General features: G+C 62.0%; 177 protein-coding genes and 24 pseudogenes (2 of these 201 running past the window's edge). 112 read left to right on the forward strand and 89 right to left on the reverse strand.

Annotated elements, in window-relative coordinates:
- From FCN77_RS09955 to FCN77_RS09975, 5 genes are all read right to left on the reverse strand, one after another.
- Window positions 1-3852: the 5' portion of an NAD-glutamate dehydrogenase gene (locus FCN77_RS09955; protein WP_137322147.1), read on the reverse strand. It extends 876 nt beyond the left edge of the window; only the first 3852 of its 4728 coding nucleotides appear in the window; its start codon is at window positions 3850-3852; the stop codon falls past the left edge of the window.
- 174 nt (window positions 3853-4026) lie between these two features.
- Window positions 4027-5604, reverse strand: coding sequence for an NAD(P)/FAD-dependent oxidoreductase (locus tag FCN77_RS09960; RefSeq protein ID WP_137322148.1), 1578 nt, complete (start codon window positions 5602-5604; stop codon window positions 4027-4029).
- A gap of 16 nt (window positions 5605-5620) precedes the next feature.
- Complete coding sequence (locus FCN77_RS09965) at window positions 5621-7369, reverse strand: flavin reductase (protein WP_137322149.1); 1749 nt, start codon at window positions 7367-7369, stop codon at window positions 5621-5623.
- A gap of 59 nt (window positions 7370-7428) precedes the next feature.
- Window positions 7429-8667 (reverse strand): styrene monooxygenase/indole monooxygenase family protein, encoded by a 1239-nt coding sequence (locus tag FCN77_RS09970; protein ID WP_137322150.1) that lies wholly within the window; start codon window positions 8665-8667, stop codon window positions 7429-7431.
- Window positions 8668-8689: 22 nt separating this feature from the next.
- Window positions 8690-9478, reverse strand: a complete 789-nt coding sequence (locus FCN77_RS09975; protein WP_137322151.1) for an SDR family oxidoreductase — start codon at window positions 9476-9478, stop codon at window positions 8690-8692.
- Between the two features lie 244 nt (window positions 9479-9722).
- Here FCN77_RS09975 and FCN77_RS09980 point away from each other — a divergent pair, with 244 nt between their 5' ends.
- Together FCN77_RS09980 and FCN77_RS09985 are read left to right on the forward strand one after the other, a co-directional pair.
- The gene (locus tag FCN77_RS09980) at window positions 9723-10625 is read left to right on the forward strand and encodes an AraC family transcriptional regulator (RefSeq protein WP_254678918.1); all 903 of its coding nucleotides are present in this window, start codon (window positions 9723-9725) and stop codon (window positions 10623-10625) included.
- Between the two features lie 377 nt (window positions 10626-11002).
- Window positions 11003-12232 (forward strand): aromatic acid/H+ symport family MFS transporter, encoded by a 1230-nt coding sequence (locus FCN77_RS09985; RefSeq protein WP_137322153.1) that lies wholly within the window; start codon window positions 11003-11005, stop codon window positions 12230-12232.
- Between the two features lie 624 nt (window positions 12233-12856).
- On the opposite strand, the gene FCN77_RS09990 is transcribed toward FCN77_RS09985, so the two are convergent.
- The 3 genes from FCN77_RS09990 to FCN77_RS10000 form a co-directional block, all read right to left on the reverse strand.
- Window positions 12857-13654 carry an AraC family transcriptional regulator gene (locus tag FCN77_RS09990; RefSeq protein WP_175417200.1) on the reverse strand — a complete coding sequence of 266 codons (798 nt, stop codon included), beginning with the start codon at window positions 13652-13654 and terminating at the stop codon, window positions 12857-12859.
- A 319-nt stretch (window positions 13655-13973) separates the two neighbouring features.
- Window positions 13974-15074, reverse strand: coding sequence for an LLM class flavin-dependent oxidoreductase (locus tag FCN77_RS09995; RefSeq protein ID WP_254678919.1), 1101 nt, complete (start codon window positions 15072-15074; stop codon window positions 13974-13976).
- 73 nt (window positions 15075-15147) lie between these two features.
- Entirely contained in the window at window positions 15148-15663 is a 516-nt protein-coding gene (locus tag FCN77_RS10000) for a flavin reductase family protein (RefSeq protein WP_137322156.1), read from the reverse strand.
- A 408-nt stretch (window positions 15664-16071) separates the two neighbouring features.
- Here FCN77_RS10000 and FCN77_RS10010 point away from each other — a divergent pair, with 408 nt between their 5' ends.
- Window positions 16072-16365: a hypothetical protein gene (locus FCN77_RS10010; RefSeq protein ID WP_137322157.1), complete on the forward strand. Its 294-nt coding sequence runs from the start codon at window positions 16072-16074 to the stop codon at window positions 16363-16365.
- 759 nt (window positions 16366-17124) lie between these two features.
- Here the strand turns inward: FCN77_RS10010 and FCN77_RS26735 are convergent.
- The 5 genes and pseudogenes from FCN77_RS26735 to FCN77_RS10025 all read right to left on the reverse strand — a co-directional run bounded on the left by FCN77_RS26735 (window position 17125) and on the right by FCN77_RS10025 (window position 19420).
- Window positions 17125-17472, reverse strand: a complete 348-nt coding sequence (locus FCN77_RS26735) for a DUF4192 family protein (RefSeq protein ID WP_368074325.1) — start codon at window positions 17470-17472, stop codon at window positions 17125-17127.
- A gap of 187 nt (window positions 17473-17659) precedes the next feature.
- Window positions 17660-18157: pseudogene (locus tag FCN77_RS26740) on the reverse strand (DUF4192 family protein); the annotation flags it as partial.
- 638 nt (window positions 18158-18795) lie between these two features.
- Window positions 18796-18924 (reverse strand): hypothetical protein, encoded by a 129-nt coding sequence (locus FCN77_RS27360; protein WP_302647314.1) that lies wholly within the window; start codon window positions 18922-18924, stop codon window positions 18796-18798.
- A 26-nt stretch (window positions 18925-18950) separates the two neighbouring features.
- Window positions 18951-19172 carry a hypothetical protein gene (locus tag FCN77_RS10020; protein WP_137322158.1) on the reverse strand — a complete coding sequence of 74 codons (222 nt, stop codon included), beginning with the start codon at window positions 19170-19172 and terminating at the stop codon, window positions 18951-18953.
- Window positions 19169-19420: an SOS response-associated peptidase family protein gene (locus FCN77_RS10025; RefSeq protein WP_254678920.1), complete on the reverse strand. Its 252-nt coding sequence runs from the start codon at window positions 19418-19420 to the stop codon at window positions 19169-19171. Before FCN77_RS10025 ends, FCN77_RS10020 begins: the two co-directional genes overlap by 4 nt.
- On the opposite strand from FCN77_RS10025, the gene FCN77_RS26745 reads away from it, so the two are divergent.
- Window positions 19407-19556, forward strand: coding sequence for a hypothetical protein (locus tag FCN77_RS26745; protein ID WP_254678921.1), 150 nt, complete (start codon window positions 19407-19409; stop codon window positions 19554-19556). The two genes, FCN77_RS10025 and FCN77_RS26745, sit on opposite strands and share 14 nt — an antisense overlap.
- A 46-nt stretch (window positions 19557-19602) precedes the next feature.
- On the opposite strand, the pseudogene FCN77_RS10030 reads toward FCN77_RS26745, so the two are convergent.
- A pseudogene (locus FCN77_RS10030) lies at window positions 19603-21000 on the reverse strand (amylo-alpha-1,6-glucosidase); the annotation flags it as partial.
- 213 nt (window positions 21001-21213) lie between these two features.
- Here FCN77_RS10030 and FCN77_RS10035 point away from each other — a divergent pair.
- Complete coding sequence (locus FCN77_RS10035; protein WP_137322160.1) at window positions 21214-22698, forward strand: IS1182 family transposase; 1485 nt, start codon at window positions 21214-21216, stop codon at window positions 22696-22698.
- A 94-nt stretch (window positions 22699-22792) separates the two neighbouring features.
- On the opposite strand, the pseudogene FCN77_RS27635 reads toward FCN77_RS10035, so the two are convergent.
- Window positions 22793-23426 (reverse strand): annotated as a pseudogene (locus tag FCN77_RS27635) (glycogen debranching N-terminal domain-containing protein).
- A 1289-nt stretch (window positions 23427-24715) separates the two neighbouring features.
- On the opposite strand from FCN77_RS27635, the pseudogene FCN77_RS10055 reads away from it, so the two are divergent.
- The 3 genes and pseudogenes from FCN77_RS10055 to FCN77_RS10065 form a co-directional block, all read left to right on the forward strand.
- A pseudogene (locus tag FCN77_RS10055) lies at window positions 24716-24940 on the forward strand (ATP-binding protein); the annotation flags it as partial.
- A gap of 557 nt (window positions 24941-25497) precedes the next feature.
- Window positions 25498-26283, forward strand: coding sequence for a hypothetical protein (locus FCN77_RS10060; protein ID WP_137322164.1), 786 nt, complete (start codon window positions 25498-25500; stop codon window positions 26281-26283).
- 283 nt (window positions 26284-26566) lie between these two features.
- A complete protein-coding gene (locus tag FCN77_RS10065) occupies window positions 26567-27037 on the forward strand; it encodes an RNA polymerase sigma factor (protein ID WP_254678922.1) in 471 nt (156 codons plus the stop codon).
- 541 nt (window positions 27038-27578) lie between these two features.
- Here the strand turns inward: FCN77_RS10065 and FCN77_RS10070 are convergent.
- The 4 genes from FCN77_RS10070 to FCN77_RS10085 all read right to left on the reverse strand — a co-directional run bounded on the left by FCN77_RS10070 (window position 27579) and on the right by FCN77_RS10085 (window position 33632).
- Window positions 27579-30041, reverse strand: a complete 2463-nt coding sequence (locus tag FCN77_RS10070; RefSeq protein ID WP_175417204.1) for a tyrosine-type recombinase/integrase — start codon at window positions 30039-30041, stop codon at window positions 27579-27581.
- Entirely contained in the window at window positions 30034-31269 is a 1236-nt protein-coding gene (locus FCN77_RS27640; protein ID WP_137322166.1) for a site-specific integrase, read from the reverse strand. Before FCN77_RS27640 ends, FCN77_RS10070 begins: the two co-directional genes overlap by 8 nt.
- A gap of 422 nt (window positions 31270-31691) precedes the next feature.
- Window positions 31692-33080, reverse strand: coding sequence for a wax ester/triacylglycerol synthase family O-acyltransferase (locus tag FCN77_RS10080; RefSeq protein ID WP_137322167.1), 1389 nt, complete (start codon window positions 33078-33080; stop codon window positions 31692-31694).
- Window positions 33081-33317: 237 nt separating this feature from the next.
- Window positions 33318-33632, reverse strand: a complete 315-nt coding sequence (locus FCN77_RS10085) for a hypothetical protein (protein WP_137322168.1) — start codon at window positions 33630-33632, stop codon at window positions 33318-33320.
- Window positions 33633-34242: 610 nt separating this feature from the next.
- On the opposite strand from FCN77_RS10085, the gene FCN77_RS10090 reads away from it, so the two are divergent.
- The 5 genes and pseudogenes from FCN77_RS10090 to FCN77_RS10110 all read left to right on the forward strand — a co-directional run.
- Window positions 34243-34641: a hypothetical protein gene (locus FCN77_RS10090; protein WP_137322169.1), complete on the forward strand. Its 399-nt coding sequence runs from the start codon at window positions 34243-34245 to the stop codon at window positions 34639-34641.
- Window positions 34642-34694: 53 nt separating this feature from the next.
- Window positions 34695-35216 (forward strand): hypothetical protein, encoded by a 522-nt coding sequence (locus tag FCN77_RS10095; protein ID WP_137322170.1) that lies wholly within the window; start codon window positions 34695-34697, stop codon window positions 35214-35216.
- 2 nt (window positions 35217-35218) lie between these two features.
- Window positions 35219-36148, forward strand: a complete 930-nt coding sequence (locus FCN77_RS10100; protein ID WP_137322171.1) for a PD40 domain-containing protein — start codon at window positions 35219-35221, stop codon at window positions 36146-36148.
- Window positions 36149-36227: 79 nt separating this feature from the next.
- Window positions 36228-36623 (forward strand): hypothetical protein, encoded by a 396-nt coding sequence (locus tag FCN77_RS10105; RefSeq protein ID WP_137322172.1) that lies wholly within the window; start codon window positions 36228-36230, stop codon window positions 36621-36623.
- A 572-nt stretch (window positions 36624-37195) separates the two neighbouring features.
- A pseudogene (locus tag FCN77_RS10110) lies at window positions 37196-38303 on the forward strand (DDE-type integrase/transposase/recombinase); the annotation flags it as partial.
- A gap of 458 nt (window positions 38304-38761) precedes the next feature.
- Here the strand turns inward: FCN77_RS10110 and FCN77_RS10115 are convergent.
- The 3 genes from FCN77_RS10115 to FCN77_RS10125 form a co-directional block, all read right to left on the reverse strand.
- The gene (locus FCN77_RS10115) at window positions 38762-39148 is read right to left on the reverse strand and encodes a VOC family protein (RefSeq protein WP_137322173.1); all 387 of its coding nucleotides are present in this window, start codon (window positions 39146-39148) and stop codon (window positions 38762-38764) included.
- 99 nt (window positions 39149-39247) lie between these two features.
- Complete coding sequence (locus FCN77_RS10120) at window positions 39248-40099, reverse strand: hypothetical protein (RefSeq protein WP_368074326.1); 852 nt, start codon at window positions 40097-40099, stop codon at window positions 39248-39250.
- 73 nt (window positions 40100-40172) lie between these two features.
- Window positions 40173-41225 carry an IS30 family transposase gene (locus FCN77_RS10125; protein WP_217496303.1) on the reverse strand — a complete coding sequence of 351 codons (1053 nt, stop codon included), beginning with the start codon at window positions 41223-41225 and terminating at the stop codon, window positions 40173-40175.
- A gap of 1045 nt (window positions 41226-42270) precedes the next feature.
- Between FCN77_RS10125 and istA (FCN77_RS10130) the strand changes: the two genes are divergently transcribed.
- The 4 genes from istA (FCN77_RS10130) to FCN77_RS10145 all read left to right on the forward strand — a co-directional run bounded on the left by istA (FCN77_RS10130) (window position 42271) and on the right by FCN77_RS10145 (window position 47531).
- Window positions 42271-43827, forward strand: coding sequence for an IS21 family transposase (istA, locus tag FCN77_RS10130; protein ID WP_175417206.1), 1557 nt, complete (start codon window positions 42271-42273; stop codon window positions 43825-43827).
- Entirely contained in the window at window positions 43824-44609 is a 786-nt protein-coding gene (locus FCN77_RS10135) for an ATP-binding protein (RefSeq protein WP_137321461.1), read from the forward strand. Before istA (FCN77_RS10130) ends, FCN77_RS10135 begins: the two co-directional genes overlap by 4 nt.
- 218 nt (window positions 44610-44827) lie before the next feature.
- Window positions 44828-45859: an NADPH:quinone reductase gene (locus FCN77_RS10140; protein ID WP_137322175.1), complete on the forward strand. Its 1032-nt coding sequence runs from the start codon at window positions 44828-44830 to the stop codon at window positions 45857-45859.
- A gap of 394 nt (window positions 45860-46253) precedes the next feature.
- The gene (locus FCN77_RS10145; protein ID WP_254678923.1) at window positions 46254-47531 is read left to right on the forward strand and encodes a PLP-dependent aminotransferase family protein; all 1278 of its coding nucleotides are present in this window, start codon (window positions 46254-46256) and stop codon (window positions 47529-47531) included.
- A gap of 81 nt (window positions 47532-47612) precedes the next feature.
- On the opposite strand, the gene FCN77_RS10150 is transcribed toward FCN77_RS10145, so the two are convergent.
- From FCN77_RS10150 to FCN77_RS10170, 5 genes are all read right to left on the reverse strand, one after another.
- Complete coding sequence (locus tag FCN77_RS10150) at window positions 47613-47855, reverse strand: hypothetical protein (protein WP_137322176.1); 243 nt, start codon at window positions 47853-47855, stop codon at window positions 47613-47615.
- A gap of 78 nt (window positions 47856-47933) precedes the next feature.
- On the reverse strand, window positions 47934-49307 hold the full coding sequence (locus FCN77_RS10155) for an NAD-dependent succinate-semialdehyde dehydrogenase (protein ID WP_137322177.1): 1374 nt from the start codon (window positions 49305-49307) through the stop codon (window positions 47934-47936).
- A gap of 29 nt (window positions 49308-49336) precedes the next feature.
- Window positions 49337-51055: a thiamine pyrophosphate-dependent enzyme gene (locus FCN77_RS10160; RefSeq protein ID WP_254678924.1), complete on the reverse strand. Its 1719-nt coding sequence runs from the start codon at window positions 51053-51055 to the stop codon at window positions 49337-49339.
- Window positions 51056-51203: 148 nt separating this feature from the next.
- Entirely contained in the window at window positions 51204-52877 is a 1674-nt protein-coding gene (locus tag FCN77_RS10165; RefSeq protein ID WP_137322178.1) for an amidohydrolase, read from the reverse strand.
- 102 nt (window positions 52878-52979) lie between these two features.
- Window positions 52980-53906 carry a LysR family transcriptional regulator gene (locus FCN77_RS10170; RefSeq protein ID WP_175417207.1) on the reverse strand — a complete coding sequence of 309 codons (927 nt, stop codon included), beginning with the start codon at window positions 53904-53906 and terminating at the stop codon, window positions 52980-52982.
- Between the two features lie 139 nt (window positions 53907-54045).
- Here FCN77_RS10170 and FCN77_RS10175 point away from each other — a divergent pair, with 139 nt between their 5' ends.
- Window positions 54046-55380: an MFS transporter gene (locus tag FCN77_RS10175; protein WP_137322180.1), complete on the forward strand. Its 1335-nt coding sequence runs from the start codon at window positions 54046-54048 to the stop codon at window positions 55378-55380.
- A gap of 27 nt (window positions 55381-55407) precedes the next feature.
- Here FCN77_RS10175 and FCN77_RS10180 read toward each other — a convergent pair whose 3' ends face one another.
- Window positions 55408-56991: an amidohydrolase gene (locus FCN77_RS10180; protein WP_137322181.1), complete on the reverse strand. Its 1584-nt coding sequence runs from the start codon at window positions 56989-56991 to the stop codon at window positions 55408-55410.
- A gap of 277 nt (window positions 56992-57268) precedes the next feature.
- Between FCN77_RS10180 and FCN77_RS10185 the strand changes: the two genes are divergently transcribed.
- The 6 genes from FCN77_RS10185 (at window position 57269) to FCN77_RS10210 (ending at window position 65178) form a co-directional block, all read left to right on the forward strand.
- Entirely contained in the window at window positions 57269-58885 is a 1617-nt protein-coding gene (locus FCN77_RS10185; RefSeq protein ID WP_137322182.1) for an ABC transporter substrate-binding protein, read from the forward strand.
- A gap of 14 nt (window positions 58886-58899) precedes the next feature.
- The gene (locus FCN77_RS10190) at window positions 58900-59931 is read left to right on the forward strand and encodes an ABC transporter permease (protein WP_137322183.1); all 1032 of its coding nucleotides are present in this window, start codon (window positions 58900-58902) and stop codon (window positions 59929-59931) included.
- Window positions 59921-61615, forward strand: a complete 1695-nt coding sequence (locus tag FCN77_RS10195; protein ID WP_137322184.1) for a dipeptide/oligopeptide/nickel ABC transporter permease/ATP-binding protein — start codon at window positions 59921-59923, stop codon at window positions 61613-61615. Before FCN77_RS10190 ends, FCN77_RS10195 begins: the two co-directional genes overlap by 11 nt.
- Window positions 61612-62427: an ABC transporter ATP-binding protein gene (locus FCN77_RS10200; RefSeq protein ID WP_137322185.1), complete on the forward strand. Its 816-nt coding sequence runs from the start codon at window positions 61612-61614 to the stop codon at window positions 62425-62427. The genes FCN77_RS10195 and FCN77_RS10200 overlap by 4 nt, the downstream gene beginning before the upstream one ends.
- Window positions 62428-62576: 149 nt before the next feature.
- On the forward strand, window positions 62577-63803 hold the full coding sequence (locus FCN77_RS10205) for a M20 family metallopeptidase (protein WP_254678925.1): 1227 nt from the start codon (window positions 62577-62579) through the stop codon (window positions 63801-63803).
- Between the two features lie 34 nt (window positions 63804-63837).
- A complete protein-coding gene (locus FCN77_RS10210; RefSeq protein WP_137322187.1) occupies window positions 63838-65178 on the forward strand; it encodes an MFS transporter in 1341 nt (446 codons plus the stop codon).
- Window positions 65179-66342: 1164 nt separating this feature from the next.
- Here the strand turns inward: FCN77_RS10210 and FCN77_RS10215 are convergent.
- Window positions 66343-66861, reverse strand: a complete 519-nt coding sequence (locus FCN77_RS10215) for a DUF4192 family protein (protein ID WP_137322188.1) — start codon at window positions 66859-66861, stop codon at window positions 66343-66345.
- Window positions 66862-67008: 147 nt separating this feature from the next.
- Here FCN77_RS10215 and FCN77_RS10220 point away from each other — a divergent pair.
- The 3 genes and pseudogenes from FCN77_RS10220 (at window position 67009) to FCN77_RS10230 (ending at window position 71678) form a co-directional block, all read left to right on the forward strand.
- Window positions 67009-68113, forward strand: a pseudogene (locus tag FCN77_RS10220) (IS3 family transposase).
- Window positions 68114-68827: 714 nt separating this feature from the next.
- Window positions 68828-70312 (forward strand): IS1182 family transposase, encoded by a 1485-nt coding sequence (locus FCN77_RS10225; protein ID WP_137322189.1) that lies wholly within the window; start codon window positions 68828-68830, stop codon window positions 70310-70312.
- A 184-nt stretch (window positions 70313-70496) separates the two neighbouring features.
- Window positions 70497-71678, forward strand: a pseudogene (locus tag FCN77_RS10230) (IS3 family transposase).
- Window positions 71679-72172: 494 nt separating this feature from the next.
- Here the strand turns inward: FCN77_RS10230 and FCN77_RS25905 are convergent.
- The 3 genes from FCN77_RS25905 to FCN77_RS10240 form a co-directional block, all read right to left on the reverse strand.
- Complete coding sequence (locus tag FCN77_RS25905) at window positions 72173-72346, reverse strand: hypothetical protein (RefSeq protein ID WP_175417208.1); 174 nt, start codon at window positions 72344-72346, stop codon at window positions 72173-72175.
- A 573-nt stretch (window positions 72347-72919) separates the two neighbouring features.
- A complete protein-coding gene (locus FCN77_RS10235; protein ID WP_368074327.1) occupies window positions 72920-73609 on the reverse strand; it encodes an MFS transporter in 690 nt (229 codons plus the stop codon).
- A gap of 382 nt (window positions 73610-73991) precedes the next feature.
- On the reverse strand, window positions 73992-74615 hold the full coding sequence (locus FCN77_RS10240; RefSeq protein ID WP_137322191.1) for a TetR/AcrR family transcriptional regulator: 624 nt from the start codon (window positions 74613-74615) through the stop codon (window positions 73992-73994).
- Between the two features lie 67 nt (window positions 74616-74682).
- On the opposite strand from FCN77_RS10240, the gene FCN77_RS10245 reads away from it, so the two are divergent.
- Window positions 74683-75183 carry a cupin domain-containing protein gene (locus FCN77_RS10245; protein ID WP_137322192.1) on the forward strand — a complete coding sequence of 167 codons (501 nt, stop codon included), beginning with the start codon at window positions 74683-74685 and terminating at the stop codon, window positions 75181-75183.
- A gap of 519 nt (window positions 75184-75702) precedes the next feature.
- Here FCN77_RS10245 and FCN77_RS10250 read toward each other — a convergent pair.
- The 7 genes and pseudogenes from FCN77_RS10250 to FCN77_RS10280 all read right to left on the reverse strand — a co-directional run bounded on the left by FCN77_RS10250 (window position 75703) and on the right by FCN77_RS10280 (window position 81293).
- Window positions 75703-76932 carry an IS110 family transposase gene (locus tag FCN77_RS10250; protein WP_137322193.1) on the reverse strand — a complete coding sequence of 410 codons (1230 nt, stop codon included), beginning with the start codon at window positions 76930-76932 and terminating at the stop codon, window positions 75703-75705.
- A gap of 234 nt (window positions 76933-77166) precedes the next feature.
- Window positions 77167-77682, reverse strand: a complete 516-nt coding sequence (locus FCN77_RS10255; RefSeq protein ID WP_254678927.1) for an MFS transporter — start codon at window positions 77680-77682, stop codon at window positions 77167-77169.
- A gap of 137 nt (window positions 77683-77819) precedes the next feature.
- Window positions 77820-78266, reverse strand: a complete 447-nt coding sequence (locus FCN77_RS10260; protein ID WP_137322194.1) for a nuclear transport factor 2 family protein — start codon at window positions 78264-78266, stop codon at window positions 77820-77822.
- A complete protein-coding gene (locus FCN77_RS10265) occupies window positions 78257-79063 on the reverse strand; it encodes an MBL fold metallo-hydrolase (RefSeq protein WP_137322195.1) in 807 nt (268 codons plus the stop codon). Before FCN77_RS10265 ends, FCN77_RS10260 begins: the two co-directional genes overlap by 10 nt.
- Window positions 79064-79185: 122 nt before the next feature.
- Complete coding sequence (locus FCN77_RS10270) at window positions 79186-79680, reverse strand: MarR family winged helix-turn-helix transcriptional regulator (protein WP_137322196.1); 495 nt, start codon at window positions 79678-79680, stop codon at window positions 79186-79188.
- 145 nt (window positions 79681-79825) lie between these two features.
- Window positions 79826-80200 carry a DoxX family protein gene (locus FCN77_RS10275; protein ID WP_137322197.1) on the reverse strand — a complete coding sequence of 125 codons (375 nt, stop codon included), beginning with the start codon at window positions 80198-80200 and terminating at the stop codon, window positions 79826-79828.
- 50 nt (window positions 80201-80250) lie between these two features.
- Window positions 80251-81293, reverse strand: a pseudogene (locus FCN77_RS10280) (LLM class flavin-dependent oxidoreductase).
- Window positions 81294-81473: 180 nt separating this feature from the next.
- Between FCN77_RS10280 and FCN77_RS26755 the strand changes: the two are divergent.
- The 9 genes and pseudogenes from FCN77_RS26755 to FCN77_RS10320 all read left to right on the forward strand — a co-directional run.
- Window positions 81474-81635: pseudogene (locus FCN77_RS26755) on the forward strand (MarR family transcriptional regulator); the annotation flags it as partial.
- Between the two features lie 9 nt (window positions 81636-81644).
- Entirely contained in the window at window positions 81645-81896 is a 252-nt protein-coding gene (locus FCN77_RS26760) for a hypothetical protein (RefSeq protein WP_254679087.1), read from the forward strand.
- Window positions 81897-82845: 949 nt separating this feature from the next.
- Window positions 82846-83817, forward strand: a complete 972-nt coding sequence (locus FCN77_RS10290) for a 3-hydroxyacyl-CoA dehydrogenase family protein (protein WP_137322199.1) — start codon at window positions 82846-82848, stop codon at window positions 83815-83817.
- Between the two features lie 228 nt (window positions 83818-84045).
- A pseudogene (locus FCN77_RS10295) lies at window positions 84046-84348 on the forward strand (gamma carbonic anhydrase family protein); the annotation flags it as partial.
- A gap of 326 nt (window positions 84349-84674) precedes the next feature.
- Complete coding sequence (locus FCN77_RS10300; RefSeq protein WP_137322200.1) at window positions 84675-85754, forward strand: LacI family DNA-binding transcriptional regulator; 1080 nt, start codon at window positions 84675-84677, stop codon at window positions 85752-85754.
- A gap of 151 nt (window positions 85755-85905) precedes the next feature.
- Complete coding sequence (locus FCN77_RS10305; protein WP_254678928.1) at window positions 85906-87156, forward strand: MFS transporter; 1251 nt, start codon at window positions 85906-85908, stop codon at window positions 87154-87156.
- Between the two features lie 204 nt (window positions 87157-87360).
- On the forward strand, window positions 87361-88293 hold the full coding sequence (locus tag FCN77_RS10310) for a 3-keto-5-aminohexanoate cleavage protein (RefSeq protein ID WP_137322201.1): 933 nt from the start codon (window positions 87361-87363) through the stop codon (window positions 88291-88293).
- A gap of 10 nt (window positions 88294-88303) precedes the next feature.
- Window positions 88304-89287 (forward strand): glycerate kinase, encoded by a 984-nt coding sequence (locus tag FCN77_RS10315; protein WP_137322202.1) that lies wholly within the window; start codon window positions 88304-88306, stop codon window positions 89285-89287.
- A gap of 225 nt (window positions 89288-89512) precedes the next feature.
- Complete coding sequence (locus FCN77_RS10320) at window positions 89513-89746, forward strand: hypothetical protein (protein ID WP_137322203.1); 234 nt, start codon at window positions 89513-89515, stop codon at window positions 89744-89746.
- A 1061-nt stretch (window positions 89747-90807) separates the two neighbouring features.
- On the opposite strand, the gene FCN77_RS10325 is transcribed toward FCN77_RS10320, so the two are convergent.
- Together FCN77_RS10325 and FCN77_RS26765 are read right to left on the reverse strand one after the other, a co-directional pair.
- The gene (locus tag FCN77_RS10325) at window positions 90808-91035 is read right to left on the reverse strand and encodes a hypothetical protein (RefSeq protein WP_137322204.1); all 228 of its coding nucleotides are present in this window, start codon (window positions 91033-91035) and stop codon (window positions 90808-90810) included.
- Window positions 91026-91217, reverse strand: a complete 192-nt coding sequence (locus tag FCN77_RS26765) for a hypothetical protein (protein ID WP_254678929.1) — start codon at window positions 91215-91217, stop codon at window positions 91026-91028. The genes FCN77_RS10325 and FCN77_RS26765 overlap by 10 nt, the downstream gene beginning before the upstream one ends.
- On the opposite strand from FCN77_RS26765, the pseudogene FCN77_RS10330 reads away from it, so the two are divergent.
- Window positions 91198-91773 (forward strand): annotated as a pseudogene (locus tag FCN77_RS10330) (3-hydroxybenzoate 4-monooxygenase); the annotation flags it as partial. The gene FCN77_RS26765 and the pseudogene FCN77_RS10330 overlap by 20 nt on opposite strands.
- Before the next feature lie 200 nt (window positions 91774-91973).
- Here the strand turns inward: FCN77_RS10330 and FCN77_RS10335 are convergent.
- Window positions 91974-92933 carry a helix-turn-helix domain-containing protein gene (locus FCN77_RS10335; protein ID WP_137322206.1) on the reverse strand — a complete coding sequence of 320 codons (960 nt, stop codon included), beginning with the start codon at window positions 92931-92933 and terminating at the stop codon, window positions 91974-91976.
- 270 nt (window positions 92934-93203) lie between these two features.
- Here FCN77_RS10335 and FCN77_RS10340 point away from each other — a divergent pair, with 270 nt between their 5' ends.
- Complete coding sequence (locus tag FCN77_RS10340) at window positions 93204-94469, forward strand: acyl-CoA dehydrogenase family protein (protein WP_137322207.1); 1266 nt, start codon at window positions 93204-93206, stop codon at window positions 94467-94469.
- Between the two features lie 145 nt (window positions 94470-94614).
- Window positions 94615-96057, forward strand: coding sequence for an aldehyde dehydrogenase family protein (locus FCN77_RS10345; protein WP_137322208.1), 1443 nt, complete (start codon window positions 94615-94617; stop codon window positions 96055-96057).
- 1099 nt (window positions 96058-97156) lie between these two features.
- Here the strand turns inward: FCN77_RS10345 and FCN77_RS25910 are convergent.
- From FCN77_RS25910 to FCN77_RS10360, 5 genes and pseudogenes are all read right to left on the reverse strand, one after another.
- The gene (locus tag FCN77_RS25910; RefSeq protein WP_175417210.1) at window positions 97157-97660 is read right to left on the reverse strand and encodes an amidohydrolase family protein; all 504 of its coding nucleotides are present in this window, start codon (window positions 97658-97660) and stop codon (window positions 97157-97159) included.
- Between the two features lie 133 nt (window positions 97661-97793).
- Window positions 97794-98105: pseudogene (locus FCN77_RS27645) on the reverse strand (transposase); the annotation flags it as partial.
- Entirely contained in the window at window positions 98074-98325 is a 252-nt protein-coding gene (locus FCN77_RS10355) for a transposase (protein ID WP_254678930.1), read from the reverse strand. The gene FCN77_RS10355 and the pseudogene FCN77_RS27645, both read right to left, overlap by 32 nt.
- A 44-nt stretch (window positions 98326-98369) precedes the next feature.
- A complete protein-coding gene (locus tag FCN77_RS25915) occupies window positions 98370-98615 on the reverse strand; it encodes a hypothetical protein (protein ID WP_175417084.1) in 246 nt (81 codons plus the stop codon).
- A 131-nt stretch (window positions 98616-98746) separates the two neighbouring features.
- Window positions 98747-99583 (reverse strand): annotated as a pseudogene (locus FCN77_RS10360) (IS256 family transposase); the annotation flags it as partial.
- A 197-nt stretch (window positions 99584-99780) separates the two neighbouring features.
- Between FCN77_RS10360 and FCN77_RS10365 the strand changes: the two are divergent.
- Together FCN77_RS10365 and FCN77_RS10370 are read left to right on the forward strand one after the other, a co-directional pair.
- Window positions 99781-100134, forward strand: coding sequence for a type II toxin-antitoxin system RelE/ParE family toxin (locus FCN77_RS10365; protein ID WP_137322210.1), 354 nt, complete (start codon window positions 99781-99783; stop codon window positions 100132-100134).
- On the forward strand, window positions 100134-100439 hold the full coding sequence (locus tag FCN77_RS10370; protein ID WP_137322211.1) for a helix-turn-helix domain-containing protein: 306 nt from the start codon (window positions 100134-100136) through the stop codon (window positions 100437-100439). The genes FCN77_RS10365 and FCN77_RS10370 overlap by 1 nt, the downstream gene beginning before the upstream one ends.
- A gap of 2208 nt (window positions 100440-102647) precedes the next feature.
- On the opposite strand, the gene FCN77_RS10375 is transcribed toward FCN77_RS10370, so the two are convergent.
- From FCN77_RS10375 to FCN77_RS27655, 3 genes and pseudogenes are all read right to left on the reverse strand, one after another.
- Window positions 102648-103520 (reverse strand): DUF4192 family protein, encoded by an 873-nt coding sequence (locus tag FCN77_RS10375; protein ID WP_254678931.1) that lies wholly within the window; start codon window positions 103518-103520, stop codon window positions 102648-102650.
- A gap of 1219 nt (window positions 103521-104739) precedes the next feature.
- Window positions 104740-104841 (reverse strand): annotated as a pseudogene (locus FCN77_RS27650) (aldo/keto reductase); the annotation flags it as partial.
- Window positions 104838-105170, reverse strand: coding sequence for an aldo/keto reductase (locus FCN77_RS27655; RefSeq protein WP_217496260.1), 333 nt, complete (start codon window positions 105168-105170; stop codon window positions 104838-104840). The pseudogene FCN77_RS27650 and the gene FCN77_RS27655, both read right to left, overlap by 4 nt.
- Before the next feature lie 637 nt (window positions 105171-105807).
- Here FCN77_RS27655 and FCN77_RS10385 point away from each other — a divergent pair.
- Window positions 105808-106694, forward strand: a pseudogene (locus tag FCN77_RS10385) (histidinol-phosphate transaminase).
- A gap of 46 nt (window positions 106695-106740) precedes the next feature.
- Here FCN77_RS10385 and istB (FCN77_RS10395) read toward each other — a convergent pair.
- Window positions 106741-107472 carry an IS21-like element helper ATPase IstB gene (istB, locus tag FCN77_RS10395; RefSeq protein ID WP_175417109.1) on the reverse strand — a complete coding sequence of 244 codons (732 nt, stop codon included), beginning with the start codon at window positions 107470-107472 and terminating at the stop codon, window positions 106741-106743.
- Window positions 107469-108935: an IS21 family transposase gene (gene istA / locus FCN77_RS10400; protein WP_137320941.1), complete on the reverse strand. Its 1467-nt coding sequence runs from the start codon at window positions 108933-108935 to the stop codon at window positions 107469-107471. The genes istB (FCN77_RS10395) and istA (FCN77_RS10400) overlap by 4 nt, the downstream gene beginning before the upstream one ends.
- 557 nt (window positions 108936-109492) lie before the next feature.
- Between istA (FCN77_RS10400) and FCN77_RS10405 the strand changes: the two genes are divergently transcribed.
- The 16 genes and pseudogenes from FCN77_RS10405 (at window position 109493) to FCN77_RS10485 (ending at window position 126669) form a co-directional block, all read left to right on the forward strand.
- Window positions 109493-110452 carry an ABC transporter substrate-binding protein gene (locus FCN77_RS10405; protein ID WP_137322214.1) on the forward strand — a complete coding sequence of 320 codons (960 nt, stop codon included), beginning with the start codon at window positions 109493-109495 and terminating at the stop codon, window positions 110450-110452.
- A gap of 37 nt (window positions 110453-110489) precedes the next feature.
- Window positions 110490-111146 (forward strand): amino acid ABC transporter permease, encoded by a 657-nt coding sequence (locus FCN77_RS10410; RefSeq protein ID WP_137322215.1) that lies wholly within the window; start codon window positions 110490-110492, stop codon window positions 111144-111146.
- Window positions 111143-111820: an amino acid ABC transporter permease gene (locus tag FCN77_RS10415; protein ID WP_137322216.1), complete on the forward strand. Its 678-nt coding sequence runs from the start codon at window positions 111143-111145 to the stop codon at window positions 111818-111820. The genes FCN77_RS10410 and FCN77_RS10415 overlap by 4 nt, the downstream gene beginning before the upstream one ends.
- Window positions 111821-111938: 118 nt before the next feature.
- Window positions 111939-112703 carry an SDR family NAD(P)-dependent oxidoreductase gene (locus FCN77_RS10420; RefSeq protein ID WP_137322217.1) on the forward strand — a complete coding sequence of 255 codons (765 nt, stop codon included), beginning with the start codon at window positions 111939-111941 and terminating at the stop codon, window positions 112701-112703.
- A 15-nt stretch (window positions 112704-112718) separates the two neighbouring features.
- Window positions 112719-113627, forward strand: coding sequence for an amino acid ABC transporter ATP-binding protein (locus FCN77_RS10425; RefSeq protein ID WP_254678932.1), 909 nt, complete (start codon window positions 112719-112721; stop codon window positions 113625-113627).
- 95 nt (window positions 113628-113722) lie between these two features.
- Window positions 113723-114451, forward strand: a complete 729-nt coding sequence (locus FCN77_RS10430; protein WP_137322218.1) for an amino acid ABC transporter ATP-binding protein — start codon at window positions 113723-113725, stop codon at window positions 114449-114451.
- Between the two features lie 87 nt (window positions 114452-114538).
- Window positions 114539-116029 (forward strand): fumarylacetoacetate hydrolase family protein, encoded by a 1491-nt coding sequence (locus tag FCN77_RS10435; RefSeq protein ID WP_137322219.1) that lies wholly within the window; start codon window positions 114539-114541, stop codon window positions 116027-116029.
- Window positions 116022-116684 carry a GntR family transcriptional regulator gene (locus FCN77_RS10440; RefSeq protein ID WP_137322220.1) on the forward strand — a complete coding sequence of 221 codons (663 nt, stop codon included), beginning with the start codon at window positions 116022-116024 and terminating at the stop codon, window positions 116682-116684. The genes FCN77_RS10435 and FCN77_RS10440 overlap by 8 nt, the downstream gene beginning before the upstream one ends.
- Before the next feature lie 22 nt (window positions 116685-116706).
- Entirely contained in the window at window positions 116707-118221 is a 1515-nt protein-coding gene (gene hpaE / locus FCN77_RS10445; protein ID WP_137324725.1) for a 5-carboxymethyl-2-hydroxymuconate semialdehyde dehydrogenase, read from the forward strand.
- Between the two features lie 37 nt (window positions 118222-118258).
- Complete coding sequence (hpaD, locus tag FCN77_RS10450) at window positions 118259-119332, forward strand: 3,4-dihydroxyphenylacetate 2,3-dioxygenase (protein WP_137322221.1); 1074 nt, start codon at window positions 118259-118261, stop codon at window positions 119330-119332.
- A 2-nt stretch (window positions 119333-119334) separates the two neighbouring features.
- Window positions 119335-120119 (forward strand): annotated as a pseudogene (gene hpaH / locus FCN77_RS10455) (2-oxo-hept-4-ene-1,7-dioate hydratase).
- Window positions 120104-120931, forward strand: a complete 828-nt coding sequence (locus tag FCN77_RS10460; protein WP_175417211.1) for an HpcH/HpaI aldolase/citrate lyase family protein — start codon at window positions 120104-120106, stop codon at window positions 120929-120931. Before hpaH ends, FCN77_RS10460 begins: the two are co-directional and overlap by 16 nt.
- Before the next feature lie 583 nt (window positions 120932-121514).
- Window positions 121515-123146, forward strand: a complete 1632-nt coding sequence (locus FCN77_RS10470; RefSeq protein WP_137322222.1) for an FAD-dependent oxidoreductase — start codon at window positions 121515-121517, stop codon at window positions 123144-123146.
- A gap of 157 nt (window positions 123147-123303) precedes the next feature.
- Window positions 123304-124194, forward strand: a complete 891-nt coding sequence (locus FCN77_RS10475; protein ID WP_137322223.1) for an MBL fold metallo-hydrolase — start codon at window positions 123304-123306, stop codon at window positions 124192-124194.
- Window positions 124195-124198: 4 nt separating this feature from the next.
- Window positions 124199-125803: a thiamine pyrophosphate-dependent enzyme gene (locus FCN77_RS10480; protein ID WP_137322224.1), complete on the forward strand. Its 1605-nt coding sequence runs from the start codon at window positions 124199-124201 to the stop codon at window positions 125801-125803.
- Window positions 125804-125814: 11 nt separating this feature from the next.
- A complete protein-coding gene (locus FCN77_RS10485) occupies window positions 125815-126669 on the forward strand; it encodes an ATP-binding protein (RefSeq protein WP_137322225.1) in 855 nt (284 codons plus the stop codon).
- 139 nt (window positions 126670-126808) lie between these two features.
- Here FCN77_RS10485 and FCN77_RS10490 read toward each other — a convergent pair whose 3' ends face one another.
- Window positions 126809-127498 (reverse strand): GntR family transcriptional regulator, encoded by a 690-nt coding sequence (locus tag FCN77_RS10490; protein WP_137322226.1) that lies wholly within the window; start codon window positions 127496-127498, stop codon window positions 126809-126811.
- A 145-nt stretch (window positions 127499-127643) separates the two neighbouring features.
- The gene (hisC, locus tag FCN77_RS10495) at window positions 127644-128783 is read right to left on the reverse strand and encodes a histidinol-phosphate transaminase (RefSeq protein WP_137322227.1); all 1140 of its coding nucleotides are present in this window, start codon (window positions 128781-128783) and stop codon (window positions 127644-127646) included.
- 68 nt (window positions 128784-128851) lie between these two features.
- Between hisC and FCN77_RS10500 the strand changes: the two genes are divergently transcribed.
- The 5 genes and pseudogenes from FCN77_RS10500 (at window position 128852) to FCN77_RS10520 (ending at window position 133894) form a co-directional block, all read left to right on the forward strand.
- Window positions 128852-130270 (forward strand): aldehyde dehydrogenase family protein, encoded by a 1419-nt coding sequence (locus FCN77_RS10500; protein WP_137322228.1) that lies wholly within the window; start codon window positions 128852-128854, stop codon window positions 130268-130270.
- Between the two features lie 187 nt (window positions 130271-130457).
- Window positions 130458-130625, forward strand: a pseudogene (locus FCN77_RS27660) (twin-arginine translocase TatA/TatE family subunit); the annotation flags it as partial.
- A gap of 188 nt (window positions 130626-130813) precedes the next feature.
- A complete protein-coding gene (locus tag FCN77_RS10510) occupies window positions 130814-132298 on the forward strand; it encodes an IS1182 family transposase (RefSeq protein WP_137322230.1) in 1485 nt (494 codons plus the stop codon).
- Window positions 132299-132641: 343 nt separating this feature from the next.
- Window positions 132642-132872, forward strand: a complete 231-nt coding sequence (locus FCN77_RS10515; protein WP_137322231.1) for a DNA-binding protein — start codon at window positions 132642-132644, stop codon at window positions 132870-132872.
- A gap of 257 nt (window positions 132873-133129) precedes the next feature.
- Window positions 133130-133894 carry a hypothetical protein gene (locus FCN77_RS10520; RefSeq protein ID WP_217496261.1) on the forward strand — a complete coding sequence of 255 codons (765 nt, stop codon included), beginning with the start codon at window positions 133130-133132 and terminating at the stop codon, window positions 133892-133894.
- 12 nt (window positions 133895-133906) lie between these two features.
- On the opposite strand, the pseudogene FCN77_RS10525 reads toward FCN77_RS10520, so the two are convergent.
- Window positions 133907-134758: pseudogene (locus FCN77_RS10525) on the reverse strand (IS3 family transposase); the annotation flags it as partial.
- A 38-nt stretch (window positions 134759-134796) separates the two neighbouring features.
- The gene (locus FCN77_RS10530; protein WP_137322234.1) at window positions 134797-135087 is read right to left on the reverse strand and encodes a transposase; all 291 of its coding nucleotides are present in this window, start codon (window positions 135085-135087) and stop codon (window positions 134797-134799) included.
- 492 nt (window positions 135088-135579) lie between these two features.
- Here FCN77_RS10530 and FCN77_RS25920 point away from each other — a divergent pair, with 492 nt between their 5' ends.
- A complete protein-coding gene (locus FCN77_RS25920; protein WP_217496262.1) occupies window positions 135580-135735 on the forward strand; it encodes a hypothetical protein in 156 nt (51 codons plus the stop codon).
- Between the two features lie 19 nt (window positions 135736-135754).
- On the forward strand, window positions 135755-136462 hold the full coding sequence (locus FCN77_RS10535; RefSeq protein WP_137322235.1) for a hypothetical protein: 708 nt from the start codon (window positions 135755-135757) through the stop codon (window positions 136460-136462).
- Here FCN77_RS10535 and FCN77_RS10540 read toward each other — a convergent pair.
- The 3 genes from FCN77_RS10540 to FCN77_RS10550 all read right to left on the reverse strand — a co-directional run bounded on the left by FCN77_RS10540 (window position 136459) and on the right by FCN77_RS10550 (window position 139252).
- On the reverse strand, window positions 136459-136911 hold the full coding sequence (locus FCN77_RS10540; protein WP_137322236.1) for a DUF488 family protein: 453 nt from the start codon (window positions 136909-136911) through the stop codon (window positions 136459-136461). The genes FCN77_RS10535 and FCN77_RS10540 overlap by 4 nt on opposite strands.
- A gap of 155 nt (window positions 136912-137066) precedes the next feature.
- A complete protein-coding gene (locus tag FCN77_RS26255; protein WP_137322237.1) occupies window positions 137067-137369 on the reverse strand; it encodes a hypothetical protein in 303 nt (100 codons plus the stop codon).
- Between the two features lie 1508 nt (window positions 137370-138877).
- Complete coding sequence (locus FCN77_RS10550) at window positions 138878-139252, reverse strand: dihydrofolate reductase family protein (RefSeq protein WP_254678933.1); 375 nt, start codon at window positions 139250-139252, stop codon at window positions 138878-138880.
- Between the two features lie 202 nt (window positions 139253-139454).
- Here FCN77_RS10550 and FCN77_RS10555 point away from each other — a divergent pair, with 202 nt between their 5' ends.
- From FCN77_RS10555 to FCN77_RS10580, 7 genes are all read left to right on the forward strand, one after another.
- Window positions 139455-140903 carry an amino acid permease gene (locus FCN77_RS10555; RefSeq protein WP_175417215.1) on the forward strand — a complete coding sequence of 483 codons (1449 nt, stop codon included), beginning with the start codon at window positions 139455-139457 and terminating at the stop codon, window positions 140901-140903.
- A 174-nt stretch (window positions 140904-141077) separates the two neighbouring features.
- On the forward strand, window positions 141078-142391 hold the full coding sequence (locus FCN77_RS10560; protein WP_137322240.1) for an aminotransferase class III-fold pyridoxal phosphate-dependent enzyme: 1314 nt from the start codon (window positions 141078-141080) through the stop codon (window positions 142389-142391).
- A 26-nt stretch (window positions 142392-142417) separates the two neighbouring features.
- Entirely contained in the window at window positions 142418-143131 is a 714-nt protein-coding gene (locus FCN77_RS10565; protein WP_137322241.1) for a TetR/AcrR family transcriptional regulator, read from the forward strand.
- Window positions 143132-143328: 197 nt separating this feature from the next.
- On the forward strand, window positions 143329-143856 hold the full coding sequence (locus tag FCN77_RS10570; RefSeq protein ID WP_137322242.1) for an aminotransferase class III-fold pyridoxal phosphate-dependent enzyme: 528 nt from the start codon (window positions 143329-143331) through the stop codon (window positions 143854-143856).
- Between the two features lie 23 nt (window positions 143857-143879).
- Window positions 143880-144638, forward strand: a complete 759-nt coding sequence (locus tag FCN77_RS10575; protein WP_175417216.1) for an aminotransferase class III-fold pyridoxal phosphate-dependent enzyme — start codon at window positions 143880-143882, stop codon at window positions 144636-144638.
- A gap of 117 nt (window positions 144639-144755) precedes the next feature.
- Window positions 144756-144974, forward strand: coding sequence for a hypothetical protein (locus FCN77_RS26775; protein WP_254679088.1), 219 nt, complete (start codon window positions 144756-144758; stop codon window positions 144972-144974).
- The gene (locus FCN77_RS10580; RefSeq protein ID WP_254678934.1) at window positions 144923-146785 is read left to right on the forward strand and encodes an acetoacetate--CoA ligase; all 1863 of its coding nucleotides are present in this window, start codon (window positions 144923-144925) and stop codon (window positions 146783-146785) included. Before FCN77_RS26775 ends, FCN77_RS10580 begins: the two co-directional genes overlap by 52 nt.
- Window positions 146786-146913: 128 nt before the next feature.
- Here FCN77_RS10580 and istB (FCN77_RS10585) read toward each other — a convergent pair whose 3' ends face one another.
- Window positions 146914-147645, reverse strand: a complete 732-nt coding sequence (istB, locus tag FCN77_RS10585) for an IS21-like element helper ATPase IstB (RefSeq protein ID WP_175417109.1) — start codon at window positions 147643-147645, stop codon at window positions 146914-146916.
- A complete protein-coding gene (gene istA, locus FCN77_RS10590; RefSeq protein WP_137320941.1) occupies window positions 147642-149108 on the reverse strand; it encodes an IS21 family transposase in 1467 nt (488 codons plus the stop codon). Before istA (FCN77_RS10590) ends, istB (FCN77_RS10585) begins: the two co-directional genes overlap by 4 nt.
- Before the next feature lie 326 nt (window positions 149109-149434).
- Here istA (FCN77_RS10590) and FCN77_RS10595 point away from each other — a divergent pair, with 326 nt between their 5' ends.
- The 7 genes from FCN77_RS10595 to FCN77_RS10625 all read left to right on the forward strand — a co-directional run bounded on the left by FCN77_RS10595 (window position 149435) and on the right by FCN77_RS10625 (window position 156200).
- A complete protein-coding gene (locus FCN77_RS10595) occupies window positions 149435-150379 on the forward strand; it encodes an amidohydrolase family protein (protein WP_175417217.1) in 945 nt (314 codons plus the stop codon).
- 128 nt (window positions 150380-150507) lie between these two features.
- On the forward strand, window positions 150508-151473 hold the full coding sequence (locus tag FCN77_RS10600; protein WP_217496264.1) for an ABC transporter substrate-binding protein: 966 nt from the start codon (window positions 150508-150510) through the stop codon (window positions 151471-151473).
- Window positions 151474-151498: 25 nt separating this feature from the next.
- Window positions 151499-152179 (forward strand): amino acid ABC transporter permease, encoded by a 681-nt coding sequence (locus tag FCN77_RS10605; protein WP_175417218.1) that lies wholly within the window; start codon window positions 151499-151501, stop codon window positions 152177-152179.
- A 223-nt stretch (window positions 152180-152402) separates the two neighbouring features.
- Window positions 152403-153164 carry an amino acid ABC transporter ATP-binding protein gene (locus FCN77_RS10610; RefSeq protein ID WP_302647482.1) on the forward strand — a complete coding sequence of 254 codons (762 nt, stop codon included), beginning with the start codon at window positions 152403-152405 and terminating at the stop codon, window positions 153162-153164.
- A gap of 45 nt (window positions 153165-153209) precedes the next feature.
- Window positions 153210-154508 (forward strand): aspartate aminotransferase family protein, encoded by a 1299-nt coding sequence (locus tag FCN77_RS10615; RefSeq protein WP_175417219.1) that lies wholly within the window; start codon window positions 153210-153212, stop codon window positions 154506-154508.
- Window positions 154505-155482, forward strand: a complete 978-nt coding sequence (locus tag FCN77_RS10620; RefSeq protein WP_137322247.1) for a phosphotriesterase — start codon at window positions 154505-154507, stop codon at window positions 155480-155482. The genes FCN77_RS10615 and FCN77_RS10620 overlap by 4 nt, the downstream gene beginning before the upstream one ends.
- A gap of 13 nt (window positions 155483-155495) precedes the next feature.
- On the forward strand, window positions 155496-156200 hold the full coding sequence (locus FCN77_RS10625; RefSeq protein ID WP_137322248.1) for a TetR/AcrR family transcriptional regulator: 705 nt from the start codon (window positions 155496-155498) through the stop codon (window positions 156198-156200).
- Between the two features lie 245 nt (window positions 156201-156445).
- Here the strand turns inward: FCN77_RS10625 and FCN77_RS10630 are convergent.
- From FCN77_RS10630 to istA (FCN77_RS10640), 3 genes and pseudogenes are all read right to left on the reverse strand, one after another.
- Window positions 156446-156571: pseudogene (locus FCN77_RS10630) on the reverse strand (IS3 family transposase); the annotation flags it as partial.
- A gap of 900 nt (window positions 156572-157471) precedes the next feature.
- A complete protein-coding gene (locus tag FCN77_RS10635; RefSeq protein ID WP_137320909.1) occupies window positions 157472-158221 on the reverse strand; it encodes an ATP-binding protein in 750 nt (249 codons plus the stop codon).
- A complete protein-coding gene (gene istA, locus FCN77_RS10640; RefSeq protein ID WP_137320910.1) occupies window positions 158218-159771 on the reverse strand; it encodes an IS21 family transposase in 1554 nt (517 codons plus the stop codon). The genes FCN77_RS10635 and istA (FCN77_RS10640) overlap by 4 nt, the downstream gene beginning before the upstream one ends.
- Before the next feature lie 1067 nt (window positions 159772-160838).
- Here istA (FCN77_RS10640) and FCN77_RS25930 point away from each other — a divergent pair.
- Window positions 160839-160937: an SHOCT domain-containing protein gene (locus tag FCN77_RS25930; protein ID WP_175417220.1), complete on the forward strand. Its 99-nt coding sequence runs from the start codon at window positions 160839-160841 to the stop codon at window positions 160935-160937.
- A gap of 705 nt (window positions 160938-161642) precedes the next feature.
- Here FCN77_RS25930 and FCN77_RS10650 read toward each other — a convergent pair.
- The 4 genes from FCN77_RS10650 to FCN77_RS10665 all read right to left on the reverse strand — a co-directional run bounded on the left by FCN77_RS10650 (window position 161643) and on the right by FCN77_RS10665 (window position 166096).
- Window positions 161643-162920, reverse strand: a complete 1278-nt coding sequence (locus FCN77_RS10650; protein WP_137322250.1) for an MFS transporter — start codon at window positions 162918-162920, stop codon at window positions 161643-161645.
- A 229-nt stretch (window positions 162921-163149) separates the two neighbouring features.
- On the reverse strand, window positions 163150-164334 hold the full coding sequence (locus tag FCN77_RS10655; protein WP_137322251.1) for an FAD-dependent monooxygenase: 1185 nt from the start codon (window positions 164332-164334) through the stop codon (window positions 163150-163152).
- A 125-nt stretch (window positions 164335-164459) separates the two neighbouring features.
- On the reverse strand, window positions 164460-165335 hold the full coding sequence (locus tag FCN77_RS10660; protein WP_254678935.1) for an alpha/beta hydrolase: 876 nt from the start codon (window positions 165333-165335) through the stop codon (window positions 164460-164462).
- 434 nt (window positions 165336-165769) lie between these two features.
- Window positions 165770-166096 (reverse strand): hypothetical protein, encoded by a 327-nt coding sequence (locus FCN77_RS10665; RefSeq protein ID WP_254678936.1) that lies wholly within the window; start codon window positions 166094-166096, stop codon window positions 165770-165772.
- Window positions 166097-166451: 355 nt separating this feature from the next.
- Here FCN77_RS10665 and FCN77_RS10670 point away from each other — a divergent pair, with 355 nt between their 5' ends.
- Window positions 166452-167357: a dihydrodipicolinate synthase family protein gene (locus tag FCN77_RS10670; RefSeq protein WP_137322254.1), complete on the forward strand. Its 906-nt coding sequence runs from the start codon at window positions 166452-166454 to the stop codon at window positions 167355-167357.
- On the opposite strand, the gene FCN77_RS10675 is transcribed toward FCN77_RS10670, so the two are convergent.
- The 4 genes from FCN77_RS10675 to FCN77_RS10690 form a co-directional block, all read right to left on the reverse strand.
- On the reverse strand, window positions 167342-168019 hold the full coding sequence (locus tag FCN77_RS10675) for a YoaK family protein (RefSeq protein ID WP_137322255.1): 678 nt from the start codon (window positions 168017-168019) through the stop codon (window positions 167342-167344). The genes FCN77_RS10670 and FCN77_RS10675 overlap by 16 nt on opposite strands.
- Window positions 168020-168248: 229 nt before the next feature.
- The gene (locus tag FCN77_RS10680; protein WP_137322256.1) at window positions 168249-168959 is read right to left on the reverse strand and encodes a GntR family transcriptional regulator; all 711 of its coding nucleotides are present in this window, start codon (window positions 168957-168959) and stop codon (window positions 168249-168251) included.
- Window positions 168960-169046: 87 nt separating this feature from the next.
- The gene (locus FCN77_RS10685; RefSeq protein ID WP_217496265.1) at window positions 169047-170777 is read right to left on the reverse strand and encodes a gamma-glutamyltransferase family protein; all 1731 of its coding nucleotides are present in this window, start codon (window positions 170775-170777) and stop codon (window positions 169047-169049) included.
- A 127-nt stretch (window positions 170778-170904) separates the two neighbouring features.
- Complete coding sequence (locus tag FCN77_RS10690) at window positions 170905-171408, reverse strand: Lrp/AsnC family transcriptional regulator (protein WP_137322258.1); 504 nt, start codon at window positions 171406-171408, stop codon at window positions 170905-170907.
- A gap of 148 nt (window positions 171409-171556) precedes the next feature.
- On the opposite strand from FCN77_RS10690, the gene FCN77_RS10695 reads away from it, so the two are divergent.
- From FCN77_RS10695 to FCN77_RS26780, 9 genes are all read left to right on the forward strand, one after another.
- On the forward strand, window positions 171557-172648 hold the full coding sequence (locus FCN77_RS10695; protein ID WP_217496266.1) for a Glu/Leu/Phe/Val dehydrogenase: 1092 nt from the start codon (window positions 171557-171559) through the stop codon (window positions 172646-172648).
- Window positions 172645-173733, forward strand: a complete 1089-nt coding sequence (locus FCN77_RS10700) for a thiamine pyrophosphate-dependent enzyme (protein WP_137322260.1) — start codon at window positions 172645-172647, stop codon at window positions 173731-173733. Before FCN77_RS10695 ends, FCN77_RS10700 begins: the two co-directional genes overlap by 4 nt.
- Window positions 173730-174716, forward strand: a complete 987-nt coding sequence (locus FCN77_RS10705) for an alpha-ketoacid dehydrogenase subunit beta (RefSeq protein ID WP_217496267.1) — start codon at window positions 173730-173732, stop codon at window positions 174714-174716. The genes FCN77_RS10700 and FCN77_RS10705 overlap by 4 nt, the downstream gene beginning before the upstream one ends.
- Window positions 174717-174731: 15 nt before the next feature.
- A complete protein-coding gene (locus FCN77_RS10710; RefSeq protein WP_137322261.1) occupies window positions 174732-176039 on the forward strand; it encodes a dihydrolipoamide acetyltransferase family protein in 1308 nt (435 codons plus the stop codon).
- A 453-nt stretch (window positions 176040-176492) separates the two neighbouring features.
- Entirely contained in the window at window positions 176493-177698 is a 1206-nt protein-coding gene (locus FCN77_RS10715) for an acyl-CoA dehydrogenase family protein (RefSeq protein ID WP_175417221.1), read from the forward strand.
- Window positions 177699-177780: 82 nt separating this feature from the next.
- Complete coding sequence (locus FCN77_RS10720) at window positions 177781-178536, forward strand: SDR family NAD(P)-dependent oxidoreductase (protein ID WP_137322263.1); 756 nt, start codon at window positions 177781-177783, stop codon at window positions 178534-178536.
- Window positions 178537-178595: 59 nt separating this feature from the next.
- The gene (locus tag FCN77_RS10725) at window positions 178596-179861 is read left to right on the forward strand and encodes an acetyl-CoA C-acetyltransferase (protein ID WP_137322264.1); all 1266 of its coding nucleotides are present in this window, start codon (window positions 178596-178598) and stop codon (window positions 179859-179861) included.
- Window positions 179862-180082: 221 nt separating this feature from the next.
- A complete protein-coding gene (locus FCN77_RS10730) occupies window positions 180083-180886 on the forward strand; it encodes a helix-turn-helix domain-containing protein (RefSeq protein ID WP_217496268.1) in 804 nt (267 codons plus the stop codon).
- The gene (locus FCN77_RS26780) at window positions 180786-181124 is read left to right on the forward strand and encodes an enolase C-terminal domain-like protein (RefSeq protein WP_254679013.1); all 339 of its coding nucleotides are present in this window, start codon (window positions 180786-180788) and stop codon (window positions 181122-181124) included. The genes FCN77_RS10730 and FCN77_RS26780 overlap by 101 nt, the downstream gene beginning before the upstream one ends.
- A 265-nt stretch (window positions 181125-181389) precedes the next feature.
- Here FCN77_RS26780 and FCN77_RS10735 read toward each other — a convergent pair.
- Both FCN77_RS10735 and FCN77_RS10740 read right to left on the reverse strand, forming a co-directional pair.
- Window positions 181390-181691: pseudogene (locus FCN77_RS10735) on the reverse strand (DUF4193 domain-containing protein).
- 432 nt (window positions 181692-182123) lie between these two features.
- Window positions 182124-182762: an HD domain-containing protein gene (locus FCN77_RS10740; protein ID WP_137322265.1), complete on the reverse strand. Its 639-nt coding sequence runs from the start codon at window positions 182760-182762 to the stop codon at window positions 182124-182126.
- 124 nt (window positions 182763-182886) lie between these two features.
- Here FCN77_RS10740 and FCN77_RS10745 point away from each other — a divergent pair, with 124 nt between their 5' ends.
- Together FCN77_RS10745 and FCN77_RS10750 are read left to right on the forward strand one after the other, a co-directional pair.
- Window positions 182887-183876: a GlxA family transcriptional regulator gene (locus tag FCN77_RS10745; RefSeq protein WP_217496269.1), complete on the forward strand. Its 990-nt coding sequence runs from the start codon at window positions 182887-182889 to the stop codon at window positions 183874-183876.
- Window positions 183877-183899: 23 nt separating this feature from the next.
- On the forward strand, window positions 183900-184463 hold the full coding sequence (locus FCN77_RS10750; protein ID WP_137322266.1) for a hypothetical protein: 564 nt from the start codon (window positions 183900-183902) through the stop codon (window positions 184461-184463).
- Window positions 184464-184529: 66 nt separating this feature from the next.
- Here FCN77_RS10750 and FCN77_RS26785 read toward each other — a convergent pair whose 3' ends face one another.
- The 3 genes from FCN77_RS26785 to FCN77_RS10760 all read right to left on the reverse strand — a co-directional run bounded on the left by FCN77_RS26785 (window position 184530) and on the right by FCN77_RS10760 (window position 189538).
- Window positions 184530-184718: a hypothetical protein gene (locus FCN77_RS26785; RefSeq protein WP_254678937.1), complete on the reverse strand. Its 189-nt coding sequence runs from the start codon at window positions 184716-184718 to the stop codon at window positions 184530-184532.
- 26 nt (window positions 184719-184744) lie between these two features.
- Window positions 184745-186988, reverse strand: coding sequence for a X2-like carbohydrate binding domain-containing protein (locus FCN77_RS10755; protein ID WP_254678938.1), 2244 nt, complete (start codon window positions 186986-186988; stop codon window positions 184745-184747).
- A gap of 366 nt (window positions 186989-187354) precedes the next feature.
- On the reverse strand, window positions 187355-189538 hold the full coding sequence (locus FCN77_RS10760; protein WP_137322267.1) for an alpha-galactosidase: 2184 nt from the start codon (window positions 189536-189538) through the stop codon (window positions 187355-187357).
- Window positions 189539-189776: 238 nt separating this feature from the next.
- Between FCN77_RS10760 and FCN77_RS10765 the strand changes: the two genes are divergently transcribed.
- From FCN77_RS10765 to FCN77_RS10785, 5 genes are read left to right on the forward strand one after another with little or no spacing between them, the layout of a single operon-like run.
- Window positions 189777-190658 (forward strand): carbohydrate ABC transporter permease, encoded by an 882-nt coding sequence (locus tag FCN77_RS10765; protein WP_254678939.1) that lies wholly within the window; start codon window positions 189777-189779, stop codon window positions 190656-190658.
- Window positions 190659-190674: 16 nt separating this feature from the next.
- Window positions 190675-191577 (forward strand): carbohydrate ABC transporter permease, encoded by a 903-nt coding sequence (locus tag FCN77_RS10770; RefSeq protein WP_137322268.1) that lies wholly within the window; start codon window positions 190675-190677, stop codon window positions 191575-191577.
- Window positions 191578-191598: 21 nt separating this feature from the next.
- The gene (locus tag FCN77_RS10775; RefSeq protein ID WP_137322269.1) at window positions 191599-194040 is read left to right on the forward strand and encodes a glycoside hydrolase N-terminal domain-containing protein; all 2442 of its coding nucleotides are present in this window, start codon (window positions 191599-191601) and stop codon (window positions 194038-194040) included.
- A gap of 10 nt (window positions 194041-194050) precedes the next feature.
- Window positions 194051-195064 (forward strand): alpha/beta fold hydrolase, encoded by a 1014-nt coding sequence (locus tag FCN77_RS10780; protein ID WP_137324734.1) that lies wholly within the window; start codon window positions 194051-194053, stop codon window positions 195062-195064.
- A complete protein-coding gene (locus FCN77_RS10785) occupies window positions 195061-196431 on the forward strand; it encodes a sugar ABC transporter substrate-binding protein (protein WP_137322270.1) in 1371 nt (456 codons plus the stop codon). Before FCN77_RS10780 ends, FCN77_RS10785 begins: the two co-directional genes overlap by 4 nt.
- On the opposite strand, the gene FCN77_RS10790 is transcribed toward FCN77_RS10785, so the two are convergent.
- Window positions 196428-197729, reverse strand: coding sequence for an ISL3 family transposase (locus tag FCN77_RS10790; protein ID WP_137322105.1), 1302 nt, complete (start codon window positions 197727-197729; stop codon window positions 196428-196430). The two genes, FCN77_RS10785 and FCN77_RS10790, sit on opposite strands and share 4 nt — an antisense overlap.
- A 263-nt stretch (window positions 197730-197992) precedes the next feature.
- Here FCN77_RS10790 and FCN77_RS10795 point away from each other — a divergent pair, with 263 nt between their 5' ends.
- The 7 genes and pseudogenes from FCN77_RS10795 to FCN77_RS10820 all read left to right on the forward strand — a co-directional run bounded on the left by FCN77_RS10795 (window position 197993) and on the right by FCN77_RS10820 (window position 209030).
- Window positions 197993-199198 carry an ROK family protein gene (locus FCN77_RS10795; RefSeq protein WP_137322271.1) on the forward strand — a complete coding sequence of 402 codons (1206 nt, stop codon included), beginning with the start codon at window positions 197993-197995 and terminating at the stop codon, window positions 199196-199198.
- Between the two features lie 501 nt (window positions 199199-199699).
- A pseudogene (locus FCN77_RS27665) lies at window positions 199700-199933 on the forward strand (hypothetical protein); the annotation flags it as partial.
- A gap of 269 nt (window positions 199934-200202) precedes the next feature.
- Window positions 200203-201603 (forward strand): CBM35 domain-containing protein, encoded by a 1401-nt coding sequence (locus tag FCN77_RS10800; RefSeq protein WP_217496270.1) that lies wholly within the window; start codon window positions 200203-200205, stop codon window positions 201601-201603.
- Window positions 201604-202770: 1167 nt separating this feature from the next.
- The gene (locus FCN77_RS10805) at window positions 202771-203391 is read left to right on the forward strand and encodes a TMEM175 family protein (RefSeq protein WP_217496271.1); all 621 of its coding nucleotides are present in this window, start codon (window positions 202771-202773) and stop codon (window positions 203389-203391) included.
- A gap of 728 nt (window positions 203392-204119) precedes the next feature.
- Window positions 204120-205302 (forward strand): annotated as a pseudogene (locus FCN77_RS10810) (IS3 family transposase).
- Window positions 205303-206691: 1389 nt separating this feature from the next.
- Window positions 206692-208248 carry an IS21 family transposase gene (istA, locus tag FCN77_RS10815; RefSeq protein WP_175417222.1) on the forward strand — a complete coding sequence of 519 codons (1557 nt, stop codon included), beginning with the start codon at window positions 206692-206694 and terminating at the stop codon, window positions 208246-208248.
- Window positions 208245-209030, forward strand: coding sequence for an ATP-binding protein (locus FCN77_RS10820; RefSeq protein ID WP_137321461.1), 786 nt, complete (start codon window positions 208245-208247; stop codon window positions 209028-209030). The genes istA (FCN77_RS10815) and FCN77_RS10820 overlap by 4 nt, the downstream gene beginning before the upstream one ends.
- Window positions 209031-209160: 130 nt before the next feature.
- Here the strand turns inward: FCN77_RS10820 and FCN77_RS10825 are convergent, their stop codons facing one another.
- Window positions 209161-210213 (reverse strand): IS30 family transposase, encoded by a 1053-nt coding sequence (locus FCN77_RS10825; protein ID WP_217496303.1) that lies wholly within the window; start codon window positions 210211-210213, stop codon window positions 209161-209163.
- 1469 nt (window positions 210214-211682) lie between these two features.
- Here FCN77_RS10825 and FCN77_RS26790 point away from each other — a divergent pair.
- Together FCN77_RS26790 and FCN77_RS10835 are read left to right on the forward strand one after the other, a co-directional pair.
- A pseudogene (locus FCN77_RS26790) lies at window positions 211683-211925 on the forward strand (XRE family transcriptional regulator); the annotation flags it as partial.
- A 402-nt stretch (window positions 211926-212327) separates the two neighbouring features.
- Window positions 212328-213564, forward strand: a pseudogene (locus FCN77_RS10835) (IS110 family transposase).
- Window positions 213565-214197: 633 nt separating this feature from the next.
- On the opposite strand, the gene FCN77_RS27365 reads toward FCN77_RS10835, so the two are convergent.
- The 7 genes from FCN77_RS27365 to FCN77_RS10870 all read right to left on the reverse strand — a co-directional run bounded on the left by FCN77_RS27365 (window position 214198) and on the right by FCN77_RS10870 (window position 220287).
- Entirely contained in the window at window positions 214198-214326 is a 129-nt protein-coding gene (locus FCN77_RS27365; protein ID WP_302647364.1) for a hypothetical protein, read from the reverse strand.
- 263 nt (window positions 214327-214589) lie between these two features.
- On the reverse strand, window positions 214590-214781 hold the full coding sequence (locus FCN77_RS10845; protein WP_254678940.1) for a hypothetical protein: 192 nt from the start codon (window positions 214779-214781) through the stop codon (window positions 214590-214592).
- 178 nt (window positions 214782-214959) lie between these two features.
- Window positions 214960-215733 carry a hypothetical protein gene (locus FCN77_RS10850; RefSeq protein WP_175417224.1) on the reverse strand — a complete coding sequence of 258 codons (774 nt, stop codon included), beginning with the start codon at window positions 215731-215733 and terminating at the stop codon, window positions 214960-214962.
- A complete protein-coding gene (locus FCN77_RS10855) occupies window positions 215726-216415 on the reverse strand; it encodes an ABC transporter ATP-binding protein (protein WP_137322277.1) in 690 nt (229 codons plus the stop codon). The genes FCN77_RS10850 and FCN77_RS10855 overlap by 8 nt, the downstream gene beginning before the upstream one ends.
- The gene (locus FCN77_RS10860; RefSeq protein ID WP_137322278.1) at window positions 216412-218157 is read right to left on the reverse strand and encodes an ATP-binding cassette domain-containing protein; all 1746 of its coding nucleotides are present in this window, start codon (window positions 218155-218157) and stop codon (window positions 216412-216414) included. The genes FCN77_RS10855 and FCN77_RS10860 overlap by 4 nt, the downstream gene beginning before the upstream one ends.
- Window positions 218144-219001 (reverse strand): branched-chain amino acid ABC transporter permease, encoded by an 858-nt coding sequence (locus FCN77_RS10865; protein ID WP_137322279.1) that lies wholly within the window; start codon window positions 218999-219001, stop codon window positions 218144-218146. The genes FCN77_RS10860 and FCN77_RS10865 overlap by 14 nt, the downstream gene beginning before the upstream one ends.
- A 101-nt stretch (window positions 219002-219102) precedes the next feature.
- Entirely contained in the window at window positions 219103-220287 is a 1185-nt protein-coding gene (locus tag FCN77_RS10870; RefSeq protein WP_137322280.1) for an ABC transporter substrate-binding protein, read from the reverse strand.
- Window positions 220288-220700: 413 nt separating this feature from the next.
- Here FCN77_RS10870 and FCN77_RS10875 point away from each other — a divergent pair, with 413 nt between their 5' ends.
- Together FCN77_RS10875 and FCN77_RS10880 are read left to right on the forward strand one after the other, a co-directional pair.
- Window positions 220701-221654: a helix-turn-helix domain-containing protein gene (locus FCN77_RS10875; protein ID WP_217496272.1), complete on the forward strand. Its 954-nt coding sequence runs from the start codon at window positions 220701-220703 to the stop codon at window positions 221652-221654.
- Between the two features lie 160 nt (window positions 221655-221814).
- Window positions 221815-223407 carry a GMC family oxidoreductase gene (locus FCN77_RS10880; RefSeq protein ID WP_254678941.1) on the forward strand — a complete coding sequence of 531 codons (1593 nt, stop codon included), beginning with the start codon at window positions 221815-221817 and terminating at the stop codon, window positions 223405-223407.
- 667 nt (window positions 223408-224074) lie between these two features.
- Here FCN77_RS10880 and FCN77_RS26795 read toward each other — a convergent pair.
- From FCN77_RS26795 to FCN77_RS10895, 3 genes are all read right to left on the reverse strand, one after another.
- Complete coding sequence (locus FCN77_RS26795) at window positions 224075-224293, reverse strand: alpha/beta fold hydrolase (RefSeq protein WP_254678942.1); 219 nt, start codon at window positions 224291-224293, stop codon at window positions 224075-224077.
- Window positions 224294-224495: 202 nt separating this feature from the next.
- Window positions 224496-225284: an SDR family NAD(P)-dependent oxidoreductase gene (locus FCN77_RS10890; protein ID WP_254678943.1), complete on the reverse strand. Its 789-nt coding sequence runs from the start codon at window positions 225282-225284 to the stop codon at window positions 224496-224498.
- A 74-nt stretch (window positions 225285-225358) separates the two neighbouring features.
- Entirely contained in the window at window positions 225359-228304 is a 2946-nt protein-coding gene (locus FCN77_RS10895) for an aminotransferase (protein ID WP_137322281.1), read from the reverse strand.
- 156 nt (window positions 228305-228460) lie between these two features.
- Here FCN77_RS10895 and FCN77_RS10900 point away from each other — a divergent pair, with 156 nt between their 5' ends.
- The 3 genes from FCN77_RS10900 to FCN77_RS10910 form a co-directional block, all read left to right on the forward strand.
- Complete coding sequence (locus FCN77_RS10900; protein ID WP_137322282.1) at window positions 228461-228901, forward strand: Lrp/AsnC family transcriptional regulator; 441 nt, start codon at window positions 228461-228463, stop codon at window positions 228899-228901.
- A gap of 72 nt (window positions 228902-228973) precedes the next feature.
- Window positions 228974-230452 (forward strand): APC family permease, encoded by a 1479-nt coding sequence (locus tag FCN77_RS10905; RefSeq protein WP_137322283.1) that lies wholly within the window; start codon window positions 228974-228976, stop codon window positions 230450-230452.
- 22 nt (window positions 230453-230474) lie between these two features.
- Window positions 230475-230686, forward strand: partial view of a TetR/AcrR family transcriptional regulator gene (locus FCN77_RS10910; RefSeq protein WP_137322284.1) — the 5' portion only. 427 nt of this gene lie beyond the right edge of the window; only the first 212 of its 639 coding nucleotides appear in the window; its start codon is at window positions 230475-230477; its stop codon lies beyond the right edge, outside the window.

The following is a 230686-nucleotide window of genomic DNA, read 5'->3' on the forward strand; positions in this document are numbered from 1 at the left end:
GACCGGGTCAGGGAAATAGCGGCGCAGCACCGATTCGAAGTAAGGATCCCTGATGAGGGTGTGGGAGCGGATGGCGCCCGCCAGGATGTTCTTGGAGTATGCCGCCAGCACGGCCAGTTCGGGCGAGGTTAAACCTTTGCCCCGAGCCATCCGTTCCTCCAGTGTTTGTGCGTCCGGGAGGCCCTCCAGCTGCCGGTCCAGTTCGCCCTTGCCTTCGAGGAACTGCATCAGGCGCTCATAGCTGGGGACCGCCGCCGGAGGGCACCTGCGTTCGGTTAAGAGCAGCGCATTTTGGGCAGCGTTGTCCCTGAGGACCAGGTCAGCGACTTCAGCAGTGAGCCCGTCCAGGAACTGTGCCCTCTCCGCAGCGGGGAGCCGTCCGGCCCTGATCTCTTGAGCCAGCAGGATCTTGATGTTTACTTCATGGTCGGAGCAGTCCACGCCGGCTGAGTTGTCGATGGCGTCTGTGTTAATCAGCACCCCGTTGAGGGCTGCTTCGACCCTGGCTGCCTGGGTGACGCCAAGGTTTCCGCCCTCGACGACCACCCGGGCCCGTACCTCGTTGCCGTTGATGCGGAAGGCATCGTTGGCCCGGTCGCCGGCGTTCGCATGGCCCTCTCCGGCGGCCTTGATGTATGTTCCGATCCCGCCGTTATAGAGCAAATCAACGGGGGCCATCAAAATGGCCCGCAACAAGTCAGGCGGGCTGATGGACTCCACCGCCGGGTCGATACCGAGCGCTTCTGCCGCCGGGGGGCTGAGGGGAATGCGGCGGGCATCCCGCGGCCAGACACCCCCTCCGGGACTGATCAGCGAACGGTCATAGTCATCCCAGCTGGACCGCGGCAGACTAAAGAGCCGCTGGCGTTCGCCGAATGAGGCCGCGGCGTCTGGTTCCGGGTCCAGAAAGATGTGGCGATGGTCGAAGGCTGCGACTAATCGGATGTGGCGTGACAACAGCATGACGTTTCCGAAGACGTCGCCGCTCATGTCTCCAATGCCGGCCGCTGTGAAATCCGAAGCGTGCGGGTCGATGCCGGTTTCGCTGAAGTGACTTCTTACGGATTCCCAGGCACCCCGGGCGGTGATTCCCATCCGTTTGTGGTCATACCCCACCGAGCCGCCGGAGGCGAAGGCATCGCCGAGCCAGTAGTCGTAGCTTCCGGCCACGCCGTTCGCGATGTCGGAGAAGGCGGCGGTGCCCTTGTCAGCGGCTACGACAAGGTACGGGTCGTCGCCGTCATATCGCACCACGCGCGGCGGCGGAATGGTGAACTGGCCGCGTTCCTCAAAACGGATGTTGTCGGTGACGTCGAGGAGTCCCCGGATGAAGATTCGGTAGCACTCCTGGCCCTCTGCCAGAAGCAGTTCCCGGCCAGCCAGCCCTGCGGCCGCCTTGGAGTAGAAGCCGCCCTTGGCCCCGTCGGGGACGATGACGGCGTTCTTGACGGCCTGCGCCTTGACCAGCCCCAAGACTTCGGTCCGGAAATCTTCCTTTCGGTCGGACCAGCGGAGTCCGCCGCGGGCGGTCTTGCCGAAGCGAAGGTGAACCCCTTCGATCCGCGGGGAATACACCCACACTTCGTGCGTGGGACGGGGCTTGGGGAGCACTTCGATCCCGGACGGGTCGAACTTCGTGCTGATGTACTCCTTGTCCTGATAGAAGTTTGTCCGCACAGTGGCCCGGATCAGGGAGGCCAACGTCTCCAGAACAAAACCAGCGTCCAGTGTGGGCACGGCCGAAACGGCCTCCGAAACCGCGGCGTCGGCCTTTCGCACTCTCCGTTCGCGGTCGGCGCCATACAGATCCGGGTCGAATTTGGCAGAGAACAGCGTAACGAGTTCCCTTGTCACCAAAGGATGCGCCAGCAGCGTGGAAGCCATGAAATCGAAGGAATGGGACGTCCCGAGCTGACGCCAATACTTGGCATAGCTGCGGAGCAGTGACACTATCCGCCATGGGAAGCCCTGGCTAAGAACCAGGCGGTCGAGCAGGTCCGACTCGGCCAGACCGGTGAGAGCGGCGCTGAATGCATCCGGGACCAGAGCCAGAGCCTGGGGCCCGGAAGACTCCACTGGATAGCGAACCGAGAGATCGTACAGAAAGAATGTCCGGGACCCCGAATCAACAATTTCGTAGGGGCGCTCCTCAAGCACTTCCAGTCCGAGGTGCTCGAAGAAAGGAAGGATGTGGGTCAGGCTTTCCGGTTCGCGGAGGTACAGGCGCATCCGTCCGTGCCCCTCCGGGCGCCCCGGCTGCCGGGGGTCGACGTACAGCCGCGCGGCCGAGACAGGACCGTCGCCGTCGAGCTGTTCCAGCCTTGTGATGTCCGCCCGTGCGTCCTCAACGCTGTATTGGACCCGATACTCTGCAGGAAAAGATTCACCCCAGCGTTTGGATAGCGTTTCCGCTTCCGGCCCCCGAGAGATTTCCCGGAGTACGTCGAGGACTCCTTCGGGCCAGGACCGCACAGCCCGGCTGACACGCCGTTCAAGGTCTGCTTCAGCAACAGACGGGATTTCACCGGGGGGAAGCCAGACGGTAAAAAAGATTCGGGCCAGGGCCGACGACGTTACGCGCGCCTCGTGTTCGACGTCGACGGCGGCGAATGCCTGGCGCAGCTCGTCTTCCACCCGGATGCGCACGGACGTGTTGTAGCGGTCCCGAGGCAAATAGACGAGAGCCGTAACGAACCGCCCATAGCTGTCGGCCCGCAAGAATACGCGGGAGCGCCTGCGCTCTTGCATACGCATGATTTGCAAAGTCTTTTGGCACAGGTCGCCGACGCCGATCTGGAACAGTTCATCGCGTGGATAGGTCTCCAGGATGGATATGAGGTGCCTTCCGGAGTAGCTGGTCCTGGCCAAGCCGCTCTGCGCAATCACGGCCCGGATCTTGTCGGCGACAACCGGCATGTCATCAACGGGACCGTTGTAGACACTGGAGGTAAAGAGGCCCAGAAACCGGTGTTCACCGGTGACTTCGCCTGCGGCGTCGTACGTCTTGATCCCGATGTAGTCCAGATGGGCGTCCCGGTGGACAGTGGACTTCGAATTCGCCTTGGTCACGACGAAGGCAGGGGGTCGGCGGAGTGACTTCCTCGCAGTCTCTGTCAGCCGGCGCGGTCTGGCATCGCCGTGGCTGAGGATCCCCAGGCCGGTTCCCTCCACCGCCCTGAGATGATCTTCCGACGGTCCACGAATCAGCTCGTATTCCCTGTATCCGATGAAGACGAAGTGGTTGCTGGTGAGCCACCTCAGGAGACTGCGCGCTATTTCAATGCCGTGTCCTGCCCGTTCCGCAGGGACATCAGGCAAGGCTTCGGCGACGTCGACGGCCTTGCGTCGCATCTTCTGCCAGTCCGCCACGACCAGGCGGACATCGGAGATCACCCGACGGATTCCGTCCAGCAGAGCTTCAACATTCTCGGAGCGCAGCGAATCGCCAATCTCCACGGAGATCCAGGACTCAACCCGCGATTCCGCTTGCGGGGTGGCTGGATTGATTGCGGTGAGCCGGCCACTGGGATCCCGGACCACGGAAAAGGTCGGATGGACCACCAGAAGTATGCCCAGGCCCCGTCGCGTTACCTCAGCGAGCACGGAATCCACCATGAACGGCGCATCATCGGTGACCACACCGAGAACCGTACTGTCCTTGTCCGGAATCAGCCCGATCCAGGCTTCAGCACCAGGGGTGCGGGTGAGGCCCGAGCGGAAGTGTGCAGCAGCTCGGGATTCCAGCCGCCCGGTTTCGTAAGGTTCCCGGTCTTCTCTCGGCACCTCTTCGTAGTAGGCGGCAAGGAAATCCGCCGGCGGGACCGCCGTTCCCGAAAATTCAACCGTTGGCACGACAGGACCTAGGCGGCAGGAGCCGGGACGTCAGCTCATAGCCGGAGAGAATGACCCTAAGGACTAGTTGCATGATTACCTCAAGAGCATCATGGGTGCAGCTCAAGACAGTGCAGCAGCGCACTGTTCATACCTAGTATCGCAGTACGCAGCCGACAGCGCGGGGATAGTGGGTCAGATGAGCTTTTGCGCAATCATGTGGCCGGATCCTCCTGACAGTCCAGGACCCGGGTGGGTGGAGGCGCCGATATGCCATAGTCCCTTGATTGCCGTCCTATGGTTGGCGGCCTGGGGGAATGGACGCCAGAGGAGGTTCTGAAAGAGTTCAGCCGAACCGCCGTAGGGATCGCCTTTGACCGCATTCACATTCTCGCGGAGCAGGTCGGTGGGAGCCAGGATGTCCCAGGCCAGCACAGACGTCCGGGTGCCGGGCGCGAATCGTTCCAGCTTCTCCAGGATGCGTTCCATGAATTGCAATTTCAGATCCTCGGACCAGCCTGCCGCGACGGGCAGCAGGCCTGCGGCATCCCCGACAGGGGAAAAGGGGACCTCCTGCAGTTGAAGCCAGAGCGTCGCTTTGCCCTCCGGCGCTCTGGAAGAGTCCAGTACCGATTGCTGACCGACGACCACTGTTGGATCAGCCGGGAGGAGGCCCGCCTCTGCCTGAGCGCAGGCAACGCCTGTGCTGTCTGAACCGCTGCTCAGATGAACCAATGGGACGGAGTTCAGCCTCGAATCCAGCCATTCGACTGGTTTGTCCAGGGCAAGATGAATCTGCATGGCCCCGCGGCCGTTCTGGTACCGCTCAGCGGCGGATACCGCCTGAGGTGGTGCTTCATCGAGCAGATTTCCGTACAAAGCCTGCGGGGATACGTTGGCCAAGACAGTCCCGGCGTTCACTGTCCCTTGGGATGTCTGAAGGCCCACGACTCTTCCGGCGTTGACGAGGATCTTCTCCACGTCGGTATCCAGCATGATGCGCGCGCCGCTGTCCTTCAGCAGGGACTCGAACGCACTGACAATGTTCGAAGAGCCGCCTTTCACAACAGGAAGTCCGAAGGTGTGCATGCTCATGGCCATGACCGGCAGCATCACACCACCGGTGGCCTGGTCGGGGCCAAGGCCCGCGTGGAGCAGCCATGGGGACCAGAGCTGGTCGGTTTCCCACCCTCGAAATCGGCTCCGGAGGTAGTTGCGACCGCTCATTACCGAGTCGCGCAGGAAGGCCTCATTGCCTTTGATCTTCCCTCTTCGGAGGGCACTAAAGGCAATTCTAGCGACTTCCTTGAGCGAGCGGAGTTCTGCGCCGAATGCCCCGAAAATGGTGTCAGCATTCCGGCCCAAGTCCGCCAGCATCGCCTGGTAGGCCTCATTGTCACCGGGTGTTTTCAGCGTTGAAGCGGTGAGCTGCGGATCCCGGTAGGCAATGACCACCCGGTGTTCACCTGTACCGGGAGCCGCAGCCACGCTTGCCGTGACGGCGCTCTCCGAATTGCAGTACTCCAAGCCACGTGCATGGAGTTCCTGACCAAGCACTTTGTACGCTGCTCCGGAAACAAAGAGGGGATGCCAGGACGAGAACGTGTCATGAATGAAGCCCGGAAGGGTCCTTTCCGAGGAATGGATGAACCCGCCCAGACGGTCCCTGCGTTCGACGATGCATACCCGCTTGCCGGCCAGAGCGAGTTCAGCCGCCGCGACCAATGAGTTGATGCCGGAGCCGATTATTGCGATTTCTTCCGGTGCTTCCATGTCTTGGTCAGTCCTGTCAGAAGTCCGGGTGGCTGGCAGTCGCATGGTACTTGCCGCTGTGGAAGACCAGCGGCGCCCCTCCCGTGCCCTCGTACTTCTCAACCTCGCCGATATAGATCACGTGGTCTCCTGCGTCATGGCGTGCGACGGTCCTGCATTGGAACGTGGCAACGGCACCCTTCAGGACAGGGACACCAGCAATACCCTCTACTACTTCCGCCCCTGCGAACTTGTCCTCGGAGGGCGTCGCGAACTGCCGTGACAGCACGTGTTGGTCGCTGGCCAGGACATTGATAGCGAAATGGGTCGATTCCTCAAAATCGACCAGGCTGGGTGCCCTTTTGCTGGGGCACCAGAGGACCAGAGGCGGTTCCATGGAAACGGACGTGAAGGAATTTGCTGTCATGCCGACTTTCCGTCCGTCCGGTGCCCGGGTGGTGATGACGGTGACACCTGTTGCGAATTGTCCAAGTGCCGCTCTGAAATCCCGGATATCAAAGGCTGCAGAGTCTTCTTCCTTCTTGGCCTGTACGAATTCGGCGGCAGCGGCAGAGTCGAACCACCAGGGGAAGAACGTCCGCGGGTCATCGAAGCCGTTGACGACACTGGCGGCCAGAGCCGGGTGCTCCACTGCATCGCTGAAAATGGCCAGCTGGTGTTCCCGCCGGGGCTTGAGCATGTCGTTGGTCCAGGCCACGGCCCACTGTCCCCAGCCCCGCCAGAATTCGTCGAACGTTCGTTCCATCCACGCCTGGTCAAATGACTCGTTTCCCCTGCGGAGTATGGCGTCCAAGTAGTACCGGGCGGCCATGGTCGCGTTATTCGATCCTTGCCCGGTCAGCGGGTCATTCAGGACGACAGCGTCCCCAACGCCAAATACCAGGCCGCCATTGGCCAGCTGACCCACCGCGGACCGGACCGTCGGCGTGATACGGCCAAGGAGGGTGGCCCCCTCGTCCGTCAGACTGGCCCCCGCGAAGTTTTCGGATTCATGGGGAAAGTATTCACGGAGAATCTCAAGGGAACGCTCCAGCTGATCCTGCGGCGTGGTGACATCGGACCAGCAGTCCATCGGACCTCCCACGACGCCTTCAAAGACCATCATCTGACAGGGGCCGGACACCGTGAGGCCCGGGAAAGTGAAGAACTCTCCGACGCCTGGCACCATCGACATGCGGATGCCGTCAGCGCTGTCCTGAGACGCACCCGGGAGCTGATTCCCCGCGGTTACGTAATTCAGCGCGAGGACTCTCTGGGGCCGGTCAAACGGGGACTTTGATTTGTCCCGGGGAAAGACCTGGCCAAGCTCGCCTTTCCCTGTACTTACCACGACGAGCTCATAGTCGCGCGTAAGTTCCTCGAGCATCCGGGCCGAGACCTTCTCAATGCGGAAGTCCCCGCCCGCTGAGATAAACGTCTCAATCCAGGCGGCGCTCTTGATGCGCTGGTCGATGGAATGCGCGGGGGTGTCCAGCGATGCCTCCCACTCCATTGGAGCTTCGGGTGATTCCCCGGACACCCGCATGCTGATGCGGTTGATTGCGGGGACCGCGCCGCTCTCGTAGATACCGGTAAGCGCAGGGCTCAGCTGTTCCTCCGCCGCCAGGGCTGTGCCAAACATGCACTGGCTCGACATAACCTTGCCTGTGCGGATTTGTGCGGCCGAGCGGTCGGAGAAGAGTGTGATCGCGTAGCCCTCGCGCTGGAGCCCCAGAGCGAGCTGGGCGCCCGATTCACCGGCGCCGATGATTGCGATTTTACGCATTTCAAACTTCTTTCGTGACTATATAATGCCGTGAGCTGGACATAGCAGGGAGACTGCGGTTATGAAGCATTGGCGCTGACCAAGGCGAGATATGCGGCTGCCTTGTCCGGGTACATGAACCACTCCTGGAAGTCCGGCGGGTTGTTGAATCCGTTGGCAAAGCGGTGGGCGATCTCCGGGGACTGACCGGCTGCGCCCAGAACCTCGAGCATGTGCGGCTGCGGGGGAGCCAAGAGGGCGTTAGTCCATTGGGCAACGTGCTGGGCGTACTTCCAGTACCGTTCGAAAGTGGCCTGCATGAAGGCCGCGTCGAAGGCGTCGTCGCCCTGTTCGAGAATGCTCTGCAGGTATGAGGCTGCGCATTTGCTGGCGTTGTTGGATCCTTGGCCAGTGATCGGATCGTTTAGGACCACGACGTCGGCCAGCCCAAGAACGTTTCGGCCGCTGGGCAGAGTAGCAATGGGATGGCGGACCGTGGGAGGGAACCGGCCCTGGAGGAAGCCGTTTTTGTCAGTCATTTCCACGTCAGTTGCACGGGCGGCCTCCCACGGCAGGTACTTGTTGAGGATGTCCTTGGAGGTCTGCAAGTGCTCGTCCGCCGTGAGACCCTTCCAGCAGTCCATGGGACCGCCGGGGACGCCTTCGAAGACCATGATTTCGCAGGGCCCTGTCGTGGTCAGGGCGGGAAAGACGAAGTACTCGCCAACCCCCGGGATCACGTTGAAGGAAACAGCGGAAAATTCGGCCCTCGGTGCCAGCCCGTTCACGTACGTCAGTGCCAAGGCGCGCTGCGGTGCGTCATACGTGCTGCGCACGGCATCCCGGGTGAAGAGCTGGGCGATCTCGCCCTTGCCGGCGGCAACGATGACAAGGTCGGAATTCTGGGTGTACCGCTCAAGGTCTTCGATGCCGGCGTCTTCGAAGATCAGTTCGCCTCCCCGTGCGACAAACTCCTCCATGAACGTCGGAAATTTGACGCGTTGGTCTATTGACTGCGCAGGGTTGTCCAGGCGGGAAGCCCAGCTGATGGCCTTTTCGCCGGGCAGTTCCGGGTGGGGGACAGTGAAGGAGATTCCCTCGACCTGTGGAGCGTCGGACCAGAAATCCAGCCCCAGCTGCCTTTCGTGCTCAAGGGAGTCGTAGAACATGCACTGGCTGGAAGAGACTTTGCCGTCGTGAATTTCTTCGGCCGTGCGGTTGGATACTGTCGTCACTTGGTAGCCGGCGGCAAGGAGCCCGATTCCCAACTGCAGACCTGACTGGCCCGCTCCGACGATGGTGATGTGGCGCTGTGTCATGATTCTTTGCCTTGTCCTTAGGTTATTCGGCTGCGAGCAGGGGAATGGTTTCTTCGGCGCGTTCCGGGCCGAGCGCGGAGTAGCCGCCGTCCACGGCCCAGTCTGCGCCGGTGACGAAGCTGGCCCGGTCACTGGCGAGGAAGGCAACGACGTCGCCGACCTCCTCGGGCCGGCCAGCCCTCTTGAGGGCGTGGAACGGAGCAGCCACCGCGTCCGTCTTATCAAGATTTCCGTGGCTGAGCGTGTCCATGATGTTGCTCCAGATCCAGCCTGGGCTGACCGAATTCACCCGGATACCGTCGGCAGCAAAGTCGACAGCCATGCTCCGGGTTATCTGGACGAGGGCAGCCTTGCTGGCCGGGTAGAGCCAACGTCCGGTCTGGGCGATGGAGCTGGAGATCGAGGTGAAATTAACGATGGCACCGTGCTTGGACGCTTTGAGGTGTGGCCGGGCCGCCCTGCTTGCCATAACGGCGCTGACCAGGTTGACGTTGAGTGCCTGCAACCAGTCATCCCTGCCCGAGTTGGCACCATCGTCCGTGTAGGTACAAGCAAGATTAACCAGGATGTCCAGGCCACCGTGGTCGGTCACGGTTCCGTCGACGAGCCTGGACAGGGCGGCGTCATCAGTGATGTCGGTGTGCGTGAAGTGGATGCCATCACCGAGTGACTTCAGCTTCGCTACGCCGTCGGGGTCAATGTCCGCGACGATTACGGTCGCCCCGGCGTCACGCAGGGCGGCAACGACACCCTGTCCTATTTTGGTTACTCCGCCCGTGACGATGGCGGTTCTGCCGGCAAGTTCGGGCATGACCAAACCTTTCAACTTCGGGTCCGTACGGAACGTCCCTGTTGCGTATGTATGACGTGCGTCATACTTGTACTGATATTGAATGTAGCCAGCCGGCGCAGCCCTGTATAGCCGGTCCGCGCAGGGAACATCCAAAAAGCGAAAAACGGGCAACTGGAGGCGTCAAATGGACCGGATTCTCCCTCGTGATGTTCTCCGGGGAAGTCCCACGCAAGCCACATCGGACGTTGACAACGCCCACGCGATGATCGCTGAGCTGTTCTGTCGGCACAGACTCTTGCCCCAAGGCCCCGGACGTTCCCTGGACATGAAACTCCGGTCGTTGCACCGCGGCGATGTCGGCATCGAATTCCTTGACTACGGAACCGAAGTCCGGATAGATCCGGAGGGCCTGGATAATTTCATACTGGTCCAGGTGCCGCTGGCCGGCCGCGCAGTCATGCAAGTCGGCCCCAGTGTCGTCGAATCCAGCCCGAGGATCGCCACGATACCGCCAATGGAGCGCCCCTTTTCGATGGTCTGGGATCGCGGCACACCTCACCTGATCATCTATGCCAGCCGCCCCGCGCTTGCGGGAGTGGCCGAAAAACTCTACGGAGGCACTGCCTTGGAAAACGTTGATCTGGGGTATTCGTTGGACCTCGGCAGCTCTTCAGGCAGGGCCTTCCTAAGATCCGTGATCGAACTTCACGAGGACATGATTACGGGATCAACCGGGGCCCCTCCCTATATGCACCGGCTTCTTGTGGATAGCATGCTGTCCCGTCTGCTCGTCGCTACAGATAAGACTTCGGAAACAGACGGAGCCAGGGCAGCGGAGCCTGAACGCAGCCTGATCAGACGGTTCCGTGAACTCCTGGACCGTCATGCTTCCGAGGAGCTGGCCGTATCCGATATGGCCGAATCCCTCGGGGTGTCCATTCGAACCCTGCAAACAGCCTTACGTTCCGAGTTCGGGGCCACGCCCTCAGAGCTGTTGAGAAAGGCCCGGCTAAACCGTGCCAGAGAAATACTTCTTAAGGCAGAGCCCGGTGAAGACACCGTGATTGCCATAGCCGCACGCTGCGGCTTTGCACATCCAGGGCGTTTCTCCTCCTCATACCTGACCGCTTTCGGGGAACTGCCCTCGGAAACCCTCCGGCGGTAGCCGCCCGGAACGGGGAACGGCGCTGCACCGGCCTCGGCGTTCTGCATGCCGCCACAGTTCTGAAGCGGGCAGCCAGGGCAATCCCGGCCCCCTCCCTCAAACCTGTATCGCGGCGGACAAGTCCACTGGTACTTATGCCGTGTAGTCGCGCCAACTCTCCGGATTGCGGTTTCATGACGTCGGTCACAAATAGTTCATGGCGTCTTCTTTACTATCGCAACGGAAGTGTGACACTGTTGGGTGCACCGTGATCCCCATCACAGCCCCTTCCCGCATCCGGAACGAGAGGTATGCCCATGACGCAGTCATTGCCGACGGAATTACGCACCGCTGCCTTAACCGCATGGAAGGGGCGTCCTGTCCTCCTCCTCTGCTTTATGACTATTGTTTTTGATGGCTACGACCTTGTTGTCTTCGGATCCACGGTTCCGTCCATTCTCAAATACGAGGACTGGGGCCTCACCACGGCACAGGCGGGAATGATAGGCAGTCTGGCGCTCGTCGGGATGCTCATCGGAACGCTCTCGGTCGGGATCTTGACCGACCGGCTCGGACGTAGGCGGATCATGCTCACGAGCATCGCTTGGTTCTCCATCTGCATGCTGCTGACTGCCTTTGCCCCGTCCGCCGAGGTGTTCGGAGCTTTGCGATTTTTGACAGGCCTGGGGCTGGGTGGCGTAGTCCCGACCTGCATCGCTTTGACGGTCGAGTACGCCCGGAAGGAGCGGCGCCAAATCGCCAACGCCGTCATGTTCAGTGGATACTCAGTCGGCGGCGTGGGGGCGTCCCTGCTGGCAATCAACCTTCTGCAGCAGATCGATTTCCGCTGGATGTACGCAATTGGAGCCCTCCCGCTCGTTACACTGCTGCCGGCAGCATGGAAACTGATGCCAGAGTCCGTTGCCTACCTCGCCCGCAAAGGACGCCTCGATGAAGCAAAAGCCACCGCAACACGCTTCGGCCTGATCTACACGGACATTGTTTCCTCCGAAGACCTGCCGGCCGACCCAGCCGGCACCAACTCCAGCCTCAAGGCAATCTTCACCCGCAAATGGCTGGGCTCCACTATCCTTTTTGCACTGGCGAATTTTTGCGGACTGCTCCTGGTCTACGGCCTCAACACGTGGCTGCCGCAAATCATGCGGCAAGCCGGCTTCAACCTCGGCGACGCCTTGACGTTCCTTCTGGTACTCAACGCCGGAGCAATCGTTGGCTCCATCAGCGCCTCCGCACTGGCCGATCGGATAGGTATCAAACGTGTCGTCACCGGCTCATTTATCCTCGCGTTCGTGGCCATCCTGATGCTAAGCCTGCAGTTGCCCCTGGCCATCCTCCTGGTCATTGTTGCCTTCGCCGGGCTCGGCTCCGTTGGCACCCAGATCCTGGTCGGAGGCTACTGCGCCACCCACTACCCGCAGTCGCTTAGCGCCACGGCATTGAGCTGGTCCCTGGGAGTAGGCAGAATCGGCGCCATCTGTGGCCCGCTCATCGGCGGCTTCATCGCCAGTCTGGCATTCGGCTGGCAGGTGAACTTCTATATGTTCGCCGTGTTCGCCGTCATTGGCGCGATTGTCGTCTTCGCCGTGCCAAGACGCACAAAACCATAGAAGACGGCAGGCCGAGTTGCCGCCAAGGTAATTCTCCTGCCCAGCATTGCGCGGGCCAGTAGTGCCGGTATTCCTTATAACCCAAGGAACACCGGCACTACCTGTGCGGGCATGTTGCGTGGAACGAACTGTGCTCCCGAAGGGACCCTAAGGCAGACCCGGCCCCCTGGCAGAGCACTCGAAGCCCTCTCCCAGCTGAAGCCGCACCGGGGGACCAAGGATCCAAACTGGTTCAATTCGTCCCAGGATCTCCGGTGACGGAGCAGAACTCAGTTATGCCCAGAATGGAAGAAATCAAGCCCGGGGCCCGGGTATGCGGGATGCATCTGTCCCCATGGAGACGAAAGCGTTGATCACCGTGAACACTTCATGGTCTGGAGCAATGCACGTCGGTGAGCGTTTTCGCTCAATGGCTTTGTCATTCACCATCAGGCATGGTTCACTGCTGCTATTCGTGGCTTTGTTAACCGCGCGGTGGCCCATTTCTGTATGGCGCTAATTTGCGTTATTAGGCGCGATTAAAGCTGCAGGGAGCGGCCCGCTCGGCGGAGCTTCCACCGATTGTGTCTAGAAACAGGCCGCTGCCGACTGCGCAACGGACGTTCGTTCAGGTCCGTCTCCCAGTTAATTTGTAATGGCGGTCTTCGTTAGACCGCGTAGTCTTTGGACGGTCGCAGAGGGTGATTCCTGATATTTCTCGGTGTAGTAGGCGGAAAATCTGCCAAGGTGTGAGAACCCGGCATCGGTGGCGGCTCCCGCCACGGTAATTCTCATTGATGGGCCCAGAGTCTCCAGTTTCTGCCGCGCCCTTGCCAGTCTCATGTCGCGCAGAACCTGGGCGGGGCTCAGTCCAATATGGTCTTTAAAGGCCGAATGCAGCTGCCTCGTACTGATGCCGACGGCGGAAGCTACGTCGTCGATTCTGATATTTCCACTGAGGTTCTGCTCAAAGTAGCGGCACGCCAGCTCCACGTACGCCGGAATACCTTTGCTCGGCAGCGGGGCGAAGGACGGCTCCAGAAAAGGAGCCAGGCCCGCTGACATCGTGGCTAACAGAACGTTCTCGAGCCATTGCGTCGACTCTGGCGGGAGGCCCTGGTCCAGTTGACGGCAGGCGTCCAGCCAGGTGTGCGTCACCATAAGTGGACTGCTGAGCTGGAGCGGAACGTCGCTGGAGAGGGATATGGGCTTGACCAGAACCCGGTTGAGCGTTGCTGCCAGATAGCCTTCAAGTACTTCAGCGTCCACTCCGCCGACCACTGCTCCGTGAACCGGGTCCGGGACCATCTTGGTCTGATGGTGTGAGCTCAGTGCGAACGGGGTGCTGGCCACCCACTGGTTACCGCAGGACTCCACGAGCATGGGGCCCTGCGGAATGACCAGTAGTGCCCTGCGGCCCGAGGGCGGACTTACAATTGTCACGCCGGTGCCGTAAGCCACGAAGACCAAGCTGACGGCACCGACATGGAGCCCGTTGACCGTTCCGTCGATGTTTCTTCCCGCGTGAGGGACTAGCAAGTGCTCCTCAGCGGTCAGGCTGTTGACGGAATCCCGGACGACGACCGCAGAGGTGCTTCGCGTCAGTGGATGTCCCGCGAGGGGGTGCCCCGGAGGCTCAGACGAAGGAACAGCTGTGCCGCTGGTAGAGCGCATGCAGAGTCCTCTCTCAAGCCTTAGACTTACATTTTAGTTCCGGCCGCCGGCAATGTATAGAAATATTTTGACGATAGCGAGACTATCTCTATACACTTGCGAGCGATGGCTGCCGTACGCCCAGCCGCACCAGCCGTGGAAGTACTTCCTGTGCGAAGTACTCAAGCTCGCCCGCGTAGTCTACGAAAGCCAAAGTCATGCCATCGAAACCCGCTTTGGCAAACCTGGCAATTTCCGCAGCGACATCGTCCGGGGTCCCGATCAGTGGGCAGGAGCCGTGACCGGCTGCAAACCGGGATCGCATCGTGGTCAGCATTTCCTTGGTGAAGGACTCCGCGTGGAGTCCCTGCAGATTCATGAGGTAGTCAACGGCACCCCAGTCGGCGTTTTCCTCGGCGTAGTACTGCAGGTAATCCGTAGCTTCCTGGCGGCTGGGCCGGCAAACCACGTGGCTCAGCGTCAGCACGCCGACGTCCCGCTGGTGTTGCTCCATAGCCTGGCTCTTCACAGTGCGAACAACAGCCTCCCCGTCTTCCGGGCCGCCCACGATGGTGAACACGAAGTCCGAATTCCGGCCGGCGAAGTTCCGTCCCTGCGCAGACGACCCGGCATTCAGGATCGGTACCCTCCCGCCCAAAGGCTTAGGCAAGGATTCAACATGCTTGAGTGAGAAGAACTTGCCGTCAAAGTCAAAGATTTCGTCGCGCTCCCACGCTTGACGCACCACGTCCCACCACTCCTGGGCGAAGCCGTAGCGGTCATCGTGGGCGTCAGCCATATCCACGCCCATTGTTTCGTATTCCGGCTGATTCCAACCTGCCACGATGTTCAAGCCGGCACGGCCGCCACCGATCGCGTCCAGGGTGGCAATCTGCTTCGCAGTCACCAATGGGTGGTTGAACGCCGTGTGAACGGTTGAAAAAACGGATATCCGCTCCGTGGATGCCAGCAGCGCAGCAGCCCACGGAATGGGTTCAAGCACAGAACCGTGAAAGTTCGTGTCCCCCTTGTACCCGATCCACCGTGCGATGGGCAGCAGAAAGTCGATTCCCGCCTTGTCGGCGATGCGGGCCATTCTGAGATTCTCTTCCCAGGTGGCTCCCCATCGTTCTTTGATCTTGGTCACGGCCAAACCGCCGGAGCAGTTTGCCGAGAATAGCCCCAGCTTGAAGTGGTCTTTTCTGTTCATGGGATGCATGGTGTCTCTTTCTGGTCCTTGGGAAATGCTTTTGCGAAATGAACGAATCAACGAAGACTCAGAGTTAGGGCTTGCGGAGCTGCTGGGACAGCAGGGGATTGAACGAATCCGGCTGGATTATCTGGTCAACCCGGCCCACCAGGATGATGTGGTCTCCACCCTCATAGCGGGTCCACAGCCGGCAGTCCAGCCGGACAGCCACATCCGGCAATGCCGGGGCGCCGGTAGAGCCCACTTGTGTCCTCAGGCCTTCAAACTTAGCCGCGCCTCGCTGCGCGAACCGGGGAACGTAGTGCGCGTCGTCCTGATCCAGGACATGGATGGAGAAATTGTCTGTCTCCATCCAGATGTCAAGACTCGTAGATGCCTTGTCCACGCACCAGGAGACCAGTGCCGGATTCAGGGAGACCGAGGCGAAACTGTTCATTACCAGTCCGGCCCGCCCCCCAGCTGTAGCAGTAGTCACGACACAGATACCGGTTGCCCAGTGCCTCATGACTGATCTGAGTTCGGTTGCCGCCACCTCGGACTCCTGCACATTTGCAAGGGTCGTCCGCCTTACCATGCTGTCAACCAACATGAAGTACACCTCCAGTCACTGTTTACTAACGTTCTTCAATTCTGGAGATGGCGGCAGGATCGGACTATCCGTTATGCGCTAACCTTTGGCCGTTTTGCGTGATGCAAATCACTCTTCCAGTGGCAGGGGTGACTTAACGTGGACAACGCACGGCGTGGACGCTGATGGTTCTGATGCTTTGGGTCAATGGGTGCCGGCATAACTTCAGCACTGATGCGGCGTTTGATCTCGTCGTGGGGGCAGGCGCCGGCGATGTCTGACTTGAAGTCAGGGCTGGGCTGATTGCCACGCACCTCGTTAGACGATAGCCGCCGGGTTCGTGGGCTTGCCGGTTGGGCGGTTTCCTCACCAGTCATGTGAGTCTGTGCCGGTCGGGTCATGGGATGGCGGAAGGAGGTGGCGGCCACCATGAAGATCCGTGAAGCTGGCCAGGAGGCTGGACGAGCGTCCGGCTCTTTTGTGGCGTCCCGCCGTTCACTGATTTTGAAACCGCAGATCTTATTCGAGCTGAGCAACATCTGTCAGGACAAAGAAGAACCGCATCCCTTCGTAAGGGGCGCGGTCTTTGGTCTGAAAGCTTTGAACCGGCGAAATTGGCGTGTGGACAATGTCCACACTTTGGGCATCGGACCGGGTCGTATGTCGGCCGGATCGGGCCGGATTCCGCATGTTTCCGCGGGAGCCCAGTATTTACAAGGGTAGGAGTCTGGTTCGAGTCCCACCTCGGGCACAGTGTTTTCCCTCGTCAGGGGATTTTTTGCGTTAATGTGTGGACATCGTCCCACTGCGGGTCCTGACACTGGCCGCGGACTGTCCCTGGCGCCGCGATGACCTATTCGGTTATGTGGGAGGCGGGTTCAGGTTCTTGGCTCGTGGGCCCTCCGCCTGCTGGGATCTGGGGTCCTTCGGACCTCCTCTCGAGATCGCTGTGGTGGCCAGTTGGTCTATCACCTATTCATGGGCTGGGGTTGTACTGACGGCATGACTAGGACGAGTTTTCGTCGAGATATTTCTTCGTTGTTCGAGTCTGTTGGGCGCCTCGGTGACCGCTGCGGCATGCGTTTGTCCGGCCAAAGGCGTGTGGACAGTGTCCACAACATCTATCAGTGATTCGCTGGCCCATCGGAGGGCCCCCAGTTTGGCTGATTTCCGCTGACATAACTTCATGCACTTTGGCCTCAGTAACGACATGATTACCACGAAATGCACCGGCGTGCCACGCAATTCGCAAATCTAAGGCTGCTGATCGATGGACCCGATGTCGACCGGAAGCGGTGCGTTGGCCAAGGTCGGGTCCAATATGCTGCATCGGCTGGTTTCAGGGCTGCGTTGCTGACCTATCCCTCCGTGCACAACACGCAGGAGTGGAATTTTCGACCCGGACGGCTGGGACGCGGCGGCGTTCGACTGGCTCCGAAAGGACCCGTCGTCGTCTGCCGCCGTGTCCCCGTGACTGCGGGCTTATGACGCTTCGAGGCCCCAGGGCCGGAAGGCCCGGTCTTTGTCCATGTTCCAGCCGGCGACCATTCCGGAGCCGATCATTTGGTCGCTGAGCCTGGCCAGGCGGTAGGCGGGGTCGGCTTCGAGTGCGAGTTCCAGGAATTGGTGGGCTTTGCTGCCTCGGCCTTCCCACCAGTTGACGTAGGCGATTGCGGTGAGGATGGGCGCGGAGTGTTGGGTGCTGCTGTGCGTGTAGGCGCGGAGCAGCAGTTGCTGTGCCCATTCGACGCGGGACCATTGAGGGGTGCCGTGTGTTTGGGCGAGGAGGACACGGTCCATCGGTTCGTCGATTCCTGGGATATCGGCCATGAGCTGGTCCCTGATCGCGGGGGCCTGGAAGTTGGCGATCAGATTGATGGTCTGATCGTCGTTCGGGTAAGGAGATCGTCTCCAGCATGCTTTCCCAGAGCGTCCGGGCTTGTTCGAGCGCCTCGCCCGCGTTCATCGTGTGTATTGCTTTCACCCGGTTTTCGACGGCGTCCGCGGTGCGGCCTTCTTTGGTTGAGGCCGGCAGGGTGATGCGGTTGCTGGGTTCGATGGTGCTGCCGCGGTAGATGAATTCGGCGTTGATCTGGCTGGACTGGGTCGCAGTCAGTGGCAGTGTTAGTCCGTTCTGGGGTTCGCCGTCGTACGGGGAGACGGTGTTGTCTCCGACGAGGAGCCCGTCGCGGATGGTCATGCCGCGTTCGGCCAGCGCACAGGTCAGTGCTGCGATGGTTGCGGCGTGCGGTTTGGGTTGCCCGGGTTTTTGGGGTTCGGAGGTGTAGACGGCGAAGAGCACGCTGGCGGCGCTGGTGTCGTGGGCGAGGTAGTCGGCGACTGTGCGGGCGTATCTGAGTCCGCCCTCCCGGTGGGGGAGGTCGACTCTGAGTGTTGCTCCGACGCGGTTGGCGTCCAGGGTGATGCATACGAGACTTTCGTGCGGCCAGAACCCGAGCGTGTGTCCGACGAAACTGAGGACGTCGGCTGGGGTTTTGATGGTGAGTGGTTCCATGTTCCTTCTCCTTCAGCGGCTGGCGGGCACCGGGTGTGTCTGTCAGAGTTGTGCGTCGTTCTGATACACGGAGTCACCGCTGGGTTTGAGGGTCCGGAGTGCAACTTTGGGAACCGGGGAGCGATTCAACGTTTCGCGAGGAAATAAGCGACGGAGGAGCGCCGAAGCGAAACGTTGAATCGAGCCCGGCGCGTAGCGCCCTGGTTGCGTGGAGGACCCGCCCAGCGAGGATGGGGATCAGAATGACAAACAGCGAAGTTGCTTCTGGTGCTTCATGGACGCGGGGGAGCGGGGCGACATGACGCCACTTGGTCTCGACGTCCGCGGCAAGCACCTTGCGATGCTACCGAGGAGTTTTTGGTTCCGGCTCTGGCTGGTCGACGCCTTCCAGAGCGGGTTTGAGGAGACCGAACAGTGTGTGGCGGACATGATCAAGGGCGCTGGAAACCAGGAAGTCTGCGTCCTCTGCTCTGTAACGCGGACCGGGGGCCTTTATTCTCCAAGTTAGATGAGGCCGGAAAACTGCGTTCAAGCAGCATGTCAATCGCGGCCCAAGGAGCGACAGATGCGCCGTTATCGGCGTTTGAAAATGGGTGGGGGAGGGTGCCCAGAGGAACTCCGCCAGCAGTACCTAGATGCTAGTCCGCTATAGGTCCGACTTCATCAAACCACTGGACCACAGCGTTGCCCCCGTAGGCCCGGCTGATGGTCTCCTGCAGTGCGTCGACCTGCTGCACGGCTGGATCCAGCTCCGTGACGGCTGTCATGATCCCAATGGTGCTGTCATCATGTCCTAGTGGAAATGCTGTCCTGCGGCTGCGGCTGCGGAACGGTGCCATTGGGCCATTTGGCCCAGGGTGACTTCGAGGGAGCGCACTGTGTCGAGCACGTTCCCCAGGATGGAGTAGCTGTCGGCCGGGCGGTCCAGGAAGTCGGTATGCTGCATGAGTTCAGGGGCGGCCCGGGAGAGCCGCGCCGCTGCGTGATATGCCTGCCTGGCTTCGTCCTCAGTCATTGGTTCGGAGCGGGCTCGAGCTGTTCAGGCCCGTTGTTTCGGACGCTGTTGACCCGGGTGCTGACGACCCTCGGGGTAAGTACTGGTTCCGGGACGGCGTCCAGCAGCTGCTGCACATCGGGCTTGTCGGTCGTGCCAGGATCCAGCCAGTCGGCGTACATGTCCGGCGGGATGATGACCGGGCTGCGGTCGTGGACGTGCTCCGGGGAATCCTGCGCGCTAGGGGTCAGGACGGTGCAGCTGAGCACAGGCCCGTGGGAATCGCTCGAGCAGGTTGAAGTATGGCGCGCCCCGGACGCCTTCACCCAGGGATACGAGACCATGCGCGAGTTGCTGGAGCACTTTGAACCGCGCACGCTGGACGAAGCAGCGAGCATCGGTTGAACCGGTAGGAGCGGATCCACCCGACGAAGATCGGAGTCCTCTCCGTTCACCGTTCGCGCGTGCCGAGCTTGAGAAGGTCGAGAAGCGGCGGCCGCGCGTTAAGGCGCAGCTGGATATGTTGAGGCAGTCCTTGGTCGCTGACGGATCCGGCGTCTATATGGACGGATAGCCGGCCCTGCCCTGCGAACGGAACGTTCTCCAAATGGAAATGCGTATCCTTGGCGGGAAGGGTGGGAGCCAACCACAGTTCATTCCAAGGGAGCCCGGGGTCAAAACGGAGGAGTGTCCTGATCAGCTGCACGGGCGCGGCGGACGCCCATGCCTGGGGCGAACATGAGGCGGGGTAGGGAACGGGTACCGGATACTTTCCTCGATCCAGCCCGCAAAAGAGCTCCGGAAGCCGGCCGCTAAAGTGGTCAGCGGCTTCCAGCAGAGCGTAAGCAATTCGCTGGGCCTCGCTGACAAAACCGCGTCGCATAAGGCCCGCTGCGGCGATGGCGTTGTCATGCGGCCACACCGAGCCGTTGTGGTAGCTGGCGGGGTTGTAGGCTCCCACGGTTGAGGCCAATGTCCTGATACCCCAACCTGTAAACATCTCAGGGGACACCAGATGATCGGCAACGTGGACTGCCTTGTCATCGTCCACGATGCCGGCCCAAAGGCAGTGGGCCATATTGGAGGCCAGAGCGTCGACAGGCTTTTTGTCTTTGTCCAGGGCGATGGCGAAGTATCCCCGGTCCGGCAGCCAGAATTGGTCGTTGAACGCTCTCTTGAGTCTGATCGCTTTGGCCAGGCAGGCATCGGCTGTCTCCGGGTCGCCGCCGGCGCGGGCCATGAGCGCGCGCCCAAGGTATGCGGCATAAGCGTAGCCCTGGACTTCGCAGAGTGCTATCGGCGGCTCGGCCAGTGTTCCGTCAGCGAAATTTATCCCGTCCCCGGAGTCCTTCCAGCCCTGGTTACGCAGGCCGTGTTCTGTCTTTCGCTGATATTCGATGAATCCGTCGCCGTCCAGGTCGCCGTATTCCTCCATCCACCGAAGGGCTTTGTCCGCTGCCGGAAGGAGGGTGCGCATGGCGGCATCGTCGAGTCCCCACCTGCTCAGCTCGGCGAGCACAATCACAAAGAGCGGCGTGGCATCAACGGAGCCGTAGTAAACACCGCTGCCTCCTAACGCCAGACCGTGAGTGGCTCCCAGCCGCACCTCGTGCAGGATCCGGCCAGGCTCTTCTTCCGTTCGCGGGTCCACTTTTGTCCCCTGGTAATCGGCCAGGGTGAGGAGGGTCCCCTTGGCCAGGGAGGGATCGAGCAGGAGTGACATGAAAGAGGAAAGCAAACTGTCCCTTCCGAACAGCGCCATGAACCAGGGCGCGCCGGCGGCCACGACGGCGCGGTCCGGGTGGACCGGGTTAAAAATGCGAAGCGAGCCCAGATCGTCCTGGCTGCGGCTGAAGGTTCGCTCCACCGACTCGTCCTGTAGTTCCGCGGTCGGCATGTCCGCCCGCCACTTCATCACGCGCTGAAAGGAGTCCGACTGTCCGCGCAGTCCGCTTGCGTGGCCACCGTCCCCCCTAGGAGCGCGGGTCAGTAGTCGGCCGGGTTCTTAAAACGCCGTGTGAATTGCCGGGGTGCGGGAGGAGTGGCTGGAAGAATCGGGAGTATGAATTCCGGTTCCCAGGATGGCCTTTTTGATGAAGCTCTCGTGGAGCGGGTGGAGCGTTTTGATGACGGGATCGTTGAGGCCGGCGCTGGTGTGAACAAGCGGTTCAAATCCTTTGAGCCGGACGCGGTGATGCTGGTCCCGCCGTCGCTGGATGAGTGGTTGCCGGGCAATCATCTGGCCCGGTTCATCGCTGATCTGGTGTCCCGGGAGCTGGATCTGTCCCGGTTCTACGGCTCGTATGGGAAGACGAAGGGCCAGCCGCCGTATGATCCGCGGTTGATGGTCCGGGTCCTGCTTTACGGTTACTGCGTCGGGGTGCGTTCCTCCCGGGAGTTGGAGCGGGCGTGCGTGGACGTGGTCGCGTTCCGTTGGCTGGCCGGGCAGCAGGCACCGGATTTCCGGTCCATCGGCCGGTTCCGCAAACGCCATCTCGCGGCGTTGGGGAACGTGTTCCTGCAGGCGCTGGAACTCTGCCGGGCCGCGGGCATGGTCTCGTTGGGCCGGGTTGCCCTGGACGGGACGAAGGTCCGGGCCAACGCGTCCCGGCGAAAGGCGATGAGCTACGGACGGCTGACCGAAAAACAGAGGATCCTCGCCGCGGAGGTCTCGGACATGCTCGCCGACGCCGAGGCCGTGGACAGGGAGGAGGATGCCCGGTTCGGGGCGGATACGCGCGGCGATGAGCTCCCGCCGGATCTGGCCGACCGGCAATCGCGGCTGGCGAAGATGGCCGCGGCCCGCAAACAGCTCGAAGAGGACGCAGCAGCCAAAGCACGCAAAGAGGCGGAGCAGAAAGCCCGGGACCGCGGCGATGACGACGGGGCTGCTGCGGCCAAGGGCGAGGAAGCCGCGGCCAAAGCGGAGGTCAGACCGAGGGCCCAGCGCAATTTCACGGACCCCGACTCCCGGATCATGAAGACCGCAGACGGCTCGTACCACTATTGCTACAACGCCCAGGCCGTGGTCGACGCGGACCATCAGGTCATCGTCGCCACCGATCTGAACAACACCGCGGTGGACGTGCAGCAACTGGTCCCGATGACCGAACGCACCGCCGAAACCCTGGGCCGGATGCCCGCCCAATGGACCATTGATGCCGGATATTGTTCAGCAGCCAACCTCGAACACGTGAAGGAAATCGAGGCCGCCGGCGGGACCGAGTTCTTCATCGCGACCGGCCGGCTCAAACACGGCGAAAAGGTTCCCGAGACGCCCCGGGGCAGGATCCCGGCCACCGCCACACCCAAGGAACGGATGGCGAGGAAACTCAAAACCAAGAAGGGCCGGGCCGTTTACGCGCGGCGCAAGGCGATCATCGAACCGGTCTTCGGGCAAATCCACACCCGCCAGGGCAAACACGTACTCCTGCGCGGCCTCGAACAAGCCAAACACGAGTGGGAACTGATGGCAGGCTGTCACAACCTGCTGAAATTGTTCACTTTCAAAGCCAAAGCCGGTCTCAACGCCCCGGCCGGAGCCTAACCCACGGGCCAAAGGCGGCCACGGCTGCCCGGCCATCAAGATGGCAACGTGTCACCGGTCAGTAGACAGGACCACCCCTGGATGACGGAAACCACTACCGCCCCACGCTCCTAGTGCGGGGCACGGCCGAGACGGTCACGGACCACGCTGAGTGGGCCGCTACCGGAGCAACCACCACGAGGCGTTGTTCTTCCACCCTCGAGCCAGGGAGCTCGATGGCAATGCTGCGCTCGTCATCTTTCCGCTCAGACATAAGAATCAGTTGGTCCCCAGCGGGGTGCCGGGCCCGGCTCTTGCGGCGTGGCTGACGGCATTCCTTGACTTCGAAGAGATCGGCAAAGTCCGCGTCCGCCAATAATTCAATGCGGCACTGAAAAGGATCCCGCGCATAGTTGTGCACGGTGATTGTCTCGGTCAGGCCCGTCCCGAGCTGCCGGTCGCGCTCAACCAGCACGGCACTGTCAGCATGGTCGTGTCGAAGAGTTCTTCCGATGAAAGACAGCGTGGAACGGTTCCGGGACTGTCGCTGAAAGCGCCTCGACAGGTAAACCGTTGACGGTAAGCTTCCAGTCACTCACATACCGCGTGTCCTGAAAAAAGACCCCCTGCGGTTTACTCGCCGACATGTCCCCGTTCCCGGCTGAAACGCTGAATGAAGTTCCCTGGACCAGAGTCACTGTTCCGGAACCACCCGGGGCTGCACTGTTTTCGACGTTCCATCCGGGCATCTTCTGTACTTTCTTATACCGTCAAGACCGAACCCTGTGTCCACCACTATGTAACGAGCGGAACATCTTCGGCAAGGGGCAACGGCCCTCCGTGTCCAACGGCAGCGGTCACAGAACACGGGGGTGCTGTGACCATGGGCGGGGAAGAAGTCTTTCCTCCTCGGAGGCGAGTTAGGGGACTTTCGCCACCGCCGTCGTGCCGGTGATCAGGTCCTCGGTCCGCAGGTGAAAATGTGGCAAAAGTCGGCGAGCATCATCAGCGGTCCGTCCGGGCGGGCCGGTGGCACCCGCGCCGCCGTTGAACAGCGTGTCCCCACTAGTCGGGCTAGCCTTGGCCGCTTGAGGTTGTGGTGTTTTGCCTGAATCAGAATGCACCAAATGCTGCGACAGCGCTAGAACGGCAAGAGTCAGCAGGACGACAGCTGCCATCGTGAAGCCAGGATCAGGACACCGGCCGAGCACAGCACAACAACGTAGACCAACACGTGCCAACTGGCTCGGCGGCGGCCCTCCGCCAGTCCATGGAGGGGCCACGGGCGCCGTCGTTGAACGAATCTTCGTTCCTGCTACCGCCCTCCCAGCGAATCCTAAGGTTCGCCCGTGCATAATGGACCGGAGCTTCGGTCAACCGCTATTTGACCGGAGCTTCGCCAATTCCGGGGGCGCCAGTCACGTGCACCCGGGGGCCGCGCGCCGGGCCGTTAACGCATGTGGGCCGCCGTGGCAGTCGCACCGGGTTCAGCCATCGATCGCCGCGCCAATTTGGCCGACACATGCTCCATTATCGGACGCGGGAAACAGCGGAGTGGCCTGAAAGGGCCACACAGAGAGTCAATTCGGGACTGGGCCCGGCCCGATAGGAAAACAAAGAAGTCGTCGAGGACGCGAGGGCCTGGTCCAGGATCATCTGATTCTGCTTGACGCGACGATCGCGGTTGGCTGTGTCCTGCTGCCGATCACCGCGCCGCACACCGCGTCCAAGACGTCTCTGTGTTTGGCCTTCGACCTTATCTGCACCAAGTGAGCTGCACTAGAGTTCCGAGGCGCCGAAATGAACGCATCACTCTCACCGGTCCTTGTCAGCAAGGTTCAAGCGCGCGGGATCATTGACCTCTTGGCGGGGTCGAGTTCCGGACGTACAGCAGAACCGGTTCCCAGAGTAGGGGACATCGTGCGGTTGCGTGTGGCTTTCAGGGCACCTTCGCGGGGCGCTGCTTAGGGCAGGGGAAACAGGAATCCGACAACAGCGAATCATGTGAATCTTGAACCGGGGCCCGAGACTGCCGGGCGAACGAGAGGAGAAGAATTCCATCGCCATCGCCTCAAACGAATCATTCTCCGGCTGGACGAAAACCTTCACCGACCCGCGACTCTGCGCCGCCATCGTGGACCGTCTCACCTTCAACGGCACGATAATCGAAACCGGCACCGACTCATACCGCCTCGCCCACACCATCGGCCGCGTTGGGCGTGGCGTTACTGCCGGAACTTATCGAATAGAAACTTGTCGATGAGACCTTGAATGCCAGTGAGGGCGAGGATCAGGGCAAGCATCACGAAGAGCTCAATTCCCCTGTGTCCCATTGCTAAGAGCAAAAGGAAAACGGCCGCCGACGTATAGACCACGAACCCGAGGATGAAGCGGGTTGGTTCAACAGACCGCTGTCGCATCTGGAAAGCCCTTCCGTGAACGTGCACTCTTCACCAATTTTATCCCTGCATCCTTCGAGGCGTCCAAGAATGGCCGGAGAAAACCGCCCACGGGCCACGCCCCCGTCCGGTCTAGGTGTTGGTATGTGAAGGACCCTGACCATGAGCGCACGACCGGGACCACGCCTCACCCAAAGCTTCTCAGTGGGGCCAGAAATAGCCGTCATGCTGGGGCCAAAAAAGGTTGACATAGTCAGTCGGCGGACAGTGGCGGAACCAGGCCATGTCGAGATTGCTTCACCTTGGATGAGGCCCATTGGATTCGGGGGTAGCAGCACTGCCAGAGAGCGCCTCAGTTTAAGGTCTAGGATTCAGCTAGGCAGCATGAGGGGGTGCTGTTCGGGCGGAAGGAACGGCGTTCGTGCGGGTGATTCGTAACGAGAAGCGGGTGTCTGTCGTTGGTGGTGTGGTCTTAGCCATCGCGGGTGGCCTTGGCCTATGGCGAACGGCGGTGCTCTTGAACGAGCCTGAACCCGGCAGAGTCGCAGCGTTGACTGGAATGCTCGCTGTCGTGGCCTTTATCCGAGGCTTAGTCATTCTGTTTTGGGCCCGCCGATCAACACCCAGTGCTCTAATGCGGCCTCAGGCGGCAGATGCCCTTGTAGCGATTTTGCCTGTGGTCGTTGTCCTGTCCTTCGTCGTGGCCCTCCCGGAAGTCAGAGATCCCGCGAATCCCGCCCTTTGGTTGTTTATCCTGGTTCTTGCCTCGGCGACCATTTCAGTGAAACCGGCGAAAACTGCTTCGCTCCTAGAGATTCCGCCACTTCGCTCGATGAACTTTTTGGACTGGTTGCGAATCCAGAACTTCGGCACAGGAACTCTTTTCATCGCAGTCTGGTTTTCGGTGCTGTACTTAACTTCCCCACTAAGCGTGGATACCTGGACGCCCTTGGTTGTCACGACAGCACTCGCCCAAGCCGGGATCAGTATCTGGCGGATGCTGGAACAACATCACGTGGGCAAGACAGGACCGCGCCTAACTGGCATGCAGATCATCTGGTTGCGAGCCATTCACGTAAATCAAGGACACGCCGCTGCCGTTAGGGAACTGCGAATGATGAATCCCAAGATCGGTACAGCCCACGCCGAGAGGGTCATCGAAAACCTTTACCAGACTGAGGAAGAACCGTGGACGCAGCATAGCTGAACCCACGCAGCAACAGTAGTTGACCTGGGCCTCTCGCCGTCCGTGTCGGCACTGCCGGTAGTTCGATGCTCCTTTCAGACACTGTTGGCACTTGCTGAGGCTCACCTCTAGAGGATGCCCAAAAGATTTTCTGGGAGTTTCTTGGTCCTGTGTAACCTTTTCGGCTATCCCGGACAATACAGGGCATGGGGAACCTTGAAAGTGACGAGGGCAGCCTTTGGTCCCGAAGCCTGGGGGTGACGGCGAAGCGTTTGGTGTGCTGTATGACAGGCATCGTGACCGAGTGTTCCGTCATGCTTACCGGCTCACAGGGAACCATCACGACGCTGAAGACGTCATGGCGGCCGCCTTTCTTGAGCTGTGGCGGCGGCGCGCCCAAGTCCGTGTCGTGGAAGGGTCCATCCTTCCCTGGCTGCTGGTCACGACGACCAACATGGCCCGCAATAAGGGGCGAGCCGCACTCCGCTACCGGAAGCTGCTGGACTCGCTACCGCGCACAGAGGCATCTTCACAGCACTTGGAAGCTGACCTTTTCGCCAGTCACCAAGAGAGTATGGACCAGGACTTCTCCCAGGCTCTTGGAACGCTCAGCGCTGAAGACCTGCACTTGGTGAGTCTGGTCGTTTTTGAGGACTATCCACTCGCTGCCGCAGCAGCCGTTTTGAACATGACACCCGGCCCTGACCGCCCTAACTCCCGGTTCGTTTCAGTTTCCCAACGGCGCCAGCTGCAGCTACACCGAAATCGAAGCTGACACACGCCTAAATTCCTGCCGCTACACCATTTCACTTGAGCCAGGACAGCACAGTGTCACGATCAAAACAGAACCTGGGAGCCGATGGCAGCTCACTGCCAAGTACGTGAAGCAGGAACGGACCGAGCTCGGCGTCAACGCCAAGGGCGAGACTTACGGCATGGAAAGCCCCGAAAACGGGGTTCCGGATCTGATCGCCGTGGCGGCCACCAACGGAGCGACCGGCTACGTGTACGCCAAGGACCTCTACGGTGGGCCTATGCCCACCAGCCCGGAGGACGCGAGAAGAACTTCAGCTCTTCACGCCCCCCACGTGAGATCGCCGTGTTCCTTAGTGACGGCGAAACCAAAGTCGGCGTTTTCATGGCGGCAGGCTCTGGAGGCGGTATACCCTCCTACGCGTCGCCTTCTCCAAGACCATGACAGGACGCCCAGGCGGACGAAGCTGGCCAAGCCTTGCTGTCCTCAGGCGAAACCATCTCCCGGACAGTCACCGTGACATCTGCCCCGGGGATACTGGCGGCTGCCGGCTACTCTGCACTCAGCAGGGGCTTTGTTTCTGTAGCCGTATTGCTCGGCCGCGTTTGTCTCGAAGATGTCCGAGGGTGAGTTCGAGTCCGTCCACTTCGCCCTTCCAACCTTCGTTCTCGGCCCGTTCCCTCCTGGCAATTAGGTCGGCTTCGAGTTCGTCCAGCCTGAGGATCATTCTCGGCTCCACGTGCAGCATCGGACAACGCACGCAGGCGTGTTCGTGGGCGCAGGGGGTGCCGTAGGGCCGGCCGCAAGAGCCAAGTTCGACTTTGCGTTTGTCGAAGTGTTCCTCGAACTCTTCCCATTCGGCATCGGCGACTTCTGCGTACTCGTGGTCAGGGCGTAGGGCCCGGCGATTGGCCATGTGCATCTGGTAGTGCCGGACGACGTCCTCGTCGAACACCGCGACGTAGCCTCTGGTGGTCTGCAGATTCGCGTGCCCCAGCAAGGCGGCGCCGATGTGGATGGGCAGGCCGTTGTTGACCAGGTCGGTCGCAAAGATCCGCCGAAAATCATGCGGAGTGAAGCTGAGCCCCTCAAACTCGGGACGGTCTTTCGCCACGGTAGCGCACGCCTTGTGAACGAGTTTGGCAATGCGGGAGGTGCTGAACACCCCGCGCAACGGTCCTGCCGTGTACTGGAAAAGGTAGGGCAGCGGGTCGCTGTGCTCCCTCTCGAGCGGATCCCACCTCCGGACCAGCGGGATGCTGCCCAGATTCGTCGTGTGCCGGCGGATCACCTCGGCGATGACATGCAGCAGCTCCGGGGACATCGGAATCACCCTCTCCCGGTCGGACTTCGACGGGGTGACGACGAGAAGCCCAACGACCTCTCCGTTGGGCCGCCGGTACTGCCTGATTGAGAGGTGGCTGAGTTCGAGCAGTTCCTCATGCCGAATCCCGGTGAGGCGGAGCACCTCGACGGCGGCCCAGGTCCAGAACGCCTGGTCCTCCTCGGCGCTGATGTTGATGCTTTCGGCGGCCGCCCCGAGCACGCGCAGTTGCCGCTCCGGCTGGGGAGGCTCTTCAAACTCGACTCCGCGCCGGGCCCGTGGACCCTTCTGGGGTGAGCTTCGAACTGGCGTCGCGCGGCGGACATGGGTGTAGTGGACGCCGTCGAAGTCGAAGCCTGCCGCACCTAGTGAGGCGGACGCTGCTGCCCGGAAGGCCTGAAGGCGGTCTTTTTCCGCGGTGACGTGCCGGATGAGGTGGTCCAGCAGCGGTTGGCGGGCGCGGGTGCGGTCCGCCATCCGCTCTGCCTGCCGGCGTCTGCCCGCACTGTAGCCGCGGCTCGCGATCGGCGGGATCGGGCACCGGGTGGCGAAGGATCCCCAGCGCGCCGGGTCTTCCATCGCCCAGGTCTGAAGATCGAGGTAGAGGGCGCGCACCGCGATCAGGAGGTCCCAGATGCCCTGGCGGGGCTTTGGCCCCTCGGGGGTGCTGATGGTGTCGACTTCCTGCCGCCACGCCTCGTACGTTTCCTCGTTCAGGTCAAGATCGTGCTGCTCAGGGTTGATCCCCTCAATCACGCACCAGAAGTTCCGGACCAGGTTTCCGGTCAGCCCGCGAAGGCTGGAATAGTCCATCCCCAGCGCGGCGCGCTGATTGATGTAATCGATCAGCAGCTGCCGCATCCCGGCGTCCCTGACCCCGTGATAGTCCACGAACTCTTCCACGCTGCGCGGCCCGCCCTGCCGGGCTCTGCGGATGGTTGCCGGCGTCCTCTCCGGGAACCGCCCCATCGTATGGAGGACTTCCCAGATGAGCGCACCTATTTGTCGTTCGTAGGTTTCCCTGCCCCTGCCAACGTTCCGCAGCTCGACGTCGAAGTGGATCAGCGCCCCTGGCGTGAGGTCCGCGACCGGGATACCCTGGCTGGCCAGAACATAGGAGAGCTCGGTTAGCGCGCGGTGTTTCTGCAGGTCAGGATTAGACGCGTTGCGGATCCGGTCGACGACCTGGGCCAGAAGCGGGTCCTTCTGGCATTCCCGGAAAATCATAGAGAAATCAGACACCACGTCGCGGCGCAGCGTGAGCACCGACGGGACGATCACCCGCATTCCTACCAACCACGTCAGTCCGCTAGTCATCGTCCAGCTTTTTGACGCCGGCGGGTTCAATGACGCCAGGCGTTCCTCCGAGGTGTCATACCCGCTGGCGTCCCACCGCTCCTGCCACGCCCCGCCTTCGAACGTCGACAGATGTTCTGCCACTTTTCGGATGGACCGGCGCCGTTTGTCCAGCTGGATCCCCGAGCGTGGAAGCAATGAGCAGGCCGCTGCCTGAAGCTCGGCAATGGACGCCCGGCTCAGATCCCCCAACGGGGCTGGCAGGTTCCGGGGCGCAGCGGCCGGGGTGACTATGTCAGTGCTGCCCCCGATCTGCCATGACCGGGCAGGAACCTCTGACGCCGTAGCTGCCGGGAGCTCCCGCCGGCTCCAGATTCCCGTGGTGGACACGTTTGCCCTAGACATTTGCGCCTCCCGGGACTTGCCCGAAGACGGCCTGGATGTCCGCCGTCGCGTAGCCCGGTGTGTAGGCGGCGTGCGGCGGGTGGGGCCGGGCATGGAATTCCTGCATCTTGAGAATCAGTTCCTCGGCCCGCGGAACCGTGTACCGGCTCGTGGTGTGCAGATCGGCGTGGCCTAGCACGACCTGCACCTCTGGCAGGGTTAGCACGCCACTGTTCACCATCCGGATGGCGGCAGTATGCCGCAGATCGTGCAACGTCCAATTCGTGTCCGAGGCGGAATTAGCGCGCTGCAGGATCCGGCGCGCCGCGCCGTAGGTCAATGGCCGATCCGGGCCGCGGAGCGTTCGCCACAACGGAGCGCCGGGGACGGACTGTGATGAGGCCAGGTACCGCCCCAGCCACGTCATCGCCTCGGGCGAGAGTGGCACCCACCGCCTTTCCCTGCTTCCCTTCGAAATCACCGATAACCGCTGGTTTGCCCAGTCGACATCATTGAGTTGAGCGCCCAGAAGCTCGTCAGCTCGGGCACCGGAGGAGACAAAGCATTCAAGGAGTGCCCGGTCCCGGTCACAGACCATGGACGCGAAAAGCTCCGCCCACTGCGCGTCCGGAATTGACCGCGGCAATCCTTGACGGCCACGTCGCCGATATGGTGCACGGCGAAACGGCTGCTTCACTTCGGCGGGGCTCTGGTGCGACAAAGCCCGACGGCGATGCGCCGATGCCGGGACCGGATTCACCACGGGCCCATGGCACCACCGGGCATGAAATTCGTAAAAGTTCCACACCGCCGCCAGCGTCAGATTGACCGTGGCCGCCCCGTATCCTGCGCCCAGGTTTGGTTTCCCGGTCTTGACGTTGACACCCCCGGGCAGCCCCGAAGACCGCCTACGCTGGGGATTCGGTGCAATCCGAAGCCACCCAACCAACGCCGCTGTTTCAGCCTCAGTAGCCCGGTCCCACGGGACATCGAGCATCCACAGGAGCCGGTGCCACGTCAGAGCCGCGTAGCAGTAGGAGCGTAAGGTGCAGGCACTTAGGTCAGCAACGGCGAGGTATTGGATCCAGGAACTAACCTCGGCCACGACCCCGCCCTCTGGGTCAAGCAGAACAAACGGCTCGTGCGATCCGGATCCCTTCTCGACCCTGCCGACTCTGGCAAGCTCAACGGCCCCGTCAAGCAATCCACGCCTTGTACCGGAACCTAGCCATTGCTCTGACACCCGCATCACCCTTGATGGTCGCAGCTGGAGATTGTCCTGCCCTCCATGCCTACAACCAAAGGCCTCAGATAAACGGACGCCGCGCGGACACCAAGTGCAGATAACTCACCAAATCCTCTGCCCACCGTCGTAGGTTTGGGCGGCGCCTTTGATGTTCCCTGTCAAGTTGAGCGTGTTGAAGCCATCGGACTGTGACAACCAGCCTCGCTGGTCTCGCCGGAGCGGTCAGTGCCTCAACGGTCCGTCTGACCGGGAACGCGCCTTCCTTTCGTGTGACCTTGAGCCGGCAAGCCACCCGGTCGTCTCCCGGTGGGGTGAGCGGTGAATTGCCGCCGGTAAGCCGGCCGGTCAGTCCCGGTGTCGCTGGGCGCGATCCCTGAGGAGTACGCGTGATTCGTTGAGGTTATCGAGCGCGACCGACAGTCTGCTCAGGGTGCGGACATGGACCGGGCGAGGTCGTTCAGGGCGGTGTTCACGCCATGGATGAAGACCTCCACGTCCGGGCAGGCGTTCTGGTCGGCGATCGCCGTGAGGTTGAGCTGCCCGTTGTAGGAGAAAACGGCCACAGCAAGCGCGAGGTTGCCCATGAGCGATACCACCGGGAACAGCTCGAGCAGCTGCGCTCCGGAAAGATATAGCGGCACCGTCGGTCCCGGGATGTTGGTGACCGGTATGTTGATGAACCGCTGGCGGGCAAAGCCGTGCAGGAACGCACGCTGGAGGAGTATCGATCCGGAAATACCGCTGCCCGTCTGCGGATGGGCGTGGCGCTTGCGTGCGGCGGTCTGCAGCTTGATCAGGTCCAGCCGGCGAACAGCGTCGGGCTCGCCGAGTGGCAGTGGCACCACCATCCACCCGTCCTGGTTACCGCTCCCCTCCTGCACACGCTGCTCCCGGTGAAGCGACACCGGCACCACCGCTCGCAGCGTCAGCCGATCGACCGGTTCTCCACGACCTGACAGCAGCTCGCGCAGGCCGCCGGCGACCGCGGCCAGAACGACGTCGTTGACCTTGGCCGTATGGGCGTGGGCAATTTGGGTGATGGTTTCTAGGCGGCTACGAAGGATGGCCAGTCGGCGGTCGGCCCCCACAGGACGGTTGAGGCTTGTGCGGGGTGCGCGTTGTTCGGCGAGCAGCTCCCGCCACGCTGGCCAGGCACGTCGAGTCCGGTGCAGCGTGTCACTTGCATGAGCAAGGCCAATCAGCGCCCGGGAGAGCTGGTGAGCCTGTCGGCCCAGGTTATCGCGGAGAAGCTCGCTCGCGGTCGGCATTGGTGTCGGCGTCCATGATGGTGAGACCGGGGTGGGCGCATCGGCGCTGGAGTCCAGCAGCGCTCCGAAGGCGGCCACTGCTGCCATCCCATCCGCCATGGTGTGGTGCATCCTCAGGAAAAGGCCTACGCGTCCCTGCGGCAACCCGGGCAGCAACCACACCTCCCACATCGGTCGTGCTGGGTCCAGCCGTCGGCTCGCCAGCTCTGCGCAGGCCTGCAACAGGCGTGACTGGTCACCCGGTGGATCGACAGGATGGACTCGGACGTGATCGGCGAGGTTCAGCGACGGCGCGTCGACCCACAGGGGCCAGCCCAGCCGCCACCGGGGCCGGTACAGCAACTGACGGACATGGGGAAGGCTGTGCAGTCTCGGTTCGAGCCAGCGGCGGACGCTCTCGATCCGGACGCGACCGCCGGAGTCCAGGAGCCCGGCGCCGTCGACGACGGCAAGGGCGCCTATGTCCGTGGCCCAGCCCAAGTCGTCCCACAAGAGCAGGAAGCGGTCCGACGCGGTCAAGCGCTCCAGACGGCGGGTCCTATTCATCGCAGTCACGCTCCTGTTCCAACATGACCAACCAAGCCTCCTCTCAGGACCCAAGGCCGACAAGTGCCGAAGGTCCCCTCCAATCTGGGACTCATTTCCCCGTCCCGGGCGAGGGGGTCGGACCGACGGCCTTCGGAGGCCGGTGGCGACCTCCCGGACCACACCAATCGACCTGGCCCAGTCCGAGATCGCGGCCAGGCCTTCCCGCTCAGTTTCTTTCTCGGACGGTCAGCATGCTCATTCAGGCCAGAGGGGAAGGCTCTCCTCTGACATGTTCATCCAAGAAAGCCAGGACCTGCTGAGATGAGCCGGCGGCAGCTTCAGGTTGTAGTTGCGCCACTGGTGGTTGAAGAACGGTGCTTCAAGCCCAGATAGACCTTCAAGTCGCGAGGTGTGCCAGCCGTGGGACAACTCGATTCGGAGGACTTCGGCGCCCTTGGTGGTGAAGTCCTCGCCTAGCTCCAATCCAACAACGGGGAACAGGCGTCGAAATCGCCTCTCGTGGTCGCGGCCCAGCACCGTAGAATGGCGCCAAAACCCAACGGTGGCCATCAGCCTTCCGTCCACATCGGCAGCATAACGATGCCGAAAGCGGTGGACATCGCGATCTGGGCGCGGAGCATGAGGTGCCCGGATCGTCAGGTCGTCAACCGGCCGCCGCTGCCAAACGTTCTGCAAAGTATTGGAACGTGTTGTTTCGGAACCGGCCGGCTCCGTCGCCGCCGGAGGACCTGACCGAAGGCCATCTCGCTACGGCTCTCAGAAGCCCTCTGAGCTAATTCGGCAGGGACATCAGTTGTCCGCGGACAGGGAGATCACGTGTCCGCCCACTGGGAGGTCCCGCTGTCCGTTGGCAACGTGAAATCTGTGGCAAACGTGACGCGAGACCAAAGGCGTTCTGGTATGGGTCTTTCGGCCCTCCGCGACTCGATGCGACAAGCGCACACTGGAATCAGAGGTTCCTTGTTTGGAGATGTCTCGTCGCCCCCAAAGCCGATTTCGCGTCTGTCGGCGCCGGCCTCTCAAAGCACCATCAGGGGGTCGTCTCGAACCCGAGGAGGGCGTCATGCGAGTACTACCAATCCGACACGTCGAGAAGCAAGGGTCCCCGGTTCGCCCCTCTCCTGCCGCCAGTTTCCTGCAGCCACTCGGGCGTTTCGCCATGCATTTCTTCCAGATGTGCATGGTGATGTGTGCGGGCGCGGTCGCCCTGAGCCTGCTGTTCTTCGGTGCTGCCGGGTTGCTGGGCTACACCGACCTGGATCAGCGGGCGCCCGAGCTGATGGTGTTGGTCATTGCCATCACCCTCTCCCTGCCCATGGCCGTGTGGATGCGGTTCATGGGTATGGCATGGCGGCCGACCCTGGAGATGTCGGGCTCGACGATGATTGCCGGACTGCTGCTGATCGTGGCGTATTGGCTCGGCCTGGTGGGCAACAGTAACCTGATGCCGTTGCAGACAGGTCTGCTGGCCTGCCCGCTGATGCTGGCAGTCATGCTGTTCCGCTTCCGGCTCTACTCGAGTGTGCACACACATCACAAGGCCCACGCGGCATCATGAAGGTTCGGCTTCGCCGCCGGTGATGTTCGCTGTCGCGGCGCGCGGAGGTGGGTATGAACATCATCGGCCCTTGGATCGCAAGACGACCTGTCGAATCCGGGCGATGGCTCGGTCGGTCGGCTCTCGCCGCTCCGTTCGTGCTCTCGCTGCTCCTCACGCTGGTGCTGGGTCCGGGGACGATCAATAGCAGGCACGGGTCGTTCATCTGGTTGGCCGTTGTGTCACTGGTGGCTTCGGTGCTGATGCTGAGGGTGCGACCGAGCCTGCTGATCCCCCTCGGCCTGGCAACATTTCTCGCGTTCCCGGTGTCGGCGGGTCTGGGGTTCCACTTCGCGCCGGACTGGGCTCTGCCGATTGTCGTGATCGTCTTCTACGGGTCGATGCTCGCCTCCCTGGCCGCGGTGCTATTCGAAATCGTCGTCGGGCTGCGCAGGGCGAGCCGACGGGCACGCTTGGCAGCCGCCGTGGTCGGGGCTGCCATCTTGGTGGTGATCGGGCTGGCCGCGGTGTGGGCCCTCGGCCCGGCCCCTCGGACGAGACGTCACAGGGTGGGGGCTCATCGACCGAGGCGGTGAACATGGGGCCGGTGATCAACACGTCGCATAGGGAGGCCGAAGCGACCTTCACCGCCGACGGTCGGACGATGTACTTCAACTGCGATGACTACGACATCTGTATCTCGCAACTGACCGGCACTTGGGCCCGGGGGCAGTGGACGACGCCACAGCTGCTCGGCGCTCGAGTCAGCACCGCGTACTTGGAGGTTGAGCCATGGATCACCCCGGCCGGAGACAAGTTGTACTTCAACAGCAACCGGCCATTCGACGACGGCGACAGCCTTCCCGGCCTGTCGATGTACGTAGACACCCTCGGCCTGATCACCACCGTGACCACAGACAGGCTTGGCTTCAGCCTCTTCGGCGGCCTCGGCGAGGATGAACTGTGGGTGAGCCGCCTGGTCGATGGTGCCTGGTCGGAACCGGGCAATCTCGACGACGTCGGGGGCGAACCTCCGATCAACACGTCGTTCGCCGACCACTGCCTGGCATTCTCCGCCGACGGGAACGAGGCCTACTGGACGTCCAACCGCCCCGGCGGACTCGGCGGCGACGACATCTGGACCTCACGTCGAGTCGACGGCAAGTGGACCTCGGCCGAGAACCTCGGAGCGAACGTCAACGGGCCGCGAGGCGAACACCACTCGATCCCGACCCCCGACGGGCGTGCGCTATACGTCTCGAGCAACCGCACCGGCGGGTTCGGCGGCGAGGACATCTACGTCAGCACCCGCGAGCCGAACGGACGCTGGGGGCGCCTCGTCAACGCCGGTCCGTCGGTGAACGGACCCGGCAACGACCGGTGCGGGGCCTGGACATCGGATGGCAGCGTCTTCCTCTTCGACTCCGACCGAGTCGGCGGCTTCGGGAGCAAGGACATCTGGTGGGTCCAGGTCAAAGCCTTTCACCCACCCGTGGAGCCAGCGTCCGCGCCAGAGGGTCACATGTGAGACATCCGTCAATGATGGGTCTTTCGCCTCTGAACCCAGCCTTCGGAGTGCCGGGAGGATGGGTTCAGGAGGTAGGTAAATGTTCACTCTTCGCACCTTCGGCGGGATCGCCCTATTTATGGCCGGGAGTAGTTGGCTCTGGCTGACGCCCACCTTCGCCACCCGTGGTGTGGACACCTCCGGAGCCCTGTGGGCCATCACGATGGTGCTCTGCCTGGTGACCATTCTGGGCTTCTGCGTCGCCACGTGGGCCTTGTTCGCCCGGTGGAGCTGGTGGGAATACGCAGCACTCGGTTCGGCGGGGCTTGGGCTTGTCACCCTCGTGCCGTACTGGTTCGCCGCCGTCGGCCGAGGCGAGACGGTTGGTACGACCGCGTGGAACGCATTCGTGCACGTCCTGATGGTCGGCATCGTCGCGGCGCTACTGCTGGCACCGCCGCTGGAGCGGTGGGTCAACCACCAAGTCATGGGCTAGCTAGAGAGGATCTCCGTGCTTTCGGCACTGGCCGGTCATCCTGGCATTAATGTTCCGCCGGCACCTAATCAGGCTGGCTGCGCGGGCGTATTCCACTTCTCAAACGCCGACAGCCCTATGAATCATATAAGCCCGGTCTACGGTCAAGCCATGAGGATCTCTGGGTTCCGTGGGGCAGTCCTTTGCCCGAGAATCCTTTGGTCCCTCAGGCCTGTAGCGACGCCCTTCGCGTGATCATCGCTCTGGTATTGGTGCTGATTCTAGGGCGGATCACAGCAGCCAAAGCGTCGGTTCCGATGTCAGCACACCCGGCCAAATCGCCCCTCACCGCGCCTCGGACCTAGCGTAGACCCCTGTCCTGCACTGCCCCTTCGACACCGAACTGCAGGGGCAGTGCAGGATATATGCACGGGTTGAATCCTAATACTCCTGCCGTCAGTGGAATGCTCCCCAGACACTTCGAGGCAAGGAAGAAGTCCGCCCGATCCCCTACGTGTCAGGCTGGAACGGTACCGACGGCTCATAGCAAGTCCGTTTAATCGCGTGGGGCGAGAGCCAGGAATCCAGTAGTCATGTCCAGTTCAGTTTTGAGTGCAGTACGCGAAGATAGTGCTGTGAGTAGTAGTAGTTCCGGTCCGCGGTCCGGGGGTCCGCGGCCTCGACGGTCGTTCACCCCGGTGCAGAAGCTCGAGTTTTTGACTGCATACGAGACCGCGTGCGAGAGCAATGAAGGTGGCGCTTTCCTGCGTTCCGAGGGGCTGTATTCCTCGCAGATGACCGAGTGGCGGCGGCTGCGGGACGCCGGCGTCCTGGACGGGAAAAAGCAGGGGAAACGATCGGGAAGCTCTCGGCCGAGCAGGCCGAGAACGCGCGTTTGCGCCGCCAGTTAGAGGTGAGTGAGAGCCGGTTGAAGAAAACCGAGGCAGCCCTGGATCTGATGGGAAAACTACAGGCGTTCTTAGAGAGCGCCTCCGAGGATACGCCGGACGGGCCCCGGTCCAGGAAGCGCTGATGGCCGCCTACCGGTCGATGTTGGAGCTGAAGATCCCCTCGCGCCGGGCGGCATCATTGACCGGTGTTTCCCGGACGACTGCGAACCGGAAACCGGTCGCTCCGCGGGACCAGATGCCGGTGGTGCCGCAGAACAAACTCACCGCGGCCGAGAGGGCGGAGATCCTGTCGGCGCTGAACTCACCGGAGTTCGTGGACCTGGCACCCATGCAGGTCTACACGAAGCTGCTGGACCAGGGGATTTATCTGGGATCGCTGTCGACTTTTTACCGGGTGCTGGAGGAGAACAAACAGGTCAAGGAGCGCCGCCGGTTGGCCAAGCATCCTCCCCGGACGGTTCCGGAGCTGGTGGCCACGGCCCCGGGCCAGGTGTTCACGTGGGATATTACAAAGCTCGCAGGCCCGGTCAAGGGAAAGTATTTTGACTGCTACATGATGGTCGATATCCATTCCCGGTTCATCGTCGGCGCGCACGTCCACACCGCCGAATCCGGGGTCCTGGCCGTGCAAATGATGAAGGGAATCTTCGGGATCCACGGCGTCCCGAAGATCGTGCACGCGGACCGGGGAACGTCCATGACGTCCAAAACCGTGCTCTCGGACCTGGAGGTCACCCGGTCCCACTCCAGACCCCGGGTCAACAATGATAATCCGTATTGTGAGTCGCTGTCCCTGTGTGGGGGACGTTCGAACCGCTCCGCCGGAGCCCTGTTCAGTTGTGGCTGGCCATTCGTGTGGCCGGTGCGCTTCCTTTCTCGCGGGCTGGGCGATGTTCCCGCTGTTCACTTCTTCATGGTCCTGACTGGCCCGAGCGACATGACTCGGGTTGCGAGGGGTCCGGGTCCTTTGTTGCTGGTGGTCGGTTCTTGTACGCACACAGGTTCATGGCGACTTTCGTGGAGCTACTGCATGACTCGCGACCAAGGCGTACCTAATCCAATGTTCAGGACAACCCGCGCTGCGCGGAAGAGTCTCGCTACGCAAGCATCAGGCGCATAGCATTCCCAAATGACGACAGATGCGGGTCTTCGGGCCGTTCCAATCAGGCAGATCTGGCAGCAACTACGGTGCTCCGCTCCCAGAAGATAGGGCGAGCTGCCAAGGCGGCCGTCAGCGTACCCAGGACTTCACGCAGCACCCGATCCGTACGGACGCGTGATCGCTTCGAGGAAATGCCCGTCAGGATCCGCGAAGTAGACGCCGCGTCCGCCGTCGTTGTGGTTGATCTGCTGGGGGCGAGACCGTCCCGGGTCTGCCCAGTAGGGGATGCCCTGGGCCTGAATCCTTGCGAGAATTCCGTCAAAGTCCTCCTCGCTGACCAGGAATGCGTAGTGCTGCGGGGAGATGGGCCCGTCTGCCGTGGCGAAATCGAGGGCCACTCCGTGGTCGAGGGGCACGGTCATGAAAGACCACATGGCTTGGGGTTTCGGCAGTCCGAGCACGTTGGCCAGGAATTCCGCCGAATGGCGCTTGTCCGTTGCGTAGACGATGGTGTGGTTGAAAGTGACCGTCATGATGACCGCCTCGAGTGTATATCCTGCGACCATTTACGCCCAGCGCCCTTCAGATTTCAAGAGCGGCCGTCAGGTGTATGGAACCTTCATGGGTCAGCATCAGGTTATTAGGGCTAACAGGGGCTGATCAGGCCTTGGCGAACGGCAGCACCAGCATGTAGCCGGTCGGCATATCGCTGCTCCAGCGTCGCGGCTCGCGGACGACGAACTGCGTCGCCAGCTGTTGGGGGTGAGCAGGGCGTTGGGCGCGGGGGACGGTCCCCACTGGTCGTCGCCGTACGGGTAGAGCGGATCCTGGACACGGATGCCGGTGACCGGGAAGTCCGGGAACTGGTCGGGATCGCCGAGTGACTCGAAGCCGCTCATCACCCATACGTGGCGGCCGCGCCACATGACTAGCCCGACCGGCCGATCCGTGTCGGCAATGGCGCGCGCCGCGGTCTGCAGCGCTTCCTCATAGTCGGCGACGCTCACGACGGCGTACGGCCCCATCCCGACGTCGGTTAGCACCTCCGCCCAACCCAGGGGGTTGGCACCGTTGAACGAGTTGAACGACCGTGCGCGGGCCATCTCCCACAGCTCCCCCTGCTGGACGCGATCTGTCCACGTGCCGGCCCCGGTGTCGTCGATGAGGTTGTGCATCATCTGGATGCTCGCCGCCACACACCACTCAAAGGTGTACTGCGGCACGAAGTCCCCCTCCTGGTAGAGGTTGAGGGCGAACGCCTGGGGCGCCGGGGGCGGCGTGGGAACCGGCGTCGGGGTGGGGGACGGGGGCCGGTGAGGAGCGGGGACGTCATCGCGCGCGGCCGGCGGGGCCGAAGAGGTCTGGATCGGTCGATCCGTGGTGGCCTCATCGAGTCTTATCGCTGGCGCGCAGGCCGAGAGGAGGGTCGCTAGGATGACGAACCAGGCCAAAATACGGAGCAGGGCAACGTTTGTTAGCTGCAACTTTAAACTGACCAGAGACGGCAATTTGGATTGACCGTTCCTTGAATTCCAGGGGTCGTTGCAACACCCGTGCTTAGCTGGCTATCAGTAAATCACGTAGGCGCTCGGCTGGGGTGTCCCAGTCGAGCGTTTTGCGTGGTCGGGCGTTGAGTTCTTGGGCGACGTGCTCGAGGTCCTCGGGCCCGTAGGCGTTCAGGTCTGCGCCTTTGGGGAAGTATTGGCGTAGCAGCCCGTTGGTGTTCTCGTTGGATCCGCGTTGCCAGGGGCTGGCGGGGTCGCAGAAGTAGACGTCCATGTCGGTGGCGATGCTGAAAGCCTTATGTTTGGCCATTTCGGCGCCTTGGTCCCAAGTGAGGGATCCGCGCAGGTGCGCCGGTAGGGTGGACATGGTCTTGATCAGCCCGTCGCGGACTGATTCGGCGGTGTGGTCCACCGGCAGGTGCACCAACATCACGTATCGCGTGGTGCGTTCAACCAGCGTTGCGATCGCGGACTGGTTGTAAGCTCCGGTCACTAAATCCCCCTCCCAATGCCCCGGGACGGCGCGGTCTTCGACCTCGGCGGGGCGTTCGGAAATGTTGATCATCGGGTCACGGAAACGGTTGGTGCGTTCTTCGGGGTTCCTGTGCTGCTTGCGGCGGGTCCGGCCGGTGCGCAGGGCTTCTTTGACCTCGCGTTTGAGTCCACCGCGGGCCTGAAAGTAGAGGGCCTGGTATATCGTTTCGGGGCTCACGCGCATCTGCTCGTCATCGGGGAATTCCTTGATCAGGAGCTTGGAAATCTGTTGTGGGGACCAGCGTGTGAGGAGCTTGGTTTTCACGTAGTCGTGTAGTTCCCCGGGTTCTGCCAGCTTACTGTCCTTCGGCCGTGCCCGGGCCGCAGTGGCCGCCCGGTGAGCACCGTAAGGCCGGTAACCCAGCACCGGGTGGCTGTTGCGTTTGATCTCCCGGCTAATGGTGCCCACGGACCGGCCCAGCGCCCTGCCGATCGCCTGCATTGAGGTTCCTTGGGACCGCAGGTCCGCGATCCTCTCCCGCTCGGACAGGGACAGGTAGCGGGCGCTGACGGACTGCTCCAGCGCTTCCAACGCCACCGCGGGTGCCGGCTCAGCCACCGGCGCTGTCAACTCCGGTGCCGCTGCAGGGGCCGAAGGTTCCGCGAATGTAGTTGTCACTTCCTGTTTATACGGCAGATCCGCGGCATGACCTTGGGCCGCGGCCGTGTCCTTTGCAGTCTGTTGCCGGTCCCAGTTGTAGGAGCTCGGTTTGCTTGCACCGACTGCGAGGGCTGCGTCCCTCCGGCCGGCTCCTTCTTGGCGCAAGCGCAGGTAGTGAAGCTGCTTCGCCGATGGCCGTCGCGGACTGACGGAGACCAGACCGGCGGCTTTGGCCCAGTTGGAGCAGGTGGAGTAGTTCAGGCCGAGTTCTCTGGCGGCAACGCTGACGCTGCCGACTTCCCGCAGCAGGCCCAGGAACTCCTCAATCACCGACGGTGGGTGGCGCCGCGCCGGATCAGCATTCACAGTTCTCGTGGCCCGTGGTTTTCTCCCAGCAGGATTAACCTTGCCGGCCCAGTTATGCGCGGTGCTGATGTTCAATCCCAGCTCCTGGGCCGCCGCGGTGATGGTGCCGGCCCGGTCCAAGACGGCATAGAAGTGGTCCTTATCCGCCTGGGTGTACTGGCGCTGCGGCCTGATCCCTTCAGCGTTCGCCCACTTCTGGCAGGTGCTCCGGTTAATGCCGAGCTCCTTGGCCGCCGCGGCAACACTTCCCAACCGCTCAACGGCAGAAAGGAAATCCTGTCTTTGCGCACGGGTATGGGACTGCTGGGAACGCTTCCCCTGCGCCCCGGCTCTCGACCCCGGTTCTTTCGGTAGAGGAGATTTTTTCCTTAAGGAAGGACTACTTTTCGATGGTGATCCCATGGGTGTTGCAACTCCCGATTATTCGGGGGTGTTGCAACGATCGCTAGAACTCAAGTTCGCGGCAGTGGTTTTGACCAGTGGCTGCAAGTACTTTTGACCAGTTCTTGGCCGTGCGTGTGGCCGGGGCTTGCTGGGATTCCCTTGTCCATCCCCCGTGTCATTACGGGGAGAGCCCCTTCCTTCCGCGGTGAAATAGCGATGCCAATCGTTTTTTGTTTCACCCATCGTGGGAAGGAAGGGGCTTGATGTGAAGTCTCCAGGAGAGTTCATGGAAATTTTAGCTGCTTATGATTTGACCCGGTCGTACCGGGATGCCGCGAAGATCTGCGGCGTTTCGCACAACACTGTCCGTTCGTATGTGAAGGCCCGGCAGGAAGGCGTCCAGGCGCCGGTCGCCCGCCAGCGGGGCCGGATCACCGACCCGTTCCTGCCGCAGATGAAGTCGCTGGTCGAGCAGTCCCGCGGGAAGATCCGCGGGGACGTTGTGCACGGAAAACTCGTTGATCTGGGCTATCCCGGATCGATCCGCACGACCCGGTACGTGCTGGCCGGGCTGAAGTCGAAATATCGGGCCCAAAACACGCGTGTTCACCGCCCCTGGACTGTGGAGCCAGGTTTGTGGCTCCAATGGGACTACGGAGACGGGCCCGTCGTTGACGGCGCCAAAACGGTGTTGTTCGTGGCCTGGCTGGCGTATTCACGCTTCCGTATCGTGATTCCCTTGCGGGATAAGACGATGCCGAGCGTGTTCGCCGCCCTGGACCGCTCTTTCAGGCTCATCGGGGGCGTCCCAACGTACGTTTTGACCGACAATGAGAAAACCGTCACGATCGAGCACGTCGCCGGGGTGCCGGTCCGTAACCCGCAGATCGTCGCGTTCGCCCGGCACTACTCCACCGCCGTGCACACCTGCATGCCGGCGGACCCGGCCTCGAAGGGCGGGGTGGAGAACGCGGTCAAGATCGCCAAAGCCGACATCGTCCCCAAAGACACGAACCTGCGCTCGGACTACGCCTCCTTCGCCGAGCTGGAAGCGGCGTGCGAGGCGTTTATGGAGGATGTGAATTCCAAGGTGCACCGTGCCACCCTGGAGATCCCCAGGGACATGCTGAGACTGATCGAACAGCCCAAGCTGCACCCGGTCCCGGCAGTGCCGGTGACGGCCAGTTTCGGGCAGGTCCGGCAGGTCCCGCCGAACACGCCCATGGTCACCTACGAGCACTCCCGCTACTCCGTCCCGCACACGCTGATGGGGCAGAGGCTCTGGGTGCGCGGCACCGACGCCGAGGTCATCATTGTCCATGTCGGCGAGCAGGGGCCGGTGGAAGTCGCCCGGCACGAACTTACCCGCCCCGGCGTGCCGGCGATCATTGATTCCCATTTCCCTCCTGCTTCCGGCGGGGCCCTGGAACGGGTTATTCGCCCCACGAACAGGGCCGAGGAGGAGTTCCTGGCCTTGGGCGCCGGGGCAGCGCTCTGGCTCAAGGAAGCCGCCGCGGCCGGGACGAACAAGATCCGCCACAAGATGGAACGCGCCGCCACCCTGGCCAAGGTCATGGGCAATGACGTGGTTGACCAGGGCCTCGGCGCGGCCGCCGTGCACCACCGCTTCAGCCACGAGGACCTGGTCTCCATCATCACCAACACCGCCACCGGCCAGCCGCCAAGCACCATCAGCACTACCCGGCACACCGTCACCGATCAAGGCCAGTGGCTGAGTCAGGGCACCAGCGCATGGGCCAACTTCGGCACCGCCAGCACAAATACCAGCGACGATATTGATCTTGAAGGAGCCACCGAATGAGCGCGACAACCCTTGCCGCCAGCCCGCTGGCGGATGTGGAGCACATCATCGCCTTGATGCGCACCACCCGCATGCCGCACGCCCGCGCCGTGGTCGCCGAGGTGTTGGCGACCGCGAAGGCCCAGCGCTGGGACCCCACAGAAGTCATTCGCGTCCTGCTCGAGGCCGAGGCGACCGGCAGGAACCGGTCGATGCTAACCACCCGGCGTAAACGCGCGGGGTTTCCCACCGGGAAAACCTTCGATGTCTGGGACGAGTCCCTCTCCACCCTCCCTGCGGCGACGACCTCGTTCCTGCGGACCCTGGAGTGGGTGCGGCGGCGGGAGAACCTGATCGCGTGCGGGCCCTCCGGGACCGGGAAGACCCTGCTGCTGGAATCCCTGGGCCAGCAGGCCATCGACGAAGGCATGTCCGTGTCGTGGCTGAGCCTGGAGGACCTCGGCGCCCTCGTGCGCCGGCACCGCATCGATGACAGCGTGAACAAAGCCATCACCCGCGTTACCAGCGTGGATTTGATTTGCATCGATGACATCGGACTCCTGCCGGTTTCCGGCGATGCCGCCGAGGGCTTCTACCGCGTCGTGGAGGCCTCCTACGAGAAGCGATCCCTGGCGATCAGCTCGAATATCCACCCCAGCGGCTTTGATGAGCTGATGCCCAAAACCATCGCCACCGCGACCGTGGACCGGCTTATGCACCACGCGCACCTATGCCAAACCAGCGGCGAGTCCGTCCGGCTCATGCAAGCCCAAAACGGGAAAGGAACCCGCCCGATGAACTAACCCGCAACGTGGTCAGGCGCCCCAACCCCAGCATGCCCCAGGCGCCTGACCAGTGTTCAAAAGTACTTGCCGCCACCGGTCAGTCCATTGCAGCCACCGGTCAACGCAAACTGCAGCCAGCGGTCAGTTTAAAGTTGCAGTTGACAAACGTTCATGGTCGGTCCAGTTTATGGCGACACGGCGGGAATTTTCGGTCCAGGCCGGCGTTAGGTCTGAGTATGAAAGCAATCGTGTACCGTGCCACGGGTGATCCGTCTGTTCTCGAACTCGTCGACCGCGAGATCCGCGACCCGGGGCGCGGGGAGGTGTGCGTGCGGATCATGGTCTCTGCCGTGAACCCCACCGACTGGAAGTCGCGCCGCGGCGCCAGACCGGGCGAGCCCTTGCCCTTCGCGGAGGTCGTGCCGAACCAAGACGGCGCCGGAATGGTGGACGCCGTCGGACCCGGCGTCGAGCATCTCCACGTCGGTGACAGGGTCTGGGTGGCCTTGGCCGCCTACCAGCGCGCCGACGGCGGGACAGCCCAAGAGTTCGCCGTCCTGCCGGCCGAGCGGGTCTTTCCGCTGCCGGAGAGTGCCGCGTTCGACCTCGGCGCAAGCCTGGGCGTTCCCGCGATCACCGCCCACAGGGCCCTGACCATCGCCGAGGACGGCCCGCGGCGGCTGCGCCCGGGAGCCTTGGACGGCAAGGTAGTTCTCGTTGCTGGAGGGGCCGGCGCCGTGGGCCATGCGGCGATCCAGCTCGCTAAGTGGGCTGGCGCCGTTGTGATCACGACCGTGAGTGGACCGGCGAAGGCTGCGCTGGTCACGGCCGCCGGCGCTGATCACGTCATCAATTACCGGGAAAGCCACGCGGCCGCGGAGATCCGCCGGATCGCTCCCGAGGGCGTCGACCAGATCGTGGAGGTGGCGCCCGCGCAGAACGCGGAACTCGACCTGGCAGTAATCCGCAACCGCGGCTCCATCGCGGTCTACGCCAACAACGGCGGCGATCAGGTGACCCTGGACGTGCGCAGGCACTTCAGCCTCAACGTCCGCTACCAGTTCGTGTTGCTCTACACCGTTGGCATGGCGGCGGTGCACGCCGCCGCCGAGGACATCAATGCGGCCATCGCCGACGGCGCCATTCCGGTCGGAGAGGCCGCAGGTCTGCCGCTGCATCGCTTTGACCTAGCTAACACGGCTGCGGCCCACGCGGCGGTGGAAGCGAGCATCATCGGCAAGGTGCTGATCGATGTGTCAGCGAGCTAGCCGATAACGCCTCGGGAGCCTCGCGGGGGCAATCACGCGCCAAGATATTGTCGATTCGGATGACAACTTGGACTTCATCAACGATCGTCTGTTCGCCCACTGCGGGCCGACCGGATCTCGTTCACCCGGTCCCGGCCTGGGAACAAGAACGGCGGCGCGCCCACGTGGAGCAGAAGAACGGTTGCAATTGGCCGGAAACCAGCCTTCCGTCAAGCTACGGTCGCCTCGGCTCTGGGACTACGACGGCGCTGGCAGGGAACTTGCTGCAGTTTGGCTGCCGCAGGGGCGAGGAGCCTTATGCCGTCCCGGTATGCCCATCCCCGGACTTTGGTCTTAGACAGCATCCCTAGGCCGGCCCGACACTGGAAGGATACTCGCGACCGAAAGGTATCCCATGTCCGTATCAGTGGAAACTTCCGCCGGATTTGCCAACTCGTCCGGTGACATCAGCGTCCCTGCCCGGAAGCCGCACCTCGCGCAGCGCACCCTCGCCGCACGGCCTTCCGAAGTCCGCAAAGTGTTCAGGGCCGCCCAGCGGCCGGGCATGATCTCCTTTGCCAACGGCGCCCCCTACCTCGGCGCCCTTCCGTTCGAGCGGATCGCGGCGGACGCACAGCGGATCCTGCTCGACAGCGGCGAACGCTCCTTCCAATACGGCTCCAGCGACGGTATTCCTGAGCTCCGCGCCCACATTTCCGAACTAATGAAACTCGAGGGCATCACGGCCGGTCCGGACCGGGTCATCGTGACCTCCGGTAGCCAGCAGGCCCTGGACGTAGCCGCCCGCGTCCTCGTCAACCCGGGCGACGTCATCTTCGCGGAGGCCCCGTCCTACGCCGGCGGCATGGCCGTGTTCACCAGTTACGAGGCCGACATTGTCCACGTCCCTATAGACGCCGACGGCCTGATCCCGGCGGAACTCGAACGGCTCATCCGCGAAGTCCGCGCCGCCGGCAAGACCGCCAGGGGCCTCTACACCATCCCCAACTTCCAGAACCCCGGCGGAGTGAACCTCTCCGCCGAACGCCGCCTGCAGGTCGGCGAGCTGTGCCGCAGCAACGACCTGCTGATCTTCGAGGACAACCCCTATGGGCTCCTGGGCTTCGACGGGGAAACCATGCCTGCCATCCAGCCCGGCTTCGAGGACATCACGCTGTACTTCGGCTCGTTCTCCAAGATGATTGCGCCTGGCCTGCGCGTGGGCTGGGTCCTGCCGCCGGCGTCGCTGTACGGCCACCTGCTCAATGCAAGCGAAACCTCACAGCTCAACCCCTCGGTGTACTCGCAGCAGCTCATCAGCGCCTACCTGGACGATCCCGCCTGGGAAGACAAGCTGGCCGAATACCGGGCCATCTACCGGGAGAAGTTCACCGCCCTGGTGGAAAAACTCGCGATGGTCATGCCCGCCGGCACCACCTGGAACCGGCCCACCGGCGGCTTCTACCTTTGGGTGAAGGTCCCGGCCGGGATCGACACCGAAGCGCTCGTCTACGACTGCATCGAACGCGGCGTGGTGTACGTCCCAGGAACCGCCTTCTACACGAACGGCAGCGGCCACAGCGAACTGCGGATGTCCTTCTGCCTGCCGTCCCTGGACGATATCCGCAAGGGCGCCGCCATCCTCGGCGAGGTATTCAGCGCCGCCGTTGCGGGAGCAGCAACCTCGGATTAGTCGCACTGCGAAGCAACAACGTGAGGCGCCCCCAGAGCTGTCTGGGGGCGCCTCACGGATATATGGATGTTTCAGATCGGATTACACAGTGGCCGGCGCGGCTTCCGTATGACGGCCAAAAAAGATCTCGAATGAATCGAAATCGATCAGCCGTCGGGTGCCGGTGATGGTGTCCTGAATCCAGAACACTCCCAATTCCGGGTGGGCTTCTTCGATGTGGCCACGGTGGTGAACTTTGTGGTTCTGCCGTGCCTCGATGAGATCACCAAGGCAAAGGTGGCTGAAGTCATAGGACCGGAACTTGTCGGAGGGTAGGGCGGTCATGTGGGGTCCTGGGTGGGGGTGGGTGTCTGGGGCCGTGCCCGGTGGTTCTGCCGTTTTTTCATCGGGGATTCCCGCCACCTACTTCGCCGTGCGGATCAGTTTCCGGTTCACGAACTCGTCCATGCCGTACTTGCCCAGTTCGCGGCCCACGCCGGAGCGCTTGATGCCGCCAAAAGGCAGCTCGGCAGCGGTGCCGGGGGCGTGGTTGATGTACACCATGCCGGCATCCAGGCGGTCTGCGATCTCCGCGGCCTTCTCCGGGTCGGTGGACTGGATCACGGCGCCCAGCCCGTAGACGGAGTTGTTGGCCAGCTCCACGGCCTCGTCCTCGGAGGAAACCCGGTACAGCACCGCCACCGGGCCGAACAGCTCCTCGTAGAAGGCGCGCATGTCCTCGGTGACCCCGGCCAGGATCGTCGGCTGGAACCAGGATCCCGGCTGATCCAGCCGGCCGCCGCCGGTGAGCACGCTGGCGCCCTTGGCGACGGCGTCGTCCACCTGCTCTGCCAGCCCGTCCAACGCGGCGGCAGAGGCCAGCGGCCCCATGAACGTGTCCGCCTCGGTGGGGTCACCCACCTTCACGGAGGTCACAGCTCCTATGAATTTCTCCACGAACCGGTCATACACAGCGTCCGCCACGATGATCCGTTTGGCCGCGTTGCAGGCCTGGCCGGTGTTGCCGAAGCGGCCGAACAGGGCGTGCGTGGCCGCCTGGTCAAGGTCCGCGGAGTCCAGCACCAGGAACGGGTCCGAGCCGCCGAGTTCGAGGACCACCTTCTTGAGGTTCCGGCCGGCGATCTCCGCGACGGCCGATCCAGCGCGCTCGGAACCCGTCAGCGAGACACCCTGCACGCGCGGGTCGGCGATGATGTCCGCCACCTGCCCGTTCGTGGCGAAGATGTTCAGGTACGCACCGTCGGGCGCGCCAGCGTCGCGGAAGATCTGTTCCATGGCCAGCGCGGATTCCGGGCACTGCGGGGCGTGCTTGAGCAGGATGGTGTTCCCGTTCATCAGGTTGGGCGCGGCGAACCGGGCCACCTGGTAGTACGGGAAGTTCCACGGCATGATCCCCAGCAGCACGCCCAGGCCGTCCTTGCGGACGATTGCCGTGCCGCCGGCCGCGACCTCCAGCTCCTCGTCCTCGAGGAAGGCCGGGCCGTTTTCGGCGTAGTACCGGTAGATGGACGCCACGATGTCCACCTCGATCTGTGCCTGGAAGGCGGGTTTGCCCATCTCGCGGGTAATGATCGCGGCAAGCTCGTCGCGGCGCTCGGTGTACAGCTCGGCCACGCGGCCCAGCAGCTTCACCCGGTCCGCCAGTGCCGTGCGGTTCCAGGCCTTGAAGGCGGCGTTGGCGGTGGTTACTGCGGCGTTGATCTGCTCGTCGGTGGCGGTGGGGTAGGCCTTGACGGTCTCCCCGGTGGCCGGGTTGGTGACGGCATAGAGGCTCATGATGTGCTCCTTCAGTCGGGTTGGATCGGTTAGGGGAGGGCTATCGCAGGGTCGGCGATGACGTGGATGATGGCCGGGATGCGCTGGTCCTGGACAGCTTTCAGGGAACGTTCGACGGCGATCGCGGCCTGGTCGTCGCTGGTCACCGTTTCGCCGTGGCCGCCGAAGGCGCGGGCGTAGGCCGCGAAGTCGGGGTTGGCCAGCTGGGTGCCGCTGACGCGGCCCGGGAAATGGTGTTCCTGGTGGTCCCGGATGGTGCCGTACTGGCCGTTGTCCATCACGATGATGAGCATCGCGGCGCCGTACTGCACTGCCGTGGCGAACTCCTGGCCGTTCATCAGGAATTCCCCGTCGCCGGCGATGGCCACGGCCAGGCGCTCCGGGCTTTGCAGTGACGCGGCCACTGCCGCCGGCACGCTGTAGCCCATGGAACCGTTGCGCATGCTCAGTTGCGACGGGAACACGTTCGTGGGCAGGTACCGCTGTGCCCAGGCGCAGTGGTTGCCTGCGCCGAAGCTGTATACGGCGTCCTGCGGCAGGCGCCGGACCAGTTCGGACACCACGGCGCTCATGTGGCCGGTGCCTTCACGGGTTGCCGGCAGGGCTGACACGTCCGGGAGTTCGCTGAACGCAGCCTGCGCGGACCGGCCGGCGGCACGCCAGGAGTCCCACTCGGCGGCCTTGCCAAGCCGCAGGTCCTTGACGGCCGCGGCGAAGGCCACCGGGCTTGCCAGAATGTGGGCCGTCACGGCGCCGGAGCGTCCCCGCAGGGAACTGTCGATGTTGACCACGATGTTCGTGGCGCCCAGTGACTGCCGCAGGGTATAGCCGTCGGTGGGAACGTCGGTGGGCACCGCGCCAATGGCCAGCAGCACATCGGCCTCGGCAAAGATCCGGGCGGTCTCCGCGGTGCGGCCGTAGCCCAGGGCGCCGACGAACACCTCGGAATCGAACGGGATCCGGTCCGAGGCGCGCCAGTCCTGGATGACCGGGATGCCGTTGGCCTCGGCGAAGCTGGTGACTGCTGCAGCGGCGGCGGGGGTCCAGCGCTGGCCGCCCACAAAGAGGGCGGGCTTTTCTGCACCCGCCAGGGCGGTGCGGACCAAGTCCAGCTCAGCCGCGGACACTGCCCCTTCGGCCACGGCCATGGGCGCGTGCAGGCCACCGGTGAACTCGTGGGTGATGACGTCTTCCGGCAGGCCCACGATCACGGGACCGGGGCGCCCTGACTTGGCGGCGAAGAATGCTTCGGCAACCACTTCCGAGGCCCGCGAGGCTTCGTCGAGGACCAGGACGCGTTTGGCCTGGGTGCCGAACCATGCCTTCGGATCGAACTCCTGGAAGGACTCACGCTCGCGGTCTGCCACGGGGATCAGGCCCACGAACAGGACCATGGGTGTGGCGTCCTGCCAGGCGGCGTGGATGGCAACGAAGGCATTTGCGGCGCCCGGCCCGCGGGTCACCATGGCCACGCCGGGCTCGCCCGTGAACTTGCCGTGGGCTTCGGCCATGTAGGCTGCGCCGCCTTCCTGGCGGCACACTATGGTCTCGATGTCCGCTCCGTGGAGCCCGTCGAGCACGGCGAGGTAGCTTTCGCCGGGGACTGCGAATACGCGGTTGACCCCGTGCAGGACCAGTGAGTCAACGATCGCTTGGCCGGCGTGGGTTGTCGTCTTCAAAGTAGTGCTCCTCAACAGAGTGGCCAGGATCTGGCCGTCGGTGGCGGCCGGCTGCAGTGCCGGCGCCAAGGGGTTTCCTCAAGTATTGGCAGCCAAGTTCATGCTGTCTAATACATATAAAGTTGAAAATAGATAACCAAAGAGCATGAATAACGACGGCGGCAGTCACCGCTGCGGCGCAGCCGCGCGTGGCCGCCCGGGTGACCGTGAAGGCCGCCTAATCCGGAAAGCTGCCGTGCACCAGTTCGCCGCCCACCACGGTGGCCGCCACGCGAACGTCGCGGAGGGCATTGGCGGGAACCTCGTAAATGTCCTCGGTCAGGGCCACGAAGTCGGCCAGCATGCCCGGTGCCAGCGAGCCTTTGTAGTGGTCCTCGTGCACTGCATGCGCGCTGCCCACGGTGTAGGCGCGCACGGCCTGGGCCACGCTGATGCGTTCCTCCGGTCCGAAGTCGGCACCCGAGGACGTACGCCGGTTCACCAGATCGTGGATGTTCAGGAGCGGATCGCCGGACACTACGGGCGCATCGCTGCTGGCAGGGATCTCGATCCCGGCGTCGAGCAGGGACTTCACCCGGTAGGCAAGACGCGTCCGCTCCGGTCCCAGTGCCCTTGCTGCCCCGTCACCGAGTTCGCTGATGAAGCGGCCCTGCGGGACGGGGATCAGACCCAGGGATGCCAGCCGTTTGATTTGGTCATCGCCGGCGACGTTGACGTGTTCCACCCGGTGGCGCGCGTCCGGACGGGGGTAGAGCTGCTGGGCTTCCTCGAAGATGTCCAGCACCACATCCAGCGCTGCATCGCCGATGGCGTGGGTCGCCACCTGCCAGCCCGCCCGGTGCGCGCCGATGACGCGGCGGCGCAGTTCCTGGGCCGGGAACTGCAGGAGCCCGCGGTTGCCGGCCGGCTCGCCGGCCGCGTGCTGGTAGTCGCAGCACATAAACGCGCTGCGGCCGATCAGCGAACCATCGGACAGGATCTTGGCCGGACCTAGCCGGAGCCATTCGTCGCCGAAGCCGGAGCGCATGCCCAGGTCCAAGCCCATTCGGGAAACCGCGCCGTTGTGGCCGTCCTGCTCGGCGTCGCCCAACCCGTGCAGAGTGGTCAGATAGGGCATTACCGTGGCGCGCACGCCGAGCTTCCCGGCATCGCGCGCGGCCTGGTAGCCGGCAATATCGGACAGGGTGTGGCCGATGTGCTGCGGGGCCCCAAGGCCGGGCTCGGTGATGCTGGTGACGCCAAGTTCCAGCAGGGCGGCGCTGCCCGCGCCCACCATCTCGGCCACATCCTCCACTCCGGGCCCCGGAATGGCATCCATGACCAGTGCCCGTGCGGTCTCCTGAAGCAGCCCGATGGCCCTGCCGTCCGCGCCGGCAGGTGCGGCCCCGCCGTCAGGCGTGGTGACATTGCTGCGGCCGGCATAGCCGGCCCGCTCGAAGGCTGCCGTATTGGCCACCCCCATGTGCCGCGAGTTGTGCATAAGCCACACCGGATGGCCATGGCTGACAGCGTCGAGCTGCTCCGCCGTGGGGTGCCGGTTGCCCAGGTGGTTCTGGTCGTATCCGGCACCCTGGACCCATGCCCCTTCCGGCGCCGCGAGGCAGGCGCGGTCCACGGCGGCCAGCAGTTCGTCCATGGTGGCGCACACTGCGGGGCGGAGGTCGGCCTGGACCAGTGCCTGGCCCACATAGCTCAGGTGGCAGTGGGCATCGTTGAAACCTGGGACTACGGCGGTGCCCGCCAGGTCGAACACGTCGCGGAAGAGTGATGCGGGCAGGTCGTCGTCGAGGCTGATGATGCGCCCGTTGTGGACGCCCACGCTGCGCGCCTGCGGACGCCGGACGTCCTGGGTGTAGAACGATCCATTGGTGTACAGCGTGTCCAAGAGCATGCAGTTCTCCCGATGTGTGTGGATGCATCATTGCGATCCATCAAGTATCGGAAGCGGGGACTCATGCTGTCTAATGTTTATTTGGTTGATTGCTCATGCTCATCAGGCATGATCAGTAATCTTCGCGTCAGGGATAACGGCACCCTGCCGCTGGAGGAAGTTGCGGATCCGTCGGGCCACCGCCCGGATGGTGTCCTCCGCGAAATGGCCCGGGATCCAGGCGGCGTGCAGGGGAAGTCGAAGGGCCGGGCCGGGCTGCGCTTCCGTGCCTGCCAGGATCCGGATTCGGTGGGTGCCGTAGGCGGGCAGGTCGGTGGTGACCCCGACGCCGTGTCCGGCTGCCGCCAGTGCCATGATGGTCTGCCCGTCATCGCATTCGGACACCTCGCGGAAGCTCAGATGCGCCTGGTTCAGTGCGTCGTCCAGGATGTAGCGGCTGACGCTCTGGTGCGAGGGGAGGATGGCGTGCTGACCGGACAGGACCGATAGCGGGAGTTCGGTGACGCCGTCGAGGGCCCATTCGTGTTCCGCCGCGACGTAGGCGCTCAGGGGGATGCTGCCCAACGCCATGGTGGCCAGGCCTGGCTCTGGTGGTGCGGGCGAGACGGCAAAATCGCAGCCGTGAAGCAGCGCCTCGGCTATGGCGAAGTGGCTAGTTTCCTGGGTGATGATGAGCGGATCGTCGGGCCCCGTTGTGGCGATGTATGGCGCCAGGAAGCCGCGGACGGAAGCGGCCGTGGCCGCGGCAACCAGGGTGGCCACCCGTCCGGTCCGCAGGGCATCCGCGGCAGCTTCGAGGCCCTGGGTCTCCAGCATGAGGCGGCGGGCGGCGGGAATGAACGCACGGCCGGCGGGGGTAAGCGCCAGCTTGTTGCCCTGCGCCTCGAACAGGCGTAGCTTGAGCTCGTTTTCCAGGGTCTTGATTTGCCGGCTGAGCGCGGGCTGTGCGATGTGGATCCGTTCGGCGGCGGCGGTCACGGTGCCGGCGTCCACGACGGCAAGGAAGTACTGCAGGCGGCGAAGGTTCATGGCAACAGCATGCTCTTTGGGTATACCTAAATGCAAGAAGAAGTATTGGCGGGTATGCAACGCCTCACAGTACGTTTCATGGGCAGAGCCGTCCGCGCTCTCAGCCCATCGACATTGCACCGCCATTTGAGGACCTCCCATGACACATCTCCCATCCCGAGCAGCGAACACACCGCCTGCAGCGCCGCCCACCCCGGCGCCGCCCGTCCCTGCAGCGGCACCGTCCAGCCCCGGCAAGGTGGTGGCTGCCGCCTTCATCGGCACCGCGCTGGAGTGGTACGACTTCTTCCTCTTCGGAACCACCGCAGCGATCGTCTTTGCGCCGCTGTTCTTCCCCAGCGGCGATCCCGTGGCCTCCACCGTCTCCGCGTTCTTGAGCTTCAGCGCAGCGTTCATCGCCCGCCCCATCGGTGCTCTGATCTTCGGGCACGTCGGTGACAAGTACGGCCGGCGCGGCGCCCTGGTGGCCACTGTGATGATCATGGGAGCCGCCTCCACGCTTATGGGGCTGCTGCCCACCTACGGAACGGCTGGCGTCGTTGCCCCCGTTCTGCTGACTCTCCTGCGTGCGGTCCAGGGCGTTGCCACCGGCGGCGAGTGGGGCGGAGCCACCCTGATGGCCATTGAGTACGCCCCGGCGAAACGCCGAGGGCTGTACGCGGCGCTGGTCCAGCTGGGATCACCGGTGGGCACCCTGCTCTCCACCGGAGCCATCACGCTGGTGGCCCTGCTGCCCAAAGACGACTTCATGGCCTGGGGCTGGCGGCTGCCGTTCATTGCCTCGATTGTCCTGGTGGCCGTGGCGCTCTGGCTCCGCTGGAACGTGGCGGAGACGCCGGAGTTCCAGGAACTCAAAGCCAGTGACGGAACCAAGAAGGTCCCGGTGGTCGAACTGTTCCGCCAGTACAAGGCGAAGCTGGCCATCGGCGTGTGCACGTACCTGGTGGGCAACGCCGGCTTCTTCATCCTCACCACGTTCATGATCAGCTACGTCACCCGGGTCCTGGGCCTGCCGTCAACCGTGATCCTCACGGCCATGACCGTCGGCGCCGTGGCCCAGATGGTCATGACCGTGCTGGCCGGCCGCCTGGCCGACCGCTTCGGCGCGGCACGGGTGGGCATCATTGGCTACTCGATCTTCATTTCCTTGGCCTTCCCCATCTTCTGGCTCGTGGACAGCCGGGATCCGGGACTGATCGTCCTGGCCATGGTGCTGGCCTTCGGCCCCTGCGCCATCACGTACGCCATCATCGGCGCCCTGATCGACAGGCTCTTCCCGGCGGAGGTCAAGTACACCGGCATGGGGCTGTCCGCCAACCTGTCTGCCGTCGTGGCCGGGTTCATGCCGGCGCTGGCCACGGTCTTCCTCACCTTCTCCGGCAATGCGTCGTGGGGACCCGCTTCGCTCCTGGTGGTCATCGGCCTGATCTCGCTGGGCGGCGCCATCGCCACCTCAAAGGTGCGGGCCGCCTAGCCCGGGCATCCCGGTCAGGCGCCCAGCTCAGGCGTCCCGCCGGTATCGCACAGCCCCGCCGGTGACGGTCATGTGGACCTTGGTGTCCCTGACCCCGGCGGGGTCAGCTGTGAAAATATCCGTTCCGAGCACCGCGAAGTCGGCGAGCGTTCCGGGGGCCAGAGTGCCCTTGAGCGACTCCTCGCCGGAGGCAAGCGCCGGGGCCGCGCAGTACGCGTGCAACGCCTCCGCCAGTGAGATGCGCTCCTGCGGTTCCCAGCCGCCGTCGGGCTCCCCGGCCGCGGTGGTCCGCGTCATGGCGGCATGCAGGCCGTGGAACGGGTTGGGGACCTCCACGGGGGAGTCGGAGCCGAAGGCCACCGTGGCCCCGGCATCGAGCAGGCTCCGCCAGGCGTAGGACGCCAGGCCCCGGCCCTCAACCATGCCCAGAATGGGCAGATCGCTGGGGCAGTGCTGCGGCTGCATGGACGCCACCACACCCAGTTCCGCCACCCGCAGGACATCCGCGGGCTGCAGAAACTGCACATGCTCAATCCGGTGCCGCAGGCCGTTCCGCCTGGTGGTATCCCGAATCGCGGCCAAGGCGTCCAGGACCAGGGTGTTGGCGCGGTCGCCAATGGCATGGACCGCGACGGCGATGCCTGCCTCCGCCGCCTGGCTGGCCAGCGCCAGCAGCTCAGGATAGGCCGTCACCTCCACCCCGTGGCCGGTGCCGCCCGGAAAGGGATGGCTCATGTGGCACGTGTGTGATCCCGCCGCGCCGTCGGCAAAGATCTTCACGGCGCCGTGCCGGATCCAGCTGTCTCCTTGGCCGGTCCGGACGCCGGCCTCGATCGAGGCCTCAAGGTCGTCCTGGGGCAGCAACTTGTGGACGCGCAGGGCCAGCCCTTCCTCCTCGCGCAGGGTTCGGTAGGCGGCCAAGGCATCAGCGCCGTCGATATCGTGGACGCCGGTGATGCCCAAGGACAGCAGGTACCGCTGCGCCTCCTTCAGCTGTTCCGGAAGGTTTCCGGAGACCCCCGACGCCGCCAGTTTCCGCACCGGGTAGACGGCGCTTTCCCGCAGGATCCCGGTTGCCTCACGGGCGGCGTCGCGGACTATTTCCCCGCCCGCCGGGTGGGGTGTGTCCCGGGTGATGCCCAGCAGTTGCAATGCCTGCGAGTTGGCCCAGACCGTGTGGCCGTCAGCGCTGGTGAGGGACACAGGATTGCCCGGGCAGACCGCGTCCAGGCTGGTCCTGTCCGGCTGCACCGGAACCTGCCATTTGTTGAAATCCCACCAACCGCCCAGGATCCACTCGCCTGCCCGGTAGCGCGGCAGAACGGCGCTGACGCCGGCCAGTGCTTCGGCCAGGCTGCCCGCGCCCCGCAGATCCACCTCGTGCATGGACCGGGCCAGGCTGGCGGTGTGGATGTGGGCGTCGGTCATACCAGGAATCACGACGGCGTTGCCCAGGTCCACGGTGTTGGTTCCCGCGGGTGCGTGGGCACGGAGTTCGGCCGCCGGGCCGGCTGCCAGGATGACGCCGTCCGCCACCAGCAGGGCTTCGGCGCAGGGCTGGGCCGGGTTGAGGGTATGGAAGATCGCATTGGCAAAGAGGGTGGGGGTCACCGGAACAGGGTAAGGGTGCCGCGGGCGCTTTCCCGCCACCGGGTCCGCAACAAACGAGTCATATCCCGGCGCCCTTGGCGCTGGTCCCGCCCGCATCGAAGCCTTGGTCCCGCTGGGGCCGCGGAATCCCGCGCTCCATGCCCGGACGGCATGGCATCTGTAAATAATGAGTCTTAGACGTTCTGAGATGCCGGTCACATACTCGATTCTGCAGGTGTCCGCCGCCGCCTCACACCGCGGCTCCTGCGCTCGCATCGGACCAATCTAAGGACCCCTCGTGATTCAGACTTTCCCGCCCACCGCAGGCACTGCGGCCCGGCGCGGCCGCAGGCTCGCACCGTTGGCCGCCGCTGCCGTGGCCATCGCCGTCGCCGCCACCGGCTGCACCACGGGCAGCGCTCCTACCGGTTCCACCGCCGCCGGGCAGGCTTCCACCGACACCATCCGGACCGTGGTCAACGCCGACCCCACCAGTTTTGCTCCGGTAGAGGTCCGCAACGCCGACGACTACGGCATCAACCGCCTCCTGTTCTCCACATTGGTACGCCGCGACGAGAACAACAAGATCGTGCCGGACCTCGCCACCAAGTGGGACATCACCCCTACGCAGGGCACGTTCACGATCCGAAGCGGTGCCACCTGCTCGGACGGTACGCCCATCACCGCAGGCGTGGTAGCGGAATCGCTCAAGGTGTTCGCGTCCCCGGACAGCAAATCCAGCTTCCGTCCGCTCGTCCTGGGCGAGGGGCCCGCGATCGTCACGGCCGATGACGCCGCCGGTACCGTCACCGTGAAGCTGGCGCAGCCGTGGACTGACCTCCTTCAGGGCCTGAGCCTGCACGCCACCGGCATCGTCTGCCCTGCCGGCCTCAAAGACCCCAAGGCGCTGACCGCGGGGGACATCCCCGGGGCGTTCTCCGGGCCGTACACCCTGACCAAAAAGCAGCACGGCGTGGCCTACACGTTCACGCTCCGTGAGGACTACAAGGCCTGGCCTGAATACCAGACCGAAATCTCGGGTACCCCGGCCAGGACCATCGAGGCCAGCGTCAACGCCAACGCCAGCGCTGTGTCCAACGAACTCCTCACCGGCACCAAGGACCTTGCCACCATCCGAGGCAAGGACGCCACCCGTTTCGACGGCAACAAGGACTTCAGCACTCAAGTGATTCCGCAGGGCAGCCTGTACATGATGTTCAACGAGCGCCCCGGCCACCCCTTCACCGACCCGGCGCTGCGTAGGGCCGTTGCCCAGGCCTTGGATTCCACGGCCTTCAACCAGGCGACCTCCGGTGGCCTCGGCGAGCTCTACTCGTCCTTCGCCCACCCGGGCGTGCCGTGCTCCAACAAGGACGCTGGACTGCTCATCAAGTCAGACCCCGCCGCGGCGAAGGCCACCCTGACCGGCGTCAAGATCCGCATGGTGGGGGCACAGGTCTTCGGCCCCAACGGCGCCGCCAACACCTACGTCGCCGAGGCACTCCGGTCCGCCGGTGCCGACATTGAACTGCGCAACGTGGACCTGGCCACCTGGAGCACTGACCTGACCCAGAAGCTGGACACCTGGGACATCACCGTGATGGGCGGCATCAACGCCGGCGGCACCATGTACGGGGCGCTCTCCACAGTCATCGGAACTCCGGTGGAAAAGGGCGGCCTTAACTGGGGCGGCCTGGAGAACCAGCCCGTCCTGGACCTCGTGTCCAAGGCCATGACCCAGACAGATGACACCGAGCGTTGCGGGACCTACCAGGAAGCCCAGAAGCTCATGATCAGCGAGGCCCATGTGATCCCGCTGGCTAGCCTGCCCTCCCAGGTGACCATCCGTTCCGGCTTCGCCATGCACACCATGAATGGCCAGCCGGACGAGAGCACCATGCGGATCACGAAGTAGCCCGGTTACCAGCCATGACTGCTCCAAGCATTGCTGAAGCTTCCCGCACTCCCGGCGCAGGTGCCGGGAGTGCGGGGAGCCGCTACCTCCGCCACCGATGGGTGGGATTCTCGCTGCGCCGGCTCGGCGGGCTGCTGCTCTCCTTCGCCGTCCTGGTGACGGTGACGTTCCTGATTGTCCCGCTGATCCCCGGGGACCCGGCCGTCATCGCCGCCGGTGAAGGCGCCAACCCCGCCCAGATCGCCGCCGTTCGGGCAGAGCTGGGCCTCGACCTGCCCCTGCTCACGCAGTTCCTGAACTACGCCTCAGGCGTCCTGCGCCTGGACATGGGAGCCTCGTTTATCAGCGGCGAAAGCGTATCTGCCCTGATCTTCACGCGGTTCCCGTTCACCGCGGAGATCGCACTCCTGGCCATTGTGCTGGTGCTGGCCATTGCCGTGCCGCTGGGAATGGCGGTGGCCATCCTGACCCGCGGCGGCCGGAACAGATGGCTGGACGCAGGCTTCAACTTCGTCACCAGCCTGATCTACTCCGTTCCCCAATATGTGGTGGCCACCCTGCTGGTGGTGGTCTTCGCCGTGACCCTTCGCTGGTTCCCTGCAGCCGGTGCGGCAACCCTGAACTCGCTGGTGTTGCCCACCGCGGCCCTGATGCTGGGGCCTGCGTGCGTGATCTCCCGGATCGTGCGGCGCGAAACAGCGGCGGTACTGGAGAAGGACTACATCCGCACGGCGCACGGCTGGCGGCTCAGCGTGCTGCGGACCAACGCACGCTACGTCCTGCCCAACCTGGTGACCACCACGCTGACCCTTTCGGGCCTGATCCTGGCCGCCCAGCTGGGCGGCGCCGTGGTGATCGAAACCGTGTTCGCCTGGCCCGGACTGGGGCAGGGAATCGTCAACGCGATCCTGCAGCGCGACTACCCCGTGATCCGGGGCATCATCCTGGTCCTCGGGCTGCTGGCCACCCTCATCATCATCCTGGTGGACCTGATTCTGGCCATCATCGACCCCCGCAACCTCGGAGGAACCACCTATGACGTCTAGGTTTAGGAGCCGGGAATTCTGGACTCCGGCCATAGTGACCGGCACCGTGCTGATGATCGCCCTGATCCTCATTGCCGTCATTGCCCCGCTGACCCTGAAACAGGCAGCCGAGCAGCTCACCCCCAACGCAGCCCAGGGACCCAGTGCCGCGCACTGGCTGGGCACCGACGACTTCGGCCGCGACCTGCTGGCGCGCGCACTGGTGGCCACCCGGCTGACCCTGCTCATGACGTCCGGGGCGGCAGCGATCACGGTGCTCGCGGGCGTCGTGATTGGCCTGGTCATCTGGCTGTCCGGCCGGCGTGTCCGGGAGGTTGCCCTGCGCGTCCTGGAAACCGCAGTGGCCTACCCCAGCCTGATCTTCGCCCTGGTGATCGCCGCAGTGTTGGAACCTGGAGTTTCGTCGGCGGTCATTGCGATCGGGATCGCCGGGATTCCCGGCTTCGCCCGGATCACGGCCAACCTGGCCTCCTCCGTGTCCGGCAGCGAGTACGTGGTCACGGCCCGGCTCCTGGGCGTCAGCCCGGTCCGCATCGCCATACGGCACATGCTGCCGAACATGGCCGAGCCGCTGCTGATCCTCTCAGCCACCGTGTTCGCCCTTTCCCTGGTGGAGATCTCCGCACTGTCCTTCATTGGGCTCGGTGTGCAGTCCCCAGAGTATGACTTCGGCCGGCTCCTCAACGACAGCCTCGGCGCGCTGTACACGCAGCCGGTGGAGGCCGTTGGCCCGTCAATCATGATCGCGCTGACCGGCCTGTCAGTCATGCTGATCGGCGACGCCCTGGCCGCCCATGCCGACCCCAGGGCCAAGCGACGGTTCTTCCGCCGGGTCCTGCAGCGGAACCGCACCGTGAGCGTCCCGGCAGCGGACACAGCGCTGGTGCGGGTGGAGAACCTGCGCATCAGCATCCCGGGCCGCCATGAACTGGTGAAGGGCGTCTCCTTCGCCATCCACCCCGGCGAGGTGGTGGCGCTGGTGGGGGAGTCCGGCTCCGGAAAGTCACTCACCGCCATGGCCATTGCCGGCCTGCCTTCGGAGGACCTCGCCGTCGAGGCGCATCTGCTTCGCGTGGCCGACATGAACATGCTGGCCGAACCCAACCAGTCGCGGCTGGCCAAGGAAATCAGCATCGTCTACCAGGACCCCGGCACCACATTCAACCCGTCCCTGCGCATGGGGTCCCAGCTGACCGAGGTCCTGCGCACACATCTGGGCATGGGTGGCGCCAAGGCCCGGAAGATGATCACAGAGGCGCTCGCTGCCGTCAACATCACCGAGCCGGCCAAGCGGCTCCGCCAGCACCCGCACGAGCTCTCCGGCGGCATGCGCCAACGGGCCATGATCGCCGCATCCATCGTCACCTCACCCCAGCTGATCGTGGCGGATGAGCCGACGACGGCGCTGGACGTCACCGTGCAGGCGGAAGTCCTGCGCCAGTTCCGGCGCATCCACCGCGAGCAGGGAACAGCGATGCTGTTCATCTCGCATGACCTTGGCGTGGTGGAGGCGCTCTGCGACACCATCCTGGTGATGAAGTCCGGCGAGATCGTGGAACGGCTGACGTCCGAACAGCTGGCCGCACGGAATGTCCACCACCCCTACACCAAGGCGCTGCTGGCCGCGATCCCCGTCCTGGATCTCGGCCGCACGCCGGTCCCCGCAGGAGCTGACACACCATGAATCCACAAACCAACCTTGCCGTCACCGAGGCCGCGGCCGCCACAGGCACATTCGCCGCTGCGGTACGGCAGTTGAACGTCAGCTTTGGCTCCGCCCATGTCCTGAAGCACGTCACCCTGGCCGTTCCGTCAGGCCGGGTGGTTGGCCTGGTGGGCGAGTCGGGATCCGGGAAGTCCACGCTGGGCAAGACCCTGGTGGGGATCAACCGGCCCACCAGTGGCGAAGTGCTCATCGGCAACAAGGACTTCACCACGGTGCACGGCAAAGCCCGGCAGCAGATGCGCAGGGAGGTCCAGTACATTCCGCAGGACCCGTACTCCTCGCTCAGCCCGCGGCGCACCACGGGACAGACACTGGCCGAGGCCCTGGACCCGCGGGGAGCAGACCCCGTCAGGCACCGGGGCGCCATCGCCGCGGCACTGCAGCGCGTCAAGCTGGACCCGTCCGCGGCGGACAAATACCCGCACGAGTTCTCCGGCGGCCAGCGGCAACGGATCGCGATCGCACGCGCGCTGATGCTGGAGCCAAAGCTGGTAATTGCCGACGAGATCACGTCGGCACTGGACGTGTCCGTCCAGGCGGACATCATCCGGCTGCTGCAAGGAATGCGCGGCACCGTGGACAGCGCCATGCTGTTCATCTCGCACAACCTGGCCGTGGTGCAGGAGGTCTGTGACGACGTGGTGGTGATGTTCCAGGGCCGCATCGTGGAGCAGGGCACCATCGACGCCGTGTACCGCGACCCGCAGCACGAGTACACGCGAAAGCTCCTGGCGTCCGTTCCCGGGTCGCCGGAATTCACACTGGACTGACATTCCTCCCCGCCCGGGCCGCTCCATGCCGGAACGGCATGCAATTCCTGCAATATAGGTCATGGACGGCAGGTAGCCCAGCTCACATACTCGAAGGAAGCCAAAACCACTTTTTAGTGGACAACCCGTTCATCCGAAGGGAACACCCCGTGTCCGTCGCCCGAATACTTGAAGACGCCCGCGAACTCCACGGCGACATCGTGCAGTTGCGCCACGACCTCCACCGCCACCCCGAACTGGGCCTGGAACTGCCCCGCACCCAGGAGAAAGTGCTGGCGGCACTGTCCGACCTGCCGCTGGAAATCACGCTGGGCAAGGGCCTCACCTCAGTGGGCGCCGTCCTGCGCGGCACCGCCGGTGACCCGTCCGCCGTCGACCGCCCCACTGTCCTGCTCCGCGCCGACATGGATGCTTTACCGCTGCAGGAGGAAACCGGCGTCGACTTCGCGTCCGAGACGCCGAACCGGATGCACGCCTGCGGCCACGACCTGCACACCTCCATGCTGGTGGGCGCCGCGCGGCTGCTGGCCGAGCGGCGGCACCAGCTGGCTGGCGACGTAGTCCTGATGTTCCAGCCGGCGGAGGAACAGCTGGCCGGGGCCCCAATGATGATCGAAGAAGGCATTCTCGAGTTGTCCGGCCGCCAGGCCGACGCGGCCTACGGGCTGCACGTTTTCAGCGCCGGCGGCAACACCGGCCGGTTCGAAACCAAGGCCGGAGTGATGATGTCCGCCGCGGACGCAGTCTTCGTCAAGGTCATCGGCCGGGGCGGGCACGGCTCGGCGCCGCACCAGGCAAAGGATCCCGTCCCGGTGATGGCCGAAATGATCCTGGGCCTCCAGCACATGGTCACGCGACAGTTCAACGCCCACGACCCCGTGGTGGTTTCCGTGGGCATGGTCAAGGCGGGTGAAGCCATCAACGTCATCCCGGACACCGCCGAATTCGGTGCCAGCTTGCGGATGTACTCGGACGAAGCCCGCACCAAGATGCAGTCGGCCATCCCGCGCCTGCTCAAGGGCATCGCATCAGCCCACGGACTCGACGTGGACATCAACTACCACGTGGGCGGACGCGTCACTGTCACTGACGCGGCCCACACCGCCTTCGCCGCCGAGCAGATCCATGAGCTCTTCGGCGCCGAACGCCACCATAGCCTGCCCGCCCCGCTAGGCGGGTCCGAGGACTTCGCCGACGTTCTGGCCCGGGTACCGGGCAGCTTCATCTGCCTGGACGCCACCCCGCTTGGCGGCGGCCCGGACGCAGCCTTCAACCATTCACCCCGCGCCACGTTCGATGACAGCGTGCTGGTGGACGGAACCGCGCTGTACACCCAGCTCGCCCTAGCGCGGCTCGCCCAGCTCGCCGCCGCCTGACCCGGCCCTCCCGGCTCCCACCCAAGGAAACACCATGACCCACGATTCAGCTACCCGCGCCCACGATCAGGTGGCCGAGGTTTCGGCCCACCCGAACCCCGCCACCGTCGCGCCCACCAAAGCAACGAAAGAGCAGCGGCAGACCCTTCTCGCCACCGGTATGGGCAACGCCCTGGAATGGTACGACTGGGGAATTTACTCAGCCTTCGCCATCTACTTTGCCACCGAGGTGTTCAACCCCAAGGACCCGCTGGCCGCGCTCCTGGGAGCGATGGCCGTGTTCGCCGTCGGATTCGTCGCCCGGCCGGTGGGCGGTTTCGTGTTCGGCTGGCTGGCGGACCACCTGGGCCGCCGCGCCTCTATGATCTCCACGGTGGGCCTGGCATCCATCGGTTCCCTGATGATCGGCCTGGTTCCCACATACAGTGCCGCAGGAGCGTGGGCCGCGGTGGTGCTCCTGACCGCCCGCCTGCTGCAGGGCCTGGCGCACGGCGGCGAGATGCCGTCCGCCCAGACGTACATCGCGGAGTCGGCGCCCGCCGCGCGCCGCGGCCTGTGGTCCTCGCTGATCTACGTTTCCGGGACCTCCGGCATCGTGATCGGCCTGCTTTTCGGCTACCTCCTCAACCTGCTGCTGAGCAAGCAGGACATGCAGGCCTGGGGCTGGCGCGTCCCGTTCATCATAGGCGCCGTGCTGGGCCTCTACACCCTTATCGCACGGTCCCGGATGAAGGAAACCGAAGCGTTCACGGCCGCCAAGGCCACGACCCGCCCGCCCATCTGGCCCGAAATCCGCCGGAACTGGCGATCGGCCCTCCGGGTCATCGGGCTGGGCATCGGCGCCACCGTCTGCTATTACGTGTGGTCCGTCAGCGCAGTCCAGCAGGCCGTCCTGATCCACAAGATGGACCAGGGAACTGCGCTGCTGGCAAGCGTCCTCAGTAACGTGGTCCTCATCATCTCGCTGCCTTTCTGGGGCATGTTCTCAGACCGCTTCGGCCGCCGCGCCAGCATGATGATCGGCACCGGCGCGCCCGTCCTGCTGTTCCCGCTGCTGGTCAACACCGTGGGCCAGAGCTTCTGGTCCCTGTTCCTCCCGGCAACCCTCATCCTGGTGCTGATGGGCGCCACCCTCGCCGTAACCCCGGCTGTGTTCGCCGAAATGTTCCCCACCCGGATCCGCACTGTGGGCGTGGCCGTCCCCTACGCGGTAGCCGTGGCCATCTTCGGCGGTACTGCACCGTACCTTCAGAGCTGGTCCAACGCAGCCTTCGGGCCCTCGGCCTTCACGATCTATGTGGTGGCACTGTTGATCATCTCCACCGTGGTGGCGTGGAAGTTGCCGGAAACCAGAGGCAACGACCTGACGCAGTAGCCTCAGCATCCGGAAACCCTTTGGTGGTTCCGTCGTTGCGGGCCAAGGGCGGCTAGGGAATGATGCTGGTGGCCGAAGAGCGTTACGAGTGGTCATCGGCAACGGCACCCCAAGGGGGTGCGTCCGATCGGGAGGGCTGATCCGGTGGTTGGCGCGAGGGGACGCCGAACATGGTAGACGGCCCGGCACTGCCCTCCTGGTATGCAGACGGGCCCGGTCGGAGCTAGACAAGGCCTCACCGTCTTGCCTGTCATCAGGGTCAGGGCAGGCTTCTGACCGGCAACAAAAGGCAGAAGAATCAGGGTGTGCACAATGTGCACACCCTGGGCTTCGGATCGGGTCGTACTGGTGGCGGACTCGGCCGGATTGCAGAGGTTTTCGGGGGAGTGGCGTAAATTCAAGGGCAGGAACCCGGTTCGAGTCCCACCTCGGGCACAGTGTTTTCCCTCGTCAGGGGAGTTTTTGCGTTAATGTGTGGACATTGTCCCACTGCGGGTCCTGACACTGGCCGCGGACTCTGCCTGGCGCCGCGGTGACCTATTCGGTTATGTGGGAGGCGGGTTCAGGTTCTTGGCTCGTGGGCCCTCCGCCTGCTGAATTCTGGGGTCCTTCGGACCTCCTCTCGAGATCGCTGTGGTGGCCAGTTGGTCTATCACCTATTCATGGGCTGGGGTTGTACTGACGGCATGACTAGGACGAGTTTTCTTCGAGATATCTCTTCTTGTTCGAGTCTGTTGGGCGCCTCGGTGACCGCTGCGGCATGCGTTGGTCCGGCCAAAGGCGTGTGGACAGTGTCCACACCATCTCTCAGTGATTCGCTGGCTCATTGGGGGGCCCCAGTTTGGCTGATTTCCGCTGACATAGCTTCATGCACTTTGGCCTCAGTAACGACATGACTACCACGAAATGCACCGGCGTGCCACGCAATTCGCAGATCTAAGGCTGCTGATCGATGGACCCGTTGTCGACCGGAAGCGGTGCGCTGTTGGCCAAGGTCCGGTCCAATATGCTGCATCGGCTGGTTTAGGGCTGCGTTGCTGGCCTATCCCTCCGCGGAGCACACGCAGGAGTGGAATGCCGATGCGTACCGGTGGGACGCCGCGGTGTTCGACTGGCTCCGAAACGAACCGTCGTCGTCTGCCGCCGTATCCCCATGACTGCGGACTAGGACGCTTCGAGGCCCCAGGGCCGGACGGCCGGGTCCTTGTCCATGTTCCAGCCGGCAACGATTCCAGAGCCGATCATCATGGCGTCCGCGGTTCGGGTTTCTTTCCTTGAGGCTGGCAGGGTGATGCGGTTTGTCGGTTCGATGGTGCTACCGCGGTAGACGAATTCGGCGTTGATCTGGCTGGACTGGGTCGCCGTCAGCGGCAGTGTCAGGCCGTCGCGGGGATCGCCGTCGTACGGTGAAACGGTGTCGTCTCCGACGAGGAGCCCATCACGGATGGTCATTCCGCGCTCTGCCAGTGCACATGTCAGTGCTGCGATGGTAGCGGCGTGTGGTTTGGGGTGCCCGGGTTTCTGGGGCTCGGAGGTGTACACGGCGAAGAGCACGCTCGCGGCGCTCGTGTCATGGGCGAGATAGTCGGCGACGGTGGGGGCGTACCTGACCCCGCCCTCCCGGTTGGGGAGGTCAACCCTGAGCGTTGCCCCCACGCGGTTGGCATCCAGGGTGATGCACACGAGGCTCTCGTGCGGCCAAAAACCGAGCGTGTGCCCAACGAAAGGGACTGCCCCCGGTTTTGTTGACTCCTTGACCTAGCGAGCTGGTGCTCGTGGAAGGATGTTGACCATGCCTAGGCTTATGGTGCGGAGTTCCGCCAGGATGTTATTGATGTGGCCCGTAAGGGCGAGGCGCCGCTGGCGCAGATTGCCAAGGATTTCGGGCTTTCGGTCACGACGTTAAAGCGCTGGATTGCCATCGCCGAACGTAAAGATTCCGGGGCCGGGCCGGCTGCGGCTGAGTCGGCCGAGATGCGGGAGCTGAAGAAGCGTAACCGCTTGTTGGAGCAGGAGAATGAGATTCTGCGCCGGGCTGCTGCCTATTTGGCCAGGGACATCAACCCAAAATGATCTACCCGCTGGTCACGGATCTTGCCGCCGACGGTGTCCCCGTGGCGGTGACCTGCAGGGTGTTGGAATTCAGCAAGCAAGGCTATTACCGGTGGAGAGCCAGCCCGGTGACGGAACGGGAGTGGGCGGATGCGCACCTGGTCAACGCCGCCCTGGACATTCACGTTGACGATCCTGCCTTCGGCTACGGTTCATCGCCGACGAACTCCCTGAGAAGGGTATTACGGCGGGCGAGAACAGGGTCCAGCGTCTGTGCAGGGACCACCGGATCTGGTCGGTGTTTTCCAAGAAGCGAGGTTTGAACCGGAAGCCGGGACCACCGGTCCACGATGACCTGGTGGAGCGGGACTTCACCGCCGCGGCACCGAACGAACTGTGGCTGACGGACATCACCGAGCACCCCACCGGCGAAGGGAAGCTCTACCTCTGCGCGATCAAGGACGTCTATTCCGGCAGGATCGTCGGGTACTCGATGGACTCGCGAATGAAGTCCTCGCTGGCGGTCGCTGCGCTGGAGAACGCCGTGCGGGCACGCCGTCCGGCAGGAACGGTGGTGCACTCGGATCGAGGATCCCAGTTCCGGTCCCGCCGGTTCGTTGAATCGCTCCGGCGCCACGGGCTAACCGGCTCGATGGGCAGGGTGGGTGCGTGCGCGGACAACGCTGCAATGGAGTCGTTCTTCTCGCTGCTGCAGAAGAACGTCCTGGACCGTCACCGGTGGCTCACACGCCAGGAACTCCGGCTGGCGATCACGACCTGGATCGAACGGACCTACCACCGCCGGCGACGGCAAAGACGGCTGGGAAAACTCACGCCCATCGAATATGAAACAATCAACCGGACCGCGCTCACAGCGGCCTAAGACCCCGAGTCAACAAAAGCCGGGGCAGTCCCAAACTGAGGACATCGGCTGGGGTTTTGATGGTGAGTGGTTCCATGTTCCTTCTCCTTCAGCGACTGGCGGGCACCGGATGTGTCTGTCAGATTTGTGCGTCGTTCTGATAAACGGAGTCACCGCTGGGTTTGAGGGGCCGGAGTGCAACTTGGGGAACCGGGAACGATCCGGAATTTCGCGAGGAAATAAGCGACAAAGGAGCGCCGAACAAAATTTTGGGTCGTAAGCGGCGCGTAGCGCCCTGGTTGTGTGGAGGGCCCGCCCAGCGATGATGGACGATCAGGATGACAAACAGCGAAGTTGCTTCTGGTGGTTCATGGAGGTGGGGGAGTGGGGCGGCATGACGCCACTTGGTCTCGACGTCCGCGGCAAGCACCTTGCGATGCTACCGAGGAGTTTGATTCCGGCTCTGGCTGGTCGACGCCTTCCAGAGCGGGTTTGAGGCGCCCGCAGAGTGTGTGGCGGACATGATCAAGGGCGCTGGAAACCAGGAAGTCTGCGTCCTCTGCTTTGTAACGCGGACCTGGGGCCTTTATGCTCCAAGTTAGATGAGGCTGGAAAACTGCGTTCAAGCAGCATGTCAATCGCGGCCCTAGGAGCGCGGGTCAGTAGTCGGCCGGGTTCTTAAAACGCCGTGTGAATTGCCGGGGTGCGGGAGGGGTGGCTGGAAGAATCGGGAGTATGAATTCCGGTTCCCAGGATGGCCTTTTTGATGAAGCTCTCGTGGAGCGGGTGGAGCGTTTTGATGACGGGATCGTTGAGGCCGGTGCTGGTGTGAAGAAGCGGTTCAAATCCTTTGAGCCGGACGCGGTGATGCTGGTCCCGCCGTCGCTGGATGAGTGGTTGCCGGGCAATCATCTGGCCCGGTTCATCGCTGATCTGGTGTCCCGGGAGCTGGATCTGTCCCGGTTCTACGGCTCGTATGGGAAGACGAAGGGCCAGCCGCCGTATGATCCGCGGTTGATGGTCCGGGTCCTGCTTTACGGTTACTGCGTCGGGGTGCGTTCCTCCCGGGAGTTGGAGCGGGCGTGCGTGGACGTGGTCGCGTTCCGTTGGCTGGCCGGGCAGCAGGCACCGGATTTCCGGTCCATCGGCCGGTTCCGCAAACGCCATCTCGCGGCGTTGGGGAACGTGTTCCTGCAGGCGCTGGAACTCTGCCGGGCCGCGGGCATGGTCTCGTTGGGCCGGGTTGCCCTGGACGGGACGAAGGTGCGGGCCAACGCGTCCCGGCGAAAGGCGATGAGCTACGGACGGCTGACCGAAAAACAGAGGATCCTCGCCGCGGAGGTCTCGGACATGCTCGCCGACGCCGAGGCCGTGGACAGGGAGGAGGATGCCCGGTTCGGGGCGGATACGCGCGGCGATGAGCTCCCGCCGGACCTGGCCGACCGGCAATCGCGGCTGGCGAAGATGGCCGCGGCCCGCAAACAGCTCGAAGAGGACGCGGCAGCCAAAGCACGCCAAGAGGCGGAGCAGAAAGCCCGGGACCGCGGCGATGACGACGGGGCGGCTGCGGCCAAGGGTGAGGAAGCCGCGGCCAAAGCGGAGGTCAGACCGAGGGCCCAGCGCAATTTCACGGACCCCGACTCCCGGATCATGAAGACCGCAGACGGCTCGTACCACTATTGCTACAACGCCCAGGCCGTGGTCGACGCGGACCATCAGGTCATCGTCGCCACCGATCTGAACAACACCGCGGTGGACGTGCAGCAACTGGTCCCGATGACCGAACGCACCGCCGAAACCCTGGGCCGGATGGCCGCCCAATGGACCATTGATGCCGGATATTGTTCAGCAGCCAACCTCGAACACGTGAAGGAAATCGAGGCCGCCGGCGGGACCGAGTTCTTCATCGCGACCGGCCGGCTCAAACACGGCGAAAAGGTTCCCGAGACGCCCCGGGGCAGGATCCCGGCCACCGCCACACTCCGGGAACGGATGGCGAGGAAACTCAAAACCAAGAAGGGCCGGGCCGTTTACGCGCGGCGCAAGGCGATCATCGAACCGGTCTTCGGGCAAATCCACACCCGCCAGGGCAAACACGTACTCCTGCGCGGCCTCGAACAGGCCAAACACGAGTGGGAACTGATGGCAGGCTGTCACAACCTGCTGAAATTGTTCACTTTCAAAGCCAAAGCCGGTCTCAACGCCCCGGCCGGAGCCTAACCCACGGGCCAAGGCGGCCACGGCTGCCCGGCCATCAAGATGGCAACGTGTCACCGGTCAGTAGACAGGACCACCCCTGGATGACGGAAACCACTACCGCCCCACGCTCCTAGGAGTGAGCTGCCACAGAGATCTCGGACAGTGGGCCCTCTTAAAATGGGGTCTACCGAAAGTTGAGATCAGCATGACCGCATCACGCAAGCGATTTACCCAGGAGTTCAAGGACGAGTTGTGCCGCGAGGTGATCAACACGTCCAGGCCGATCAAGGACGTGGCCACCGCGTACGGTGTCGGCCCCGAAACGCTCCGCAACTGGCTGGTCAAGTACCGGGCGGCCAACGGCGGCACGGAGGTGGATCTGACGGTGTCGGAACGGGCCCGGCTGAAGGAGCTCGAGCGTGAAGTTCAAGAGCTGCGGGCGGAGACTGCCTTTTTGAAAAAAGCCAGCGCTTACTTCGCGCGGGAGCAGCGGTAGTGAGCAAGTATGAATTCATCGATTCCCAAAAAGCTGAGCCCGCCAACTGAATTCGGTAGTGAGAATGTGCCGCTGGCTGGCCGTCTCGACGTCGGGTTTCTATCACTGGGCCACCCGCCCGCAATCGGCCACCTCGGGGCGCCGCCGGGCCCTGACGGCGCGGGTCCGGCATTACTTCGAGGAGTCCGAGGGCACGTACGGGTACCGGCGCATCCACGCCGATCTCGCCGCGGAACAGACCGAGTGTTCTCCGGAGTTGGTGCGGCAGATCATGCGCTGCCAGGGCCTGGTGGCCTGTCAACCACGTCCGTTCCGCGTCACCACCGAGGCTGATGCTGAGGCGGCCGCGGGCATGCCCGACCTCGTCAAGCGGGACTTCACCGCGGACCGTCCCGGGGCGAAGTTCGTCGGCGACATCACCTACATCCACACCTGGCAGGGATTCGTCTACCTCGCCACCGTCATTGACTGCTACTCGAAGAAAGTCGTCGGCTGGTCCATCGCCGATCACATGCGCACCGGGCTCGTCGCCGATGCGCTCAAGAACGCCGCCGCCACAACCCGGATCGAGCCTGACGCGATCTGGCATTCCGATCGGGGCAGCGTGTACACCTCGACCGAGTTCAGGGCCCTGGTGATCGGCCTGGGCATGCGCTCGTCGATGGGACGCACCGGCGTGTGCTGGGACAACAGCATGGCCGAATCGTTCTTCTCAGCCCTGAAAAACGAGCGTGTGTACCGGACTGTTTACGCGACAAAATCACAAGCCCGGAGCGACGTCATCCGGTACATCGAGGGTTTTACAACAGCCGGCGCCGTCACTCCGCGCTCGGTTACCGGCGGCCTAACGAAGTCCACTATGGTTATCAACAGCCAGCCTTGGCAGCGTAGAAGAATCCACTAATTCCGCTGTCCGAAATCCCCGCAGCAGCTCAGAGCGACATGTGCGCTGTTATCGGCGTTTAAGTGCAGGTACGGTGGAATCGGCGGCACGTAGGTGCAGCTGACACGGGCAGCAGGGAGCGCGACCGCGCTCCCACGGTGTGCACAGGTGCGAATCCATATGCCGGTTCTGCCCCTACGGGCGGATCGAAAGTGTCAGGATGGGGTCGAAGAGCCTCACGAGTCTCCGTCAGAGAAGGAAGAAACGAGCCCTATTCTGACGGCTCCGAGCCAATCACCTGACGTCAGCTTGGTGTGTACTCGATCCAGACCAGTCCACTAGCTAGTGGGGCGCCAGATTGACAGACGCCCAACACGCTCCTCGCAAAGAGTATGCCAGCACCACTTGTGTCGGGAACCCGCCGTGTGGAAGAGCCGGCCCGGTCTCGCTAGGTCAGGAAATACGGCCGGGACTTGCCGTTTTGGCAAGGCTCCACTGAAGTTCAAAGGGCAGCACAGCCGCCATGGACCTTTTCGTGCAGCAGATCATTTCCCGGCTGTCGCACATCACCGGCTGCTGAATAAACACTAAAACCTGCCTGCCGCAGGATACCCTCAAGCAAATGCCGCATATCGGCTTCGTCGTCCACAACGACAGCTACCCCAAGATCGTCCATGATTACCCCGTCGCGCGAAGATGCTCGACCTCCGCCCAGTACAGAGGCCCTCTTCACCGCACACTGCCCACGCTACACAATGCACAAAGCCACGCGACATCAGAGGTGAAGCCGATAGTTAGTGACAGCCTCAACCGCAGACGGGCCAGGAACCTCCCAAAAGGTCCGCCCCCGGGGCGAACCACAGTGGCCGATCACCAGCGGCAGACCGCGTTTCACCGCCACCACCAGGATCCACGCCAGGTGCCACCGCTGCACGCCCACCGAAAGGGTCGTCAAAAGATTTCCTTTGTCCGAGGAGAAACCCGGAGGGGCCGGCCCCAAAAGGCTGCGCCCCAAATGTTGTGAGGGAGTAAGTGTCGTCGGGGGCATATGAATCTACTTTCTTGACATTGCAGGAGGCACGGCGTCCGATGGGTCCGTCAAGAACCGCCTGAATCCACTTGGTGCTTCTGCTGGCTTTCGCTTCAAAATTCCCGGTGGGATGCAGCCTGCAGCGTCCTTGCTGCAGGCAGTCGTCTTCCGTCGCGTTGGGCCGGGCGCTCTCAGCTAGCCCGGCCCAACGCGGTTCGCTCAGTTAACTTGGGTGGGTTCATTTGGGACGGCGGCGGTTCGGCGGTCAAAGACGTGCGCTCCAACTTCTTGTTCGGCCTGATGCCGGATGGAAAGATCCAAGCCGGAGCGGTCCCGCACTAAGGAGACGGCCACGAGGGAAATAAGTGTCATGCCCACGAGGTATAGGGATACGGCTTCCGTTCCTCCGGTGGCCTGTACGAGCGCGGTGGCGATTGTGGGCGCAAAGGCACCGCCGAGGATCGCACCCAGGGCGTAGGAGATGGAGACGCCGGAGAAGCGCACAGAGGCCGGGAACATCTCGGAATACAGGGCTGCCTGCGGGCCGTACGCAAGTCCCAGACCAACGCTGAAGATGGTCATCGCCACGTAGAGCATCGGCAAGGAACCGGTGTTGATAAGCCAGAAGAGCGGAAAGCAGGCCAGCAGCTGGGCGCCGAAGCCTAGGAAATAAGTGTTCTTGCGGCCAATTTTGTCCGAGAGGTAGCCGGCGAGGTAGGTGAAGACGAACCAGACTCCAGCGCCGTAAGTGACCGCGACGAGCACGTCGGTGCGTTCGTGACCGACAGCGGGGCTGGACGCGTAGCTGGGGATGAAGCCGCCGGTTGCCATATATCCTGCAGCGTTGTTGCCTGCGAAGATCAGGGCAGCGATGACCACGAGCAGTCCGTGACGTCGGAACAGTTCCACGATCGGTATCCGGGGTTGATGCTCCTATAGTCGTCAAATCGAGCATGCCGTTTGATTCAGGACTGGTATGACGTGTTTGTCCGCTGAAAATCGCTTCCAATCCAGAGTGCTCGTTGCGCACCGGAGAAACACCATTTCTCCGGAGTCATTGACTCGGACCGCCGTTTCCTCAAGCGGAACGGCAAGGACAGCTGCGGCTGCGGTAAACATCTGAGCGGTAATCGCAGCAGCCAACGGTCCAGGGGCCGGTGTAGGCCACTTTGGAATCTGACAGCCGGATCAGCGTGTGAGTGTCCCGCCCTGGCTGTTCCGATTCCAGGTTGGATGTGAGACGTTCGGCAGTCCAGGAAACGGGTGCAAATGGGGCCTAGGCAGGGCCAAGTCATGCGCTGGTTGGAAGCCCATGGGTCACGGCCCGGGACAGGAGGGCTCCGGCGGTCCACCGCATCGAGGCGATGGCCTCTTCCCGACTAAGGCCTGCAACATCAGTAAGCCAGACCAGGGACTCGATTCCAGTGGCACTTCGGATTGCTAAGACCAGTCGATGAATATCCTGATCCGTCATATTCCCTTGGAGTGGCGCAAGCGCCTCCGTGATCCAGCCAATCGCCCGGCCCTTCCGGAGCGGAAGGTCATGCCCTTCACTGTCAGTCGGCTCAAGCGAAAGCCGCAGCATCGTGCGTTGCTGGGATTCAGTTTCGACAATCATTCTGGTGAACTCCACGATCACCGCATCCAGCCGTTCTGCCACACCCGCAGGCGGAGACGCCGGCAGCAGCGATGTCCGTGCGGTTTCCGGATGGGCGGCTGCCAATAACTCCCGCTGTCCAGCGAAATACCGGTAGGCCGTACTCCGCGCTATCCCTGCGGCATTCGCAGCATCATCCACCGTAGGGGAAAGACCGGCCGCAACCAGGGAGCGCGCGGCCGTAACCAAGGCATCCATTGTGCGGCGCTTCTGACCAGTCCGGCCAACGTCGGCGTAAGGTCTTGACATAACCACCATGATACACAAGTCTTGTTATGGGACATTAGTCCCATATATCTTCCCCCCACTCATCGAGGCGAGCACAATGGAGACGAAAAAGACCGCATCAGCGATAGTCCGGCAGCCAGGGGAAGGGGCCAGGCGCTGGTTCTTCGGCGGAGGAGTGCAGACATGGAAGGCGACGGAGGAAGAAACCGCGGGGGCTTTCCTTCTCTTAGAAGTTGAGATGGTCCTCAACAAAGTCACTCCCATGCACACCCATCCGGACTCCGACGAGACCCTCTACGTCCTGGCCGGGGAGATCCTGATGAATATGGACGGAACCGAACACCAGGTCGCTGCTGGCGGGGTGACCATCGCCCCGCGCGGTGTCCCGCACGCCTTCAAGGTCCTGCAGGAGGGGACCCGTGTACTGTGTCTCCACACCCCCGGCAGTGCCCAAGCGTTCTACGACGGCGCCAGCGAACCTCTCGACCCCGGGAACGAGACGGGCCTGGTGGACTTTGACCGCATCCGGGAATCAGGACGGGTGAACGGCGGCATTAACATAGTCGGGCCTCCCCCGTTTCCGCAAGCCGAGGACTGACGCCGCGGCTCCAGGCTGACCGCCGACCACAATCCGGTCCGGCCCTTTCCGGTGGCGGGGCGGTCTCCCCCGCTTGGCACTGCTGGGCGCCATCGACGCTGGCGCGGGTGCAGCCAGAATCCAGCGAACGCGTAGAAACCCGACCTTCAATCCGGGATCGACATTGTTCTCGACCGCGTCACTGTGCGCTACTTGTGGCTTGCGGGTGGACCGGTCGATGTCGCCGACCGAGACCACCTTCTGACCCACGTCCCTCATGCACGCATCGAGACCTGATCCAATCTGGGCCACATGGCGCACCCGGCCGAACCCGATCAATTCGCCGCCCGCATCTCCGAGTTCGTCATCGGCGCCTACTGAAGCGTGACATATCGAGATCCCCTCGGGTGCGTAGGACGCCCAACTTCAGCGTGACCCGCTCCTCCCTGCCGGCCTACAAGGGCGCGCTGTGTTCGCGGACGTCGCCTCCGGTAGCAGGACAACGAACGGGTTTGCCACTCGGCCGAACGCCCGTCAAGCTTAGGTAGTCCGGGTTGCAGCTGCCTGCTGGGTCAGCCATTGGCGGTAACTCTTGGCAAGTGCATCGTTACGAATAAGGCTTCGTTCCAGACTGGAAATTTTGGAAGGCCAATGACCGAGCTCGCGGGCTGCGGTCGTGATAGTGAATCCAAGTTTGGTGCGCATCTGGCGCAGGTCGGCGTTGCTTGGTGCCGGCTGAGGGTTGGTGATCTGGCGGTAGAGTTCCCGGGCTGCGTAGCGTTTGAGACAGCGCATCGTTTCCCGTTTGCTCTTGCCTTCGGCGGTGCGCTTGGCCACGTAGTCCTTAGTCCGCTGGCACGAGCCCATACGCACCAGTACCACCTGATGCAGGGCACGGTTGGCATTGCGGTCACCGCCTCTGCTGAGCCGGTGACGGGTCGTTTTGCCCGAGGACGCGGGTATGGGCGCAACCCCGACGAGGGCGGCGAACTGGGCCTCATTCCCAAGACGGTCCGGATTGTCCCCAACGGTGACCAGGAGCTGGCTGGCCACTTCGGTTCCCACACCTGGAAGGTCGCAGAGCATCGGCGCGTAGGTATCAAGGATTTCCCGGAGCGCGGCGTCCGCGGCCGCTATTTCTGCCGCGAGGGACTGGCAACGGGTGGCGAGAGCCTTCAACGCCAACAGACACACGTACTCAGGGTCAGCAATATGGCCCGAGGGTCTGGAGCGCTGCAGTGCCGTGATCATCGCCGCAGTTCCCAAACCGCGGTATTTCGCCCGGAGGTTGTCCGAAGCCGACACGAGAAGGCCCTTGATCTGATTGATGGCAGCGGTGCGGGCCTTCACTGCCGAGGTGCGCCCGGCACGCAGGATTCGCAGGCATTCCACGGGACCATCCTTGGCCTTCGGGATCGCTGTGGTCCGGCCGTCGAGTACCGATTGAGCGGCTTGGTAGGCGTCCAACGGATCTGATTTGCCCTTCAGCCGGCGCGCAGCCCGGTTCGGTCGGTTCACCTCCAGCACACACAGACCTTCACCGCGCAGGGTCCTGGCGATTTCGGCGCCGTAAGAACCCGTCCCTTCGACCCCTACTGCAGCGACAGGGCCATAGCTGGTTATGAACTCCACAATCTTCCGATACCCGGAACCCACGGCCAGGAATTCCTTGTCCGCAAGAGGCTTGCCGTATTCGTTGATGACAGCCACATGGTGCGTGTCGGCATGGGTGTCGATACCTGCGATGACTTTAGTTGTTTCGTTTGCCAAGATGGAAAGGTGCCCCTCAGTCGCGTGGTCAATGGCTGATTGAATGGGGCGCGGGCCAGGTGGGCAGACAAAACGGTAATGGGACTGGTCGAATCAGGCTCCTATGAAGTCATGTCCGCCTGGCTCAACACCCCTTTGACGGACCTTGAACCGGCGGACAGATCAACAGGAAGACAGCACCGGAGGCACGTCAGTTTTTTGGGGAGTCACACCGGCCCAAGACCGTTTCCAGTATTACCGTTTTTTGGCTGCGGCAATTTCTTGGAAGACGGGGGATTCGTCCACTGCGCGGCGGACAAAGTAGCCAACGACGATGAGGACGATGCTCAGTAGGAAGGGTACGCGCCATCCCCATTCAAGGAAGGCCGCCCCGGGGAGATTACACCGGTCATGAGCGCTGTGACGCCGGTGGCCAGGAGCAGCCCCAACGGGACGCCCAGCTGGGGGAAGGCCCCGGCCCGTCCGCGGCGGTCGCGGGGGGGCGTGCTCGACCGCCATCAGGACAGCACCACCCCATTCACCGCCGGCGGAGATGCCTTGCAGGATCCTCAGCAGCAGGAGCATGATCGGGGCGAGAGCCCCGGCAGTCGCGTAGGTCGGCAGGAAGCCGATCAGGGTGGTGGCCGCGCCCATGAGGATCAGGGTCAGCACGAGCATGGCGCGGCGCCCGAGCTTATCTCCGTAATGGCCGGCAAGGAAGGCACCGAGAGGCCGGAAGAGGAAGCTGATGCCGACGGAGGCGAACGACAACAGCAGAGGTGGCGACCTCTGCGGCTGCCTGTAGAACCAGCCCGCACTGGAAGGAATGGGCGTGTAGGCTACCAGCTACATTCTGCGTGGCCTTGACCGCACTCCGGTATCGGTCGGCGCGCTAGAGGCAAGGGCATTTATGCCTCTTGCCAGCCGTTGGCCGGGCGGCTTGCTTCGGCGACTTTTGCAGTGTCTACGAATTGTTCGAAGCGGACGATGAGTCCGCCGCGAACGATGAAGTGGTGGGCCACCCGGACGTTCAGGGGATTCCCGCTGGCCCGGTGCTTGGCGGTATATCTGGCCAGTACCACCACGTTTTCGCCTTCAACGACGTATGTGTCGTCGTGGGCAGCCCAGCCGTCCCAATCCCGGCCGAGGATTTCCATCACGTTCGACGTGACGCCCGCGGGTGTCCGGTAGGTTCCGGCGAGGGGGAAGCCTGCCATCTCCGTCCACTCGACATCCGGGGCCATAGTGGCACGGAGCGCTTCGAGGTCACGGGCCGCTGATGCAATGTACTGCCGGCGGACGACGTCGCGTGGCGAGGTTGAGGGGGCAGGCTCGGCGGTATCGTTCAGCCCCATGTCATTTCCCCCTTGGCGACCTTGGGCCCGAGTTGCGCAGCAATGAGCATCCCGGAGTTCGGATAATTTTCGATCAGGGCAGCGGTGACAGACGCCGCGTCAGCTGAGCGAGCGAGGATCCGCTCGAATTCTTGGAGGTAGGACCTGGTGTAGTTGATACCAGAGGCGTCGTTGGCGGTTCCCGGCAGTCGGTGGCCTGCGATGACGAGTTCGGGTTTCAGGGCCTGCATCTGGTCAAGGAGCTCGATCCATGCCGAGCGCTTTTCGGGAGTTGCAGTGTCTGCGGTCCACACATGTTCCTCCTGGAAGACCAGGACCCCGCCGACTACTGCGTTCTGGTCCGCGCTAAAGAGGTAGTGCCTGTCGGGGAGAATCTCCGAGCCGCCCCGGAGTTCGAAGCGGTACCCCTCAAGATCGATGGCGTCCGCTGTCAGGGGAGTGATCGTTGCCAGACGGGTTGGTAGGTTGGCCCCCAACGCTGTCCAAGCCTTGAGCTTGCCCTCGTAGGTTGCCTGGATGTGTTCAATCACGATGGGGGTGGCCAGGATCGTAGCATTCGGGAACGCGTCGGCGATGACTTCCAGGCCGAAGTAGTAATCGGGGTCGGCGTGGCTAATGAAGACCGTTTCCAGGTCCTTGCCGGAGTCCAGGACTGCCGCAACGAGTCGGTGGCCATCAGCCAGGGTAAAGCCGGCGTCCACGAGGAGAGCCTTTGAGGGGCCGGTAATCAACGTTGCTGACTTGTTGGGTGAACCTGCGGGGAAGTCGAGATCGAAGACCTCAAAATTCAGTGACATGGTGGTGAACCTTTCTCGGATGTCCCCGGAGAACTGTCCGGGGCGAGTCGCGCAAGGCACGCTCACTCAGGTCCAACAATAGCTGACCAGTCAGCTATTCCTGGGGGTAGGACCCATAATAGTCACGGCATGATCGGCAGCTCCCGCGCGGCGTGCTTGCTGATCTTTTTCACGGCAGCCGAGAATACCTCCGCCTCCCCGGGTGAGAGCAGGTTGAGGAGGTGCCGTTCGATGTTTTCTACGTGGCGGGTACTGGCGCGAAGGAGCAAATCTTCGCCGTGTGCGGAGAGACGGATCAGCTGGATCCGGGCATCAGAAGCGGAGTTCTCGCGTTCGATCAGACCCAGCGCTGACGCGCGCTGTACCAACCGGGTGGCTCCGCCGGAGGTCAGCACCCGGGCCTGGGCGATGTCCCGCACCGGGATTCCCTGACTTCCGGCCCTACCTGCCAGAAGTAGAAGTTCGAAAATGGAATGACTGATGCCGAACTCCTCTTCCAGGTCGCGCCCAAGGAGATGCTCCAGCCGGTTCGCCGCACCGAGGAGACGACCGAAGGCGAGGACACGATAGTCATTGGCAGCCTCTTGGCCGGACCCGAATTCCTCTACTCCGCTCACAGTTCAACACTACGCGGCGCAGGGTGATGTGTTGAGCATAAGCCTGCTGGCTGCTCGGGGAGCGGCTACTCACCTCTTCAGCGTGCTGAGTGGGGGCAGCGCCGTCGTTGTTTCTTATCGTCGGACGCGCGGATCCGGCGCCCTGTTACAGGCCAAGAGGCCCATAGCGGGCCGCGGCTACGCCCAGGGCAAGAACGCCCAGAACAATATTGATGATGACGTTGGGAGTTTCCTTCCGTCGACCATGCGTGATGGCTGCGCCGGCCATGAGAAGGACAAGGCCTGCGGCGGCCGTGGGCACCAGGAACGTCGCGACGTTCAGCAGGGCGGGCAGGACCAGGCCCAGCGCACCGAGAATTTCGAGTGTGCCGATGCTCTTCACTGCGCCGTCGGAGAAGTTCTCCACCCAACCTTGGCCTGCGGCGGCGAGTTTGGCTTTGGGTTGGGCGACCTTCATGGTTCCGGCTGCAAGGAAAAGGAGCGCGAGGGTGGCGGTGATGACCCAGAGGGCGATGTTCATGATGGTCTTCTTTCGTAGTGCGTGTTTGAGTGTGGGAAAAGTAAGCGGGATCAGGCGGCCGTACTTGACTGACCGCCCTCCGCAAGGATTTCGCGGACCATGGGCACCACCTTGCTGCCGTAGAGTTCCACGGCCTTGAGGCGTGCACTGATCGGCTGGGCTCCGGAGGTGAAGATGAGGTCGAAGCGGCCGACGTCCAGGGAGCCTACGGCGCGCGCGATCCTCTTTGCGACGGTCTCGGGAGAGCCGACGTACATGGAGCCATGCTGCGTTTCTGCCTCGAAGTCTTCACGCCGAACAGGCGGCCAGCCACGGAGGGCTCCGATGCGGTCCCGCACCACCTTGTAGTGGGGCCAAAAGATTGACTTGGCTTCGTCATCGGTGTCTGCGATGAATCCCGGGGAGTGCATTCCCACCGGCCACGCCGTGGTCCCGAATTCGCCAGCCGCCCGCTTATAGAGATCGATAAAAGGCATGAACCGTTCCGGTTGTCCGCCTATGATGGCGAGCATGAGGGGAATCCATACCTCGCCGTGCGAACTACCGACTGAGGCGTGCCGCCCACGCCCACCCAGGTTTTCAGCCCACCCTCTGTCTTGGGATAGACATCGGCATCCACCAACGGAGCGCGGGTGGTGCCGCTCCATGTCACAGGTTTCTCATCGAGGAGCCTGGCGAAGAGTTCAATCTTTTCTTCGAACAGGACGTCGTAGTCTTTGAGGTCGTAGCCGAAGAGCGGGAATGACTCCGTGAAGGATCCTCTGCCTAGGATCACCTCGGCCCGACCGCTTGAAAGTGCGTCCACTGTGGCGAACCGCTGAAAGACCCGCACCGGGTCATCGGAGCTGAGTACCGTGACCCCGGAGCCGAGGCGGATACGTGAGGTGCGGGTGGCCATGCCGGCCAGCACCGTCTCCGGTGCTGACACGGAGTATTCCGAGCGGTGATGCTCACCCACGGTAAAGACGTCGACTCCCAGGTGGTCGGCCAGTACGGCCTCGTCCACCAACTGCCTAATGGCGCGGGCATGGCTCGCAGGTACTCCGGCGTCGTCTAGGGGCACATCGCCGAACGTGTCCAGTCCAAAGATCACTTCGCTTCCTACTCTCTGATTGACGTGTCAATCATTTAATTGACACGTCAATCATCAGCCCGTATGGTTGACGTGTCAAGCGAGGACGGGGTAGTCGTGGATAAGAACAACAAAACTGCTCGGCGGAGTCCAAGCCGGAATGAACTGGCCGTGTGGCGCGAGTACGTCGAGACGTCAGAGATGCTTAGGCAGGCGTTGGCAGCCGGACTGCAATCTACTTCCAACGTCTCCCCGAGTGACTACTCCGTACTCTTGGCCCTCAGTGAAGTTGAGCAGCACCGGTTGCGATCCTCGGTACTCGCGGAGGGAATCGGGTGGGAGCGAAGCCGCCTTTCACATCACCTTGGGCGAATGGAGAAGCGGGGGCTGATCCGGCGCAATAAATCCGACTCTGACAGCAGGGGTGCTGAGATCGAGCTGACGGACGATGGCGCCCGCACCTTTCGGAGTTCCTCGGCGTCACACCTGCGGCTGGTCCGCCGACTCTTCGTTGATGCACTTCCGCCCGAGGACCTCGAGGCTGCCGGCAGGATTGCGGCACGTTTGCGGCTCCATCTAGACGAAATCGCCTTCGAATCTGAAGGCGACCAGGCCGACAACTGACTAGGGGTGGGCTGACTCTCAGCAGGAAAGCGCAGAGGAAGGTATAGCCCTCTTCTCCCCGACGCGATGCGGTTCTCACCACGCACGTGCCGTTTCGGCAGATTTGATCGCTTCACTTCCTATGGCGAAAGTGATCACCCGCTACGGCATCCGTATCGACAACATCGACGCCGAGGCGGCATGACACCGTCGTCATCAATGTCCCCGACTATTGCGTCGAAGAGGTGGCGTCCCACGCACTCGCAATGGCTCTCTCTTCCGCTCCCTAGGCATCTGCCTCCAGCTGATGCTGCCATCCGATCGGGATTCTGGGGAGTTGAATCGGTGAGGCCCCGCCACCGCACTTCGACGACCGAGCGCTAGCCACTCGCTAAATCGCTCCTGCCTCCGGGCTATCTTTTGCACGGCTTTCCCGAAACTTGCTTTAAGACTCACCCGCCTGAATTGGATTCAAGGGGCCTGACTGGGGCCAAGTTTTGGCTGAGCATCAGCGGATAGAACCCCGGTTCTCCCCCGAACGGCGCCGCCAGCTCGGAGGCCTCCTGCTGCGCCACGCACACGCGATTTTCCGAGAAGATCAAGCGGTGATTACATGGCACTCAGCTTCCGACAAGGGTTCGCGGACGTTTGCTGGCCTCTCATGGTTCCCAAGCCGCCAGCGAATTCCGGTCCGCGCCAGGACCAGGTTAATGGATCTATGCCGCGCCGCGTCGGTGCTGTCCTCCGGACTTAACGTTGCTTACGAGGGTGTCCGGCTCTACGCTCCTAGCAAGCGCACATGCAGGCGAGCGGGGCCAGTGTCCGGGTGCCTACATCGACGTGGCTCCCAGACTCTACCTGAGGCGGGCTTAACGCCAAGCAAGCGGATGTTGCTGCCGAAATCGCCTTGACGGCCTTGCCTATTCATTGCGCAATCAAAAGTCATGTCCGACTATTCAAAGGAGTTCAAATGCCCACGGAAATTACCAAAGTTGCTGTCGTCGGCGGTGGATACATGGGCGGAGGGATTGCGCAGGCCCTGGCCCTGGCAGGCCTGCCGTGCGCTTTGGCGGATGTCACGGCGGAAGCCGCCCAAAACTCAGTACGCCGTCTGGTTGAAGAGGGTAAGGACTACGAGTCGAGGGGATTGTTCCCTGAGGGCGCCCATGACCTGCTGGTGGCCAATCTGCGGGCAGTCGAGAGCATCGAAGACGCCGTAGAAGGAGCCGACTACGTCAGCGAGGCTGTCCCGGAGATCCTTGAACTCAAGCAGTCCACCTTGGGACGCATCAGCCGAGCCGCCGGACCGCACACCGTTATCGGCAGCAACACCTCGGCCATTCCGATTGCCACCCTGGCAGAGTCCGTCACCCGGCCCCAAAACTTCCTCGGCGTGCACTGGATGAACCCGTCATTCTTCGTTCCTTCCGTGGAAATTATCCCCACTGAAAACACATCACCGGAAGCAATATTCGCCGTGGAAGAGCTGCTCAAAAAGGCAGACAAAGTCGCCACGCGCGTCGCCGATTCGGCCGGATTCGTCGCCAACCGGCTCCAGTACGCCCTGTTCAAGGAAGCCTCATCCATGGTTGAAGAGGGCTTGGCCACCCCGGAGGTAGTCGACGAGGTCGTCAGCAATGCCTTCGGCTTCCGACTGGCCTTCTTCGGACCCTTTGCCATTGCGGACATCGCCGGCCTGGACGTCTATGAGTACTCCTTCCGCAGCATTGAAAGTGCTTACGGCAGCCGCCTCGCAGCGCCCGAAGTACTCAAGGCCAAAGTCGCCGACGGCCACCTTGGCCTTAAATCCGGACAGGGGTTCCTCACCATGGATCCGGCCGCAGCTCAAGAGATCGCCAATTACCGGGACCGGGCCTACGCTGAACTCAAGGCCCTTAAGGACCGGCTTGGCCCGCCGCCGTTCCTCTCCAAAAACGTGTAGATCTCTTGTCCGGCTCCATTTCCGGAGCAAGAAAACATCGAGACCTCGGGGGCTGGGGTTTCCCAGCGCCGGCCCCCTGGCACGACACTGCGCCTTCGGGCGCTTGCCGGGGGTGACGGCAGGGGTCGCTGCAACAGCGCCGTCGGCCAACCCCCATTTCATCGTCCCGGCTCCCACCGGGCACGGAGATGCCGTAGACACCCCCTAACGCTTCGGAGGTTCCGCCCCATGTCTCCCATCTACTCCTTCGCCGGCATTATGCCGGACATCCACGAATCCGCGTTCGTAGGACCGACTGCCGCCATCATCGGCAGTGCCACACTCGCTAAGAATGCGAGTGCCTTTTACGGCGTATCCGTCCGGGCCGATACCGCGGCGATCAGCGTGGGCGCGGGCACAAATCTGCAGGACTACGTCGTGCACCATGCCGACCCCGGCTACGCCTGCACACTGGGCGACCGCATCAGCGTGGGACACTCCGCAGTCGTCCACGGCTGCACCGCAGAGGACGACTGCCTCAACGGAATGTCCGGCCTAAACCACCACGAGGCCGGGCCCGCCTCCGGTCAGCTCTACTAAACGCACCCCAATGCAACGCCGTCGTGCAACACTCCTCCGGCCCGACCGAATGACCGGACTGCGTAAACCCTGGGCCCCTGTGGATGAGTGCCATCAGAACCCCGCCTGCCTGTCACCGCGAGCCCGTGCCTGCCTCCTTAGACCGGTTTCATGCCTTGAAACGAACAACGCTTCCTTCCAATTTACTTAACGTTGCTTAACATCCACTGTCCCCGCTGTAATGGACATCACAGAGAGTTCCAGCTGGGAATCCCCTTACGACGTTGAAAGGAGGCACGATGGTCGGTGTTACAGCAGCCGAGACGCCCGTGCCGAATTCACAGCGTCCCGCGAAAATCTCTGCTGCTGCTGTTGCACGTGCAGCGGGCGTTTCACCGGCCACGGTCAGTTATGTCATGAATGGCCGCCAAGGCGTCTCGGCTGATACACGCCGGCAGATTCTGAGGATTGCCAATGAACTCGGCTACCGGCCATCCGGCCACGGCCGCCTGCCCGACCCGTTACTCACGCGCGTCGTCGGTTTCATCCTGCCCAACATCACCAACCCGATGCACACAGGATGGGCGCAGCACATCATCACTGCCTCGGCTGCCGAGGGGTTCGACGTATTTGTCGCCACAACATTCGATGACCCCGAATCCCTCGCCCAGATCGCCTCTACACTGGCGGCACGAAACGTCGATGGAGTCATCATCGCCGGCGCTCTACGGGAAGACTCCCGTGCACTGCGCACGCTGAGGCAGCGGCGTATTCCATACGTCTATCTCTCCCGGCGTGCAGACCACGTCCCTGGCGACTTCGTGGGAATCGACGACGATACGGCAGCGTCCCAGCTCATGCAGCACATCCTGGACCATGGCTACACCGAGATCGCCACCGTGATCGGTCCACGATTCTCAACAGCCTCCATGGCCCGTGAAATCGCCTTCGTCCGCACCGCAGCGGCGGCCGGGGTCGAGATCACCGGCTCGCGCAAGATCAGCACGCGTCTGAGCGCCGACGGAGGGCTGGTCGCCGCGCAGCAGCTTCTGGACTCATCGGCCCCGCCTAGGGCGATTGTGTGCGGCTCGGATGAAATAGCCATGGGAGTCATGGAACACGCTTTGGCCCTTGGGCTTCGAATCCCGGAAGACGTAGCCGTCGTTGGCAGCGACGGACTGCCGCATAGCCGCTCACAGCTGATCGGCATGACCACCATCGTTCAACCCGTAAAGCAGATGGCGGACCGGGCATTCGAGCTGCTCCTGGACCAGATCGCTTCCCCCCGAACCACGTACGCCCTCACGATATGCCCACACCGGCTGCATTTCGGGACATCCTGCGGATGTCCCGCCGGAGTAGCTCCGGCATCCCCATGAAGCCGCCAGCATCCGCGTAACAGCAACACTCCTCCCCGGCCATCTCCCGGGCACCCTATTAACAAGAGAAGGTACACCTATGTCCATCAACTCCGTCAGGACGGCAATGAGGCCGCCAAAAGCTATCAATAAGGTCATATACCGGCGCCTGATGCCTCTGCTGATCGCCGCGTACGTCATAGCATTTATTGACCGGTCAAACATCGGCATGGCCAAGGACCGACTGGAGATTGACCTCGGCCTTTCCGCAACCGCCTATGGCATCGGCGCCGGCATATTCTTCCTGACCTACGCGCTGTCAGAAATCCCCTCCAATCTCATCATGCACAAAGTTGGCGCCCGCTTCTGGATCATGCGCATCATGATCACCTGGGGCCTGCTCTCAGCGGGCATGGCCTTCGTCCAAGGCGAAACGTCCTTCTACATCATGCGCATGCTGCTCGGCATCGCCGAAGCAGGTCTGTTCCCCGGCATCCTGTACCTCATCACCCAGTGGTTCACGCTCGAGCACCGGGCCAAGGCAAACGGCATGTTCCTGCTCGGCGGATCCATTGCCAACATCATTGGCAACCCGATCGGTGGCGTACTGCTGACCCTGGACGGCTTGGGCGGGCTGCATGGATGGCAGTGGATGTTCATCATCGAGGGCCTGCCCGCCTGCGGCCTTGCCTTCATCATCTGGAAGATGCTGCCCAACAAGCCCACAGACGCCAAATTCCTCACCCGGGATGAGGCCGAAGACCTCGAGGCCCGGATCGCCGCCGAAGAACAGGCTGGCGCGAAGGCTGCCGGAAACTCAAAACTTCGCCACATCGTGAAGGACAAGCAGATCCTGCTCGTGGTCGCGGTCTACTTCACCCACCAGATCGCCTTCTACACCCTTGCCTTCTTCCTGCCCACCATTGTCGGCACGTACGGAAAACTCAGTCCCATTCAGATTGGCCTGCTGACTGCCGTCCCTTGGATCTTCTCCGCTGTAGGAGCCTTGACGATACCAAGACTGGCCACCACAGGTTCACGCTCGAAGCTGATAACCACCACGACGATGATCGGGATCGCGGCCGGCTTCACGCTCGGCGCCATCGGTGGCCCCGTCCTGGGACTGATCGGCTTCTCCCTCGCGGCCTTCAACTTCTACGCCCTGCTGCCAGTCCTCTACACCTACCCCACCACCAGGCTCTCCGGATCCTCCCTGGCCGCCGGTCTAGCGTTCGTCAACACCGTGGGGCTGTTCGGCGGCTTTACCGGCCCCTACGTCATGGGATTCATCGAGGACACCACAGGGTCGAAAATTAACGGCCTCTGGTTCGTCGTCGGCATGTGTCTCATCGGCGCGCTCCTCACCCTTGGACTTAAACGCGGTTCCAAGAAAGTTGAGCCGAAGACTGTAACCGTTCACTAGCCCTGATTCGCCCCGTGAAAACCCCGGGCTAGCGGACAAACGCACCGCGGGCCCACCGCCCCATACTGCGTCGATCCGACCAGCCACGGAGACACCGCCGACCTGGCATTCCTCTTCTCCCTCCCCAACTCCACGGCAGGCACCGAAAAGCTAAATTCGGTGCCTCTGCCAGAACCAAAAATCATCGCCGAAAGAAGCATCATCATGTCCCGCAAACGCAAGGTCATCATCACCTCCGCCGTCACAGGCGCCATCCACACGCCATCGATGTCCCCTCACCTGCCTATCAGCGCTGAAGAGATCGCCGATGCAGCCATCGGCGCGGCCGAAGCCGGAGCGGCCATCGTCCACATGCACGCACGGGACCCCAAGGACGGCCGCCCATCCCAGGACCCTGCCCATTTCGAACCGATTCTGGCCAAGCTCAAAGCCAACACCGACGCCGTCATCAACATCACCACCGGCGGATCCCCGCACATGACTGTCGAGGAACGCATGCTTCCGGCCTCCGTTTTCAAGCCGGAACTCGCAAGCCTGAACATGGGGTCAATGAACTTCGGGCTATACCCCATGCTTGAGCGTTTCAAAGACTTCGGACATGCATGGGAACGCGAAGGACTCGAGCGAAGCCGCGACCTGGTCTTCAAGAACACGTTCTCGGACATCGAAACCATCCTCAACATCGGAAACTCCAATGGAACCCGCTTCGAGTTTGAGTGCTACGACATCTCACACCTGAACAACCTGGCGCATTTCCACGATCGCGGCCTCGCGCGCGGACCACTGTTCGTTCAGTCCGTCTTCGGGCTCCTGGGCGGCATCGGCGCCCACCCGGAAGACCTCATGCACATGCGCCGCACAGCAGACCGTCTCTTGGGCGACAACTACGAATGGTCCATCCTGGGCGCCGGCAAGAACCAGATGCCCCTAGCCACCATCGGCGCAGCCACGGGATCCCACGTCCGTGTGGGCCTGGAAGACTCCCTCTGGATCGGGCCCGGCGAATTGGCCAAGACGAACGCTGAACAAGTCAGGCGTATTCGAACGATCCTCGAAGCGCTGAACTTCGAAGTGGCCACCCCGGATGAGGCCCGCGAAATGCTCCAACTCAAGGGCCGCGACAACGTCGGCTTCTAGGACAAAGAACATGCATATCCTCATCGCGCCCGACAGCTTCAAAGGCACCTTCACCGCGTCCCGCGTCGCAAGCCTGATCGCCGGCGGAGCCCATGCCTACGGCGCCGACGTCACCGAACTCCCTGTAGCCGACGGCGGTGAGGGCACCTGCGAAATTCTGAGCAGTTCCCTCGGAGCCGAGGAGGTCTGGGTGGAAACCTTCGGCCCCTGGCGCGAACCGCTACGGGCCTGCTACGGGCTGGCACCGAACGGGACGGCGGTGGTCGGTCTGGCCGCAGCCAGCGGCATTACTGCGCCCTGTACCGGAGAGCGGAACGCCCTCACGGCGGACACGTACGGAACGGGGGTTCTGATGGCCCACGCCGCCCGAAGCGGTGCCCGCAGGATCCTGGTCGCCGCGGGCGGCAGCGCAACAACCGATGGAGGCAGCGGCGCCATCACTGCGATCGAGGAGCACGGGGGGCTCCGCGGGGCCACCGTGACAGTGCTCAGCGACGTAACCACCGTCTTCGAGAACGCCGCTCGTGTCTTCGGCCCGCAGAAAGGCGCCAGCCCAACGGAGGTGGACCAGCTCACCGCCAGGCTCCACGCCCACGCCTCGGATTACCCGCGCGACCCGCGTGGAGTCCCACGAACCGGCGCGGCAGGTGGTTTCAGTGGAGGCATGTGGTCGATGTACGGCGCAACGCTAGTGCCTGGAGCCGAATTCGTGCTTAACCTCGTGGACTTTGACCGATCGGCCGCAAACGCGGACGCCATTGTGGTTGGCGAAGGACGCCTTGACTCCCAGACAGGACAAGGCAAGATCATCTCGGAAATCCTTGCTCGGAGCACCGGCAAACCGGTATACGCCGTTGTCGGATCCGTCGACCCCGACCTCGGAGACTACGCCAATAATTTCGCCGGCGTCGTCGTTGCATCCGATACAGCAGCCCTGCAACATGCTGGACACCAGATCGCCAGCTTGGTGGGCGCCGATAGGGCCGCGTCCTAGCAGCTACGGCAAGCCTGGCACCGCAAAAGCCAGCACTTCCTGGAGTTGGAACGCCGGAAAGATCATTCCTCATCTGGAGTCCCGCCGCATCTCCACCTACACCTCTGAAGAGACCCCTGATGAAGTTCCATGAGCGCCTCCGCCACATCGCTGCCACAGTACTGAACGCTTACCGCGACGGACTCTTCCAGTCGATGCCGGTGACCCTATCGAAAATGATCCCGCATGACGCCCCAGATCCGCGGAGCTCAGAACTGGACGCGGCTGGCTGAGTGCGATTTGGTTGACGTCCACGAAGGCACCGTGCGGCGATTTTCTGCCGTCGTGGACATCAAACCCGCCGACTCCATTGTTGTCTGGGTGGTAGATAGCTACGGTTTCAGGAGCGCATTTGACCACCGCGAAGAAGTTGAACTTCCCGTGCTCGACGGTGCACATTCCGGCCAGCACAGCAGGTAGCGGGTCTCGGCACCGGGGGCGAAGAGTGCGGCTGTGTTCGTCGCGAGGCTTCTTTCGTCCGCCGATTTCGCCGATGATGGCGAACAGGCCCCGTACATCTGGGTGGTCACCGGACACGTGTGCCGGCACTCCCGCCGACGCTTTCTGCACCAGCGAATGTTTTGGCCGGGTGCTGACGCGCCGCGGCCTAGCTGGCAGGGCTCCCTGTGGCCCGGGTTGCCGAGCACTTCTGACACCATCCCTATCTCTCGATATCCAGCCAGAGCTCCAGGCTGGGAATTCTAACGCCGCTAGCCGGCGTTCGGTAAGGCTGGTGACGAAGGCGAGTTTTCGCCGTATGAGGGGCTGGCCCAGCCCATTCACCCGGCGGCTTCGCAAACCGGCAACTCGGCGCCCGCAAAGCCGGTAATCGTACGGGGCGGATCGTCTCCTTGTCATGCGGGTTCCCGCTCGTTTGGCCATGAGATGTGGGGGAGGAGGGATCAACCGCCATGACGCTCGCCGATTATCCCGGCCTGCCTTTCCTCATGGGCAGGTGCTCGATCTGTTCTGTCGTCATCGCTGCGACCGACTTCGGACCCGGGCAATTCAGGGCGGCGCTGTCGCACGTACGTTGTAGAACTGTCGGGCGCGGCGGTCGGGACATTCGATTAGAAGTGGCAGGAAATTGGGCAGAATAGAAGGTGCGGACAGTGTCCACACCTTGGGCTTCGGATCGGCCGTACATCGGTTGGACTGGCTCGAATTGGGGATGTTTTGTCGAGTTGTTCCCAGTGTTTGCAAGGGCTGGAGTCCGGTTCGAGCCCCCCTCGGGCACGTGTTTTCCCTGTTCAGGGGCATGTGGGCCTCTGAGTATGGGCATACTGTTCACATGAGGGCCCCTCGGGGCCTTTTTAGTTGGTGGCCGTTGTTGTGGCCGAGGTGCTCCTTCCACTAGAAACGCGGTGGCTCAGGTCTCTGCTACTTCTTCATTGTCGTTCACGGAGCGGGCGACATGACCGGTTCCGGCCGTGAACCCTTCGCTACTTTGCAATCGCTTTCCCCGGGCCTTCGTGCCGTGGTCAGGATCTGATCGCGTCCAGCATGCCGTCCCAGCGCGGCCTGGCTTGTTCGCGCGCTTCGCCCGCGTTCATCCTGTGCGTTGCCTTCACTCGGTTATCGACGGCGTCCGCTGTGCGGCCTTCTTTTATCGAGGCCGGCAGGGTGACGCGGTTTGTTGGTGCGATGGTGCTGCCGCGGTAGACGAATTCGGCATTGATCCGGCTGGACTGTGTCGCCTTTAGTAGCATGTCAGTCCGTCCCGGGGACCGCCGTCGTACTGCGAGACGGCCTTGTCTCCGACGAGGAGCCCGTCACGGATGGTCATGCCGCGTTCGGCCAGCTCACAGGTCAGGGCTGTGATGGTCGCTGCGTGCGGTTTGGGTGGCCCGGGTTTCTGGGGCTCGGAGGTGTACGCCTCCTCGATGCTCATTGGCGAAGCAGCCCACCGGGAGCTTGCTGCCGGCTTTACCATCGGCAAGCGATTCAAATCCGCGCCCGTCGTGCGGGTCTGCGACACAAACCCACTGCAGCTGGGCCACCAAGCGGCCGCGGACGGCCGCTGGCGCATCTACGTCTACGCTGACGCCGCCGGGGCTGGCGCTCCGTCGCCGATGGCCGACGTCGCCGAATGGATCGCGAACTCGCCCGAATCGCCGGTGGCCGCAACGCCGTCGGGCGCCGACCCCCACGCACGGTTCGACGTGAAGGTGATCTACCAGCAGGACCACACGAACGTGGACATCGGCGCAGTGCCTGCAGCGTTCAAGTCCCAGGTGGGGCCGTTCCAGCTCGACTACCTTGAGAAGGTCTACGCAACTGATCCGACGGCGGACATCTTCGAGCTGCGCGGCATCGACCGCGCCGGCGCGATCGTTGTGGTGCGACCGGACCAGTACGTCGCGAGCGTTCTGCCCCTGACGGAAGCGGCCGAGCTCGGCGAGTTCTTCGCACCCGTCCTGCGTGCAGGACTGTCCGAGAGGGTGTGATCGCGCAAGACCCGGCGTGAGGCCGTCGCCGGGCCGCTCGCATTGGTCTTAGGTCAACGCGGCCCGCCATCGGCGTACTTCCGCAGGTCAGAGCCGGTTTAGCCGGTCGAAACGGGTTTCTGCTTGGAGTCAGGCTGGCTTGGGTCGACGATAATGCTTCCGAGGCAGTAGTTACCGTTCAGGCGGCGTAGCTCCGAGGGTTACTGGCCTTGGGGCTTTGCTGACCGGTATTCGCCGGGAGTCGCTCCGTAAGTGGCCTTGAACAACCGCGAGAAATGAGCTGGATTGGCCAGGCCCCAGCGTGCGGCGATGGCGGAGACGGAGATGGAGGTATGGCGAGGGTCGGTGAGGTCTCGGCGGCATCGTTCCATGCGCTGGCTGCGGATCCACCCGTTTACGGTGTGTCCCTCGAGCTCGAAGAGCCGGTGAAGGTAGCGCAGAGAGATGTGATGGGCTGCCGCAATCTGGGCGGGACTGAGTTCGGCGTCTCCCAGGCGTTCGCTGATGAAGGCTCGGATTTTCAGCGTCAGCGCGCGCTGATGGGTTTCGGGGGAGACCAAGGAACTTAGTTGCAGCTGTTCGGCGAACGTTGCTGCAAGCAGGTCCAGGACGGCGTCGCCCAGGTGCACGTTCACGGCTGAATCCGATGTGGTCAGTTGTCGGCCAAGATTTACAAGGAACGGGGAGAGCAGGGCGCCAATACCCTGCCTGCCCGAGATCCGCCGGGCGGTGAGTGTGGATACGGGCCGCTCGGGCAGGCGCAGCAGGGTCCGTGGAAACATGACGACCATCATCCGGTAGGACTGGTCGAAGGAGAGGGTGTAAGGCCGCGAGGTGTCATACAGGGCGAAATCGCCTGGCGTCAGCGCTGCCTCCCTGCCGTCCTGTGAGACGACGCTGTAGCCGTTTACCTGCAAGCCAAGCTTGTAGTTCTCCGGATCTCCGGCACGAATTGACTGTGGGGTCCGAGCCACCACATGGGCCGTCGCACTGATGTCGGTCACGCTGAGCTGGCCCAAGTCCTCACTCCGCAGGACCGCTTCAAAGGAAGGCCCCGCACCTATGGCCGCGTCCAAGGGAACAAAGGCTTCGGAGATTGCCGTTCGATAGGCATCGAAACGCTCGGCGACGGCGAGGCGGTCGGTGCTGATCAACTCCATCTGGCAACTCCTCACGGTTCCACATCGCATTGGCACCGCCCGCTGGGACTGTCCATGGTGTGCTTCAAACCATTTTACCTGCTCACTATGGCTTGGATCACAGTCTGTGCGCTGGCGTGCAAGATTCGGGCACTCCCAGAGAAGACGCAAAACGCCCGAACAGCCAATACTCGATACATGGCGTTCCGCAACTGGTGCGCGTTCAGGTCCATGCGGTACTGCTGCAGATCGCATTCTCCGCACCTTCTGATCCCTTTGAAAGGAACTGACATGGCCATTGATTTCACCCTCAGCCCCGAACAGCACCGAAAGCAGGTAGAAGCGCGCGAGTTTGCCGCCGAACACCTGTCCGGAATCCGCGATCTGATCAACCCCCTGCCGGCCGCGGAGGAACGGTTTAACGCCACCCGCCCCGCGTACGAGGCCGCGGTGGCGGCGGGCTATCTGGCCGAGCAGATCCCAGAACAGCTGGGCGGAAGCATGACGAGCCTTGTCGATTTGGCGCTCATCGCCGAGGAACTCATCGCCGTCGAGTCCAGCGTCCCGCTTTCCGTCTTGTCCACAGGCCTCGGGCTTATGCCGCTGCTGTTCTTCGGCACCCCGGAGCAGCACGCCCGGTTCCTGCCAGCGTTCACGTCCCGCAGAGGCGCACCTTTGGCCGGACTGGCCTTCAGCGAACCGGGCGGCTCGGCCAACTACGCCAACCCCGATCCCTCGGGCGGACTGTCCACCGTTGCCCGACGCGACGGCAGCGAGTGGGTCATCAGCGGCACCAAGATATATACCCCGCATGCCAACGGCTGGAACGGAGCGCGCGCGGATCTGTTCACCGTCGCGGCCCGCACCGATGCAAAGGCCTCCCCGCAAGAGTCTCTGGCCGTGTTTGTGGTTCCGGGCAACACCCTGGGCATTACCGTCGAAGGCTCCATCGAAACCATTGGCCAGCCCGGGGCGGAAATCTGCCAGGTTCGCTTCGACGACGTCCGCATCCCGGCCGAGAACATCCTCGGGGCCCCGGGCGACGGAATACTAATAGCCGAGACCGCATTCAGCGCTACTGCAGGACTCGTCGGCGCGATGAGCGTGGGTGTAGCCCGGGCAGCCTTCCAGATTGCCCTGGATTTCGCCCGCAACGAGACGCGGGGCGGCCCCGGCCCGGTGATCGGCCACCAGAACGTTGGCACCCTGCTCGGTGACATGAAGGCCAAGCTGGAGGCCAGCCGCTACCTGACCTGGAAGGCGTGCGACAACTTCGGACGCAGCAACGGCCGCGACGTCGAGCTGTCGATTATCAACAAGATCTTCTCCTCGGAGAACGCCGTCTCCATCGTCTACGACGCCATGCGCGTCGTCGGTGTGGCCGCATACACCAAGCGGGTAAGGCTCGGGGAGCTGCTGAATGATGCCTTGGCCTACCCGCTGTTCGACGGCGGAAACGTCGGTGTCCGCCGCGTACAGCTCCAGCACATCCTCGCCTCCCCGAACTACGACCCGCTGGCCGCCGCAGCGCCTCAAGCCGAACCTGCCGCCACGTAGCCGCACCGGGTCTACAAGCCGAGCAATTGTGCACTCAGCGTGACCGCCTCGTTGTTGAAAGCGAAGACCGCCGGCCGTCGGCCGGACAAAGTATCGGCAGTACCGCCAGGGACATTCCTGGTGGCATTGCCAAGGAGAGGAATCCATGAACGTCGAATCCACCAAGCAGGGCACCTTCGCCGACGCTGCCGGACTGCTGGCCGCTATCCAGCCAACCGCCGGGGGCCGCGACATCAAGGACCCGGCCACCGGCGAGGTGGTGGGCCGCGTGGCCGAACCCGGAGTAGCAGAGCTCGACGCCGCTATCGAGGCAGCCCGCGCGGCCCAGCCGGCCTGGGCCGCGCGCGGCCACGACGGACGCCGCACGCTGCTCAACCTGGCCGCCGACGCCATTGAGGCCAACGCCGAAGCCCTAGCGGAACTGCTCTCACGCGAGCAGGGCAAGCCGCTGAACGGACCGAACGCACGCTTCGAGGTCGGCGCCTGCGCGGCCTGGCTGCGCACCACCGCATCGTTCGAGCTGGAACCAGAGACCATCGTCGAAGAGGACGGCACCTACGCCCAACTCTTCTACCGCCCGCTCGGCGTCGTCGGCGCCATCGGCCCCTGGAACTGGCCCATGATGATCTCCACCTGGCAGCTGGCCCCCGCCCTCCGAATGGGCAACACCGTAGTCATGAAGCCCTCGGAATACACGCCACTGTCCGTGCTGGCCCTCGCCAAAGTGCTCAACACAGTACTCCCCGCCGGCGTCCTGGCCGTGGTCCCGGGTGGTCCCGACGTAGGCAAACGGCTGGCTGGGCACCCGGACATCGCCAAGGTGATGTTCACCGGCTCCACCGCAACCGGCAAGGCCATCATCCGCTCGTCCGCCGACACCGTGAAGCGGCTCACCCTGGAACTGGGCGGCAACGACGCCGGGGTAGTACTGTCCGACGCCGACCCGGCCGCTATCGCCGAGGACCTCTTCTGGGGTGCCTTCATCAACACTGGACAGACCTGCGCCGCGCTGAAGCGCCTGTACGTGCACGAGGACATCTATGACCAGGTCTGCGAGGCGCTCACCGGATTGGCGCGCCGTATGCCTATGGGCGTGGGACTGGACGAGAACAACGTGCTCGGCCCGCTTCAGAACAAGGCACAGTTCGATATCATCGCCCGCTTGGTGCAGGCCGCCAAAGACTCCGGCGCCCGCGTACTAACCGGCGGGAACCCGGACGAGAACCAGCCCGGCTACTTCTACCCCGTGACGCTGGTGGCCGACATCGACAATGACAACCCGTTGGTTGCCGAAGAGCAGTTCGGTCCCGCCCTGCCGATCATCAAGTACTCCACCGTGGACGAGGCAGTTCAGATGGCGAACGGGCTCGACGCCGGCCTCGGAGCATCCGTCTGGTCCTCCGACACGGCCAAGGCCCGCGAGGTCGCCGCCCGAATCGAGGCCGGCACGGTCTGGATCAACAAGCATGGCGCCGTGGACCCCCGCGTCCCGTTCGGGGGCGTCAAGCAGTCCGGCTATGGTCTGGAGTTCGGCGTCGAGGGCCTGAAACACCTCGGAGCGCCGCAGGTCATCACCGGTGCAAGCTAAGCCGCACATGTGTGAGACCCAATATCCGGCAGGACAGTGTGTCCTTTTGGCAAGTTACAGCTCGTTGGGGTCCGAGGGCAGGAAAGAAAAGACGGGCAGTCCGGCCGATGCGAGGCCCTTGCCCTGGTGCAGCACAAGGAATGCCCCAGCACGCCGCTTAGTCGCCGCGTTCTGTGGAGGTGAGCGTGCTCTCGCCGGGCTCTTCAAGCCGCCATGGATGAGAGCGGCACATCGCGCCGGTCACCGGTAGCCACGGCTTGGTGTTGCATAGGGGTGGACATGGGATGGTTCCAGCTCCGGGGGAGCCTGCTGTCAGCGTGCCGACTGGGTCCCCGGTGCGGGCGTCCGGTCCTGGAATCGGCAGAAGTTGGAGCATCCCTGACCGGGACCGCACCGCCACCGTCAGTCCTTTTCGGGTCCGGAGCAGTAAAAGCAGTCAACGTCCCCCACGCCGGCGCAAATGCTCTGATCTTCGGCCAGCATCCCTCGGGACACTGAGGCGCGGCCCGCGTCAGCTTCAGGGCTGGGCGAGTACATGGTGATCAATGAGTTGGTCGGCGATCGACATGGCTGAGGTGGCCGCTGGCGACGGAGCGTTTGCGCAGTAGCGTGACGGGTCACGAGCCGACGCACTGCTGATGCTGACTATCGCCAGAGCTTGCCGAACGTGCACTGACGGGCCCAGTTTTGTCTGAACGCCGATAATTGATCTTCCGTCAGTTCGATGTATGGACTCAGGATGTTGGTGGCGCTTATCTTTTCGCCTTTTCGTTCTGGGTGGGCGCTCCTGCAGCTGCGGCCGGGCAGCCTTCAGGTCATGCAAACCCTGGCATTTTGACCTATGAAGGTTTTGAAGGGAGGAGAGGCTAGTGACGAGTGTTGGTTGCAGGCAATTGCCGCCAATTCGGGAATTCCTCTCCACTCCGCGGCGAGCGGACGCCTGCCCGAAGGCCGACCGGGAAAGGACTTAGCCGACGGTGGGACGGATCCTCGAGTGTGGTTGGCCTCGCCGGCGGAAATGTAGGGATCCCGGGGCGTAGGGAACCGTTCTTGGCAGCAGTGCCCTGCGCCCCGGTCTAGTGAGCCATGGCGGAGGCGGTCAGCAGGCAGGCCGGTTGAGGACGTCGCTGGACACGCGCTGCTTGAGGAGCGATCCGCCCGGGCCGGCCAGCAGCTTCCGGTCCTCCACCATGACGGTCCCTCGCAGCACGGTCATACTCGGCCAAGCCGCCACCCGGTAGCCCTCCCATGGCGTGTAGTCAGCCTCGTGAAGGTCCGAAGCCGTGATCCGGCGGTCCACGTTGGTGTCCAGTACGGCCAGGTCCGCGTCGCTGCCGACGGCGATCACGCCCTTCTGCGGGTACAGGCCCAAGATCTTGGCGGCATTCGCGGAGGTGATGTCCACGAAGCGCGTCAGGTCCAGGCCCCGCTTTCTGACGCCCTCGGTGTACGCCACGGCCATGCGCATCTCGACGCCGGCGTGGCCACCGGTTGCGTCGAGGATGGTCTTGCCGCGCGTCTTCACCTCCAGATCCGTGCACACGCCGTCGGTTGCCAGGGTGCTCAGCGAGCCGTCCAGCAACGATTCCCACGATGGACGCATTGGCGGGAATCTTCGTCCCGTCGATCGCGATCGTCCCGAACCGGGCAAGCCCCGCCCGTGCGGCGATCGGCAGCACCTGCGCGAACAGCCCGGCGAACGCTTCCTCGGACACGGCACGGAACCTCGCAATCGTCGCGTGGTCTGGTACATCGCCAGCGCACGCCACCTTGAATGCAATGTCCGTGTGGCATAGCCGCTCGACCTGACGCGAGGATCGCACGCCGCGGCAGTACGCATAGACCAGCAGTCCCAGGAGCATCCGTGGATCGTATCCCGCTGCGCCGACCCCGCCCCGCCGCCGGGACGCTTCGAAAGATGACACATCGAGCGTCTCGACGATCTCGATGACAAGCCAGACGAGATGATCTTCCGGCAGCCAGTCCCGCATATCCGGCGGAAGCAGAAACACCTGATCACGCCGCACAGGACGATAACTCCGTGCCATACCCGATTCTCCCAGGACCGTCGTCACCGCCCGGGCTGGGACACGCCATTCTGCGACAGACTCCGTAGTCCAGGAACGGCACGAACTCGCTCCACGCGTTCTCCCAGAGCCGGGTGATCGCCGGGTACCGTTGGCCCCATTTGCCCGAGAAATCGACGAAGCGTTCCTTCGCCGCAGCCTCGGACGGAGCGGTGTAGACCGGGCGCAGGTCACGGGACATTTCATCCCAGTATTGCCGGGCCGCGAACCGGAAGGTGTTCCGGATCAGGGGGACCGATATTCCCGATAACCAGCCGCACGTCGCTCGGCCAGGTAGCACTCAAGCACCTGACCGCTCAGATCTCCAAGACTGACGCCCTCGGCCTGCATCCAGCGATCCAGATGCGCACTGAAACAGACATGCTGTTCGGCCGACGACCGCGAATACCCCTGTCGGAGCAGTTCCTCGGCGAACCCCGCAACGTGCGGCTCCAACGGCCCCCGCACAAACGACCGCAACACCTTGACCATGACGCTCTCCTCTCCGGGACGGAAAGGCAAGCATGGATCAGCTCACTGGATTATGCCGACCTCGCCAGCACGAGACCCCCGCCCCGCAAAGGATCCCGCGGCCACATCGGCATAATCCGAAGGTCGGCATAATGAATGATGCATGTCTGGACGGTCGTCAGCGGCCACACATTCGCGACGACTTCGGGCAGGCCCTTGAGCCCGTCGCAGACCAGGAAGAACGTGTCTTTGACGCCGCGGTTCTTGATGTCTGTGAGTACGCTCATCCAGAATTTAGCGCCCTCCCCGCCGGTCCCGGCCCAGAGGCCCAGGATGTCCTTCTCGCCGTCAATGGTGACCCCGATTGCAGCGTAGATGGGCCGGTTAGCGACCTGGCCGTCACGGATCTTCACGACGATAGCGTCGATGAAGATCGCAGCGTAAACCTCGTCCAGCGGCCGGTTCTGCCACTCGGCCATCTCCTCGAGCACCCTGTCAGTGATCCGCGAGACCGTCTCCTTCGAGACCGACGCACCGCAGATCTCGGCGAAATGCGCACTGATCTCCCCGGTCGTCAAGCCCTTGGCGTAGAGCGAAAGGACCATCTCATCAACGCCTGTCAGCCGCCGCTGGCGTTTAGCGACGATCTTCGGTTCGAACGTGCCGTCCCTGTCCCGCGGAACATCGATCTCCACCGGACCTGTCGTCTCCGTCAGCACCGTCTTGGGCCGGATGCCGTTGCGCGAGTTGGCGGTAACCTTCGCCGCCGTGTCGGGTCTTTCATAACCGAGGTGCTCGGTCAGTTCCTCGTCCAGGGCGCTCTCGATGACGGTCTTGGTCAGCATCTTCAGCAGCCCGTCAGGACCGGTCAAGGCCAGGCCCTACTCCTTGGCCATCCTCACCAGCTCGTGAGCAGCCTCGGCCTCGGACTTCTCTGTCAGTTTTTCAACGGTTTTCGTACTCGGCACAGCCTCAAGTGTTGCGGCCATATCGGGCTCCTCCCCGCCAGGCTCACAGCCCGGCGTGTCGAGCCAGATACACCGTTAATTCCACAGTCCCGCTGAAGCGTCTTCAGGATGCGTGAGTCCCACCTCGAAGACGACGAGATGGTTTTCTTGCGGGCGTTCTTCTCGACGGGCAATATAGCACTTGAGTTGTAGCACCCGTGCGTTGTATGGTGGACTGGATGTGGAATGTTGACGTGGGACTCATGGAGCCGTGGCTATTAGGTCTTGACCAAGACTCGTATGAGCAGGTTGTTGCTGCACTGGAGCTTCTCGCCGAGCGCGGACCTCAACTTGGTCGTCCGTTGGTCGACACGGTGGTTCGTTCACGGCATAAGAACATGAAGGAACTGCGCCCGGGATCGAGCGGGCGGTCGGAACTGCGAATCCTATTTGCCTTTGATCCGGAGCGGCGGGCGATCCTGCTTGTCGCGGGGGACAAAGCGGGTAGCTGGACCAAGTGGTACAAGGCGAACATTCCGGTTGCGGATGACCTGTTTGACGAGCATCTGAGGATTCTGAAAGGAGAGGCATAATGGCGAAGTCCATGGAGGAACTGCTGGCTGAGCGTCCGGTTGACCGGACTGCTGTGGATACCCACAAGAAGCGCATGCTCGATGAAGTCCGGGCCTATCGGCTTCGGGAGCTCCGTGAGGCCTCGGAGCTGACGCAGGTCGAGCTGGCTGGGCGTTTGCACGTCAGCCAGAACCGGGTATCCCGCATCGAACATGGTGACATTGATCGCGCCCAGGTCGACACCTTGCGGAAATACGTTGAGGCGCTCGGCGGCCGACTTCGTGTTGAGGTTGAACTCGGCGACGAACGAATCCAAATCGCCTGACGAAGCGACCGGCCGGGCCGCTTCGTCAGTCGTCTTGCCCTTACCGACAACGGGGTGAACTGCAGGAGGATGGGTGTCGCAATGTGACCCTCTGACCTCCCCGTCTCGCCCGCGCCGCTGGCGAACTGGCCTGAGCTCCGCATGTTTCCTGCGTACTTCAGGTATCGTCAGGGCCCCGGATGCCGATCGAATACCACCCGCTCACTGTCTCCGCAGGTCAGGGGAGATCCCTGCTGGTGACGCAGTAGGTTAGTGCCATGACGAATACGGAGAACTTGCCGCAATCTCGACGCCAGAAGGTTGGGAAACAGGCAGGAGGAAACTATGAGGAGAGGTTCGGTGTCGTTTCCAAGTACTCAGGTGTCTGCGGAATTTGTGGAGCGACCTGGATCCCAGGTGACGGGATCTTCAAGTTGCCCGAACCGCGCCGTTCCACTCTAAACCCCTGGGTCTGCCGAGGCTGTCGCTGCCCGGAGAACCGCTCTGAGTCAACGCTCGAGGATGTATTCGTTAAACTGAACCACCGCAACCACACCGGCCGTACACCCGGACTCAACCGGCACGACGTCAGACATTTGCTCTCCCTGCACGGCACCCTCACTGAAGAAGCCGCGTCCACACTAGAGGACATGCCAGCAATTCATAAGCTCCGGAGAGCGCAGGCAGAACGAATCTCGGCGAACCTCAATCGCGCCGAACTCTTGGACCTTCTCGAAGGCTTCGTCCGTCGCGGCCTCGTTAATCGCGTCGGACGGAGTCGTTACCACTGCATCCCTTCGAAGGTCGGGCCGGCAGGTTCCTAGGATGGCCCGAGCACTAGTCCGGAGCCATCGGGATGGAGCACAAATCGTAGTCAGCGCATTTGTTTCAGGGGGCGGACTTTTTCTGCCATGAAATCAGAGGGACCTACGAAGAAGAAAAGCACTTCTCCATGGTCAAGACGCCGAGCTGCCCACTATCATCAAGCATCCGCCGGCACTTCCGGACGTTGCTCCTTGGGTCGATACCTAGAGCTAGGGCTTAACTATCGATGAAGGATTCGACCGGGTGCCAAGTGCACTGCAGGCCATATTGATCTAGGGGACTCATCTGGGGTGCTCTTCGCCACCAGTAACGGGCTGCGTCCTTTGGCTGCCGAGAAGGGTGTGCACAATGTGCACACCCTGAGTGTCGGATCGGGTCGTACGTCGGCCGGACTGGCTCGGACTGCCTATGTTTTCAGGAGTTCCCAGTGTTTTCAAGGGCTGGACTGCGGTTCGAGTCCCACCTCGGGCACGCATAACCCCTCGTCAGAGGGGTTTTTGCTTTAATGTGTGGACATTGTCCCTCGGCGGGTCCCTCTGACACTGTTCCCGGCTTGGCCTGGCGCCGCGGTCGCCTGTGAAGTTATGTGGGTGGCGGGATCAGAGCCCTGGCTGGTGGGCCTTCCGCTTGCTGGGATGTGGGGTCATTCGGGCTCCGTTCTTGTTCCTGTGGTGGCTGGGGTTGGTCCTTCACTTATTCACGGGGCGGGGTTGTGCTGACGACATGACCCTGGTGAGATTTCTTGAAGTTTTTTCGTCGCCCGTCGCTGCTTAACATGGCGTAGGGGAGTGGGAATGTGGCCGGTTGTCCGACCAAAGGTGTGTGGACATTGTCCACACCCTGTCCACGGGCGGCTCTTCGGCCTGCATTGTGATCCCCTCCTCCTGGCTCTGCCTTCACTAGTTCATGAAGTTCGCTGCTTCAGACGACATGACTTCGCGGCCTAGTTCGTCGGTTTTCGTAGGACGTTCCTGTCAGCGGGAACGTCTTGGGGTGTCTGTGGCTGGCGGACAAGTCGTCGAGAGAGGGCGCAGGTGTGTGGGATCCGGACTCTTCTTCCGGGCAGCCCTGGTTTGGTTGATCCGCCTGACTTTGGCGCCCCGGGCTGGCAACGCTGCTCACTTTCCCTTCCGCGGAGCATACGCAGGAGTGGAATTCCGCTCCGGATGGATGGGACGCGGCTGTGGAGAACTGGCTCCGGAACGTCCCGCCGCCGTCGTCGTCCATATCCCTATGACCGCGGGCCTACGACGCTTCGAGGCCCCAGGGCCGGAAGGCCCGGTCCTTGTCCATGTTCCAGTCGGCCACCATTCCGGAACCGATCATTAGATCACTGAGCCTGGCCAAACGGTAGGCGGGGTCTGCTTCGAGGGCGAGTTGCAGGAACTGATGGGCTTTGCTGCCTCAGCCTTCCCACCAATTGACGAAGGCGATGGCGGTGAGGATGGGCGCCGAGTGTTTGGTGCTCCTGTGCGTGTACGCGTGGAGCAGCAGCTGCTGTGCCCGTTCGACCCGGGACCACTGAGGTCCGCCGTGTGTTTGTGCCAGGAGAACTCGGTCCATCGGTTCGTCGATTCCGGGGATGTCGGCCATGAGCTGGTCGCGGATGGCTGGGGCCTGGAAGTTGGCAATCAGGCTGATGGTCTGGTCGTCGTTGGGATAGCTGATCGCGTCCAGCATGCCGTCCCAGAGGGTCCTGGCTTGTTCGAGCGCCTCGCCCGCGTTCATCCTGTGTATTGCTTTCACCAGGTCATCGACGGCGTCCGCTGTGCGGCCTTCTTTGGTGGAGGCCGGCAGGGTGATGAGGTTTGTCGGTGCGATGGTGCTGCCGCGGTAGACGAATTCGGCGTTGATCTGGCTGGACTGGGTCGCCTTCAGCGGCAGTGTCAGTCCGTCCTGGGGATCGCCGTCGTACGGGGAAACGGTGTTATCTCCGACGAGGAGCCCGTCACGGATGGACATGCCGCGCTCGGCCAGCGCGCACGTCAGTGCTGCGATGGTTGCGGCGTGCGGTTTGGGCTGCCCGGGTTTCTGGGGCTCGGAGGTGTACACGGCGAAGAGCACGCTGGCGGCGTTGGTGTCGTGGGCGAGGTAGTCGGCGACGGTGCGGGCGTAGCTGAGTCCGCCCTCGCGGTTGGGGAGGTCAACTCTGAGTGTTGCACCGACGCGGTTGGCGTCCAAGGTGATGCAGACGAGGCTGTCGCGCGGCCAGAACCCGAGAGTGTGCCCGACGAAACTGAGGACGTCGGCTGGGGTTTTGATGGTGAGCGGTTCCATGTTCCTTCTCCTTCAGCGACTGGCGGGCACCGGATGTGTCTGTCAGAGTTGTGCGTCGTTCTGATACATGGAGTCACCGCTGGGTTGGAGGGTCCGGAGTGCAACTTGGGGGATCGTGCCCGGCGCGAAGCGCCCTGGTTGCGTGGAGGACCCGCCCAGCGATGATTGGGATCAGAATGACAAACAGCGAAGTTGCTTCTGGTGGTTCATGGGAGTGGGGGAGCGGGGCGGCATGACACGGTAAAGTGCCACACGTCGGCACGAATTCTTCTGCGTGCGTAGGCTTTCACTGGGTCCGCTGGGCGCCGGTTCGGCCTCGGGGCGTGTCTGTGACGGCGACGTGCTTTCGTCGGGGGCTCCCTGCACCGTTCGGTTAAGAGAAGGTGCTGTCGGTCAAAGGCTTAACAATCAGCCGGAATTCGGATGCCGTCCCCGTCGCGGGCCCTCATTGGCATAATCCCGACCGGCTCGGCTGCCAGTGGCATGCTGGCGAACAACTCATCTAACAGCGGTCTCTGGCGTGACCACAAGACCTCCGTGCCACCAAAGTTGATATAGGAGGTGGGTACCAAAATCCCTGGGATTACGCGGGTTCCGGCCTATCTGTGGACATCTTTGTGGCACAGCAAAGACCCACCTCATTAGTAACATTGGTGCCCTCTTTTCCGGCCGTCGCGGGCGTGAGGGAATGCGAAGGGGGGAATGAAGGTGTGAGGGAAGTGCAGGACGAATACGACCGCCAGAAGGCCGGCAACCCTTGTCGATCAGCCAGGGCCGTCTGCGCGTCCGTGGAATTCCCCGAGAGGTGGACGCCGATGTGCTCGACATCCCCGGGCTCACTGTGGTCGTCGCCGAACCTTGACCGGAAGAAGATCAAGGCCCGACTCGCCGCGGCGGAGGCCGAAGTCCAGAAGCGTCGCAGGCAGCTTGGAGAGTCATGGTTGGAGTTGAAAATGAAACTGGGGAGGTCCACGTTTGCCAAATCAGCAGGGAAAGGCTGCCCGAGCTGGAGGGATTCTTGGAGGACATTTCTGGTAGGTCTCAGAGCCTTAGAGCTGCGCAAGCAACCCATGCCAACATCTCTGCGGGTGCGGGAAAGGTCTTTGACTCACATCCATTCCTCAACGTCGGAATCGCGGGCTGCACCTTCGCCGAGGTCCAGGGAATCAAAGGATTCAAGATCTAGCTCGTCCAGGAGTACGTCCACAGAACGCAAGTTTTCGGTTTGATGTATCGGGGAGGATGACATCACCAGTGGAACGACGCCGTTCCGGATGTGCCACGCCAGTAAGACCTGGGCAGAAGCGACCCCGTGTCTCATGGCCGCCGCCCGAACGGCGGGCTCGTCAAAAAGGGAATTGTCTCAACGGGCCAGTGGATCAGGTACAGGTCAATCGTGTCGATGCCGAGGTTCTCCAAGGATTGTTCGACCGCCGCCCTGACATTACCTGCAACGTGATCTCGGCCGCGGAGCTTCGTCGTCACGCGAATCTCTGATCGAATGACACCTGTCGATGAAATTCCCCGCGCGACGGCCTTCTCGTTTTCGTACCTGGCGGCAGTATCAATAAGTCTGTAACCGGCATGGACCGCCTCGGCTACGGCACGTTCTGCTTCGGCCCCTTTCAGGGGCCAGGTACCAAAGCCCACCCGATATGGGGCTGCTTCTGGACGCGGGTTCAATGACAGGCCCGCTTGCGGTTCAGGAGTGGCGGCTGTATCGACATGCTCTTAAAGACCGCGGGCAGAGGCAGTAACGCGACGTTCGCGCGATGTTGCAGACAGAGTTCTGGGATTGACGCCGGGTATGGCCACGGGTTCCCAACTGACCTGCAGGCCGTGAACGGGCGGCATCACTTCACCCTCGTGAATGGGCCGTGGCACGCCTGGCTGGTCCACGGGCTGCCACCAGCCTGTCTCAGGACAGTGGTGCCCTGTGCGGGGAGACATACTTCCTTCTGAGTCCGCTGGAGCGCGTCGCAATCTTCTTTTCAAGGGGGCCTCCTCGTGCGTCAAAGCCGGCTCTAATCCGTACCGAGGGAAGCCCAAACTGCGCTCCCGCTCTCTTGATCCGGCGATCCACTATAGAATCATATAGGGGATGCTATATGACAATCTCGATGAGGAGAAGTAGTTGACGCACAACAGCAGACCAGGTCTTGCCGTTAGTGATGTAGCCAAGGGTGGGGATGGTCATGGCTCAGGAATAGGCGCCTACCGCGTGCGCCTTGCAGGGGCCAAGAACGAAGGGCCTTTCGGTCCCTTTGAGTCCGCGCTTGCGGCGGCGATGGATCAGGTTGGCCGAGCCAACCGGTATCCACAATCGGGAGCCCCCGCACTGAGGCAGGAGCTGGCTTCGCATCTAGGGGTGGGAATCGAGCGGGTGGTGGCCGGAGCCGGTGTCACCGCTCTCATTCACCATTTATCGATGGCTCTTCTCGATCCGGGGACCAACATCGTCACCTCCGGTCCAAGCTTCTCCAGCTACTCTTCAGAGGCCAGAAGCCGCGGCGCGACGACGAAACGGGCCCTGCCGCGGATGGATGGAGGTCATGACCTCGAAGGGACGCTGGGGTTGATCAACGACCGGACGCGGGTCGTGTACGTCGACAATCCCGGCAACTTGACGGGCGGGATCGTCCGTCGAAACGAACTCCTTCGCTTCGTGGAACGGGTTCCGACAACCGTAACGATGGTTGTCGACGAGTCTTACTTTGAATACGTCGACAGCGACCAGTATCCCGATACCGCTTCCGAGGCGGAGTTTCATAGGAAGAACCTGGTTACAATCCGGACTTTTTCGCATGCTTATGGATTGGGAGGCCTCCGGGTGGCCTATCTGGTCGGGTCCCGGAAGTCATCGGAGCTGTTGAGAAAGTGCAGAGCAACTACGAAGTGTCCAACGTGGCCCAGGCTGCGGCAGCTGCGAGTCTGCGGGATCAGGACGAACTCGACAGGAGAGTCGGCGTCAACAGACTCGGGCGTGCCGGACTTGCCGCAGGACTGAAAGACCTTGGGTTCCATCCGCTTCCCTCCCATGCCAATTTCGTAGCCGTAAAGGTGGGGGGCCCCACGGAATTCGTCCGCCGGCTGGAGGCCGAGTGTGTGGTCGTCCTTCCCATAGACGCTATTGGGTGTGTTTCGTCAACTTTAAGTAGGCCATTTCAGCGCTAAGAATCAGGCCACCTCGGCACGTTTCCAGGCCCTTTCAGCTGTTTGGTTATTTCATCAGGGCATTTTTGACCCGGTAGGACTCACCACGGAATTGCAGCAGGCGCCCGTGGTGCACCAGCCGGTCGATGACGGCTGCTGCCATGTTGTCGTCCCCGAACACCGTTCCCCAGCGGGAGAATTCGAGGTTGGTGGTGATGATGAGGCTGCGTTTTTCGTAGCCGTCGGCGATGACCTGGAACAGGAGTCTGGCCCCTTCCGTGTCGATCGGAAGGTAGCCCAGTTCATCGATGGCCAGGAGCTGGTTTTTGGCCAGGGAGGCGAGTTCCTTGTCCAGCCGGTCCTCGTCCTTGGCCCGGCGCAGCATCATGACCAGGGCGGAGGTGGTGAAGAACCTGGCTGGGATGCCCTGCCGGCATGCGGCTGCCACCAGGGCGGTGGCCATGTGGGTTTTTCCGGTGCCGACGTCTCCGTAGAGGACCAGGTCCTGGGCCCGGGTGATGAACTCCAGGGATTCGAGGGGTTCGCGGCCGTAGTCCTCGGGGAACCTGACACTGGTGTAGTCGAATCCGGTGAGTGTTTTCATGGCCGGTAGCCTCGCGGATTTCAGCAGCCGCTGGCGGCGTGATTCCTGCCGGGATTCGTGTTCCGCGAGCAGGACCTCGTGGAGGTATTCGCGTTGTTTCGGGGTGCCTTTCTCGGCCCATTCGGTTAGCACGCTGCCGGTCAGTGAGGTATGTTTGCCCGCTTCGAGGATGTCTTGGACGGTGATCGGGTTCATGCGACTTCTCCGGTGCTCGTGTTAAGGGTGGTGAAGGTGTCATAGACGCTTAAGTCCACGTTTGCGGCGGCCGGTTCGGTGCCGTGGGCCAGCCGGCGGGCGAGCATGCCCAGGGCCGCCATGTCCGGGGTGTCTCCGCGGCGGATCAGCGTGTCGGCGGCGGCAATCGCGGCGTCGAAGCCAGCGGACCCGGACGCAGCATCCACCGCGTTAAGCAGCCGGCGCCGATCGGTGGCCGTTGCCTTGTCCAGCCAGTCGCGCACCGGATCGGTGACCAGGGCCCGCAGCGGGGAATGGCCCCACGCACCGGGCTTGGTCACCAGCAATGGCAGCAAGGACGCAGGCTCGAAGATCGTCTCGGTCTGCCGCCCGAAGGCCCGCGGGAAGGACCTGACGGGCTCGGCATGTTCATCGAGGATCTGCACCACGTCGTGGCGCAACCCGACGGTGAGCATCCGCCCGTGAAAGGCTGGCCCGGCGGCGTAGGTATTCCCGTCAATGAGCAGGTTCCCTGTCTTATCAGCCTTGCGTGACTCGTAGCGCACCGGGTCGAACCCGATCCCGGGCAATGCCAGGGACGCTGCCCGGTCCTGGACGAACAGCTCGCCCAAGGGCAGGCCTTCGCGGTAATGCGTGGTGGCTGCCAACGCATCGCACCGCGCCAGCAAAACCTCGTTGAGCCCGGCCAAGGTGGCGGCCTCGGGCTCGGGGACCATGAGGTTGCGGCGCAGGAACCCGACCGCGTTTTCCACGTTGCCCTTCTCATGTCCCGAATACGGGTTGCAGTAGCGGGATTCGGAGCGGTAGTGCAGCTTGAACGCGGCGAACAGCTTGGACTCCACGACCTTGGTGCCCACCCGGCGCCCGATGCCCGTGGCATTGTCAAAGACCAGGTGCCTCGGAGCGGCCCCGATATGTTCGAACACCGTCCGCAGTCCGTGGCAGACGCATTCGGCGGTCTCGCCGCGGTAGGCCTGGACGAAGCGCATGTTCGAGAACGGGAAGGTCACCACCAGGATGTGCAGAACCTGCCGGATCCCGGCGATGATGGCCTCCGCCTGCCCGAAGTCGACCTGCACCGTCCCTGCCGGCCACACCAGCTCGGTATATCCCTCCCCGTCCTGCCGGTTGCGGGCAGCCCACTTCTTCACGTGGCGTTGGACCGGAGAATAGGTGCCGGTGAAACCATGCTCGTCAACGAGCCGGTCGAAGATGCGTTTGGCAGTGTGCCGCTGCTTGCGTGGCCGGCGCTGGTCCTCGGCGAGCCACACCTCGATGATGCGCTCGAACCCGGTCAACACCGAGCCTCCGGGCCGGGCCGAAGCCGCCGGCGGTGCCGGGGAGAAGTCCTGCTGCTCGGCGTACTTGGCCACCGAATCACGGCTGACACCCAGCCTGCGGGCGATCTCACGCCCCGGGACTCCCTGGGAATCGAGCCTTCTGATATTTTCTTGAACGGACATGGGTACCGTCATCTGCTTTCCAGCCCTTCCGGCGCAATCGCTCTGTCAACAGCAGCGCCGTAAGGAACCTATCTGGGGTGGCGGGCCCATGTTCCCAACACACTGGGAACCGCCCCGGGCCACCGGCTGATCTCAATCTCTGCGCAATCCCAAATCCATGATTTGAACGGGAACCGCCTGGCCTGATTCTTAGCGCTCTTTTGGCCGGAAACCAGCCACCAACTCGGCAGGATTTCTCGGCTGAAACGGCCTACAGATAGTCGATCACACACATTGGGCGATACCGACAGCATCCGAATAGCTGTGGGCACACCGGGGCAAGTCACCGACACTCTCGAGGCCATCAAAAGGTCCATGCTGGTTGCCGGATGAGGGCGAGGCGCCGCACGTCCAAGCCTAAAGAAACGTCACGGCAGCGACCCTCGCTGGAAATCTGGTCGAAACTTTGAACTGGGAAAGTGAAACCTGTAGGTTTTCCTATACGAAATGAGATAGCATGATTTACATCACAGCGACGTGGCCGCGAGGGCACGTCCAAAACTAGTAAAGGACCTGACATGGCCATCAGCGACAAGACCGACAACGACTCCGAGACTTCACCGGCAACTAAGACCACTGAGCACCCTGGCCGCCGGGGACTGATCGCCGGCGCGGTAGCCGGAGCGGCAGTCTTTGGACTTACCCGACTCATCCCGGGAGCCGACGGGGGAGCGGGCGCCACGGGCGGGGGCTCCTCCACAGACAAGGAACCCTTGGTCGACAAATGGAGGCGGACCAAAGAAGCAAACCTGGGCTGGGAATTCTCCACTCCGCTGATGCAGTTCCGCAATTCCGCCGGTGACCCTGATGGTTTCAGTGTTGAGATGGTGAAGATGATGATGGCTGACCTGGACAAAGACATCAAAATCAACTTCACCGAGATGCCCTTCGCTCAGCTGGTACCCGCGCTGGCATCAGGCAAGGTAGAGATGCTGGAACCAGTCACGAACCTGCCCGCGCGCGCCAATGAGGGATTGTTCGCAGACATTCCAGCGAACTACGCACCCATCTATGCCGTGCGCAAGCCGGGCAGCACCATCGAAAAAGACGAACAGCTAAACGACCCTGCAATAAAAATAGCGGTAATCCAAGGTTCCTCCCAGGCAGCGATTGGCGCCCAGCGCTACCCCAAGGCCACCTTCGTTGCCCTGGCGGACGCCACTGTCGCTATCGCTGAAGTAGCTTCCGGACGGGCTGACGTCACGCTGGCGTCGATTTTCAATGTCATGAATGGCATCCGGAACAATCCCGGTTTGACCGTTCTTCCGGGCGATCCCCTCTACCTTGACGTCAACACGTTCCTGCTGCCCCAAGGCGACTACAAGTCGCAGATGTGGGTTTCAAACTGGCTGCGCTACCAGGCCGGACGCGGAACGATCGCAACCCTGTGGAACAAGTGGGTTGGGAATGCGCTCCGGACGGAATTCAAGCTCCCTGTCGTCACGGTTGGCCCGGGCGGCGCTCTCACTCAGGCCTAGCCGAATCTGCGGCAACCGAATAACCACTTAGGAAAAAATGCCTGATATGAAATGGGGCGAAGTCCTCAGCCGGTATGACCTGTTCCTTGCCGGGGCCGCGGTTGACATATACATTGCCGTGGCAAGCTTCGTGCTTACTGTCCTCATTGGACTCTGCCTGGCCTCGATGTCCCGCGGAAACAAATTTTCCAAAACGGTTTCCTACATCATCGTCCAAATAGTCCGCGGGGCTCCGTTGTACGTCCTGTTGCTGTGGGTGTACTTCGGTGTTTCACAGCTGGCCGGATTCAATATTCCTGCCGTGGCCGCCGCCATCATTGCCCTGGGGCTTGCAACGTCCGGCGTGACGGCGGAAGTCTTCAGGTCCTCCTTCCTTGCTTTGGACAAAGGGCAGGCCTTGGCAGCGAAATCCTTCGGCATGACCCGGTGGCAGGCCTACACATCCGTGCTCTTCCCTCAGGCCATCCGCATCGCCCTGCCGCAGCTGGGCAACGTCTTTGTCATGCAGCTCAAAGGCGCCACCTACGCCGCCGTGATCGGCGTTGCTGAAGCCGTGTTCGTTGCCCAGGACATCTCAACGGGGCTGTTCCTGCCCTTCGAGGCGTACGGCGCCTTGGCAGTAATCCTCATCCTCATGGCGTTCGCGGCGTCCTTCGCCTTCAACCTCACCGAAAGGAGGCTACGGATCAAATGAGCGACTGGTTCGACAAACTATGGGCCACCTGGGGTCCAGTCCTGGGATCCACCGGAGCGATCTCCGAAGGAATCTACGTCACCCTCGCAGTGACATTCGCATCATTCGGCCTGGCCTGCATCGGTGGACTTATCCTCACCCTCATGCGGCAAAGCGGGCTGCCCTGGCTGGAGAAAACGGCTTTCACGCTGACGCAGGTCTTCCGGTCACTTTCGGCGTACGTGTACATCCTGTTCATTTACTTCGCCCTCCCGGCCTTCACTGGAATCTCCATCCCGCCCATTGCGGCCGGGATCATCGGCCTCACCATCCTGAACAGCGCCTACATCGCAGAGATCCTGCGTTCTGCACTGTCCAGCGTCGGCCCAGGGCAGCGCGAAGCAGCTGCAGTTCTGGGCATGACCACCACCCGCACCTACACCGACATCATCCTGCCGCAAGGCGTGCGCGTTGCCATCCCGTCCCTCGTGAGCCAGCTGACCATCATCCTCAAAGACTCCTCGATCATCGGCGTTATCGGCGTAGCGGACATCATGTACAGGGCTAGCCACACCGCAGCAAAGACATTCCAATACTTCGAGTACTACACCCTGGTCGGACTCATGTACGTAGCCGTGGTCTTTATCTTGACGATCTTCAGTTCATGGGTCGAACGGAAACTGCGCATTCCGTGATACTCATCCGCCGCCAACCAGGTCAGCGGCTGCAGCCTATTGCAGCCGGCGGGCCGGCCACTATTTCAACGAACACCTCACGCCAGGCACACGGCGTTCAACAATCCGGAAGGTTCTCATGCGTTTTCAAGGAAAGGTAGTCCTGATAACAGGAGCTGCCGGCGGTCTGGGTGAAGCTTCCACCCGTAGATTCGCCGCGGAAGGCGCTCAGCTCATCCTCACAGACCTGGACCAGGAGAAGGTTGAAACCCTCGCTGCCAAATGCCGAGCCGAATTCGGGACATCTGTGGTGGCATTGGGCGGCGACATTGCCCAGGAGTCCGTCGTCAACAATGTAGTGGCTGCCGGCCTGTCCGAGTTCGGAAGGATCGACATCCTGTTCAACAACGCCGGTATCAATCCGACGGGAAACGTTGTTGATACGAGCCTTGAAGTGTGGGACCTGACGATGAACATCAATCTTCGTTCAGCGTTCATGATGACGTCCCGCGTTGTGCCTGGAATGGTCAGCGCGGGCGGTGGTGTGATTGTCAATACTGCGTCCGTTGCCTCCTTCAAGGCGTCGACCAACGAAGCCGCTTACAGCGTTTCTAAAGCCGCGCTGCTGCAACTCACCAAAGTGACGGCCCGTGACTTCGCCCACGCGAATATCAGGGCTAACGCAGTTTGTGCCGGCATTCTCGAAAATTTCATGGCCGATCGGAAAGCAATCTCATCGGACGACATGATGGAAAAACGCCGGAACAGAGTGCGGGAGATTGTCCCCTTCAAGCGAGAAGGACGCTATGAGGAGATCGCCAACGTTGTGGCGTTTCTCGCCAGCGATGAGGCCTCCTACATCACCGGAGCAGCGCTGACAGCCGATGGCGGACTCACCGTATGAAAGGGGCCCAAGGCCATGACCGATCCGCTAGTTAGGAATGAGGATGAACTCATGACTGATGAAGACATCGAAGCCGGCGAGTTCACGCCCACATCCATGCAGGAACCGGATCTGCAGCCCGAAGCGAGCGAGGCGAGGACACCCATTATTTCGCTTCGTAACGTCAGGAAAACCTATAACGCAGGGACGCCAAAGGAAGTCACTGTCCTCAAGGGCATCAATCTGGATATCTATCCGGGTGAAGTCGTCGTTTTGGTCGGTCCCAGTGGCTGCGGAAAGAGCACCCTGCTGCGGTCTATGAACCTCATAGCGCCCCCCGACACCGGAAAGATAACTTTCAAGGGCAGCACGTGGTCCAACAGCCAGATTGATTTCTTCGACTTCAAGGCCCGGCGGGCAGAAATGCGGGCCATCGCCAAGTGGCGCATGTCCATGGGGATGGTATTTCAGAGCTTTAATCTGTTCCCGCACAGGACGGTCCTGCAGAATGCAATGATCGGGCCGCTACGGGCTAAGAATACAGACCGGGCGGAGGCCGAAAAGCTCGCACTGGCCGGACTCCGCAAAGTCGGCATGGAGGAAAAGAAGGACTTTTTCCCGAGCAGCCTCTCGGGCGGCCAGAAGCAACGGGTGGCGATCGCGCGAGCCCTTGCAATGCAGCCGGAGGTCATGCTCTTTGACGAAGCCACCTCCGCCCTGGACCCGGAACTGCGGGTCGACATTCTCGAGGAAATGAAGCAGCTCGCCTCCGAGGGAATGACCATGGTGGTCGTAACCCACGAACTGGCGTTCGCCAGGGAAGTAGGCAGCCGGGTGATCTTCATGGAGAACGGCCAAATCGTAGAGGATGGACCGGCCAAGGAAACCATCGACAACGCCACCCATCCCCGTTTTATCGAGTTCCTCCGTGCGCTTCACCACTGACCTCAAGAGCGCATCTGCCTCGATGAACGGAATACACGCCTTAGTACAGGGCGTGACGCAAGCAGGACCCTGTTACGTGAGTAAAGGAAGAACAAATGATCAGTGTTAAGGGCGTATCGAAGTCCTATGGGGACGTAGAGGTCCTGACCGATTGTTCCCTCCAGGTGGAGAAAGGAGAGGTGGTCGTCATCTGCGGCCCCTCAGGTTCGGGAAAGAGCACCTTCATCAAAACCCTCAACGGATTGGAACCGATTAACTCGGGTTCCATCGACATCGCGGGCTTCACGCTGCAGCCGGGGAAAAAGGTTCCCCGGAAGCTCCACTTCAACGTGGGCATGGTCTTCCAGCACTTCGAGCTGTTTCCGCACCTCACAGCTCTGCAGAACGTGGCTCTGCCGCAGCTCAAGGTTCTCCGTCGGAGCAAAGCGGAAGCGATGGAGCGCTCCGCTCAGCTGCTGGCCCGCGTAGGCCTGGAGGCGCACGCAGATAAGTACCCGCAGAGCCTGTCCGGCGGCCAACAGCAACGCGTGGCAATAGCCCGGACCCTGGCTATGGATCCGAAGATCATGCTCTTCGACGAGCCGACCTCTGCACTTGATCCAGAGATGGTCAACGAAGTTCTTGCTGTCATGACTGGCCTGGCAAAGGAGGGTATGACGATGCTCTGCGTTACCCACGAAATGGGGTTTGCCAAACGAGCGGCAGACCGAGTCGTTTTTATGGACCACGGGAGAATCCTTGAAGATCTTCCCGTTGAAGATTTCTTCGCCAACTCGACCACGCAGCGGGCACGGGACTTCCTCTCCAAAATCCTGGTGCTCTAGGGGAGTTGCCACCCTGCTGTTGACCAAAGGGGTTACAAGACGGCATAGTAATCGTATATGATTTCGTACTTGATTTAGGAGACAGCTTTGGAGAAGGTCAATGAGGACACGTTGAGCACGGCACGGAAGGTGATTGCGGTGCATATCAACTACCCCAGCCGGGCAGCCCAGCGCGGCCGCACGCCGGAACAGCCCTCGTACTTCCTGAAGCCCTCCTCCTCGCTGGCCATCGGATCAGCGGAAGTTCCTTCCACGGTGGAGCGTCCTGCCGGCTGTGAACTGCTCGGTTACGAAGGCGAAATCGCCCTGATCATCGGCAAGGCCGCCCGCCGTCTTGGCCTCGAGGACGCCTGGAGCCACGTTGAGTGGGTCACGGCCAGCAACGACCTCGGCGTCTACGACCTCCGGTACGCCGACAAAGGGTCCAACCTCCGGTCCAAGGGCGGCGACGGCTTCACCCCGATCGGCCCGGGCCTGATCGCGGCAGACACGGTGAACCCCGCCGGCCTCCGCATCCGCACCTGGCACAACGGCGACCTGGTCCAGGACGACACCACCGAGGACCTGCTCTTCCCCTTCGCCCGCCTGGTGGCGGACCTTTCGCAGCTGCTGACCCTCGAAGAGGGGGACATCATCCTCACCGGCACCCCGGCCGGCGCGTCGGTGGCCAAGCCAGGCGACGTCGTCGAGGTTGAAGTCAGCACCGGTGAGGTCACCACCGGCCGACTGGTCACCCGGGTAAAAGAAGGCACGACAGCGTTCGCGGACTTTGGTGCCCGCCCCAAGACCGATGACGCACAGCTGCGGGAGGAGGCGTACGGTTCGCGCGAAGCGGTGGGCCTTTCGGCAGACCAGACAGCCGCCGTCGGACCGGTCCTCTCCCAGGAACTGAAAGCCAAACTGGAGAGCGTCTGCACCGCCACCCTGTCCTCCCAGCTGCGCAAGCGCGGCCTTAACAACGTCAGCATCGACGGACTTACCTCCACCCGGCCGGAGAAGCGGATCGTGGGCCTGGCCCGGACGCTGCGGTACGTGCCCAACCGCGAGGACCTTTTCAAGACCCATGGCGGCGGTTTCAATGCCCAGAAGAAGGCCATCGATTCCGTGAACGAGGGCGAGGTCCTGGTGATGGAGGCGCGCGGCGAGAAGGGCACCGGTACCGTGGGTGACATTCTGGCGCTGCGTGCGCAGGTCCGGGGGGCCGCGGCGATTGTTACCGACGGCGGTGTCCGGGATTTCTCAGCGGTTGCCGGCCTGGAGATGCCGACGTATTTCGCCAACCAGCACCCGGCCGTCCTGGGCCGCCGGCACATCCCGTGGGACACGGACATCACCATCGCCTGCGGCGGCACCACCGTCCAACCTGGCGACATCATCGTCGCCGACTCCGACGGCATCCTGGTCATCCCGCCGGCCCTCGCCGACGAAGTGGCGGAGGACTCCATCGCGCAGGAACGCGAGGAAACCTTCATCGCCGAAATGGTGGAACAGGGCTACAGCGTGGACGGCCTCTACCCGCTGAACGCTGACTGGCGGACCAAGTACGAACAATGGGAAACGGACAAAGCCGATGACTGAGACCATCGCCGCGGCGGGAAGCAAGTCCGAACAGGCCTACCAGGCTGTCAAAGCCCGCATCGTGGAGGGCAGCTACACCCCCGGCTACCGGCTGGTCCTGGCTAAGATCGCCGGGGACCTGGGCGTCAGCGTGGTGCCGGTCCGCGAAGCCATCCGCAGGCTGGAGGCCGAAGGCCTGGTGAAGTTCGAGCGAAACGTCGGCGCCACGGTGTCCGGGATCGATCCCACCGAGTACCTCTACACGATGCAGACCCTGAGCATCGTGGAGGGCGCGGCCACCGCACTGTCCGCACCGCTCATTGGAGCAGCTGACATCGCCCGGGCCCGTGCCGTGAATGCGGAAATGCGGGACTGTCTGGAGCATTTTGATCCGGTGCGCTTCACCGAGCTCAACCAGGACTTCCACAGCGTCCTGTTCGAATACTGCCCCAACCCGCACATCCTGGACCTGGTTCACCGCGGCTGGAACCGGCTGGCCTCGCTGCGGTCCTCCACGTTCCGGTTTGTTCCCGGCCGCGCCCATAATTCCGTGGACGAACACGAGGCACTGCTCCGGCTCATTGAAACCGGCGCGGACGCCGACGCCATCGAAAAGGCGGCCCGGCTCCACCGCTCCGCCACACTCGACGCCTACCTGGCACAAAGCAAGCAATAGGACCACAAGTTAGGACCCAATGATGACGACCCCCCTCGAAACCCCGACCAAGCACTTTGTCCCCGAGGACCTGCCCGCGCACATCCAGCACTACATCAACGGCCAGTTCGTGGACTCCGTGGGCGGCAAGACCTTCGACGTCCTGGACCCGGTCTCCAACACCAACTACGCCACCGCCGCGGCCGGGCAGAAGGAAGACATCGACCTCGCCGTCGCCGCCGCCCACGAAGCCTTCACCAACGGGCCGTGGCCACGGATGAAGCCGCGCGAACGCGCCCGCGTCCTGAACCGGATCGCCGACGCCGTCGAGACCCAGGAGGACCGGCTCGCCGAACTGGAAACCTTCGACACCGGCCTGCCCATCACCCAGGCCAAGGGCCAGGCCATCCGCGCAGCCGAAAACTTCCGGTTCTTCGCAGACCTGATCGTCGCCCAGTTCGACGACGCCATGAAGGTCCCCGGCTCACAGATCAACTACGTGAACCGCAAACCGATCGGCGTCGCCGGCCTCATCACCCCGTGGAACACCCCGTTCATGCTCGAGTCCTGGAAGCTCGCCCCGGCCCTGGCCACCGGCAACACCGTGGTCCTCAAGCCCGCCGAATTCACCCCGCTCTCCGCATCGCTGTGGGCCACGATCTTCAAGGAAGCCGGGCTGCCCGACGGCGTGTTCAACCTGGTCAACGGCCTCGGCGAGGAAGCCGGCGACGCCCTGGTCAAGCACCCGGACGTCCCGCTGATCTCCTTCACCGGCGAAACCACCACCGGCCAGACGATCTTCCGCAACGCAGCCACCAACCTCAAGGGCCTGTCCATGGAACTCGGCGGCAAATCACCCTGCGTGGTGTTCGCCGACGCCGACCTCGACGCCGCGATCGACTCCGCCCTGTTCGGGGTCTTCTCCCTCAACGGCGAACGCTGCACCGCCGGCTCCCGCATCCTTGTCGAACGCGCCATCTATGACGAGTTCTGCGAAAAGTACGCCGCCCGCGCCAAAAACATCGTCGTCGGGGACCCGCACGACCCCAAAACCCAGGTCGGTGCCCTGGTCCACCCGGAACACTTCGCGAAGGTGGCGTCCTACGTGGAGATCGGCAAATCGGAAGGCCGCCTGCTGGCCGGCGGCGGCCGCCCCGAGCACCTCCCCGAAGGCAACTACATCGCACCCACCGTTTTCGCCGACGTCGCCCCCGAGGCCCGGATCTTCCAGGAGGAAATCTTCGGCCCCGTCGTCGCCATCACTCCGTTCGAGAACGACGACGAGGCCCTCGCCTTGGCGAACAACACCAAGTACGGCCTGGCGGCCTACATCTGGACCCAGAACCTGACCCGCGCGCACAACTTCTCCCAGAACGTCGAAGCCGGCATGGTGTGGCTGAACAGCCACAACGTCCGCGACCTGCGCACCCCTTTCGGCGGCGTCAAAGCCTCAGGCCTCGGGCACGAGGGCGGCTACCGCTCCATCGACTTCTACACCGACCAGCAGGCCGTGCACATCACGCTCGGAACCGTGCACACCCCCAAATTCGGCGCCTGACAGCGCAGCCCGGCCCTTTCAAAGAAGAGAGAATTCCATGACCAATTTTGTCCCCACCCCCACCCTCCAGGCACCGGACATTGTCCGCTGCGCCTACATGGAAATCGTGGTCACCGACCTCGCCAAATCCCGCGCGTTCTACGTGGACCTCCTGGGCCTGCACGTCACCGAGGAAGACGAGAACAACATCTACCTGCGCTCCCTGGAGGAGTTCATCCACCACAACCTGGTGCTCCGCAAGGGACCCGTCGCCGCCGTCGCCGCCTTCGCCTACCGTGTGAAGTCCCCCGCCGAGGTGGACGCCGCCGAGGCCTACTACAAGGAACTCGGCTGCCGCACCGAACGCCGCAAGGAAGGCTTCACCAAGGGCATCGGCGACTCCGTCCGCGTCGAGGACCCGCTGGGCTTCCCCTACGAGTTCTTCTACGAGGTGGACCACGTGGAGCGCCTCACCCAGCGCTACGACCTCTACTCCGCCGGTGAACTGGTCCGCCTGGACCACTTCAACCAGGTCACCCCCGACGTCCCCCGCGGCCGCAAGTACCTGGAGGACCTCGGCTTCCGCGTCTCCGAAGACATTCAGGATTCCGACGGCGTCACGTACGCCGTGTGGATGCACCGTAAGCAGACGGTCCACGACACGGCGCTGACCGGCGGGGATGGCCCGCGCATGCACCACGTCGCCTTCGCCACCCATGAGAAGCACAACATCATCCAGATCTGCGACAAGATGGGTGCCCTGCGCATCAGTGACCGCATTGAGCGCGGCCCGGGCCGGCACGGCGTCTCCAATGCGTTCTACCTTTACATCCTGGATCCGGATGGCCACCGGATCGAGATCTACACCCAGGACTACTACACGGGTGACCCGGACAACCCCACCGTCACCTGGGATGTCCACGACAACCAGCGCCGCGACTGGTGGGGGAACCCGGTGGTGCCGTCCTGGTACACCGAGGCCTCCCTGGTCCTGGACCTGGACGGAAACCCGCAGCCCGTCGTCGCGCGTGAAGAGAAGAGCGAAATGGCGGTAACTGTGGGCGCCGACGGCTTCTCCTACACCCGCGAGCCGGGCGAGGAAGTCGGTTTCAAGCTCGGGGCGCAGCTCTAGCCATGCTGGACGAAACGACGATCGAGGCAATAGCCGACGAGCTCCTCGAAGCCGCCCGGACCCGCACGCCGGTGCCACGCCTGACGGCCCGCTACCCGGAGATGACGGTGGAGGACTCCTACGCGGTGCAGCAACTGTGGCGGCGCCGAAACGAGGAAGCCGGACGCACGCTGGTGGGGCGCAAGATCGGCCTGACGTCCAAGGCCATGCAGGCGGCCACCGGCATCACAGAACCGGACTACGGCGCCATCTTTGATGACATGGTGCTGGACACCGGCTGCTCTGTGGAGTGGGAAAAGTACACGCACCCCCGGGTGGAGGTGGAGCTGGCGTTTGTCCTGAAAAGCGCGCTGAAAGGCCCGGGCTGCACCATATTCGATGTCCTCAACGCCACCGACTATGTGGTTCCGGCCCTCGAAATCCTGGATTCCAGGATCGAAATGGAGGGCCGGACCATCGTGGACACCATCGCGGACAACGCCGCGATGGGTGCCATGGTGGTGGGCGGCCGCCCGGTGAAGCCCGACGCCGTCGACCTCCGGTGGGTCTCCGCGATCCTGTACAAGAACCAGACAGTGGAGGAAACCGGCGTCGCCGCGGGGGTCCTGGACCACCCCGCCAACGGCGTCCACTGGCTGGCCAACAAGGTCGCCGCCCACGGCGACGGGATGAAGGCCGGGACATCATCCTCGCCGGCTCGTTCACCCGGCCGGTGTGGGTCTACAAGGGCGACACCGTGCACGCCGACTACGGACCCTTGGGAGCAGTGACATGCCATTTCGAGTAGAACCGGACACCACGTTCCGGGACGCCCTGACCGCGGCGGACCGGCCGCTGGCAGGGATGTGGGTGTGTTCCGGCAGCCCGCTGGTCGCTGAACTGTGTGCCGGGTCCGGCCTGGACTGGCTCCTGATCGACGCCGAACACAGCCCCAACGGCCTCGAATCCATCCTGGCCCAGCTCCAGGCGATTCATGGCTATCCCGTTCACACCCTGGTCCGCCCGCCGGTGAACAACACCGTGCTGATCAAGCAGTACCTGGACCTCGGCGTGCAAAACCTGCTGATCCCCATGGTCAACACGGCGGCGGAAACGGAGGCTGCGGTGGCAGCCACCCGCTACCCTCCCCATGGCGTCCGCGGCGTGGGCTCCGCCCTCGCCCGCGCCTCGCGCTGGAACAGGATCCCGGACTACCTCGCCCGGGCCGGCCAAACCATCAGCGTCACCGTGCAGATCGAATCCACCACCGCCGTGGAAGCCGTGGAAGAGATCCTCGCCGTGGACGGTGTGGACGCCATCTTCCTCGGACCGTCGGACCTCGCCGCGTCCATGGGAGTGCTGGGACAGCAGGAACACCCCGACGTCCGCGCCGCCGTCGAACACTGCCTCAAAGCAGCCGCGACGGCGGGCAAACCCGCAGGTGTCAACGCCTTCAACCCCGAGACCGCGCGCGTCTACATCGCCTCCAGGGCCTCGTTTCTCCTGGTGGGCGCCGACGTCGCACTCCTCGCCCGCGGCTCCGAAGCCCTCGCCGCCGACTTCGTCCAGCCTTCCAGTGCCCCGACGGTTGAGCCCGTCGAAGCCCCCGCCAGCTACTGACCGAAGAGCCAGTCCACAGACAGTCCGCGCCTAGACCGGACGACGCGACTTCAAAAGAGTTGCCCACGAGCGTTGAAGGAGCCAAATGCAACCCAGGAAAGCCAAACAGGAGCCTGACCTCGATCTGCCACGTACCTTTCCTTCATCGCGATGGGAGTCCCTCTTTATCGGGGACCGCGTGGAGGTCTGGACCGCCGGGCGTAAGGCATTCTTCGGTTCCGTGAGTGACCGGAGCGAAGATGGCCAGATCCTTTGGCTCACCGAAGACGGTACGGGCAGCCGCCGGCTGTTCCTTCGAAGCGACGATGTAGCCGTCTACAGAGACGAATGACCTTTCGCCCCTGCAGGTACGGCGCGGCGATAGCCGGAGTCTACGCCCGGCCCTTTCAAAAATGCGGAACATATTTCATTATTGAAGGATCTCCTATAGGATTTCCAATAGCATTATCGTAGACATGAGAATGACAGCAGTGGCTGCTGTCCGAGGAGTTGAGAGGGAGCGAACGACCTTGGAATCTTTTCTGCCCACGAGGCCAGCCCGTCTTTGCCCGATCACACCAGCAACTACCGAAAGATCATCACCATGAGCAGGCCTACATATGACCTAGCGGTGGTTGGTTCCGGCGGGGCCGGCCTCGTTGCAGCGTGCGCGGCAGCTGACCGTGGTCTTTCGGTGATCGTCCTGGAATCAACAGATTTCCTTGGCGGGACGACCGCCTTGTCGGGTGGCCAGATGTGGATTCCCTGCTCGCCGGCAATGATCCGTGCGGGTTTCAGTGATTCTTCGGACGCAGCAATGGCGTACCTTCAACGGGTGACGCTCGGGCTATCCCCAGCGGCCAACCTGCGCTCTTTCGTGGAAAATGCACCCAATTTCATCACATACCTCGAAGAAGAGCTCAACATACCCGTCGTTAATATTGACCGCCCCGACTATCACCCGGAATGGGCGGGCACAGCGATGGGCCGCACTGTTGAACCCCTTCCCGTTTCAACTCAGGATCTCGGCCTCTGGAAGCAACGAACACGTACGTCGCCCACCAGGCGGCCCGTCACCGGGCCCGAGAGCCGCACTGGGATAGACAACGCTCTCGTGGCGGAGCGGGAAGCGTTCGACGTGCGCACCCAGGGATCCGGACTCATTGCGGGTCTCGTCAGCGCGGCCTTGCGGCGCGGCGTTGAACTGCGAGTCCGCGCCCGAGTCACGTCCGTTAGCCGGTCGGCCGGCCCCTTCGTGCTTGACACCGAGGAAGGGGAAATCGGGGCCCAAAACGTCGTCCTCGCCTCCGGTGGTTTTGCCCGCAGCGCCGATCTTCGCAAAGACTTCCTCCCGCCCGTGGAGATTGTTCCGACGGCCGCTCCCGGGTCGCTGGGAGACAGCCTCCGGCTGGGCATAGCGATGGGAGGCAGGTTGCGTGGAATGAGCGAAGCCTGGTGGACTGCCGCCGCATCGATCGAGGGAGAGACTGTCGACGGCGTACCCCTCCACAGGAATGTTGTCCGGGAACTCGCCTACCCAGGATCGATTCTGGTGAACGCGGCTGGCGTCCGCTTCGTGAATGAGGCAAGCTCCTACAACGATCTGGGCAAGTCGTTCTACACATTTGACGCTGCGGGCCACAGGTTCCCCAACCAACCCGCGTGGCTCATTTTCGACGCGAACTTCAGGAGCACCCGACCGGTAGCAGGCATCGGGCCCTCGGCGCCGGCACCGAAGGAGTTCATCGAGGCGGACGATCTGTCGTCCCTTGCCCGGAAGTGCGGCATCCACGCTGCGGCCCTGCACCTGACCGTCGCAGAGAACAACAACTCAGCCCAAACCGGAGCCGACAGGAGGTTCAGCCGCGGCGCAAACGCGCACGACCGGTTCAACGGGGACGAATCGCATCAACCCAACCCATGCCTGGGCCCCATTACTGAACCGCCGTTCTTTGCAGTGCCCATCACCCTGGGCGCAAACGGCACCAAAGGGGGTCTGGTCACGGATGAATTTTCCCGTGTACTTGACCACGGCGGCGAACCGATCCCTGGCCTCTTCGCAGTAGGCGAATCCGCAGCCGCCCTCATGGGCCCAGGCTATGCCGGATCCGGTGCCTCTCTCGGCCCGGCGCTGACATCCGCATTCACTCTGGCAGACAAGCTTTCACCCCTCAGCACCACCACCCGCCATGGCGGCAACCCCAGCTCGACAAACCGTCAGGCCAGTGTTTCCTGAACGGTCATGTCAACAGAAAGGAAGCCACCAGTGGCCACCCAAAACATTAACCAGCCTCACTTGCAAAAAGGGCCCGGTCGAGGACGCTGCGGAATCGATGCACATCCCACTCACGCACGGTGACGTGGACGGATAGGCCAACGGAAGGGGCAGGACAATGAACAGCACCGCAGACACGGCCTTCGGACGCCCGAGCGTCAATGAAGTCGTAGTGCTCGGCTCTGCCGGGGGCCCGACACCCAAGCCTGGCCGGCGCCCGGTCTCGCATGCCCTCATCATCGATGACGAGGTGACGCTCATTGACTGTGGAAACGGCACGGTCAGTCAGTTTGTCACGGCAGGGCTGGACCTGGGCCGGCTCAGACGGATTCTCATCACGCACCATCACATCGACCATGTGGCTGATGTCGCCATGTTGCTGCACTTGGCTTGGTCTCAGTTGGATACGGTTATCCAGGTCATCGGCCCACCGCCCCTTGCAAGACTTTTCGAGTTGCATTACGAGGCTTTCGAATTCGACATCCGCTCCCGGATGGATGATGAAGGACGGAAGCATCTGCGGGAGTTCGTCGAGGTCATCGAAATCGAGGCGGATGCGACTATTCAACTCGGTAACGCAGTGATATCCGCGGTTTTGGTTGATCACCAACCCGTGCCTTATGCCTTCGGCTACAGGATCGACCAGTCGGGCCTGAGCGTGTGCTTCTCAGGGGACACCCGGCCCACCAATTTTCTGGCCGGGCTCGCTCAGGGCGCAGACTTGCTCATCCACGAAACCACGTATCTGACCAACGCTGCGGACTATCTCAGCCCTGCACGGGCGGCCCGCGTACTACCCCGCATGAGGGCAGTCCACAGCGACCCAACGGGGGCCGCTCATATCGCGGCCTCTGCTGAGGCGAAAGCCCTTCTCCTCAGCCCTGTCGGCACTTTCGGACCGGCTTCCGACGAGGAAATCCTGGCCGAAGCCGGCGTCGAATTTCCCGGAAAGACCTGGGTTGGCAGCGACTTCCTCCGAGTCCCACTTCCCATCAAAGGAGAGATCTAACGTTATGACCACGTACAACACCGGCGGCGAAGCTGTCGTCAATAGCCTTAAGGCGAACGGCCTGACCACCATTTTCGGCTTACCCGGCGTACAGAACGACTGGCTCTATAACGCCTTTTATGATGCAGGTAAAGACATCCGTGTGATCCACACCCGTCATGAGCAGGGCGCCGCATACATGGCACTTGGTCACACCATGGCAACGGGCAAGCCAAGTGTCTGCAATGTTGTGCCAGGGCCGGGTGCGCTTAACGCCGGGGCGGCGCTTGCCACCGCGTACGGACTGAACGCAAAGATGCTCTTCCTCACCGGTCAGGTCCCGCAGAAGATGATTGGCCGGGAAATGGGAACGCTGCATGAAGTCCCGGACCAGCCTGGGCTCCTTCGTTCCCTCACCAAGCACTACGACAGGGTCACCCATCCTGCAGAAGCAGGAAGGAAAATCGCGGATGCCATCCGCGCCCTGAATACCGGACGGCCCCGTCCGGCTGCGATCGAGGTTCCGATGGACGTGCTGGAGCATCGTGCTCCGGTCCCCGACCGGTTCCCCGTCGCTGACGGTCCCCAAGACGTCATCGACGAAGAAGGAAATGAGAAAGCCCTATCAATCCTGGCCAACGCCAAGAACCCCATGATCTTTGTCGCCAACGGTGCGCAGGATGTCTCAGCTGAAGTTACCCGGCTTGCCGAAATTCTTCAGGCACCCGTAGTTGGGTACCGCACAGGACGCGGCATCGTGGACAGCCGACATCCCCTAAGCTGCTTCCTGCCCGAGGCCAAGCCCCTGTGGGCCGAGACCGATGTCCTCATCGCTCTGGGAGGCAGCGCACGTTCGGCTCTCCAGGGCTGGGGGAGAGGTGCGCGCAAGCTGATCCGAATCGACGTCGACCAGACGGTTCACGGCCGCTATGGCCAGCCCGACGCCGCCATCACGGGGCGCCTTGAATCACACCTCCCGGTCCTCATCGAAGGACTCGAGAAGCGAGGCGTCCAGAATGCCGACATCACCGAGCAAATGACCCTGGTCCACAAAGACTGGAAGGAACGCAGCGCCGTACTGGACCAGCAGACCGCCTATCTCGCCGTCATCCGCGAGGCGCTCGGCATCGACGGCATCTTCGTCGATGAACTCACCCAAGTCGGCTTTGCCAGCCGCATCCTGCTGCCCGTCTACAAACCACGGACTTTCATCTCCACCGGCTACATGGGCACGCTCGGCTACGGCTTCCCTACCGCCCTTGGAGCCAAGGTGGCAAAACCAGACACACGCGTGCTTTCGGTGACCGGCGACGGTGGTTTCATGTTCGCCGCAACGGAGTTGGCTACTGCAGTCCAGCACAATATCGGGCTGGTCACGGTCCTGTTTAACAATTCGCAGTATGGCAACGTCCAGCAGATGCAGCGTGACCTCTACGGTGGAAAGGTGATAGCCACTGACCTGGTGAACCCAAACTTTGAGCAGTTCGTCACCTCCTTCGGAGCCTCCTACGGAAGGGCCACATCGCCCCAGGAGCTGGCCCCGGTACTCGAAAACGCCTTCCGCTCCGGCAAGCCCAGCGTGGTGGAGGTTGTAGTCGGCGACATGATCAGCGTGGACCAGTTCCGGTGACAGGAAAACCGGTGACAGGCAAACTCAAGAGTCCCCCGGTTCCGTACCTTCAGGAACTGTGGAGCAGAATCCGAGGGCTTCGCTGCATCGTCGTCGTTGGCCTTCCCGGTACTGGGAAGAGCCTCCTCGTTCGCGAGATCGCAGCAGCAGCCGGCGCAGACGGCCGCCCCAGCGCCGTCATGCAATGGGACGTCTCGCGGGAATCCTGGGACAGTCACCCCTCCGCGGCCGCCACATATCCGGAAATTGACGGCGTCACCCATGAGGGCATCCGGACGGCGATGGGCATTTGGGTCCGGGAAGCAGTAGCAGACTGGTATTCCCAGCACGCCGATGGGGACGATTTGCTCATCGTTGAAGCCCCGCACATCGGCGGGAGGTTCTCAGAACTCGCCCACGTCGTTGACGATGCGGCCGAACCATCCCTGCGGGGGGCGGGCACGCTATTCGTTCTGGTGGCCCCTACTAAGGCCCTTCAGCTGACGCTGAAAAGCCAGCGCGCCGCGGACATGGAGAGCCATGGGGAGGGCTCGTACGAAAGTAACAACGCCTCGCCGGATCTCCTGGATGAACTCACTGACTCGTTGCGTGGACCAGCCCAGGAACTCCGGATAGCGAGCATCTCCTCCACCGGATACGATCCGGAGCTGTACGCAGAACTGATGCAACATGTTCTGCGGCACAGGAACGTTCTCCTCGTGCGCCCCGACCGGCTCATGGAGGTTACTGGATCCGTCTACTCATTGGGGGACCAGTCCAGCAGGCTCTGGGCAACAGAAGAACAGGTCCAGCGGTCCTTGGACGTTGTTGAATCCATGTCGCAGAGGGAACTGGCCCAACATACGAACGACTGGTTCCGCTCGTAGGCGTTGGCTACAGGCAGCAGGTCCTACGGCCTCGGGGAGTGGACAGCTCGAAGTTTGGCAGTGACCACCAAGGTTCAGCGAACGAAAAGGCGGGCCGGCCCCTCGGGGGCCGGCCCGCCTTTTCGTGAAGTGCAATCCGTTAGGCTGCGCTGCGGGTGCTCAGTTTCTCCTGGACACGGCGTACCAGGACCAAGGTGTGTTCGCGGCTTATCTCTTCGAGGTTTGCGTCGGCTTCGCCGTTCTCGATGGCGTCGATGATCCGTATATGGAAGCCAATGGTTTCCTTACCCGCAGACAGTCCCAAGGTCTGAATGATGATGCCGCGTTCGCGGGCGAAGACCAAGCTGCTGACGGTATCGGTCCACTGGGAGAGCCGCTGAAGTTCCTGGATCAGGAGAACATTGGGGCAGCGATTATGAATCATCTCGTGAAACTGCCGGTTCAGCGTTGTCCACGCCTCAAAATCAAACTCCTCCAAGGCTCCCATCAGCTTACCGTTGGTCTCCCGCAGGGCCGAGATCTCCTCACCGGACAGCAGGGGGGCTGCGGCGCGGGTCGCGTAGGCCTCCATGACGGCTTTCATCTCCATGAGATTGAACCAATGCGTCTTATCAAGCTGAACGATGGAAGGTCCTGAGTTCGTCCCGTATTCAACCAGTCCTTCGGCTTCCAGCCGGCGAAGTGCCTCCCTGATGGGGGCCTGGCTGACGCCGATGTCCTTGACCAGGTTGTCGATGATCAGACGCTGGCCGGCTGCGTACTGAGAGCCCACGATGCGTGTCCGCAATATTTCATGGGCAAAGTCGACCTTGGACTGGACAGCTGTCATGTTTCCCTCTCGGAGCAGCTTTATGGACGAAATCAAGGCTCAAGGTTTGTCCGTTTCCGCACCAGCAACCTAGCAGCCTACAAAGCGTATAGCTAATCCTATGCGATATCCTTCGTTTGGGAGCGCCGATCAGCTGAAATTCCCCTCACACCCCGCTGGTCAGACCTTTCGCTACGACTCGTTCCAAGGCTGCAATCGTAGCGTTCACCTGTTCCGGGGTTCCCACGGTGATCCGAACGCTTGCAGGATCACCCATGGCGTTGCCGGGACGTACGATGATGCCCTCCGCCTCAAGTGCTTTGGTGAATGCCTTCGCGTCACCTACGCGGACGTAGACGAAATTCGCGTGCGAGACTAATGGCTCAAATCCGAGGCTGCGGAGGCCTTCGGTTAGTTCGCTGCGTCCATGCTCGTTCAGCCCGACGCGGCGTTCGAGCTCTTCGTGCTCCCGCAGGCTTGCCAAGGCCGCAGCCTGGGCGACGTTGGACACTTCGTAGTTGCTCTGCACCTTTTGGACAGCTCCGATAATCTCTGGGGAGCCCACCAGGTACGCGACGCGCAGGCCAGCTAGGCCGTAAGCCTTGGAGAAGGTCCGCAGCGTGACCAGGTTACGGCGCTTGAAGTCCCTTTCGGCGATGGTGTCCGCGTACTCCGGGGATTTGGCGTACTCGAAGTAGGCCTCGTCCACGACAATGGTTACGTGCTCTGGGACGGCCGCAATAAAGCTGAGCAGCTCTTCCCTGCTGACAATGCCGCCCGTGGGATTGTTCGGGTTGCATACGTAGACAATGCGCGTTGTCTCGTCGATAAGACCCAGCATGGTCATCAGATCGTAGCTCCCGTCCTTGCGGACAGGTGTGCTGAGCGTTGTCGCACCCTGCTTTCGGGCGTCAAGGGCATATGCGTGGAAAGTCGGTGTGGAAACAACGATGTTTGTGCCCTCATCCAGAAGCGCCACCGAGAGATGGTGGATCAGTCCGATCCCACCGGCGCCAACGGCAACCTCTGCGATATCGACCCCAAGCATGTCAGCCAGTTCTGCGCGAAGAGTGCGGAAACCTGACTCGGGATACAAGTTGGCCCGCCCCACCTGTTCGAAGGCAGCCTTGGCAGCTGAGGGGAATGGGCCGTACGGGCCTTCGTTCGCAGCAAGGCCCAGTAGTTCGAGCACTGCACCCTCGCTCGCTGCGTCGCGGACGCTCCTGCCGGCGCTGTAGGGCGGGAGCCCGTCGATCGCTGCCCGAATCTTCGGGCCCGAACCGGTTTCTGAAATAGCGGTGTGCATATTTACCAATCCTTAGTTCTCCTATAGACTTTCCTATACGATTCTATACACGCTGAGGAAAAAGGACAATGGCTGAAATCGCAGAGTTGAACCGCATCTTTGCCGGGGGGCGCTGGACTCCCGCCACCGGCGCAGACATCATGCATGTGTATAACCCGGCGGACGGCAGCCGCATCGGCCGAGTCACGGCTGCCAGTGTCCAGGATGTGGAGCTCGCAAGCCTGGCGGCCTTGGAGGCATTCGCGGGCTGGCGTGACACCGCGGTGAGCGAAAGGGCTGCCATCGTCGCGCGCATCGCTGACGGCCTCGCTGCTCGCGCAGTAGATCTTGCCGACGGAATCACGCTGGAAGTGGGCACACCCCGACACAAATGTGTCCGAATGCAGGTCACTCCTGCAGTCGAAACGTTCAAGAGCGCGGCAAGGCTCGGACCTAAAGTCCTGGTCGAGGAACAACTGGACGCTACACGGATCCGCAAGGTGCCGGTCGGCGTGGTCGCCTGCATCACACCCTGGAACTACCCGCTCTATCAGATAGCCTCAAAGGTCGCCGCTGCACTCATGGCCGGCTGCACCATAGTCCTTAAACCAAGCGAAGTGGCACCAACCAACGCAGCTATCCTCGCAGACGTCGCCTCAGCAGCGGGTCTGCCGCCAGGAGTCTTCAACGTCGTCTTCGGGAACGGGCCCACCACAGGAGAGGCTCTCATAAGCCACCCGGCAATTGACTTCGTTTCCTTTACGGGATCCACCCGCGCCGGCGCCAGAATCGCCGCCATAGCCGGCCAGCACATCAAACAGGTATCCCTGGAACTGGGCGGAAAGTCAGCCAGCCTCGTACTCCCCGGGGTAGACCTTCAGCTGGCGGTAAGCAAAACCCTCGAGAAAAGTTTTCAGAACTCAGGGCAGACCTGCGCCGCTCTGACCCGACTCCTCGTTCCATCAGACGCCCTCGCACAGGTGTCCGCATTACTGAAAACTCAGGTTGCTTCCTTCCCCGTGGGCAATCCCTCGGAAGCGAGCACGGTACTTGGCCCTGTCGCAACGGCGGACCAGCGGGACAAAGTGCTTAGCCTGACAGCCGCTGCCCGCAAATCCGGCGCTGAACTCCTTGCGTCTGGTCCAGTCTTCGGCGACCCCTCGGGCTTCTATGTCCCGGCGGAGGCGTACCTCACCGACGCCGACGGTGGACTCGCCCAGGAAGAAGTGTTCGGGCCGGTCCTGGCCGTAGTGCCATACAGCGACATCGACGAAGCGGTCGACATGGCAAACAATTCCCCTTACGGACTCAGCGGCGCGGTATGGGGACAAGACCGCGAGGAAGCGGGTAAGGTCGCCGCACGAATCCGAACCGGGAGCGTATCCATCAATGGGGCGGCAACACATCCCGACGCGCCCTTCGGGGGGTTCCGGATGTCAGGTTTTGGCAGGGAACGGGGTGCCCATGGCATCGAAGAATTCCTCACGACTCAGTCAATCCACTTCTAAACATCCCCAGGCAGGCCAAACGGTTGAGGAGAACCCATTGAAAAACAACCGAACCAGATCGGGCCCTTACGTTCCAACTCGCGACGACGTTGGGTGTGACGACGATTGCCAGTTCTGCAGCGGCCCCGAAACAGACTAACCAAGCAAAAACACCAACTACCCAATTGACAGCAATGAAAGGACTCTAATGGGACGACTTCTCGATAGTCCGTGGCCCATCGTAGTCATTGCGATAGTGACGCTCCTGCTCTTTGCTGCGCCTAAGCTTCCGGCTATGGCCCGCAGCCTTGCACAGTCTGCGCGAATAATAAGGTCCGAGGCCAAGGAGGCAAAGGACGACGGAAAATCTGGGCCGCCCGACGTCCCCGATGCGACTTCAGTCGCTGAGCCTGGCAACCCTCAGCCGCAAACCGGAGCTGGCCATCCACCCGAGAACGGCAATGCCAGTCCTCCCCTAGGAGCGCGGGTCAGTAGTCGGCCGGGTTCTTAAAACGCCGTGTGAATTGCCGGGGTGCGGGAGGGGTGGCTGGAAGAATCGGGAGTATGAATTCCGGTTCCCAGGATGGCCTTTTTGATGAAGCTCTCGTGGAGCGGGTGGAGCGTTTTGATGACGGGATCGTTGAGGCCGGTGCTGGTGTGAAGAAGCGGTTCAAATCCTTTGAGCCGGACGCGGTGATGCTGGTCCCGCCGTCGCTGGATGAGTGGTTGCCGGGCAATCATCTGGCCCGGTTCATCGCTGATCTGGTGTCCCGGGAGCTGGATCTGTCCCGGTTCTACGGCTCGTATGGGAAGACGAAGGGCCAGCCGCCGTATGATCCGCGGTTGATGGTCCGGGTCCTGCTTTACGGTTACTGCGTCGGGGTGCGTTCCTCCCGGGAGTTGGAGCGGGCGTGCGTGGACGTGGTCGCGTTCCGTTGGCTGGCCGGGCAGCAGGCACCGGATTTCCGGTCCATCGGCCGGTTCCGCAAACGCCATCTCGCGGCGTTGGGGAACGTGTTCCTGCAGGCGCTGGAACTCTGCCGGGCCGCGGGCATGGTCTCGTTGGGCCGGGTTGCCCTGGACGGGACGAAGGTGCGGGCCAACGCGTCCCGGCGAAAGGCGATGAGCTACGGACGGCTGACCGAAAAACAGAGGATCCTCGCCGCGGAGGTCTCGGACATGCTCGCCGACGCCGAGGCCGTGGACAGGGAGGAGGATGCCCGGTTCGGGGCGGATACGCGCGGCGATGAGCTCCCGCCGGACCTGGCCGACCGGCAATCGCGGCTGGCGAAGATGGCCGCGGCCCGCAAACAGCTCGAAGAGGACGCGGCAGCCAAAGCACGCAAAGAGGCGGAGCAGAAAGCCCGGGACCGCGGCGATGACGACGGGGCGGCTGCGGCCAAGGGTGAGGAAGCCGCGGCCAAAGCGGAGGTCAGACCGAGGGCCCAGCGCAATTTCACGGACCCCGACTCCCGGATCATGAAGACCGCAGACGGCTCGTACCACTATTGCTACAACGCCCAGGCCGTGGTCGACGCGGACCATCAGGTCATCGTCGCCACCGATCTGAACAACACCGCGGTGGACGTGCAGCAACTGGTCCCGATGACCGAACGCACCGCCGAAACCCTGGGCCGGATGGCCGCCCAATGGACCATTGATGCCGGATATTGTTCAGCAGCCAACCTCGAACACGTGAAGGAAATCGAGGCCGCCGGCGGGACCGAGTTCTTCATCGCGACCGGCCGGCTCAAACACGGCGAAAAGGTTCCCGAGACGCCCCGGGGCAGGATCCCGGCCACCGCCACACTCCGGGAACGGATGGCGAGGAAACTCAAAACCAAGAAGGGCCGGGCCGTTTACGCGCGGCGCAAGGCGATCATCGAACCGGTCTTCGGGCAAATCCACACCCGCCAGGGCAAACACGTACTCCTGCGCGGCCTCGAACAGGCCAAACACGAGTGGGAACTGATGGCAGGCTGTCACAACCTGCTGAAATTGTTCACTTTCAAAGCCAAAGCCGGTCTCAACGCCCCGGCCGGAGCCTGACCCACGGGCCAAGGCGGCCACGGCTGCCCGGCCCGCGGCCGCTGCCAATCCTCGAAGGAGGCCCACCACCGCCGCGGACAGCCCGGCCATCAAGATGGCAACGTGTCACCGGTCAGTAGACAGGACCACTCCTGGATGACGGAAACCACTACCGCCCACGCTCCTAGACGTACAACTAGCAAACGCAGACTCGAGGCGAGGCTAGCGTTCCTGGCATCGTCGGACGAAGGCGGGCGGCACCGACAGGAGGTCGCCAATCGAGATCCGACGATGACAGGCGCGGTTATCACAGACTGCATTTCTGCCTCCGGAACCGGGACGCATCCACACAGACGATGGTTCCATGCCCGAAGAGAACAAGCCGTCTCCGCGCTTCCTGACCATCGATCAGGTAGCGACGGCGCTGCACATCGGCCACCCCTTGGTACGCGGTCTGGTGGGCGAGCGGCGAACTGCGTGGCTTTCAGTTGGGCGGAACGTATGGCGGACTGGCGCCAGCGACGTCGAGGACTACACCTCCATGGTGCACCGTCTCACTGCTGAACGGTTGGCAGCCGGTGACCTCCCGGACTGAAGTCCTGAGCCGATTCCGTCCCCTAGCCCTGGCACCTGCATAATCATCCCATGTCAATATCCTGTGCCTTCTGCGGCTCCACGCAGCCGCTGACCCGTGAGCATGTTTTTGGCCAGTGGGTGAGCAAGATTGGTCTTGACCTCCGCCTCGCCAGCCACCACGCGGGTGCGTTGAATGGCTTGCCTCGGGACATGGGGGAGCAGCCTCCCTATCGGCTGCAGGTGAAGAACTTCTGTGCACCCTGCAACAACGGGTGGATGAGCCAGCTGGAAAAGGCCGCCCAGCGTGTTCTCACTCCATTTATCCTCGGTAAGCCTGGAACGATTGGGGTCGAAGACCAGGCAGTGATAGCCATGTGGGCGCAGAAGACCGCCCTCACGGCGATGCTTGTATCCAGTGAGAAGCAGCGCGATGAGGGATACGGCCTGGCGCCATCCGAGTACACCGCTTTGTACGAACAGCGGGAACGGATGCAGCCCCTTGATGCCAGCCGGATTTGGGTCGGCAAGTACGCAGGGACAGATGGTTTTTCCGGCGTGCGGGTGACACCGCTGGTCGTACGTGTGCCGTGGAGCCCGGAACCAGATGTACCGCAAGGGTATGCTCTCACAATCGTGCTCGGTCAGCTTGTCATTCAGGGGCTACGGTTCACGTCGCCGGCTTTGGAAGTGGATGTGACGACCCAGCTGCAGATGCCGCAACTATGGCCAAGCAGCGCGGCGCTGCAATGGCCGGGCGGACAACCCTGCACTGAAGAATCGTTCCTCCGTTTCGCCGACGGGAAGATGATCAGATCTACGGTCGAACATTTGGAGTTACATCCATGGCGTCCAGCGGTTGATGTGCCGCAGAGCATTCTCGTGGAGGACCAGGTTAGGGTCCCCGCGATGTGTAAGAAACACGTCGTCTCCTATCCGGCAGCCTTGCTCAGGGAGGCGATGCGGGGAAGATTCTACGCATTCCTAAGGGAATGCGAATGTGGGGTCACTGGGGTGTGTCAAGGATGTGAGACAGCCGGTTAGTTTCTTTTTGGGTTAGGCGGCCGCAGGTAGCGGCTGGTTTTTGGTCTTGAAGTTGGCCATTGCTGTTGCCGGCGGCAGCCCATCATTGTTGGTGTGGGGCCGCCAGCGGTTGTAGAACACTTCGATGTAGCGCATGGTCGCCCGGCGGGCGTCCTGCCGGGTGGCGAAGCTGTGGTGGTGGTAGAACTCGTTCTTCAGGGATGAGAACGCCGACTCGGCGACGGCATTGTCCCAGCACACCCCGGTGGCCCCCATGGACTGACGCACAGCGTTTCCGGTGCACCAAGCGCCCATTTCCCGGGAGGTGTATTGGGTGCCGCGGTCGCTGTGGAAAATGGCATCCGGGGCCAGGTGTCCTCGGTCCCGGGCCATCGCCAGCGCGCCCGTGACAAGGGAGGCGCGCATGTGATCGGCCATCGCCCAGCCAACGACCATGCGGGTGCACAGGTCGATGACGGTGGCCAGATACAGCCAGCCCTCGCCGGTACGCAGGTAGGTAATATCCCCGACGAGCTTCGTGCCGGGAGTATCTGAGGTGAAGTTCCGGCCGATGAGATCGGCAAAAACCTTGTCCGGGTCCGAGGGGATGGTCGTGCGTTTGAAGGCGCGCATCCGCTTGGCCGCCCAGCCGTTATCCGCCATGATGGCAGCGACCGTCCCCACGGAAATCTCCACACCCGTGGCGGCGAGTTTGGTGTGGACCATGCGATGGCCGAAGATCCCGTCGGAGGAATCGAACATCGCCTTGACCAGTCCGGTCAGCTCACGGTGCCGGGCAGCCGTCGGTGATTCTTCGTGGTCCAGCCACCGGTAATACGAGGCCCGCGGGACGCCCAGCCGGGCGCACATCCAGGTGACAGGGAATTCGGCGTTCTTCTCCTGAACAAGCCGGTAGAGGTCCTCTACCGTTGTTCTTTGGCGAAGAACGCCGAAACTTTTTTCAGGAAATCATTCTCCCTTTCCAGCTCCCGCAGCCTTGCCTCCATCGCCTTGTATTTCGCGGGATCCACCGGATCATCAGGCTTGCCGCCGGCCCCGGCCTCTCCTTCCCGATGCAGCTGAACCCACCGCTTCAGCGCGGTCACGGAGATCCCCAGCTCGGGGGCAACTGAGGCGGGCGAACGGCCAGAGGAAATGACGAGATTCACGGCATCGGCCTTGAACTCATCGGAATAACTGGGACGGGAAGACATGGGCACAATCCTTTCAAACTGTGTCTCACATCAGTAGTACACCTCACACGTATCTGATTCAGACTGACTCCGATCGCTCGCGATTCAGGGCCCACGACGACGCCGCGCTCGAGATATACGGGAATTTGCCGGGGGAAGAGCGATTGATTCAGGACCACGCAGGGAATTTCGTCTGTAAAAGGCTGCCTGCCGATGCCGATGCAGCCATAGCACTTGCAGCATCGCGGCGGTAAGCGTCGTGGTCTTGGGCGCCGATTCATCGCCGAGAAGTAGGTGCTGGCGGGCTTCCCTTGGGAAAATTCAGCTGAATCGATGGCTGACGGAGCCGAGGTTCATGGCAGAGACCACATTCTGGCACAGATCATCAGGAGCCATCTTCAAGGTCGGCCGTCGGATCCTGTATATGATCACTAGGAGTGAACCCTTGGCCCATGCAACGCCAAGGCACAGTAGCACCGACCGCGGGGAGCGGGGTGTAGTCCCGATAGTCGCATGACTGAGGGTTATTTTTTGGGGGCATTTGAAATGATGTTCGGGGAAGGGCTGTTCGCCAACGGCCGGCCTGAGTACGAAAAGGAACTCGGAGCGGGCATCACTGAGGCGAAAGTGCTGATCACGGGTCAAGGCCGCTCCACAGCCCTCGGCTAACCACGGTGACACTGTTTGCGTGGCAGGTCTCAGACTTGCGGAAGGTGGCCCGGAATGGATTCGTCTTTACCCGATCCCCTTCCGCTACCTCGAGGCCGACGCGAAATTCAAGAAGTACGACATCGTGAAACTAAAGGTCACACCAGCGTCCAAAGATCGACGACCCGAGAGCTACACCCCGATCCTTGACTCTTTGACCATCGACTCCCACCTTGAGCCGTGGAAGCCACGGCACCCACTCGTTGATCCGCTCATCGGTGCGTTCAACACCTGCGAACTCAACGCCCGCGCCTTGAACGGATCGGCCGGCCCATCCCTGGCTGCAGTAGTGCCCGCGGACATCGACAAGCTGGAATTACGACTTTTCGACGGGTGGACCTCGGAACAACAAGCCAAGATGGAAGCGCATCTGCACCAAGACACACTCTTTGGACCCAAGACGGACAAATCGATCCTGTCCCCGCCGCGATTTGAAGGTCATTATCGCTACCGCTGCACTGGCAGGATTTGCAAAGGACACCGGCAAGGTCTGCTGGATTGGGAGTTCACTGAACTTCAGCGGCGGCACTCGGGGGACACCGATGAAGCCGCTAAAGCGGCAATCCAAAAGAGATTCCTTGATCAACTGTGCGCTCCGGCCCGCGGTCCGGCGTTCTTCTTGGGCAACGAGCTGAAAAGACCCCAGGCGTTCGGTGTCTTGGGAGTTTACGCAGCAGGGGCCCGTTAGCTGCCAACCAGAGCCGCCAGGCGTTCTTTTATGCGAGTGAGAACGTATTTGCGGTGGCAGCACAGCTCGCTGGCCTCAAAGCACAGCACGGCCACACGCTGCCCCGCGGCAAGGTCGGTGAGCTCAATAATCTTTTCAGCAGCTACTTCGCTGTCAAGCAGAGACTCGAAACGCTCGCCCGCAACCTTTGCAGCCGGAGTGCCCGGAGCCCAGAAACCTTCACGGTTGTCTTTGGGATTCCCTAACGCCGGCATGTGCCTGTAGGCAACGCCGGCCTCGGCTAGTGCTTCGCTCAGCGCCCTCTTTGAGAAGCCTTTTTTCCTTGAGATCGGGTTCAACCGAACGTCCACGACCGTCCCGATTTTCCAAGCCGTCAGTTCCTCAAGGAACGACGCAATGTCCTTCCCTTCGTAACCAACACCGATGACGCCGCTCGTTTCAGTCCACATGGTTTCATTCTTGCACGTGGGCAAAATCGGCCGACGTCGCACCCCGCCCCAGCGCTACTCGATGCAGGCGCCCTGTGTCACCGGACCCGGCACGAACTTGCGTTCCCTTGGGCTTCAGGTCCTTTCCAGCTTTGCCGCAGCCACTACCGGTGCGGTTAATGCCAGGTCCGGCCGCACCAGCAGCGGCCCTCCTTGTGCTCCTGGATGACAAGGACGCGTTCCTCTCCAAGCATGATGATGTGTTCGTAGCTGAGCATGGCTCCAGTGCAGCATCGGCGGCCGGCTGCCGGCAGGGCTGCCTTGGTGTCTGTGGAAAACGGATGCAATTGCAGCCCTTGCGGGCGGGCGCTAACGATGGAAACGTGCCATCGAGTGAGCGGCAGACTCTTCGGCATGTCCCGTGCCCACATCGTGGGCGCGGCCGCCGCAGGTGGGCGCGATGCGGTAAGTCTGGCCATCTCCGCCCGGCTCCTTTACGTGAGAGAGGAGATGCCAAGGCGTTGGGCATCTCCCCGCTCTTTTCCATCGCGGGGTCGAGAGTTAGTGAACATGTGGTGATCGCAGTGGGATGGGGCTGTTTGTGCTGATTTAGCAGGCATCTTTCTCCTCGTTTATGAGCGAAAACATACCCCTCACATAGATCCCCGGGAGCAGGCAAGACTATGCACGATCGGTGGGGCGGCGAACTTCGCCCGATCGCGATGACGCCGCGGTGACCATTCGGGTCTGTCCACTCGGACTCCCGGGTGACAACGTTCCGGGAGACAATCGGCGGCGCACCTGTTGACGGCGGCCCCCGCCGGACACGGGTGATCGGGGCCGAGCTCGAGCCCGCGTCTCACGCGAGGATCATCCATGCGCCCGATTGCTCGTCCGTCAGACGGACGCTTGTTGGTTGAGCGAGCACGGTGCGACCTGGCCCCATGCCGACCCACCACGTCCTTGAACGTTCGTCAGTCAACTCCTCTCAGATGGTCTATCGGAAGTGCGTTATCGTCCTCCGGTCAAGCTCGGCATGGTCGACTTGATCGCCGTGCCCGGGGCCGATTGAATGCCGAGAACCTTGCCTGAACAGGGGAAACACGGGCCTGAACCGACCCACCTCCTGTTTTAACATTCACCGGCGTGACCACAAGACCTCCGTGCCACCAAAGTTGTTATAGGAGGTGGGTACCAAAATCCCCGGAATTACGCGGGTTCTGGCATATCCGTGGACGTCTTTGTGGCTGAGCAACGACCCACCTCATTAGTAACGTTGGTGGCTCGATTTTTCCGCATTGGCAGGTGTGAGGGAATGCGAAGCGGGGGAGTGGAAAGGCGAAAGGGATTTGCTGGACGAATACGATCGCAAGGAAGCCGGCAACCCTTGTCGATCAGCCAGGGTCGTCTGCGCGTCCGTGGAATTCCCCGAGAGGTGGACGCCGATGTGCTCGACATCGTCGGGCTCACTGTGGATGAGGGTTCGAACCGTATCGTCATCACTCTCGCCCGCCGAACAGAGACGGTGCTCACCGGACTCTCTCGTCGTGCGGTGTGGGGATTGTGGGCGTGTACCGCGCCAGGGCTCGACGAGCGACGACGCCTCCCGGCCGCTCCCATTCCGCAAACCGAGTGGACCCACTACCAGGGCAGGTCAGCGACATCCCCACGATGCTTTCTGTGAGCTGCCAGAAACGTCTCTGACGGCGAGTGGTGAGACGTAGACGCCGTGGCGCGCGTAACCACGGACCTGAGAGTGTATACGCCTGCCTTCTTCCTTCACCGTCACGGCCTTCGGTTGGCACCACGGTTCGAGTCGCATTGAGGTTGCTGAAGGAAACCCGATATCTCAGGGGACGATCCTGTGGCTCATCGGAGCCTGGTCTCGTTCATGGTAAGCGCTAAGGAGTCCGGATCATCCGGATCTCGCGAACCCCGTCCTCGACAGGATGGTCTTGCTCATGGTGATTCTCCTCGCGGTGTTCTGTCAGTGATGCCGAGTGGGAAGGTAGAGGAGTTCTTGGGTGCGGCCGTCGAGCGTACGACTCTCGATCAGCTCCAGGTCGAAGTCGGCGGCACCGGCGAAGATCGGTGCGTCTCCGGTCTGGCCGCTGATCACCGGGAAGATGGTCACTTGGAGCCGGTCGACGAGGCCGGCGGCCATGAGGGTCCGGTTCAGGGAGAGGCTGCCGTGCGAGCGAAGCGGGAGCTCGGATTCATCTTTGAGCCGTGCGACGACATCGGCGGCGTCGCCGCGTGCCAGAGTCGCATAGGGCCAGTCGGGAGGCTCTTCCAGCGTGGATGATCCTGCAGCTTTCGGAGAGCCGAGACTCCACCTGATCCGAACATCTGGACACGTCATATTGTTCCAAAAGCATTGATCTTTGTACGTCGTTGCGCAATCATTGTTCATCAGACAAGAAAAAGAGATGGCGATCACATCTTTATGGCTCGCACGAGCCCTCATCTCTGTCTCGTCGCCTGCGAATTCGGCGCAGGCGCGCGCGGGACTGAACGGTCTCGTCGCGCAGGATCTCCGTCCCGTTCCCTTTGAGAGGTACACAATGGATTCCCAACTCGCACCTGCCCTAGAACCGGGCAAGCTAAAAAGAACCCTCAGCAACCGCCAGATCGGCATGATCGCGATTGGAGGCGTCATTGGGGCGGGCCTCTTCGCTGGCAGTGGGGGCGTCATCCATTCGGCCGGACCGGCCGTCATCGTCGCCTACGTCGGCATCGGGGCGGTGCTGGTACTGATCATGCGGATGCTGGCTGAGCTGGCTGTCGCTTCCCCCGATTCGGGGTCGTTCGCTTCGTATGCCGCACGCGAACTGGGGCCATGGGCCGGCGTGACCCTTAGCTATCTCTACATGTACACGTGGATGATCACGATCGGTTACGAAGCGACCGCTGCGTCGTCGATCATGCATTCATTCGTACCAGGAATCGCCCCCTGGCTGTGGGCGCTGATCTTTATGATCACCTTCACTGGCATTAACCTCGCGGCCGCCAAGGTCTTTGGGGAATTTGAATTCTGGATCTCGCTTGTCAAAGTCGTGACAATCGGAGGCTTCATCCTTATTGGCGTCCTGGCCATCCTTGGATTCATTCCGGGATTTGAGTCCCCTGGGCTGTCCAACTTCACCGGATCATTCGCGCCCAACGGCTGGACTCCCGTGTGGCTGGCCACCGTGACTGTCTTCTTTTCCTTTTTCGGTTCCGAGTCGGTGACCATCGCGGCAGCCGAAGCGAAGGATCCAGCAGCAGCTGTCCGCCGCGCCATGCGGACCGTTGTGACCCGCATTCTGGTCTTCTATGTGGGATCCATCGCTGTGATCATCGCGCTGGTCCCCTCGGGTGATGATGCCTTGCTGTCCGGCCCCTATGCCTTGGTGTTCGAACGACTTGGGCTGCCTGCCGCCGCTGTAATCATGAGCATTGTCATCATCACAGCGATGCTTTCCCTGATGAACTCCGGCATCTTCGTCACTTCCCGCATGATCTACGCTGCCGCGGACCGCGGTGAACTGCCCAGGGCTCTCACCGTGACGAACAAGCGTGGAGTCCCAGTCCGCGCCGTCCTGGTTGCCTCCGTCGGAGGATTCCTCACTGTTGGGGCAAACTACTTCGTCCCCGGCCCGGACCTGTTCATGTTCCTCCTGTCATCGTCCGGGGCCATTGCCGTCTTTGTTTACGCGTTCATTGCAGTCACCCAACTGCGGAGCCGGGCCCGTATTGGCAAGGCCGGAGCCAAGGCTCTGTCACTGAAGATGTGGGCACACCCGTTCGGAGGAATCATCGTCCTGGCCGCACTCGCGAGCGTCATCATCGCCCTTTTCTACGTCGAAGAAACGCGCCTGTCACTCACCCTCAGCACCGGCGCTGCCGTCGTCTTCACATGCGTGGGTTTCATTCACCAGAAGCGCAAGACGCTGCGCCCAGGCGCTGCTGCTGAAGATTCGGCGGTGGAGGATCCGCTGGAGCCCGCGGCCCGGCCCGGCGCAGAGTACTAGACCAGCCGCCATCCCTGGGCGGCCGAAGGGGTGATCCATTCGGCCGCCCAGGACCTACTTTGGGCCACTATCGCAGGCGTCTTGTCTTATATACAAGAAACCTTGTTTGCTATACAATAATAGAACGGCGGCTGCGAATCAGAGCAGGCCAAGCCACTATCACTGCGAGGAACGATGAAGACCAAAGACGGCGCGGGCCAGCTGATCCAGAACAAGGTCGGCAGCAGCTTGCCTCTTATCGAGAACGCGCACGGTGTGTGGCTGGTTGACTCGCTGGGCAACGAGTACATCGACGGATGCTCCGGCGCCGTCGTGGTTAACATCGGACACTCCCATCCGCGGGTGCTCCGAGCCATCAAGGACCAGGCGGACAAGGTGACCTTTGTCCACCGGGGTGCCTTCGCCTCGCAAGCCATGTACGACACGGCGGCCAAGCTCTCCGAGGCCACAGGGTACGCCGGATCTTGGTTCGTTGGGTCAGGATCCGAGGCCGTCGAAGCCGCTCTTCAGTTCGCTCTGCAGTACTTCCGTGAGATCGGCGAGGAACGTACGTGGTTCCTGTCCCATGCGCGCAGCTACCACGGAAACACGCTCGGCGCCCTCTCATTGTCTGGCCATGCCCGCCGCGCTGTCGCCGGGCAGCTGGCTTACAACTTCCACACACTTCCTTCACCCTACGAATCCCAGACCAAGAGCGGTAGCTCGCGTCAGATGGACGTTGATGCGCTGCTCGCCGGTGTCGAAGCGCAGATCACGGCGCGGACGGGCGATGTCGCGGGGATCTTCTTCGAGCCGGTCAGCGGCGCGACGCTGGGGGCGAATGTTCCGCCTGCGGGGTACCTGGAGGGCCTTCGCAGAATCTGCGACGAGCACGGGATATTGCTCATCGCTGACGAAGTCATGACCGGCATGGGCCGTACGGGCAAGATGCTGGCAGTCGATCACTGGGGTGTTCGGCCCGATCTGGTCGCGTTGGGGAAGGGGCTTGGCGCGGGATACACCCCGATCGCCGCAACACTTTTGAACTCCCGGGTTCTGGATGCAATAGCTCACGGCTCGGGCCGCATCGTGGGCGGGCACACCTACGGAGGCAACCCGCTTTCCGTGGCTGTTGCCCGTGAGGTCCTGGGAGTCCTTCTCGATGAAGATCTTGTGGCGGCCAGTGCCGTGGGCGGCGAAATCCTGGCTGCCGGGCTGCGGAAGATCGCGTCCCGGCACGCGGTCGTATCCGAAACACGCGGCCTCGGGATGCTTCGCGCACTGGAGTTCCACAACCCGGGCCTTCGCGTTGGTGCGGTTGCGGAAATGGTCAGGTTGGAAGCATTCACTCGAGGGCTCGTTGTTTACCCCACCACGGGCGGCTTCAATGATGCCTGCATCATCGCTCCGCCCCTGACCATCACCGAGAGTGAGACGCTGGAGCTCCTGGAGCGGCTCGACCGCGCCGTTCAGGGCGTCGAAGATGCCCTCAACCCGCCAGTGTTGTAACTGGTCCCCGCGGAAATACTGGCATCATGGCAAATGTGCAAAAAACCAGCAGGAACGGACAGGCGCCGCTGACCAAGGACATGATCCTGAGCGCAGCGGTCGGCATCGTTGATGAGCAAGGACTTCAAGCGCTGACGATCCGCAAGGTCGCGGACGCTCTGGGTGTCTACCCGACCGCGATCACCTGGCACATTGGCAGCAAGGACCAGCTTGTCGCCGATGCCTCGGGACTGATCTTCGAAACATTGCAGTTGCCCGGCGACAAAGCCCACGACTGGAGAGACTGGCTGCGGCTGACCGCCGCCAGCTTCCGCGAATCAATGCACAAGCATCCCAATTTCGCCGTCGTCATCGGCAACCAACTCCACACATCGTTGCCGGCCCTGCCGTTCGTTGAGCGGGTGCTTCGAATCCTCAACGACAACGGACTGCAGGGGGCCGGCCTTCTTAAGGCCTACAACGCGTACGTTGGCTGCCTCATCGGCTGGGTTTCGCTTGAGCTGTCGAGCAGCGGGGCAACCCCGCCCGACGCGGAGGGCCAACTAGGGGTCTTGAACAACCTTGATCAGCGGCTCTATACCGCCCTGTCCAGGAACCTTCCCGTCGTCGCCAACAAGGCTTTTATGGTCCGCTGGGATAGCGGAACCAGCAACCCCATGGATGACAGCTTTGAATTCATGCTGGATTCCGTACTCGCCGGTATCGCAGACTCCATCAAGCAATTGGCCCCGCAGGGCTGACGACAACGGGTTCCAGGGATGGGGCCGCCAGACATAGTTCTCCAGACACCTTCAGCCAGCAGCCAAATGGCACTCCGGCAGGACCACTCCCAGGCAGGGGCGGTAAGGACTAGCAGGGCTTGAATTGTACGCTGTACAAGTTATATTGTTAGTGAAACAAGTCACGCCGATAAGCCCGGCCTGTCCGAAGGAAGCTCATGAGATCCCTGACACGAATGGCGACCACCCCCGCTAAGGAACTGTTGGGTGTTCCGCAGGAAATCGAGCGTGAATATGCATTGAGCCGTCCGGTCTCCCTGGAAGTCTTCAACCAGGCCCGACGGTTCCTTCCCGGTGGTGAAACCAGGTCGGTGACCCACTACGCACCGTTCCCGAGCGTTATCGACTCGGCCGCAGGTGGCCGGTTGGTGGATGTCGACGGCAACCAATACCTTGACGTCCTCAACAACTACACGTCCCTGATTCACGGTAACGGTTTTGGCCCGATCACAGAGCGCATCGTCCCACTGTTGAGCGCCGGCGTGGCGTTCGCCTCGATCCACCGGGAACAGATCGGCCTCGCTGAGCGTATCTGCTCCCGCCTTACGTCGGCGGATTTGGTGCGCTTCACCAATTCCGGCAGTGAGGCATCCGCTTTGGCAGCCCGCATCGCCAGGCACACCACCGGCCGGCGCCAGATCGTCATGGCTGAGGGGGATACCACGGCTCAGTTCCGCCCTTCGTAGCCTGCGAACCCGATGTTATTCGCGTGCCATACAACGACGTGCAGGCCTTGGACTCCGCCGTCACGGATAAGACGGCTGCGGTCTTCCTTGAACCGTTTCTTGGAGCCGGAGGGGTCATTCCGGGCACGGCCGAGTTCCTCCGCGCAGCCCAGGAAGCCGCCCGAGCCAAGGGAGCTCTTTTCGTGCTGGACGAAGTGCAGTCCCTGCGCAACGCCCCTGGGGGCGCTCAGGGGGAACTGAGGCTTACGCCTGACCTGACGGTTCTTGGAAAGGTCATCGGCGGCGGATTCCCCATCGGCGCTGTCTGCGGCCGTGCCGCAATCATGCAAACCACATCGCCCTTCACTCCAGATAGGCTCGAGCACGCCGGGACCTTCAACGGCCACCTGGTCGCAGTCGCCGCAGGCTCCATCTCGCTGGACTACCTTGCCCCTTCCACAATCGAAAGGCTGAACACCCACGCCGCCAACCTGGCCGCGAACATCACAGCAGCCGCGCATCAGAGCGGCCTTGCCGTTGCGGTCAGCCGCGTTGGATCGATCCTCAATGTCCACCCCGTGATGGCTCCGGCCCGGGCCGTCGACTCCGGCCACTTCGCGGCCTTCAGGAAGACGCTGCACCTTTGCCTCCTCATGGAAGGCGTCTACAGCGCCACCCGAGGAATGATCAACCTGTCTACCGCACTGACCATCGGGGATCTCGATGAAATCACCAAACGCTACCAGAGGGCATTTGAGCGGCTCGCCCAACATCCTGGCCTGCTTGATCCAAGCCAAAAATAGTCAGCGCATCCCCTGGCCGTCCCATACCGGCCAGGGGTTCCGCCGGACCCCACATCGAACCGTCCGCAACGCAGCGGGCTTCACAACGAACACAGCGAGGCAACGATGCCACGAGACATGGCCCAGAACTGCACGATCACATGGACCCCGACCGAAGAGCAACGCCACGAATCCCGACTCTGGAGTTTCATGCGCTGGGTGGCCGAGAACCGTGGTGTGCAAACCACCACCTACCGGGAAATCTGGCGGTGGTCCGTGGAGGAAGTGCCCGCTTTCTGGGGGCCGTGCGTGAATACTTTGGCATTCTCGGAGACGGACTCGATGGGCCCGTACTAGCCAAGGAGCACATGCCATCAGCCACCTGGTTTCCTGATTCCAGACTGAACTTTGCCGAGAACCTGCTTCGCCACGCACAGGACCCGGAGCTGGCCGAGCGAGCAGCCATACACAATATCAACGAGCACAACAGCATCACTACTGTGACCTGGAGGCAGCTCGAACGGCAGGTAGCCTCCCTCGCGGCACACCTGGACGGTCTCGGGGTCGGCCCCGGCGACGTCGTGGCAGCGGTTCTGCCCAACATTCCCGAAGCCATCATCGGCTTGCTCGCCGCGGCCAGTCTCGGGGCCATCTGGACGATCAATTCCCCGGACCTTTCCGCGGGGGCGACGCTGGACCGTATCCGACAGCTTGAACCCAAAATCCTGATCGGCGCGGAAGGTTATCAGTTCAACGGCAAGCACGTTGACCAGACCGGCCACCTGACCGAGGTCGAGGACGGGCTTCCCGGACTTTCGCGCACCATCGTGGTGCGAGACCCGGGAAAGTCCGTGCCACTACCGGCGGGGGCGCCCGTCACGGCGCAATCTCAGAGGCTTAACTTCGACGAACTGACATCCGGGAACGCGGCACCGTACTACCGGCGCCTGCCCTTCACGCACCCGCTGTGGGTGCTCTTCTCGTCCGGCACGACCGGCCAGCCAAAGGGCATCGTCCACGGACACGGCGGGATGACCCTCGAAGCGCTCAAAGGTACCGGACTGAACCAGGACATGGGACCCGGCGACATCTACTACGTCGCAGCCAATACCTCCTGGATGGTCTGGAATACTCTGTCCACAAACCTCATGGCGGGCGCCAGCATCGTCACGTACGCCGGTTCACCCACGTTCGGGACCAAGGACCGCCAATTCGAGATCATTTCCCTCACTGGCGCCACCATGTTTGCCGTCGGCGCCGCCTACCTCTCGCTGGTGGAAAAGGCCGGACTGAGCCCCCGGAACAGCTGGAACCTCAACAGCCTCCGGTCGATTCTTTCCACAGGATCCCCGCTGCCGGAATCGACGTGGCTGTGGGTTCACAACGAGGTGAAGAAGGATGTACATCTTGGCTCCGACACCGGAGGGACCGATATCTGCAGCGGCTTCATCGGATCCAACCCGCTCGAGTCCGTGCACCTAGGCGAACTTCAAGGCCCCCTCCTCGGAGTCGCCGTCCAGGCTTGGTCGGAGGACGGAGAACGGGTTCTCGACCAGGTGGGCGACATGGTCATCACACGACCGATGCCCTCCATGCCCGTGTTTCTGTGGGGCGACCCGGACATGACGAAGTACACGGAGTCTTACTTCTGGAAGTTTCCAGGGACCTGGGTCCAAGGCGACTGGATCACCGAGACGTCCCACGGAACGTTCGTGGTGCACGGACGTTCCGATGCAACCCTCAACCGATTCGGCGTCCGCATGGGCAGCGCCGACATCTATGCCGCTCTGCAGCACGTGCCGGAGATCAAGGAATCGCTGGTCATCGGGCTCGAACTTCCGGGCGGGGGATACTACATGCCGCTTTTCGTAGCGCTGGAACATGGCGTGGAGTTCACGGAGGAACTGAGAGCAAGAATCGCGGGCACGATTCGCAGCCACGCCTCGGCCAGGCACGTTCCGGACGAGATCATCGTCGCACCCGATATCCCGATCACGCATGCGCGAAAGAAGATCGAGGTGCCCATCAAGAATCTCTTCGCCGGCAAGGACCCGGCGAACGCAGTGAACCTGGCATCGCTGGCCAACCCCGAGGCTGTCACTTGGTTCATTGAACGATCGAAGCAATTCAGGGATCAGCATCAGGTGCAGGCTCACCCTGTTCAGTAGATAGCCCGTCCACACGGACGCCGGCCAGGGAGCGTTACGCTACTGTGTTTCGTCAACTTTAAGTAGGCCATTTCAGCGCTAAGAATCAGGCCACCTCGGCACGTTTCCAGGCCCTTTCAGCTGTTTGGTTATTTCATCAGGGCATTTTTGACCCGGTAGGACTCACCACGGAATTGCAGCAGGCGCCCGTGGTGCACCAGCCGGTCGATGACGGCTGCTGCCATGTTGTCGTCCCCGAACACCGTTCCCCAGCGGGAGAATTCGAGGTTGGTGGTGATGATGAGGCTGCGTTTTTCGTAGCCGTCGGCGATGACCTGGAACAGGAGTCTGGCCCCTTCCGTGTCGATCGGAAGGTAGCCCAGTTCATCGATGGCCAGGAGCTGGTTTTTGGCCAGGGAGGCGAGTTCCTTGTCCAGCCGGTCCTCGTCCTTGGCCCGGCGCAGCATCATGACCAGGGCGGAGGTGGTGAAGAACCTGGCTGGGATGCCCTGCCGGCATGCGGCTGCCACCAGGGCGGTGGCCATGTGGGTTTTTCCGGTGCCGACGTCTCCGTAGAGGACCAGGTCCTGGGCCCGGGTGATGAACTCCAGGGATTCGAGGGGTTCGCGGCCGTAGTCCTCGGGGAACCTGACACTGGTGTAGTCGAATCCGGTGAGTGTTTTCATGGCCGGTAGCCTCGCGGATTTCAGCAGCCGCTGGCGGCGTGATTCCTGCCGGGATTCGTGTTCCGCGAGCAGGACCTCGTGGAGGTATTCGCGTTGTTTCGGGGTGCCTTTCTCGGCCCATTCGGTTAGCACGCTGCCGGTCAGTGAGGTATGTTTGCCCGCTTCGAGGATGTCTTGGACGGTGATCGGGTTCATGCGACTTCTCCGGTGCTCGTGTTAAGGGTGGTGAAGGTGTCATAGACGCTTAAGTCCACGTTTGCGGCGGCCGGTTCGGTGCCGTGGGCCAGCCGGCGGGCGAGCATGCCCAGGGCCGCCATGTCCGGGGTGTCTCCGCGGCGGATCAGCGTGTCGGCGGCGGCAATCGCGGCGTCGAAGCCAGCGGACCCGGACGCAGCATCCACCGCGTTAAGCAGCCGGCGCCGATCGGTGGCCGTTGCCTTGTCCAGCCAGTCGCGCACCGGATCGGTGACCAGGGCCCGCAGCGGGGAATGGCCCCACGCACCGGGCTTGGTCACCAGCAATGGCAGCAAGGACGCAGGCTCGAAGATCGTCTCGGTCTGCCGCCCGAAGGCCCGCGGGAAGGACCTGACGGGCTCGGCATGTTCATCGAGGATCTGCACCACGTCGTGGCGCAACCCGACGGTGAGCATCCGCCCGTGAAAGGCTGGCCCGGCGGCGTAGGTATTCCCGTCAATGAGCAGGTTCCCTGTCTTATCAGCCTTGCGTGACTCGTAGCGCACCGGGTCGAACCCGATCCCGGGCAATGCCAGGGACGCTGCCCGGTCCTGGACGAACAGCTCGCCCAAGGGCAGGCCTTCGCGGTAATGCGTGGTGGCTGCCAACGCATCGCACCGCGCCAGCAAAACCTCGTTGAGCCCGGCCAAGGTGGCGGCCTCGGGCTCGGGGACCATGAGGTTGCGGCGCAGGAACCCGACCGCGTTTTCCACGTTGCCCTTCTCATGTCCCGAATACGGGTTGCAGTAGCGGGATTCGGAGCGGTAGTGCAGCTTGAACGCGGCGAACAGCTTGGACTCCACGACCTTGGTGCCCACCCGGCGCCCGATGCCCGTGGCATTGTCAAAGACCAGGTGCCTCGGAGCGGCCCCGATATGTTCGAACACCGTCCGCAGTCCGTGGCAGACGCATTCGGCGGTCTCGCCGCGGTAGGCCTGGACGAAGCGCATGTTCGAGAACGGGAAGGTCACCACCAGGATGTGCAGAACCTGCCGGATCCCGGCGATGATGGCCTCCGCCTGCCCGAAGTCGACCTGCACCGTCCCTGCCGGCCACACCAGCTCGGTATATCCCTCCCCGTCCTGCCGGTTGCGGGCAGCCCACTTCTTCACGTGGCGTTGGACCGGAGAATAGGTGCCGGTGAAACCATGCTCGTCAACGAGCCGGTCGAAGATGCGTTTGGCAGTGTGCCGCTGCTTGCGTGGCCGGCGCTGGTCCTCGGCGAGCCACACCTCGATGATGCGCTCGAACCCGGTCAACACCGAGCCTCCGGGCCGGGCCGAAGCCGCCGGCGGTGCCGGGGAGAAGTCCTGCTGCTCGGCGTACTTGGCCACCGAATCACGGCTGACACCCAGCCTGCGGGCGATCTCACGCCCCGGGACTCCCTGGGAATCGAGCCTTCTGATATTTTCTTGAACGGACATGGGTACCGTCATCTGCTTTCCAGCCCTTCCGGCGCAATCGCTCTGTCAACAGCAGCGCCGTAAGGAACCTATCTGGGGTGGCGGGCCCATGTTCCCAACACACTGGGAACCGCCCCGGGCCACCGGCTGATCTCAATCTCTGCGCAATCCCAAATCCATGATTTGAACGGGAACCGCCTGGCCTGATTCTTAGCGCTCTTTTGGCCGGAAACCAGCCACCAACTCGGCAGGATTTCTCGGCTGAAACGGCCTACAGATAGTCGATCACACACAGCTACCGCCGGCAGCTTCAGTCCGGTCCCAGTATCAGCAAAGAAGAAGGCCCCATGATTGTCCGGTACGAACCCCGAATCAATATTGATTCCATCAGCGCAATCGATATGCATGTGCATCTGGAAGTGGATAGCTGTGGTCATAAGGCCATGCCCCAGGATCTCTTTGAGGCCTCCAGCAAGTACTTCCGGTCACAGGAACGAACCCCGTCCGTGGACCGGATCGCGGCGGTCTATCGGGAACGCGGCATGGCTGCAGTCGTGTTCACCGTAGACGCCCGTACAGCACTTGGGCACATGCCGAACTCGATTGAAGACCTGGTAGCCGGTGCGGCGCGCAACAACGACGTCCTGATTCCCTTCGGCTCAGTCGACCCTCGAACCGGGCCCGAAGCTGTAGAAAACGCCAAGCGCCAAGCGGGCGATCTGGGAGTGCGGGGCTTCAAATTCCACCCCTCACTGCAGGCCTTCGACCCCAACGAGGAGGCCTACTATCCTCTATGGGCAGTCCTCGAGGAGCTCGGGCTCCCTACGATCTTCCACACGGGACAGAACGGCATGGGGGCGGGCCTCCCCGGCGGCCGCGGTATCAAACTCCGCCATTCGAACCCGCTTCTCCTGGACGACGTTGCCGCGGATTTCCCTGACCTAACGATCGTCATGGCGCATCCGTCCGTTCCCTGGCAGGAGGAAGCGATTTCCATCGCCACCCACAAGGCGAATGTGTACATTGACCTCTCCGGATGGAGCCCGAAGTACTTCCCTGAATCACTCGTCCAGGCAGGCAGAAGGATCCTTTCGCCCAAGCTGCTGTTTGGAACCGATTTCCCGTTGATCACTCCGGACAAGTGGTTACAGGCCTTCGAAGCGTTGCCTTATACGGATGACGTACGAAAGGCGATCCTCAAGGACAACGCAGCCCGGCTGCTCGGCCTGGCGCCGTTATACGACATGAGCGTTAGGGGCCAGTCTGGCCTCGGCCATTCCCCCGGCCAGTAAACGTGCAGGATGGCCGGCCATCGCCCGACCTCGTGGTGGGCCCTTGCAGCAAGGGAACGGAAGGAAATAGTACTGACGCTCTTCTCAAGAATCGTTGTACATCGTACAATTCATGGTACATCGTACAAGTGATCGTTATCACATTCATAGAAGGAACCCTCATGTTCTTCGTAAAAACCCGCCAACGCACCCTGGCTATTGGGATGGTGGCACTTGCTGCATCTGCGGTCTTGACCGGGTGCGCTGGATCAACTTCTGCCACGGAATCGCCGACGGCGTCCGCCACTGTCCACGAGGACCTAAAGGCGATGCTGCCCGAGGAGATCAGGAAATCAGGCGTCATCTCTGTGGCGACACCGCTGAACAATCCACCGGCCGTCATGGCCGATGCTTCGGGGCACGCCACCGGCATCGCGGCAGAGGTGGCAGCCGGCATGGGAAACGTCTTGGGCGTCAAGTTCGAATTCACCGAGTCAGCATTCGCGGGGGTCATCCCAGGCCTTCAGTCCGGAAAGTTTGACGTCTCCATGGGGGTCATCGGTGACACCCCGGAGCGGCAGAAAGTTTTGGACTTCGTGGACCTGATGGTCAACAAATCAGTCCTGCTGGTTCAGAAAAACAACCCTGACGGCATCACTGACCTGGAGAGCGCCTGCGGCAAGTCAATTGGCGTTTTGGCCGGAAGTCTCCAGATACCCAAGGTCAAGCAAGCCTCTGATGCGTGTACCGCAGCAGGGAAAAGCTCTATACAAATAAACGAATACCCTTCAACTCCAGATGGCCAGGCTCAAGTCGCATCCGGGAGGGTAGCTGCCTATATCGCCCCGTACCTGATCCTGAATCATACGGCGAAGACAGCGGGCAATGGTGAGACCTTCGAGCTGGCCGCTGCCAGCTACCCAGAGAACCCGTGGGCTATCGGCCTGGGCAAGGACCGCGGTCAATTCGCTGAGGCACTTCAGGGAGCCCTGCTGACGATGGTCAAGGACGGCAGCTATGCAGCCATCTTGAATAAGTACGAATCACCCGACGGGGCGCTGAACGCTGACCAGGTTCTTATCAATGGGGCCGGTACCGCAGCGTTTGCGAAGTGAGCCGACGAGAGTGACTGGAGCAGCCATGGAATCTATAGTCTCTGAGCCACCGACTTCCCAGGAGCGGGCGCGTGAGAAGCTCAGCATCCGGCAGCGGCGTCCGCTGTTGCCGTGGATCATCTTTGGCCTCGCGATCATTGTTGTGTTCGCAATCGTCCAAGCGTTGGTGCTTGCACCAACCATAAGCTGGGCAGTAGTTGGCACCTACCTCTTTGCGCCGCCTGTGCTTACAGGGCTTCGGACCACAATTGTCTTATCGGTGATTTCCATGGCAATCGGCATCGTGCTGGGTACCTTTATCGGTTTGGCGCGAATGTCGCACAACAACCTCCTCAGCTCAATGGCCCACGGATACATCATGCTCTTCCGTGGAATCCCCGTATTGGTGCAACTGTTGATCTGGGGAAATATTGGACTGATCGTAAAGAACATCACCTTTGGAATTCCGCTGACTTCCATCGAGTTTTTCTCCATGAGCACCAATCAACTCATCAACCCTTTCACAGCAGCTATAGTGGGGCTCGCCCTCCACGAGGCCGCGTACGTAAGCGAGATCGTTCGCAGCGGCATTCTCTCTGTCGACAGAGGACAGCTTGAGGCGGCGTCCGCGCTAGGCATGACCCCGGCAAGAACCACGCGAAGAATTGTCCTGCCGCAGGCCCTAAGAGTCATGATTCCCCAACGGGCAATCAATTCGTCACCTTGATCAAGGGAACTTCGCTGGTCTCCGTCATTGCAGGAGGGGATCTGCTAACGCAGACGCAGAACATCGCTGCAACAAGTTACAGGGTCATCGAAATGCTGGCAGTCGCATCCTTCTGGTACCTGATCCTGGTTGGCATAGCGACGCAAGCACAATCTCTATTGGAAAAAAGGGTTTCAAAGGGGGTCCGCTCGTGAATACTACGGAAAAATCGGCTGCCGAATCTATAACACCAATGGTTGAAGCCCTTGGTGTGGAAAAATCGTACGGCCCATTCCAGATTCTCAAGGGAATTGACCTCGTGGTACGCCCGGGAGAAGTCGTGTGCCTGATCGGGCCTTCCGGATCCGGAAAGACCACTTTTCTGCGTTGCCTGAACCACCTGGAGACTATTGATAGCGGACAAATACTGATCGACGGCGACTACATCGGCTATCGCCGGAGCGGAGACCACTTACAGGAACTGGGTCCTCGCGAGATCTGCAAGCGCCGGGAGCAGATTGGGATGGTTTTCCAGCACTTCAACCTTTTCCCGCACATGACAGTGCTGGAAAACCTTATCGAAGCTCCAACTGGAGTGATGAAGGTTCCCGTGAAGTCGGCCAAGGAACAGGCACTGTCACTACTGAAGCGCGTCGGACTGGCCGAGAAGGCACACTCGTACCCGGGAGATCTCTCCGGTGGCCAGAAGCAACGGGTGGCCATCGCCCGTGCTCTGGCGATGAAACCGAAGATGATGCTCTTTGACGAACCAACCAGCGCCCTGGATCCCGAGCTGGTGGGAGAGGTGCTGGCCGTTATGAATGATTTGGCATCAACGGGAATGACCATGGTGGTCGTCACTCACGAAATGGGGTTTGCCCGCCAGGTTGCAGACCGGGTGGTTTTCATGGCAGATGGCGCTGTGATTGAAAGTGGACCACCCTCACAGGTCATCGACAATCCACAAAACAAACGAACCATTGAATTCCTGAAAGCGGTGCTCTGAATGCGTGGAAATCTTGTCCAGAACCAGCTGGATGCCCGGCTGCCGGTGATCGATCGAGCCAAAGGTGTTTGGCTGATCGACACCGAGGGCAAGGAATACCTCGACGGCTGCTCAGGTGCAGTCGTGACAAGCATCGGTCACGGCAACCCGGATGTGCTGGCAGCAATCAATGAACAAGCCGTCAAGGTCACCTTCACACATCGAGGCGCTTTCGCCACGGAAGCGTCCGAGAAACTTGCGGCCAAGATCGCACAGATGACCGGCTACCCTGGGGTCTGGCTGGTCGGCAGCGGCTCTGAAGCGGTAGAAGCGGCGATTCAATTCGCACTCCAGTACTTCCGTGAAATCGGTCAGCCGGAACGACAGCACTTTCTCTCGCACAGACACGGTTACCACGGCAACACCCTGGGCGCCTTGTCCTTGTCCGGACACGCCCGCCGAACTGTGCTCGGCGGACTGGCTTACGATTTCCCGACGCTTCGCACCCCGTACCAGTACCGGGACGGGGAAGGACTCAGCGAAGCCAATTACTGTCAGGTGCTTCTGACCGAAGCGCGGACCCACCTGGAAAATCACTCCGGGCATCTGGCTGGCGTCGTCATCGAAGCAGTAGGGGGTGCAACCCTTGGAGCCACACCAGTGCCCGACGGTTACCTCCAAGGCATGCGGGAACTGTGCGACGAGTTCGGTGTCCTGCTGATTGTGGATGAGGTGATGACGTGTGTGGGCCGCACCGGCGCAATGATGGCTGTGGACCACTGGAACGTAAAACCGGACCTGATCGCCATGGGCAAAGGCATGGCCGCCGGGTACGCACCAATCGCGGCCGTCCTGGTGGGCGAACGAGTGCTCGCCGCCATCGAAAACGGCACCGGACGGATCCTAGGTGGACACACGTACGCGGGAAATCCTCTTTCCTGCGCAACAGCGTTGGCCGTGCTGGACGTCTTCACGAAAGATCAGGTATTGGCGCACGGCCAGAGGATGGCGAAGGAGTTGGAAGAAGGCCTCGACAGGCTCGCGACGCGCCATACTCTTGTCGGCGACGCGAGGGGACTGGGGATGCTCCGCGCTCTCGAATTCGTCCAGGACCGCACGAAAAAGTCAGTCGCCCTGCCACAAGGAACGATAAGCTCACGCGTATTCTCGGCTTGCCTGGAACAGGGCCTGGTCGTGTACCCGTCAACTGGCGGTTTCAACGAATCCATACTTGTTGCCCCACCTCTTACTATCTCCTCGGAAGAAATCACCGATCTTCTCTCGAAACTGGACACAGCACTGGCCGCCGTGGAAAGACGGATGCAGGAAGCCGGAGAAATTACCCTCGACAGCACTTCGGCATGAGCGTCATCAACACCGCTGCAGGTCCCATTCCTCCGTCTGACTTGGGCCCGACCCTCGCGCATGAACATCTCCTGATCAATCTGATGGCCGAACGACGTGGGGACGGCCTGCTCAACGATCCGGAGCTACTCACAGCCGAGCTCCAAGTCTTCGCAGAACAGGGAGGCGGCACGATTTTCGATCTCACCACCGCGGAACTAACGAGGGGAACACTTCCGTCAGCAGATTCCCGTTTTTCAGGAGCAGTACCGGGAGAAACCAGGGATCCGGCAAATGTAACCGCCGTGGCTGCCATCGCGAAAGCTGCTGGCGTAAACGTTGTAATGGGCACCGGACATTACCGCGACCCGTTCCTTGACCGAGACTTCTTCGATAGAAATGACAGCAACCGACTCGCTGAAGACCTCGTCAGGGACCTGACCATTGGGTTCGGTAACACCGGTATCAAGGCAGGACTTATCGGTGAGATCGGTGCAGACAAATGGTACATCTCGGCCGCCGAAGAGCGCTCCTTCCGGGCGGCAGCACGGGCGCATAAGGCAACGAACGCGGCCATATACACACACGCAGCACGCTGGGACGTGGGATTGGCCCAGCTTGACCTGTTGGCCGAGGAGAACGTGAACCCTGTCCGGGTTGCCGTGGGCCACGTAGACACCGTGCCAATCAAAGGTTTCGCTCTGGAAGTAGCAAAGCGAGGAGCCTATGTAGGCCTGGATACCATCAATTCAGCGACCAAAGAGGTTGTCCAGCACAGGGTTGCCTTGGTCATGGAACTCGTGCAGGCCGGCTACACAGACCGTATCCTGTTATCTCACGATGTCTGCCTGACCTCTCATCTGCGCACCGGTGGAGGAAACGGTTTTGGCTTCATTCTGGGACCCTTCCGCGATGCGCTACTTGCCCGGGGTCTCGCTGCAGAAGAATTCTCAAGCATAGTCACGGAGAACCCCGCAAGGCTGATTGAATTCTAGAAAGGACAGGCATATGTCGGCCACAATTCCGGCGCCCGAACGTAGTACGCCCCGTCAGCCGTTGAGCCGTGGAGAGGTAGTTGACGCTGCCATCAGGATCGTAGACAGCCAAGGCATCGAAGCGCTGAGCATGCGAGGCCTGGCACAAGAACTGAATGTGTACCCTTCGGCGATTTACTGGCATGCGGGCAACAAGGCCCAGTTGCTATCGCTGATTTACAAACGCCTTATGCAGGATCTGCAGCTACCCGATGCGACTGCCTTGGAATGGGACGAATGGGTTCTCGCCATGGCCTCCGCGGTTCGAGACGAATTTGGGAAGCACCCGGACTTGGCAGCGCGATGGGGTTCCCAGCTTCAGGTCACCTCCAGCGGATTGGAGTTCGCCGAGCAGGTTCTCAAGGTTTTAAGCCGGGGAGGATTCTCCGACGTCCAGCTGCCCCTCGTCTACAACACAGTGTCGGCGGCGATTTTCGGTTGGATAACCGCGGAGTTCGCCACCGAGCCAGCAGATGCAGAAGAAGAATGGCAGAGCTATCTTGAAAAGCACGTGTCCGAAAGCATCAGTCAACTCCCGACCATCAACCGACACCGCAAGAACCTGTTGAACCAGGCCTTCTCATTGCGGTGGGAATCAGGACAGAAGGCCCCCATGAAAGCTAGCTTCGAGTTTTCGATGCGCGTTATGGTTGAAGGTCTCAAAAGCCTCAAGACATGAGTTTTTGGCCCACGACTGTGACTTGTGGCTGATGTTTCTCCTGAAGTTCGTCAGTGACAAATTCGTTGACGGCCGTCGCTTAGGTTGTGAAGCATCAATGGAACCGTGAGATGTCAGTCAACCGGGCGGTGGCCGACCAGCTCCACGGCATACTGGGGGGAAACAAGGGCCGGACGTCGGCGTGGCCAACTTCTGGAGCCACTCCTCCTGCCCTTTTTCGGAAGCCGATATCGGATATTCCGTCAGTACCAGGTCGCCTCGGTGACCTGGAGCTCCTTGATGACCTCCACCATCGGCCGTCCGTCATTGAGCATCTTCTGGCCCTGCCGGACCTTGGCGATGACCTGCTCAGGGGTGTGTCTGCGTGCCATAATTCGTGAATTTCTTCCTGTGTCCATTGTCGGACACGAAACTCACACAAACACTGGACTACTCTCCGGGGACCCAACCAAAGCGACTACTTCAAAGTGGGTGAACATCGTTCTTAACTTCGGGGGAGTACCAACCCTCCTCTTTTGTGCGGTCATGCTGTAATGACTGCGCCATGACGTCCCAGGAGGAGCGTCCAGTAGAAGGACCTAGGCACGCTGAGGGTATCGCCGGGCAAGTTACCCGGCGGTGGGTGCCAGGTGTTCTCACATTCGCGGCGTCTGTAGCCGGAAGTGCCGTGGTTGCTGCAGGGGTGGGTGCGTGGATCACGGGGCTCGAAGATGCCGCTAACGCGGAAGGAGAATTCTTTCGAAATCAACGAATAAGTGCCCACGCCGCGTTCACTCATGATCTGATCGTGTTTGAGGACGACTACAGAAAAGCCTCCGAGTTGTTGCAACTGCCGAAGGAGCAGACGCCATCGCCTTCAACTCCCGGCCCCAGTGAACTGATTCGTACGGTAGATCTTGACCTGGATAACCTACGAAGATCGCAAGCAATGGTGGACATAGTAGGGAGACAGGCGATGTCTGCGCTGCGCGCGACGCCATCAATATTTACGGTCCCGCCAAAGGCGAGATCTCAGACGACCTCACGGCCCGGCTGAAAGGTACAGTAGCGCTTCACGCGGGTACTTACTCGGATACCCTTACCAAAATGCAGACGCAAGGACGCGACGTTTTCACGGATGACGCGAAGAAGGATCTTGGCGTTCCAAACTGACAGGTGAGTATTTGAAGCTTTGAGCGCCACCTGTTCGTGCGGTTCAGCGCCGGGGTTCGTACGAGAGAGCGCCAGCGGTCGCGTGGCCTTGGCGCCGCTGACGCCCTCCGTGATGGTTGCTAGGCGGTTGCGAGTGCTGTGTGTTCGCGCATGTTGTAATTGCCTGTCTCGATCCAGATCGTGTTGTGGATGATCCGGTCCATGATCGCGTCGGCGTGAACGCCGGAGCCGAGCCGCTGGTGCCAGTCCTTCTGCGAGTACTGGGTGCAGAACACTGTTGACGTCTCCCCGTAGCGGCGTTCCATCAGTTCCAGCAGCATGGTGCGCATCGATTCCGTGGGCCGATCCAGCAACCACTCATCAATGACCAGCAGGGTGAATGCCGCATACTTGCGCAGGAACTTGCCGGATCCGCCAAGGGTGTCTTGGGCGGCGACCCAGGCTTCCTCGAGGTCGGGCATGCGGACGTAATGCGCGCGGATACGGTGTTCGCATGCGCGTTTAGCGATCGCGCATCCCAGGTAGGACTTCCCCGACCCGGTGAACCCTTGGAAGACAACGTTCTGCTGCCGCGCCACGAACGAGCAGGTGCCGAGCTGGCTCAGCAGCGGCCGGTCAAGACCTCGCTCATCGAGGAGGTCGATGCGGCGCAGGTCAGCGTTCGGGTAGCGCAGCCCCGCCCGCCGGATCAGGCCGGTGACTTTGGCATGGGTGAACGACGCGTAGGCGTCATCGACGACCAGCCGGAGACGATCTTCGAACGGCAGGCTGATGCTCAGCGTCTCGTCTTGAGTATCTATGGCCTCCAGCAGCTCGCCCGCGTTCATCTCCCGCAGCTTGCGTTTGGTTTCCGTGTCCAGGCGGCTCATCGGGTCCCTCCTGCGTAGTAGGAGCTGCCGCGCACGTATCCGCCATCTTCGTCATCAGGCTCCTCGACGTGCCCGGTTTTGTCCTGCCCGGTGTCCAGGATCGGCCGCAGGTGGGCGTAACGGGGCGATCGTATCGGACCGCGCAGCGCGAGCCGGCATGCGGCTTCCACCCGGGCTGGTGAGAACCTACGAGACAGGCGCAGGACCGCCAGTGCTGGGTCGTAGCCGGCTTCCTCGATGCGGACTGACTCGAAGATCTTCTCGATCACGGTCCCGGTCGCCGGTCCCATCCGTAACGCCCAGGCGTCGATCCGGGCTCGGTCCCAGGCTTGCCAGCTGTGCCCCTCGGGAAGGTCGGCTTCGTTCGTCCGATACTGGTTTGTCGTCGTCACGGGCAGCAGCAGGTGGCTGGTCAGGCGCTCATCACCCCGATAGATCTCGAGCATGGTGTCCGTGACGCGAAGATCAACATGCGCGCCGATGTGGGTGAACGGGACGGAGTAGAAGTTTTTTGCCCAGACCACGTGTCCGTTCCGGCCTACTTTGCGCCCATATGTCCAGGTGCTGATCTCGAAAGTCACCGCCGGCAACGGTTGCAGCAGCGGCTTCTCCTCGGCCGTGAACACGCTCAGCCGGGAGCCTTCCCGCTTCTGGAACGGCTGTCGGTTGTAGGCATCGATCTGCTCCCGAATCCGGGCCCGCAGCTGCACCAGGCTGGTGAACTGCTCCTGCCTCAGACCCGCAATCACCCAGGTGGCGACGTGGGAGACAGTGTTTTCGACGCTGGCTTTGTCTTTCGGGTGCCGCACCCGGCCCGGAAGTACCGCCGCCGAATAATGCGCCGCCATCTCGCGATAGGCGTCGTTGAGGACGACTTCGCCCTCGCGCGGGTGAGAGATCACCCCGGTCTTGAGGTTGTCGGGGACGATCCGCGGGACCGTGCCGCTGAAGAATGCGAACATCGCCGCATGCGCGCGCAGCCACGACTCCTGCCGCATATCCAACGTCGCCTCCACGAACGCATATCTGCTGAACGGCAGGCATGCGACGAACAAATACACCTTCGAGATCTCTCCCGTTGCCGGGTCAACGAGCTGCATCGTCGGCCCGGACCAGTCGACCTCGACGCTGCGGCCGGCCTTATGGCCGACCCGAGACGACGCGCCAGTGACGTTGGCGTAATCGCCGTAAAGCCTGCAGAACCGGTCATAACTCATCGCCGCTTGCCCGGCCCGACTGCACCCGTCGAGATACTCCTGGTGCAGCAGCTTCAACGTCACGCCAACCCTGGCCAGCTCGCGGTGCACCTGGACCCAGTCCGGCTGCGCGAACACGCTCTCCCGCACCCCGCGACCGGGAAACAGCGCCAGATACACCTCGCCCTCAGACTTCTCCGCAACGTCGTCCCAACCGAGCCCGAGCTGATTCGCGGCATCGATCACCGCCTGAACGCTGTGCCTGGACATGCCCTGAGCGAGCGAGATCGCTCTGCCGGACAGGCCCTGGTTACGCAACTGCAAGACGAGCTTCGCCTTGATCTTCCGTACCATTACCGGTACTCCTTCCACCACGTGGCCGTCACGCGGTGGAAGGAGCTTTTCAGGTGGCGTTCAACCGCACCAACACTGGCGCTGACCAGCGCAAATCGTGGGCTCGGACCCCGGCGCTAACCCGCACCACACATGGACCCCTCAAGAGCGAATATTCAGACAGGAGTTCGCCGTCGAGGGAGCCAAGGGGTGGGAACTCGTTGTCGCGCACCCACGGCGGAGCGGCTTCAACGGCAGTTACCGAATGGGTGGACACAGATGGGAGCGACGCATCGTACTCGCGCCAGGCTTCATCGAGGACGACATCAAGAACGTTGCGGCGGAAGCATCTCGCGATCTGCTTCTCCGATTCGGTTGGACGGGTGTTACAACTGATCTCATCCACGGATTACAGGATGAGGTGTTCCGGAACTAGGCAGCCCTGGGCAGGTATTCGATCCCCCGGTATCGCTGTGCGGTGGGAGCTTTCGCGATGGCCGACCGGCGCGGGGTGGGCAGACGCGCCCTACTACGATGCGCGCGATATGTCCTCTATCGTCCGCTGGGCGGCCCGCCGCAGCGGTTCGAGAGCGCAGGGGAGTGCCCCAGCGCCCGCGACTCGGGCATGAGGCGACTCATCTCCTACTTCATAGTTGGTCGGCTGATCGGGTATTCGATGATTCCAAGCAGGGAGCCTCATCGTCCTTTGTTGACGCCGGAACAAGGAGCAAATAGTTCCAAGGATGGGCAATAGCCTTTGCAAAGAGATGCGTCGCCTCAGCACAAGCACATCGCGGAACACTACCTTGAGCCACCCTCGTCTAGGGGCTCTGCAAACAGGGGAGATTCTGCCCAAGAGTACCCACCTCTTAACTCAACATTCACTGGAAAGAAGATTCCCAATTTTACATGGGTTCAAAACGGGGCAATTTCGCGTATTTCTGCAGGTCAAGACCATTTCTAGTACCCATCTCAGGCTAATAGTTTGTGGCTACCAATGTTCAATTTGAGGTATTCGATGCGCCGATGAGACTTCAATCGGCCGCGTACTTCTGCTGACCCGTTGGCAAAACGCGGGGCAGAAGGCCTTGGCAGCAGAACTGGCTCTCCTTGCAGAGCTCCATGCAAAGGGCGCACTCTCCGACGAGGAATTCAGCGCCGCCAAGCTCCGCACCCTTGGAGACTGATATCCAGCGGTTATTTCGTCAGCCTAGTAGCGACTTCAGGGGGCGACTTCGGCCAAGAATTTGCCTATCGCGCCCCGCAGCGAGGGGAAAAAGAAGGCCCACCGATGGGGGACCGGCAGGCCTTCAGCACGCCACGCTACGGCAGCGTGCAGTGAACATCGACTGGACGAACGGTGGACGGTCGACGGTGAGACGAGGAGGTTGACGGCTCCAGCACCCTGCTCACCTTGTCGCGCCGTGACTTCAAGCGGTAGGTGTCCCCCTTCTCAAAAAAGCTATCGACTGTCTCCTTTTCTCCGCCCTTGCGCTGTTTAGTCCACATTTTCGAAGTAAAACCAGAGACCAGATCGTAAGCAGGGCGGCGAGTGGTTCACCACGACCCCCGCACAAGGAAGCACCCACTGCTGCTGGTCGCTTCCATCCTCGGTGCACCCTCCAGAACCTCTGGTGGGTGCTGTCCGTTCCACCAGGATCTCTTCCCCGGCCATGACAGGCTCCCCCGTTGAGTTCGGTGTCGCGGGCGGCTGAATCCTCCATGCAGGAACGGAGGACTCAGCCGGCAACACGTGCCCTGGCTTTAGAACCCGGGGATGCCTACGGGCGGGATTCCGTCCCGCGGCTCACTCTTCGATGAGTAACGCTCTGTCATGACGAACTCTTGTTTGCAGACAAAACGGATGATGTCGGATGGAAGATGAGGGAGGTCTATGAGTCGGTGCGGGCAGGCGTCTTGCCCATCAGGGCCATGGCGACCAAGCCGATGATCGGAATGACTGTCAGCTGGATGATTCCGGCGGTCTGCCACCCAAAGCTGCCTTGCATGGACGTGACGAAGTAACCGGAAGCGCTGGCGGGAATATACATCGCTGCGATCATTAGGCCACTCACTCGCCCGACGTACTTGACGTCCACCGACCGCTGCATCAGGGTGCTGGTGTTCGTGACGACGATTCCGCTGAACGCAGCGCCAAGGAGAGCCGAGAAGATCATCTGGAGGGGAAGTGGAGTGGAGAAGCCGAAGATGGCCACCCCCAGTGCCATGATTCCGAGCAAACCTGCCACGTTGAGCAGTCTTTGATCGACACGGTCGGCGATTGCGCCGCCGACGAGCGCTCCCAGGGCACCGATGCCGAACATGCTAGCCGCCAAACCAGACTCTGAAGCTGTGAATCCAAGCGCTTCACGAAGATAGGTCGGGTACAACCCCAGATAGCCGTAGATCGCGAAACCGCCGGCGATCGCGACGAATACGCTGCACACCACACGACGGTTCAGGAAACGCAGACCGTTCGTGGTCGCCGATGAGGATGACGTGTCTGGTATTTGCATGCGGCCGACCTCGGTGACGGACTTCGGTACAAGGACGAGAACCATGAGAAGAATGACGAGTCCGATTCCGCCGAAGACGACCAGGGGCGCTCGCCAGTCTCCCGTCGCTGACAGGATGGCTCCGCCGAGTAGTGGTCCGGTGAAGCCGCCCAGGCCGAATGCTGCGCTGACGGAGCCGAGCGCGAACCCGCGGTTACGGCTGAAGTAGGCGCCTACTGCCGCAAAGAGCGCCGCAATCTGCATACCTTCACCGACGCCGGAGAGGACGCGCCACAGCGTCATGTCGGTGATCCCGGTGGCCGTCGCTTGGAGAGCGCAGCTGACCGAGAATATGACGAGACTGATCAGGATGATCTTCTTACGCCCGAATCGGTCCGCGAGGTAGCCAGCAGGGATACCCGCCAGACCCATGCCGAGGGTGAAGATGGTCGCAATGATGCCTGTCTGGCCGCCGGTGAGGCCATAGGCCGTCTTGATGTCCGGAAGCAGGACCGCGAAGACCTGCCGGTCCATGGCATTGATGAAGTACGCGAGATCCAGGATGAGGAGGAAGAAGAGAGCACGTCCACCCAGCTTGGCTAGCGTTGGGCGGCTGGTGCGATGCCCGGTCGTTGATTCCGTGGCCGGCGCCTTGGTGAGGTCGGGAAGTGACATTAGAACTCCTGAACGGCTGGTGATTCTGTTTGTGATGGTGCCTGGGTTCCGTCGAGTACGAACGTGTCGTCCTTCTCGGTCGGTATCGTGGTAAAGGTGCTGACGAGCCTGAAGAACTCGCCGAGATCAGCAGTGAGAACGGCCTGCCAGTGGACAGGATCCACTGGCGGGGCGCGCGGCTGCCTAGGTGGCAACCCAGCCTCCGTCGATCAGCAGGCTGGAGCCGTGGTCAGGACACGAGGATCCTGAGTGGGAACTGTCGGTTGCGAGCGTCGATCTCGTCCTGAGTGACCGGCACAATGAAGTCACGTGTTTCCATGACCCCCTCTTGGGCGCGGTGTACCGTCGGTCGAAGCCGCGCTTCGTAGCGGTCGAAGGCTTGAGCGTGATCGTATCTAGCTGCCACGAGTTCGTCGGCCAGGATCGAGGTCCCAAGCATGGCAAGTGACGTACCCCGGCCGGAAAAGAGCGAAGCGGCGTGGGCGGCGTCCCCCACAAACACCACCCGCCCTTTAGACCATCGCGGCATGTGGACTTGACTGACCGAGTCAAAGTAGATCTCCGTGGAGGAGCTTGCGGCTTCCAGGAGGTAGGGTACGTGCCATCCGCGTTCGTCGGCGAAGGCGTCGATCAAGAGCTGCTTCTGTGCTGACGGATCCCTGAAGTCGTAGTCGATTTCAGGGGCGCGGAAGGAAAATGCACCAAAGCACCTGTTCCCGTAGTCGTTGATGCCGGCCATACCCTGGGGGGAGTTGTACGTGCGGCTTTCGTTTGATACGCCCTTGGCGCCAATGGGCAGGTCAAAGATCGCGTAGTAGGCGCCGAGATGCTTGCAGAACAGCGACTCAGGTCCCATGAGGAGCCGACGAACGGAAGAATGGATTCCATCGGCAGCGACAACAATGTCAAACGTTCGCTTCAACCCACTCGCAAGCGTCACCGCAACGCCAAGTTCGTCCTCATCCAGAGAAGTGGGCCAGTCCTCATAGATGAACTCTGCGGAAGGATCGATCTGCTCATTGAGGATCTTGATCAGTGCCTCGCGCGAAACTTCGATGTCGGCGACAGAGTCGTTGGCCATCTCCAAGGGAAGTTGGGCCACCGCCTCACCTGAGGCATCAACGAACGTCGTGAAAACCGGCCGGTCATGGCTGGCCACTTTGTTTGCGCGGATGAGATCCAGGATTCCCATCCTCTTGGCGACTTCCAGAGCCTCTCCGCGTACGTCGATCGGTGACCCCATCAAACGTAGTTGAGGTGCTCGTTCGACAACGGTGATCTGGTATCCGATAGCTGACAATTGTGCAGCAGCTGACAGCCCGGCCATGCTGGCTCCGACAACGAGCACGCTGCGGGAGGCCGTTTCCGCCTGCGGGGCTGAAAGGACGGCGGAAGATGGGGAATCGTGGGACATGGTTGCCTCTCAAGAACATGAGGTAGAGATGGATTGCTGATGGGTGGTGAAGTCTTAATGTGTGCCCTGTGGAGGACCCTCACAGCCACGCGGCGGCGTCGCTGCAGAAACGCGTTTTCATCAAATTAGGCATCGGCCTCGTTGGATAAGTTGGGCGCGGGCTGGGCCCAGGTCTCGCGGAGAAAGTCGAGTACAAGCTTGAGCGCCGCCGTCTCGCTGAAAATCGGGTCGTTGTGGTCTGCACCGGGCACGGCGACGAATTTGGAGCGGTGACCGAGGGCGATAAGCCCCTCATGGAGACGCCGGCTTTGCCCTATCCCGACTCTGCGGTCACTGGCTCCGTGCATGAAGATGAAGGGAGGTACCTCATCGCGCTGTGCAGCCAGTCCAAGCGGGCTGGTTGACTCCAGGCGGCCTGGTTCACGGTACGGATCAAATCCTAGGAACTGGCGGACGATTCTATCCAACGCGTCCTTCTCAGCCGGACTGTTCTCGAACGAGTCTTCGCGGAGTGTTGCGAAGCTGGAGATTCCGTAGTGATTGATGATTGCTGTTACGCGCGCCGACTCGGCCAAGTTATCGCCGATGGGTTGCCCGATGGATAAATCGGCGGTTATGCCTGCCATTTCAGCCAAGTAGGCCCCTGCAGAGCTTCCCCAGAGGGCGATGGAGGAAGGATTGAGATTGAATTCTGCGGCTCTAGCCCTGGCCCATCGGATTGCCGCTCGGATGTCTTCAATGGGCTCAGGGAACTGTGCCTCGCCGGAAAGCCGGTATGAAACCGAAACAACGGCTACCCCGGATGCGGGCAGGGACCTCCATGGGCCCATAGCCGTGATGCCGCCGAGGAAGCTGCCGCCGTGAACGTACACGACAACTGGGTGGGGCCCGACGCCGTCCTTGGGTACATGAATATCCAGCGTCAGCGGGCGCCAGCCCAGCGGCGCCGCGTAGGCGACGTTCATGTAGCTGACGGCGCCCCGCAGCAGTTCCTGGGGCATTGGGGTCCTTAGCTCTGCCGGAGCCAACTCATCGTATTCGAAGGGTGCCATGAGCGTGGACACATGGGGACGGCACTCATCGACGTGGCCGGTGGTCGAATCGTTGAGGGGTCGCATACTGAATCCTGTCTGGAGATGGTCTGTACGGAGGTCGTCGACCCGCCAGCCTGAGTTATTTGACTAGGGCAGCCTTATTCCGTGGAAACCGAATTCTGTTCATACCAAGTAAAAGAGGCCGCCGCTGCGGCGGTGGGGTTCTGTGCGGGGCCGGGGACGCAGGCGGCCCCGCGCCGGGCTTTTTCTACTCCCGCAGCCATAACCAACGAAAGCGTAGTAGGCGCCCGCATTGGCCACCTGAACTGCCATTGTGTTCTCCTAGGAAAGCCAAACGTCGGTTGGACAAGCAGTCAGGTTCGTTGTCCGGGGGAGCGACGTCAGTACCTGAGATGTGTATCTGTGACGCTGCCCAGATCGTTGGATACTGTCGGCAGATCCGTCTCGCTCGGGGATTCTTCGCTGATGAGTTCGATGATGTAGTGGGTTGAGGGGCGGCCATCCATATTCCGCACGCGGTGTGGAGGAATCGGACCGGATTTGCCTACGGCCTTGAAAGCCACATATCCGGGCTGGGCGATCTGGTCCAGTGACCAGTCAGCATCCCCAAGTTCCTGGCCTTGTACGTGTCCTGCTTCGGGCCACAGGATGATGTGATCGTGGAAGTGTTGATGAAAATCAAACATCCCATTGGGCGGAAGAGTCATGGACCAGACCCTCACCCGGTCATTCTCGAATATAAGTTTGTCTCCCGGCGTGGGTGGGAATGATGCTGGCTCTTCGGTCATGGCTTCCCCGCGAGTGTAGTATTTTGTACGACAGCTGGATTGGATATCAAATCTCTAGAATTGGATCCGATCTGATGTGATGACAGTCTCATGTCCTAAGGGCCACGTCAAGATGTATTTATTTGACTGTCAGCTATCAGTCGGCACGTCCGCCAGGCCACGCCCGTGGCGCGGATTCAATGAAGCGTCAGCTTGCCGCCAGCTCACAACCGGCCGAGACGGGTTTCGCCAGAGCCGACGCCAAGGGCACGCCCATACAAAGGAGACTCGCCTCATGCCAAAGAATCAGTCGAACCAGGCATCGCTCGGCACGCCTGACCTGCCTATGTGGGGGATGGTGGCCACCCCCTTTGACGAGGACCTCATGCGGATTGATACCGCGTCACTGCGGCGCCTGGCCGCAGAGATGACAGGACGGGGTTGCGCCGACCTTGTTGCCTTGGGGGTCATCGCCGAGCCCGCCAGTCTCACACCTGCCGAGAAGCTGGAGACGCTCGATGTACTGCTTCAGTCTTCGCTGGGTGCGCCCATAATCGCGAGCGTTTTGGACGTCGACTATGAGGCAGCAACAAAAGAGGCCGCTGCATTCTCCGCGGAATTCGGAGATAGCCTTTCAGCCCTGATGGTGTCTGTATCTGTTGACGACGCCGCAGAGTTCCGCCGCCGCCTTCTCGGTTTGCACGCAGCTTCGGGGTTGCCGCTCGTCATTCAGGACCTCCCGCGTTCAACAGGGGTCACCATCAGCAGCCGGGACCTGCTTGCCTCGATTAATGGGCTGGATTTCATACACGCCATCAAGTGCGAATCACCGCCTACATTCAGTCGCATTCGGGAACTCTCACAGGGCGCATCCGTCAGACTCCTAAGCGGTTACGGCGGAATAGGGCTCATTGAGGACCTACGAGCCGGGGCAACAGGGATGGCTTGCGGCATCACCCGGCCTGAAGTTATTGCCTCAGTGCTCGCGAGTTGGCGAAGTGGCGATGAGAAACGGGCCGCCAACATACTCGGTGAAATTTCCGGTCTCATCAACTATGAGACCCAGCCTGGCCAGAGCATAGCCATCAGAAAGGAGCATTGGCGCAGGCAGGGCGTCATAGACCATGGCGGGGTACGTGCACCTACTCCACCATGGTCGCCCGACCTGGATGCACACAGCCGGTTCTACGACATGGTCTGAACCCGCTCGATCACTGGCGAAGGCGACTTCGTCCGGGTGCGGCCAAAGGCATGACCCATCCAAGCGCACGCGAGCGTGATTCCAGCTGACAGACCTACCCCATAAGAGATCCCAAAGGGGAGCAAGAGTGCCCCGACGACCGCGCCGCTTGAAATGAGGACAATGGCTAGAATTCTGCGGATCCAAGGCTGGGAGACCCGGGCGCCGAGCCAGGAATCGGCCGCGAGGCCAGTGATCGTTGACGTCACAACCACGGTTGTGACGTCCTTGACCGCGAGTTGCCTTGCCGCTGCCGCCTGGGCGCCCATGGTGGTAGCCAGGATGCCGGCAGCCACAAGGTGAACGCTCGAGGGTTCAAGACCGAGTGGGAGTGCCAACAGAATTGTTGTTAAAGCAAGAAGACAACCCGCTGCAACGAGGATGCGCGTAGTGACACCAGTCCAGGCCGATCCCCTGCCGCGCAAAGCCCGTCCTGCAACTGCTGCTCCGAACATGAAACCCAGGAGCGCCACGGCGGGGCCAAGAACGGGAAGACCCTTCGCGCCGGCAACGGCCATCCCGAGTATGACGATATTGCCCGTCATGTTCCCCGTGAAAACCTTGTCCAGACCCAGATAGCCGACGGCATCGGCGACGCCGGTCGAAAATGTCAGGGCAAGCATCAGCCCCAGACGAACATCGTCGGATGAGGGCCTCGCCAGTCGACGGCGCCTCACGGCTTTGTCCCCGAGAAACAGGCGTGAATCCGGCAAGTAATGAAGTCTCCTGTGGCCGAAATGATGTCATCGGCCAGAGGAGTTTTGATGGGAAGAGGTGGTTTCAAGGACACACGTAGACGTAGGCTCATACGGTAAGTGTATCCAATTTCCATAAATTTGGATCCAATCGGTACTAGCTCTTGGCAAGATGCCGTTCGATCAATTCCCGTGCATGAACGCTGTGCTCAATGGTGAGTTCACGGGCAAGCACTCCATCCCGCCCTTCTATCGCATCCGCGATCCGAACGTGCTCGGCCGCGTTTGCGGCTAACAGTCGTGGGTCCGCGCCAAGCGCGGCCCAGGTCAGATTGCGGGGCATCCGGTGATGCAGGGCCTCAATACTGAGGCTCAGTTGCGTATTCCCTGCGGCGCTTATGACCGTGCCGTGAAACTGCGAGTTAGCTGAGTACCAATGCGGGCGCGGAGATCCGGCGGCTCCTTTTTCGGCTTCAGTCACAGCTTCAAAAAAGGATGCGCACGCTGCGCGAAGGCTATCGATGTCCTTCTGGGTGCTGTGCGAGGCGGCCAGATAGGCTGCGTGGCCTTCAAGCACACCCCGAACCTCGAAGGTTTCAGCCATATCCCTGAAGGAAGGAAGTTTCACCTGCGCGCCACGGTTGGCGATCAGTTCCACAACGCCCAAGGCTTGGAGCCTGTGCAGGGCTTCCCGGATTGGCATGCGACTCACGCCGTATTCCGTGGCCAGGCGTTCCTGCCGGATCCAGGAACCGACCTCGAATTCTCCATCGCTGATGCGCTCCTGTAAGGACGCAACGAGGTACTCTACGGTGCGCGTTCGTTCTTTCGGTACAACCGCAACCCGACCTGTCTCCGCGTCAGCCACTGGAATCCTCTCATTGCGTCCAAAGGGCGTTATTGGATCCTATCTTAGTGATTTTGGAAGCAAGCGATTATTCAGTGCCAAAATTGATTACCGGCCGCCGGCGTAACCTTGATTTCCCCTCGGGTTAGCCGCCGCCCCCATGCTTCCCGATGCAGGATCACGGATGACAGTTGAAAGCCGGCCCAGTGACCATCCATCCACAATGCTGATTTCATGGCCCCGGTCCCGCAGATCAGCCAGCACGTCCGGGCTGACCCTGTTCTCCATGACCACGCCCGCCGGATGGAACTCCCTGGGCCAGAAGGAACCAGCCAGCGCGCTGGTGTGAAACATCGGTGCATCAATAGCCTGCTGGGGGTTGTAGCCGCCGACAATGGTGCGAAGCAGGTACAGCAGCTGCCACTGGTCCTGCTGGTCGCCACCGGGGGTCCCCAGGGCGGCGGTGGCGAAACCATCTTTCATGAGTAGTGTGGGGCTGAGCGTGGTTCGGGGGCGGGTGCCGGGCCTCAGGGCGGACGGCGAATCCGGGTCCAGCCAGGTCATCTGCAGCCGGGTGCCGAGTGCAAATCCCAGGGGTGGAATTGTCGGGGACGACTGCAGCCAGCCGCCCGACGGTGTGGCGCTGACCATGTTGCCGTGTCTGTCGACCACATCTATGTGGCAGGTGTCACCCCGTGTTTCACCTGAAATCTTCACCGTCGGTTCCCCGGCTCCCAAAACTGAACTTTCCCCCGGATCGGCTGTGAGAATAGGGAAAAACGGTTTCAGGCCGGGAATTCTTCCCGGCCGGAATTCCCGCGAAGCAGTGGGTTCGATTTCGGCTGCCCGTCCATGTGCGTACTCCGGCTCCAGAAGCTGGCGCAAGGCGCGCGGTGAGGCTGAGTCCCCGTAGTATGCATCGCGGTCCGCCATCGCCAGCTTGAGGGTTTCCAAAATGGTGTGGGCTCCGGGCGCTGTGGAGGGGTCCAAATGCTCGTCGTCGAAGTGATCCAGGATGGCGAGGGCTTGGAGCAGCACCGGCCCCTGAGACCAGAAGCCGGCCTTGACGATAGTCGTGCCGCGGAAGTTTATGGATTGTGGTTCCTCATAGGATGCCGAAAAGTTCGCGAAATCCCCCATGTCGAGCACCCCGCGATGATCGCTGCCCGATGAGTGGCGGTGGGAAGTGCGGGCAAAGGCAACCGCCGACTGCGCTACGAAGCCCGACTTCCATTCTTCGCGGGCCAGCCGGATCCTGCGCTGTCTCGTACCGCCGTCGAAGCCGGCGGCAATGAGACGTCTTAGTACCTCGGCGTAGGGCGGATTCTTGATCATGTCGCCTTCGTGCGGTATCTGTCCATTAGGCATCCACTGGGCGGCGGAGCTGTGCCAATGTTCAGAGAAATGTTGTCCCATGGTGCCAATGACTGCGGCTGCCTGCGCGCCGAGTGCATGGCCTGTTTCGGCATAGTGCAGGGCGTATTCCAGAACGTCGGTGAGTTCCCACGTGCCGTGGTCTTCGAGGAGCATCAGCCATGCGTCCACGGCGCCGGGGACTGCAGCGGCCAGGGCGCCCGCACCAGGCACGGATTGAAGGCCTTCCGCCCGAAAGTGGTCGATGGATGCCCCGGCAGGGGCGGGTCCCTGTCCCATGAGAACGGAGGGGTCAACGCCTCCCGGAGATATGAGTGCCACCATGTCCCCGCCTGGCCCGTTCAGATGCGGTTCCACAATATGCAGGACGAATCCGCCGGCCACCGCTGCGTCGAACGCGTTTCCCCCGCGTTCCAATACGGACTGAGCAGCGGCGGTGGCCAGCCAGTGTGTGGAAGCAGTCATGCCGAACGAGCCTCGCAGCATGGGACGAGTCAAGGCTGTCGCGGGCTGCGTGTACGGAACCGTCGTGATAGGAGTCATGTACATATTGTATTCAACAAAGCTACTTTTGGATCCAAAAGTTGGGATTTTAAGTTGGCAGTGCCGTGGATCTGCCCCAGCCAGCTTCGCTCGTCAGGTGATCAAGCAGGGGTTGGGTGCGATAGGCCAACGGTGTTGAGACCGAAAGTGTGGTGTTTGAGTGCCTGACGCCGCGGATTTCAATCATTCGACCGACGGCCTGCTGCAGGTCAGCTAATGTCACGGCCGCCACCTTGACCAGCAAGTCCTCGCGTCCGGCTTGCGTTGTGACTTCAAGGACCTCGGGGATCACGCTCAGTCTCTCGATCACCTGAGCCAGTTCCCGCTGATCGAGCTCAAGGCCCACGAAAGCCTGAACAGGTACACCTGCAGCTTCAAGGTCGATTACAGGCCTGAATCCCTTCAGGATCCCTGCCTTCTCCAGTCTCTGCAACCTTGCCAGGACGGTATTTCTCGAAATTCCCAGCTGTGCCGCAAGTTCAGCCACGCCGGCGCGCGCGTTGGTGTTCAGCCGTTTCAGAAGCTCCGAGTCAAGGCGGTCTATGCTGCTCATTTCGTCAAGCTGTCCATTCAATGAGATTCACCATCTTGGCGAATTGATTAGTTGCAGATCAATAAGTTGACCACATCTACCCAAAGATTGACAGTTACTCCAACAGATCAGTCATTTTCGAATGTATCCACCAGATGAAGGAGACAACGTGCCGTCCACTTTTATTACACAGCCGGGGCTGGGGGAGGACGGCATTTTCGACCTCTCTGACGCGAACTCCGGGAGCCATGAAGCTGTCAGACTTTGCGTAGACAGCGCAACCGGCCTCCGGGCAATAGTTGCCCTCCACAGCACTTCGCGGGGGCCGGCGTTGGGAGGGACGCGGTTTTTTCCCTACAAGGATGAAACGGCCGCGCTGCGTGACGTTCTGCGCCTTTCTGAAGGAATGACCTTTAAAGCGGCAGCGGCCGGTTTGCCTCTCGGGGGTGGCAAGGCTGTGATTATCGGCGATCCTGAAGCATTGAAAACTCCGGAACTGCTTCGGGCCTACGGCCGTTTTGTGGACTCCTTTGGCGGTTCATATATAACTGCCGCGGATGTCGGCACCACCTCCGCCGATATGGATTTCATTGGTGAATCCACAGTCCGGGTAGTGGGACGAAACATGACCCACGGCGGGTCCGGGGACAGCGGCTACTCAACTGCTAGCGGCGTTTTTTGCGCCATGACGGCAGCTGCGAACTATGTCTGGGGCGCCACCGGGCTCCGCGGCCGGGCTGTAGGTGTGGAGGGAGCAGGGAAAGTCGGAAGTCAGCTGATCCGTCTCCTCCTGGACGCAGGTGCAGAGGTTGTGCTCGCCGAACCTCACGCGGAGACGATGAGCCGCGCGGCAGAAACCTACCCGAATATCCGTGTCAGAGGTTCAGTTGTAGATGCCGAAGTCGACGTTTATGCGCCGTGCGCGATGGGAGGCACGCTCAACGCAGACACTGTTAGGACCGTTAGGGCGCGCATCGTATGCGGTGCTGCCAACAATCAGCTTCACACCCCGGAGATGGAGTACCAGCTGAGAGCGCACGGCATCCTGTGGGTTCCGGACTACATTGCCAATGCTGGAGGACTGATCCAGGTCGCCTCCGAGATCGACGTCATAACGCCGGACGAAGTTGCCGGTCGAATCGACCATATCGCCCTGACAGTCATGGAGATGCTCCGCATTTCCGAAGAGCGCAATATGACACCCGGCGATGCAGCCGATGCGATGGTCCGCGGCCGCCTGGGAACAGGGGCGCGAGGATGAGCAGTAATACCGAACCCATCACTTTGCTCAATGCCGAGGGCATCTACTCTGCGAACAAAGCCCTTCCGTTGGACGTAGACGCGGTCGATGCTACTGCGCTGTATCGGGACATGGTTATGGCCAGAAGGGTAGACACCGAGGCCATTGCGCTGCAGCGTCAAGGTGAACTTGGATTGTGGCCTTCCTTGCTGGGCCAAGAAGCCGCCCAAGTTGGCGCTGCCCACGCCCTGAAGCCCCGGGACGTGGTCTTCCCTACGTACAGGGAACACGGCGTCGCCTGGTGCCGCGGTGTGAACCCGGTTGACCTTCTCGGACTGTTCCGGGGAACAACGCTGGGTGGATGGGACCCTGCTGCCAACAACTTCAACCTGTACACACTCGTCATCGGCGCTCAGACACTGCATGGCATCGGTTATGCCATGGGCATAGTGAGAGACGGGGATGTGGGCACTGGAGACCCGGCGCGGGACCGTGCCGTACTGGTGTTTCTTGGCGACGGCGCTCTAAGCGAGGGCGAAACCAACGAAGCATTTGTGTGGGCGGCAGCCCAGAACCTGCCTGTGGTGTTCTTCTGTCAAAACAACCAATGGGCAATCTCGGCACCCTACTCCGTGCAGAGCAAGGTCTCCGTCGCCCAACGCGCACAGGGTTTCGGTTTTGCAGGGGTCCGGGTCGACGGCAATGACGCTTTCGCGTGCCTGGCCGCCACAGAAGAAGCCTTGGCAGCTGCGCGTGCCGGTAAGGGCCCCACCCTGATCGAGGCCCTCACCTATCGCAGAAACCCGCACACCACATCAGATGATGATGGCCGGTACCGCTCCGGGGCAGAAAACGATGCATGGGCAGCCTTGGACCCGATCGACAGGCTGCGCACCTACCTGACGTCGAACGGCCAGCTCGAAGAAGCGATCCTGGAGCAGATCTCAGGCCAGGAGAAGTCGCTGGCGGAACAGCTGCGATCCGGGTGCCGTGCCCTGCCGAATCCCGGGCCCGCTTCACCATTTCAGAACACCTATGCGGAACTGCCCTGGGAGCTTGAACAGCAGATGAATGAACACCTGGAATTTGTCGAGGCAGGCGAATGAGCGCCACGTCGACCCGAATGCCTCTTGCACACGCGCTGAACCTCGGCCTGCGGCATGCGATGGAAGCAGACGACAAAGTCATGCTTTTGGGCGAAGATATCGGGCAGCTCGGAGGTGTTTTCCGGGTTACAGATGGACTTCAAAAATCCTTTGGAGATCACCGTGTAGTCGATTCCCCTCTGGGCGAAGCAGGCATCGCCGGAAGCGCCATCGGCCTCGCCATGGCAGGTTACCGCCCGGTATGTGAAATCCAGTTCGACGGTTTCGTTTTTCCCGCGATGAACCAGATCATTACCCAGCTGGCGAAGTTCCATCACCGATCCGAGGGCACGATCAGCGTACCGGTAGTTATTCGAATCCCGGTTGGAGGCGGAATCGGCGCCATCGAACACCATTCGGAGTCACCCGAGGCGTATTTTGCCCATACCGCCGGCCTAAAGGTTGTCAGTCCCTCCACACCGCAAGAGGCGTACGACATGATGGGCCTCGCCATTCGAAGTGATGATCCTGTCATTTTCCTGGAACCTAAACGGTCGTATTGGCTCAAAGGGGACGTTGACTCCGGCAATAGCCCAGAGGAACTCCAGAAAGCCACCGTTGTCAGGGACGGCCAGGACTTGACCTTGGTCGCATACGGCGCGCTCATGCCTGTCGCTCTGAAGGCGGCAGAAGTGTGTCAAAGCGAAGGCAGGAATATTGAAGTCATCGACCTTCGCTCATTGTCGCCCATTGATGACAAAACGCTCATTGAATCCGTAGAGCGCACCGGCCGGATGGTGGTAGCCCACGAGGCATCACGCACCGCAGGGCTCGGAGCCGAGGTTGCCGCCCGCGTTCAAGACGCGGCGTTCCACTCACTGCTTTCACCGGTGATACGGGTTACCGGCTATGACACTCCTTATCCCCCCAGCCGTCTCGAAGAGGACTGGCTTCCCGGGCTGGACCGCATCCTCGACGGTATCGACAGAAGCTTCACCTACTAGGAGATGGGACCAACCATGAATATCCAACAGTTCTCCCTGCCTGACGTCGGGGAAGGCCTCACGGAAGCCGAAATCGTAACTTGGCTCGTCAAATGCGGCGACGTTGTCGAGGTCAATCAGGCCATCGTGGAGATCGAAACAGCTAAATCTCTGGTGGAACTGCCCTCGCCCTTCGCCGGCGAAGTTACCAAACTACACGCGGAACCGGGCGCCACCGTCGACGTGGGTACACCCATCATCAGCATCGCCACGGGCGAGACCACGGCAGCCAGAGAGGGGGAAGTGTCAGTCCATACCAGCGGCCGCGGGCCGTTGGACGAAGATCCCAAGCTCCTGGTCGGGTACGGTGCCCGCGAAACAACCAGCCACCGCAGACGGCGGAAGACGGAAGACCATGCCGTGCCCGTCGTCCACGCATCTACAGGCGAAACCGTGGAACCGCCCAAATCAACCCCGCCGGTCCGCAAGCTGGCCAAAGATCTTGGCCTCGATCTTGCTTCCATCACCCCTACCGGAGCTGGTGGGGTCAGGACCCGGAATGACGTCCTGAAGGCATCTTCAGCAGCCGGCATCACCGGTGCTTCGGAAACAGTCGTTGAGGCAGCGAGCAGTGATGGTGGGGAGCTGCGGATACCCATCAAGGGTGTCCGTAAGCACACCGCGGCTGCCATGGTGAAATCGGCTTTCACGGCCCCGCACGTCACGGAGTTTGTCACCGTGGATGTTTCGCGGACCATCGAGCTACAGCAGCAGATAAGCCGCCGTCGGGAGTTCAAAGAGATTAAATTGACTCCACTTACGTTTGTCGCCAAGGCATTCCTGAAGGCCATCAAGGGTACCCCGGAGGCAAACTCCCGCTGGGATGAACAGGCCCAGGAAATAGTCCAGATGCGCAAGGTGAATCTGGGCATTGCGGCAGCCACGCCCCGGGGACTTATTGTACCGAACATCAAAGGTGCGGAACAGCTCCCCCTCAAGGAGTTGGCGCAGGAAATCAGCTTGCTCGGGGCGTCGGCCCGAGCGGGAAAGACCGACCCTGCAGCCATGGCTCACGGAACAGTGACCGTCACGAACATAGGCGTGTTCGGCATAGATACGGGAACTCCCATCCTCAATCCTGGAGAGACCGCAATTCTCGCCGTAGGGACGGTCAGGAGGATGCCATGGGTGGTAGAGGACGAACATGGCGAACGGATTGAAATCCGATCTGTCCTGCAGCTTGCACTCTCGTTTGACCATCGCGTGATGGACGGCCAGCAAGGATCGCAGCTGCTGGCGGACACCGCGGCCATTCTTAATGAACCGGGGTTGTCCTTGCTCTAGCACCGCCCATGCCCAAATCACCAGATGTCCGGGAACAGCCGGCGCCTCCCGCCACAACTCAGCGGAGGACAGCTCTGCGACAAGACACCTGTGTGGCACGAAGGAAGACATGAATCGAGCATCCAATCACCGCGTCGTCCAACCTTGGGAGGGCACGGGAGAAGCCTCCCAAAACAGACCGGTCATCGTCAACGACTGGTCCCTCCTCATCGGATTCCGCGTGCACGTGAGACTGAACCGGTGCATCTTGCGCTACGGGCGTGTGGAAGAAGTCAGCAGCGATGGGAGCGCCTTATGGATAGAAGCCGGACATGGCTTTGGAAGACAACTCATCGACCAAGGATCAGGATTCCAGGTGCTCCTGGACCCCCACCTGCTTGCGCCTCTCGGGCAACGCCGAACCGCAGGTTTCCACGGCCGTTGCAGGCCGGAACCAGCCAGGAAGAGATGACCATGACACTACTCAAAGAAGACCCCCAGGCCCTTGAAGAAGCCCATGCCGCAGGACCGCCCTATCCGGAAGCTGACTTCCTGTTCCTTACAGACCTCCTGACGGAACATGAGCTGAATCAGTATCAGGCCGCGCGGGCGTTCTTCCAGCGGGAAGTAAGACCGATTGCCGTCGACTACTGGAATCGGGCCGAGTTCCCATTTGAGCTTCTACCTAAACTGGCAGCTCAGCAGTTATCGGGACTCAGCACGTCCAACCATTTGTTGTCCGGACTCATACAAATGGAATTCACTCGCGCCGACACATCCATTTCCACATTTTTCGGTGTCCACCACGAACTGTTTGCCACGGCAATCCATGAGCTTGGATCTGATTGGCAGCGACGTACTCTGCTGCCAAACGTGCTGGCACTGAGAAAAATCGGGGCCTTTGCTCTTACCGAGCCTGCTCACGGCTCTGATATCTCCCGAGAGATGGAAACGACAGCGGAGCGGGACGGGGACGCATGGGTACTCAACGGCACGAAGAGGTGGATCGGCAACGGTTCCTTCGCCGACTACGTCCTCGTGTGGGCAAAAGACAAAGCTGACGGCGAGATCAAGGGTTTCGTCGTGGAAAAGGAGCGCGCCGGATTTCATGCCGAAACAATCATCAACAAGACTTCCGCACGCATAGTCCAAAACGCCAACATCACGCTGACCGACGTGCGCATTCCGTTCGCAAACTGGCTTCCCGGCACAAAGTCCTTCCGCGACACCAACACCCTGCTTCGTAATTCCAGGATCTGGGTCAGCTGGCAGGCCGTCGGCCAGCAGTTCGCTACGTTCGATGTTGCCCGGTCATACGCACTGGAACGCCACCAGTTCGGCAAACCCATCGCGTCGTACCAGCTCATCCAGAGCCAACTCGCCCAAATCATGGCAAACGCCACCATGTCGCTATCACTGATGATTCAAATGTCACGCCTCCAGGAAAGCGGGCGGCTCACTATGGATCAAGCCGCCCTCGCAAAAGCTAGCTGCACTGAAAGAATGCGCGAGTCAGTCGCTCTGGGCCGATCTATTCTCGGCGGCAACGGCATCAGTACAGATTTCGAAATGGCAAAGATTTTTGCCGATGCGGAAGCAATCTACTCGTACGAAGGAAGCCACGAAATCAACACCCTCATCGTGGGTCGAGCGATCACCGGAATTTCTGCGTTCATCTAATTTCATCCCCCACCCAACAACATGCCACGGGTACAGAGTCCCACAGCCACAGGGGACACCTGGCCCGAGAGGAGAAAAGCTCATGGACCTCCAAGACACCTCAGCCATTGTTACCGGCGGAGCATCAGGACTCGGTGCTGCCACTGCCCGTGCCCTGGCGGCCCGGAACGTGCACGTGTTCGCTCTCGATCTTGGAAGCTCCCTCAAGAACGCCGAACGAGCCGATGGAATCACTTATCTGGAAGCAGACGTGACCGACCCCGAGGCCATCAGGAAAGCCGTCCAGATCGCCGCCGCCAATCGCCCGCTTCGGATCACAGTCAACTGCGCCGGCATTCTTCCCATGGCCCGCATCATCGGCCGCACCGGACCTCACGACTCCTCCCTTTTCGCCAAGGTCCTCGAGGTAAACCTTGTGGGGTCATTCAACGTTATGGCGATCTCTGCTGAGGAAATGCGGAAAACAGATCCGGATGACGACGGCCAGCGTGGCGTCGTCATAAACACGGCCTCCATCGCCGCCTTCGAGGGTCAAATAGGCCAAGTTGCTTACGCCACATCGAAGGCCGGCATAGTAGGCATGACGCTACCGGCCGCCCGCGACCTGGCGCAGTACGGAATCCGTGTCAATGCCATTGCTCCCGGCATCGTCGAAACCCCCATGATGGACACCCTTAGCGACGAAGTCCGGACGGGCCTGGCCGCCGGTGTTCCATTCCCCAAGCGTCTGGCCCGAGCCGAAGAATTCGCCAGCCTGGCCCTGGCGATTATCGATCATGACTACCTAAACGGTGAAGTCATACGCATGGATGGCGCCCTGCGCATGCAGCCCCGCTAACTCAACAGCATTTGAGACTCGATCCCCGCTATCAGCACCAGCCCAATCAAGGAACCTTCATGCCGCACAGTACCTACCCTCGCCCTAACCCCGACGATGTCGTCATCGTCGGGGGAGCCAGAACACCTCAAGGCCGGATCAACGGACAGTTTGCATCCTTCAGCGCTTCCGATCTCGGGGCTAGAGCGCTGGCCGGCGCCCTAAGGAAGTCAGGGGTATCCGCCACCCAGATCGATGCGGTCATCATGGGACAGGTGGTCCAGGCCGGCACCGGACAAAACCCGGCCCGACAGACAGCCATCAAAGCCGGCCTCGGTTGGAATGTTCCTGCGATGACCATAAACAAAGTATGCCTATCCGGACTCGCGGCCGTGATCGACGCCGCACGAATGATCAGGGGCGGGGACGCTGATGTGGTCGTGGCCGGAGGACAGGAGTCCATGAGCCAGAGCCCGCATCTCCTACCCGGTTCACGGGGTGGCTGGAACTTCGGCAATACACCGCTCGTAGACTCTGTGGCCCACGATGGTTTGACCGACGCCTACGAAGCCATCAGCATGGGAGCGCTCACCGAACGCGGAAACACGACACTTGGCATCGACAGAACCCAACAGGACGACGTAGCAGCTGCCTCGCACCGGCGTGCCGCCCGCGCTATGGATGACGGTGTCTTTGATGAGGAAATCGTCTCCGTGACCGTCCAGCCCAAGAAGGGCCCGGCCGCCATTGTCAAAACCGACGAAAGCATCCGTCCCGACACCTCGGAGGACTCCCTAGCCGCACTCCACCCCGCATTCGCCCCCGACGGATCCATCACCGCCGGAAACTCCTCTCCACTCTCAGACGGAGCCACGGTACTAATCCTGACCAGGCGGTCGCTGGCAGAACGCCTTAATCTGGGTATCCTCGCTGTCGTGGGTTCTGCCGGCCAGGTCGCCGGACCGGACAATTCGCTCCATTCTCAGCCCGCGGAAGCCATCAAGAATGCACTCATCCGAGCCTCGTGGAGCGTCGACGATCTCGACTTCATCGAAATCAACGAAGCCTTCGGTGCAGTTGCCGTCCAATCACTGAAAGAGCTCGCGATACCGCTGGAGCGATGCAACATCCACGGCGGGGCAATTGCCCTAGGACATCCGATCGGGGCATCCGGTGCCCGAATCGCCTTGCACGCTGCCCACGAACTCAACCGCAGAGGCACCGGGCGAGCCGCTGTCGGCCTGTGTGGCGGCGGAGGACAAGGGGAGGCACTACTCCTCTACCGTGACGGGACGACGGAGCCGGGCAACCTGCACCCAACGTCATCCCTCCTTCATGAAGCCTAATTCGAAAGGAAACTCAGTGACAGTTGCTGATCACCTCCGCGTTTCAATACATTCGACGCAAGGATCAACGGCCCTTCGCATTTAGGCATGGTTAGGGCTGGCTGAGAGCACCGCCGCGTGGCATGGTGCGGAGCGGTGCGGCGTGGTGCGGCTGGAAAGAGGTCAGGGCCTCTTTGAATTGGTAGCGACCAAGCAAACCAATACCCAAAAGAGACCCTGACATGAATAACTCTATGTCTTGTTCCGGTGGCCGCTGGTGCACGCGCGCTGATGCTCTGCTCGGTGTCGAGGGCATCCACATCAGCTCCGTCACGGCAACCGAGAACGGCCTGGTTCTGCGCGTCGAAACCGGGGAAACCCTCAGCGGCTGCCCGGACTGCGGCGACATCGCGATCGGCCACGGACGCCGGCAGGTCCAGCTTCATGACATTCCCTGTTTCGGCAGGCCGGTGCGGCTGCTGTGGGCAAAGCGGGTCTGGCGCTGCCCGGACCCAGACTGTCCGGGGAACACCTTCACCGAGGAACACCCACTGGCAGGGCCGCGGGCGAAACTCACCGCCCGAGCAGTGGCATGGGCGACCGACGCGCTGGCCCGGTTCGACACCTCAGTCTCAGCCCTGGCCCACCAGCTCGGCGTCTCCTGGCACACCGTCTGGGACGCCGTCAAGGCAGAGGCCACCAGACGCATCGGAATCACGGACCGGCTCGCCGGCGTGGACGCGCTTGGCGTCGACGAGCATGTCTGGTCCCACACTGGCCCGCCCGGATCGGGCATGGTCACCGGCATCGTGGACCACACCCGCGACGCCAACGGCATTGTCCATGCACGGCTTCTCGACCTCGTGCCGGGACGGTCCGGGAAGGCCTACGCTGACTGGCTCAGAGCGCGCGGCGAGGAGTTCACCGATCGCTGTTGGGGAGTCAATTTACTCGCTTGGACATTTTCGCGAGTACCTCGAACATGGGGCCGCGCAAATCGTCCAGGCGGATGTCGGACGGATCGGAGGAATCACGCCGTGGCTTAAGGCTGCGCATCTCGCCGAAGCCTTCAACGTGGCCATCAGCCCCCACTTCCTGATGGAACTGCATGTAAGCCTCGTGGCGGCGGTTCCCAACGGCCAATACGTTGAACACATACCTCAACTAAGGTCGGTTACGCGAAGCGAAATTGAGGTGCGCGACGGCCACGCCGTGGCCCCCGACGCGCCGGGAATCGGAATCGATTGGAACACCGACGCAATAGACGACCGCCGGATCGCGTAGTCGGCTTCGGTGCGGGAGGCACCGGTCGGTCCAAGTTGTCTCCAATGGCGCTGCCATGACGGATCTCCTTGACGGGGGCGCCAGCGGACAATTCAGGGACACCTGTTGTGATCCCGCCCGGACCTTTCTCCTTCTGCCCGGGCGGAGTGGGCATCCTGCCGGTACGACGACGTACACGTGACAGGATCCGGCTTCGTCTGTTCCCGTTAGCCGACGGCGTCCCGGGGAAGGGACCGACATATCCGGTGTTGGATGATCCCGCCGGTCAGCCTTCACACTCAGTACAGTAGGCATGGCCGTTCTTCTCGCGGGCGAGCTGGCAGCGGTGCCGGACGAGGGAGCAGGAGTAGCAGGTGAATTCGTCATCCTTTTTCGGGATGACTTGGACGATGAGTTCTTCGGCGACGCATTCACCGCCGGGGACACCGACGCTGTCCATGTTGTCGGCCTCGTCCAAGTCGCGGACGACGCTGCGGGCGTCCGGGGCGTTGGCTGACTGCAGTGCCTCCAGGGAGTTGTTCGTGACTCCTTGCAGTCGGAACGAAGTTCATCGTAATCGGTTGCCACTTGGGTGGTATCTCTTTTCTCAGGTTTTGGCTTGTCCGACGTTCAACGTACGGCATGCCCCGTGTATCCACAGCTGTAGTGCTGAGCTACTTCGATGAGAAGGAGCAGAGGGCCCTGCACCGCCCTGTTTGGCTCTCAATCGCCCGCCGGGACTCTCAGCGCACCGGAACAAGTGCAGCCGCGCGTGAGGACCGCCGGTTTCAAGGCTGGGTTGTCCGCTGCGGTGCCGTGACGTCGTTACCGGAATGAGCCCGACAGCCTTGGTCCAGGAAGACGGGACACCCTGAGCAGTAGGGTGACCGCGAGCTCTCCGCCAGCCCCTTCATGAACCAGGTAGATTCACCGGGTGAGCCCCTGGTCGTTCCTTTGTGCAGCCTTGAAGGAAGCGTCGACTCCTTCATGGAGTCGGAGTCCTGGAAGCTGGAACGGTGTCTAGTCCGGCCATGCTGAGTTACGGATGACGTCGACGAAGTTGGTGTACTTGAACCCGGGGACGAAGTGAGACAACACGTCGGCATTGACATTGCCGAAGGTGGTGTGGGGGCGATTTATGTTGCCATCCGTGAATGCTTCGAGGATTTGGCGCTTGAAGTCCTTTCTCGGATGCGCGTGAGTGACGGCGTTCACGTCGCCGGGAGCGATGTCGAGGTAGCCGATTCCCAGAACATCGGTCTCGACGCCTGCCGTGACGAGGGCGATCTCCGGATCCATGAATTCGGGAACTCCCGGCGTTGTGTGAAGCGCGATGGCCGTCCATACTGTAGTCGCCTCGGCGTCTGAATAGCCGTGGCCCTTGAGGAAGGCGCGGGCCGCATTGGCGCCGTCCACCTCGAACCTCTGAACGGTCGTGGAATAAGTTTCGATAAGTCCAAGATCGTGAAAGAGCGCGCCTACATACAGAAGCTCAAGGTCTGGATTCAGCCCGAGACGCCGCGCCTGCAGAGCCCCGAAGAGGAAGACCCGGCGGGAGTGGTGGAACAACAAGTCGTTTTCGGCTTCCCTGACGAGGTCCGTCGCATCCCGGACGAGGGCTGTATCCGGGATCTCGATTCCGGCAATGGTTTCCAACATGTGTCCTCCGTGGCATTTAAGGAGCTGTTACCTTCTGCTCAACTACCAGCTTGGTTCAGTTATGCTTGTGAACGCCATGTCAATCTGGACGTGTATCCCCCAATATCGGACATAGGGTGAAAGCATGCCGACGATGCGCACGGTGGGTTTCTTCGTCTACGACGGTGTTCAGCTTCTGGATGTCTGCGGTCCCCTCGAAGTCTTTGGGGAGGCGGCCAAGCGTGGGGCGCCTTACAAGTTGCTGCTGGTCTCGCCCACGGGCACGGATGTTCGCTCATCCGCAGGCGTCCGGCTCTGCGTCGATTCAGTGGCTTGGGATGCCCCGCCCCTGGACACGGTCGTCATCGCAGGGTCAGAGCAACTCGTGATTGACTCCCAGTCTGTACCTGATTTGGCACCGGCAGTCCAGATTTTGGCGGGAGGCGCGCGCCGGGTCGCTTCCGTGTGCACTGGTGCTTTTCTGCTCGCCGCGCTGGGGATGTTGGACGATCAGCGCGCAACGACACACTGGCGCCACACGGCACAACTCCAGTCCCGGTTTCCGGGTGTGGAGGTGGAACCCGACGCGATTTTCGTCAAGAGCGGCCGAATATATACGAGTGCGGGTGTCTCCGCGGGTCTGGATCTCGCTCTGGCTTTGGTCGAAGAGGACCACGGTCCGGACCTGGCCCGGGACGTTGCCCGCGAACTTGTGATGTTCATGCAACGGCCCGGCGGCCAATCCCAGTTTTCCGTACGCACAGGCGTTCCCGCGGCAAGGACTCCTGTCATCCGCACGATTCTGGACGGGATCCTTCTGGAGCCCGCCGCGGATCACCGAGCGGGTACTCTCGCCCGCCGAGCGAACATGAGCGAACGCCACCTTCGACGTCTTTTTAATTCAGAGTTGGGGACTACACCCAGCAATTTCGTTGAACAGGTGCGTCTTGAACGCGCCCGCACTTTCCTTGAGGCGGGATCATCGGTGTCCGGTGCGGCCATTGGGAGCGGGCTCGGAAGCGACGAAACCCTTCGTCGGGTTTTCGCCGGAACCTACGGAACGACACCTTCCGAGTATCGCCGGCGCTTTGCCACGACAGTGAGAAGCGAAGACAACGGGGTTCGCCACTCCTAGCCACGTCAGAAGTCGACGGCTGGATGTTGGTCCAGCGACGCGGCCTCCTGGCCATCAGTTTTTTGCGCGAGATGATGTGCCGGTCCCGGCAACGGGATGACGGCCAAGACGTCCCGGCCGATGGAGCCTGGCGCCGCAACGAGCAGTCGGCGGGTGGTTTCGATGGCCACCGGAATCCGGTTGTCGGCATTGTCGCCGAAGGCGCAAGGCATTTCCAGCAGTTCCGTCAGGCTGGCGGCTATATCTTCGATGCATCACGAGGCCAGCAATTGGCCTTGTATGTCCACAAGTGCCACGGTAACGGGAACGGTTGCCGGGCCCCGGGCCGTTGCTTCCGGCGTTGCCATGGCCCGGATGCGTCTGATGTGGGGCCATTTGGCGAAGTGCCCGACGGGTTTGGCGACTTCGGCCGGCAGGGGACGGGGCTTGTCATCGATCCAGGTTTCGAAGCGGTTCAGCTACGGGTCCTGGTGGTGTGGGAGGAGCCCCTGGTGCATGAGCAGCGTCCGGAGGTGGTCAGCTGCCCGTCCTGGCGTATCGCGATGACTGTCGAGGCCTTGGTGGGTCAGGGGAGCCCGGTAGCCTAGCGAGTTCCGCGAGCGGAGGTTGGGGCGGCCCTGCCTGGCCGAGCCGCCCCAACTCCTGCAGCGTCGCTACTTGATGTTCCTTATGGCGTACCGGATCACATCTGTGCGCATGACGTCCCCTGATGTCTTGACCGCACGGAACGTGTGCTCCTGGTCCTTCAATCCGTTGATCGCGAAGACCGAGCGGCCGGTGACCCGGCTCTCGTTGTAGGTGTTGGCCTTGTCGGCGAGTTTTCCGTCGATATAAATTTCCACCTCACCTTGATCCGGGCCCATGGCTGTCAGCCATTCGACGCCGGTTCCGCGGAACGGGAACTCGACGGCTGCGCCGTTCTCGGTCGTGTAGTGCACGTCGTCCAGGTAGTCCCTCGGAACTGGAAGTCGAACACCTGGTCTCCGACAGCCAGTGCAGCAAGGTATGCCTTCCGGATCGTGATGGCATTACCCGTGACGTCATAGTCGGCCCCTGGGGTTAGCGCCTGCCCGGCGTGCATGATCGCTGCCAGCTCGCCGTGGTCACGCAACAGTTGCACGTTGATGTCTGCCTGCCCGGCCGGTGCTTTGTCGAACGTCGTATTATCCGCAGTCAGCAAACCATCGGATCTGACGACGAGCTTGTCGACCAGCATGTAGGCGCCCGACCGCTTTACCGCCCGGAACGTGTGCGTGCCGCTCGGGAGACCGTCCACGCTGTACACCACTTGTTGCACTCCTCTCCCGTCGCTCGGATCTCTGTGCGCGCTGACGGTCTGCTTCAGTTGCCCGTCGATGTAGATGTCCACGTCACCCTGGGATTCGTGAGTCTCAGTCACATAGTCGATGCCCGTGCCCACAAACTGGTGCTCGATCGCGTCTCCGTCCCGTTCGCTGTAATGGACATCGTCCATGTAGTCTCCGAGTCCGCGGTTTGTGCCTTGGCTCCATGACCCGACGTAGACGACGGCGGGATCGTTGTCATTGAGGGTCGTGGTCCGTGTGGACGGGATGCCCGCCGGCTGTGGCTGACCCTGCGCCGACGCCGAATCTGTCACCGCGATCGTCAGCGGCTGTGATTCCGCAGCAACCGCCTTATCGCCGTTCCTCGCCCATGAGCCGTCGTAACCGACCTGGATGTTGTCGTCGTTAACCGTGATCAAAGCGTCCTTGGCAGGGGTCACCTTCAGCAGCCGGGAACCGTGCGTCGGCACGCTCTCCGCGGTGAAGCCGGAATCGCTCTTTCCAAGGTTTGCCCCGGTCCACATATCCTGCACGTTCGCGGCGCCGTCGAGCCCGAGATCGGACCAACGCGTTTCGACGTCGGCGTCCGTCCGGCCGAGGTTGAACAGCGCGACCGTGTAGCTGCCGTCCTCGTTCAAGGCGTACCACGTCTGCTGGTTCGTCTCGATCGACACTGGCCGTGCCGCCCGCCCGGCTTGGTTCACGGCGATGACGTCCTTATTGGTCAGGAGTTCGAGCCCCAGATCATCGAGTTTCGTCAGATCGTTGCCTAGGTAGATGGGCACTGCTGACACCGCCCAGAACGTCATTGCGGTACGCCGTTCGTCGGGGGTCAGGCCGTCCATGGCGCCGTTGCCCACGTTCAAGGAATCGAAGTCATTCCACCCGCCCGGACCAGCATGCCGCCACCATTCGGCTGCCTTCGGGAACAACCGGGAAATGTTGTTCCAAGTCGTCAACGCTTCATTGGCGCAATAGCACTCCACGTCCCAATCGACCCGCCACCCGTTCGCGTACTCCTTCCAATAGTCCGCGTATTTGATGTCGAGCGCCCACGACAACTCCAGCCAGATATTGTGCCGCGAAAGCGCCTGCGACCACGCTTTGACATCATCCCGGGCGTCCAGGGACAGATCTTGCACCCCGGAGCCGGGCGTCACGCTGTCGAATTTGAGGAAGTCGACGCCCCAGCCCGCTATCAGGTCCGCGATCGAGTCGACGTACTTCTGCGCACACGGGTTCGAGAAATCTATCCGATATCCGAGATTCCAATAGTCCGCCTGATGCACGGGCTGAACCGCGATATTCCGCATTGAGCAGCCGGGTGCCCCGAAGATGGGCAGGTCCTGTTCATACGCCTGCGGTGACATGCCGGGGATCAGATACAACCCGAACTTCTGCCCGTTGCCGTGCACATGATCGATGACCTCCTGCAGGCCGTTCGGATAGAGCGTCTGGCTCGGTACTGGACGTGCGTACTCGTCCATGCCGCCGTTCCAACCGGCGTCCACGTTAATGTACTCGTACCCGGACGATTGCAGCTTGACGTGCATCGCGTCTGATTGTGCAATGATTTGTTCCCCGGTGATCCATTGCCCGTTCCCGGAGTAGACCTGCATGCTGTAGCTGCTCCAGCCCATATATGGCTTCAGCGCGAGAGTGTCTTGAGGTGTGTCTTGAGGTGTGTCTTGAACTATTTTCTCCGCAGCCACCGCTGGATCCGGCATCGGCAGAGAGAGCCCGAACGACGCGAGCCCGGCGATTGCCGCCATAGCCCATAGCGTCTGTCTTGCTGACTTCTTCGTCACGTGTTCCTCCCATTACAGAACATTCAACGTCGCCGGATAGCGACGCTTATTTCCATGTGCCTGCCCTGGCCCTGGCGGGCCGTGTTCGGTGCGGATTGATGAGGGCTGGCGATGGTCTGTCGAACAAATCGCGCGGCACGGAAACTGCTCCGACTTCGCCGCTTGGAGAATGCCCGTCAACTTTCTTGGCCGCTCACGACACCCTCAATGCGTCGAGGGCGCGAGCGAGACGTGCAGCAGCCAGAGCGACCGGTGAGCACGGAGCGGCTCCGCAAAACCAACGGCTGGGGACCAAGGCATGACCGTTCGCGCCGCTCCCGGCGGTGCGGCCTACCGGGTTGTGACCCGGAGACCGCGGCGGCAGAGCTATTCTGCGGAACGAACCTCAAAGAGCATCACGTGCCCCGGGTTCAGGGTCGGCAATGGCACACCGACGTTTGCCAACACAGTGCCGGGAATATCGACCCACCCCTCGAGAGCCTGCTCCACCCAGGCGGGCCCGGCGCCCTGGTGGAGTGAGGCCGGTCCGAGCTCGTCGCGAACCCGCACCCTGTATCGTTTGTCCGGCTCCAGGCCCGGGAAGGTCACGCGTCCGGACTGCCCAAAACCGGACGTCGCCAGACGCACCCAGCTGAAAAGAGCACGCTTGCCGTCGGCCGCTACGCTGCCGTGCAGGAGAGTATTCGGGTCGCTGAGGTCTGCATGGACCGTTCGACCGGTGTGGATCAGTTCACGGAACTCCCTGTAGAGCTTCCCCCATGCTTTGAGCGCGGTCATTTCCTCCGGACCACAGCGAGTGATATCCCATTCCACCCCGGCGTGGGCGAACAGCGAAGTTGCCAGCCGGATCGGCAAGTCTGCGACCCTGCCGGTCGTGTGCGAGCGGGGCGCGCCCACGTGCGATCCGACGAGTTCGGGCGGCAGCAGTAGCGAAGTCCACTGCTGAATGCTCTGACGCTCCAGCGGGTCGTTGCAGTCCGACGCCCAGACCCGGTCTGTACGGTCGAGTATGCCCAGGTCGACACGGGCGCCGCCTGCTGAGCAACTCTCGATCTCCAGGGCGGGGTGCCGCCGCTTCAGTTCATCGATGAGCGCATACAAGGCGGTCGTCTGGGCGTGGACGCCGGGCCGGTCCCCGCCTGCACCGCGCGCGACTGCCTCCAGCAGGTCGCGATTGTGGTCCCATTTGAGGTAATCGATCGAGTACTCATTGACCAGCTGGTCAAGATGTTTCAGCAAGTACTGCCAGCTGTCCTCGCGGGCAATGTTGAGAACGAACTGCCGGCGGGATGGCAATCCGACGCCTTCTGATGGGGCAAGCAGCCATTCCGGATGCTCCCGCGCGATATCCGAATCCAGGTTCACCATTTCCGGTTCAACCCAGAGGCCGAACTGCATCCCGTGCGAGCGGATGCGGTCAACCAGCGGATGCAAACCCTTGGGCCAGATACCCGCATCTACTGTCCAGTCGCCCAACCCAGCGGAATCGTCGCGCCGCCCGTGGAACCAGCCGTCGTCCAGTACCAACCGTTCGATTCCCAGCTCCGCGGCTCTGTCCGTGAGCTCGATCAGTCGGTCGAGGTCATGGTCGAAATACACCGCTTCCCAGGTGTTCAGGACCAGCGGGCGGGCCGATGAGGGATGTAGGAGGCGGTGGCGCAGATTTTCGTGAAACCGGTCTGCGATACCATCAGTGCCCTGGCCGGACCAAGCGAACACCAGCTTCGGCGCCCGGTAGGTGCCGCCATGTTCCAGCCGGATTTCTCCCGGCTGGAGGAGTTCGCCGCCGCCGAGCACCGCGGAGTAGCTGCCGGCGCCCTCCGGAAGGCGTTCAACAAACCACTGCTGATTCCCGCTCCAGGCGACGTGCATGCCCCAGACCTCGCCGTGGCGGAAGCCAAATCCCGGCGTTCCCACCAGCATCAAATACGGCGAATCGGCCCCGGGCTTACCGCGGCGCACGGTCCGGCTGTGGCTTCCGTCCCGGACGGGTTGCCGCTGGGGTGAACGTTCCCTGGACCATTTTCCCGTGAGGTCAAGGATCTCGGTGGCCCTGGCAGGCAAAGGCAGCATCGTTCTGATCGAATTCAGCTCGAACGCGGGCCCATCTGTCAGGTGCGATGTCGAGGAGGATTCGACTTCCAACAGCCCCTCGGCGGTCAGCGTGTAGGTCGCCTCGATGTCCACGCCGCTCACAAGGTCCGTGAGCCCCAGCTCGAGACGACCTCCAGCGTCTCCGCCCTCGGTGTGGACGTGGTTCAACTGCAGTCTGGGAGTCGTCTGGGTTCCGCCGCGATGGCCCGCGATGGACGGGGTTCCAGACCAGCCCTCGTGCTCCGTCGGCCAGAGCGAGAGGACCCGCGGAGTGTCCGGGGCATTGTTCAGGACGGAGGTGCCCGCCGTGAGCCGTAGGGACTGTAGTGCCGGTCCGTCCATCTCGCCCAGGTCGGCTCCCCAGTGCAGGATGCGGGGAACCTGGCTGGCCAGGTCGATGGCTAGCGAGACGCCAGCGGCCCTCATATAGGCGATGTTCAAGGGGCTTTGCGGCATTGATAACCTCCAAATTAATTACTTGACAGAGTCAATTAATCATTATTATGCTCTTGTTGCAAGCGATGGTCACCACCAAATTCGCACCGAACGGCCGGTCCCGAAGCAAAAACTGGAAAGCTTTTACGGGCTTCCTCTCAAGATGAGAGTCATATCAATGTCGATATCAGTACAAAACAAGCCGAACATTTCGGACCCGCCTCCAAAGCGAAAAATTCGACGTCAATCGACATCGAGAATGCATTCCCCGGCACATCGCAACGACGGTCGTCTCGCCTGGATTCTGATTGCACCGGCCCTGGTGGGGTTCATCGTTTTTGCCGTGTATCCAACACTGCGTGGGATCTACCTGAGCTTCACGAATTTCCGTGTGCTCAGCCCGCCCAGTTGGACGGGACTGGACAACTTTGTCCGGTTGATCCACGACGACGTCTTCTGGGGCGCGTTGGGCGTCACCGTCTATTTTGTGGTCCTGTCTGTCGTGATAGGTATGACGTTCTCCCTGGTCACCGCCGTCATCCTGCACCGCCTGAACGCTTCGACTCTGGTGCGGGGGATGGTCATCCTGCCCTTCCTGATATCCGGCGTCGTTGCAGCCACGACCTGGTCCTGGATGCTGGACTCTCAGCTGGGCATCATCAACATGCTGATCGAAAAACTAACCGGCAGCCCGATACTTTTCCTTGGCTCACGGTCCTGGGCCATCCCGTCGATTGCGCTCATTAGCGTCTGGAAATCGATGGGCTACAACGCCATCATCATCTTTGCCGGACTGCAGACTATTCCGTCCACGGTTTACGAGGCAGGCCGCATCGATGGGGCCTCCGAGGTGAAGATGTTCCGGTACCTCACACTTCCGCTGCTGCGTCCGATCCTGGCGATGGTGCTGATTCTGAACGTCATCGGATCCTTCCAGGTCTTCGACATCGTCGCGGTCACCACAAAAGGCGGGCCGGCCAACGCGTCGAATGTGCTGCAGATGTATATCTACCAGAAGGCCTTCGGACAGTTCGACTTCGGCTACGCCTCCACCATGTCGCTGGCCCTGTTCGCGATGCTCATAGTGATCACCTTCCTGCAGATGCGCCTGACGCGGGCCAGCCAAACCGATACGAACTGACCGGGAGAGACCCACCATGATTACCAGCACCATTCGTCGGCGCCGCCCCTTTTCTGCGGGGCGCTTCACGTCCTGGGTCTATGTCGCCCTCATCCTGCTTATTACGGTGTTCCCGTTTTACTGGATGCTGCGCACGGCGTTCTCCAACAACCGTGCACTCGCCACGAACCCGGGATCGTTTCTGCCAGTCGATTTCACCCTGGGTGCTTTCCGCCGGGTTATTGGCCTTGCAACAGCCAGCGAATCTCTCGCGGAGGGCGGCTCCGGCGCCTCGCTCCAGCTTGGTCCGTACATTCTCAACTCAGTGATTTACGCAACTGTCTCCACCGTTTCCATCGTGTTTTTCTCAGCCCTGGCCGCCTACGCCTTTTCCCGGCTGCAGTGGCGGGGTCGGGAACTGATGTTCGGCCTGTTCCTGACGGCGCTGATGGTGCCAGGAATCCTTACCCTGCTGCCCAACTTTGTGCTGATCAAGGACCTCGGCCTCCTCAACACCTTTGCCGGCATGATTCTGCCCGGGGCACTGTTTTCCGCGTTCAACATCTTCTTCCTGAGGCAGTTCATGCTGGGAATGAGCAATGAGATCGAAGAGGCAGCCATCATCGACGGCGCAGGCAGGCTGCGGATCTTCTTTGGGATCACCCTGCCCATGACCTCCGGCCCGATCATCACGCTTTCGATCCTCGGGTTCATCACCGCTTGGAATGACTACTTCTGGCCGCTACTGGTTACCAACGACGAGAGCGTCCGGCCGCTGACCCTGGCTCTGGCGGTGTTCAAGCAATCTTCCCCGCAGGCGGCCCCCGACTGGTCGGGCCTCATGGCAGCGACCCTGGTCGCGGCGTTGCCGATGCTGGTGCTCTTCCTGGCGTTCGGCAAGCGCATCGTCAATTCCATCGGCTTTACCGGCCTCAAATAAGACAAGGACAGGACCACCGTGATGACAGAAGCACAAGGATTGCGCCTGCGCTGGCCGGCACCGGCAGCGGACTGGACCGAGGCCATCCCAATCGGCAACGGCCGGCTGGGGGCCATGGTCTTCGGGGGCGCCCGACAGGCACGCTGGCAGATCAACGATGCCACCGTATGGTCCGGCACCCCGTCCGGCCCGGCCACCGAACTGGCCAAGCTGGTGGCCGGCGGCGCGGGACCGGCGCGGTTGGCAGAAGTACGATCGGCGATCAACCGCCGGGACTACCGCACGGCGGAGGCGCTGCTAATGAGCTTTGAGGGGCCGTACTCACAGGAATTCCTCCCGTTCGCAGAACTGGACATGTTGATCGGCGCCAGCGACGGATCCTCCGCCGAAAGCTATGCCGGACGCGAACTGGACCTGGCCGACGCCGTCGTGGACGAGCGTTTCACCGTGGGGACCGCAACCCTTCGCCGGCGCAGCTGGGCGTCCCACCCTGCCGGTGCGCTGTGCGTACAGCTGACCTCCGATGCGCCGGTCGATGTGGACCTCAGTCTGAGCACGCCCCTGCGCCTGATCCATCGGGAGGGTGGTCCCGGCGGGCTGAACCTACAAGTGGCCATCCCGGCAGATGGCGCCCCGCTGCACGAAGAAGAGGCCGACGCCTTTCGTTACTCCGATAGCGATGTCGACGGATTTGATCCATTCGCGGCCGCCGCCCTCAGCGTGGAAAGCGATGGCGTGGCACACTATGCAGACGGCCGGCTGCAGACTAGCGGAGCCCGCAGGATCCTAGTGACCTTCGCCAGCAGCACGAATGCCGCCCACTGGTGGCAAGGTGAAACCACTGGGTTGGGCCGCGGTTTCAGGGCCGACCGGCTCGCGGAAGCCACCCAGCGTTCTGCCTCCGCAGCCGGCCTCGGGGCTCAGAGGCTGCTGGCAGAGCATCTGGCGGACATCCGCCCTCTGCTCGGATCCACGCGAGTCCAGATCGGCCGGCGACGCGGGCTGGTCGACGTCGCCGGGAACTTCTTCGGAACCGACGATGCGCTCAAGGCCACCTTGCTGGTGCAGTATGGGCGATACCTGCTTGCAGCGGCCTCCCGTCCCGGCGGACCGCCGGCCAATCTCCAGGGCATCTGGAACGACCAGCTGCGCCCGGCATGGTCCTCCAACTACACCATCAACATCAACGCTCAGATGAACTACTGGGGTGCCGAGACAAGTGGCCTGGGCGAATGCCATATGCCACTATTCGATCTGCTCGACCGTCTGGCTGCCAACGGCACTGCCGTGGCCCGGGAGCTCTATGGTGCACGCGGCTGGGTGGCACACCACAACAGCGATCTTTGGGGATGGTCATTGCCCGTCGGTAACGGCCAGGGGAGCCCGTCGTGGGCCATATGGATGCTGGGAGGAACCTGGCTCAGCGACCATTTGTGGCAGCATTACGAATTCAGTCTCGATCGACGGTTTCTGCGGGAGCGCGCCTGGCCGGTGCTCAGCGGGGCAGCCTTGTTTGCGTTGGACTGGCTGATTGACGACGGCGACGGCGGCTGGTTGCGTACCAGCCCCTCGACATCGCCGGAAAACCTGTTCGTCGGCCCGGGTAACCACCCGGAGTCGCTGGACGAGTCGAGCTTCGGGGACATTGCCCTGATCAGGAAACTATTCAACAACATCGTCTCGGCTGCCGCGGTACTGGGTGAAGAGTCGGACTTCGTTGACCAGATCAGGCAGGCGCTGGGGCGGCTGCGGCCTCCGGCTGTCACGTCCGGCGGCTGGCTGCAGGAGTGGAGCCAGGACTACACGGAGGTTCACCCCCAGCACCGCCACATGTCCCAGATGCTGGCCCTGTATCCTCTAGGACTCATTGACCCGGAAACCACGCCGGAGCTGGCTGCTGCCTCTGCGGAACTCCTGGATCGTCGCGGGCCCGGGGCGATGGGCTGGTCCTGGGCCTGGAAAATCGCCCTCCGTGCCCGGCTGGGCCAGGGCGATGCAGCGCTGTCTCTGCTGCAGGAAGCCAGCGAGTCATTCACCCGGGACCATCACCGCTTCGCCGCGGTGGACGGTTCGGAGTGGGGAGGCCTCCTGCCGAATCTGTTCAGCACCCACGCGCCCTTCCAGATTGACGGAAACTACGGCTTTGTCGGTGCCGTCATCGAAATGCTGCTGCAGAGTGCACCGGGCACAGTCCGGCTACTCCCCGCGCTGCCTGTGGCTTGGACGGAAGGCCGTGTGTCCGGTGTCCGCGCCAGAGGAGGCCTGAAAATTGATCTGGAATGGGACAAGGGCGAACTGGTTCGTGCCGCCCTCTCACGCGGCGCGGGCGAGGGCAACGAACCAGTCAGGGTAGTTTACTCGGGCCGGGAGATGCTGGTCAGTGTCCCGACCGGTGCCGTCGTCGAGCTGTTCCCCGAGAATTTCCGCACCGGGCGGCTGGCCGTACAGAGTGGAGCCAGCTGATGTGGCGGACATGCCAGAGTCCCAGTTGCGGGAGTATCGAAGCGCGCAGGATGATCCGGCCGGGTTCGACGGGTTTTGGTCGCAGACCATCGACTCGGCCCGTTGTCATGATCCCGACGTCCGGCTGGAAGCGCATGCCACGGGACTTGAAACCCTGGAAGTCTTTGACATTTCCTACCGTGGATTCGATGGCCAGCGCGTCAATGGCTGGCTGCGGGTGCCCCAGGGCGGTACGGCGCCGGCCGGGAAGCTGCCGGCCCTGGTCCAGTTCAACGGTTACGGCGCCGGGCGAGGCCATGCCCTCGATGACCTGACGTGGGCCAGCGCCGGATTTGTCCAGCTGCTAATGGACACACGGGGCCAGGGATCTGGAAGAACAGAGGATCCCGCCGGAAGCGGGCCTTCCGGCGGGGGGTTTCTTAGCAAAGGTATCTCGTCGCCCGACGCGTACTACTACCGTCGCGTCTTCACCGACGCGGTGCGTGCTGTCGATGCTGTACGTTCTCTGGGTTTTGTGGATCCGGACCGGGTTGCTGCCATCGGAAACAGCCAGGGCGGCGGCATTGCCCTGGCCGTGGCAGGACTGGTGCCGGACCTCTCCGCGGTCTTGATGCAGGCGCCATTCCTGTGCGACTTCCCTCGGGCCACAGTGATCACCGACTCGCCACCATATCCGGAAATCGCGGACTACCTCCGGGCACGCAGGAACGACGTCGGTACCGTGCACAGCACGCTGTCCTATTTCGACGGCGTCAATTTTGCGAAACGTGCCACCGCACCGGGCTACTTCTCCGTCGGGCTGATGGATACCATCTGCCCGCCCTCAACTGTTTTTGCCGCGTACAACAACTACGCGGGCAAGAAGGAAATCACGGTCTGGCCGTACAACGGCCATGACGCCGGCGGTGCGGACGACCGATCCGCAGCGATCAAAATTCTGCGGTCACATTTTTCGCTCTCCGGGCCGACCGTCAGTACCAAGCAATCAGCTAACCAAGCAATCACGAAGATAGAGGAAGCATGAAACTCCGAAGGCTCATTCCCCTCCTGGCGGCGGCCTCTCTGGCCTTGCCGATGGCGGCATGCTCACCCAGCCCCTCGGCATCCGGAGCTGGAGCCGTCGCCGGCTCCAGCGCCAGCGGAACCGTCAACTGGTGGACCTGGGACGAAAAACAGGCCGAATCCTACAAGCAGTGCCTTCCCGAGTTTGAAAAACAAAACCCAGGCGTCACCGTCAAGATCTCCCAGTACGCCGTCGATGACTACTTCACCAAGCTGACGGCAGGCTTCGTCGCCGGAACAGCCCCGGACGCGTTCCAGAACAGCGTGCAGTTCTTCGATGCGTACGCCCGCCAGGGACAGTTGGAACCTCTGGATGACTACGTCAAGCAGGACAACTACGACCTCGGCGAGTTCAACGTCGGTGTCAGCGCGTGGAAGTACACAGACGGAAAACAGTACGGTCTTCCCTTGGACTGGGCCGCATCGGCTATCTACTACAACGAGGACTTGGTGAAGAAAGCCGGTCTGAAAGATTCCGACATCCAGAACCTGGATTGGAGCACCGCCGACGGGGGCACCTTCGACAAAGTCGTGGCTCATCTCACCATTGACAGCAACGGCATCCGCGGTGACCAGCCGGGATTCGACAAAGCCCATGTGGCCACTTACGGATCCGGTCTTCTGGGCACCAACGACTTCATCGGGCAGACCACATGGGATAGCTTTGTCACCACCGCCGGCTGGACCCGCGGCGATAAGGATGCGTGGCCCACGAAATTCAACTACGACGACCCCAACTTCATCAAGACGATGGACTACGTGAGGTCCCTTTCTGACCGTGGATTTGCCCCGAAGCCCGGTGAATTCACCATCGGGGACACCGAACAGCTTGCATCGGGCAAGGTCGCCCTCACTACTGGCGGTTCCTGGTCCGCGACGACCTTCGCCAAGCTTCCCGGAGTGTCGGTAGGTATAGCGCCCACTGTCAAGGGCCCAGATGGCAAGCGCTCGGCGATGAGCAACTCCAACGGCAACCAGATCTACGCCGGCAGCAAGAACAAAGCGGCTGCCTGGAAGTGGATCTCCTTCATGGGCAGTGAGAAGTGCCAGACCGAAGCATCCACTCACAGCGGTTCATTCTTCCCTTCCATTCCCGGGGCGATGGATGCGTTTGCAGCGTCTCAGAAAACGCAGGGCGTAGATCTGCAGGTCTTTGTCGATGCAGCAAAGAATAAGGAGATCTACCCGGCTGGTCCGTACGCGAACGGTTCGGAGATGGGCACCACGCTCCAGCCCATGTTCGAAGCATTCTTCAGCCACGAACGCAACGACGATGTCTTCGCTGAAATGGCGAAGAAAAGCGGCTCTCCTGACTTATCCGTGGGCTAATTTCGGCCCGGGAGCACCGGTTTGTGACCGCCGAGGCTGAGCATGGCCAGGGCGATGAGGGCCTCGGGTGATTTGAAGCCGAAGGCGATGCGGGTGATGAGTCTGATCTTGGTGTTCATGGATTCGATGCGTCCGTTGGAGAGCCCGTGCTCGATCGCTGCGAGGATGGATTCCCGGTGTTTGACGATGCTCTTTTGCAGTTTCACGAACGATGGAATGCGGCACCGGCGCGCCCAGGCAACCCATTTGTCGAGCGCTTCTCCGGCTTCGTCGTAGGGCAGTTTGAAGACCGTGCGCAGCCCTTCCTTGAGGTAGTACGCCCGGCCGAGTCCGGGGTCGGTCTGCACGATCCAGGCGAGCTTGGCCTGCTGCTTTTCGGTGAGGTTCTCCGGGTTCTTCCACAGCGCATAGCGCGAGTTCTTCACCCCGGCGGCAAGAGTGCTGTGGGGCCTGGCCGGGGCGTCTTTGGACGGGCGTCCCCGGCCTCGTTTGGCCTCTCCGGTCCGGGCCGCCCGGCGGGCGTCGTTCCACGCGCCCCGGCGGACCTCGTCGAGGGCTTCGGTGGCCCATTTGACGACGTGGAACGGGTCGGCACACCTGATGGCGGCGGGACACCGGGCGGCCACGACAGCGGCGATCCAGTCGGCGCCATCCGCGGAAACATGCGTGATCCCGGCGCACCGTTCTTCTCCGAGGGCATCGAAGAACGTGCCCAGGGTGGCCTTGTCCCGGCCAACGGCGGCCCAGACCAGCCTGCCGCTGTCATGGTCCACCACGACGGTCAGGTACTTGTGCCCGCGCTTGTAGGAGATCTCATCGATACCGATCCGGACCAGGTTGGCGAAGGGGTCGTAAGTGGCCGCCGTGTCCTCCCAGACCCGGGTGATGATCGCCCCGACGGTCCGCCAGGCAATGCGCATCAGCGCGGTGATCGCGGTCTTGGATGTCTGGGTGGCAAGCCAGGCGACCTGCGCATCGAAATGATGGGTGTGTCCGGCCTGATGCCTGGCCCACGGGACGGCGGCCACGGTGACGCCGTGTTCACGGCACCGGATCCTCGGGGCGTCGGCCTCCACCTGGACCTGGACCGTGCCGGCATCCAGGGAACGCCAGCGCCGGCGGCCGTGCCCCTGGTCGTATTTCGGACACCTGCGCCGGCAGATGCCGCAGCGGTTCCGGACCGATCCAGTCGGGCGGACCGAGGCGACCAGGACCCCGGCTTCGTCATCAAAATCGATGGCTTCGACGACTGTTTTCTCGACACCGAGCAGAGTTCGCCATAGTCTTGCATTTCGCACGCCGTTTTCCCGCTCTAATAGTTTCTGTTCCTTAGACAGTCAGAAACCTAGACAGGAAACGGCGTGCGGCCGTTAAGGCGCTCCGAAAACACCCACAGTTACGTCAGGAGAGCCAGAAAAGCGAAGAGATCCTCGGCAAGTAATACACTGGTTCACGCCTTGGGCTGCCGGTTATAAAATTATCGGCAGCCCAAGGCACCGAAAAGCGTCGTTGGCTGGCTGACGGCAAGAGGGAAAGGCCCACAATGGGCAGAGCTAAGACCATGACGGATACCGTAGCGGCGGAAACCGCCGTCGAATCGCCCGTACTTGTGCTGCGCACCCCGGCCGCCGTCGACGTCTTCAGCCGCATCCTGACCCACGGGCCGATAGGGCGGATCGACGTTGGCCGGCAGATCGGGCTGTCCCAGGCAGCAGTGACTAAAGCGGTGGCGCCTCTGATTGAGCGCGGAGTTATCGTGGAGAGTAATACTCTCCGGCCTGGACTGTCCCCTGGGCGCCCTGTGTATCCGCTGGACGTGGTGCCGGACGCTCTGCTGGCGCTCGGCATCAAGGTCAGCATCAACGAGGTGATCGGCGTGTCCACGGATATGCGTGCAGGAATCCTGGACACTGTGCACCGGCAGATTCCGGACCATCGCTTGGACACCGTACTGGACGCCGTGCTGAAGGTCGTCTCCGAGTTGAAAATAAACCTAGGAACTCGGTCCGCGCGCCTGATGGGCATCGGCGTGACGGTCTCCGGCGACGTCGACACGGAGCATGGCGTGGTGAGGCACTCACCGCTGCTCGGGTGGACAGATGTTCGGCTGGGCGAGCTGCTCACCGAACTACTGGGGCCCGGGGTGCTGATCGACAATGACGTGCGCGCCCTGACCATTGCCGAACATTGGTTCGGCGTGGGCATCGATGCAGATTCCTTTGCCATCGTGACTATCGGCTCGGGCATTGGCTGCGGGCTGTATGTGAACGGCGATGTGGTGGCCGGCGCTTACGGTGTTGCTGGCGAAATAGGCCACCTGCCACTGGCCTCGGAAGAGTTCACGTGCACCTGCGGACGGCATGGCTGCGTGGAAGCGGTGGCGTCCTCCAGCGCCATCCTGGCGGCTATCAGGGCCGGGACAGGCTCGCATGAGTTGACCATGCAGCACGCCGTGGATCTGGCACATGGCGGCGACCCCGTCGCGGTCGCCGCATTTCACCGGGCCGGTTCCGTGATCGGTACAGCGATCGCCACAATGGTAAACCTGACCGGCCCCTCCGTAGTGCTGGTGTCCGGGGAAGCCGTGGCCGACTACGATCTCTACGAACATCACCTCCGTCAGAGCTACTCCGAACATGCCTTCGGCGCAGCAGCAGGCTGCGAAATTGTGACCCGCTCCCATACATTCGATGACTGGGCCAGAGGCGCGGCGGCATCAGTCATTAGGGCCACCATCCGACAGAAGTTGACAGCGAAAGCTACCTAGTCCGGCCACGGCTCCTGCCCAGCGACGCGGCCATCGGCCACGCCGCCCTTTTCCGCTCCCCGGCGTCATTCTGCCCCCTGTCCAGGCCGACAAAGCACCTGGTGATGGCGATGAAAGCATCACAAATCAATTACTTGACGCTGGTAATTAATTCTGGCAGGCTTCCAAGGACGGCCCGGCGATGAGCATCGACAGCAACCCGGTCGTCTGAATGGCGGCGGAGTTCCGCCCCTTCATGTCAACGACGACGGAGGCTTAATAGTCATGTCAGATCCAACAATTGTCGGCACCAGCAGAGCGGCCCTCGTCCGCCTACGGGTGCGCGTCATAGCGCTTGCGGCAGGGGCAGCCTGTCTGGCTCTGGGAATTATGCCCCAGGCAGCCCTGGCGGAAGCGGCGCCCCGGACATCCCAACCGACTGCCATCTCAGCAGACGCGACGAACACGACCGGCGCAGAACCATCAGGATCGTCGGCGGCAGGACCAGCGGCGAAACCCTACATGGGTTGGAGCAGCTGGAGCCAGCAGTCCACAAACTATCCGGGAGTGAATCCTACCGGCCCCGGAAGTTTCATCAGCGAGGCCAACATTCTCAAGCAGGCCGAAGCCATGGCAGAGAAACTAAAACCCTTCGGCTATGAATACGTTAATGTGGACGCCGGCTGGCAGGACGGCGCGGACAGCTACGGCCGGCCGGCGATCAACTCCGTACGGTTCCCGCACGGTGTTGCATCGGTCGCTGAACGTGTGCACAACCTCGGACTGAAATTTGGTATTTACACGGTTGTTGGGCTTGGTAAAGACGCCTACAACGGCGGCAACACGCCCATCTTTGCCGCCCCCGGCTGCACTACAAAGAACATCGTCTATCCGGATCTGCGATCGACAAACGGCTGGGATACATCCTACAAAATCGACTACACGAGCCCCTGCGCGCAACGGTATGCCGATTCCATTACGTCGCTCTTCGCCAGCTGGGGGTGGACTTCATCAAGATGGACGGAGTGGGACCCGGTTCATTCAAGGGAGGCCCCAACTACGACAACACCGCGGACATCCAAGCCTGGCACAAGGCCATCGACAAATCCGGCCGCCCCATGCAGTATGTCGTCTCCTGGGCGCTGAGCCACAAACAGGCAGACGTCTGGAAGGCCAACACCAACGGCTGGCGAATCGACACGGATGTCGAATGCTACTGCAACACCCTGGTCACCTGGGATCAGTCAGTAAAGCAACGCTGGAACGACGTGGTCCAGTGGATCGATGACGCCGGCCCCGGGCACTGGAACAACCTTGATGCCGTCAACGTCGGCGTGGGTTCCATGGATGGACTCACGGAAGCCGAGCGGCAAAGCTATATGACGCTGTGGACGATCGAGTCCGCGCCGCTGTTCGCCGGTGACGACCTGACGAAGCTGGACGATTACGGACTGTCCCTGCTCACTAACCGCGACGCCATCGCCATCAACCAGGCTGGACATCCGGCTCGTCCCGTCAGCCAAAGCACCGGCCAGCAGGTCTGGTACGCAAACAACGACGACGGCAGCGTGACCGTCGCGCTTTTCAACCTCGACAACCAGCCGGCCTCGGTGACAGCCAATTTCACGGACCTAGGGCTGGGTGGAACGGCGGAAGTCAGAGACGTCTGGCTCAAGAAGGACACAGGAGTCCGGCAGAACAGCATCAACGCCGACCTTCCGGCGCACGGTTCTAAACTATTCACCATCACCCCGACCGACAACGCTCCCGACAAGCCAGCCGTTCCCACGGGAGTGCGCGCAACACAGGCACAGGCAAACAGCGTTTCCTTAGCCTGGTATCCGTCACCAGTTTCAGCCGACTCCAAAAATGTGAACTATCGGGTCTTCATGGATGGGCGCGAGGTAGGGAACACCAACGCCACCACAATGACCGTGGGCCAGCTCAACCCTTCAAGCCGGCACACTTTTACGGTCCGGGCTGACTCCGGACCGCAGAAATCGGCCCAGAGCTCCGTACTGGATCTCACGCTACCGTCAGCCGCGGGACCGACGCTCTATGAAGCGGAAGCAGCAGGCAATACTCTCAGTGGCGGAGCCAGCCGTTCAGGCTGTGCCGGTTGCTCGGCGGGCGGAAAAGCCGGCAATCTGGGCGGGAGCGGATCCCTGACGTTTGCCGGGGTGAACGTGCCTGTCGCTGGAAACTATCTGATGACTGTGGCCTATGTCGACGGTGACGCCAGCCGCCAGAGCCTCATCACCATCAACGGCAAACCGACGCAGATGAACTTCCAGGGCTCCAACGACAACAACTGGGACGCGGCCCAGCAACAACAAATACTGGTGCACCTGGACGCCGGTGTGAACACCATCCAGGTGGGCAGTCCTGACTCGTATTCGGCGGACATAGACGCCATCACTATCTAAAGACGTAGGAGGTTCCGTGAATGAGAAGTTCGGTTCCCACGAAAGAAAGGATGTCGATGATTATGGCGCTACGTTCATCTGAACCCCATGGCCTACCCTCCGCGCTGGCCGTGCGTGCTGCACAACCAACAGACCTGCTCATGCTGTACAGGTCCGAATTGCTGTACATGCGGGCAATTAAGAGCGAACAGGTTGACCGATGGTTGCGGGCGGGTGATCGGAGTCTCGTGCTATGGACGACTAATCTTTTCCGGGCGCGCCGATCGAGCTCGTCCTCGGCTCCGCATCGACGGCGCCCATTGGCTCCGCTGGATGACTTAGTCTAGCGGGTGGCTATGGGACACCATTTTGAAGAGGCTGAAGGACCTTTCGACGGTCAGGGCATCATTACGGGCACGGTTGAGGTCGGCTCGGCTCCAGTGCATCCTTTGGCGCGCAGATTGACGTTAGTGGCATTGTCCATGTGAAGGCTTGGGCCACGCCGTCTTCCACGGACGTGTGGGAGGGGCACGGGTGGTCGATCGTATGGCTGACGCAATACTGATGTGGTCGGCTGTGGCCTTGAGATCAGTGCGGATCGACGGTGAGTTGATCAACGAAGGCACCCGCGGAACGCAGGTCAGCGGAAATGGAAACATCCATGATCGCCAGAGGTCTAAGGTCCGTGAGTGAGCCCGAGGAAATTCGGCCGGACGGCACCCTCATTTATCGAGACTAAATCGGCCTATATTTGACTTGGATACCCAGTTTTGCTGAAACGTCCCGCCGGTGAATTCTCTAGGCTACGAGTTCAAGTCGCACCGTGACCACCGTTGAAGCCCCTCGAGGTGAGTGGCGACTGCGGGTATTGACGTAGCGGCCGCTCAGGACCGCCCCTGGTCGTCTGCCTACAGTGGAGTATTCGCAGCCAATCTGGGGAGGGCTGCTAACTGGCCCGGGCAGTCCCCGCTCCTTGCCAGATGGAATCATAGGGGTCCCCGTCCTCCGACGGTCAGGTGCTGAGCACTCTGCCTGTCGGAAGGCGAGGATCTCTCAGGTTGCGCAAGGTGTTCGACTAGAGTCGCCTGCGCCAACCGTAACGAACTCCGTTGAGGTTCCGGTGGCGGACGCCAAGTTCGCTTCGGACAGTGGTCGGACCATACTGAATGCATGCAAACAACCCGCGGCTTGGACAGGCTCGTTTTCTTCACTGATGCCGTGACGGCCATCGCCATCACTCTGCTCGTGCTGCCGCTGGTCGACTCCGTCACTGAGGCGGCGCACGCTGGGTTGAGTGCTGTGCAATTCATCGGGAACAATGTCGCGGCGATCGCTGGCTTCGCCTTGAGTTTCCTGGTGATCGCCCGGCTCTGGATCGCCCACCATTCGACGTTCGAGCATGTCGGGTCGTACAGCCGTCCGCTCCTCTTGCTCAACTTGTTTTGGGCGTTCACGGTGGTAGTGCTGCCGCTGCCGACGGAAATGGTGTCTCAGTTCAGGACCTCGTCCGTCACGGTGGGCGTCTACATCGGGACGATGGCCGCGAGCAGTCTGACGCTCACGGCTCTGACGCTGTTGATCCGTAAGCATCCGCAGCTCGAGCTGGAAGAGAATCCCATGCCTAGCCGCGAAGTCTTCTCCAGCGCCGTTTCGACGATCGGGTTCTTCGTCGCCCTGATCGTGGGAGTGCTCGTGCCCGCCATCAACTTCTACGCGCTGTTGATCATTCTGCTAACCATCCCACTGCAGCGGGTCTACGATCGACGATCAAATGCTGCACTTTTAGCGCCAGGCGCACAAACATCATAAGGCGGATCGGACTGGCCGAGTGTGCACCTCGCGGGAAACGTCGTCGGGGACGAATCCGACAAGGTGCATCCATGGCGATGGGTCGCGGTCACTCAGGAACTGGATGAGGTCCGACACGGCCGTCTCCTGGGCCAGAAGACGGCCAAGACCTCTGCTGCGGACCCAAGGCGATACCGATTTTCCCATGGGAACAGCATGAGCCACGCGGCACGCGTTCTGCTCATACGACTTACCGCTGAAGCAGTGATGTATCGGCCAGAGCAACGTGGCGTAGTCGTCGGAGCAGACGCGTTTCGGGTTGGCGGCACCTTGATTGCGGGCAGGATCCGGGCTTCTTGTCGAGGCTTCGAAGCAGCTGAACTAGCCGATTACTGTAGGACGTGGCCTGGGCCCAGGCCACACATCTCCTGATTCAACGTTCGTCGGTCGATCTCCTACCAGATGGGCTCCCGCACGGTGCTGATCACCGTCCACTCACGACCGGACGATGGGTTTGATGGTCACGCCAATTCCATTATTGGATAGCACGAAAACGCTGTTGACCAGCGAAAACGCTGATCCAAGCCAACCCACCCCCGATTTCATTATTCACTGGGAAGAAAATCTGCAATTTTATATGGGTTCAAAAGAGGGCACTTCCGCGTATTTCTGCAGGTCAATGAGCTGCCGCGGAGATTTCGGATAGCGGGCCCTCCTAAAATGGGGGTCTACCGAAAGTAGAGATCAGCATGACCGCATCACGCAAGCGATTTACCCAGGAGTTCAAGGACGAGCTGTGCCGCGAGGTGATCAACACGTCCAAGTCGATCAAGGACGTGGCCACCGCGTACGGTGTCGGCCCCGAAACGCTCCGCAACTGGCTGGTCAAGTACCGGGCGGCCAACGGCGGCACGGAGGTGGATCTGACGGTGTCGGAACGGGCCCGGCTGAAGGAGCTCGAGCGTGAAGTTCAAGAGCTGCGGGCGGAGACTGCCTTTTTGAAAAAAGCCAGCGCTTACTTCGCGCGGGAGCAGCGGTAGTGAGCAAGTATGAATTCATCGATTCCCAAAAAGCTGAGCCCGCCAATCTGAATTCGGTAGTGAGAATGTGCCGCTGGTTGGCCGTCTCGACGTCGGGTTTCTATCACTGGGCCACCCGTCCGCAATCGGCCACCTCGGGGCGCCGCCGGGCCCTGACGGCGCGGGTCCGGCATTACTTCGAGGAGTCCGAGGGCACGTACGGGTACCGGCGCATCCACGCCGATCTCGCCGCGGAACAGACCGAGTGTTCTCGGAGTTGGTGCGGCAGATCATGCGCTGCCAGGGCCTGGTGGCCTGTCAACCACGGCCGTTCCGCGTCACCACCGAGGCTGATGCTGAGGCTGCCGCGGGCATGCCCGACCTCGTCAAGCGGGACTTCACCGCGGACCGTCCCGGGGCGAAGTTCGTCGGCGACATCACCTACATCCACACCTGGCAGGGATTCGTCTACCTCGCCACCGTCATTGACTGCTACTCGAAGAAAGTCGTCGGCTGGTCCATCGCCGATCACATGCGCACCGGGCTCGTCGCCGACGCGCTCAAGAACGCCGCCGCCACAACCCGGATCGAGCCGTCCGCGATCTGGCATTCCGATCGGGGCAGCGTGTACACCTCGACCGATTTCAGGGCCCTGGTGATCGGCCTGGGCATGCGATCGTCGATGGGACGCACCGGCGTGTGCTGGGACAACAGCATGGCCGAATCGTTCTTCTCAGCCCTGAAAAACGAGCGTGTGTACCGGACTGTTTACGCGACAAAATCACAAGCCCGGAGCGACGTCATCCGGTACATCGAGGGGTTTTACAACAGCCGGCGCCGTCACTCCGCGCTCGGTTACCGGCGGCCTAACGAAGTCCACTATGGTTATCAACAGCCAGCCTTGGCAGCGTAGAAGAATCCACTAATTCCGCTGTCCGAAATCCCCGCAGCAGCTCACAAAGCCATTTCAACCACCCACCTCTCGCTGATAGTTTGTGACCACTAATGTTCACCCTTGAGGTACTCGATGCGCCGATGAGACTTCAGAATTGACCAGCATCGGGCCGCGGCCCTTGTGAGTCGAACCTTGGGGGAGAGGAGCCCACCGTCGGCGCATAATCCAGTTCCATGAACCTGCAGTTGCTCAGCGACTGATATCAAGCCCGGTCGGACCAAGGCTCACTTGAAGCTCCCTGGGGCAGAGAAAATCCCCAAAGTGGGCATCATTGAGAGGCGTGGGGGATATGGTGCCAGCAATCCTAGCGGAAGTGGTTTGAGCCGGTCGGGTCTGAGGCATCTGCGGGAGACGTACCCCAACGCAAGCCCATTCGGCTCTAGGACATGCTCGATCGGAATGGCTTGGCCGTCAGGATCCGGTCAGGGAACCATCGCCGTGAGGGCTTTCCTAGCTGAGACCTGGACGACTACATCGCTCGGATGTCTGCGGCTACCGCAGCAGACATCGTGGCCAATTTGTTGGGAACCGACCGCTAGGACGCCGGGTGAGCCAGGCGGTTAGCTGCCGGCGCCCCAATGCCAGGGTTATTGCGAAAGTGGTCCAAGGGTGGCGGTGCGCTCCACGGGGAGAAGGTCGTTCGCCCCCACTTGTCAGGTTGAGTTCTAGGTCCCACTCGTGACCTTGCCAGGAAAGAATGGACCCCATTCTGGCAGGACTCGGGTGGGAAGCTGACGTCAGGTTGGGGTGTACTAAACCGGACGCCCAATCCGCACTGGCAGCTCACAGAAAATGGGTCAGGAAGTTTTCACCCAATTCGGCATTGACACCTGATGACGATGGAAATTTCAATCGTGTAGGTGACACAGCGTGCCCTGCGAAACACGCAGTTGTGGGCGTCTTGCGAGGACAGGCTGCCGCCGGCCTGCAACCATGGAGATCACATGCTATGCCGTGCCGGTTCGGGTTTATTGACGACGAGGACCACATCTCGAACGGCCGGGCCGGCCACGTAGAGCCCGAACCGGAACTGGCCTACTCCAACGTAGTCGAGTTCTTTGTTTGCTATTCGCCCAGCCCTACGTCTGGGAAGTCAGAGAAAGAGTGTTAGCTGCAACTTTAAACTGACCAGAGACGGCAATTTGGATTGACCGTTCGCGGCAGTGGTTTTGACCAGTGGCTGCAAGTACTTTTGACCAGTTCTTGGCCGTGCGTGTGGCCGGGGCTTGCTGGGATTCCCTTGTCCATCCCCCCGTGTCATTACGGGGAGAGCCCCTTCCTTCCGCGGTGAAATAGCGATGCCAATCGTTTTTTGTTTCACCCATCGTGGGAAGGAAGGGGCTTGATGTGAAGTCTCCAGGAGAGTTCATGGAAATTTTAGCTGCTTATGATTTGACCCGGTCGTACCGGGATGCCGCGAAGATCTGCGGCGTTTCGCACAACACTGTCCGTTCGTATGTGAAGGCCCGGCAGGAAGGCGTCCAGGCGCCGGTCGCCCGCCAGCGGGGCCGGATCACCGACCCGTTCCTGCCGCAGATGAAGTCGCTGGTCGAGCAGTCCCGCGGGAAGATCCGCGGGGACGTTGTGCACGGAAAACTCGTTGATCTGGGCTATCCCGGATCGATCCGCACGACCCGGTACGTGCTGGCCGGGCTGAAGTCGAAATATCGGGCCCAAAACACGCGTGTTCACCGCCCCTGGACTGTGGAGCCAGGTTTGTGGCTCCAATGGGACTACGGAGACGGGCCCGTCGTTGACGGCGCCAAAACGGTGTTGTTCGTGGCCTGGCTGGCGTATTCACGCTTCCGTATCGTGATTCCCTTGCGGGATAAGACGATGCCGAGCGTGTTCGCCGCCCTGGACCGCTCTTTCAGGCTCATCGGGGGCGTCCCAACGTACGTTTTGACCGACAATGAGAAAACCGTCACGATCGAGCACGTCGCCGGGGTGCCGGTCCGTAACCCGCAGATCGTCACGTTCGCCCGGCACTACTCCACCGCCGTGCACACCTGCATGCCGGCGGACCCGGCCTCGAAGGGCGGGGTGGAGAACGCGGTCAAGATCGCCAAAGCCGACATCGTCCCCAAAGACACGAACCTGCGCTCGGACTACGCCTCCTTCGCCGAGCTGGAAGCGGCGTGCGAGGCGTTTATGGAGGATGTGAATTCCAAGGTGCACCGTGCCACCCTGGAGATCCCCAGGGACATGCTGAGACTGATCGAACAGCCCAAGCTGCACCCGGTCCCGGCAGTGCCGGTGACGGCCAGTTTCGGGCAGGTCCGGCAGGTCCCGCCGAACACGCCCATGGTCACCTACGAGCACTCCCGCTACTCCGTCCCGCACACGCTGATGGGGCAGAGGCTCTGGGTGCGCGGCACCGACGCCGAGGTCATCATTGTCCATGTCGGCGAGCAGGGGCCGGTGGAAGTCGCCCGGCACGAACTTACCCGCCCCGGCGTGCCGGCGATCATTGATTCCCATTTCCCTCCTGCTTCCGGCGGGGCCCTGGAACGGGTTATTCGCCCCACGAACAAGGCCGAGGAGGAGTTCCTGGCCTTGGGCGCCGGGGCAGCGCTCTGGCTCAAGGAAGCCGCCGCGGCCGGGACGAACAAGATCCGCCACAAGATGGAACGCGCCGCCACCCTGGCCAAGGTCATGGGCAATGACGTGGTTGACCAGGGCCTCGGCGCGGCCGCCGTGCACCACCGCTTCAGCCACGAGGACCTGGTCTCCATCATCACCAACACCGCCACCGGCCAGCCGCCAAGCACCATCAGCACTACCCGGCACACCGTCACCGATCAAGGCCAGTGGCTGAGTCAGGGCACCAGCGCATGGGCCAACTTCGGCACCGCCAGCACAAATACCAGCGACGATATTGATCTTGAAGGAGCCACCGAATGAGCGCGACAACCCTTGCCGCCAGCCCGCTGGCGGATGTGGAGCACATCATCGCCTTGATGCGCACCACCCGCATGCCGCACGCCCGCGCCGTGGTCGCCGAGGTGTTGGCGACCGCGAAGGCCCAGCGCTGGGACCCCACAGAAGTCATTCGCGTCCTGCTCGAGGCCGAGGCGACCGGCAGGAACCGGTCGATGCTAACCACCCGGCGTAAACGCGCGGGGTTTCCCACCGGGAAAACCTTCGATGTCTGGGACGAGTCCCTCTCCACCCTCCCTGCGGCGACGACCTCGTTCCTGCGGACCCTGGAGTGGGTGCGGCGGCGGGAGAACCTGATCGCGTGCGGGCCCTCCGGGACCGGGAAGACCCTGCTGCTGGAATCCCTGGGCCAGCAGGCCATCGACGAAGGCATGTCCGTGTCGTGGCTGAGCCTGGAGGACCTCGGCGCCCTCGTGCGCCGGCACCGCATCGATGACAGCGTGAACAAAGCCATCACCCGCGTTACCAGCGTGGATTTGATTTGCATCGATGACATCGGACTCCTGCCGGTTTCCGGCGATGCCGCCGAGGGCTTCTACCGCGTCGTGGAGGCCTCCTACGAGAAGCGATCCCTGGCGATCAGCTCGAATATCCACCCCAGCGGCTTTGATGAGCTGATGCCCAAAACCATCGCCACCGCGACCGTGGACCGGCTTATGCACCACGCGCACCTATGCCAAACCAGCGGCGAGTCCGTCCGGCTCATGCAAGCCCAAAACGGGAAAGGAACCCGCCCGATGAACTAACCCGCAACACTGGTCAGGCGCCCCAACCCCAGCATGCCCCAGGCGCCTGACCAGTGTTCAAAAGTACTTGCCGCCACCGGTCAGTCCATTGCAGCCACTTGAATTCCAGGGGTCGTTGCAACACCCGTGCTTAGCTGGCTATCAGTAAATCACGTAGGCGCTCGGCTGGGGTGTCCCAGTCGAGCGTTTTGCGTGGTCGGGCGTTGAGTTCTTGGGCGACGTGCTCGAGGTCCTCGGGCCCGTAGGCGTTCAGGTCTGCGCCTTTGGGGAAGTATTGGCGTAGCAGCCCGTTGGTGTTCTCGTTGGATCCGCGTTGCCAGGGGCTGGCGGGGTCGCAGAAGTAGACGTCCATGTCGGTGGCGATGCTGAAAGCCTTATGTTTGGCCATTTCGGCGCCTTGGTCCCAAGTGAGGGATCCGCGCAGGTGCGCCGGTAGGGTGGACATGGTCTTGATCAGCCCGTCGCGGACTGATTCGGCGGTGTGGTCCACCGGCAGGTGCACCAACATCACGTATCGCGTGGTGCGTTCAACCAGCGTTGCGATCGCGGACTGGTTGTAAGCTCCGGTCACTAAATCCCCCTCCCAATGCCCCGGGACGGCGCGGTCTTCGACCTCGGCGGGGCGTTCGGAAATGTTGATCATCGGGTCACGGAAACGGTTGGTGCGTTCTTCGGGGTTCCTGTGCTGCTTGCGGCGGGTCCGGCCGGTGCGCAGGGCTTCTTTGACCTCGCGTTTGAGTCCACCGCGGGCCTGAAAGTAGAGGGCCTGGTATATCGTTTCGGGGCTCACGCGCATCTGCTCGTCATCGGGGAATTCCTTGATCAGGAGCTTGGAAATCTGTTGTGGGGACCAGCGTGTGAGGAGCTTGGTTTTCACGTAGTCGTGTAGTTCCCCGGGTTCTGCCAGCTTACTGTCCTTCGGCCGTGCCCGGGCCGCAGTGGCCGCCCGGTGAGCACCGTAAGGCCGGTAACCCAGCACCGGGTGGCTGTTGCGTTTGATCTCCCGGCTAATGGTGCCCACGGACCGGCCCAGCGCCCTGCCGATCGCCTGCATTGAGGTTCCTTGGGACCGCAGGTCCGCGATCCTCTCCCGCTCGGACAGGGACAGGTAGCGGGCGCTGACGGACTGCTCCAGCGCTTCCAACGCCACCGCGGGTGCCGGCTCAGCCACCGGCGCTGTCAACTCCGGTGCCGCTGCAGGGGCCGAAGGTTCCGCGAATGTAGTTGTCACTTCCTGTTTATACGGCAGATCCGCGGCATGACCTTGGGCCGCGGCCGTGTCCTTTGCAGTCTGTTGCCGGTCCCAGTTGTAGGAGCTCGGTTTGCTTGCACCGACTGCGAGGGCTGCGTCCCTCCGGCCGGCTCCTTCTTGGCGCAAGCGCAGGTAGTGAAGCTGCTTCGCCGATGGCCGTCGCGGACTGACGGAGACCAGACCGGCGGCTTTGGCCCAGTTGGAGCAGGTGGAGTAGTTCAGGCCGAGTTCTCTGGCGGCAACGCTGACGCTGCCGACTTCCCGCAGCAGGCCCAGGAACTCCTCAATCACCGACGGTGGGTGGCGCCGCGCCGGATCAGCATTCACAGTTCTCGTGGCCCGTGGTTTTCTCCCAGCAGGATTAACCTTGCCGGCCCAGTTATGCGCGGTGCTGATGTTCAATCCCAGCTCCTGGGCCGCCGCGGTGATGGTGCCGGCCCGGTCCAAGACGGCATAGAAGTGGTCCTTATCCGCCTGGGTGTACTGGCGCTGCGGCCTGATCCCTTCAGCGTTCGCCCACTTCTGGCAGGTGCTCCGGTTAATGCCGAGCTCCTTGGCCGCCGCGGCAACACTTCCCAACCGCTCAACGGCAGAAAGGAAATCCTGTCTTTGCGCACGGGTATGGGACTGCTGGGAACGCTTCCCCTGCGCCCCGGCTCTCGACCCCGGTTCTTTCGGTAGAGGAGATTTTTTCCTTAAGGAAGGACTACTTTTCGATGGTGATCCCATGGGTGTTGCAACTCCCGATTATTCGGGGGTGTTGCAACGATCGCTAGAACTCAAGCCACCGGTCAACGCAAACTGCAGCCAGCGGTCAGTTTAAAGTTGCAGTTGACACCCGGCAAGATTTCGGCCAGAACCCGAGGGTGTGCCCGACGAAACTGAGGACGTCGGCTGGGGTTTTGATGGTGAGCGGTTCCATGTTCCTTCTCCTTCGGCTGCTGGCGGGCACAGGATGTGTCTGTCAGATTTGTGCGTCGTTCTGATTACGGAGCCACCGCTGGGTTTGAGGGTCCGGAGTGCAACTTGGGGAACCGGGAGCGTTTCAAAGTTTCGGGAGGAAATAAGTGACGAAGGAGCGTCGAACGAAACTTTGAACCGGGCCCGGCGCATGGCGCCCTGGTTGCGCGGAGGACCCGCCCAGCGATGATGGGGGATCAGAATGACAAACAGCGACGTTGCTTCTGGTGGTTCATGGAGGTGGGGGAGCGGGGCGGCATGACGCAAACAGATTCTGTGGCATGACCCACGCCATTCGGCTCTGCCGCGCACGAGACCCTGGCACGCCGCCGCCGTTCCGCGGTTTTGGTGTACCGGGCGATAGGGCCCATGTCGGTCCGGCAACGCGGCTGGTGTGGTGTTCGACGTGCCCGACAAGTTCTACGGGTGCAACGCCGGCGGAACGCTCCGCCACCGGCGAGTTTCCTCTCCGGCGGCGTGCCTCACGCGCATGTGAAGTGGTTGCGCGGACGTGAAACTACTGAGCGGTCCGAGTCCACATCTCCGGACGAGAACTGCTGGCGCCGCCCGGCCCGTCTGCCCGGGCGCACGCGCACCTGCTGGCCGCCATGCCGCCCGCCGCCTTCCCCGGCGTGGACGAGACCAGGCTCCACTCGTTCCTGCAGGAAAATGCCGGCAGCTAGTTGATCCAGGAGGTGCCCGGTCTTCTCTTGTCGAACCGGAGTTGGCTCCGGACACATCGCGGTCCTACCTTGGTCACGCCCCTATTTCGGCACGGTAATTCCACAGTGTTTCCGCAGGTCAGCAATGCGGCGCCTCCGGCTCACCATGGTGAGCGAAGATTCGGGGGCGTCGCGTTCTGCTGTGGTCACGCGGTGACCCGCGGTGTGAGACTGGTCGTGTTCGTTGCGGTCGACCCCGAATCCTCTGTAGTGCCTGGGAGCCTGTAGGTCAGCATGGGGGTGGAGGGCTTCCACGGGAACCGTGGATTGGTGCCTTCGAGCCCGAGCGTCAGACTTCTGAATCTCCCTGCCCTCCCCGCGACGGACACCGAATGATCCGTCGACGGGAAGCGGGTGGCAGTGATGGAAGTGGTGCATGGCCGGTGTGCTGGTCTGGACGTGTCCAAGAGGGACGCCAAGGTCTGCGTCCGGGTCGCCGGTGTTGGTCGTCGCAAGACTGTTGAGACGGTCACGACGTGGGGCTCGACCACGAACCAGGTCCTGGCCCTGCGTGAGCATCTAATCGCCGAGCAGGTCACCTGTGCGGTGATGGAGGCCACCGGGGACTACTGGAAGCCGTTCTACTACCTCCTTGAGGACGCCGGGTTCGAGGTCATACTGGTCAACGCCAGGCACGTCAAGAACTTGCCTGGCCGCAAGAGCGATGTCGCCGACGCGACGTGGCTGGCCCAGCTTGGCGCACACGGCCTGGTGCGTGGGTCGTTCGTGCCCCCGGAGCCGATCCGCCAGTTGCGCGATCTGACCCGGGCCCGGACCGCGATCACCCGGGAACGTGGCCGGGAGATCCAACGGCTCGAGAAGCTGCTCGAGGACGCCAGCATCAAACTGTCCTCGGTCGCCTCCGACATCACTGGCGTCTCCGGACGGGCGATGCTCGAGGCGATGATCGCGGGCCAAGACGACCCCGCCGCATTGGCCGACCTCGCCAAGCGGCGGCTGCGCTCGAAGATCCCGGCGTTGACCGAGGCGCTGAGCGGCCGGTTCACCGAACACCACGGTTTCCTGGCGCGGGTACATCTGGACCTGATCGACCGGCACACGAGGGCGGTCGAGGACATCACCGCCCGGATCGAGGTGGTGATCGCACCCTTTCAGGGATTCCGGGACCTGATCGCCACCATCCCCGGCATCGGCCCCCTCGTCGCCGACGTCGTCGTCGCCGAGACCGGCGCAGACATGACCAGGTTCGCCACCGCCGGGAACCTCGCTTCGTGGGCCGGGACCACGCCGGGTCACAACGAGTCCGCCGGACGAGTCAAGTCGACCAAGACCCGGCCCGGAAACCCCCTATCTCCAAGGAGCGCTCGGCGCTGCCGCGGTGGCGTGCGCACAGAACCCCGCCACCTACCTCGGCGCCCGCTACCGCCGAATTGCGTCGCGGCGAGGCCCCATGAAAGCCAACGTTGCGATCCAACACACCATGCTCATCGCGATCTGGCACATGGGCCGCTACGGAACCCTTTACGAGGACCCCGGTGCAGACTTCTTCACCCGTCTCCACCCCGAACGCGCCAAGAACCGCGCACTCCACCAACTCGAGGCCATGGGCTACCAGGTCACCCTCGATCGGACGGGGTAACAAAACGCGGGTCCCCTGACGAGGAAGGGAATCTTCGCGTCAGAGCGATCTTAGACCTCTGAGTTTAGCCCTGGGTGGTCAGCTCGACGCGGAGGCAAACCTCAATGCCGCGGGTCCATGTCAAAGAAGGAACCCCATGAGGGTCCCAGCCAGCACCTCCTACCCGGGGCTGCGAGCACTTTGGCGAGCAACTCCGCGGAACAAAGTGTGGCCACAAGATGACCCGCGAGTTGTACGCGTACCCAAACCGCTCACAGAAACAGCTGCCCAATCGTGCGATATTTGAGGAGCAACCTTGGGAGCGACTGCCGAGGGCGCGTGCATTTGAAGGAGGCATAGGCAGCCGAGCCTCATCACCAGCCGATCCAATACAGATCAGCTTCTGTCAGTCCACAACGGCCACCGGCCCTTCCCGCGTTGCTCACGGATGCTGTCTGCCCGGGTGGTTTGATGCGGGCCGGAGGCATGGGGGTTGAGAGGAACATGATCTGGCTCCGCTGGGCGATCTCGACGGCATCACCCATGAAATCTACCTTTCCGCCGCAACGCTTCCGTGTTCCGGAATTCCCTCAGGGCCCATGTCCAGGCGGGCACGGCCGTTGCGAAAAATTCCGGCGTGAAAGGCCGGAAGGTTCAGTCCGAGTCGAAGACGGCCAGGATCCGGCGATGGGCCAGGGAGAATGCCTGCATCATGAGCGACCGGGGCAGATCCCGGCAAGAGTCGTCGAGGTATGCGAAGAATCTGTTCAGGATGAGCCGCACGCCAAATGATTCCCGTTGCTCCGTTGGCAACGGCCGGGAGTTCTTCCCCGCATGTACAGTTCCTTGATTGTTGGCCTGCCTGAAGTCGGGTCATTGCATGTTCGTGTGGCGGTGCGCCATGCGTTCATAGGATCCGGGATCGCTGCTAGCGAGTTTCAGGGCAAGTGCGTCGAGGGCAAGAAGGGACGCCTGTTCAAAGAGGCTGCCGCCGAATTGCTCCGACCCTGCCGAGGGGAGCGTGAGCACGTGATCGGCAAGACCGCTTAGGGGCTGTTCGGTGTGGAGGTCAGGAGCGCAACGGTTGCGCTTTGGGCGCGCGCAATCCGGGCGAACGATGTGCTGATCGGGCTGGTGCCGGAGTTGGAGATGATGAAGAGTCCGTCCCCGGACCGGACCGATGGTGCCGTGGCCTCACCGAGTACGTGGGTTTCAAAGCCCAGGTGCATGATGCGCATCGCAGCCATCTCCGCCACGAGACCGGAACGGCCCTGACCGCTGAAAAACCACCTCCGCCCGCTGTCCTGGAACAGGCGGCAAACGTCTGGAAAGCTTCCGGATCGATGTGGTCGAGGACGCGGTTGACTTCAGCGCCGATTGTTTTCCACGCGGTCGGTTCGACCCGGGGCTGTGACTTCATGGTGTTACTTTCTTCTGTTCGAGGTGGCCTGCCGGGGCCGCTGCGCAGCCACCGCTTACCAGGGCGCGGCCTGCGACCGCATAGACAATTCCTGCATCGCGGAGCAGTTCGAAGTTCTTCGCGTTGACGCCGCCGTCAACCCCCAGCGGTGGTAGCCCGCGGGGTGATTCCAGGAGCGCGTCGAGCCTTCGGACGTCCGCGGAGTGGCCGGGCATGCCGGGCGGGGTGAGCATGGCCAGGAGTCCGTCAGGGCGGTTGTCCAAGGCCTGCTGAAGGCTTGCTGGGGAGGGGTTGTCGAGGGCTATCCAGACTGATTGGGCTTTGGCGCGGGCTTGTTCCTCGGCCGCTTCGAGCCCTCCTGCGGCGGGATACTGGATGGTGATTCGCCCGATTCCGTGTGGAATTCCGTTGATCGCTTCTGCGAGGTCGTCCACCATGAGGTGGACATCAAGTCTTAGACCGGCTTGGGTTGCCAATCGATCGATTTCTTCCGCTTGGACGCCTTCCTGGCCCAGGTATCGTCCGGCGATCATGTCGGCGTGGACCCAGTGGCCGGCGCCGAGGAGACGGTCGGCGAGGCTTTGCCTTTGATGCGCAGGGACGGCGATGAGGCTTCCTGAGAGGATGATCCCGGCCTGCTGTGCTTTGTCCTCGAGTTCTGTGTTCACTGCTGCCGGTCCGATCCGCGCCAGTCCGCTGCGACTTTGTACCTCTTCGTATTGGAGCCCTGCGGGCAGCCGCGGGGGCGCCGACTCTTCGGTGTCAGCCAAGATATGCCTTGTGCAGTGTCTCGGGGCTCCTGAGCAGCACGTCGGCACTGCCGGAATACGTGACGCGCCCGCCAGTGAACACCAGTGCATCCGTGGCAATCTGCAGGGCCAAGTGGGCGAACTGTTCCACCAACAGAACGCCCACGCCCGTGTCAGCGATATGTTTCACAATGGGCATGAGCCGCAGGAAGACCACCGGCGCCAACCCGAGGGACATCTCGTCTATCAGCAGCAACTTCGGCTGTGCAGCGAAGGCACGTGCCAGGACCACCATCTGCTGTTCCCCGCCGGAAAGCAGGCCAGTTGCAGATGTGAGCCGTTTCTCCAGTTCGGGGAACAACGCCAGCGCGCCGTCGAAGTCCGACGTGGTTCTGGCTGTGATTTCAAGGTTTTCCCGAACCGTCAGCGACGGAAAAACCGCCCTGCCCTGCTCCACATGCGCGATACCCAGCTTGGCGCGTTTCCGTCGCGACATCGTGGTGATGTCCGTGCCGTCGACCACGATCTTGCCGGCGCTGGCCTGGACAACTCCGGACACTGCTTCCAGCAAGCTGGTCTTACCTGCCCCGTTAGGCCCCACGAGGGCGGTTATGGTTCCTGGTCTAACCGTCAACGAAACGCCGGAAACAACAGGCCCTGCGCCGCGGCTTATCGCTACCTCGTAGAGTGTCAGCGTTGTCATATCAGCTCCGTTTCGCCCATGTAGGCCTTGAGGACTTTCGGATCGGAAAGAACTTCTTCCTGTTCACCGCTTGCCAGCACTTCACCGAAATCCAGCACGGTGATGTACTGGCAGACGCTGCGCACCAGATCCAGATCATGTTCGATGATCAGGATCGCGGTCCCGTAGCGCTGCGGAACCTGCCGCAGCCTCTGGCCGAAGGCGATGTGTTCTTGGTGGGAGAGGCCCGCGGCCGGTTCGTCCAGAACCAGCAGCCGGGGACGGGCGGCGATGTTGGCAGCGACCTCGATAATCCGGCGCGTGCCGACATCGACGTTGGAGATTTTTTCTCCGGGCCCCGGACAACCGAAGAAGTCCAGGAGGCCCGTGATCTCGTCCCGGCTCGACTGCCCGCGGGTGATGAACTTCATGTACTCGTAAACCGTGAGGCTCGGCGGCACCCGGTCCTGCTGGAACGTGCGCCTCAGTCCGGTACGCGCCCTGTGGTGGGGCGCCAAGTCGTTAAGCCGGTCCTCGCCGAGCCAGACCTCGCCCGCATGCTGGGGCAGGAACCCCGATACGGCATCAACAAACGTGGACTTGCCGGCGCCGTTCGGGCCGATCAAGCCGACGATTGTCCCTTCGGAGACAGTCATGTTCACGTTGTGAAGCGCCTTGATTTGTCCGAACTGGACGGTAAGGTTCTCGACTTTGAGCAAGACCTTTCCCTCAACTGCGGCATGGAAGGGGGCTTCGGGTGTTTCCTCAAGCAGAGACGGCAGGACGGCCGTGGCCGGGTCGGATCTGCCCTGCTTGCGGCGAAGGAGGGCGTTGCGGATGTCTTGGCCAAGATTCGAATTGCTGGTCAGCGCCTGGATGCCCATGGCACCGAAGACGACCAGGCCCCAGTCCTGGGGGATACCCCAGCGCTTGAGCAGTTCCGGAATCAGCACCCACAGGATGCCCCCGAACAAAGCCATTTCAATTAAGTGCGCGCCGGCGACTATGGACAGCACGTAGAGAGCCAAAGACTGGAGCGTGGTAAAGCCGGAGGGAAACGCTGTGGACACCTGGCCGGCCATGAGGCCACCGGCTATTCCAGCGATCGCTGAACTGGCCGCGAAGGCGGTCAGCTTGGCGATCCGTACACTGCTGCCCGCCGAAGCTGTGCCTCGTTCGGAGAAGGCGACCGCCCGCCAGCTGCTGCCCCAGCGGCTCTTCTGTAGGAAGAACACGGCCAGAGCGAGGGCAACCAACACGATAATTGTCAGAAAAAAGTACGACCGGTCCGTACTGAACAATTCGGGCCGCTGAATCTTGGTGCCGCTCACTGCCCCTGGGAATTGGGTTTTCATCAGGGTCAGGTCTGCCGCGGCCGCGAAACCGAGAGTGACAACGGCAAGATTGACACCTCGCAGCCGCAATGCCGGCAAGCCAATGATGGTACCCGCCACTCCCGCGACGATGCCGCCTGCCACCACCCAGACAAGCAGACCGCCCGGTGCTCCCACCACATTTAGCCAGGATACGATCCAAGCTCCGACCGCGGCGAACGTAAGTTGGCACAGGACAATCATGCCAGCGGTCCCCGTGACGACGCCCAGCCCGATCAGCGAAATGGTGGCGACGATCGCCGTCGTCGCCAGATACACGAGGTAGCCGGGAAGCAGCATGCTGACCAGCCATCCGGCGACCAGTGCTGCAGCACCAATGGCGAGGGCAGTTCCTGGCCGCGACGAAACGGCATTTCTAGCGAGCTGCATCCCACACCTCCCGGCGCTGGTTCCAGAGAAGGAAGACGACAATTACGACGAGCGGTATCCAGTCCCTCAAGAGGATCAGTTGGCTGAATTGGGCAGCAGCGCCTTGAGTCATTCCCAGTAACAGCCCTCCGATCAGGGCGAGGTCCAGTCGTTTGAAACCACCAAGCAAGGCCGCTGCCGACGCGGAAATCACCAACATCGAAAGCGACACCGCATCGCTGGTCTGGGTCGGAGCGACAACGGCGATGGCTATCCCTACGATGATGCCCGTTACGGCCCACACCCCGATGGCAAGTGGCTTGACCGGCACACCCAGTAGTTCGGCGGCAACAGGCCGGTCGGCGATGGCCCTGAGTTTGACGCCGATAGTCGTCTTGCCCAGTACCAGTTTCGCCGCGACGGAAACGACAACGGCGAGTATGACCATGACGACGGTTACCTGGCTGATAACCACGCCCTGGAAGGTGAAGGCCGGACCGGAGAAGACGGCGCGGAACGTTTTGGGTTTAGTGCCGAACAGAATGAAAGACATGGATATCAGGAGCAGAAGAGCAGCCACGGTCACTGCGGAACGGGCGCTGATGGACGCCTCCGGCAACCAGGTGGCGATAATCATGCCCAGCCCTGCTGACATCAGTGCACCGACGACAATCCCCAAGGCGATCGCGGGCACTTGGGGAACCCCCATGCCGGCAAACGAGACGGCAAGGAAAGCCCCGAACATGCCGACGGCGGCTTGGGAGAAGTTGATGACCCGCACCAATTGGGCCATGAGCGTAAGGCAGACTGCGATGACGGCGTAAACGCCGCCGGCGGCAAGGCCTGCGAATGCACCCTGAAGCATTGCTGTGCCTCCTCGGGAAGCTCGAAAATGAATGTGGATTAGGGGTACAACGGACAGGCGGGCGGTGCAGCAGCACCGCCGGCCGGACGCCTGGGCGGGTATTATTTCACCGTCATCCAGTCGTTGGCCGCGCTCTCCCAGGTCGTAGATCCAGGACGGATGGTGATCGGCCAGCCCGCAGTATTTGACGAGTGGCTGTCACCGGCACCAAAGATAAAGGGGGTGCCGGTCATAGCGTTCTCGGATGGTCTTGTTTGGGCCTTGAAGGCTGCGGCCACCGTCTCATGCGTCACGTCCCCCTTGATGGTCCTGAGCGTTTCGAGAAAGTGGGTCGCTGCCAGGTAGCCGCCCTGACCGAAAGAGGTCAGCGGAATGTTGTTCTTTTCCATGAGTTCCCTCCAGTCGTCGTTCGCTGCGATTCCATCTACCGTGTAAGGGGAGAACTCCGCCGGCACATAGACACCCTTGCCGACAAAGCTTGCCGCTTGGGCGAACTGCTCTGAGTAGGCGGAGGTCAGGAACAGGAATGTCATATCTTTCATGCCCTGGGCTTCTGCAGCCTTCAACACGCCGCTGGCGTCCGGTTCGACACCGTTGGAGAATATGGCGTCGCAGCCGGCTTCCTTGGCTTTGACAACGTAAGGGGTGAAATCCGGCGCTCCATACGGGACCGTGTCATCCAGCATGGCGAAGGTTTTACCAGTCGCCTTGCTCCACGCATCAAAGGCCTTTTGGTAGGCCGGCCGGGTGGATCCGGCGATCTCCAGAAGGCCGCAGATCTTTTTCAGGCCCAGTTTTTCGCTGCCGTAGGTGAGGGTGAGCTGGCTGTCAAGATAGGGGCCGGAATTGACGGGGGAAATGCTCGGGGTACTGAAGCAGTTAGGGTCTACGCCGGTGCCCTGAATAGAGACCAAGCCTTCCTGCTCGTAGTACTTGGAGTTGACCTCGCAGTCCAGCAGGCTGGCCGAGCCAACCAGGGCCACGGCCCCTTTGCCTACTGCATCCCGCGCGGCTGCCGTGGCAGCCGCCGGGTCGCTCTTGTCATCGAGTACCTCGTACTGGATGGGCCTGCCGTTCAAGCCGCCGTCGGCGTTGAACTTGTCGAAAACCGCCTTGGCTGCCTGCGACGCTTCCGAGAACGTGACCGGGCCGCTGAGCGCGTTGACCGAGGCGACGACGATCGGCTGCCCCGCGGCGGTCGAGCCGGTTGCATTGCCTCCGCAGGCTGTTAATGCCATCAGGCAGACGGCGCTGATGGCTGTTGCTGCCAGTGATTTCTTGCTCATGTGGAACTTCCCTCTCGCGTCACGGACGGACGCCGATGTCCGTTCGTTGGTACTCGGACTTCCCCGGAATCCTTGCTGATGCCAATTTACGGATCGGGCTATCCCCGCGCATTGTCGAAATAGGCATGCCACTTGTCAGAATGCGAAGGACCTCGTTTGGAGCCACTGAGCTGGATGTAGATTGGTGACCAGCGGACGGCTGGGCTCAGGCCGGGGACCTCGAGGGGAATCCGGGACGCCCAGGGCAGGTCACCGCGAGGACTGTGCAGGAGTTACGTCGCCGGGATCCAGATTCGGGTGACTTTCCCCGAAACGCGCCTAAGATGTTATCCGGATCACAACGCAGTATCTCGTCGGCATATTCTCATCGGCCCCCAATGGGGAGGGTCAGGCGATGAAGAGAAGAGGGCAAAGTGGCACTCACACTGTCATCGCGGCAAGAAGTCGCGACAGCGGAAGCGCCAGACTTCGAGACTTGGCGCCAACTCGTCACTCAGTCGTTTGTCCCACTGGACGTTACGTGTGACAGCAAGGAGAACTTCCACGGCAGGATGCGTTCCCGCTCCATGGGAGACGTGTCCGCAGTGGAGGTTTCAGCCGACGGCCATCACGTCCTCCGGAAGCCATCCCTGATTCGGGAATCCGACGGCCATTACTTCAAGTTGAGCATCATGCTCGCCGGCTCCGGACTTCTGGTCCAGGACAACAGGGAGGCCCTGCTGCTGCCAGGAGACATCGCTGTTTATGACACCCAGCGCCCCTACACGCTGGCCTTCGATGATAAGTTCCGATGCTTGGTGCTGATGTTTCCGCCGCAACTGATGGACCTGCCAGTCAGTTCAGTGGGTCAGCTCACAGCCGTCAGGATGGGCAGAGACGAACGGCTAGGCCGGGTTATCAGTCCGTTCCTGGTGGAAATAGCGCGCAACCTCGATCAATTTTCGGATGCCATTGGCACGAGATTGGCGTACAACGCCGTGGACCTCGTCACCACCATGTTCTCCTCAGAGTTGGATCTGTCCAAAGGGCCAGCCAGCAACCCGCGAGCCGAACTGATGCTTCGTATCCGAGCTTTCATCGAGGCCAACCTCGGCGATTCGGACCTGAATCTGGCAACAGTGGCGGCGGCTCATTTCATCTCCACCCGCTATCTGCACAACCTCTTTCATGAGGAGAACGAATCGGCAGCCAACTGGATCCGTAACAGACGGCTCGAACGATGCCGGAGGGAGCTGAAGGACCCAGTACACTCCTATCGCTCAATCAGCTCGATCGCAGCAAAGTGGGGCTTTGCCGATGCCGCGCACTTCAGCCGCCTGTTCCGAACCGCATTTGGAGAGACACCAAGCAATTATCGTGAGCGGTAGGAACGGAGTCAGGAATCCACGGCTTGCGATGACCTGTTGATTCCAAGTGTGCGCTCGTCTCCTACTAGTACTGCACTCGCATCCATGGCAACGCCGCGGTTTCGAACCCATATTTGAAGGGAGCGCCATTGCTGTAAAGGCGGAATACCGTGAAAGGTCAATGATGACGAACACTCCCTTTGATTTCATCGTGGTCGGTGCCGGATCTGCCGGATCCGTCCTCGCCCGCCGCCTCGTGGATGACGGCAAGAAGGTCGCTGTGCTTGAGGCCGGAGGAGCAGACAGCAACCCGATGATCGCCGACCTCACCTCCCTGGCAGGGCTATGGCATGGACCCGAGGACTGGGACTACTTCACAACCGAGCAGGAGCACTGTTCCGGACGTAGACTCCATCTGCCGCGCGGGAAAGTCCTTGGAGGATCCCATGCCCTCAATGCCGCCATCTGGGTCCGCGGGGCGAAGCAGGACTATGACAACTGGGCCTACCTTGGCAACCCTGGTTGGTCCTGGGAAGACGTACTGCCCGTGTTCAAGGAGATCGAAAACTACGACGGCGGCGCCTCGGAGACCCGCGGCGGCTCAGGGCTGCTGGACGTGGTGAAGGGATTCCCAATGAATCCTGTGCAGGACTCCATTATCGAAGCCGCGCAGGAAATCGGCATCAAATTCAATGAGGATTACAACAGCGGCGACGTCGAGGGCGCGTCCAAGATGCAGCTGAACATCCGCGACGGCAAGCGGTTCAACACCTGGCACGCCTACCTCAAGCCCATAGTGGGCCACGAGAATCTCCACCTGATTACTGGCGCACACGTCCGGCGTCTGGTAATCGAGGCAGGCACCGTCACCGGCGTCCAGTATGAGAAGGATGGGACGCTGCACACGCTGGAGGCGACCGAGACCGTCCTGACGGCCGGGGCCCTCAACTCTCCGGAGTTGCTGTTGCGCTCCGGCGTGGGCCCGGCGGAGGAACTGCGCCTCGCGGGCGTGGAGCCTGTCCATGAACTTCCGGGGGTGGGCAGGAATCTTCAGGATCACTTCCTTTCCCCTGTGATTTACACGACCACCAAGAGGGGAGTCCCCTTCCCCGAAACTGGACCGGCCGAGACACATCTCTTCTGGAAGAGCGAACCGGACCTGGCGGTACCGGACACCCAGCCCATCCACTTCTCCTTCCCGATGTACGATCCCGAATGGATGGAAGGTCCGGAAAACGGATTCACGCTTATGGCCGGTCTCGTCAGGCCCGTGAGCCGCGGAGCCCTCAAACTCTCCGGCGTTGGCCCCGAGGATCCTCTGCTGATTGACCTGGGTGCCTTGCGTGAGGAGCAGGACCTTAAGGCCCTTGTTGCCTCGGTTCGGCAGTGCCGTGAGCTTGGTCGTGCGCCGGCGCTGGCCCAGTGGGGCGCCGTGGAGCTCTACCCGGGACCCAATGTGTCCGATGACGAGCTCGAAGAATATGTACGCAGGACCGTGATCACGTACCACCACCAGGTCGGAACCTGCAAAATGGGTGTCGACGCCGACGCCGTCGTTGACCCGCGGACCCTAAGGGTGAGGGGCCTGGCGGGGATCCGTGTCGCGGACGCCTCTGTCATGCCGCTGGTGACCACGGGCAACACGAATGCACCGACGATTATGATTGCAGAGCGGGCTGCGAAGTTTATTAGGGCTCAACAAAGCGGCCATGCCAAGGGTGACAGCCACGCCCTGCTGGAAGAAAACCAGGCCGATTTCGTGGGAGCGCCATGAGTGAGGACAGGCCGGAGACCGAGAGCCTCTGCGGAGATTACGGGAACCTCGCTGCCTGGTGACACTGGCACAGTTGAGGAGGCGATGCCCCATCGCTGGTGGGGGCATCGCCTCTTGGTCAATTAGCGCGTCACCGAAGACCACGGTTGCTCGCCGGCAGATCACCTCTCTCGGTTCCAGTGGCGTCGGACAGTGGTGCCCTACTCCTCTTTGGCAAACCGAGGCAACTCTGGCCTAACTGTGTGAAACCACGCCTAACCGTCGTGCAGCTGTTGGCCGCACCATAGTTGGGTGTCCCTGTTCTCGAGCTCCACTTCTCCGGCTGTTTCGAGCCCCCTATGACCGCGGGCTGGCCGTTTGAGACCTCGACGGGCGCCCGCAACACTGTGCTGCCCGGAGATTCCGGGGATTTCGAACACCGATAATTATGTCGCGTCGGCGGGCACCGTTTCGGCCAAGATGAGTTTGCACGTGTGCGCAGATCTCGTGTTACGAGGCCCTCAGATTGAGGAAGTGGGCAATCTTTGGCTTTGCGACGCCTGGGATGGCGGCCGAGGACCGCGCCTCGCCAGAATCGGAGAACCGCATTTACTGACCAAGCTCATGACCTGGAGCCGCGGGCGCGCGAAGGGCGCCGGGTGGACCGGCGCCCTTCGGAGGACCGCTGTTACTTGGCCAGGAAGCGTGGCAGGATTTGGTTGATCTCGGTGCCGTGCGTCCAGAGCATGCCGTGCGGTGCGTCCTCGATCTCCACGTACTCGGCGGAGAGGAGGCGCCTGGTGAACTCGCGGCCGGTTGAGTCGATCGGCAGGATGCGGTCATCCGTCCCGTGGACGATCAGGGCCGGGACGGTGACCTTCTCGACGTCGGAGCGGAAGTCCGTCAACCATGAGTCGACGACGGCAAGGATGCGTACCAGGCGAGCCGGAGGCGATGTTCCACGCGTTGCGCAGTGCTTCCTCGCTGAGGCGGTTCCCGAGGAAGTTGTCGGTGTTGAAGAAGTCGTTGTAGAAGTTCACCCAGATACGGCCAGCATCTCTGACTCGGCTGCGGTCCGTAGCTTGTGTCGTGCTATCTCCCAGTTGGGTCTAGTGGCTGAGCCGTTCTTCGGCAATGGAATTTCCGCCGTCGATGACGATGACCTGGCCGGTGATGTAGGACGCACCCGGTGAAGCCAGGAATGCAATAGTGGCCGCTACCTCGTCCGGGCAGCCCGGGCGTCCCAGCGGGGTAGCTTCGCCCATACTGAGCTCGTGCGCCGTAGAGGAAGCAGTGGCGATCCATCCTGGAGCAACAGCATTGACCGTCACTCCGGAGCTGGCCACCTCCAGTGCCGTAGCTCGGGTGAAGCCGGCGACGGCGGCCTTGGCTGCGTGATAGCCGGCGTCATGGCGGTATGCCATGACCGTCCCCGACAGCGAGGACATGTTCACGATCCGCCCGTAGCCGGCCTCGAGCATAGGCGCCAGCGCCGCGCGGGTCATATAGAATGTTGTGTCCAGGTTGCGAGCGATGGATCGGTGCCATTGGGTGTCCGTGGTTCCTGCCACGGGGGAGCTCTCGGCTGTCTCTCCCACCGCAGCCATTCCTGCGTTGTTGACCAGCACGTCAAGCCTGCCGAATAGGTCGATCGCGTTTGCCACCATTTCCGTGGCGTGGCGCGGGTCGGTCAGGTCCGCGGTTACCGACACTGTGTGGATTCCGCGGGAGTTCAGCTCCTGGGCTCGCCGATGGATCCTGTCGCTGGTGGAGGTAATGAGGAGTCGGTGGGTTGCGCCCAGACGGCGGGCGCACGCCATGCCGATTCCGGTCTGGCTGCCGGCTCCCGTAATCAATGCAACCGGCATCGTGTTACTGGCCTGGGTGTGGTGGGGCACAGGGCTCCTTTCGTGGGTGAGGACATGGACCACAGGCCGAGCTCCGTCTTCGGAAGCGGTCGGAACCAGCAAGGTCACCACCCCTCCCTGAGTACTTTGTCCAGCATTCGCAGGAAGAATCGGGCGCTCTCAGCAGTGAAGCAAAGCGGCGGCTTGATTTTGAGAATGTTCTGACGGTCCCCGGTGGGCAGCACGATGATTCCAAGTTGGAGCATCCTGGCGCAGATCGCGCGTGTTTCTTCCGCGGCCGGTTCCAAGGTGACGTGGTCGCGCACGAATTCAAGCCCTTGGTACAGGCCCATGCCGTGGGCAGTTCCGATGATGTCGTGTTTGTTCATGAGTTCGGTGAAACCGTCAGTGAGAATCTGGCCGACTGCGGCTGCGTTCGCCTGAAGCTTGTCGGATTCGATCACGTCAAGGACGGTCAGACCGATGCGGCTGCTCAGCGTGCTTCCGCCGGATGAGGAGAAGAAGGCGCCTTGAGCTGCGAGGGCATCGGCTATCTCGCGGCGAGTAATGACAGCCCCAAGGGGATGACCGTTGCCCATGGCTTTTGCCATCGTAATGATGTCCGGTTCGGCGCCGTGCTCTTCGAAACCCCAGAAGTGGGCGCCCAGCCGCCCGTAGCCAACCTGGACTTCATCAGCGATGCATACCCCGCCGTGGTTCCGGACAGTGGCGTACACGGCGTTCAGGTAACCCCGTGGCGTTCCGATGGCTCCGGCATTGCCGTTGCGTGGCTCGGCGATGAACGTGCCGATGGGTTTGCCGTCTCGTTCAAGTTGGTGCAGCAGCCTTGCGGCGTCCTCTGCATAGCGAACTCCTGCACCTTCACCGCGGTGCGTGCCACGATAGTCGTTGGGCGCATCCACCACATGGACCCAGGCTGGCCGGCTCTGTGCTGCTTGGGGGTTGTCCGAGGTGGAGGTGGAAACAGCATCGGCTGCAAGCGACCAGCCGTGGTAGGACTCTTCACAGCAGAGAACGTCCTCGCGCTTGGTGAAAGCCTTGGACAGGCGAAGCGCCAGGTCCACGGCCTCTGTGCCGCTGTTGACCAGGAAGACGGTGTCCAGGTTCTTGGGGACCTTGGCCAGCAATCTTTCTGAGAATTCGGCCACGGCGTTGAAGTTGAACCGCGAATTGGTGTTCAGCCTGCTCCACTGCCGGTAGGCCGTTGAGGCAATTACCGGGTTTCCGTGGCCCAGGACTGAGACGTTGTTTACCATGTCCAGGTAGTGGCGGCCGTTCGTGTCAATGAGATGTTCTTTCCACCCTCTCTCGATCTGAGGCGGTGCGTCGTAGTAATAGCCTTGCAAGGAGTTGTAGGCTCCCCGGCGGCGCTCCAGCACTGCGTCGGTGTCTCCATTCTTCGACATTTCGGACCCGAGGAATCCAGGTGCTCCTGTGAGCAGCTGGGATGGGTCCTGGTACAGGGCTGAGTAGCCAGAGAACTCGGAAGCGCGGACGAAACGGGGCGGATGCGGTCGGGTGTTCTCCAGCGCGCTGCGGGTGTGCCAGACCGTGATTCCCTCGGCGCCGATGAGTCCGAGAGAATCCCCGACGTTGACGGTAGACCTTCCGGGAGGGTGGGGGACCTCTGATAGTCCCTGCAGGGTGATGGTGTCGTGCGTGCCGGTCAGTGTCAGGACGGCAGTTTGGGTGTCGAAGGTGACCGAACCTGCGAAGGGAGCGTAGAGGCTCTGTCGGTCCTTTGCATGCACCTCGACGGCAAGAGCGACGTTGATCGGTTCAAGTTCGCTGTGGGGACGGGCCCGGGTAAGGCGGGCTTCACCGTAGCGGGTCAGTAGGACCTCGGCGTCCACGAGGTCCCCGTCAATGAGGCGCTGTTCCTGACCTCGACCTTCCAGCCAGGAACCTTCGCTGAAGGAGTCGCTGTCCCAGCCCAGATTCACTGTCCGGGCTTGAGTGCGGAGCATCGGTTGCACCATCTGTGGGGAGGGTTCGGCTGGAGTCTTCGGTTGACCGATGGCGGCCCTGATGCTGGCTTCGGCGACATCCCAGTCGAAGCTTGCCGGAACGTTGAAGCACTCCCATTCCCGGTCAATGGCCGAGGAAGCGTACTCATTGTCTGGATCGATGGCGATTTGCTGCTCACCGCTGACCGCCAGCACCGCTCCGCGAAGAACGATCAGGGGCCACAAAGCTGTAATCTCAGCTTCGGTCAGAGGAAGTACGTCGTTGAAAGCCTTGACCAGCGGAAGAAGCGCCAGCGGTTGCTCCGGGGCATGGTGGAATACGGACGCACAGGCTACCGCGAGCTCGCTGATGCGCCAGCTGTACATCGTGTCACTGAAATCGATGATGCCTGCGATCCGCGTGCCACCTGTTTCATCTATGCAGAACACGACATTGTCGTCGGTAATGTCCCCGTGAATCGCCTGGACAGGCAACTCGTCTCTGAGCGGCCGGAGTCGTTTCCTCAGGCGGGACAAGGCGCTCTCAAGCAAGTCGCGCTTATGGGGATCCCGGACGAAGTGCAGCAATTCGGCGACGACTTCTTCGCCTACTCTAAGGTCCCACTGGAGGGCCCGTTCCAGTCCTGGGTGCTCGAAGCCGGCAAGGACGCTGGCGGCTTCGGCGAGGGTACTTCCCAGTGCGCCCAGAACCGTGGGGGAGAGGTGCTGCCTGTCAATGAGCGGCGTCCCGTCGACAAAGGTGAGGAGCCGGACGCAGTGGTCCCTGCCTGCTATTGAGGTGACGTGGATGGGGAACCCGGCAGGGGAAGACACCGGGACCGGGGCATTGAGACCCGCGGCGGCAAGCCGTTCCATCGCTGCGTTCTGCGCGGCAATTTCGTCCGATGAGAACGCCGGGTTGCTGACTTTCAGCAACCATCGCTGGCCGCCATCTGACACCAGGAAGTTGCGGTCTTGCTGGCTACCCAGTTCCTTGATGGACGTTACATCCACGTCGAAGAGGTCGCGCGCCAGCTCGGAGGCTTCCTGTGGGGACACATCAGGGCGGGGAAGGCCTTCTTGATCAATAACTGAAGCAGACATAGTTACTCTCTTGAAAAGATTGATGATGAAAAGTCACTCATGATGAACAATTAATAACGAATCATCATCCTATACGATGGTTCTATGGACGATCAAGAGTTTGATACGGAGTCATCGGTCGATGCTGCATCAGCCCAGAACCAAGGATTAGAGCATGTGGACGCTGTAGACCGTGTGCTGATCACTCACCTGCAGAAGGATGGCCGCATGCCGTACTCGGATCTGGCAGCCGCGGCAGGCCTGTCTGCCGGGGGTGCCCGCTTGCGGGTTAAGCGGCTCAAAGAGCGTGGAATTTTGGACGTGGTGGGCGTTACCGACCCTCTTAAGCTGGGGTACCGGAGCATGGCAATGCTCGGCATCCGCGTCCAGGGTGATGTCGAGGAAGTCGCTGACGCATTGGGGCGCATGGAGGAAGTTATCTACGTGGTCCTCGCTGCGGGCTCGATCGACATTCTCGCAGAAGTCATCGCTCCCGATAACGAAGGCCTCTTCGATGTCATCAACAGAAGGATCCGTTTAGTCTCCGGCATAGCCTCAGTCGAGACCTACACCTACTACCGGACCCACACCCACCGGTTCACTTGGGGCGTTCACTAGCCGCCCATCGCTGGAAAGTTTTCCCGAAGCACCCTCTTGACTCATACATGTGCCGCCCATCACAATAAGTGAATGGCTTTCACTAATAAAGAGGCAGCAGTCATGCCGCCCGCGACCGTCGGCATTGACGGCGGATTAAGAAAGAACGCAGTCGGAACCCGCGACATCGTGTTCTTGTTGGTGTCAGCGGCCGCGCCGCTGACCGTCGTGGTGGGGATTGCCCCGCTAGCCCTCGCTGTGGGCGGCGTCGGCGCCCCCGTCATTTATATCGTCGCGGCACTGAGCCTGGCGCTTTTCGCGATCGGTTTCATGGCCCTCACCCGACACGTCAACTCCTACAGCGGCTTTTACGGCTATATCTCCAAGACCCTCGGCCGTGTCGTCGGCCTTGGCTCCGGCCTCACCGCATGGATGAGTTACAACGGCCTTCAGATTGGCCTCTACGGACTGCTGGGAATCCAGGCCAATCTCGCCGTCAAGTCCTTCACCGGCGTCGAAGTCCCGTGGTGGCTCTACGGGATCGTGGCCATCGGGGCCGTTTGGTACCTGGGCTGGCGCGGGATCGATGTCGGCGCCAAGGTGGTCGCCGTCCTGCTCACTCTCGAAACCGCGATCGTTGCCATCCTCGCCGCGTTCGTCCTGGCCCAGGGAGGCGCACACGGGATCGGCTTCGAATCGTTCAGCCCCGAGGCCATCTTCTCCCCGCAGTTCGCCGCGGTCCTCGCCCTCGGTTTCTCGGCATTCATGGGTTTCGAATCCGGAGCCCTGTATCGCGAGGAGGCGCGGGACCCCGACCGGAGTGTCCCGCGTGCAACCTACATCTCCATCGCCTTCATCGGCGCGTTCTACGCCTTCGCTGTTTGGATCATCGTCCAGGCCTTCGGCCCGAACGTTGTCCAAGAGTTCGCCGCAGGCCACCTGGACGCTGGAGACACCGCCTACATCGCGGCGGGCAACTTCGTCGGCGAGTGGTGCGTGAACCTCATGAGCATACTGATCGTCACGAGCATCTTCGCTGCTCAGTTGGCATTCCACAACACCATCAACCGCTACACGCTGTCTTTGAGCAGGGAAGGGGTCTTCCCCGCGTGGGCCGGCATGATCAACCCCCGCTACCGCACGCCGTCGAGCGCCGGAATTGTCCAGTCCGTACTGGCCGTAGCTTCTGTGGTTGTGTTCGCGGCACTCGAACTGGATCCATTCACCCAGTTTCTGATCTGGATGAATACCCCAGGAGTACTCGGCGTGCTCTTCCTGCAGGCCCTCACCAGCATCGGCGTGGTGGTCTTCTTTATCCGCCAAAAGGACAAGACGCTCAAATGGTACGTGATTCCATCGGCCATCATCGCCACGCTCGTCATGTTCGCAGTCTCATTCCTCTTGCTGAGCAACCTCGAACTGATGACCGGAGCAGCAGCCGGGGGCGCGCTTAACACGATCCTTATCATGGTCTTGCCGACCATCTTTATCGTCGGCGTCGTCATAGCCCTCATCCTCCGCCGCGTCCGGCCCGACATTTACCAGCGCATCGGACAGGGCAAAGGAGAATGAATCCGGAGCCTAGTCTTGAGAGATGCAGAATCCCAGCAAAACCAGCCAGCTAGGACGGCCACGGACACCCAGGCTCTCACGGAAGGCAATCGGCCGCGCGGCACTTGAGATGTTCGAAGAGGAAGAGAGCCTTTCAATCCCGCGGCTCGCGGAACGTCTCGGTGTCCGGCAGTCATCCTTCTACAAGCACGTTACGGGCCGGCAGGAGATCATCGAACTGGCCCGTGGCGCCCT

This window comes from Arthrobacter sp. 24S4-2, from assembly GCF_005280255.1.
In the GTDB taxonomy this organism is placed as follows: Bacteria; Actinomycetota; Actinomycetes; order Actinomycetales; family Micrococcaceae; genus Arthrobacter.

Coding starts and splice junctions, on each gene's coding strand:
- FCN77_RS10710 (WP_137322261.1), top strand. CDS start 174,732: ATGAATATCCAACAGTTCTCCCTGCCTGACGTCGGGGAAGGCCTCACG.
- FCN77_RS10410 (WP_137322215.1), top strand. CDS start 110,490: ATGCCTGATATGAAATGGGGCGAAGTCCTCAGCCGGTATGACCTGTTC.
- FCN77_RS10520 (WP_217496261.1), top strand. CDS start 133,130: ATGAGCCAGCTGGAAAAGGCCGCCCAGCGTGTTCTCACTCCATTTATC.
- FCN77_RS10140 (WP_137322175.1), top strand. CDS start 44,828: ATGAAAGCAATCGTGTACCGTGCCACGGGTGATCCGTCTGTTCTCGAA.
- FCN77_RS10895 (WP_137322281.1), bottom strand. CDS start 228,304: ATGTCTGCTTCAGTTATTGATCAAGAAGGCCTTCCCCGCCCTGATGTG.
- FCN77_RS10670 (WP_137322254.1), top strand. CDS start 166,452: ATGCCAAAGAATCAGTCGAACCAGGCATCGCTCGGCACGCCTGACCTG.
- FCN77_RS10555 (WP_175417215.1), top strand. CDS start 139,455: ATGGATTCCCAACTCGCACCTGCCCTAGAACCGGGCAAGCTAAAAAGA.
- FCN77_RS10155 (WP_137322177.1), bottom strand. CDS start 49,307: ATGAGCCTCTATGCCGTCACCAACCCGGCCACCGGGGAGACCGTCAAG.
- hpaE (WP_137324725.1), top strand. CDS start 116,707: ATGACGACCCCCCTCGAAACCCCGACCAAGCACTTTGTCCCCGAGGAC.
- FCN77_RS10760 (WP_137322267.1), bottom strand. CDS start 189,538: ATGCCGCAAAGCCCCTTGAACATCGCCTATATGAGGGCCGCTGGCGTC.
- FCN77_RS10720 (WP_137322263.1), top strand. CDS start 177,781: ATGGACCTCCAAGACACCTCAGCCATTGTTACCGGCGGAGCATCAGGA.
- FCN77_RS10650 (WP_137322250.1), bottom strand. CDS start 162,920: ATGTCACTTCCCGACCTCACCAAGGCGCCGGCCACGGAATCAACGACC.
- FCN77_RS10000 (WP_137322156.1), bottom strand. CDS start 15,663: ATGTTGGTTGACAGCATGGTAAGGCGGACGACCCTTGCAAATGTGCAG.
- FCN77_RS26735 (WP_368074325.1), bottom strand. CDS start 17,472: ATGGCCGATATCCCAGGAATCGACGAACCGATGGACCGTGTCCTCCTC.
- FCN77_RS09995 (WP_254678919.1), bottom strand. CDS start 15,074: ATGAACAGAAAAGACCACTTCAAGCTGGGGCTATTCTCGGCAAACTGC.
- FCN77_RS10175 (WP_137322180.1), top strand. CDS start 54,046: ATGACACATCTCCCATCCCGAGCAGCGAACACACCGCCTGCAGCGCCG.
- FCN77_RS25915 (WP_175417084.1), bottom strand. CDS start 98,615: ATGGTCAAGGTGTTGCGGTCGTTTGTGCGGGGGCCGTTGGAGCCGCAC.
- FCN77_RS10305 (WP_254678928.1), top strand. CDS start 85,906: ATGCCTCTGCTGATCGCCGCGTACGTCATAGCATTTATTGACCGGTCA.
- FCN77_RS10080 (WP_137322167.1), bottom strand. CDS start 33,080: ATGAATAGGACCCGCCGTCTGGAGCGCTTGACCGCGTCGGACCGCTTC.
- FCN77_RS10265 (WP_137322195.1), bottom strand. CDS start 79,063: ATGTCACTGAATTTTGAGGTCTTCGATCTCGACTTCCCCGCAGGTTCA.
- FCN77_RS25910 (WP_175417210.1), bottom strand. CDS start 97,660: ATGCGTCCATCGTGGGAATCGTTGCTGGACGGCTCGCTGAGCACCCTG.
- FCN77_RS09970 (WP_137322150.1), bottom strand. CDS start 8,667: ATGACACAGCGCCACATCACCATCGTCGGAGCGGGCCAGTCAGGTCTG.
- FCN77_RS10420 (WP_137322217.1), top strand. CDS start 111,939: ATGCGTTTTCAAGGAAAGGTAGTCCTGATAACAGGAGCTGCCGGCGGT.
- istA (WP_137320910.1), bottom strand. CDS start 159,771: ATGGTACGGAAGATCAAGGCGAAGCTCGTCTTGCAGTTGCGTAACCAG.
- FCN77_RS10245 (WP_137322192.1), top strand. CDS start 74,683: ATGGAGACGAAAAAGACCGCATCAGCGATAGTCCGGCAGCCAGGGGAA.
- FCN77_RS10345 (WP_137322208.1), top strand. CDS start 94,615: ATGAACGTCGAATCCACCAAGCAGGGCACCTTCGCCGACGCTGCCGGA.
- FCN77_RS10430 (WP_137322218.1), top strand. CDS start 113,723: ATGATCAGTGTTAAGGGCGTATCGAAGTCCTATGGGGACGTAGAGGTC.
- FCN77_RS10470 (WP_137322222.1), top strand. CDS start 121,515: ATGAGCAGGCCTACATATGACCTAGCGGTGGTTGGTTCCGGCGGGGCC.
- FCN77_RS09985 (WP_137322153.1), top strand. CDS start 11,003: ATGACTATTGTTTTTGATGGCTACGACCTTGTTGTCTTCGGATCCACG.
- FCN77_RS10690 (WP_137322258.1), bottom strand. CDS start 171,408: ATGAGCAGCATAGACCGCCTTGACTCGGAGCTTCTGAAACGGCTGAAC.
- FCN77_RS26760 (WP_254679087.1), top strand. CDS start 81,645: ATGGAGAAGCGGGGGCTGATCCGGCGCAATAAATCCGACTCTGACAGC.
- FCN77_RS10905 (WP_137322283.1), top strand. CDS start 228,974: ATGGCTTTCACTAATAAAGAGGCAGCAGTCATGCCGCCCGCGACCGTC.
- FCN77_RS10540 (WP_137322236.1), bottom strand. CDS start 136,911: ATGTGGACTGAAACGAGCGGCGTCATCGGTGTTGGTTACGAAGGGAAG.
- FCN77_RS10605 (WP_175417218.1), top strand. CDS start 151,499: ATGGAATCTATAGTCTCTGAGCCACCGACTTCCCAGGAGCGGGCGCGT.
- FCN77_RS10275 (WP_137322197.1), bottom strand. CDS start 80,200: ATGAACATCGCCCTCTGGGTCATCACCGCCACCCTCGCGCTCCTTTTC.
- FCN77_RS10855 (WP_137322277.1), bottom strand. CDS start 216,415: ATGACAACGCTGACACTCTACGAGGTAGCGATAAGCCGCGGCGCAGGG.
- FCN77_RS10310 (WP_137322201.1), top strand. CDS start 87,361: ATGTCCCGCAAACGCAAGGTCATCATCACCTCCGCCGTCACAGGCGCC.
- FCN77_RS10210 (WP_137322187.1), top strand. CDS start 63,838: ATGACCCACGATTCAGCTACCCGCGCCCACGATCAGGTGGCCGAGGTT.
- FCN77_RS10635 (WP_137320909.1), bottom strand. CDS start 158,221: ATGAGCCGCCTGGACACGGAAACCAAACGCAAGCTGCGGGAGATGAAC.
- istA (WP_137320941.1), bottom strand. CDS start 149,108: ATGTCCGTTCAAGAAAATATCAGAAGGCTCGATTCCCAGGGAGTCCCG.
- FCN77_RS10700 (WP_137322260.1), top strand. CDS start 172,645: ATGAGCAGTAATACCGAACCCATCACTTTGCTCAATGCCGAGGGCATC.
- FCN77_RS10730 (WP_217496268.1), top strand. CDS start 180,083: ATGAATAACTCTATGTCTTGTTCCGGTGGCCGCTGGTGCACGCGCGCT.
- FCN77_RS10490 (WP_137322226.1), bottom strand. CDS start 127,498: ATGACAGCTGTCCAGTCCAAGGTCGACTTTGCCCATGAAATATTGCGG.
- FCN77_RS27640 (WP_137322166.1), bottom strand. CDS start 31,269: ATGCGGGTGTCAGAGCAATGGCTAGGTTCCGGTACAAGGCGTGGATTG.
- FCN77_RS10425 (WP_254678932.1), top strand. CDS start 112,719: ATGACCGATCCGCTAGTTAGGAATGAGGATGAACTCATGACTGATGAA.
- FCN77_RS10595 (WP_175417217.1), top strand. CDS start 149,435: ATGATTGTCCGGTACGAACCCCGAATCAATATTGATTCCATCAGCGCA.
- FCN77_RS10145 (WP_254678923.1), top strand. CDS start 46,254: ATGTCCGTATCAGTGGAAACTTCCGCCGGATTTGCCAACTCGTCCGGT.
- FCN77_RS10010 (WP_137322157.1), top strand. CDS start 16,072: ATGAAGATCCGTGAAGCTGGCCAGGAGGCTGGACGAGCGTCCGGCTCT.
- FCN77_RS10570 (WP_137322242.1), top strand. CDS start 143,329: ATGAGATCCCTGACACGAATGGCGACCACCCCCGCTAAGGAACTGTTG.
- FCN77_RS10370 (WP_137322211.1), top strand. CDS start 100,134: ATGGCGAAGTCCATGGAGGAACTGCTGGCTGAGCGTCCGGTTGACCGG.
- FCN77_RS27360 (WP_302647314.1), bottom strand. CDS start 18,924: ATGACAGCCGTCACGGAGCTGGATCCAGCCGTGCAGCAGGTCGACGCA.
- FCN77_RS10135 (WP_137321461.1), top strand. CDS start 43,824: ATGAGCGCGACAACCCTTGCCGCCAGCCCGCTGGCGGATGTGGAGCAC.
- FCN77_RS10765 (WP_254678939.1), top strand. CDS start 189,777: ATGCATTCCCCGGCACATCGCAACGACGGTCGTCTCGCCTGGATTCTG.
- FCN77_RS26765 (WP_254678929.1), bottom strand. CDS start 91,217: ATGAGCATCGAGGAGGCGTACACCTCCGAGCCCCAGAAACCCGGGCCA.
- FCN77_RS10260 (WP_137322194.1), bottom strand. CDS start 78,266: ATGGGGCTGAACGATACCGCCGAGCCTGCCCCCTCAACCTCGCCACGC.
- FCN77_RS10115 (WP_137322173.1), bottom strand. CDS start 39,148: ATGACGGTCACTTTCAACCACACCATCGTCTACGCAACGGACAAGCGC.
- FCN77_RS10440 (WP_137322220.1), top strand. CDS start 116,022: ATGACTGAGACCATCGCCGCGGCGGGAAGCAAGTCCGAACAGGCCTAC.
- FCN77_RS10845 (WP_254678940.1), bottom strand. CDS start 214,781: ATGCGCATCATGCACCTGGGCTTTGAAACCCACGTACTCGGTGAGGCC.
- FCN77_RS10770 (WP_137322268.1), top strand. CDS start 190,675: ATGATTACCAGCACCATTCGTCGGCGCCGCCCCTTTTCTGCGGGGCGC.
- FCN77_RS10095 (WP_137322170.1), top strand. CDS start 34,695: ATGAACATCATCGGCCCTTGGATCGCAAGACGACCTGTCGAATCCGGG.
- FCN77_RS10725 (WP_137322264.1), top strand. CDS start 178,596: ATGCCGCACAGTACCTACCCTCGCCCTAACCCCGACGATGTCGTCATC.
- FCN77_RS26775 (WP_254679088.1), top strand. CDS start 144,756: ATGGCCCAGAACTGCACGATCACATGGACCCCGACCGAAGAGCAACGC.
- FCN77_RS10750 (WP_137322266.1), top strand. CDS start 183,900: ATGTTGGTCCAGCGACGCGGCCTCCTGGCCATCAGTTTTTTGCGCGAG.
- FCN77_RS10300 (WP_137322200.1), top strand. CDS start 84,675: ATGGTCGGTGTTACAGCAGCCGAGACGCCCGTGCCGAATTCACAGCGT.
- FCN77_RS10290 (WP_137322199.1), top strand. CDS start 82,846: ATGCCCACGGAAATTACCAAAGTTGCTGTCGTCGGCGGTGGATACATG.
- FCN77_RS10035 (WP_137322160.1), top strand. CDS start 21,214: ATGAATTCCGGTTCCCAGGATGGCCTTTTTGATGAAGCTCTCGTGGAG.
- FCN77_RS10565 (WP_137322241.1), top strand. CDS start 142,418: ATGGCAAATGTGCAAAAAACCAGCAGGAACGGACAGGCGCCGCTGACC.
- FCN77_RS09960 (WP_137322148.1), bottom strand. CDS start 5,604: ATGGAAGCACCGGAAGAAATCGCAATAATCGGCTCCGGCATCAACTCA.
- FCN77_RS10340 (WP_137322207.1), top strand. CDS start 93,204: ATGGCCATTGATTTCACCCTCAGCCCCGAACAGCACCGAAAGCAGGTA.
- FCN77_RS10225 (WP_137322189.1), top strand. CDS start 68,828: ATGAATTCCGGTTCCCAGGATGGCCTTTTTGATGAAGCTCTCGTGGAG.
- FCN77_RS10780 (WP_137324734.1), top strand. CDS start 194,051: ATGCCAGAGTCCCAGTTGCGGGAGTATCGAAGCGCGCAGGATGATCCG.
- FCN77_RS10705 (WP_217496267.1), top strand. CDS start 173,730: ATGAGCGCCACGTCGACCCGAATGCCTCTTGCACACGCGCTGAACCTC.
- FCN77_RS10550 (WP_254678933.1), bottom strand. CDS start 139,252: ATGACGTGTCCAGATGTTCGGATCAGGTGGAGTCTCGGCTCTCCGAAA.
- FCN77_RS10200 (WP_137322185.1), top strand. CDS start 61,612: ATGAATCCACAAACCAACCTTGCCGTCACCGAGGCCGCGGCCGCCACA.
- FCN77_RS10240 (WP_137322191.1), bottom strand. CDS start 74,615: ATGGTGGTTATGTCAAGACCTTACGCCGACGTTGGCCGGACTGGTCAG.
- FCN77_RS10795 (WP_137322271.1), top strand. CDS start 197,993: ATGACGGATACCGTAGCGGCGGAAACCGCCGTCGAATCGCCCGTACTT.
- hpaD (WP_137322221.1), top strand. CDS start 118,259: ATGACCAATTTTGTCCCCACCCCCACCCTCCAGGCACCGGACATTGTC.
- FCN77_RS10685 (WP_217496265.1), bottom strand. CDS start 170,777: ATGACTGCTTCCACACACTGGCTGGCCACCGCCGCTGCTCAGTCCGTA.
- FCN77_RS10020 (WP_137322158.1), bottom strand. CDS start 19,172: ATGACTGAGGACGAAGCCAGGCAGGCATATCACGCAGCGGCGCGGCTC.
- FCN77_RS10475 (WP_137322223.1), top strand. CDS start 123,304: ATGAACAGCACCGCAGACACGGCCTTCGGACGCCCGAGCGTCAATGAA.
- istA (WP_137320941.1), bottom strand. CDS start 108,935: ATGTCCGTTCAAGAAAATATCAGAAGGCTCGATTCCCAGGGAGTCCCG.
- FCN77_RS10325 (WP_137322204.1), bottom strand. CDS start 91,035: ATGCTACTAAAGGCGACACAGTCCAGCCGGATCAATGCCGAATTCGTC.
- istB (WP_175417109.1), bottom strand. CDS start 107,472: ATGAACCCGATCACCGTCCAAGACATCCTCGAAGCGGGCAAACATACC.
- FCN77_RS10070 (WP_175417204.1), bottom strand. CDS start 30,041: ATGTCTAGGGCAAACGTGTCCACCACGGGAATCTGGAGCCGGCGGGAG.
- FCN77_RS10620 (WP_137322247.1), top strand. CDS start 154,505: ATGAGCGTCATCAACACCGCTGCAGGTCCCATTCCTCCGTCTGACTTG.
- FCN77_RS10100 (WP_137322171.1), top strand. CDS start 35,219: ATGGGGCCGGTGATCAACACGTCGCATAGGGAGGCCGAAGCGACCTTC.
- FCN77_RS10315 (WP_137322202.1), top strand. CDS start 88,304: ATGCATATCCTCATCGCGCCCGACAGCTTCAAAGGCACCTTCACCGCG.
- FCN77_RS10880 (WP_254678941.1), top strand. CDS start 221,815: ATGATGACGAACACTCCCTTTGATTTCATCGTGGTCGGTGCCGGATCT.
- FCN77_RS10775 (WP_137322269.1), top strand. CDS start 191,599: ATGACAGAAGCACAAGGATTGCGCCTGCGCTGGCCGGCACCGGCAGCG.
- FCN77_RS10820 (WP_137321461.1), top strand. CDS start 208,245: ATGAGCGCGACAACCCTTGCCGCCAGCCCGCTGGCGGATGTGGAGCAC.
- FCN77_RS10460 (WP_175417211.1), top strand. CDS start 120,104: ATGCCATTTCGAGTAGAACCGGACACCACGTTCCGGGACGCCCTGACC.
- FCN77_RS10405 (WP_137322214.1), top strand. CDS start 109,493: ATGGCCATCAGCGACAAGACCGACAACGACTCCGAGACTTCACCGGCA.
- FCN77_RS09980 (WP_254678918.1), top strand. CDS start 9,723: ATGATCGCTGAGCTGTTCTGTCGGCACAGACTCTTGCCCCAAGGCCCC.
- FCN77_RS10320 (WP_137322203.1), top strand. CDS start 89,513: ATGACGCCCCAGATCCGCGGAGCTCAGAACTGGACGCGGCTGGCTGAG.
- FCN77_RS10785 (WP_137322270.1), top strand. CDS start 195,061: ATGAAACTCCGAAGGCTCATTCCCCTCCTGGCGGCGGCCTCTCTGGCC.
- FCN77_RS10865 (WP_137322279.1), bottom strand. CDS start 219,001: ATGCTTCAGGGTGCATTCGCAGGCCTTGCCGCCGGCGGCGTTTACGCC.
- FCN77_RS10480 (WP_137322224.1), top strand. CDS start 124,199: ATGACCACGTACAACACCGGCGGCGAAGCTGTCGTCAATAGCCTTAAG.
- FCN77_RS10085 (WP_137322168.1), bottom strand. CDS start 33,632: ATGGCCACCGTTGGGTTTTGGCGCCATTCTACGGTGCTGGGCCGCGAC.
- FCN77_RS10740 (WP_137322265.1), bottom strand. CDS start 182,762: ATGTTGGAAACCATTGCCGGAATCGAGATCCCGGATACAGCCCTCGTC.
- FCN77_RS10715 (WP_175417221.1), top strand. CDS start 176,493: ATGACACTACTCAAAGAAGACCCCCAGGCCCTTGAAGAAGCCCATGCC.
- FCN77_RS10170 (WP_175417207.1), bottom strand. CDS start 53,906: ATGAACCTTCGCCGCCTGCAGTACTTCCTTGCCGTCGTGGACGCCGGC.
- FCN77_RS10665 (WP_254678936.1), bottom strand. CDS start 166,096: ATGACTCTTCCGCCCAATGGGATGTTTGATTTTCATCAACACTTCCAC.
- FCN77_RS10510 (WP_137322230.1), top strand. CDS start 130,814: ATGAATTCCGGTTCCCAGGATGGCCTTTTTGATGAAGCTCTCGTGGAG.
- istB (WP_175417109.1), bottom strand. CDS start 147,645: ATGAACCCGATCACCGTCCAAGACATCCTCGAAGCGGGCAAACATACC.
- FCN77_RS10105 (WP_137322172.1), top strand. CDS start 36,228: ATGTTCACTCTTCGCACCTTCGGCGGGATCGCCCTATTTATGGCCGGG.
- FCN77_RS25905 (WP_175417208.1), bottom strand. CDS start 72,346: ATGGACGATCTTGGGGTAGCTGTCGTTGTGGACGACGAAGCCGATATG.
- FCN77_RS10375 (WP_254678931.1), bottom strand. CDS start 103,520: ATGGAACCGCTCACCATCAAAACCCCAGCCGACGTCCTCAGTTTCGTC.
- FCN77_RS09965 (WP_137322149.1), bottom strand. CDS start 7,369: ATGCGTAAAATCGCAATCATCGGCGCCGGTGAATCGGGCGCCCAGCTC.
- FCN77_RS10515 (WP_137322231.1), top strand. CDS start 132,642: ATGCCCGAAGAGAACAAGCCGTCTCCGCGCTTCCTGACCATCGATCAG.
- FCN77_RS10190 (WP_137322183.1), top strand. CDS start 58,900: ATGACTGCTCCAAGCATTGCTGAAGCTTCCCGCACTCCCGGCGCAGGT.
- FCN77_RS10870 (WP_137322280.1), bottom strand. CDS start 220,287: ATGAGCAAGAAATCACTGGCAGCAACAGCCATCAGCGCCGTCTGCCTG.
- FCN77_RS10560 (WP_137322240.1), top strand. CDS start 141,078: ATGAAGACCAAAGACGGCGCGGGCCAGCTGATCCAGAACAAGGTCGGC.
- FCN77_RS10335 (WP_137322206.1), bottom strand. CDS start 92,933: ATGGAGTTGATCAGCACCGACCGCCTCGCCGTCGCCGAGCGTTTCGAT.
- FCN77_RS10745 (WP_217496269.1), top strand. CDS start 182,887: ATGCCGACGATGCGCACGGTGGGTTTCTTCGTCTACGACGGTGTTCAG.
- FCN77_RS10625 (WP_137322248.1), top strand. CDS start 155,496: ATGTCGGCCACAATTCCGGCGCCCGAACGTAGTACGCCCCGTCAGCCG.
- FCN77_RS10860 (WP_137322278.1), bottom strand. CDS start 218,157: ATGCAGCTCGCTAGAAATGCCGTTTCGTCGCGGCCAGGAACTGCCCTC.
- FCN77_RS10195 (WP_137322184.1), top strand. CDS start 59,921: ATGACGTCTAGGTTTAGGAGCCGGGAATTCTGGACTCCGGCCATAGTG.
- FCN77_RS10090 (WP_137322169.1), top strand. CDS start 34,243: ATGCATTTCTTCCAGATGTGCATGGTGATGTGTGCGGGCGCGGTCGCC.
- hisC (WP_137322227.1), bottom strand. CDS start 128,783: ATGCACACCGCTATTTCAGAAACCGGTTCGGGCCCGAAGATTCGGGCA.
- FCN77_RS10365 (WP_137322210.1), top strand. CDS start 99,781: ATGTGGAATGTTGACGTGGGACTCATGGAGCCGTGGCTATTAGGTCTT.
- FCN77_RS10355 (WP_254678930.1), bottom strand. CDS start 98,325: ATGTCCCGTGACCTGCGCCCGGTCTACACCGCTCCGTCCGAGGCTGCG.
- FCN77_RS09975 (WP_137322151.1), bottom strand. CDS start 9,478: ATGCCCGAACTTGCCGGCAGAACCGCCATCGTCACGGGCGGAGTAACC.
- FCN77_RS10165 (WP_137322178.1), bottom strand. CDS start 52,877: ATGCTCTTGGACACGCTGTACACCAATGGATCGTTCTACACCCAGGAC.
- FCN77_RS10500 (WP_137322228.1), top strand. CDS start 128,852: ATGGCTGAAATCGCAGAGTTGAACCGCATCTTTGCCGGGGGGCGCTGG.
- FCN77_RS10675 (WP_137322255.1), bottom strand. CDS start 168,019: ATGCTTGCCCTGACATTTTCGACCGGCGTCGCCGATGCCGTCGGCTAT.
- FCN77_RS25920 (WP_217496262.1), top strand. CDS start 135,580: ATGACTGAGGGTTATTTTTTGGGGGCATTTGAAATGATGTTCGGGGAA.
- FCN77_RS10655 (WP_137322251.1), bottom strand. CDS start 164,334: ATGTCCCACGATTCCCCATCTTCCGCCGTCCTTTCAGCCCCGCAGGCG.
- FCN77_RS26255 (WP_137322237.1), bottom strand. CDS start 137,369: ATGGCCAGACTTACCGCATCGCGCCCACCTGCGGCGGCCGCGCCCACG.
- FCN77_RS10530 (WP_137322234.1), bottom strand. CDS start 135,087: ATGTCTTCCCGTCCCAGTTATTCCGATGAGTTCAAGGCCGATGCCGTG.
- FCN77_RS10150 (WP_137322176.1), bottom strand. CDS start 47,855: ATGACCGCCCTACCCTCCGACAAGTTCCGGTCCTATGACTTCAGCCAC.
- FCN77_RS10415 (WP_137322216.1), top strand. CDS start 111,143: ATGAGCGACTGGTTCGACAAACTATGGGCCACCTGGGGTCCAGTCCTG.
- FCN77_RS10660 (WP_254678935.1), bottom strand. CDS start 165,335: ATGCCCCAGGAACTGCTGCGGGGCGCCGTCAGCTACATGAACGTCGCC.